Origin of the sequence: Streptomyces sp. NPDC001822 (genome assembly GCF_042892135.1) — a bacterium.
Taxonomy (GTDB): domain Bacteria; phylum Actinomycetota; class Actinomycetes; order Streptomycetales; family Streptomycetaceae; genus Streptomyces.
The window spans coordinates 357,741-580,839 of record NZ_JBIATW010000002.1; the positions used below are offsets into that span (position 1 = coordinate 357,741).

The window sequence follows — 223,099 nt, forward strand, 5'->3', positions numbered from 1 at the left end:
GCTTCATCACCGGCTGGAAGGTCGAGGACGCCGAGGTCGGCAAGAACCTCGTCCTCGAGCTGAAGTTCGGGCCCAACCGCGAGCGTTCGATCGCCGGCATCAAGCGCATCTCGAAGCCGGGTCTGCGTGTATACGCAAAGTCCACCAACCTGCCGAAGGTCCTCGGCGGCCTGGGCGTGGCGATCATCTCCACGTCCCACGGTCTCCTGACCGGCCAGCAGGCCAGCAAGAAGGGCGTAGGTGGGGAAGTCCTCGCCTACGTCTGGTAGTCGGGAACGGAGGAATAGCTCATGTCGCGAATCGGCAAGCTCCCCATCCAGGTTCCCGCCGGTGTGGACGTCACCATCGATGGCCGCACGGTAGCGGTGAAGGGCCCCAAGGGCACCCTCACGCACACCGTCGCAGCGCCGATCGAGGTCACCAAGGGTGAGGACGGCGTGCTCAACGTCGTCCGCCCGAACGACGAGCGTCAGAACAAGGCCCTTCACGGCCTGTCCCGCACGCTGGTGGCGAACATGATCACCGGCGTGACCGCGGGATACAGCAAGGCGCTCGAGATCAGCGGTGTCGGTTACCGCGTCCAGGCGAAGGGCTCCAACCTGGAGTTCGCCCTGGGCTACAGCCACCCGATCCTCATCGAGGCCCCCGAGGGCATCACCTTCAAGGTCGAGTCGCCCACGAAGTTCAGTGTCGAGGGCATCGACAAGCAGAAGGTCGGCGAGGTCTCGGCGAAGATCCGCAAGCTGCGGAAGCCCGACCCGTACAAGGCCAAGGGCGTCAAGTACGCCGGCGAGGTTATCCGCCGCAAGGTCGGAAAGGCGGGTAAGTAAGCCATGGCATACGGTGTAAAGATCGCCAAGGGCGACGCCTACAAGCGTGCCGCCCTCAAGCGCCGCCACATCCGCGTGCGCAAGCACATCTCCGGTTCGCCGGAGCGGCCGCGCCTGGTTGTGACGCGTTCCAACCGCCACATGGTGGCTCAGGTCATCGACGACATCGCGGGCCACACGCTCGCGTCGGCGTCGACCCTGGACGCTTCCATCCGCGGCGGCGAGGGTGACAAGAGCACCCTGGCCAAGCAGGTCGGCGCACTTGTCGCCGAGCGCGCCAAGGCCGCAGGCGTCGAGGCCGTCGTGTTTGACCGCGGTGGTAACCAGTACGCCGGGCGGATTGCCGCTCTGGCTGACGCCGCCCGTGAAGCCGGGCTGAAGTTCTAAGCCCCGGTTCCTACGCACAGCGGACGTAACAGAGAGAGGTAAATCCAATGGCTGGACCCCAGCGCCGCGGAAGCGGTGCCGGTGGCGGCGAGCGGCGGGACCGGAAGGGCCGTGACGGTGGCGCTGCCGCCGAGAAGACCGCGTACGTCGAGCGTGTCGTCGCGATCAACCGCGTCGCCAAGGTTGTGAAGGGTGGTCGTCGCTTCAGCTTCACCGCGCTGGTCGTGGTGGGCGATGGTGACGGCACCGTCGGTGTCGGATACGGCAAGGCCAAGGAAGTTCCCGCGGCCATCGCCAAGGGCGTCGAAGAGGCCAAGAAGAGCTTCTTCAAGGTCCCGCGTATCCAGGGCACCATCCCTCACCCGATCCAGGGCGAGAAGGCTGCGGGCGTCGTTCTGCTCAAGCCTGCTTCCCCCGGTACCGGTGTGATCGCCGGTGGCCCGGTGCGCGCGGTTCTCGAGTGCGCCGGCGTCCACGACATCCTGTCGAAGTCGCTCGGTTCTTCGAACCCGATCAACATCGTGCACGCGACCGTGGCGGCCCTCCAGGGCCTGCAGCGTCCCGAGGAGATCGCGGCCCGCCGCGGTCTGCCCCTCGAGGACGTCGCCCCCGCGGCTCTGCTTCGTGCACGTGCGGGAGCGGGTGCGTAATGGCTCGCCTCAAGATCACGCAGACGAAGTCGTACATCGGCAGCAAGCAGAACCACCGCGACACCCTGCGTTCGCTCGGGCTCAAGCGCCTGAACGACTCGGTTGTCAAGGAGGACCGCCCCGAGTTCCGCGGAATGGTTCACACCGTCCGCCACCTCGTGACGGTTGAGGAGGTTGACTGACATGGCGGAGAACAGCCCGCTGAAGGCCCACAACCTCCGGCCTGCCCCGGGCGCCAAGACCGCCAAGACCCGTGTGGGTCGTGGTGAGGCGTCCAAGGGTAAGACCGCAGGCCGTGGTACCAAGGGTACGAAGGCTCGTTACCAGGTTCCGGAGCGCTTCGAGGGTGGCCAGATGCCCCTCCACATGCGTCTCCCGAAGCTCAAGGGCTTCAAGAACCCGTTCCGCACGGAGTACCAGGTCGTGAACCTGGACAAGCTCGCGACGCTCTACCCCGAGGGTGGAGAGGTCACGGTGGCCGACCTGGTCGCCAAGGGCGCTGTGCGCAACAACCACCTCGTCAAGGTCCTCGGACAGGGCGAGATCTCCGTGGCGCTGCAGGTTTCGGTTGACGCCGTCTCCGGCTCCGCCAAGGAGAAGATTGCCGCCGCCGGCGGCACCGTCACCGAACTCGTCTGAGACATCACGGACAAGACGGTGGTCTGAACATCCGACCGGGGATGCCTCTCATATGGGGCATCCCCGGTTGGTCGTTCCTAGGGGGGCATGTCCGCCGGTAAGGTGGCGTCCACTGCTGTGGTAAGTCCTGGGCGAACGCCCGGGGTTCTTTCACTGTTTCTTATTCGTCGATCCTCAAGACCGTCACCTCTACGCTCTGCGCGGGGGGTCGCAGGAGGCACCGTGCTCACCGCGTTCGCCCGGGCGTTCAAGACGCCCGACCTGCGCAAGAAGCTGCTCTTCACGCTCGGCATCATCGTGCTCTACCGTCTCGGGGCGCACATTCCCGTACCGGGGGTGAGCTACGAAAACGTCCAGATTTGTGTTGATCAGGCAAGCAAGGGGAACAACAGCCTCTTCGGCCTGGTGAACATGTTCAGCGGTGGTGCACTGCTGCAGATCACGATCTTCGCGCTCGGAATCATGCCGTACATCACGGCCAGCATCATTCTTCAGCTGCTGACCGTCGTCATCCCCCGGCTCGAGGCCCTCAAGAAGGAGGGGCAGTCGGGCACGGCCAAGATCACGCAGTACACGCGTTATCTGACCGTGGCGCTGGCCATCCTCCAGGGCACCGGGCTGGTGGCAACCGCCCGTAGCGGCGCGCTCTTCAGCGGCTGCCCCGTGGCCGACCAGATCGTCCCCAACCAGTCGATCTTCACGACCGTCGTCATGGTGATCACCATGACCGCGGGTACCGCCGCCGTCATGTGGCTCGGTGAGCTCATCACGGACCGCGGCATCGGCAACGGCATGTCGATCCTCATGTTCATCTCGATCGCCGCCAGCTTCCCCGGCGCCCTGTGGGCCATCAAGCAGAGCGGCAAGCTCGCCGACGGCTGGATCGAGTTCATCACGGTCATCCTCATCGGCTTCGTGATGGTCGGGCTCGTCGTCTTCGTCGAGCAGGCTCAGCGCCGGGTGCCCGTGCAGTACGCGAAGCGCATGATCGGGCGCCGTTCGTACGGCGGTACGTCCACGTACATCCCGCTGAAGGTGAACCAGGCGGGTGTGATTCCCGTCATCTTCGCTTCTTCGCTGCTCTACATCCCTGCTCTAATCGTTCAGTTCTCCAACTCCACGGCGGGCTGGGCGACCTGGATCCAGGACCACTTCGTCAAGGGCGACCACCCGTACTACATCGCGACGTACTTCCTCCTGATCGTGTTCTTCGCCTTCTTCTATGTGGCGATCTCGTTCAACCCCGAGGAAGTCGCGGACAACATGAAGAAGTATGGTGGCTTCATCCCGGGTATCCGGGCAGGTCGACCTACTGCCGAGTATCTGAGCTACGTGCTCAACCGGATCACTTGGCCGGGCTCGCTGTACCTGGGCCTCATCGCTCTGGTGCCGACAATGGCGTTGGCAGGCTTCGGCGGTGCCAACCAGAACTTCCCGTTCGGCGGGACGAGCATCCTGATCATCGTGGGTGTGGGTCTGGAGACCGTGAAGCAGATCGAGAGTCAGCTCCAGCAGCGCAATTACGAAGGGTTCCTCCGCTGATGCGAATCGTCCTCGTCGGGCCGCCCGGTGCCGGCAAGGGAACGCAGGCTGCGTTCCTTGCCAAGAATCTTTCGATTCCGCACATCTCCACGGGCGACCTCTTCCGCGCCAACATCAGCCAGGGCACCGACCTTGGCAAGCGGGCCCGCGCCTTCATGGACGCTGGTCAGCTGGTGCCGGACGAAGTCACCATCGCCATGGCCAAGGACCGTATGTCCCAGTCGGACGCCGAGAACGGCTTCCTGCTGGACGGCTTCCCGCGCAACGTGGGCCAGGCCGTCGCGCTGGACGAGATGCTTCACGACGAGGGCGTCAAGCTGGACGCGGTTCTCGACCTCGAAGTCCCCGAGGACGAGGTGGTCAAGCGCATCGCCGGCCGCCGCATCTGCCGCAACGACAGTGCGCACGTCTTCCACGCCACGTACAACCCGCCGAAGGCCGAGGGCGTCTGCGACGTCTGCGGCGGCGAGCTGTACCAGCGTGACGACGACACCGAGGAGACCGTGCGCACGCGTCTCGAGGTCTACCACACGCAGACCGAGCCGATCATCGACTACTACCGGTCCCAGGGACTGGTCGTGACGATCTCGGCGCTCGGGAAGGTCACCGAGGTGACCGACCGGGCCATGAAGGCCCTCGACAAGTCCGAGGGCTGAGTTCCACCCCCGTTCCATCAGTGCAGTAGGCCGCGACGCCCCTCGGGCGCCGCGGCCTGCTGTTTGCGCCGTATCGTGGAGTACGGCATCGACCGTCCCCTCCGCAGGCAGAAAGGCGCCCAGCAATGGTGCAGATCAAGACCCCCGAGCAGATCGCGAAGATGCGCGAGGCGGGCCTCGTGGTCGCTGCCATTCACGCCGCCACGCGCGAGGCGGCCGTGCCCGGCGCCACCACGAAGGACCTCGACGAGGTCGCGCGCAAGGTGATCGCCGACCACGGTGCCAAGTCGAACTTCCTCGGGTACGGCGGGTTCCCCGCGACGATCTGCACCTCGGTCAACGAGGTCGTCGTCCACGGCATCCCGGACGAGAAGACCGTCCTCAAGGACGGCGACATCATCTCGATCGACGCCGGCGCGATCGTCGACGGCTGGCACGGCGACGCGGCGTACACCGCCTTCGTCGGAACCGGTCACGCCCCCGAGCTGATCGAGCTCTCCCGGGTGACCGAGGAGTCCATGTGGGCCGGGATCGCCGCGATGAAGGTGAACAACCGGCTCGTCGACATCTCCAAGGCCATCGAGTCCTACATCCGTCGCCAGCCCCGTCCGGCGACCGGCAAGTACGGGATCATCGAGGACTACGGCGGCCACGGCATCGGCACCGAGATGCACATGGACCCGCACCTGCTGAACTACGTCTCGCGCAAGCGGGGCAAGGGCATCAAGCTCGTCCCGGGCGTCTGCCTGGCCATCGAGCCCATGGTGTCGTTGGGCACGCCGCAGACGAAGGTCCTCGACGACGAGTGGACGGTCCTCACGACCGACGGCACCTGGTCCTCGCACTGGGAGCACTCGATCGCGCTCACCGAACAGGGCCCGCTGGTGCTGACCGCCCCCGACTGCGGCCGCGAGCGGCTTGCGCAGTACGGCGTGGAGGCGGCGCCGGACCCGCTGGGCTGACCGGCCGGCGACGGACCGCCCACAGGACTGTCCGGCTGATCCGTGTCTAAGGATCAGGGGAAGTGGGCAAACTTGACGGATTCGTCTTTTGGAGTCCGCTGACGTAGACTGACTCGTCGGCTCTCGTGCATCAGTGTGCCCGTATGTCTGCACACGAGTGTGGAGAGTCGATCAAGGTAGCCGATTCGAAGGGCGAAGCGTGGCCAAGAAGCAAGGTGCCATCGAAATTGAGGGCACCGTGATCGAGTCCCTCCCGAACGCCATGTTCAAGGTGGAACTCCAGAACGGTCACAAGGTCCTCGCGCACATCAGCGGCAAGATGCGGATGCACTACATCCGTATCCTCCCGGATGACCGGGTCGTCGTGGAGCTGTCTCCGTACGACCTGACGCGTGGCCGGATCGTCTACCGCTACAAGTAGATCTTGTCCCCACCCCGCTTCGGCGCGGTGTGGGCACTGACCCGGAGAACCTGACATCCCATGAAGGTCAAGCCGAGCGTCAAGAAGATCTGCGACAAGTGCAAGGTGATCCGCCGTCACGGCCGGGTCATGGTCATCTGCGACAACCTGCGCCACAAGCAGCGCCAGGGCTGACGCACGACCACCTGCATCTCGCAGTTCTTCGCGCGACGCACGTAAACGTACATACGCAGAGCCCGTCCAAGCTTCGGCTGACGACACCTCCGGCGGGGGCCGGGGACCCGGGCGTACCACCCTTCCCTCACGGGCCGGGTCGGCGTTCGGGAGTGGCACTGCGGAAGACCCCCGACATAACAACTGGAGCCATTGAATGGCACGCGTTTCAGGTGTTGACATCCCGCGCGAAAAGCGCGTGGAGGTTGCCCTCACCTACGTCTTCGGTATCGGGCGCACCCGGTCCAAGGAGATCCTCGCCACCACCGGCGTGAACCCCAACACCCGCGTTCGCGACCTGGCCGAAGAGGACCTGGTCAAGATCCGCGAGTACGTGGACGCCAACCTCCGCACCGAGGGTGACCTTCGCCGCGAGATCCAGGGCGACATCCGCCGCAAGATCGAGATCGGCTGCTACCAGGGCATCCGGCACCGCCGCGGTCTGCCGGTCCACGGTCAGCGCACCAGCACCAACGCGCGTACCCGTAAGGGCCCGCGTCGCGCCATCGCCGGTAAGAAGAAGCCGGGCAAGAAGTAGTCCTCAGCGGACGCACTGCGGGGCTCCGGGTCACCGGACGCCGCAGCAACCAGCGGTCTTCGCTGTAGGACCGATCACCTCCCCTCTCCATCTGGAGTACAGACATGCCCCCCAAGGGTCGTCAGGGCGCAGCCAAGAAGGTGCGTCGCAAGGAAAAGAAGAACGTCGCTCACGGGCACGCCCACATCAAGAGCACGTTCAACAACACCATCGTCTCGATCACGGACCCCTCGGGCAACGTGATCTCCTGGGCCTCCGCCGGCCACGTCGGCTTCAAGGGCTCGCGCAAGTCCACCCCCTTCGCCGCGCAGATGGCCGCCGAGTCGGCCGCCCGCCGCGCGCAGGAGCACGGCATGCGCAAGGTCGACGTCTTCGTCAAGGGTCCCGGCTCCGGCCGTGAGACCGCGATCCGCTCCCTCCAGGCCACGGGCCTCGAGGTCGGTTCGATCCAGGACGTCACCCCGACGCCGCACAACGGCTGCCGTCCGCCGAAGCGTCGTCGCGTCTGACCCGCTACGGCCGGTGACGGCCGTGCGTCAGTAGCGTGGGTCCGGGCGGTATGTCCCTTCGGGGGCGTGCCGCCCGTACCCTTGTTTCATCTGTCGGGCATCAAATAGTGGGTGCCCACGACTGAAGGATCACCACATGCTTATCGCTCAGCGTCCGTCGCTGACCGAAGAGGTCGTCGACGAGTTCCGCTCCCGGTTCGTGATCGAGCCGCTGGAGCCGGGCTTCGGTTACACCCTCGGCAACTCCCTGCGTCGCACGCTCCTCTCCTCGATCCCCGGTGCCGCCGTCACCAGCATCCGGATCGACGGTGTCCTGCACGAGTTCACCACCGTGCCGGGTGTCAAGGAGGACGTGACCGACCTCATCCTCAACATCAAGCAGCTGGTCGTCTCCTCGGAGCACGACGAGCCGGTCGTGATGTACCTGCGCAAGCAGGGTCCCGGCCTGGTCACCGCCGCCGACATCGCCCCGCCGGCCGGTGTCGAGGTCCACAACCCGGACCTCGTCATGGCCACGCTGAACGGCAAGGGCAAGCTGGAGATGGAGCTGACCGTCGAGCGCGGTCGCGGCTACGTCTCGGCCGTCCAGAACAAGCAGGTGGGCCAGGAGATCGGCCGTATCCCGGTCGACTCCATCTACTCGCCGGTGCTCAAGGTCACGTACAAGGTCGAGGCGACCCGTGTCGAGCAGCGCACCGACTTCGACAAGCTGATCGTCGACGTCGAGACCAAGCAGGCCATGCGTCCCCGTGACGCCATGGCGTCGGCCGGCAAGACCCTGGTCGAGCTGTTCGGTCTGGCGCGCGAGCTCAACATCGACGCCGAGGGCATCGACATGGGCCCGTCCCCGACGGACGCCGCGCTCGCCGCTGATCTGGCGCTGCCTATCGAGGAGCTCGAGCTCACGGTCCGTTCGTACAACTGCCTCAAGCGCGAGGGCATCCACTCGGTGGGCGAGCTCGTGGCCCGCTCCGAGGCGGACCTGCTCGACATCCGCAACTTCGGCGCCAAGTCGATCGACGAGGTCAAGGCGAAGCTGGCCGGTATGGGCCTGGCGCTCAAGGACTCGCCTCCCGGCTTCGACCCGACCGCCGCCGCCGACGCCTTCGGCGCCGACGACGACGCGGACGCCGGTTTCGTGGAGACCGAGCAGTACTGAGTCACCTCCCGGCCGGGGTGCCCGCCTTCGCGGGTGCTCCGGGCCGGGGCTGAGGCTCTTGTCCTCACCCCCCCGGACCTCGTCCGGGGGACCCCGACGGGCTCGATCCGTCCGTGGGGAGAGACTTCCGCGGGGCGTCCGCCTCGCGGGAACTGACACCGGTACCTGATACGGCCGGTGCAGCACACAAGGAGAAACACCATGCCGAAGCCCGCGAAGGGCGCCCGTCTGGGCGGCAGCGCTGCGCACGAGAAGCTTCTTCTCATCAACCTCGCGAAGTCGCTGTTCGAGCACGGCCGCATCACCACGACCGAGGCCAAGGCCCGCCGCCTGCGTCCGGTCGCCGAGCGTTTCATCACCAAGGCGAAGAAGGGCGACATCCACAACCGTCGCCTGGTGCTGCAGTCGATCACGGACAAGGGCATCGTGCACACGCTCTTCACCGAGATCGCGCCGCGGTACGAGAACCGCCCCGGTGGTTACACCCGCATCACCAAGATCGGCAACCGTCGTGGCGACAACGCCCCGATGGCCGTCATCGAGCTGGTCGAGGCGCTGACCGTGGCCCAGCAGGCCACCGGTGAGGCCGAGGCCGCGACGAAGCGCGCGGTCAAGGAAGACGCCGTCAAGAAGGACGAGGCTCCGGTCGAGGACGCCAAGTCTGCTGACGCCGCTGCCGAGGAGTCCAAGGACGCCTGAGCGTCCTGAGACCCCGGTACGGGCCCGCATCACCCTTCGGGGCGGTGCGGGCCCGTTCTGTTTTGAGAGGATGCGCAGGTGAGTGACGAGGCAGAGCCCGGTTTCGTACGGGTACGGCTGGACCTTTCGTACGACGGGAAGGACTTCTCCGGCTGGGCGAAGCAGACCAGCAGGCGCACGGTGCAGGGCGAGATCGAGGACGCGCTGCGCACCGTGACGCGGTCCCCGGTGACCTACGACCTGACGGTCGCCGGGCGCACGGACGCCGGGGTGCACGCGCGCGGCCAGGTGGCGCACGTCGACCTCCCCGCGGCCGTGTGGGAGGAACACCGGGAGAAGCTGCTGCGGCGCATGGCCGGGCGGTTGCCGCTGGACGTGCGGATCTGGCGGGCGGCCGAGGCCCCGGCCGGGTTCAACGCGCGTTTCTCGGCGCTGTGGCGCCGCTACGCCTACCGGGTCGGGGACCGCCCCGGCGGGGTGGACCCGCTCACGCGCGGCCATGTGCTGTGGCACGACCGTCCGCTGGATCTGGACGCGATGAACGAGGCGGCCGCCCTGATGACGGGCGAGCACGACTTCGCGGCGTACTGCAAGAAGCGCGAGGGCGCCACGACCATCCGGACGCTGCAGAAGCTGCACTGGGTGCGGGACGCGGAATCGGGTGTGCTGACGGCGACGGTGCAGGCCGACGCCTTCTGCCACAACATGGTGCGGGCGCTGATCGGTGCCGCGCTGTTCGTGGGGGACGGGCGCCGGCCCGCCGGGTGGCCGGCCGAGGTGCTCGCGGCGAAGGTCCGGGACCCCGCCGTGCACGTCGTGCGGCCGCACGGGCTGACGCTGGAGGAAGTGGCCTATCCGGCGGACGGGCAGCTGGCGGCGAGGGCCCTGGAGGCCCGGAACGTCAGGACGCTGCCGGGGGCCGGCTGCTGCTGACCGGTCTGCGGCGCAGGGCGCGGACCAGCCTGGCCGCGAAGTACACCGCGATCGCGCTGGACACGGTGGAGCGGAACCAGCCGATGTCCGGGGTCCACCAGGCGTAGACCGCGGCGGCGCTGAAGAACAGCAGGGCCGCTGTGCGCAGCGCCCACCAGCCGGCGGGATGCGGCTCGTCCGGGGTGGCCGACTCCGGGTGCACGCCGTCCTTGGTGGTCATGGTGTCCCGCATCCCGGCGAGGAAGCCCCGCCGGGCCAGCACACGGGCCCCGGGCAGGCCGCCGAGGATCTCCTGCTCGCCGCCGTATCCCGGCGGCAGCGGGGGAAGGCCCAGCGCGGCGACGAGTTCCCCCTGGTGACGGGCGGGGTCGCCGGCGGCCCGCAGGACGTGGGCGAGGGGGCGTGGGTCGGACAGCCCGTAGACGCGGGCGAGCGCGGCGGCGGTCGCGCTCGCCTCGGCGTGGTCGGCGGCCGGGGCGGCGGTCTCCCAGGCGTGGTGCGCCACCCGCCGGCCCCGGTGCAGGAGGGTGACGCTGCTGCGTTCCGGTGTGCGGTGCAGGACGAGGGCCGGCCAGTCCTCGGCGGTCGTGAAGTTGTCGGCCGCCGAGGTCAGCGGGTCGTGGGGGAGGAGTCCGGCCCGCTTGCCGCGCACCGGGTCCGGGACGATCTCGACGTACGTGTGACGGTCGCCGGCCGGGGCCGTGCGCAGGCTGTGTCCGCAGATCAGGGCCGCCTGGGCGACCTCGGTGGGGCCGGCGGAGGCGATGGCGACCGAGCGGGGCGCGAGTTCGCGCTCCCAGTCCGGTGCGCCGTCGGCCGGGAGGACGGGGGACCGGCGGAAGAAGGGGATCTTCATCGCCAGCTCGACGCGGGTGTCGGAGCGGGCCTCCAGGAACTCGTCGCGGGGGTCGCCGAAATAGGTCCAGGGGAAGGTGGTCGCGTGCACCCCTATGCTGCGGAACGCGGCGAGGGCCTCCTCGTAGCGGTTCGTCGACCACAGGACCAGGGCGAGGTGGTTGCGGAAACCGGCTGCCTCGCGGTCCCCCGGGGCGTAGCTCTCCGACAGGGCCTGGGCGCGGGTCACCGCCGCTTCGGCCCGCCGGGCGTACGGGTCCGTGTCGCCCTGCGCTGCGTCGGCGATCAGGTACTCCACGACGGCCTGGAGGGGCAGCGCGTGCAGCCGGGAGCCCGGCGGCGCCTGGTCGGCGGCCCGCTCGGCGAAGTCGAACATCTCCTCGTGGGAGCCGTACCACTTGTCGCAGAGGTACTGCAGCGCCTGGACGTGGCAGCCCTCGTGGTGCGGATCGCGGTCCGCGGCCTCGGCCAGATAGGAGTCGAAGACCTCGCGCGGAGCCTGGATGCCCCGGGCCTGCGTCAGCGCGATGCGCCACGGCACCGGGTCGTCGGGGTTGAGCTCGGCGGCGGCGGAGATCACCGGCACCGCGTCGCGCAGCACCGCGTGGAACGCCCGGAACTGGTCGGCCTCCACGTGCTTGGCCCTGGCGCCCGTCCGTATCTGCCACGCCTGGCAGACGTACTGGTCGGCCTTGACCAGCACGGCGTCGGGGTCCTCCGGCGACTCCTCCAGCCAGCCGTCCAGCCAGCCCGGGTGGTGCAGCGAGGCCCGTGCCAGGCGGGAGACGCAGGCGTCCCTCCGCTCCCACTGGGCGTGCTCACGGGTGGCGGCGAGCAGGTCCGCGGCCGGTCCGTGATCGCCGGCCGCCGCGGCGGCGAGCGCCTCCCGCAGGGAGGGATCTGGCGCGTCGAGCACCACCGCCTCGTCCGGGGGGAGGTCGGCCCCCACGGCGTCGCTGTGGCGCAGGACGCGCGGGATGGTGAGGAGGGCGGACAGACGCACGGCGGCGGTTCCTCGGTGGAGGGGAGGGACGGGAGTGGCGCGTGGAGGGGCGGGCGACGGGTCAGGTGACCGGCGCGGCCGCCGCCGACGACGCCTGGACCTCGCCGCGGTGCCGGATCTGGCGGAAGGTGAAGTCGGTCAGGTCGTCACCGACCGCGTACACGTTCTTGTCCGCCGTGGTGACGTTCTTCCCGCTGATGAAACCGCCGACGGTGAAGTACGCGTAACGGCCGTAGGAGTTGGCGGTGCGCCGGCAGACCGAACCGCCCCGGCAGAAGGTGGGGACCCCCGACCCGCTGAGGGAGGCGAGACCGCCCGACGCCTGCCGGGCCGCCTTCCCGGCCTCCGCCTCCGTGCCGAAGACGGCGACCCCGACGGTGACCGCGACCCCGTTCCTGCTGTACGTGGCACGGATGACCTGGTCGCAGCCGTTCCTGGCGAGGATCGAGCCGAGGGCCCCCTGGGTCGTGGCCGCGCAGCTCGTCGTCCGGGCGGTGGCGCCCTTGGCGTAGACGCGGTCGCCCATGGTCAGCTTTCTGCCGGGGAAGAACGCGTCGACGGTGACGGGTGCCCTGTCCTTCTTCTCGTCGGCTATGAAGTCCTTCGGGTCCGGCGGGGGAGGCGGGGCCACGGACGAGAAGGACGGCTGGGGCGCCGAGCTCTCCGAGGGCAGGTCCGCGGGGGCCGGCAGCTCGCTCGCGTTCTTGTCCGACCCGGACGCGCCGCCCTTGCCGCTGGTCGTGATCACGGCCGTGGCCACGATCGCGGCGACCGCCGCCGTGGCAAGCGCGCCACCGCCGATCAAGAGCCACTTCCTGCGCCTGCTCCGCGCCGCGGACTCCTCGGCGAGCGCCGCCCAGTCCGGAGTCCGGCTGTCTCCCGGCCCCCAGGAGGGCCCCCCTTGCCCAAAGCTCATGCGGCGAATCCTAGACCGCGCTTAATCTGGTTGGGCCAACGGTTCTCGGGCCGTGACAATGATGCGCATGGGACATCTTGAAGCGGGCCACCTGGAGTACTACCTACCGGACGGGCGGGTGCTGCTCGGCGACGCCTCGTTCCGGGTGGCCGACGGCGCCGTCGTCGCCCTGGTCGGAGCCAACGGGGCGGGCAAGACGACGCTCCTGCGGCTGCTCGCCGGGGAGATCCAGCCGCACGGCGGCTCGGTCTCGGTGAGCGGCGGGCTCGGCGTGATGGCCCAGTTCGTCGGTTCCGTCCGCGACGAGCGCACCGTCCGCGACCTCCTGGTGTCCGTGGCCCAGCCGCGGATCAGGGAGGCGGCGAAGGCCGTCGACGCCGCCGAGGAGCGCATCCTCGCGGTGGACGACGAGGCCGCGCAGATGGCGTACGCGCAGGCCCTGAGCGACTGGGCGGAGGCGCGCGGTTACGAGGCGGAGACGCTGTGGGACATGTGCACCATGGCCGCGCTCGGCGTCCCGTACGAGAAGGCGCAGTGGCGCGAGGTGCGCACGCTCAGCGGCGGCGAGCAGAAGCGCCTGGTCCTGGAGGCGCTGCTGCGGGGCCCCGACGAGGTGCTGCTCCTGGACGAGCCGGACAACTACCTGGACGTGCCGGGCAAGCGGTGGCTGGAGGAGAAGCTGAAGGAGACCCGCAAGACGGTCCTCTTCGTGTCCCACGACCGGGAACTGCTCTCCAGGGCCGCCGAGAAGATCGTGAGCGTGGAGCCCAGCGCGGCCGGCTCGGACGTGTGGGTGCACGGCGGCGGGTTCGGCACCTATCACCAGGCCCGCAAGGAACGGTTCGCGCGCTTCGAGGAGCTGCTGCGCCGCTGGGAGGAGGAGCACGCCCGGCTGAAGGCGCTCGTCCTGCGGATGCGGCAGCAGGCGGCGAACAGCCCCGACATGGCGAACCGCTACCACGCGATGCAGACCCGCTTCAAGAAGTTCGAGGAGGCGGGCCCGCCGCCGGAGCCGCCGCGCGAGCAGGACATCCGGATGCGGCTGCGGGGCGGGCGCACCGGGGTGCGCGCGGTCACGTGCACCGGCCTGGAGCTGACCGGCCTGATGAAGCCCTTCGACCTGGAGATCTACTACGGCGAGCGGGTCGCCGTGCTCGGCTCCAACGGGTCGGGGAAGTCCCACTTCCTGCGGCTGCTGGCCGGGGAGCCGGTGGCGCACACCGGCGAGTGGAAGCTCGGTGCGCGGGTCGTGGCCGGTCACTTCGCCCAGACCCACGCCCATCCGGAGCTGCTCGGCAAGACCCTGGTCGAGATCCTGTGGGCGGAGCACGCCAAGGACCGCGGGGCCGCGATGTCGGTGCTGCGGCGCTACGAGCTGGAGCGCCAGGGCGACCAGGCCTTCGAGAGGCTGTCCGGCGGACAGCAGGCGCGCTTCCAGATCCTGCTCCTGGAGCTGGCCGGCACGACCGCGCTGCTGCTGGACGAGCCGACGGACAACCTCGACCTGGAGTCCGCCGAGGCCCTGCAGGACGGTCTTGAGGTGTACGACGGCACGGTGATGGCCGTCACGCACGACCGCTGGTTCGCGAAGTCCTTCGACCGGTTCCTGGTCTTCGGCTCGGACGGGGTGGTGCGGGAGTCCGCGGAGCCGGTCTGGGACGAGCGCAGGGTCGAGCGGCAGCGGTAGGACCGGTGCGTTTTGACCCGTCCGGGGCGGGGCGGGTAGTGTCGGTGGTTGTTATACGTATTGGCTTCGTCGTTCTCACGCGAAGGGCCCTTACGTAGGTTCTCTGGAGCAGTTACCAGTGGCTCGCATACGGGCAGCGTCCCCGGCATTGTGAGCCCCAGCTGCATGATCGCTTCAGAGGTGCCATGTGTCTGGACTCATCCACTGAAGAAGCGAAGGCTAAGACGTGCGTACGTACAGCCCCAAGCCCGGCGATGTCACTCGCCAGTGGCACATCATCGACGCTGAGGACATCGTCCTCGGCCGCCTGGCCACCACGGCTGCGAACCTCCTCCGAGGCAAGCACAAGGCGATCTACGCCCCCCACATGGACATGGGCGACTTCGTCATCATCATCAACGCCGAGAAGGTCCACCTCTCCGGCAACAAGAAGACCCAGAAGATGGCCTACCGCCACTCCGGCTTCCCGGGCGGTCTGCGTTCGGTTCGTTACGACGAGCTGCTCGCGAAGAACCCGGAGAAGGCCATCGAGAAGGCCATCAAGGGCATGATCCCCAAGAACACCCTGGGTCGTCAGATGATCTCGAAGCTGAAGGTCTACGCGGGCGACCAGCACCCGCACGCTGCGCAGCAGCCGGTCCCGTTCGAGATCACCCAGGTCGCGCAGTAGTTCCGGCCTCCCCCCTAAGACGTAAAGAAAGATCTGAGGAGAATCGTGGCCGAGACCACTGTTGAGACGACCGCTGACGACGCAGCGGGCACCGAGGGCGAAGAGACCTTCGCCGAGGTGACCACCTTCGAGTCCGAGGTCCCCGTCGAGGGTGAGTACACCTCCGAGTCGCTCGCCGGCCGCTTCGGCGACCCGCAGCCCGCGGCCGGCCTCGGCCGTCGCAAGAACGCCATCGCCCGCGTCCGGATCGTTCCGGGCACCGGCAAGTGGAAGATCAATGGCCGCACCCTTGAGGACTACTTCCCCAACAAGGTGCACCAGCAGGAAGTCAACGAGCCCTTCAAGGTGCTCGAGCTCGACGGCCGTTACGACGTCATCGCCCGCATCTCGGGTGGCGGCGTCTCGGGTCAGGCCGGCGCCCTGCGCCTCGGCGTGGCCCGCGCGCTGAACGAGGCGGACGTGGACAACAACCGCGCCACGCTGAAGAAGGCCGGCTTCCTCTCCCGCGACGACCGTGCGGTCGAGCGCAAGAAGGCCGGTCTCAAGAAGGCCCGTAAGGCTCCGCAGTACAGCAAGCGCTAAATCGCCTGCTCGTCTGCTTTACACGTTCGCCCCGGCGGCACACCTGTGCTGCTGGGGCGTTCGTTTATCAGCCCTCGCGGGCGTATAACGGCCTTAGACGCTTACACGTTTATCGGGCTACCCGGCAACGGCTGCGCTCTGTTGTGCTGTGTCGTGCCTGGCTCAGCCCTGTTTTCTTTGCTTTGGTTTTGTGGTTCGGAGCACCTTCGGAGGACACCAGTGGGACGACTCTTCGGCACGGACGGCGTGCGCGGTGTCGCCAACGCGGACCTGACAGCCGAGCTCGCGCTCGGGCTCTCGGTCGCGGCGGCGCACGTACTGGCCGAGGCGGGAACCTTCGAGGGGCATCGGCCGACCGCCGTGGTGGGCCGCGACCCCCGCGCGTCCGGAGAGTTCCTGGAGGCCGCCGTCGTGGCGGGCCTGGCGAGCGCGGGCGTGGACGTGCTGCGGGTCGGCGTGCTGCCGACCCCCGCCGTGGCCTACCTCACCGGCTCCCTGGGGGCCGACATCGGTGTCATGCTCTCCGCGAGCCACAACGCCATGCCGGACAACGGCATCAAGTTCTTCGCCCGCGGCGGTCACAAGCTCGCCGACGAACTGGAGGACCGCATCGAGACGGTCTACGAGCAGCACCGCACCGGTGAGCCGTGGACCCGCCCGACCGGTGCGGGAGTGGGCCGGGTCACCGACTACACGGAGGGCTTCGACCGCTACGTCGCCCACCTCATCGGCGTCCTCCCGAACCGGCTCGACGGGCTGAAGGTCGTCCTCGACGAGGCACACGGCGCCGCCGCCCGCGTCTCGCCCGAGGCCTTCGCCCGGGCCGGCGCCGAGGTCGTCACCATCGGTGCCGAGCCCGACGGGCTCAACATCAACGACGGCTGCGGCTCCACCCACCTCGACCTGCTGCGGGCCGCCGTCGTCGAGCACCGCGCCGACCTCGGCATCGCGCACGACGGTGACGCCGACCGCTGCCTGGCCGTGGACGCCGCGGGCGAGGAGATCGACGGCGACCAGATCCTGGCCGTGCTCGCGCTCGCCATGCGCGAGGCCGGACACCTGCGCAAGGACACCGTCGTCGGCACGGTCATGTCGAACCTCGGCTTCAAGACGGCCATGGAGCGCGAGGGCATCCGCCTCGTCCAGACCGCCGTCGGCGACCGTTACGTCCTGGAGGCGATGAAGGCCGACGGCTTCGCACTGGGCGGCGAGCAGTCGGGACACGTCATCGTCCTGGACCACGCCACCACGGGCGACGGCACCCTGACCGGCCTGATGCTCGCGGCCAGGGTCGCCGCGACCGGGCGCACGCTCGCCGACCTGGCCGGTGTGATGCAGCGCCTCCCGCAGGTCCTCGTCAACGTGCCGGACGTCGACAAGTCCCGTGTGGACACCTCGGCCGAGCTCGCCGCCGCGGTCACCGAGGCCGAGCGCGAATTGGGCGACACGGGAAGGGTGCTCCTGCGCAAGTCGGGCACCGAGCCCCTCGTACGGGTCATGGTCGAGGCGGCCGACCTCGAACAGGCGCGTGCGGTGGCGGGCCGGCTGGCCGACGTCGTGAAGTCCGCACTCGGCTGACGGCCCCTCGGCTCCCGGACGGACACCCGTACCGGACGGCCTCTCAGCTCCCGGACGGACCCGGCCTCACGGCCGGGTCCGTCCGGCGTTGGGCGGCCCACAGCGCCCGCTGGACCAGCAGCGTGCACGTGCCCGCGAGCACGATGCCGCCGAGGTTGGCCAGCAGTTGCGCCGACGACCCCCAGGTCTGTTCGAGGTCCTGGTAGCTGAAGGCGACGGCGGCGTTCGCCGCGGCCGGAACCGTCGTCACCGAGATGGCCACACCGATCAGCGCCCCGGACTTCGCCGACGTCAGCGAGAGCGTGCCCGCGATGCCCGCGAGGAGAGCGACGACGAAGGACGTCCAGTCCGGGTGCCAGATGAACCCCGTGTTCGGCCTCTCCGCCCTGATCATGTCGGCGCTGAACAGCCCGAGCGCGTCCATCAGCCACGCGAACCCCGCCGTCAGGACCATCGCCACGGCGAAGCCGCCGATCAGGGCCCACAGCGACCGCCCGACGAGCCGGGGTGCCCGCTGCACCAGCGCCGTGGAGATACCCGCCAGCGGGCCGAACTCCGGCCCCACCGCCATCGCCCCGACGATGAGGACCGCGTTGTCCAGGACCACCCCGCAGGCGGCGAGCATCGTGGCCAGGGAGAGGAAGGCGACGTAGGTCGCGCTGAAGGTCGACTCCTCGTGGGTCACCTCGCTCAGTTCTTCCCAGAGCACCGCGTCGGCGCCCTCGCCCGGTGCCGCCCGCTCTGCCTCGTCGGCGTGCCTGGACAGCGTCAGGTCCATGTTCTCGACGGTGATCGATCCCGCGTCGTCGATGCCCAACCTGCGCAGCTCGCCGATCAGTTCGTCACCGGCCTCCCGCGCGACGTCGCACAGGACGACATCGCCGGCCGGGCTGCGCGCGACTCCGGTGAGCACGGCGAGGTGCGCGGTGCCCACCGTCCGCTCCAGCAACCGCACGACCTCGTCGGTGCGTTCGGCGGGCACGATGAGGCGCAGATGCAGCACGGGCGCACCCTTTCCGTGGTCAGAGCTTGCGCAGCGAGAGCTTCTGGACCTTGTGGTCCGGGCCCTTGCGCAGCACCAGGGTGGCACGGCCACGGGTGGGCGCCACGTTCTCCAGCAGATTGGGCTTGTTGATGGTCCGCCACATGGTGCGCGCGTAGTCCAGCGCCTCTGCCTCGGAGACCTGCGTGTACTTGCGGAAGTAGGAGAACGGGTTCTGGAACGCCGTCTCGCGCAGCCTGCGGAAGCGGTTCAGGTACCAGGTCTCGATGTCCTCGGCCTTCGCGTCCACGTACACGCTGAAGTCGAAGTAGTCGGCGAGCCCGACCCTGGTCCGGCCGTCCTTGCCGGGCAGCGCCGGCTGCAGCACGTTCAGGCCCTCGACGATCAGGATGTCGGGGCGGCGGACGGTGAGCCGCTCACCCGGCACGATGTCGTAGATCAGGTGGGAGTAGACGGGAGCCGTCACCTCGTCCTTGCCGGCCTTGATGTCGGCGACGAACCGGGTCAGCGCCCGCCGGTCGTACGACTCCGGGAAGCCCTTGCGCGACATCAGTCCCCGCGCCTGGAGCTCCTTCATCGGGAGCAGGAAGCCGTCCGTCGTCACCAGCTCCACGCGGGGGTGCTCCGGCCAGCGGGCCAGCAGCGCCTGCAGGATGCGCGCGGAGGTGGACTTGCCCACGGCCACACTGCCGGCGACCCCTATGACGAACGGGGTCCCGCGCTGCGCCCCGTGCCCGTTGCCCGCGTCGCCCAGGAAGGTGTTCAGCGCCCCGCGCAGGCCCGATGTCGCCTGGACGTAGAGGTTGAGGAGCCGGGAGAGCGGCAGGTAGACGTCCCGCACCTCGTCGAGGTCGATGACGTCGCCGAGGCCCCGCAGCTTCTCGACCTCCTCGGCGCTCAGCGGCAGCGGGGTCTTGTCGCGCAGTGCGCTCCACTCCGCCCGGGTCAGGTCGACGTAGGGCGTCGGCGCGTGCTCGGTGCGGCGGGGGCTCCGTGCGGGCGAAGTGATCACGCACTCATTGTCGCGGGAGTTGTGCCGGAGCGGGGGGTGGGGTCGGTCACGTGGGGGATGCCGTGCACGGCGGAGAGGGCCTGCGGGGCGGTGGGGATCACCCTTCGGGAGGGGCGAGGGCGCCCTGTTGGTACTCTGCCGCACCGCCCGCGCCAGGTGATCAACGGCCCGGCGGATCCCCTTCCCCTGAGCGATGAGGTGCGAATGAAGACAAGCGGCAGAACCGGAGCTGCGGGCGTGATCGTGGGGGCACTCGCCCTCTCGGCGTTCGCGGCTCCCCCGGCGCAGGCCGCCGGAACCGGCATCACCGTGTCCCGGGTCGTCGTCAACGGCGGCAAGTCCGTCGTCGTGGGCACCTCGGACGTGAAGCGGCCCTCCCTCACCTTCCGGGTCACCCTGCCCTCCGGTTACAGCACGTCCGACTGGTCCGCGTGGTCCGCGCGTCCGTTCCTGTACCACGGCACGACCGTGGCCAAGGGGCTGGACGACGGCGGCCTGCGCACCGGCATCTACACCTGCTACCCGACGACCGCACGGATCGCGGACTGCGAGGGCAGTCTGTACATCGACCCGCGCTACGACCTCGACTCGAACAACGACGCCACCACCTGGAACATCGGCGTCCTGACGCAGCTCTGGAAGCCGAGCGGCGGGCTCAGGGCGGAGCAGCACGTCACCGCTTCCGGCGCCGTGAAGGTCAAGCGCTGGGCCAAGGCCACGGTCGACGCCTCGCCCGAACCGGTGACGAAGGGCAGGGCGATCACCGTCACCGGCAGCCTCAAGCGTGCGGACTGGGTGAAGCACGCGTACACCGGTTACGCGGGCAAGTCGGTCAGCCTGCAGTTCCGCAAGGCGGGCGGCTCGGCCTACTCCACGGTCAAGACCGCCACGACCAGCAGCACGGGCTCGCTGAAGACCACCGTCAAGGCCACGGTGGACGGCTACTGGCGCTGGTCCTTCGGCGGCTCGTCCACTTCGGGGACGGCCGCAGCCGCGGGCGACTTCGTCGACGTGCGCTGAAAGCCGGCGGCGGCGCCGCTCTGCCCGTGCCGTGCGCGCGTCGCCCGCATCGCGCGGGGAGGCGGCGCCGCCGGTGCGAGGGGGCCTTACGCGCCGTCGAGTTCCGCGCGGAGCGCGAGGGCGATGCCGTCCGCCCGCCCGGCCGTCACCCGCTGCTCCTCCGGCGGCCTCAGCAGCCCGAAGACCCCGGGCCCGCGGTACTCCGGCGGCAGGTCCCCGGCGCGCGGCACGATGTGGAAGTGCACGTGGGCGAAGCCCTCGGCGTCGGCGAACTGGACGACGTACGTCTTGGCGCAGTCCGTGACCGTGCGCAGCGCCCGGGAGAGCCTGACCTGCCAGGTCCCCAGGCCGGCCGCCTCCGCGTCGGTGAGATCGTGCACGGCCGTGACGTGGCGCCTGGGCAGCAGCACCAGCCAGCCCGGCAGCGAGGTCCCGGTCGCGTGCGCCACCCGCCAGTGCCGGTCGTGGGCGACGCGCTCGCGCGGCGGCAGCGCCTCGAACTCCGCTTCCATGCCGCAGGTGTAGCAGTCGGTAGTCGTCATGGACCGGGAGCGTAGTGACCGCCCGGCCCCGGTCGCAGGCGCCCGCGCGAAATCCGCTCGGCGCAACGCCTCGCAGGCCGTACGGCGACAGGCACTTTCCGGCGGCCGTCCGGGCCCGACACACGCATGGCCCTGGGCTGCGGCAGGCAGGAGCCTTAGGGTGCCGATATGTGCGGAATCGTGGGTTACGTCGGGGTGCAGTCGGCGCAGGACGTCGTTGTCGCGGGGTTGAAACGGCTGGAGTACCGGGGGTACGACTCCGCCGGGGTCGCCGTCCTCGCGGACGGCGGGCTGGCCGCGGCGAAGAAGGCGGGCAAGCTCCTCAATCTGGAGAAGGAACTCAAGGACCGGCCGCTGCCGGCCGGGAACGCCGGGATCGGGCACACCCGCTGGGCCACGCACGGCGGGCCCACCGACACCAACGCCCACCCGCACCTCGACAACGCGGGCCGCGTCGCCGTCGTGCACAACGGGATCATCGAGAACTTCGCGTCGCTCCGCGAGGAACTGGCCGGGCGGGGGCACGACCTCGCCTCCGAGACCGACACCGAGGTGGTGGCCCATCTGCTCGCCGAGGCGTACTCGTCGGGCGGTGACCTGGCGGACGCCATGCGCCAGGTGTGCCGGCGGCTGGAGGGCGCGTTCACCCTCGTCGCCGTGCATGCGGACGAGCCCGACGCCGTCGTCGGGGCCAGGCGGAACTCGCCGCTCGTCGTGGGCGTGGGCGAGGGGGAGATGTTCCTGGCCTCCGACGTGTCCGCCTTCATCGCGCACACCCGGTCGGCGATCGAGCTGGGCCAGGACCAGGTCGTCGAACTCCGGCGCGACGGGGCGACGGTCACCGGCTTCGACGGCCGGCCCGCCGACGTGCGCGAGTACCACGTCGACTGGGACGCCTCGGCCGCGGAGAAGGGCGGCTACGCCTCCTTCATGCTCAAGGAGATCGCCGACCAGCCCAAGGCGGTCGCCGACACCCTGCTCGGACGCGTCGACGGCTCGGGCACGCTCCACCTCGACGAGGTGCGCATCCCCCCCGGCGTGCTCCGCGAGGTCGACAAGGTCGTCGTCGTCGCCTGCGGGACGGCCTTCCACGCCGGAATGATCGCCAAGTACGCCATCGAGCACTGGACCCGGCTGCCCTGCGAGACCGAGCTCGCCAGCGAGTTCCGCTACCGCGACCCGATCCTGGACCAGCGCACCCTCGTCGTCGCCATCTCGCAGTCGGGCGAGACCATGGACACCCTCATGGCGGTCCGGCACGCGCGCGAGCAGGGCGCGAAGGTCCTGGCCATCTGCAACACCAACGGCTCGACCATCCCGAGGGAGTCGGACGCCGTCCTCTACACGCACGCGGGACCCGAGGTCGCCGTCGCCTCCACCAAGGCGTTCCTGACGCAGCTCGTCGCCTGCTACCTCGTCGCGCTGTACCTGGGGCAGGTGCGCGGCACCAAGTGGGGCGACGAGATCCGCACCGTCGTGCGCCAGCTCTCCGAGATGTCCGGCGCGGTCGAACGCGTCCTCGGGACCATGGAGCCGGTGCGCGAACTGGCCCGCTCGCTGTCCGCCCACGACACCGTGCTCTTCGTCGGCCGGCACGTGGGCTATCCGGTGGCCATGGAAGGGGCGCTGAAGCTCAAGGAACTCGCGTACATGCACGCCGAGGGATTCGCCGCCGGAGAGCTCAAGCACGGCCCCATCGCGCTGATCGAGGAGGGACTGCCGGTCGTCGTGATCGTCCCCTCGCCGCGGGGCCGCTCCGTGCTGCACGACAAGATCGTCTCGAACATCCAGGAGATCAGGGCACGCGGAGCCCGTACCGTCGTCATCGCGGAGGAGGGCGACGAGGCGGTCGTGCCGTACGCCGACCACCTCGTCCGGATCCCGGCTACGCCTACGCTGCTCCAGCCGCTGGTCGCCACGGTGCCCCTCCAGGTGTTCGCCTGCGAGCTGGCGACGGCCCGGGGCAACGAGGTGGACCAGCCGCGCAATCTGGCGAAGTCCGTGACAGTCGAGTGAGTGAGTGAGCGCGCGTGATCATTGGGGTCGGGATCGATGTGGCGGAGATCGAGCGGTTCGGCGCCGCGCTGGGGCGCACACCCCAGCTCGCCGAGCGGCTCTTCCTGGAGCGGGAGCTGCTGCTGCCCGGCGGGGAACGGCGGGGGATCGCCTCCCTCGCCGCCAGATTCGCCGCGAAGGAGGCCCTGGCCAAGGCGCTGGGCGCACCGGGCGGGCTGCTCTGGACCGACGCCGAGGTGTGCGTGGAGGAGAGCGGCCGGCCCCGGCTGGAGGTGCGCGGCACGGTCGCGGCACGGGCCGCCGAGCTCGGCGTACGCAGCTGGCACGTCTCCCTCAGCCACGATGCGGGGGTGGCGTCCGCCGTGGTGATCGCGGAGGGTTGAGCGCATGCGACATGCCTACAGCGTCGAGACCGTACGGGCGGCCGAGCGGGCCCTGATGGCGCGGCTCCCGGAGGGCACGCTCATGCAGCGCGCCGCCGCGGGGCTCGCGGTGGCCTGCGGCGACCTCCTCCGGCGCAACGGCCGGGTCTACGGCTCCCGGGTGCTGCTCCTCGTCGGCAGCGGCGACAACGGCGGTGACACCCTCTACGCGGGAGCCCGGCTGGCGCGGCGGGGGGCCGGGGTACGCGCGATCCTGACCGCCCCGGACAAGGTCCACCGGGCCGGGCTCGCCGCCCTGCTGGCCGCGGGCGGACAGGTGCTCGACGGCCCGGACCCGGGCCCCTTCGGCCCCGTCGACCTCGTCGTCGACGGGATCACCGGGATCGGCGGGCGCGGCGGGCTGCGGCCCGGGGCGGCCGAGCTGGTGCGGGCTGTCACCCGGGGGCACGCGCCCGTGCTGTCCGTGGACCTGCCGAGCGGCGTCGAGGCGGACACCGGGCAGGTGCTCGGAGAGGCCGTACGGGCGGACGCCACGGTCACCTTCGGCACGTACAAACCGGGGCTGCTCGTCGACCCGGCCGCCGGACACGCGGGGGCCCTGCGCCTGGTGGACATCGGCCTGGGCCCGGAGCTGCCCGCCCGCCCGGACCTGGAGGCCCTCCAGTACACCGACGTCGCCGCCCTGCTGCCGGTGCCCGGCGCGGAGAGCGACAAGTACCGGCGCGGGGTCGTGGGTGTGGCCGCCGGGTCGGAGCGGTATCCGGGCGCGGCGGTGCTCGCGGTCGCCGGGGCGCTGCACGGCGGCGCCGGAGCCGTGCGCTACGCGGGCCCGGGCGCCGACGCGGTGATCGCCCGCTTCCCGGAGGTCCTGGTGCACCCCGGACCGCCGTCGAAGGCAGGACGGGTCCAGGCCTGGGTCGTCGGGCCCGGGCTCGGCGACTCCTCGGCCGCCGCCGGAGCGGTCGCCGACGTGCTCGCCGCGGATGTCCCGGTGCTGGTCGACGCCGACGGGCTGCGGCTGATGGACGCCGGGGCCGTCCGCGCGCGGACCGCCCCCACCGTCCTCACCCCGCACGCGGGCGAGGCCGCCGCGCTGCTCGGGGTGCCGCGCGAGGAGATCGAGGCGGGACGGCTCGCCGCCGTACGGGAACTGGCCGCGCGCTACGACGCCACAGTGCTGCTCAAGGGATCCACGACCCTCGTCGCCGAGGCCGGGGACGCACCCGTGCGGATCAATCCGACCGGCACGTCCTGGCTGGCCACGGCGGGCAGCGGGGACGTGCTGTCCGGGCTGACGGGTTCGCTGCTCGCGGCGGGCCTCGCGCCCCGCGACGCAGCGTCCGTCGGCGCCTATCTGCACGGCCTCGCGGCGCGCCGGGCGTCGGACGGGGCACCGGTCGCCGCGCAGGACGTGGCCGAGGCCGTACCGGCGGCGTGGCGGGATGTGCGGGCCTGATCCAGGCTTGTCCAGACCCGGGAGAACGCGAAGGGACGGTGGTCGGCCATGGGCAGTGCCGTACGCGTACGCAGGGTGTACGACCCGCCGGAGGACGGCGACGGCACCCGGGTGCTCGTCGACCGGCTGTGGCCGCGCGGGGTCTCCAAGGAGCACGCTGCGGTCGACGTGTGGGCCAAGGACGCGACGCCCTCCAGGGAGCTGCGCACCTGGTACCACGACAACCGGGACCGCTTCGACGACTTCGTGGACCGCTACCGCACCGAACTCGGCGATCCGGCCCACGCCGAGGCGGTCGGGGAGCTCCTCGGCCTGCTGCGCGGCGGGGACCCCGTCACCTTCGTGACATCGGTGAAGGACGTCCCCACCAGCCACGTCCCGGTCCTCGTCGACCATCTGGAGCACGCCCTCGGGCGCCGGTGACCGCCTCACCGGGCACGGGAGGTCGAGGGCACGGGCGTACGCCTCTGAGAGACTGGGCGCGATGAACGAGACAGCGACCCTGAGAGCCCGTGCCGAGATCGACCTCGCCGCACTGCGCGCCAACGTGCGCGCACTGCGCGCGCGGGCGTCCGGCGCGCAGCTCATGGCCGTGGTGAAGTCCGACGCCTACGGGCACGGGGCCGTGCCCTGCGCCAGGGCGGCCCAGGAGGCGGGAGCGGCGTGGCTGGGAACCGCCACCCCGCAGGAGGCACTCGCCCTGCGTGCCGCCGGGATCGGCGGCCGGGTGATGTGCTGGCTGTGGACGCCGGGCGGCCCCTGGCGCGAGGCGGTGGAGGCGGGCATCGACGTCTCGGTGAGCGGCATGTGGGCGCTCGACGAGGTCGTCGCCGCGGCCACCGCGGCAGGGGTCCCGGCCCGGGTCCAGCTCAAGGCGGACACGGGTCTGGGGCGCAACGGCTGCCAGCCCGCCGACTGGCCGCAGCTCGTCTCCGCGGCCCGCGCCGCCGAGACCGCGGGCATCCTGCGCGTCACCGGCCTGTGGTCGCACTTCGCCTGCGCCGACGAGCCGGGGCACCCCTCGATCGCCGCGCAGCTGGACGTCTTCCGGGACATGGTGGCGTACGCGGAGAAGGAGGGCGTGACGCCCGAGGTGCGGCACATCGCCAACTCCCCGGCGACGCTCACGGTGCCCGAGTCGCACTTCGACCTCGTGCGCACCGGGATCGCGATGTACGGCATCTCGCCCAGCCCCGAGCTGGGCACCCCGGCCGACTTCGGACTGCGCCCCGTGATGACGCTCGCCGCCTCCGTCGCCCTGGTCAAGCAGGTGCCGCCGGGGCACGGCATCAGCTACGGACACCACTACACGACCTCCGCCGAGACCACCCTCGCCCTGGTGCCCGTCGGCTACGCGGACGGCATTCCGCGTCATGCGTCCGGCCGGGGACCCGTGCTCGTCGGGGGCGCCGTCCGCAGGATCGCCGGCCGCGTCGCCATGGACCAGTTCGTGGTCGACCTGGAGGGCGACAGCCTGGAGGCGGGCGCGGAGGCGGTGCTGTTCGGGCCGGGGGACCGGGGCGAGCCGACCGCCGAGGACTGGGCGGTCGCGGCCGACACCATCGCGTACGAGATCGTCACGCGCATCGGTGCGCGCGTCCCCCGCGTCCACCTCCACGAGGACTCCGGCCGGGGCTGACAGCCAGGCCCGGCCCGCCGACGACGACAACGACGAAGGAGCACGGCACGGTGAGCGAGACCAGCGCCGAGGACGTCATGGCGACCGCGGCCGTCGCGGCGGCCGGCTGGCGCCGGGCGGGCGTCGCCGGGGCGGCGATAGGCGTCATCGCCGCGGGCGCGGCCGCGGGCGTCGCCGTCGAGCGGCTCACGGTGGGCCGGGGCATGCGCAAGAAGGCCCGCCTCGCGCTGGACGCCTCGGGCCCGTACGGATCCCTGCGCGGGCTGCCCGGCCGTGCCGTCGCCGACGACGGCACGGAGCTGTACTACGAGGTCGACGAGACCGAACCGGACAGCGGCACGAGCCGGGCGAGCGCCCCCGCGGGCAGCGGATCGCGCCGCCGCAGGCTCTTCGGCCGCAAGGACCCGGCGGCCGTCACCGTCGTCTTCAGCCACGGCTACTGCCTGGGCCAGGACTCCTGGCACTTCCAGCGGGCGGCGCTGCGCGGACTGGTCCGCACGGTCCACTGGGACCAGCGCAGCCACGGCCGCTCCGAGCGCGGCCGGGCGCAGGCCGAGGGGGTGCCGGTGGGCATCGACCAGCTCGGCCGTGACCTCAAGGCGGTCATCGACGCCGCCGCGCCCGAGGGCCCGCTGGTGCTGGTCGGGCACTCGATGGGCGGCATGACGATAATGGCGCTCGCCGACCGGTACCCGGAGCTGATCCGCGACCGGGTGGCCGCGGTGGCCTTCGTCGGCACGTCGAGCGGCAAGCTGGGCGAGGTGAACTTCGGTCTGCCGGTGGCGGGCGTCAACGCCGTGCGGCGGGTGCTGCCCGGTGTGCTGAAGGCGCTGGGCTCCCAGGCGGAGCTGGTGGAGCGCGGCAGGCGGGCCACCGCCGATCTGTTCGCGGGGCTGATCAAGCGCTATTCGTTCGGGTCGCGGGACGTGGACCCGGCCGTCGCGCGGTTCGCCGAGCGGCTCATCGAGTCCACCCCGATCGACGTGGTCGCCGAGTTCTACCCGGCGTTCACCGAGCACGACAAGAGCGGTGCGCTGCCCGCGTTCAGCGGTCTCCCGGTCCTGATCCTGGCCGGCGACAAGGACCTGGTCACGCCCAGTTCGCACAGCGAGGCCATCGCGGACCAGCTGCCGGACGCGGAGCTGGTCATCGTGCCGGACGCCGGTCACCTGGTCATGCTGGAGCATCCGGAGACGGTCACCGACCGGCTCGCGGACCTGCTGGTACGGATCGGAGCGGTTCCGGCCGGGACGCGCTGATCCTCTAACGTGGGTCGGCATGGAAGCAGCGCACTACGGCCCGGCGACCGGCACCGCCGCACCGGGCACCGTCACCCTGGCTCTCGCCGTGGAGTCCCCCGAAGAGATGAAGGACCTCGGCCGCCGGATCGCCGGAGTGCTGGCCCCGGGCGACCTGGTGATGCTCACCGGCGAGCTCGGCGCGGGCAAGACCACCCTGACCCGTGGTCTCGGCGAGGGCCTCGGTGTGCGCGGCGCCGTCACCTCGCCGACCTTCGTGATCGCCCGGGTCCATCCGCCGCTGGGTGACGGACCCGCGCTGGTCCACGTCGACGCGTACCGGCTGGGCGGCGGTCTCGACGAGATGGAGGACCTGGACCTCGACGTGTCGCTGCCCGAGTCGGTGATCGTCGTGGAGTGGGGCGACGGCAAGGTCGAGGACCTCTCCGAGGACCGGCTGCGCGTGGTGATCGACCGCGCGGTCGGCGACACGGACGACGAGCGCCGCACGGTGACCCTGGTCGGGATCGGGGCGCGCTGGGCGCGGCTGCACGCGGAACTGGCGGCGCGCTGAGGGTGCCGGCGGCGGCTCGCGGGTGAGCGCAGCGGCCCGGTGCGGAATGCTTTCCGACAAGACGTCGGTAAAATGTTGCGCGGGGGAGCCCCGGCGTGGTCACATGGGGTACAGGGATGAGTTAGGTCTACCTAACCACATCTCTCACCGAGGCCCGAGGAGGCATCCATGCCGGCACCCGAGCGTGAAGTGCAGCCCCAGTCGCCGCAGGCGGAGCCGCCGTCGCCCTCCGCGGTGTCGATGAAGGACCTGCTCGCCTCCTGCGCCGCCGCGACGGCGGTCTCCACGCCGCCGCGCGAGGACCGCGAGGACGAGGAGCCGGTGAGGCCGGGCGAGGACCGCGACGCCGCCTAGGATCTTCCCGGCCGGACGCGGCCCGTGCCTCTCGGCTACGGGACGACGACGACCTTCGCGCCGACCGTGGCGAACGTCCACATCGCGTTCCCGTCCGTGCGCTTCATGCGCACCCCGCCCGTCTTGACGGCGGGGTCGGGCCTCTTCATCGAGTTGTCCTGGGCGGCACTGAAGCCGATGGCCACGTCGTCCACGTTCGCGAAGCGCACGACGTGCTCGATCATGACGCCGTCCGAGCCCTTGATGCTGCCGGAGCGCGAGGTCACCTGGTACACGCCGGGCAGCGGGTCCACAGTGCTCGGCATGACGGTGAAGGTCCGCAGCGCCTGCTCCTGGCCGCCGACGATCCACACCCTGCGGTCCTTCAGGGCGTACACGACGCGCGCTCCGGTGTCGGAGTCCTCGGGAACGGCCAGCGGCTGCTTCGACGCGTCGGGCTTCCCCGAGGGCTGCGCGGACGGCCCGGAGGCCTGGGCCGAGGGGGCGACGACCGAGTCGGGCGCGTTCGCCGACGCCTGGTAGGCGAGGAAACAGACCACGGCCAACGCCGCGGCGGTGAGCCCGGCCACGATTCCCGAGCTGCTCCTAGCCACCCTGACGTCCCCTTTCGGATGCCGTTCGCCGCATGTCGTACAAGCGTTTACGTCGTACTCGCCCCTCCCCGGGGGACGCTACCAGCAGCGGAGGGGCGGACCGGGACGCCGAACGGGCTGCCGTGGCCGCGTCGGCGGAGCCGTAGGCTGTTTGTGTGCTGCTGCTCGCCATGGATACCGCCACCCCCGCCGTCACCGTCGCCCTCCACGACGGGTCCTCCGTCGTCGCCGAGACCGGCCAGGTCGACGCCCGGAGGCACGGGGAACTCCTGCTCCCCGCCGTCCACCGGGTCCTCGCCGAGGCCGGGGTGACCCTCGACGACGTCACCGACGTCGCCGTCGGCGTCGGACCCGGCCCCTACACCGGGCTGCGCGTCGGCCTGGTGACCGCCGCGACGTTCGGGTCCGCGCTCTCGCTCCCGGTGCACGGGGTGTGCACGCTCGACGCGCTCGCCCACGCCTCCGGAATCGAAGGCCCCTTCGCCGTCGCCACCGACGCGCGGCGCAAGGAGGTCTACTGGGCGCGCTACGACGACGTCCGCACGCGCGTGGGCGAGCCCGGGGTCGACCGCCCCGCCGACATCGCCGACTCGCTCGCCGGCCTGCCCGTCGCCGGCGCCGGCGCACTGCTCTACCCGGAGGCGTTCCCCGACGCCCGGGGCCCCGAGCACGTCTCCGCCGGCGCCCTCGCCTCCCTCGCCGCCGAACGGCTGGCCGCCGGTACCGGGCTGCTCCCGCCGCAGCCGCTCTACCTGCGCAGGCCCGACGCGCAGGTCCCGAAGAACTACAAGGTGGTCACCCCGAAGTGACCACCGCGACCGCTGTGCTCCGGGAGATGCGGTGGTGGGACATCGCCCCCGTCCTGGAGCTGGAGCACGAGCTGTTCCCCGACGACGCCTGGTCGGCCGGCATGTTCTGGTCGGAGCTCGCCCGCGCCCGCGGACCCCGCGCCACCCACCGCTACGTCGTCGCCGAGGACCCCGACGGCCGGATCGTCGGCTACGCGGGCCTGGCATCGGCCGGTGACCTCGCCGACGTCCAGACCATCGCCGTGAGCCGCGACCAGTGGGGCGGCGGCCTCGGCTCCGAGCTCCTGACCGACCTGCTCCGGCACGCCACCGCCTTCGAGTGCACCGCGGTGCTCCTGGAGGTCCGCGTCGACAACACCCGCGCGCAGAAGCTCTACGAACGCTTCGGCTTCGAACCCATCGGCTTCCGCCGCGGCTACTACCAGCCGGGCAACATCGACGCACTCGTCATGCGCCTGACCGTACAAGGAACAGAGACAGACTGATGGCTGACGAACCGCTCGTACTCGGCATCGAGACCTCCTGCGACGAGACCGGCGTGGGCATCGTGCGCGGGACCACGCTCCTCGCCGACGCCGTCGCGTCCAGCGTCGACACCCACGCGCGCTTCGGCGGTGTCGTCCCGGAGATCGCGTCCCGCGCCCACCTGGAGTCGATGGTCCCCACCATCGAGCGCGCCCTGAAGGACGCCGGGATCAGCGCCCGCGACCTCGACGGGATCGCGGTCACGGCCGGACCCGGGCTCGCCGGGGCGCTGCTCGTCGGGGTCTCGGCCGCCAAGGCCTACGCCTACGCCCTGAACAAGCCGCTGTACGGGGTGAACCACCTGGCCTCGCACATCTGCGTCGACCAGCTGGAGCACGGCCCGCTGCCCGAGCCGACGATGGCCCTGCTGGTCAGCGGGGGACACTCCTCGCTGCTGCTGGCCCCGGACATCACCAACGACGTGCGGCCGCTCGGCGCGACCATCGACGACGCCGCCGGTGAGGCCTTCGACAAGATCGCCCGGGTGCTCGACCTCGGCTTCCCCGGCGGCCCGGTCATCGACCGGCTGGCCAGGGAGGGCGACCCGAAGGCGATCGCCTTCCCGCGCGGACTGAGCGGCTCGCGCGACCCCGCGTACGACTTCTCCTTCTCCGGGCTCAAGACGTCCGTGGCGCGCTGGATCGAGGCGAAGCGCGCGGCCGGCGAGGACGTGCCCGTACGGGACGTCGCCGCCTCCTTCCAGGAGGCCGTCGTCGATGTCCTCACCCGCAAGGCCGTCCGCGCCTGCAAGGACGAGGGCGTCGACCACCTGATGATCGGCGGCGGCGTCGCGGCCAACTCGCGGCTCCGGGCGCTCGCCGAGGAACGCTGCGAGAAGGCGGGGATCCGGCTGCGGGTCCCCAGGCCCGGACTGTGCACGGACAACGGTGCCATGGTCGCCGCCCTCGGCGCCGAGATGGTGGCGCGCAACCGCCCCGCCTCGGACTGGGAGCTGTCCGCGGACTCCTCGCTGCCCGTCACCGAGACCCACGTGCCGGGGTCGCACAGCCACGACCACGACCATGACCACGTCCACGAGGTCAGCAAGGACAACCTCTACTCATGACCGTCGCCCTGATGTGGGAGGCCCGCGCGACCGAGGGCCGGGGCGCGGAGCTGCTGGAGTGGGCCGGGGAGCGGGCGGCCGAGCTGCCCCGGCCGCCGCTGCGCAGCGAGCTGCTGCGGGCCCCCGAGGACCGGGTGCTCGTCCTGACCTGGTGGGACGCGGCGTACGACGACGTACTGCCGGAGCTGCCGGAGCCGGACGCAGGGCTGATCACCCGCGCCGTCCACCGGTGGCGCTTCGAGTCCCTCGGCCCGGCCGTCGGCTGACCCGGGGCCGCGCTCGCGCGCGCCGAGCGCGTGTCCCGATGAGTTCCGGGCTCCGCCGCCGTCTACCTTGCACAGCGTCCGGAGAAGCGGCGCGGCGAGTGGAGGAGAAGGTCATGCAGAAGATCAGGCCCTGTCTGTGGTTCGACGACCAGGCGGAGGAAGCGGCCGCCTTCTACGTCTCGGTCTTCGGCGGTGATTCCCGCATCGAGAACGTCACCCGCTGGCCCGAGGGGTCGGAACTCGCCGGATCGGTGCTGACCGTCGACTTCGTGCTCGCCGGTCAGGAGTACGTGGGCCTCAACGGCGGCCCGCAGTTCACCTTCGACGAGGCCGTCTCGCTGAGCGTGGACTGCGCGGACCAGGAGGAGGTCGACCGGCTGTGGGAGAAGTTCACCGAAGCCGGTGAGGAGAGCCAGTGCGGATGGCTGAGGGACAAGTACGGGTTGTCCTGGCAGATCGTGCCGCGCGAGCTTCCGGAGCTGCTCGCCGGTCCCGACCGGGCCCGTGCGGAACGGGCGATGAAGGCCATGATGGGCATGCGGAAGCTGGACATCCAGGCGCTCCGGGACGCCTGAGCCCCGGCCACGCCGTGCGCGGGCGGGGGAAGGGGCGCACCCTGGAGACAGGGAATCCGGGAGGTGACCGTCATGATGGAGACCACCGTCGGATGGCATATCGAGCTGGAATTCGAGGAGGACACCCACCGCACCCGCGCGGCGGCCCTCGTACGGCTCAGCGACGGGACCGAGGTACGGGCCCACGGATACGCCAGCCGTCACCCCTCCGACGCGGAGCAGCCACGGGTGGGCGAGGAGATCGCCGGTGCTCGCGCGCTGAACGAGCTCGCGATGAAGCTGCTCACCAAGGCGCACGACGAGATCGACGAGGCGTCCGGCCGCACGTCGTACCCACTGACCTGACCTGAGCCGGCCACCGGCGGGCACGAGGACCGGAGAGGCCCCCCGGTGACCCTCAGGCGCGTCCGACCGGCTGCCCGATCAGCATCGTCGGGGCGCCGGCCACCCGGGTGAGGAAGACCGTGGCCGCGTGCGGCCCCTGGAGCTTCATCTTCCGGCGCAGTTCCTCGGGTTCGACCGCGGAGCCGCGCTTCTTGACCGTCAGCACGCCGACCTGACGCTCTCTCAGCAGTGCCTTGAGCTTCTTCATGTTGAAGGGCAGCTGATCGGTGATCTCGTACGCGGCCGTGGTCTCGGACGCGTACGGCACGTCGCTCGTGACGTACGCGATCGTCTCGTCGATCAGCCTGCCGCCGCACCGCTCGACGATGTCGGCGACGAGGTGCGCGCGGATGACGGCGCCGTCGGGCTCGTACAGATACCGGCCGACGGGGCCGACCGGCGGGGCGGGAAGCGGGCCGTCGGAGGCGAGCGTCGTGCGCGACGGGAGCAGGGTGGCCCGGTAGGCGCCGGGCGTGAAGCCCTCGCCGAACCAGAGCACGGCCTCCTTCACGTCCCCGCCGTCCGAGATCCACTCGGCCTCGGCCTGCGGCCCGATCGCCTCGTGGGGGACGCCGGGGGCGATCTTCAGCGCTGCGCGGGGGGCCTTCAGCGCGGCCTCCGTCGCCCAGGAGAGGGGCGGAGAGTATGCCTCCGGGTCGAAGATCCGGCCGCGGCCGCCCCGCCGCGCCGGGTCGACGAAGACCGCGTCGTAGGGCGAGGTGTCGATCTCCGTGACGTCCGCGCACCGCACCTCGACGAGCTCCTGGAGGCCGAGGGCCTCCGCGTTGGCGCGGGCCACGAGAGCCGTCAGCGGGTCGCGGTCCACCGCCAGGACCGCGATGCCCGCGCGGGCCATGGCGATCGCGTCACCACCGATCCCGCAGCACAGGTCGGCCACACTCCGCACCCCGCGCTCCGCGAACCGCTCCGCGCGGTAGGAGGCGACGGAGGTGCGGGTGGCCTGCTCCACGCCGTGCGGGGTGAAGAACATGCGGAACGCGTCCTCCGCCCCGAACTTCGCCACCGCGCGCTGCCGCAGCCGCGCCTGGCCGAGTGCCGCCGACACCAGGCCGGCGGGGTGGGAGCGCCGCAGCCGGGTCGCCGTCGCCAGTTCCCGGGCGGGGTCGTGGTCGCGGAGCTCCTCCAGGAGCGCCGTCCCCCGAGGGGTGCGCAGGGCGGCGAAGGAGGCGAGCTGGTCGGCCTGGTCGGCGGGGGGAAGGGCGTTCACACGATCCATTGTGAGCCAGCCGGGGGACGCGGCGGGCCCGGTGGAGGTGTCGCCGGAGGCGGCCGGGGCGCTGCTGGCAGGATGCGGCGCCATGCAGCTAGTACGACAAAAAGAAGAATCTGCCGTGAAGCGGTACAGACCGGCTTGCGCCGTCCTGGCCGCTCTGCTGGCCGCCGCCGTCGCCTCCGGGTGTGCGAGTACGGGCGGGAAGACCGCGGACCACGGGAAGCCGGCCGCCGGGCAGCCCGGAGCCGCCGCCCGGCCGGGGCCCGCCGCCGCGGCCGCCGCGCGTGCCGAGCTCCTGAAGCGGAAGCAGGCCGCCAGGGCCGCGGTCGCGAAGAAGTGGGGTCTGGCGAAGGTCCCGCTCGTCGCCCCGGCGCCGCCCGCCCGGAAGCCGCGCATCACCACTCGCGAGGGCTTCGAGGTGGAGGGAGGGGAGACGCTGCCCCCCGTCTTCACCACCGTGCCCACCAAGGAGCGGATCGTCTTCCTGACGATGGACGACGGCGCGGAGAAGGACCCCGAACTCCTGCGCATGATGACGGAGCTGAAGATCCCCTACAGCGCCTTCCTCAGCGACTACGTGGTGAGCGACGACTACGGCTACTTCAAGGACATGCAGGCCCGCGGAGTCACCCTCAACAACCACACGCTGAACCACCGCTATCTCCCCGGCCTCTCGAAGTCCGAGCAGCGGCGGGAGATCTGCGGCGAGCAGGACAAGATCGAGAGGTACTTCGGGAAGAGGCCCACCCTCTTCCGGCCGCCGTACGGCAACTACAACGGCGACACCCTGCGGGTCGCGAAGTCCTGCGGCATCAAGGCCGTCCCGCTGTGGGCGGCCGAGGCGTTCCCCGACCACATGGAGTGGCGCGAGTGGGACCAGGACCTGCACCCCGGCGACATCGTCCTCACCCACTTCCGCGGGCGCGAGGACTGGGAGGGGTCCATGGCCGACATGATCCGCCGCGTCATGAAGACGATCACGGACAAGGGCTACGCCGTGGCCAGGCTGGAGGACTACGTCTGACGGGTCGGGCGGTCAGGGGTCCGGGTCTCCGGTGACCGGGGGTGCGGAGGGGCCGGCGGGACGGCGTGCCGCCGGAACACCGCGGTGGTCTCCCGCGTTGTCCGGGCGTGAGCGGTCCCGCGACGCCACGCGCGGGTGGTGAATTGGCACTCCGCTTGACCGAGTGCTAATCGCGGCCATAGTCTCTGTGCTGGCACTCACCGATGGAGAGTGCCAGCACAACCGCGCGACAGGACAGGTCCGGCACCCGCGACGACGGATCGGCCCGGTCGCCACCCACAGACTGTTAAACCCCGTGAGATCTCCGAAGGGGGAGACCGGATCGTGTCGACCACCAGCTCCAAGGTTGCGATCAAGCCGCTCGAGGACCGCATTGTGGTCCAGCCGCTCGACGCCGAGCAGACCACGGCTTCCGGCCTGGTCATTCCGGACACCGCCAAGGAGAAGCCCCAGGAGGGCGTCGTCCTGGCCGTGGGCCCGGGCCGCTTCGAGAACGGCGAGCGCCTTCCGCTCGACGTCAAGACCGGCGATGTCGTCCTGTACAGCAAGTACGGCGGCACCGAGGTGAAGTACAACGGCGAGGAGTACCTCGTCCTTTCGGCCCGCGACGTTCTCGCGATCGTCGAGAAGTAATTCACTTAACGTTTGCTTCCGTTCTGCGCCCCTGGCCCCCTGCGAAATCACTAGCCGGGCGGCGAGGGGCGCAGTTCGTTTGAGAGGACAGCTCAGCCCATGGCGAAGATCCTGAAGTTCGACGAGGACGCCCGTCGCGCCCTTGAGCGCGGCGTCAACAAGCTTGCCGACACGGTGAAGGTGACGATCGGCCCCAAGGGCCGCAACGTCGTCATCGACAAGAAGTTCGGCGCCCCCACCATCACCAACGACGGTGTCACCATCGCGCGCGAGGTCGAGCTCGACGACCCGTACGAGAACCTCGGTGCCCAGCTGGTGAAGGAGGTGGCGACCAAGACCAACGACGTGGCCGGTGACGGCACCACCACCGCCACCGTGCTCGCCCAGGCCCTCGTCCGCGAAGGTCTGCGCAACGTCGCCGCGGGTGCCTCCCCGGCCGCCCTGAAGAAGGGCATCGACGCCGCCGTGAAGGCCGTGTCCGAGGAGCTCCTCGCGACCGCCCGCCCGATCGACGACAAGGCCGACATCGCCGCCGTGGCCGCGCTCTCCGCGCAGGACCCGCAGGTCGGCGAGCTCATCGCGGACGCGATGGACAAGGTCGGCAAGGACGGCGTCATCACCGTCGAGGAGTCCAACACCTTCGGTCTGGACCTCGAGTTCACCGAGGGCATGGCCTTCGACAAGGGCTACCTGTCGCCGTACATGGTGACCGACCAGGAGCGTATGGAGGCCGTCCTCGACGACCCGTACATCCTGATCCACCAGGGCAAGATCGGCTCCATCCAGGAGCTGCTCCCGCTGCTGGAGAAGGTCATCCAGGCCGGCGCCTCCAAGCCGCTCCTGATCATCGCCGAGGACGTCGAGGGCGAGGCGCTCTCCACCCTCGTCGTCAACAAGATCCGTGGCACCTTCAACGCCGTCGCGGTGAAGGCCCCCGGCTTCGGTGACCGCCGCAAGGCCATGCTCGGCGACATCGCCACCCTCACCGGTGCGACCGTCATCGCCGAGGAGGTCGGCCTCAAGCTCGACCAGGCCGGTCTGGACGTGCTGGGCACCGCCCGCCGCGTCACCGTCTCCAAGGACGACACGACCATCGTCGACGGCGGCGGCGACTCCGCCGACGTCAAGGGCCGCGTCAACCAGATCAAGGCCGAGATCGAGTCCACGGACTCCGACTGGGACCGCGAGAAGCTCCAGGAGCGCCTCGCGAAGCTGGCCGGCGGCGTGTGCGTGATCCGCGTCGGTGCCGCCACCGAGGTGGAGCTCAAGGAGAAGAAGCACCGTCTGGAGGACGCCATCTCCGCGACCCGCGCCGCGGTCGAGGAGGGCATCGTCTCCGGTGGTGGCTCCGCTCTGGTCCACGCCGTCAAGGTCCTCGAGGGCAACCTCGGCAAGACCGGCGACGAGGCCACGGGTGTCGCGGTCGTGCGCCGCGCCGCCGTCGAGCCGCTCCGCTGGATCGCGGAGAACGCGGGCCTCGAGGGCTACGTGATCACCTCCAAGGTCTCCGACCTGGACAAGGGTCAGGGCTTCAACGCCGCGACAGGCGAGTACGGCGACCTGGTCAAGGCCGGCGTCATCGACCCGGTCAAGGTCACCCGCTCCGCCCTGGAGAACGCCGCGTCCATCGCGTCGCTGCTGCTCACGACCGAGACCCTGGTCGTCGAGAAGCCGGCCGAGGAGGAGGCCGACGCCGGTCACGGCGGCCACGGCCACTCGCACTAGTACGGTCCCGTACACCGCCGAGGCCCGGTACCCCCGTCGCGGGGGCACCGGGCCTCGGTGCGCCCGCCGTCGTGCCGGTGACCCGCGGCGACGGCCGGGCCGGGCTACTTCGGGCCGTACGTGCGCCCCGCGCGGGTGGTCACGCCGCTCAGAAGGCTCCGGGGCGCGAGCTTCACCAGCCCCATCAGCGTCTTGTACCGCGGGTCCGGGACGGACACCGACCTGCCCCGGGCCAGGTCGGCCAGCGCGGCGGTCACCAGCTTGTCCGCGTCGAGCCACATCCAGCCGGGGATGTCGCCCGTGCCCATCCCGGCCCGCTGGTGGAACTCGGTCCGCACGAAGCCGGGGCACAGCGCCATCAGGCGGACGCCCGAACCCGCCAGGTCCTTCGCGGCACCCTGGGTGAACTGCACGACCCACGCCTTCGACGCCCCGTACGTCCCCCGGGGGAGGAAGGCCGCCACGGAGGCCACGTTGACCACACCGCCGCGGCCGCGCTCGCGCATGGGCCCCGTCGCGGCCGAGGTCAGGCGCAGCACCGCCTCGCAGTGGACCTTGAGCATCGTCAGCTCGTCGGCGACGGAGACGTCGAGATAGCGGCCCTTGTTGCCGAAGCCGGCGTTGTTGACCAGGAGGTCGACCGGGCTGTGACGGTCCGTCAGTCGCGCTTCGACCGCCTCGATACCGGCGTCCGTGGACAGGTCGGCCGTCAGCACCTCGGCCTCGATGCCGTGCCGGTCGTGCAACTCCGTCGCCTGGGTCCGCAGCCGCTCCGTGTCACGGGCCACCAGCACCAGGTTGTGTCCGTCACGCGCGAGCCGCCGTGCGAAGGCGGCCCCGATCCCCGCCGTCGCGCCCGTAATCAGTGCAGTCGTCATGAGCGGCACGTTAGTGCCCCGCACGGGGGTCCCACCGACCAGCCCGGGGAGCGGACCCCGCCGCCAGGTCCAGCCCGGTCCGAACGGAGGACCCTAGGACGCGGGGGCGCCCTCGGCGGGGGCGGGGCCGTTCTTGGCCAGGTAGGCCCGCGCGGCCCGCAGCGTCTCCCCGTGCAGCGCGTCACCGGCGGCGAGCAGGCGCGGCAGCAGGGTGCGTTCCGTGGTCGTCGCCCTGAACTCCAGGGCGGCGGTGATGTCGTGGTCCGGGCGGTGCACGATCTCCACGGCGTCGCCCGCACGGATCGTCCCCGGCGTGATCACGCGCAGGTACGCGCCCGTGGCGGCCTCGTGGGTGAACCGCTTCACCCAGCCGCGCTCTCCCATGTGCCCGGCGAAGGTCCGGCACGGGATGCGGCCCGACGTGACCTCCAGGACCAGTTCCCCGCCGACCCGCCAGCGCTCCCCGATCCTGGCGTGGCTGACGACGACGCCCGACGTCGTCAGGTTCTCGCCGAACGCACCGTTGGGCAGGGGCCTGCCGAGCGTCTCCTCCCAGGCGTCGAGCTCCTCGCGGGCGTACGCGTAGACCGCCTGGTCCGTGCCGCCGTGGTGCCGGAGGTCGCACACGGCGTCCCCGGCGAGGCCGCTGCCGCCGCTGCCCCTGGGACCGGGGTCGGAGACCCGCACCGGCGCGTCGGCCGGCTGCTTGCCGATCCCGGTCAGCCCCGAGGCCGAGTCGGTGTGCGACGAGGGGGTGGGGCGGCCGAGGTTCACGGTGAGCACCTTCATGGCGTACACGGTAACCGTGCGGTACTCAAAGCCGCTCATGATTTATCAGATCATCATGCAAGCGTCGCTTATGGTTGAGGTGTGATCGAAGCCCGTCATCTCCGTGTCCTGCGCGCCGTGGCCACCAGCGGATCGTTCTCCGCCGCCGCGCGCGATCTCGGCTGCACCCAGCCCGCCGTCAGCCAGCAGATGAAGGCACTGGAAAGCTCGGCAGGCACCCCCCTCCTGATCCGTACGGGACGGGAGATGCGGCTGACCCAGGCGGGCGAGGCGCTGGTGCGCCACGCGTCGGGCATCCTCGCCGGGCTCACCGCCGCCGAGGAGGAGGTCGCCGCGATCGCCGGTCTCCGTGCGGGCCGCGTCCGGCTCGTCTCCTTCCCCAGCGGCAGCTCCACCCTGGTTCCCGGCGCCCTGGCCGCGCTGCGGGCCGCGCACCCCGGCACGCAGGTGTCGCTCGTGGAGGCCGAGCCGCCCCGCTCGGTGGAAATGCTGCGCGACGGTGACGTCGACATCGCCCTGGCCTTCCGCTACGGCACCACCGGCGGCGAATGGGACGACCTGGTCGTGCGTCCGCTGCTCACGGACCGGCTGATCGGCCTCGTTCCCGAGGGACACCGGCTGGCCGGGACCCGCGCGGTGGACATCGGTGAGCTGACGGAGGAGCCGTGGATCGCCGGCTGTCCCCGCTGCAGGCGCCAGTTGGTCGAAGTCTGCGAGGAGGCCGGATTCACCCCCCGGATCGACTTCGCCACCGACGACTACCCGGCGGTGGTCGGCCTGGTCGGGGCGGGTCTCGGCATCGCCGTGCTGCCCGAGCTGGCCCTGGAGTCCGTGCGGATCAAGGGGGCGCGCACGGTGACGGTGGAGCCGGCCGTCGAGCGGGAGATCGTCGCCCTCACCCTCCCCGACCTCGCCCGGGTCCCCGCCGTGGCGGCGACCCTGGACCAGCTGTCCGCGGCGGCCGCACGCTGACGGGCGCACCGCGGTCTGCTGCCCGGCGCACGCCCGAGGGCCGGCGCACGCCCGCGGAGGGGTGCACCGGGTGTGAAGGAAAAACGTTTCTGCGTTCGATCGGGCCCGCTGGGTGTCAGGAGGGGTCCGACCCTTCGGACGGCGCGGAGTGGGCGGAGATCAGCCGGTTGCGGGCGCGCCCCATGAGCTCCTCGCGCTCGTCCTCGGTCAGGCCGCCCCACACGCCGTAGGGCTCCCGTACCGCGAGCGCGTGCGCGGCGCACTCGGCGCGTACCGGGCAGCGCATGCAGACCTCTTTCGCCGAGGTCTCACGGGCGCTCCGGGCCGCTCCGCGTTCCCCTTCGGGGTGGAAGAAGAGTGAGCTGTCGACCCCGCGGCAGGCGGCCAGCAGCTGCCAGTCCCACAGATCCGCGTTGGGTCCTGGAAGGCGGGAGAAATCTGCCATTGCGTGTCCCCTCGAAACCTTGCTGAGTCGGAATCGGCTTCCTCGACCGTTGGTGCTCGTCGGTGACCTGAGTCCCGACCGTACATCTACGGTGTTAGTAGATGTAAATATGACTTCTTGCGAATCTAGCCGCAGACGCCAGCAAAAGGGAAGAAAACCCGCTAAATGGGGCAGGTCAACGGATGAGCGGCCTGCCGGAGGGTGGGTGATCCCGTGTCGCTCTGCTCCGTGTGCGGGCCCTCACTTAGAGTGCCGAACCGGGCGCTTCGGCCCGTAACTCTTTCGAGTGACCGTCGTTGATGAAGGGGAAGCGGTTGACGGAGAACGAGCTCGGGCAGATGTCCGAGGGGGTCGACCGCTCAGGTGACGACTTGTATCAGCCTGGAGGCTCAAGGTGACGTGCATCAGCTTCGGAGGGCGGTCATGACATCCGTCCTCGTCTGCGACGACTCCCCGCTTGCCCGAGAAGCGCTCCGCCGCGCGGTTGCGACCGTGCCCGGCGTCGAGCGTGTGACGACGGCGGCCAACGGCGAGGAAGTCCTCCGCCGCTGGGGGGCCGATCGTTCGGATCTGATTCTGATGGACGTACGCATGCCCGGTCTGGGGGGTGTGGAGACGGTCCGGCGGCTGCTCTCCGCCGACCCCGGCGCCCGGATCATCATGCTGACCGTCGCGGAGGACCTGGACGGTGTCGCGCTCGCGGTCGCCGCCGGTGCCCGCGGATATCTGCACAAGGACGCCTCCCGCGCGGAGCTGCGCGCGACCGTCACCCAGGCGCTGGCCGACCCGACGTGGCGGCTCGCCCCGCGCCGGCTGCGGTCTGCCGAGATGGGTGCGGCGCCGACGCTCACCGCACGGGAGATCCAGGTGCTCGAAGGCATGAGCCACGGCCGCTCCAACGCGGAGATCGGGCGCGAGCTCTTCCTCTCGGAGGACACCGTGAAGACGCACGCCAGGCGTCTGTTCAAGAAGCTCGGGGCCTCGGACCGGGCGCACGCCGTCGCGCTCGGCTTCCGCTGGGGCCTGGTCCGCTGAGGCCGCCGCGCGGCCGGTAGCCGTGCGATCCCGTCCGCACGCCGGCGGACGGGGCGGCGGTGGCGGCGGACCTGCGGCCGGGCCCTCCCCACCAGCGGTATGTGACGCTTCCCGGCCGATGCCGCATCCTTGAGTGTGGAGCCCCCGCGGGGGACATTCGGTCGAGCGGAAGGGGAGGGCGCAGGACATGACATCCGGCGCACCCGCTCAGAACGCTGGAGCACCCGCTCGCAGCGCCGACGGCGTACGGACCGACGCGCGGGCCGCCCGTGCGGAGGTGCCGGCCGGAGGTGTCGAACCGTCCGCCGGAGGGGCCTCGGAGGCCGACGCCGGAGGCATTCCGCCGCACCACCCGGATAACGCTTCGGTGCACAACTCGGGACGCGGTGCATCGGACCGGACGGTGTCGAGGCACCATGGTCCGATGCGCGAGGACGGGACGACGGTGATCGGTGCTCTGGTGCACCGTGCCGTCGACGGCGACGCGCAGGCCACCCACGACCTGCTGGCCCACGTGCACCCCCTCGCGCTGCGCTACTGCAGGTCCCGGCTCAACAGGCTTCCCGGTGATGCCCGTCACTTCGTGGAGGACCTCGCGCAGGAGGTCTGCGTGGCGGTCCTGATGGCGTTGCCGCGGTACAAGGACACCGGAAGACCCTTCGAGGCCTTCGTCTTCGCCATCGCGGGACACAAGGTCGCCGACCTCCAGCGCGCCGCGATGCGGCACCCGGGATCGACGGCCGTGCCCTCCGACGAGATGCCCGAGCGGCCCGACGACTCGCTGGGACCCGAGGAACGCGCCCTGCTCAGCAGCGATGCGGCCTGGGCCAAGAAGCTGCTCGCCAACCTTCCGGAGAACCAGCGGGAGCTGCTGGTCCTCCGCGTCGCGGTCGGACTGACCGCCGAGGAGACCGGACAGATGCTCGGGATGTCCCCCGGCGCGGTCCGTGTCGCGCAGCACCGTGCGCTGAGCAGGCTGCGCGCACTCGCGGGCCAGTAGGGCACGGTTCCGGCGCATCCCCTTCCGCTTGTGGGAAGCCACAGAAACCCGGTGTGATCTTGCTCGTGGAATGAGACACCCCGCGAGGCCGTTAGCATGGACATCCGCACCGATCAAGGCCATTTGGGGAAGGTGTCATGACTGCAAACGTCGACGGAGTGCCCGAGAAATTCGCGACGCTCGGGCTGACATACGACGACGTGCTGCTGCTGCCCGGCGCGTCCGACATGGCGCCCGATCAGATCGATACCGCCTCGTACATCTCGAAGAACGTGCGGGTGAACATCCCGCTGCTCTCGGCGGCGATGGACAAGGTCACCGAGGCGCGCATGGCCATCGCCATGGCCCGGCAGGGCGGCGCCGGTGTCCTGCACCGCAATCTCTCCATCGCCGACCAGGCGAACCAGGTCGACCTGGTGAAGCGTTCCGAGTCCGGGATGGTCACCGACCCGATCACGGTGCACCCGGACGCGACCCTGCGCGAGGCGGACGAGCTCTGCGCGAAGTTCCGCATCAGCGGCGTGCCCGTGACCGACGCGGCGGGCAAGCTGCTCGGCATCGTCACCAACCGCGACATGGCCTTCGAGTCGGACCGCTCCCGCCAGGTGCGCGAGGTCATGACGCCGATGCCGCTCGTCACCGGCACGGTGGGCATCTCCGGCGTCGACGCCATGGAGCTGCTGCGCCGCCACAAGATCGAGAAGCTCCCGCTCGTCGACGACGCCGGGATCCTCAAGGGCCTCATCACCGTCAAGGACTTCGTCAAGGCGGAGAAGTACCCGAACGCCGCCAAGGACAAGGGCGGCCGGCTGATCGTCGGCGCGGCCGTCGGTGTCGCGGGTGACGCCTTCGAGCGCGCCCAGGCGCTGGTCGAGGCGGGTGTCGACTTCATCGTCGTCGACACCGCCCACGGCCACTCCCGCCTTGTCGGCGACATGGTCGCCAAGATCAAGTCGAACGCCTCCGGAGTCGACGTCATCGGCGGCAACATCGCCACCCGTGACGGCGCCCAGGCGCTCATCGACGCCGGTGTCGACGGCATCAAGGTCGGCGTCGGCCCCGGTTCCATCTGCACCACGCGTGTGGTCGCCGGCATCGGCGTCCCGCAGGTCACCGCGATCTACGAGGCGTCGCTCGCGGCGAAGGCGGCCGGCGTCCCGGTCATCGGCGACGGCGGCCTGCAGTACTCCGGTGACATCGCCAAGGCCCTCGTGGCCGGCGCGGACACCGTGATGCTCGGCTCGCTGCTCGCGGGCTGCGAGGAGTCCCCGGGCGAGCTGCTCTTCATCAACGGCAAGCAGTTCAAGTCCTACCGCGGCATGGGCTCGCTCGCCGCCATGCAGACCCGTGGCGACCAGCGCTCCTACTCCAAGGACCGCTACTTCCAGGAGGGTGTCGCCTCCGACGAGAAGCTGGTGCCCGAGGGCATCGAGGGCCAGGTGCCCTACCGCGGCCCGCTCTCCGCGGTGGTCCACCAGCTCACCGGCGGCCTCCGCCAGTCGATGTTCTACGTCGGCGGCAGGACCGTCCCGGAGCTCCAGGACAACGGCCGCTTCGTCCGGATCACCTCGGCCGGGCTCAAGGAGAGCCACCCGCACGACATCCAGATGACGGTGGAAGCGCCGAACTACAGCAGGAAGTAAGGCATCAGCGCAGGTGAGGGGCGGACCGGGGTTCCCGGGACCGCCCCTCACGTGTGTGTCGGGGATACTGGTCAGCGCAGACGTAGAGGAAAGGCCACATCATCGTGACTGAGATCGAGATCGGGCGCGGCAAGCGCGGTCGGCGCGCATACGCGTTCGACGACATCGCCGTAGTGCCGAGCAGGCGCACCCGTGACCCGAAGGAGGTCTCGATCGCCTGGCAGATCGACGCCTACCGTTTCGAGCTGCCCTTCCTGGCCGCGCCCATGGACTCGGTGGTCTCCCCGCAGACCGCCATCCGCATCGGTGAGCTGGGCGGCCTCGGTGTCCTCAACCTGGAAGGGCTGTGGACCCGGCACGAGGACCCGCAGGCCCTCCTCGACGAGATCGCGGAGATGCCGGTCGAGACCGCCACGCCGCGGCTCCAGGAGATCTACTCCGCCCCCATCCGGGAGGAGCTGATCGGCCGGCGCATCAAGGAGGTGCGCGACTCCGGTGTCGTCACCGCCGCCGCGCTCTCGCCGCAGCGCACCGCCCAGTTCTCGAAGGCCGTCGTCGACGCGGGTGTGGACATCTTCGTCATCCGCGGCACGACGGTCTCCGCCGAGCATGTCTCGGGTGCCGCCGAGCCGCTCAACCTGAAGCAGTTCATCTACGAGCTGGACGTCCCCGTCATCGTCGGCGGCTGCGCCACCTACACGGCGGCCCTGCACCTCATGCGGACCGGCGCGGCCGGTGTCCTGGTCGGCTTCGGCGGCGGCGCCGCGCACACCACGCGCAACGTCTTCGGCATCCAGGTCCCGATGGCGACCGCGGTCGCCGACGTCGCCGGCGCACGCCGTGACTACATGGACGAGTCCGGCGGCCGGTACGTGCACGTCATCGCGGACGGTGGCGTCGGCTGGTCGGGCGACCTTCCGAAGGCCATCGCCTGTGGTGCGGACGCCGTGATGATGGGCTCCCCGCTGGCCCGTGCGACGGACGCGCCGGGGCGCGGCCGCCACTGGGGCATGGAGGCCGTCCACGAGGACGTCCCGCGCGGCAAGCTGGTCGACCTGGGCTCCGTGGGCACCACGGAGGAGGTCCTCACCGGCCCCTCGCACAACCCCGACGGCTCGATGAACATCTTCGGCGCCCTGCGCCGGGCGATGGCGACCACGGGCTACAGCGACCTCAAGGAGTTCCAGCGGGTCGAGGTGACGGTGGCGGACTCGCAGCACCGCCGCTGACCTTCCTTACGCAGGACGGCCCGGACCACTTCCACGGTCCGGGCCGTCCTGCGTGTGCGAGCCGTCAGCCGGCTTTGCGCGCCCCGGCGAAGGCGCCGACGGGGCCCAGGGCGAGGAAGACGTACGTCATGAAGTCGGACGTCGTCCTCCAGGCGCTGAAGAGGTCGCCGAAGTGGTCGAAGAACACCTCGGAGAAGCCGATCCCCTGCCGGTCCGCGACGATCACCGCCATGCCGACGAGCTGCCCCAGGAGGACGGCACCCACGGAGACGACGGCGGCGCCGATGCCGATGACGGGGAGCGGCCCGCCCACCTTGCTCGCGGCGAAGCCGATCAGGAAGCCGACGCCGACCGCCGCGTAGCCGACCTCGCGCTCGATGGAACCGGCGATCACGCCGTAGAGGACCGCCGCGACGACCGCCGCGCCGAGGGCGACCAGCAGTCCGAGGCCCGCGTTGCCGCGCGCCGGGGCCTGCGGCGGGACGGGGGCGTACGGGATGCCGCCCTGGCCCGCGAACGGGTTGCCCGAAGGGGTGCCGGGCTGCTGTCCGGCGAAGGGATTGCCCGTGGGCGCCGGCCGGTCCGCGTACGGGTTCCCGCTGACGGGCTGTCCGCCGGGCGGCTGCGGCGGCTGGTTGGGCGGTACGGGCTGGGTCATGGTGGTGCTCCCCCTGGGGCAATGCGCACGGCTGTGCGAGAAGTGACGCCGCAGGCTAGCAGCCGCCACCGACACGGCCCATGGGATTACCGAGGGACCCGGAGGGCTACAGCCGGTGCGCCGCTCCGGCGGGGGTCGCCCCCCGGGTGTCCAGGAGGAGCTGGGCCTTCACCGCGAGGCCCTGGAGGTCATAGGTGCGGTGGTGCTGGAGAAGGACCGTCAGGTCCGCCCCGGCGGCGGCCTCGTAGAGCGAGTCGGCCCGTGCCACGGGTAGGTCGCGCACGCGCCAGTCCAGGACGTGCGGGTCGTGGTAACCGATCTGCGCGCCCATGTCCATCAGCCGGGTCGCGATCTCGCGGGCGGGCGAGGCCTCCTGGTCGGCGAGGTCGGGCTTGTAGGTGACGCCCAGCAGCAGGACCCTGGCGCCCCGTACGGACTTGCCGTGCTCGTTGAGCAGGGTCGCGCAGCGCTGGATCACATAGCCGGGCATCCGGTCGTTGATCTCCTTGGCCAGCGAGACCATGCGCAACGGGTGCCCCGGCGTGCGGCTGTCGTACGGGAAGTGGCCGGGGTCGACCGGCGCGCCGTGGCCGCCGACGCCGGGCCCGGGGCGGAACGGCTGGAAGCCGAACGGCTTCGTCTCGGCACACCTGATGACGTCCCAGAGGTCGACGCCCAGGTCGTGGCAGAGCACCGCCATCTCGTTGACGAGGGCGATGTTGACGTGCCGGAAGTTCGTTTCGAGGACCTTGGTCATCTCCGCCTCGCGCGGTCCCCTGGCCCGTACGACCTTGTCGGTGAGCCGTCCGTAGAAGGCGGCCGCCGACTCGGTGCACGCGGGGGTGAGGCCGCCGATGACCTTCGGGGTGTGGGCGTACACGTGGGTGCGGCTGCCCGGGTCGAGACGGCCGGGGGAGTGCGCGAGGTGGAAGTCGCGCCCGGCACGCAGCCCGGAGCCCTCCTCCAGGAGCGGACGGACGACGTTCTCCGTGGTGCCCGGTGGCACCGCCGACTCCACCAGGACGGTCGTGTGGGGCCGCAGCCGGGCCGCGAGCGCGCGGGCCGCGTCGGTGACGGCGCTGAGGTCGAGCATGCGGTCCGGCCCGAGCGGCGTGGGGGCGCAGATCGCGGCGGTGCGGACGCGGCCCAGCTCGGCCGGGTCCGCGGTGGGCCGGAAGCCGCCCGCGACCATCCTGCGGATGTCCGAGGCGCTGAGGGATCCCTCGACCGGCGTACGGCCGGCCGAGAGTTCGGTGAAGGGCCTGGGGTCCGTGTCGTAGCCGACGGTGTGGATCCCGACGCCGACGGCCGCCTGGGCGAGGGGCAGGCCGAGATGGCCGAGTCCGATGACAGCGAGGTCTGCGGGCATGGGGAGAGCCGTCCTTTCCCTAAGACCAAGAGGCGGGGAGTGCAACTGCTGGGGACAGCGCTATGTCAGACTAGGCTTAAATATGACCTATATGTCGCATTCCGTGGGTCGCGTGAGCCGGGTGTTGTCCACAGGCGGTGGCTGAAGTCGCGGACCGCGGACAGAATCGAAGGGTGGGCACGGGCGCCCGGCCCCCCGGCCGGACCCGCTCTCCGTGCCGTGGCACCCCGATCCACCGGGAATACCGGGAGGCAGCAGTGAGGACAGCGACACTGGGACCCGCGGAGCGCACCGAGGCGCTGGCCGCGATGGCCGAGCGCGAACTGGACGTGCTGGTCGTGGGAGCGGGCGTGGTCGGCGCCGGAACCGCATTGGACGCGGCCACGAGAGGGCTTTCGACCGGTCTGGTCGAGGGGCGCGACTGGGCCTCCGGCACGTCCAGCAAGTCGAGCAAGCTGATCCACGGCGGGCTGCGCTATCTGGAGATGCTCGACTTCGCACTGGTCCGCGAGGCGCTCAAGGAGCGAGGGCTGCTGCTGGGGCGGCTCGCGCCGCACCTCGTGAAGCCCGTGCCCTTTCTCTACCCGTTGCAGCACAAGGGCTGGGAGCGGCTGTACGCCGGTTCGGGCGTCGCCCTGTACGACGCGATGTCGGTGTCCTCCGGCCATGGGCGGGGACTGCCCGTGCACAGGCACCTCACGCGCCGCCACGCGCTGCGGGTCGCTCCGGCCCTGCGCAAGGACGCCCTGGTCGGAGCCCTCCAGTACTACGACGCCCAGATGGACGACGCCCGTTTCGTCGCGACCCTGGTGCGCACGGCCGCGAGCTACGGCGCGCGCGTGGCGAACGGCGCGCGGGTGACCGCCTTCCTCAAGGAGGGCGAGCGGGTCGTGGGCGCGCGCGTGGAGGACGTCGAGGGCGGCGGCGAGTACGAGATCCGGGCCAAGCAGGTGGTCAACGCCACCGGTGTGTGGACCGACGACACCCAGGCCCTCATCGGGGAGCGCGGGCAGTTCCACGTCCGGGCGTCGAAGGGCGTCCACCTCGTGGTCCCCAAGGACCGCATCCACTCCACGACCGGTCTCATCCTGCGGACCGAGAAGTCCGTGCTCTTCGTGATTCCCTGGGGTCGGCACTGGATCATCGGCACCACGGACACCGACTGGAACCTCGACAAGTCGCATCCGGCCGCCTCCAGCGCGGACATCGACTACGTCCTCGAACACGTCAACTCCGTGCTGAACACCCCGCTCGGCAGGGATGACGTCGAAGGGGTCTACGCAGGGCTGCGGCCGCTGCTGGCCGGTGAGTCGGACGCCACGAGCAAGCTGTCCCGTGAGCACACGGTCGCGCATCCGGCACCGGGCATCGTCGTCGTGGCGGGCGGCAAGTACACGACGTACCGGGTGATGGCCAAGGACGCCGTCGACGAGGCCGTGCACGGGCTGGACCAGCGGGTCGCGGACTGCGTCACGGAGAACATCCCGCTGCTGGGCGCCGAGGGCTACCAGGCCCTGTGGAACTCGCGCGCCAGGCTCGCGGCCCGGACGGGACTGCACGTGGTCCGGGTGGAGCACCTGCTGAACCGCTACGGCTCCATGACCGAGGAGCTCCTGGAGCTCGTCGCGGTGGACCCCACGCTCGGCGAACCGCTGACCGGCGCCGACGACTACCTCCGGGCCGAGATCGTCTACGCCGCCTCGCACGAGGGCGCCCGGCACCTCGACGACGTCCTGACCCGGCGCACCCGGATCTCCATCGAGACGTTCGACCGGGGCACCAGGTCGGCCCGTGAGTGCGCCGACCTGATGGCCCCCGTCCTGGGCTGGGACACGGCCCAGGTCGAACGCGAGGTGGAGCACTACACCAAGCGCGTGGAGGCCGAGAGGGAGTCGCAGCGGCAGCCCGACGACCTGACGGCGGACGCCGCGCGGCTGGGAGCACCCGACATCTCGCCCCTCTAGGGGGCGGGCGGACGGCGACGGCGGGAGCGCCGCGCCCGGAGGCTCAGGTGGGCCTCCGGGCGCAGAACTCCGCTTCCAGGAGTGCCGTTTCCAGCCGTCGGCCGCCCGGGAAGTCCGTGTTGACCCGGAAGGTGAAGACGTGCCGCCCGTCGCGGGTCGCGGCGGCCCGGACGCGACTCCCCGTGATGCGTCCGCCGTGACCCCAGACGGTCGTGCCGCAGGAGAGTTCCTGCGGGTGGATCCCCATGCCGTAAGCGCCGCCCGCGGTCCGGGTGTCGAGCAGCGCGGACTGCTGGGCGGGCGGCAGCAGCCGTCCGCCCAGCAGCGCCGCGTAGAAGCGGTCGAGGTCGTCCAGAGTGGAGACGATCTCCCCCGCGGCCCCGGCGATGCGCGGGTCGATGGACGTGACGTCGCGCAGCGTCCCGTCCCCCGAGCGGTGGTAGGCGCGCGCGTGGGGGAGGGGCAGGGTGCTGCGGGCGCCGGGCAGGGACGTGCCGGTCAGCCCGAGCGGGACGATGACGCGCCGCCTGATCTCGGTGCCGTACGCGTGTCCGGTGACGCGCTCGACGATCATGCCGAGAAGGACGTAGTTGGTGCTGGAGTAGGCGTACGACCCGCGTGCGGCGGCCGGAGGGTGGGCGACCGCGATGCGGACGGCGGCGGCGGGGCTCAGGGACTGGGCGGACGGGCCGGCGGCACCCGTGAGGGCGGGGTCGGTGACGGGCAGGGCCGCCATGTAGTCGTAGAGGCCGCTGGTGTGGGTGAGCAGGGCGCGCAGGGTGATGAGGGCGCCGGAGTTCCCGTGGCCGTGGACGACGCCCGGCAGGTGGTCCTCGACGCTGTCGTCCAGCCCGAGTTCGCCCTCCGCGGCGAGTTGGAGGACGACCGTCGCGACGAAGGACTTCGTGATGCTGCCCGCCCGGAAGCGGTCGGCGGCATGGATCCCGGTCCCCGCGGAGTCGTAGAGACCGCCGTGTCCACGGGGGTTGCGACGTGCCAGAAAGGCGGCCGCCGGGGCGCGGCCCTCGACGACGAGCCGGGGGAGGTAGGACGATGCGGGCGTGAGGTGTGGTTCGCTGGGCAGGCTGGTGGATCCCAGTGCGAGCAAGCACAACACCAGTGGGGCGACGAGCAGCGCCCTGGAAATCGGCATGGCGGGGGGTTCCCTCCTCCGGCCACATCATGGCCCACCCCGGACCCGGCACCATGACCGGTCCCGGGGTGAGGGACAATGGACGCTCTGCCAGGGCGGGTTGATCGCAGAGGGGACGCATGTCGGAGGCGGAGCAGGCACAGGAGCCCCAACGGGACAAGGACGGGCGCCTCCTCGCGGGGCGCTACCGGCTCGGGGATGTGCTCGGCCGGGGTGGCATGGGCACGGTCTGGCGTGCTGCGGACGAGACGTTGGGGCGCACGGTCGCGGTCAAGGAACTGCGGTTTCCGTCCTCGATCGACGAGGACGAGAAGCGCCGTCTGATCACGCGCACCCTGCGTGAGGCCAAGGCGATCGCGAGGATCCGCAACACCAGCGCGGTGACGGTCTACGACGTCGTCGACGAGGACGACCGGCCGTGGATCGTCATGGAACTCATCGAGGGCAAGTCCCTCGCCGAGGTGATCCGGGAGGACGGGACGCTCACCCCGAGGCGGGCCGCGGAGGTCGGCCTGGCCATCCTCGACGTGCTGCGCTCCGCGCACCGCGAGGGCATCCTGCACCGGGACGTGAAGCCGTCGAACGTGCTGATCTCCGAGGACGGCCGGGTCGTCCTGACCGACTTCGGTATCGCGCAGGTCGAGGGCGACCCCTCCGTCACGTCGACGGGCATGCTCGTCGGCGCGCCCTCCTACATCTCCCCCGAGCGCGCCCGGGGGCACAAGCCGGGCCCGCCCGCCGACATGTGGTCGCTGGGCGGACTGCTGTACGCGAGCGTCGAGGGCCGCCCGCCGTACGACAAGGGTTCGGCGATCGCCACCCTGACGGCCGTGATGACCGAACCGGTCGAGAAGCCGGAGCACGCGGGCCCGCTGGAGGAGGTCATCTACGGCCTGCTGGCCAGGGACCCCGACCAGCGGCTGGACGACGCGGGTGCACGCGTCCTGCTGAACGCGGTGATCAACGCCCCCGAGACTCCGGTGACGCCCCCGGCCGAGCGCACCCAGGTCATGGCGCTGCCGATGACCGGTGACACCAAGGGCGGCAGGAGCGGCGACAAGCGGGACAAGGGCGCGGCCGGGAGCGGCGCCGGGAGGCCCGCGGCCGCCGCGGCCGCAGGTGGCGTGTCCGCCGCCGGGGCGGCCGCGGCGGGGCGGCCTTCCGGCGCGGCCGCCGCTGGCGAGCCCGCGACCGCGGAGAGCAACCGGGACCGGCTGCGCGGCGCGCTGAAGGCCGTGCGCAACGCGAAGTCCCCGGCGGCCTCGCGCGCCTCCGGCGCCACGGTGGCCTCGGCGTCAGTCGGCGGTCCCGCCGGACGGCCCGGCCAGGCCCGTGCGTCCCTCACCGACGTCGTGCCGCGCCGCACACTGGCGATCATTGCCGGGGTCGTCGTGCTGGCCGTCCTGGGTACGGTCCTCGCGCTCACCCTCGGAGGCGGTGACGGTGAAGGCGACGGGGCGAAGGGCGGCAGCTCCGCGTCGGCCGGCGCCGCGGGCGCCGGCGGCACCGAGCCCGCGGGCGGCGGCTCGGGCAAGGACGACGCCACCGAGGACGGCGGCAAGGACGGTCAGGGGGAGGACAAGGGGCAGGCGTCCGGGAACCCCTCGCCCTCCCAGGAGACCGGCGACCCGGCCCCGGATCCCGACGCGCTGCCCGCCGGGTTCAAGAAGGTCACCAACAAGAAGTTCCACTTCTCCATGGCGATGCCCGAGGACTTCGGGTTCGACGCCATAGCGGGACGGAACTCGGGTGCGATCTACAACGCCGGCGGCGGTTTCCCGCGCGTCCAGGTCGACTACAACTCCTCGCCCGGGAGCGACGCGGCGGCGGCCTGGGCCGGAGCGGTCGCGAGCGCCAAGAGCCTCAGCAACGGCTACCAGCACATCGGGATAAAGAAGGTCGAGTACAACGGCTACCCGACCGTCGCCGACTGGGAGTTCACCCGCGTCCAGCAGGGGATGCGGGTCAGGGTGCTCAACCGTGGCTTCAAGGCGGACGCCACCCACGGCTTCTCGATCATGATCAGCTGCAAGGCGTCCGAGTGGGACGGCAAGGAGTGCAAGGCGCTGCGCGACACGGCGTTCGCCACCTTCGAGCCCACCGACTGACCCGGGCGGGCCATGACGGAGCGGCCGGGTTGCGGTGACCCGGCCGCACAGCCGTGACTTGCCACGTATGGTGAGATACCGAGGACCGTACGCAGCCGAAAACGTGGGTCAAATGCACAGCAAGTGACCGCAATTGACGGATTCGTGCGGTCTCCGTGACCGGGGGACAGCGCGCTCTGGGGAGGCGTCGTGGACGACTACGCGGGTCGGGTACTCGCCGACCGCTACCGCCTTCCGCTGCCCCCGTCCGACGCCTTCGAACTGGCCGAGACGCGGGCCTTCGACACCTACAGCGGGCAGGAGGTCCTGGTCCGGCAGGTGCCGTTGCCCGAGGTCGTGGACGCGGAGGTGCTCGACGCCGACGGGCTGCCCTCCGCGGCCAGACGGGCGACCGGACGGGCGGTGCGCCGGCCCACGGACCCCGCGGTCCGAAGGGCGATCGAGGCGGCCCAGGCCGCCGCCCAGGTGCCCGACCACCCCCGCCTCGACCAGGTCTTCGACGTGTTCGCCGAGGCCGGGTCGCTGTGGATAGTGAGCGAGCTGGTCGCCGCCAGGCCCCTCGCGGCGCTGCTCGCGGAGCGGCCCCTCACCCCCTACCGGGCCGCCGAGATCGGCTCGGACGTGCTCACGGCGCTGGCGGTCCTGCACGCCCACGGCTGGACGCACCGCAACATCACCGTCCGCACGGTGCTGGTCTGCGACGACGGCCGGGTCGTGCTCACGGGCCTGGCGGCGGGCGCGGCCGAGGAGGCGCTGTGCGGATACGTTCCGGTGCCCCAGCCGGACGACGAAGACGCCTACGGCCCCCCGGCGGTCGAATCGGGGCCCACCGGACCGTACGACCCGCCGGAGCTGCGCGGCCCGCACGAGCCCTCCGCCGCCTACGAACCACCCGCCCTCGGCGACTCGCGGGAACGGCCCGGGCCCCATGCGCTCCCGGAGCTGCCCAGCCCCTACAAGCCGTCCGCCGCCCTCGGGCAGCAGGAGCCGCCCGGCCGGCCCGGCGCGTACGGGCAGCCGGACGCGGCGGGTCAGGCCGACGCCTACGCGCAGGACCCCGGCGACCCGTCCGGTGCCCCCGAGCCCGCACCGGACGGACCGGCCCCGGAGACCGGGCCGCAGGGCACGTTCTACGGGACCCCGGAACAGCCCGACCCGCACGCGCCCTACAGGCGCCCGTCGCCCGGTCAGGGCGCACCGTCCGGGCCGGAGGCCCTGCCCGCGCCCAGGCCGTCCTCCGACGGTGTGCCCGCGCCCGGTCACCGAGCCGAGATCGAGGTGGCGCCGCCGGTCCTGCCCGCGCCGCCGGGAGCGGGGAGCCCGGCGCAGCTGCGCGCCGCCCGCGCCGGGGCCATCGCCGCCTACCGCGCGGGAGCGCGTGCCGCGGCCCGTGCGGGCGAGGAGCAGAGGCGCGCGGAGCGCGAAGCCGGGGCGGCCCCCGACGGGCGCGAGGAGACCGGCACGCCGGCCACCGGGGAGCCGGAGCGCGAGGAGTCCGGCCCCGCCGCGCCCCCGCGACTGACCGGCGGCTGGGGCGTGCCGGGCGACGGCCCGTACCCGTACGACGACGAGGACGACGACGAGGACGACGATTCCGGCCCCCGGCCGCCCGGCCGGCGTGTCCACCTCGCCGGTACGTGGGGCGACGCCCCGGGCTCCGGCCGTCCCGTGCCCGCGGGCGGTTCACCGGCCACGGGCGGCTACGGCGAGGACGCGCTGCGCGCCGACGCCCGGCGCCTGGGCGGCGGGCCCGTCGAGCGCCCCGACCGGCTGCCGCAGCCGGTCACCGCGCGTGCTCCCGTCGGCGGCTGGGACGAGGTGGTCGCCGGCCGTGGCGACACCCCCGCGTACCGCGGTCCCGCCACGCCGCTCGCCGCCGAGCGGGCCCGGCAGGCCCGCATCGCGGTCGTCGGGGCCGTCACCGAGCGGTGGGCGCCCGAGCAGGCCGGTCCGGTCCACGACAACTGGCAGCTGGCTCCGCCCATCGGCCCCTCCACCGACCTGTGGGCGCTCGGCGCGCTCCTCTACCGCGCGGTGCAGGGGCATGCCCCGTATCCCGAGGAGAGCGCCGCCGAACTCGTGCAGATGGTCTGCGGCGAGCCCCCGGCCTTCGCCGAGGAGTGCGGTCCGCTGCGGCCCGTCGTCGAGTCCCTGCTCCGTCAGGACCCGACGGAGCGGCCCGACTTCGAGGAGCTCCGCGGCTGGCTGCGCTCCCTCGTGCGCTCGGCCCCCGAACCGGAGGCCGGCGCCGACGTCGTCACGCTGCCCCCCGCCGACGCCACCCGCCTGCCGGTCGTACGCCGCCGGGGAGAGCTGGTGCGCAGGCGCCGCGGCCGCGGTGCCGCCCACGGACGGCACCGGCAGGGAAGGGCCGGGCGTCAGGAGGCGCCGCCGCAGAGGTACGAGAAGCCGCCCCGCGCCCCGCGCGAACCCAAGGGCCCCAAGGTGCTGCGCCAGCCGCCGCCCGGCGGCAGGGCGCCGCGCAGGCTCGGACGGCTGCTCCTCGTGCTGATCCTGCTGCTGATGGCCGCGGCCGTCGCCTACGCCGTGATGTTCATGCCCAAGCAGGGTTCGGGCACAGGTGCGGGCCCGGCCCCCTCGGACTCCGTCGCGCCCCGGGACCCGGAGACCGGCGCCCCGTCCGCCGGGGAGACGGCGACGGCCGGAACCGGGGGTTCGTCGGGTTCGCCGGGCTCCCAGAAGCCGCAGACCAGCCGCTCGGCCGCCGCCCTCGCACCGGGGTACGTCCTGCGGAAGGACCCCGAGGGCTTCGAGATCGGTGTGCCGAAGGGCTGGCAGCGCAGTCCCGCCGACTCCGACCGTCAGGTCCGTTACGGCAGCGACGGGTTCAGCGTGCTCGTCGTGCCCGGCCGGGACACGGTCAAGGCCCACGGCGGCGATCCGCTGGACTACCAGCGGAGCGGAGAGCCCGAACTGAAGCCCTTCCGTGAGTCCAGCTGGGCGACGTCCACCGGTCTGCGCCGCGTCGACGTCGGCAAGCAGGCGATGGCGGAGGGGCAGTTCACCTGGCAGGAGAGCAGCGGCCGTCAGGTCTACGTGCGCAACCTGGTCATGATCGTGGCGGGCAGGTACCACATCGTCCAGGTCATCGGCCCCGAGAACGACCGTGACGAGGTGTCCGAGATCTACGAGCAGGCCATCTCCAGTTACCGTGTGTCCCCCTGACCCGTCGTCGGTGTGACGCGACAAGCATCACAGTGCTGTCTCGTGCGCGGTGCGAGGTTCCGCGCGGCGGCCTCTCCTCCGTAACCTGTCGTCCCGAGGAACGGGGCGGGGACAGACGTGGAACACGCGCAGGGAACGGACGCGGAGATCGTCCTGGCCGGGCGGTACCGGCTGGGCGACGTCCTGGGCCGCGGCGGTATGGGCAAGGTGTGGCGAGCCCATGACGAGGTCCTCCACCGGACCGTCGCCGTCAAGGAGTTGACCGCAGGCCTGTACGCCGCGGAGGCGGACCGGGCGGTGCTGCACGCCCGCACGCAGAAGGAGGCGCGCGCGGCCGCCCGCATCACCCACCCGGGAGTCGTGACCGTCCACGACGTCATCGAGTACGACGACCGCCCCTGGATCGTCATGCAGTACGTCGACGGCCCCTCGCTCGCCGACGCCACGAAGGAGACCGGCGAGGTCGAGCCGCGCGAGGCGGCGAGGATCGGGCTCCACGTGCTGAGCGCCCTGCGGGCCGCGCACGGCGCCGGCGTGCTGCACCGCGACGTCAAACCCGCCAACGTCCTGCTCGCCCGGGACGGGCAGGTGCTGCTGACGGACTTCGGGATCGCGGCGATCGAGGGCGACTCGACCATCACCAGAACGGGTGAACTGGTCGGCTCCATCGACTACCTGGCCCCCGAGCGGGTGCGCGGCGGCGATCCGGGCCCCGCGTCCGACCTGTGGTCGCTGGGCGCCACCCTCTACACGGCCGTCGAGGGGACCTCGCCCTTCCGCCGCACCTCCCCGATCTCCACCATGCAGGCCGTCGTCACCGAGGAGCCGCCGCCGCCGCTGCGCGGAGGCGCGCTGGAACCGGTGATCACCGCGCTGCTGCGCAAGGACCCCGCCGAACGTCCGACGGCCGAGGAGACCGAACGGATGCTGCTGGCCGCGATGGAGGGGCGGCGGCCCGACGCCGCGCAGGCCCATGTGCCCACGCAGCGCGTGTCCGAGGAGGAACTGCTCGCCCTCCCCGCTCCGGACGGGTCGACGGCACGGCTCTCCCGGCCCCCGTCCCCCGCCGCGCCCGGCGCCCCGCGCCGACGGTGGCGTACCGCTCTCCTGGTCCTGGCGGTGGCGGCCCTGCTCGGCGGCGCCGCCGGTATCGCCGCGATGGAGTTCGCGGACCGCGACGGCGGCACGGACGGGCGCTTGCGGGGGCAGCACACGAGCGGACCGTCCGTCTCCCCGTCCCCCTCCGCGAGCGAGGACCCGGCGGGTGACGCGGACGGAGTACCGGCCGGCTGGAAGACCGTCCACGATCCCGAGGGCTTCAGCCTCCTCGTCCCGGAGGGATGGGAGCGCCAGGAGCAGGACGGCCAGATCGACTACACCCCGGACGGCGGTGCGCACCGCATCCGGATCAGCCTCGACCCCCATCCCGACTTCGACAACTCGTACACGCACATGGAGAGCATCGAGAAGGACCTCGCGAAGCGGCTGCCCGCCTACGAGCGGCTGTCCCTGGAGTCGAACACCTTCCGCGACCGCCCCGGCTCGCGCTGGGAGTTCACCTGGGTCGAGGCCAAGGACCACCCGGGCCCGCGTCACGGCATCGACCAGATGTACGTCGCCGAGCCGGGCGGTCCCGAGTACGCGCTCTACCTGACGGGACCCGACGGGGACCGGGCCGAGAGCATGCGGCTCTTCGAGACGATGCTGCGCAGCTGGAAACCGCCGACGCCGGAAGGCTGAAGCGCGCGCGGAGACCGCTGACGCCGGGAGGCTGAAGCAGGCGGTGGCCGCCGACGCCGGAAGGCTGAAGCAGGCGGGGGCCGCCGCACCGGTACCCGGGTGGCGGAGCCGTCGAAGATTCACGATTCCTGACCGCCGCTCCCCGCACAGCCAGTGGATCACCCCTGATCAGCGGTTATGCAGCCAGTGATCACTGGCTGCATGCCCGGGTGCGTCGCACTGTCCGGGCGGGGTCTGTGAAAACCTGTTACCCACGGGTACCCAAAGTGGGCGCGTGGACATACTCTCGCCCTCATGACGGACTCGCAGGCCTCCACGACCGCCCCCGCCGCCCGGGTGGGCACCAACCCGGTGGCCGCCGCCCCCGCGGGCGCGCGCACCGCCGCCGACGTGGTCACCGCCGAGGTGATCGCCCAGCTGACGCGCGGCGTCGCCGGTTCCGGCCGCACGGCCAACCACAGCCCCTTCACCGGGGAGAAGCTGGCCGACCTGCCCGAGTCCACCCCCGAGGACGTCGAGGCCGCCTTCGGCCGCGCCCGGGCCGCCCAGCCCGCCTGGGCGGCGACCCCCGTCCGTGCCAGGGCCGCCGTGCTGCTCCGCTTCCACGACCTGGTCCTGCAGCGCCAGTCGGAGGTCCTCGACCTCATCCAGCTGGAGACGGGCAAGGCCAGGCTGCACGCCCACGAAGAGGTCCTGGCCGTCGCCGTCTCGGCCCGGCACTACGGACGCCGCGCCGCCTCCTACCTCAAGCCGAAGCGGCACACCGGGGTCGTCCCGACCCTCACCAAGGTCACCGAACTGCGCCAGCCGCGCGGGGTGATCGGCCAGATCGCCCCCTGGAACTACCCGCTCGAACTCTCGGTCGGGGACGCGCTGCCCGCCTTCGTGTCCGGCAACGCCGTCGTCATGAAGCCCGACACCGAGACCGCGCTGACCGCCCTGTGGGCCCGCGACCTGCTGATCGAGGCCGGACTGCCCGCCGAGGTGTTCCAGATCGTCATCGGCGAGGGCCCCGTCGTCGGCCCCGAGGTGGTCTCCCGCGCCGACTACGTCTCCTTCACCGGCTCCACCCGCACCGGCCGTGAGGTCGCCCAGGGCGCCGCGGCCCGGCTGGTCGGCGTCTCGCTCGAACTCGGCGGCAAGAACGCCATGCTCGTCCTCGACGACGCCGACGTGGAGAAGGCCGCCCAGGGCGCTGTCCGCGCCTGCTTCTCCTCCGCGGGACAGCTCTGCATCTCCATCGAGCGGCTGTACGTCCACGAGTCCGTCGCCGACGACTTCGTGGCCCGCTTCGCCGCCCGCACGAAGGCCATGCGCCTGGGCAACTCCCTGGCGTACGGCGCCGACATGGGTTCCCTCGTCGGCGAGCGGCAGCTGGAGACCGTCAGCCGGCACGTGGCCGAGGCCGTCGAGAAGGGCGCCACGCTCGTCGCGGGCGGCGTCGCCCGTCCCGACATCGGTCCCCTCTTCTACGAGCCGACCATTCTCGACGGCGTCGAGGCACCCATGGCCGTCTGCGGCGAGGAGACCTTCGGCCCGGTCGTCTCCATCTACCGCTTCGGCGACGACGACGAGGCCGTCGCGCTCGCCAACGCCACCCCGTACGGCCTCAACTCCAGTGTCTGGACCCGGAACGCCGGGCGCGGCCACCGCGTCGCGGCCCGGCTGCGGACCGGCACGGTCAACATCAACGAGGGGTACGCACCGGCGTACGGCAGCGTCCAGTCGCCGATGGGCGGCATGAAGGACTCCGGGCTCGGCAGGCGCCACGGCTCCGAGGGCATCCTGAAGTTCACCGAGGCCCAGACGGTCGCCCACCAGCGGCTGGTGCCGCTGGCGCCGTCCTTCGGGATGGACGACGAGAAGTACGCCGCCTTCATGAGCGGCAGCCTCAAGGTGATGAAGGCCTTCCGGCTGCGCTGACCCGCCCGACGACCCCGAACCCCCGCCTTTCCGTACCGAGGAGAGCCATGTCCCAGGACAGCCCTGCCCAGCATCAGGCCGGACCGGCCGCTCAGGCGGCGGACGACGACGTGTACGACTACGACGTGGTCGTCGTCGGCTCGGGCTTCGGCGGCGCGGTCTCGGCCCTCCGGCTGAGCGAGAAGGGCTACCGCGTCGGCGTCCTGGAAGCGGGCCGCCGCTTCACCCCGGCGACGCTCCCCAAGAACTCCTGGGACATCAGGAACTACCTGTGGGCACCGGCGCTCGGCCTCTTCGGCATCCAGCGCGTGCATCTGCTGGGCAAGGTGATGGTGCTGGCCGGCGCCGGTGTCGGCGGGGGCTCGCTGAACTACGCGAACACGCTCTACGTGCCGCCGGCGCCGTTCTTCGAGGACCGCCAGTGGGCCGGCATCACCGACTGGAAGGCGGAACTCGCGCCGTACTACGACCAGGCGAAGCGGATGCTCGGCGTGCGCCTCAACCCGAGCATGACCCCGGCCGACGTCCACCTCAAGGCCGTCGCCGAGACCATGGGCGTCGGCGACAGCTTCCATCTCGCCCCGGTTGGCGTGTTCTTCGGGGACGGGCAGGACGCCGACGGGTCCGTGCGCACGAAGCCCGGAGGAGAGGTCGCCGACCCGTACTTCGGCGGCGCCGGCCCCGCCCGCAAGGCGTGCTCCGAGTGCGGCGAGTGCATGACGGGCTGCCGTCACGGCGCGAAGAACACCCTCAACGAGAACTACCTCCACCTGGCCGAGAAGGCCGGCGCGGTCATCCACCCGATGACGTCCGCCGTCGCGGTCACCGACGCTCCCGACGGCGGCTACCTGGTGTCGACCGTGCCGACGGACCGCCGCCGCAAGGCACCGCCGTCCGTGCTGCGGGCCCGCAGGGTGATCGTCGCGGCGGGGACGTACGGCACGCAGACGCTGCTGCACCGGATGAAGGACGAGGGACTGCTGCCCCGGATCTCGGACCGGCTCGGCGAGCTCACCCGCACGAACTCCGAGGGGCTGGTGGGCGCGCAGACCAGCGACCGCCGCTACCGCAGGAAGCACGGAGCCCGGGCGGACTTCACCCGGGGTGTCGCGATCACCTCGTCGATCCACCCCGACGAGAACACCCACATCGAACCGGTCCGCTACGGCAAGGGCTCGAACGCCATGGGGGCGCTGACCATCCTCCAGGTCCCCTACGGCACGCGCCGGGTGCTGCGCTGGTTCGGCAGTGTCGCCAGGCACCCCCTGCTGACGATGCGCTCGCTGTCCAACCGGCGCTGGTCGGAGCGGACGATCATCGGCCTCGTCATGCAGTCGCTGGACAACTCGCTGATCGCGTACCGGAAACCCGGAGGCGTCGGCAAGGGGCTGCTCACCGCACGGCAGGGGCACGGGGCGCCCAACCCGACCCAGATCGCCGAGGCGACCCGGGGGGCGACGCTGCTCGCGCAGGAGATCAACGGCTTCGCCGGATCGAACGTGGGCGAGCTCATGGGCACCCCGCTCACCGCGCACTTCCTCGGCGGCTGCGCGATCGGAGCCGGCCCCGACGAGGGCGTCATCGACCCCTACCACCGGCTGTACGGTCACCCGGGCATCTCCGTGGTCGACGGCTCGGCGGTCTCCGCGAACCTCGGTGTCAACCCGTCGCTGACCATCACCGCGCAGGCCGAGCGCGCGATGTCGTTCTGGCCCAACAAGGGCGAGGCGGACCCGCGTCCCGCGCAGGGCGAGGCGTACCGGCGGCTGGCCGCCGTCGAGCCGGTGGCACCGGCCGTGCCCGAGAAGGCGTTCGGCGCGCTGAGGCTGCCGTTCCTCGCGATACCCGCGATACCGCCGAAGGCGGCCACCGAGGAGGCGTGAGCCCGGGAACGCCGAGGGGCTGCACCCCCCTCCGAGTGCAGCCCCTCCACGTACCTACCGGTGGCGCGCGCCGTGCGACGGCCGCGCGGAACATACGTCGTGCCCGCCCGGAAGGAGAAACCTCCTCACCGCGGGCACGGAACGTACCGGTGTGTTCGCCATGCATGACCCGTGAGTCCGGATAACGGTTGCCCCCGGCTTCACCACATCTTCATGTGGTACTCGTCACACACGGGTGCCGTGCTCAATTCGTGATCGTGTTCCAGGCAACTCCCGGCGGCGCGACCTGGTCGTAGTCACAGCAGTCGCACCGCTCCGCCGAGTCCAGAGGTCCGCGATGACACGCCTTCTCCCGAGAACAGCACTGCGCCGAGCGGCCGGCGGTCTCGCCGCGGGCGGCCCGGCGCGTGCGGACGGCCCGGTCTTCACCCTCGGCGGTCCCGCGCGGACGGCCCTGTACCCCCACCCGGCGAGCGGGGTCCCGCGGACCACCCCGCTCGGCTTCACCGTCGCCACCCCGGACGGCGAAGGCTTCCGTGGCGACGTCGTCTACACCGTCGACCTCAGCGGTGTCGCGGGGATCGCGGACGTCACCGCCGCCGGGGACGGCGCCGCCCACTGCGAGATGTCCGCGAGCACGGCCGTCTGCCGCGACACCGGGGTGCTCGCGGGGGGCGGCGTGATCGCCGGCTTCGGGCTCACGGCCGCCCCGGGCGGCGAGAACGGCGCCTCGGGCGTCATCCGTATCACCGGCGAGGCGGCGGGGGCCGCCTTCACGCCGTTCACCGCGGAGGTCACGGTCGGCGGCCCCGACCTCGTCATGGAGCGGCTCCCCTTCGAACAGCGGATGGAACCGGGCGACGCGCAGCCGGCCCCGATCACCTTCGGCAACAGGGGCACGACGGCCGCCGACGGGGTCCTGCTGACCCTGATGTACTCACGCGGCCTCGACATCCCCGAGCGCTACGCCAACTGCGTCTACGACGACGAGGCCGGGGACGACCCGGGTAACGCCTACGCGTGGTCCACCGCGCTGTGCTCCGTGGAGGGCTCCTTCGAGCCGGGCGTCACCTACACGCTCGGAGTGCCGCTGTCCGTCCGGGCCACCGAGCGCGCCTACCGCGACACGTTCGTCTACCGCATCCACGAGGGCGACGGGGTGCGGCGCCCGGCGCCCTCGGACCGCACAGGCCCCGAACTGACCGTGCGGCAGGTGCGAACGGCCGCCTCGGGGCGCGACCTCGATCCCGGTGACAACCAGCAGGAGGCCGATTTCGCCACGGACAACACCGCGGGCTTCGCCGCCTACGGGACCGACGCCGAGGGGGCCGAGGGCGAGACCGTGACGGCCCGGGTCGGCTTCCGCAACGAGGGTCCCGCCTGGATCGGCGACCTGCGCTCCGGCGAACCCGTCGCCACCCTCGACGTCACCGTCCCCGAGGGCGCCGAGGTGACCGGAAAGCCGCAGTCCTGCCGGGGGGTGACGGCCGACGGCCGTCACCTGGAGAAGCAACTCGGCGCGCCCCGCTACTTCTGCGCATCGGCGGCGACCGTGCGGGACGGAGCGGACATCGAGTTCCCGTTCACGCTGAGGATCGACACGGTGGTCGCGGACGCCTCGGGTGCCGTCACCGTGCGCGGCACCCGGCCCGACGATCCCTCGCTGCCCTTCGACCCCGACGTCTCCGACAACACCGCGCGGCTCCTGCTGAACCCGGCGGACCCGGACGGCGGCGGCACCGGCGGCACCGGAGGCTCCTCGGAAGGCACCTCCGGCGGCGCCGGGGGCGGTGCGGCACAGGGCTCCGCCGGCACCCCGGGCACCGGGTCCGCACCGGGGCCGGCCGGTGCGGCGGGAGCGTCGGGCGTGTCCGGTTCCGCGTCGGCGGGCACGGGAGGCGTCCTCGCCTCGACCGGGGCGGCGGCCCGGACGGCCGCGTCCGCCGCGGCGGGCGCACTGCTCGCGGGCGGGGTGCTGTTCGTCATGGCCCGGCGCCCGGCCGGACGGGGCTGACCGGCCCCGGCACGGGGGACGGGCCCGAAGGTCCCCGGCACGGGGGACGGGCCAGAAGGTCGAGGGCGGCCGGTCCCGGGCGTCCCCGGGGCCGGCCGCACATCGGTGACCGGGTGGCTGTCCCCTGCCGACCGGTCACACGCGCCGGAACGCGGTCCCACGACGCACCTGCGGTGCGTCACACGCTCCGGCGGAGCCACGTGTGGATTCCACCGACGCCGCCCCTGGCCGACGCGGACACAGGGACCAACGAAGCCGCCCGGGGGCCGGTCACGCGCCGTACGGGTGAGACCGGGACCGAACGCCGGTGCGGCCGTACAGCCCTCCCGGACGTCAGACCCGTCCGCGGCACAGCTCCAGCAGCGTCATGGCGAGCGCCGTGCCCGGCTTGCCCAGGGCGTCGCTGTAGTGGCCGATGACGTCCATCTCCCGGGAGAGGTTCACCCGGCGTCCCCCCGACGTGATCCTGGCCTCCTGGATGACGGCCGAGACGGCCATCCGTTCCTGGACGAGGCCGATGATCCGGTCGTCCAGCGCGTCGATGCGCGTCCGGGCGCCCCCGATCAGGGACGCGGCCTCGTCGGTGTGCGCGCCCGTGCGCTCGGCGGCCGTCTTCGTGGGTGCGGTGCTGTTCATGCGTGACTCCCGGTGGGTGGTCCGTGGCCCGGGAGCCGCAGGCCGGGAACGCCGAGGCGCCCCGGGCCTGTGGCCCGGGGCGCCTCGGAAAGCGTGCTCGTCAGTTGCTCAAGCAGCACGACCATGGCAGCCGGCGGGCCGGGTGCCATAGGTAAAGACGAAGGTCGTGTGCTGACGCATGCCGCCAGTATGGACCTCGGCGGACACCGGGTTCACCCCGGGCCCGGATGGTGAGACGGGAGCCCGGCGGGGCGGCGTCCCACGGCCGGTAGAATTGGGGGGACCGACCCCTCTCCACCGCCGGAAGGCCGCCCCGTGCCAGCAGCACCCCCCGCCGCCCCCGACACCGCGACCGACGTCGTCCTGGTTGTCGACTTCGGCGCCCAGTACGCCCAGCTCATCGCCCGTCGTGTCCGTGAGGCCCGGGTCTACAGCGAGATCGTCCCGTCCACGATGCCGGTCGCGGAGATGCTGGCCAAGAACCCCCGGGCGATCATCCTGTCCGGCGGTCCGTCGTCGGTGTACGCGGAGGGCGCGCCGGGCATCGACCGCTCGCTCTTCGAGGCCGGGATCCCGGTCTTCGGCATGTGCTACGGCTTCCAGCTGATGGCCACCGCCCTCGGCGGCACGGTCGACGACAACGGTGCGCGTGAGTACGGCCGCACCCCGCTCGCCGTGTCCAAGGCCGGCTCCACCCTCTTCGAGGGCACGCCCACGGAGCAGCCGGTGTGGATGTCGCACGGCGACGCCTGCTCCGCGGCCCCCGAGGGCTTCACCGTCACCGCCTCCACGGACGTCGTGCCGGTCGCCGCCTTCGAGAACGACGAGAAGAAGCTGTACGGCGTCCAGTACCACCCGGAGGTCATGCACTCGACCTACGGCCAGCAGGTCCTGGAGCACTTCCTCTACCGCGGCGCGGGCATCGAGCCGACCTGGACGACCACTAACGTCGTCGAGGAGCAGATCGCCCTCATCCGCGAGCAGGTCGGCGACAAGCGCGCGATCTGCGGCCTCTCCGGCGGTGTGGACTCCGCGGTCGCCGCGGCCCTCGTCCAGAAGGCGATCGGTTCGCAGCTCACCTGCGTGTACGTCGACCACGGTCTGATGCGCAAGGGCGAGACCGAGCAGGTGGAGAAGGACTTCGTCGCCGCGACCGGCGCGAAGCTGAAGGTCGTCGACGCGGAGAAGCGCTTCCTCGACGCCCTGGCCGGTGTGTCCGACCCGGAGCAGAAGCGGAAGATCATCGGCCGCGAGTTCATCCGCGTCTTCGAGCAGGCCCAGCTGGAGATCCTCCAGGAGGACGGCCCCGAGGTCGCCTTCCTCGTCCAGGGCACCCTGTACCCGGACGTCGTCGAGTCCGGTGGCGGCACCGGTACCGCCAACATCAAGTCCCACCACAACGTGGGCGGGCTCCCCGACGACATCGAGTTCCAGCTCGTCGAGCCGCTGCGCCAGCTGTTCAAGGACGAGGTCCGGATGGTCGGCCAGGAGCTCGGCCTGCCGGAGGAGATCGTCCAGCGGCAGCCGTTCCCCGGCCCCGGCCTCGGGATCCGCATCGTCGGCGAGGTCACCAAGGAGCGGCTCGACCTGCTCCGCGAGGCCGACGCCATCGCCCGCGAGGAGCTGACCGCGGCCGGTCTGGACCGTGACATCTGGCAGTGCCCCGTGGTCCTGCTCGCGGACGTCCGGAGCGTCGGCGTCCAGGGTGACGGACGCACCTACGGCCACCCGATCGTGCTGCGTCCGGTCTCCTCCGAGGACGCCATGACGGCCGACTGGTCACGCCTGCCGTACGAGACGCTGGCGAGGATCTCCACCCGCATCACCAACGAGGTCTCCGAGGTCAACCGCGTGGTGCTCGACGTGACGAGCAAGCCGCCGGGGACGATCGAGTGGGAGTGACCCCCGCCCCCTGAGGTCAATGCCGATGCCGTCGCTCATTCGTCTGGGCGGCGGCATCGTCGTATCCGCTGGGTACGCTGGCCGACGAGACGAGAATCTGCCCCATGGGAGCGATCATGAGCGCCGCATTCGACCCTGTCTCCGAGGGACAGCGGTACCGGTGGCCCATTCCGCCCGAGGGCGGATGGACGTCGGACGACCTCGACCGGATTCCGGGCCTCCCGCCCCACACCGAACTGATCGACGGGAGTCTCGTCTTCATGAGTCCGCAGCGGAAGTTCCACACGCGCACGATGTGGCTGCTGGAAAAGGCTCTGCTGGCGCACCTGCCGAACGATCTGGATGTCGACCGTGAGATGAGCATCAGGCTGGACGCCAGGAACCGCCCGGAACCCGACCTGCTGGTCTACCGCACGGAGGCGGACACCGGCGCCGCTCAGACGTGGTATGCCCCCGAAGACGTCGTCCTCGTCGTCGAAGTCGCGTCGCCCGACTCCGTCGATCGTGACCGCGAGGTCAAACCGCGCAAGTACGCCGCCGCGGGCGTGCCGCACTTCTGGCGGGTGGAAGCGGGCGACGACGGCCTGCCCATCGTCTACGTCTACGAACTCGATCCGGCTCTGAGGGCCTACACACCCACGGGTATCCATCACAACAAGCTCAGGCTGGACTCCCCGTTTCCCGTCGAGGCCGACCTCTCCGAGCTCTACAACCGAGGCCGGTAGAAAAACCCGTGGTCCGTCGGGGTCTGCGGTGCCAGGCTCGTCGTCATGTCCGCAGACGAGATCCGTGCCCTCATGTCCGCCCCCGGCAACGACCGCCTCACCTGGAACACCCCGTTGTCCGAGGACCACGCGGCCCGGCTGATCGCCGCGTGCGCCCCCGCCCCCGGTGCCCGGATCGCCGACTTCGGAAGCGGCTGGGGCGAACTGCTGATGCGCCTGGTGGAAGCCGCGCCCGGTTCCACCGGGGACGGGGTCGAGACCGACCCGGAAGCCGTCGCGCGGGGACGGCGCCTGGCGCGGGAGCGCGCGCTCGGCGACCGGGTGCGGTTCCACGAGGTGCCCGCGGCCGAGTACGCCGGTGACGGTTACGACCTCGCCGTCTCGATCGGCTCCGCGCACGCGTGGCCGGGTGGCACCCCCGAGGCACTGAGGGCACTGCGTTCGGCCGTACGCCCCGGTGGGCGGGTGCTGTTCGGGGACGGCTTCTGGGAGCGGGAGCCATCGGCCGCCGCCCTGGAGGGACTGGGCGCGGAGCCGGGCGACTTCGGTTCGCTCCTGGAGCTGGTCCGGCGGGCGGAGGCCGTCGGCCTGCGCCCGCTCCAGGTCACCGTCGCCGATCAGCGGGAATGGGACCTCTTCGAGTCGGCCGCCAACATCGGACGGGGCGAGCGGTGGGCGCTGGCCCATCCAGGGCATCCACTGCACCCGGGGGTGACCGCTGCCGTGGACGCCCGCCGCACCGGTTACTACGGGGGATACCGAGGCACGCTGGGTCTCGCCTACCTCGTACTCGGCTCCTGACATTCGCACATGTGGACGACATGTACGCGCAGCCGCCCCGATGTGGGACGGGCCCGCTCGGTACGGCACAATTCGCAGAAATCACAGGTGAGTTGGTTGTACCGGGGCGGGAAAGGGCGGCGTTCTCCGTGGCGTTGGACGAGGCGAGGGCGAAGAGTGCGCACGGCGGTGGCTGTACGTGCGGCGACTGCCCGCACGGAGCGAACGAAGGACACCGCCGCGCGGTGGCCGCCTTCCTCACGAAACGGGACGAACTCGCCGCGGGCCAGGGCCTGCCGGCCGGGGTCGCCCAGTCCGTCTCGGCGTCACGCCAATGGGTCTCGGACGAGCTGACCGAGTCGGCACGCGCCGTCGCCGAGCGCAGCCGCGAGGCGGGAGACGCCTGGCTCCACACGCTGTGGACGCGCACGCTCGTCGTCGTCTGGGGCGGCGTCGTCCTGCTGGTCGTCGCCGAGGCCGCCACGGCGATCGGCGCCGGCTGGTCCACCGCCCGCACCGCCGGGCTGATCGCGGCACTCGTCACCGCGGGCCTGCTCACCGGCGCCGCCCGCGTCCACCGTGCCCGCGGCGGACTCCTGGCGCCGCTCATCGGTGAGGACAACCGGCTCTCCACCTCCCGTACGGTCGCCGCCTCCTGGGTGCTGCTCGCCGTCTTCGCCGTGCTCGTCCTCGCCCTCCAGCTCGCCGGTGCGTCCGGGCACGCCGACCGCGACGCGCTCATCGAGGGCCTGGACCTGGTCCGCTCGGCCGGGGTGCTGACGGTGCTCGCGCTGGTCTGCGCCGTCGCGGTCCTCGTGCGCCGGGTGGTGACCGTGCGGGTGCTGGCCCAGCGGCTGCAGAAGCTGCGCGCCGACCGGCCCCGCGCCGCCGATCTGCTGACCGACGACTCCGGCCGCGGCAGTTTCACCGACGTGCAGTACGTGCTGGTCAGCGCCGTCGCCGTGCTGTTCGCCGCGGTCCGGCTGGCCCGCCGCCCCGAGCAGCTGCCCGACCTTCCGTGGGGGCTCGCGGTCCTCGTGGCCGTCTCCGCGGCGACGTACTTCGCAGGGAAGTACGCCGAGGGCGGCCGGCCGGTCATCCTGTCGGTCGTCCGCGCCAGGGAGGCCGGCGACCTGGACGCCCCGATCCGCACCGGCGACGACATCGAGATCCGCGGCGCGGGGTTCGTCCCGCCCGGGTCCGGCAGCCCCGACCGGCTGGCGCGCGTGGTGGTCAGGATCGGGCGCGTCCACGTCCACGTACCGCTGATCCCGGTCACCGGCGGCTTCGCCAACCCGTCGGACACCGTGCTCACCGTGCCCGTGCCCGTGGAGGTCGAACCAGGCACCGTCGATGTCCAGGTGATCACCGCGGCCGGCGTGGAGACCGACCCCTGCCCCATCGACGTCACGGACTGAGCCGCAGACCTGGTGAGCGGCGCCGGACCGGCGTACGTATGGTCTGTCGAAGGTCCGAACGGAAGGCGGGGCAGTCATGCACGGGTACAGGGGCGGTTCGTACGGGCTGGACGAGCCGAGGAGTCTCAGGGACCGGGCGCGGCGGTACGCCCTGCTGCCCCTGCGGATCTTCCTCGGCGTCACCTTCGTCTACGCGGGCCTGGACAAGCTGACCGACAGCGCCTTCCTGTCGGCGAACGGGGCCGGGTCCATCGGCGAGATGATGCGCGCGGTCCGCGACGGCGCGGCGATCCCGGGCCTCGTCGACCTGGCCCTCAAGAGCCCCGAGGGCTTCGGCTACGCCATCGCGATCGGCGAACTCCTCGTGGGCCTCGGCACGCTCGTGGGGCTCTGGTCCCGGCTCGCGGCCCTCGGCGGCGCCCTGATCTCCCTGAGCCTGTGGCTCACCGTCAGCTGGCAGACCGAGCCGTACTACTACGGCAACGACCTGGTCTACCTCATGGCCTGGCTCCCGCTGCTGCTCGGCGGCGCCGCCGACTTCTCCGCCGACGCCTTCCTCGCCTCGCGGCGACGGCGCAGCCGGTAGTTCACCCAGGCGGCCGTGGCCGCCAGCGACAGCCCGCCGACGAGCACGGGCGCGAAGAGCGTCAACGGGGCGTTCCAGACGCCCGCCGCGTCCGCCGCGTAACCGCCGGCCAGAGCCAGCATGACCAGGCCCGCCACCGCTCGCCCGGGACGGAAATCATGACGCAGCACGGATGACCTCCAGTTGTCCGATGCCGACTTCCATGCCCAGTTCCAGGGTGCCCGCGGGCCGTCCGTCCCCGGGCGGCGCGAGGGTCCGCCGCACGTGGCGGTCGGGGGCGACGTCGACGTCCTTGTGCGGGTCGGAGGGAAGCGTGATGTCGCCCAGGCCCGCCTCGGCGTCCACCTTCACGGTCACCCCCGCCGGTACGACGACGCGTGCGCGGCCCGCCCCCACCTCGATACGGGTCACCAGGGTGCCGCCCCTCGGCACGGCCACACCCGACAGGTCCAGCGTCGCCGCCCCGGTGCCCAGCTTGTACGCCGGCCGGACCTCGGCGGCCGAGGCGGGACTCCACTCCTTGCGCACCCAGTCGGTGCCGATGCCGTGCGGCACGGCGGAGGCGCCGGCCAGCAGCCCCGCCGTCACCATGGCCAGCACGATCGTGCCGAAGCCGGTCCGGCCGATGACCGAGGCCACCAGCAGGCCGAGGCCGAACACCCCGAGCGCGGCGGCGAGCCCGATCTGCAGGCTCGGCCCGAGCGGACGGCTCTCCCAGCTCAGTCCCGTACCCAGACCGCCCGCGACCAGCGCGAGGAGGAAGACGAGACCGCTGATCGAACGCGGCCCACGGGTTCCCGGCGCGCGGTAGGGAGGGCGGAAGGGGGCATCGGGCGTCGCCCGGTGTGCCCGGAGCTCCGCCGCGTCGGTCGCCGCGCTCGCCGGGCCCCACAGATAGCCCGTGCCCGCCGGGCCCGTCGTCCCGTCCTTCACGATCGGGTCCCGCCACCAGGACGGACCGGCGGGCGTGGGCGGTGCCTTGACCTCGGGCGGTGCCCCGTGGCCCGGGGCGTGCGGGGCGCCGCCGGGAGCATGCGGCGCCGTACCGGGCACGTCCTCGGGGGGAGCCGTCCTGCGGTGCTGGGTCCAGACGGCGAAGCCGACCGTGGTCACCGTCAGCATCGCGGCGAAGGCGAGCATGCCCCCGTTGTGCAGCATCGACAGCAGCAGGCCGCAGCCCACCAGCGCCAGCAGCAGCGCGATCAGCGACGGGCCCTCGACACGGCCCGACAGCAGCCTGCGCGCCTCGTTCTCGTCCTCGCCCTCCAGGGGGAGCAGCAGCCACGCGAAGCCGTAGAAGATCAGGCCGATGCCGCCCGTCACCGCCAGGACGCCGAGCACGATCCGGAAGATGACCGGATCCACGTCGCAGTACCGGCCGAGCCCGCCGCACACCCCGGCCACCACCTTCTGGCGCGGGCTGCGCTCCAGGCGCGGCGCCGGCGCGGCGGGCGGAGTGACACCGGGCGCGGCGTCCTGGGGAACGGTCATGGCTCCATGGTGACGGTCCGTGCGTCCCCGCGGGACCCGCGACGACCCTGGCCGGTCCCTGATATTGCGCGCCGGGGCCCCCTGGGGGCACGCCCCCAGGGGCCGTGCCGCCGATCCGGACCGGCGCGGGGCAATCAGGGTCGCGTCCGGGGCCGACCCTGATGCCACGACCCGCCGGGACGTGTGACGATCGGTCCATGCCAGCAGCCACGACCCGCGCCCCGGGCCCGCACGCCCCGGACCAGGAGGAGCCGGCGCCGCGCAAGCTCTACCGCAGCGCCGACGGCCGCATGCTCGGCGGCGTGGCACGGGGGCTCGCCGGACACATGGGCCTGCCCGTCGCCTGGGTCCGGTTCGTCTTCCTCGGGCTGTTCTTCGCGGACGGCCTCGGCGCGCTGCTCTACGCCGTGTTCTGGATCGTCGTCCCGCTCGGCGTCGGCGGGGTCGAGTCCACCCGGTCCGTCTTCGAGACCGCCCCCGACGGCCGCCGCAGGCTCCGCAAGCCCGACAAGGGCCAGGTCTTCGCCCTGATCGCGCTGCTCGTCGGCGCCGTGATCTTCGTGGGCAACGTCGACATGGGCAGCAAGGCGGACCGCTACGTCTGGCCCGCCCTCCTGATCGGCGCGGGCTCCGTCCTGGTGTGGCGCCAGGCCGACAACGCGCGGCGGGCCCGCTGGATCGAGGTCGGCCGGCGGCGCCGCGTGCTCCACTTGGCCCGGGGACTCGCGGGGGTCGCCCTGGTCGGCCTCGGCCTCGCGGCGTTCCTGGTGGTCCGCGGCTCCGCCGCCCAGCTCGGCAACGCCCTGACCGCCGCCGTCGCCGTACTCACCGGCATCGCCCTGCTCGCGGGCCCCTACCTGGCCCGCATGATGCAGGACCTCTCCGAGGAACGCCTGATGCGCATCAGGGCGCAGGAGCGCGCGGAGGTCGCCGCCCACGTCCACGACTCCGTCCTGCACACGCTGACCCTGATCCAGCGCAACGCCGACGACGCCGGAGAGGTCCGCCGGCTCGCCCGCGCCCAGGAGCGTGAGCTGCGCAACTGGCTGTACGACCCGTCCGGCACCGGCCGCGACGAGGACGACGAGCCCACGAACCTGGCCGAGGCGGTCAAACGCGCGGCCGCCGAGGTCGAGGACAAGCACGGCGTCCCGCTGGAGGTCGTCGTCGTCGGCGACTGCCCGCTGGACGAGAAGCTGGCGGCACAGATGCAGGCCGCACGCGAGGCGATGGTCAACGCCGCCAAGTACGGTGGCGAGGGCGGGGCCGTCCAGGTCTACGCGGAGGTCGAGGGCCGCACGGTCTTCGTCTCCGTGCGGGACAGGGGGCCGGGATTCGACCTGGACGCCGTCCCGGACGACAGGATGGGCGTACGGGAGTCGATCATCGGCCGGATGCAGCGCAACGGCGGTACGGCGCGCCTGCGTTCGGTGCCCGGCGGGGGCACGGAAGTCGAGCTGGAGATGGAGAGGGCGAGCGAATGACCGAGAACACCGAAGCGACCGGGGGGCCGGAGCGCCGGGTACGGGTCGTGCTCGTCGACGACCACCGGATGTTCCGCACCGGGGTGCAGGCCGAGATCGGCCGCACCGAGGAGACCGGCGTCGAGGTCGTCGGCGAGGCCGCCGACGTCGAACAGGCGGTCACGGTGATCACCGCGACCCGCCCCGAGGTCGTCCTCCTCGACGTCCACCTTCCCGGGGGCGGCGGCGTCGAGGTGCTGCGGCGCTGCGCCCCGATGATGGGCGCCGTGGAGAACCCGGTGCGCTTCCTGGCGCTGTCCGTGTCGGACGCCGCCGAGGACGTCATCGGCGTCATCCGCGGCGGCGCCCGCGGCTACGTCACCAAGACGATCACCGGCACCGACCTGGTGGACTCGGTCTTCCGGGTCCAGGACGGCGACGCGGTGTTCTCCCCGAGGCTGGCCGGATTCGTCCTCGACGCCTTCGCCTCGACGGACGCGCCACCCGTCGACGAGGACCTGGACCGGCTCACCCAGCGTGAGCGGGAGGTGCTGCGGCTCATCGCCCGGGGCTATGCCTACAAGGAGATCGCCAAGCAGCTGTTCATCTCGGTGAAGACGGTCGAGTCCCACGTCTCGGCGGTGCTGCGCAAGCTCCAGCTCTCCAACCGGCACGAGCTGACCCGGTGGGCGACGGCGCGGCGGCTGGTCTGACGGTCGGCAGGCGCGCGGGTGACCGGGTGTCTCAGGCGGGATCGAGCGAGATGTTGAGCTTCTCGCCGGCCCTGCGGTAGCCGATGCCCGCGTAGATCCGCTCGACGTCCGGGCCGCCCGGCTCCAGCCAGACGGCGTCGAAGCCCCGGGCGAAGGCGGTGCGGGTCAGCCAGGCGGAGAGCGCGGCGCCGACACCCCGGCGGCGGAAGGCGCCGGCGACGGCCAGGCCGGCCAGTTCGCCGATGCCGCCGACCGGGACTGAGCAGCCTCCCGCACCGGCGGGCACACCGTCCACGGTGGCGAGGGCCGAGACGCCGCCGCCCTCGGAGGCCGCGCGCAGCCAGGCGATCTCTCCGTCGTCCGGTCCGCCCTCACCGCCGAAACCCGTGTGCTGGACGGCCGCGGCCGCGGTGAACTCGGCGTCGGTGACCGGTTCCGCGACGCGGAGTCCGTCCACCGGCTTGGGCATGAGCAGTCCCTCGGCTGCGCAGGCCATGACCGGGGCGCGGTTCTCCACGGTGAATCCGGCTGCCAGCAGCGCCGGTTCGACGGCCGGCGCCCAGGCGGGAAGGAACTCCAGCCGGGGCAGCCGGTCGCGCTCGCGGAACGCCGCGACCAGGTCGGCGAGGTCCTGAGCGGTGGGTTCGGCACCTCGGTCGGGAATGGCGTAGTTCGCGAACTTCAGTTCCCAGCCCGGGTTGTGGCGCACGGTGAACGGCCCCACGCGGTAGTGGTCGGGGGACCGGAGGGTGAGTGTGCGCGCGTAGTCCTGAATGGCGGTGTCCATAGGCCCGGGAGCCTAGGCGACACGGGTCGCCCCGGCGAAAGGCATTTCCGAGATCGGCGCGATACGTACGGGTGCGCCCGGGCGCGGGGCGTGGATCATCTGCCCGCCGCCGATGTAGAGCCCGACATGGGTGACCCCGGAGTAGAAGAACACCAGGTCCCCCGGGGCGAGTTCGGAGCGGGAGACGCGCTGTCCCGCGTTGATCTGGGTGTACGTCGTGCGTGGCAGGGACACGCCCGCGGCACGCCAGGCGGCCTGGGTGAGCCCGGAGCAGTCGTAGGCGGACGGGCCGGTCGCCCCCCAGACGTACGGCTTGCCCAGAGCGCCGTAGGCGAAGTCGACGGCCTGCGCCGCGCGGGCGTTGGGGGCGTTCACGGAGCCGCGCGGGGTGCTGCGGTCCGCGCGGACGGGGCCACCGCCGTGGGAGGCGTCGGCGGAGCGCTCGTAGTCGGCGCGCTGCGCGGCGGTGAGGGTGGCGAGGAGCGCGCGGGCGTCGGACAGCTTGGTGCGGACCGCGTTCTTGTGCTTCTCCAGATCGGCCCGGCGGGCGGCGAGGACGGAGAGCTCGTCCTCCGCCTCGGCCCGCAGTTGCGCGATGTCGTTGATCTGCCGGCGTACACCGTTGAGGGCGCCGGCCTGACGGTCGCCCGCCCGGTCCTCGAACGAGGCGCGTTCCAGGTATTCGTCCGGGTCCGAGGAGAGCGCCAGCCGCACGGCGGGGTCGACGCCGGCGCTGCGGTACTGGGCGGCGGCGAACGAACCCAGTGCGTCGCGGGCGGCGTTGAGGCGCTCGGTCCTGCGGGCCGCCTCGTCGCGCAGGGCGTCGAGGGACTTCTCCGAGGCCGCGGCCTTCTCCTTCGCGCCGTTGTACCGCTCGGTGGCGGCCTCGGCGTCGTGGTACAGCCGGTCGACCTTGCTCCTGACCTGGGCCGGGGTGAGCTGGGGATCGGCCTGGGCGGCACCCTCGAAGGCGGTGGCGGACGCCGCGCCGGCGAGAGCGAGGGTGGCGGCGGTGCGGGCAGCAGGCCCGGTGAACAGGCGCTGCTTGGGCTTGCGGTGAGCGGCGGTGCGATGGGCGGCCACGGGGGTGGTGCGTCCTTCCGTTCGACTGCCCGCCGGGGAAACCGGCGGGCCCGCCCGGGTCCGGCGGCGGGCCACCACAGGGGGAGTGGCCCGCCGCCGGATTTCCTGGCGGGGCGACCGGGGTGCCGCCCGGTACGGGGGCGGCGGTAACGAATCGGTCACCTGGGACGTGACGCTAAACCCGGGGCACGGGGAAGAGGCGTAATGACAGCTATTGCCCTCAGATGCAGTTTCGTTTCCATGGGATGACCGGGAAATTCAAGCGGAGTCCGGCAATTCGCGCAGTCCTCGCGCCAACTCATCGTTAAGTCATACCTGGCCGAAGAGTGCTGATATGGCCGCGGCTAGGCTGCGGCCATGGACGTACTCATCAATGTCTTCGTGGCCTTGCACATCATCGGGATCGCCTCCCTGCTGGGCGGATTCCTCACCCAGATGAAGGCCATGGGCGCGGGCACGGCCCGTTTCGTCCCCGCCATGCTGCACGGCGCGCTCACCATGCTCGTCACCGGTATCGCCCTCGTCGGGCTGAACCAGGCCGACGACCAGCACGTGAACAACGTCAAGATCGGGATCAAGCTCCTGATCCTCGTCGTGATCCTCGCGCTGGTCTACGTGAAGCGCGACGACGAGAAGGCCGGCAAGGGCGCCTTCGCCGCGGTCGGCGGGCTCACCGTCGCCAACATCTTCATCGCCACGCTCTGGACCTGAGCGGCCCGCGCGGACGGAGGAGGGGCCCGGGGATCTCCCCCGGGCCCCTCGCGCGTGTGGGGCCTCCGTGAGCCGTGCGCCCGCCGCGCTCCCGGAGGGAGCGGGTCTCAGGCCGGGCGCACGCTTCCGTAGATCGGCATGTAGTAGATCGACTCCTCGCGGACGTTCGCACCCGGCTTGGGCGCGTGGATCATCATGCCGTCGCCCTTGTAGATGCCGACGTGGCTGATGTCGTCGTAGAAGAACACCAGGTCACCGGGTTTCAGGTTCGCCGTCGCCACCCGGGTGCCCACCTCGACCTGGTCCCACGTCGTGCGGGGCAGATTCACCCCGGCCGCCTTCCAGGCTGCCTGGGTGAGCCCGGAGCAGTCGTACGAGGACGGGCCCGTCGCCCCCCAGACGTACGGCTTGCCGATCTGGGCGCGAGCGAAGGCCAGGACCTTCTCGGCCTTCGAGGCGTAGCCGCTGTCCGAGCCGGTGCCGGAGCCCGAGCCGGTCGTGGTGCCCTGCCCCGCGGTCCCCTCCTTGGCGCGCTCGGACTCCGCCTTGTCGGCGGCGGCCTGCTTCCGGGCCAGGTCCTCGGCCTTGCGCTTGGCCTCCGCCTCCTTCTTGCGTTCCAGCTCGGCGAGCCGCGCCTTCTCCTCGGCGGTCAGCTTCGACAGCAGCGAGCGCGCCTCGGTGAGCTTCGTCTGCACCTGCTGCTTGCTCGTGCGCAGCGAGGCCTGCGACTCGGTCAGCTTCTCCAGGCTCTTGGTCGCCTCGACGCGCTTCGTCGCGGCTTCCTTCTGCTGCGTGCGGAACTCGTTGACCGTCTTCTGCTGCTGGCTGGTCATCCGGGCCATCAGCTGGTCCTGGTCGAAGTACGACTGCGGGTCGTCCGCCAGGAAGAACGTCGCCGTCGGGGCGATCGCGCCGCTGCGGTACTGGGCGGCGGCGTAACTGCCCAGCTCGCGGCGCGTCTCGTTCAGCTTGTCGGCCCGCTGGGCCGCCGCCTCCAGGAGCGCGTCCACCTTGGAGCGCTGCTCGGCGGACGCGGACTTCGCCCGGTTGTATTCCTGCGTCGCGGTACCGGCCTGCCGGTAGAGGGCGTCTACCTTCTTCTGTACTTCCTCGATGCTGGGCTTGGGCTCCGCCGGGGCCGCCGTCGCGCTCTGGGTGGAGAGCAGGGTGACGGAGGCGAGCGCCGCGGTCGTGAGACCGACGGCAGGGGTGGTCGTGCGCACCCGGGTGCGCGGCTTGCGATGCGACGCCAAGGCCGGCATCTCCTTCCGTGGACCGCCTACCGGGTTAGCTGTCGGGTTCGGGCGGAACGGAAGGCTGCCCTACGGCCCGGTGGAGACGGGCCGATTCACCCCGGTGATGCGTGTGGGTCCCCGGTTCCGGGCACCTCGCGGAGCACGGATTCGGCGGGGGTGCCCGTGCGGCGTGGTTCGCCTGAAGTGGGTTCGGGACACCCGTCGGAGCACGCTAACCAACCCGTGGTGCTCCTGTGAAGGTTGATGGCCGATATGCCCGATACATTTCCGTGACCTTCTGCGGCAGCCGGTCCGTCGGGCCGGTACAGCCCTCCGGAACTCACGCACCGTGGGCGAACCGTGCCGGTGAGCGCACAGTGGGGGTCCGTGCGGCCGATCCGGCCCGGGCTGTCGGTGCGGCCGCCTAGACTCGTGAAGCGATGAGCAGCCTCTTTGACGACAGTTTCCTGACCGGCCTCCAGAACGCTGAGGAAGGCCCCCCGCCGCCCCCCGAGGAGCACGCGCCCGAGGCGGTGCCGGAGGGCCTGTTCCAGGACGTCTTCGACAGCCCGCCGCCGCCCCGTGACGCGTACTACCGCGACGGTGCCCCGCGTCCCGTCGTCGACTCCGCGGCGCTGCTCGACGGGCTGAACACCGAACAGCGTGCCGCCGTCGTGCACGCCGGGTCCCCGCTGCTCATCGTCGCCGGAGCCGGTTCCGGCAAGACCAGGGTGCTCACGCACCGCATCGCGCACCTGCTCGCCGAGCGCGGGGTGCACCCGGGCCAGATCCTCGCGATCACCTTCACGAACAAGGCCGCGGGCGAGATGAAGGAGCGCGTCGAGGACCTCGTCGGCCCGCGCGCGAACGCCATGTGGGTCATGACCTTCCACAGCGCCTGCGTGCGGATCCTGCGCCGCGAGTCCAAGCTCCTCGGCTTCACCTCGTCGTTCTCGATCTACGACGCCGCCGACTCCAAGCGGCTCATGGCGCTGGTCTGCCGTGATCTCGACCTCGACCCGAAGCGCTACCCGCCGAAGTCGTTCACGGCGAAGGTCTCGAACCTCAAGAACGAGCTGATCGACGAGGAGACCTTCGCAGGTCAAGCGACCGACGGTTTCGAGAAGACGCTGGCCCAGGCCTACGCGCTCTACCAGGCGCGGCTGCGCGAGGCCAACGCCCTGGACTTCGACGACATCATCATGACGACGGTGCACCTGCTCCAGGCGTTCCCCGACGTCGCCGAGCACTACCGCCGGCGCTTCCGCCACGTCATGGTCGACGAGTACCAGGACACCAACCACGCCCAGTACACGCTGGTGCGCGAGCTGGTCGGCCCGGCCGGAGAGGCCGACGCCCCGGGGGAGCTCTGCGTCGTGGGTGACGCGGACCAGTCGATCTACGCCTTCCGCGGCGCGACCATCCGCAACATCCTCCAGTTCGAGGAGGACTACCCGGACGCGAAGACGATCATGCTGGAGCAGAACTACCGCTCCACCCAGACGATCCTCTCCGCCGCCAACGCCGTCATCGAGCGCAACGAGAGCCGCCGCCCCAAGAACCTCTGGACGAACGCCGGAGCAGGCACCCGGATCGCGGGCTACGTCGCCGACACCGAGCACGACGAGGCGCAGTTCGTCGCCGACGAGATCGACCGGCTGACGGACGCCGGGGAGGCGAAGGCGGGCGACGTCGCCGTCTTCTACCGCACCAACGCCCAGTCCCGTGTCTTCGAAGAGATCTTCATCCGTGTCGGGCTGCCCTACAAGGTCGTCGGCGGAGTGCGCTTCTACGAGCGCAAGGAGGTCAGGGACGTCCTGGCCTACCTCCGGGTCCTCTCCAACCCCGAGGACACCGTCCCGCTGCGCCGCATCCTCAACGTGCCCAAGCGCGGCATCGGCGACCGGGCCGAGGCGATGATCGACGCGCTGTCCATGCGCGAGAAGATCTCCTTCCCGCAGGCCCTGCGCCGGGTCGACGAGGCCTACGGAATGGCGGCCCGCTCGGCCAACGCCGTGAAGCGGTTCAACACGCTCATGGAGGAGCTCCGCACGATCGTGGAGTCCGGCGCCGGACCGGCGGTCGTGCTGGAGGCGGTCATGGAGCGCACCGGCTACCTCGCCGAGCTCCAGGCCTCCACCGACCCGCAGGACGAGACCCGCATCGAGAACCTCCAGGAGCTCGCCTCCGTCGCCCTGGAGTTCGAGCAGGAGCGGGCCGAGGACGAGGGCTCCGGGACACTCGCCGAGTTCCTGGAGAAGGTCGCGCTGGTCGCCGACGCCGACCAGATCCCCGACGAGGACGAGGACGGCTCCGGCGTCGTCACGCTGATGACGCTGCACACCGCCAAGGGCCTCGAATTCCCGGTGGTCTTCCTGACCGGCATGGAGGACGGCGTCTTCCCGCACATGCGCGCGCTGGGGCAGGTGAAGGAGCTGGAGGAGGAGCGCCGGCTCGCCTATGTGGGCATCACGCGCGCCCGCGAGCGCCTGTTCCTCACCAGGGCGGCGATGCGGAGTGCCTGGGGCCAGCCCTCGTACAACCCGCCCTCGCGCTTCCTCGAGGAGATCCCCGACCAGCACCTGGAGTGGAAGCGCAAGGGGCCGATGGCCGCTCCGGCGGGACCCACCTCGGGGATCACGTCGTCGCTGTCCTCGTCGCGCTCGAAGTCCGGGCCGTCGGGATTCGCGACCCGGCGGACGTCCGAGAAGCCCGTGGTCACCCTCGTGGCGGGGGACCGGGTCACCCACGACCAGTTCGGGCTGGGCACGGTGACCGCGGTCGAGGGGTTCGGCGACCAGGCCAAGGCGACGGTCGACTTCGGCGACGAGCGGCCGAAGAAGCTCCTGCTGCGTTACGCGCCGGTCGAGAAGCTCTGACTCAGTTCGGGTTGAGGCCGTGGCTGCGGAGCCACGGCATCGGGTCGATCGCCGAGCCGCCACCGGGCCGTACCTCGAAGTGCAGGTGCGGGCCGGTGGAGTTGCCGGAGCTGCCCGAATAGGCGATGACGTCGCCCGCCTTGACCGAACCCGACCGGATCTTGGTCGTGCTGAGGTGGCAGTACCAGGTCTCCGTGCCGTCGGCGGCGGTGACGATGGCCATGTTGCCGTAGGCGCTGTTCCACTGGGTGCGCACGGTGCCGTCGGTGGCCGCCATCACGGGCGTGCCGAAGGTCACCGGGAAGTCGATACCGGTGTGCACCGACATCCAGTTCACCCCGGCCTGGCCGTAGGTGGCGCTGAGGCCGTGCTGCGAGACGGGCAGCGCGAACTTGGGCCGCAGGGCCTCGCGGCGGGCGGCCTCCTCCTCGCGCTTCTTCTTCTCGGCCGCCTGGCGTTCCTTGAGGTCGAGGCGCTCCTGGGTGCGGCTCGCGCGGTCCGCGAAGTTCTCGGCGTCGGCGTTGAGGGCGGCCAGCTGGGTGTCCAGCGCGTTGTTGGCGACGGCGGTCTTGGTGGTCGCGGCGTCGGCGGCCGCCATCGACGTGGTCTCGTCCTTCGTCTCGTCGGCCCCGCCCACGCCGCCCACGGAGGCCGCGGCGATGCCCGCGACGCTCATGACGCAGGCGGAGGGCACGGCGACGGTGAGGAGGGCGGAGCGCTTCGCGGGCGTGCGACGGCGTCCCCGGCCGCCCCCGCGCGTGGCGGAGCGGGTCACGGGGCGCACGGCGGCGGAACTGGCGCCGGTGCTCAGGCCGACGACGTCCGGGATCTGCTCGGCGCTCTCCGCGCGGAGGGCTTCGTCGTGGTCGTCGGTGTGCGCGGACCCGGCGTCGTGCGCGGCGGCCTGCGCGAGGTCCTCGGTGTAGGCCGTGGGCATGTCGTAGACGTCGGGCCCCACGGGCTCCGGGCCGTACGGGTCGTCCTGCCCGCCGTGCGCCGCCGCGGGCTCGTCGTGCGATCCGGGCACGTCGTACGAGACGGCCGTGTCCTGCGCCCCAGCGACGTCGTGCGCGGCGAACTCGCCGGTCTCGTAGGCGTCGTAGGAGGACGTCTGCTGTTCGTACAGGGGATACGACGTCTGTTCGGATGCGTACGCGGCAGTCTCGGGCGTGGCGCCGGTGTTCCAGGCGGTGGCGTCGTACGTGCCGGTCTCGGGTGTCGCGTAGCTCTCGTACCCCGCGGTCTCGAAGGCGGGGGCGCTGTACGTCCCGGTGGTGTAGGCCGTGCTCTCGAAGGTCGTGGTGGCGAAGGCGCCGGTGTCTCCCGCGGCCCACTGGCCGGCGGCGCCGGTGTGGTCCCAACCGGCCGTGTCCCACTGGCCCGTCGTGTCGGCGGAGCCGTACTGGGCGGGGGCCGCCGCTTCGGAGGGCCAGGCCGCGGTGGTGTCGTAGCCCTGCGGCGCCTGCGGGTGACCCTGGACGCCATAGGCGTCGTACGCGGCCTGTTGGTGCGCCCCGGTGTCCCAGGCGCCCGAGTCGGTGCTGCCGTAGCCGCCGTCGTAGGCGGGGAAACCGCCGCCGTACGTCTCGTGGCCGGCGTCGTGCGGGCCGGGCAGGTTCCCGAAGAGCGGGTCGGTGTCGAAGCTGCCGGTGGGGGTGTCGTAATCGACGTACCCGGCGTGGGGGTGCTGGTCGTTCACCAACTTCTCTCTCGCCTCGGCAGCAGGACCTGTTCCGGGGGCCGGTGAGGGGACCCCGGGGTGAGCAGTGGCCGCGACTGTACCCGGCGGTATGCGAGGACGACAATCTTCGGCGGTCTCCGGCCGCACAGGAAACGGGCAATCGGCCGTCTTTCGGCGGACCGTCCACCGATGTTTGGCTCTATGTTCGAAAGTCGTTCTATTCGGTGGGGGAGTTGGTGACCATTCGTCACTCCGGGTCAGGCGGCGGAGGCCGTTCCGGGGGTGCCGATGACCGCCCCGTCGGACTCCAGCGCCTGCCGGATCGCGGACGCGACCGCCGGATGCACGGGCAGCGCCAGATGGCCGATGCCGGTGACGCGCACGTTCACGGCGTCGAGGTCCGGATGGTCCACACAAGCGGTCTCCACGGGCAGGATCACCCTGTCGAGCTCGCTCCAGAAGCTGACGAACCGTGTACGGCAGCCGGGAGCGGGGTGGCGCAGCTCCTCGATCAGGTCCGATCCGCTCCGCATCTGCCGGACGATGGGGTGCGCGCCGGCCAGCGGGGCGGCGGCGGTGCCGCCGTGCGGCGTGCCGAGGGTGACGAGGGTGCGCACCCGCCGGTCACCGCCCAGCCGCTGCACGTAGTACCGCGCTATCAGACCGCCGAGACTGTGGCCGACGATGTCGACCTCGTGGTGCCCGGTGCGGGCGCAGATCTCCTCGACGTGTCGGTCGAGCAGCTCGGCGGCCGTACGGATGTCACAGGTCAGCGGCGAGTAGTTGAGTGATTCCAGATGGTGCCAGCCGTGCCGGGCCAGGGAGCGGCGGAGCAGCACGAACACCGAGCGGTTGTCGATGAAACCGTGCAGCAGGACCACCGGCGGACGCTCGCCGATCGTCGAGGTAAGGGTGGTCGTTCCGGCCGAACGGGTGATCTGCTCGGATGCCGGTCCGGGATCCGGCCCGCCGGTGCGCCGGTCCGGAGCGGCGACGCCGGAATCCGGGCCGGGAGCGACGCCGGAATCAGGGCCGGGTGCGGCGCTGGTGGTGGAGCCGGTGGCGGTTGTGCCGGCGGAGTCGGGGCCGGAGCCGGGGTCGGCGTCGGCGTCGCATTCGGCGCCGGCGGCGGAGTCGGGGGAGGGCGCACGGCCCGCGTCCGCACGGGATCGCGCCGTGGGCGTCCTGCGCTCGGGGGTGAGCCCCGAGGGGTAGATGAGTACGTGCCCGGCCAGGATCACCAGCTCCAGCGCCGTGGCTCTGACCAGCGCAGAAGTGAGCCAGGCGGGGCGCGGGCAGAGTCTGCGTGACAGTAGGGGTAGGAAGGACAGGACCTTCATTGGCCGACCTCCTGCACTGGCATGCGGGGGAGGCGGCTCGCTGCCCCGCACACCCTCACGGGGACCGCGGCCGAGGCGCCCGGCGGCCCGGTGACGGGGCCGGGGGTCGCACCACCGTGCCGTGCGGCTGACGGCGCGGTGGTACGACGACCTCGAAGCGGCTCCCCCGGCGCCGTGCCCGCGCGGCCCGCAGGCCGCTCGATGCTCGGAACGACGCCTGGTGAACATGTCCCATGTGTGATTTCCCCCTCCCGGTCCACCGCGAAACGACGCTGTGCGGGATGCTGTGGATAACGTTCGTTCACATCCCCGGCCCTTCAGGCACGGGAGACGCATGTGGAGGCAGTGATGGGTGTGACCGGTCCGATCCGTGTGGTGGTTGCCAAGCCGGGCCTCGACGGCCATGACCGAGGCGCCAAGGTGATCGCACGGGCCCTGCGGGACGCGGGCATGGAGGTCATCTACACGGGGCTCCACCAGACCCCCGAGCAGATCGTGGACACGGCGATCCAGGAGGACGCCGACGCCATCGGGCTCTCGATCCTCTCGGGTGCGCACAACACGCTCTTCGCCAAGGTCATCGAGCTGCTGAAGGCACGCGACGCGGAGGACATCAAGGTGTTCGGCGGCGGCATCATCCCCGAGGCGGACATCGCACCGCTGAAGGAGCAGGGTGTCGCGGAGATCTTCACACCCGGTGCGACGACGACCTCGATCGTCGACTGGGTGAACGCCCACGTCCGCCAGCCCGCGGAGGCCTGATCGCGCGACCGTGCGGCAGGGCGCGTGGCCGGCTTTCGTTCCCGACTCTGCTCCGGGCGCGGGGGGCCGGCTCTGTTCCGGGGGCGCGCCCGGCGTTGCTCCGGGCGTCGGGGTCCGGCTCGGCTCCGGGCGTGGGGCGCCCGGCTCTGCTCCGGGCGTGGGGGCCGGGCGAACCGGAGCGCGCAGTTCAGCCCGCCTTCCCCGGTGCGAGCTCGGCATCCATGGCTGCGCGCAGACGCAGCGTGGACACCAGGCGCTGGAACGCCTCCGACCAGTAGCCGCCCGCGCCCGGTGACGCGCCCTCCGGTTCGTCCGGGGTGGTGGTGAGCACTTCGAGACGGTCCGCCTCGGCAGGGTTCAGGCAGCGCTCGGCGAGGCCCATCACCCCGCTGAAGCTCCACGGGTAACTCCCCGCGTCCCGGGCGATGTCGAGCGCGTCGACCACCGAGCGCCCGAGCGGTCCGTCCCAGGGCACCGGACAGACACCGAGCAGCTGGAACGCCTCGGACAGGCCGTGCGCGGCGATGAAGTCCGCGACCCACAGCGACCGTTCGGCCGGGGGGAGAGTGGACAGGAGTGTCGAGCGCTGGGCCAGTGATGCCGTCCCCGGACCGTTCGCCGGAGGAGTCGAGGGGGTGCCGAGCAGCGCTCGCGCCCATTCCGGGTCCCGTTGCCTGACAGCAGCCCGGCACCACGCCGCGTGCAGTTCCCCGCTCCAGCCGTCTGCCACCGGGAGCCCCACGAGCTCGCGCGCCCCGCGGCCCCCGAACCTCTCGGACCAGATGCCCAACGGGGTGGCCTCCACCAACTGACCCAGCCACCATGAGCGTTCGCCGCGGCCCGAGGGCGGCACCGGTATGACGCCGTCGCGTTCCATCCCCGTGTCGCACTCGTGGGGCGCCTCCACGGCTATGGACAGCGCGTCCCCCGTGCGGTCGGGGTTCACGCACGTCGTGGCGCGGGCGGCCATCCGCCCGGCGAGTGCCGAACCGGGAAGTGCCGACAGCAGCTCCGCAGCCGTGGCACGGACGTTGCGACTCCGGTCCGTCAGGGCTTCCTCCAGGAAGGTCTCGTCGGCACCCGACAGGCCGGCCCGCAAGGAGTCGAGGAACATCAGCCGGTCCTCGGCCCGTTCCGTGGGCCAGCTGCCGGCGAGAAGGGACCTGGCCGCTCCGGGATCCCGTTCCCTGAGCGCTCCGAGCAGCGCCACCCGCTCCGCGAAGAGCCCGTCCGGCCAGAGCCGGCGTACCGCCTCCGGATCGGTGGTGTCCGGCCGGTGCGCGCCCCGGGACGTGGCGCGCAGGGCGAACCTCCACTCCGGATTCAGGCCGGCCAGCCAGAGCCCGCGCGGCCCCGCGAACGCCAGGACGCGGGGGCGCAGATCCGTGCGCGCCCGCGCCGCGTCCAGCAGAGCGGGCAGCAGTTCCGCCGGTGCCCGGTAGCCGTGCGCCCCCGCCAAGGCCAGCCACTGGGGGATGAGTTCGGTGAGATCGGGAGTCGCTCCCCGCCGTCCGACGCCCGAGGGCGCCGACCGGTCGGCGAGCAGTTGGGCGAGCCGGCGCCGGGCTGCCGGGGGAAGGGGCGGCCGGGGATCGACGGGCGCGGGGGCCGGTGGGGCGGCTCCGGCGGCCGGACGAAGAGCGGCCCGGCGCTGCACGGTGTGCAGGGCTGCCAGGTCCAGCAGGGCCTGCGGCCCGGCGGGGCGTCCACTCTCCGCTGTCAGGGGACGACGGTCTGTGCCGAGCAGCGCCGAGGTGACGAGGTCGTCCCAGGAAGGGCCCATCGGCGTACGGGCCGTCGTCTGTGTGGTGGACATCGAGGTCCCCTCCAGTCCAGTCCAGTTGTCCGGGAATCGCGGATCGGGAGCACGGGGTGCAGCCGGGGTTCGGCACCACCCGTATGAGTTCCGGCCCCGTACGGGCTTGGCCTCCCTACGGGTTCGGGCCCCGTACAGGTCCGGCCCCCGCACGGCATGGGCGGCCTGGGAATCAGAGGAGTGCCACGGGCCCCCTCGTGCCGACGTCGTCCGAGGCGTGTGAGGTGTGCGGGATGTCCGAGGTGTGCCGGGTGTCCGAGGTGTCCGAGGTGTCCGAGGTGTGCCGGGTGTGCGAGGTGTCCGGGGGCCAGGCCGCGAGCGGCTCGAAGCCCCGATGCCCGCACAAGCCGAAGACCGTCAGCGGTCGGCCTCCTGAGAGCGCCACGAGCTTCCACAGGCCCGGCCGGGACAGTGCTGATGCGGTGACCGGTACCGCGGACGTGTCCGCGCCGACCAGTCGCCAGCCCTCCTCGGACGGTGCGGGTATGACGCCGCACAGCACGGCCGGCCAGGCGTCCAGCCAGGGGTCGTCCCGCAGTGCCCGGCCGTACGCGGTGAGTGCGTCGGCCGTCGTAGTGCCCGGAGGAGGGGACGGATCGGCGCCCGGATCCCCGAACTGCCGCCCGAGCTCGCCCCTGAGCCGGCCGCCTCCGGGATGGAACGTGACCTCCGCGTCGATCACGGTGCCCACCGGAAGCGACCGGTCCGGAGCGCGTCCCGCCGCACCGTAGGACAGCAGCAGCGCCGTGCGCCCGGAGGCCCTGCCGTGCAGCCAGATGCGGCGGGTGACGACCCTGCCGTCCGGCACGTCGTACTGGGCGAGGACCAGCCAGTGGTCACGGACGGCCGGTCCCTCGGCGGACGCCGTCAGTCCCACCCGCGTGCGCACGGTCGCGGCCAGCGGCGCGGGGAGTCCGCCGATGCCGAGCCAGGCGGTGTCCAGCAGGTGCAGCAGAGCGCACTCCTCCAGCAGCCGCACGGGCCAGCCGGCCCCCGAAGCGGCCACCTCGCCCAACTGACGCACCCGGCGCGCGAGCCCTGGGGCCTGGGCGTCGACCATGCGGGCTGCCGTCTCCTCCCACAGCGGGTGACCGGGATCCCCGACCGACGCGAGCCCGACGCGCAGCAGATCGGTGAGTCGCTGCTCCAGCTCCTGAGTCCCGCCCGTGATGCGCTCGGCCCTGCGGACGGCGCGCCGCCGCGCCGCGAGTGCCCGGTCGGCGGCTCCGCCGTCCACCGCGGGCCCCCCGCCCGTCGCGGCGCCGTCCGCCCCGGCCGCCGTGGTGTCGGCGCGGACGTCCGACAGCCACTCCGCGACCCAGACGGGCGGCTCCGCGCTCCGCCGCAGCACGGGCCGGTCGCCGACATGGAGGAGCAGCAACTCCAGGGTGTGCGGGCAGGGAGGTCTCACCGGGGCGCAACTGCACGTGTACAGGCCTTCGTCCAAAGCGGCCGCCGTGCGGTGCGGTGCGCCGTCATCCGTCGCCCGCAGCCCCCACACCACCCCGGGACCGGCGGTCCCCGCGCCGGACCACAGACGCTCCGACGCCGTCATGCGCACGGCATCGCGCGACGCCCCGTCAGGAGCCAGAGCCAGCACGTCGTCCACGGTCCAGCGCGCCACTGGCCCTGCGGTGCGCGCTGATTCCTCCCCCTGTGAAAGCAGCATGGCACCGACGGTAGGACGTACCACTGACAAAGGGCTCCGACCTGCGCTTCTCCGACAGCCCTCAGCCGCGCGAGCGTGTCCGGGACCGGCCCGCGAGACCGCCGGACGAGCCGATGAGATGTGAGGCCGGGACGACCCGCCCCGGCCCCGCGACCTGCCCGGAACCGGTCCCGGTCCGACGGAGCGGGCCGATTGTCAGTGCCATGGTGCACGGTGGAAAACGCATCGGTTCGACCGATTCGGAGGGGGATCCATGACCGTGTCCGCGCAGCCCGGCGCAGCCGGCGGCCAAGTGCTGAGACCGCATGCCGAGCACGACTTCGCCGACGAGCTGAAAGCGCTCGCGGCCGCCGACGACCGTCCCAGACCGGCCCGTTGGAAGCTCTCGCCCTGGGCCGTCTCCACCTATCTGCTGGGCGGGACGCTCCCCGGCGGCGTGGTGATCACCCCGAAGTACGTGGGTCCGCGCCGTCTCGTCGAGGTCGCCGTGACCACGCTCGCCACCGACCGCGCCCTGCTGCTCCTCGGAGTGCCGGGCACCGCCAAGACCTGGGTCTCCGAGCATCTCGCGGCGGCCGTCAGCGGGGACTCGACCCTGCTGGTCCAGGGCACGGCCGGCACCCCCGAGGAAGCCGTCCGCTACGGCTGGAACTACGCCCAGCTGCTGGCCGGCGGACCGAGCCGCGAGGCGCTGGTGCCGAGCCCGGTCATGCGGGCCATGACCGAGGGCATGACCGCCAGGATCGAGGAACTCACCCGTATCCCGGCCGACGTGCAGGACGCGCTCATCACGATCCTGTCGGAGAAGACGCTTCCGGTGCCCGAGCTCGGACAGGAGGTCCAGGCCGTCCAGGGGTTCAACCTCATCGCCACGGCCAACGATCGCGACCGGGGGGTCAACGAGCTGTCCGGGGCGCTGCGCCGCCGTTTCAACACCGTCGTCCTGCCGCTGCCCGCGACCGCCGAGGCCGAGGTGGACATCGTGTCGCGGCGCGTCGCTCGGATCGGACGCTCCCTCGAACTCCCGGCGGCCCCTGACGGCATGGCCGAGATCCGGCGCGTCGTCACGGTCTTCCGCGAACTGCGCGAGGGCGTCACCACGGACGGCCGCACGAGGCTCAAGTCCCCTTCCGGCACGCTGTCCACCGCCGAGGCCATCTCCGTCGTGACCGGAGGTCTCGCCCTGGCGGCCCACTTCGGCGACGGCGTGCTCCGCCCCCACGACGTGGCGGCCGGGATCCTCGGCGCCGTCGTCCGCGACCCCGCCGCCGACGGTGTGATCTGGCAGGAGTACGTGGAGACCGTGGTCAGGGAGCGGGACGGCTGGAAGGACTTCTACCGTGCCTGCCGGGAGGCCTCCGCATGACGCCCCGCGCGCCGGTGCCGACCGCGTCCCGGGGGCCGTTGCTCCTGGGCGTGCGCCACCACGGCCCGGGTTCCGCCCGCGCGGTCCTCGCGGCCCTGGACGCCGCCCGCCCGCGGGCGGTGCTCGTAGAGGGCCCTCCGGAGGGCGACGCGCTGCTGCCGCTCGCCGCCGACGACGGCATGCGCCCGCCCGTCGCGCTGCTCGCCCACGCCGTGGACGACCCGGGGCGTGCCGCGTTCTGGCCGCTGGCCGACTTCTCGCCCGAGTGGGTGGCGATCCGCTGGGCACTGGAGCACGGCGTCCCGGTGCGTTTCGTGGATCTGCCGGCGGCCAATTCCCTTGCGTTGAGTGGAGATCCCGAGGGTGGGCCGGACACCCCGGAGGAGCCGAGCGGGAGCGAACGGGGGATCGATCCGCTCGGGATCCTGGCCGCGACCGCGGGTCACGACGATCCCGAGCGGTGGTGGGAGGACGTCGTCGAACACCGTGGGCAGACCGGCCCCCAGGCCGCCGACGCGCGCGCCCCGCTCGCCCCGTTCGCCGCGCTCGCCGAAGCGATGACGGTGCTGCGCGAGGCGTACGGCGACGGGGGACATCCCCAGGACGCGGTCCGGGAGGCCTGCATGCGCCTTCAGCTGCGGGCCGCCCGGAAGGAGTTCGGCGACGACATCGCCGTGGTGTGCGGTGCCTGGCACGTCCCCGCGCTCGCCACGAGGACGACGGTCGCCGCCGACCGGTCCCTCCTCAAGGGGATCCCCAAGGTCAGGACCGAGCTGACCTGGGTGCCGTGGACCCACCGCAGACTCGCCCGGCGCAGCGGATACGGCGCGGGCATCGAGTCCCCCGGCTGGTACGGGCACCTCTTCGGTTCCCCCGACCGGCCGGTCGAACGCTGGATGACGAAGGTCGCCGGCCTGCTTCGCGAAGAGGACCGGCCCGTGTCACCGGCCCATGTCATCGAGTCGGTGCGGCTCGCGGAGACCTTGGCGGCCCTGCGGGACCGGCCCGCCGTGGGTCTGGCGGAAGCCACCGACGCGGTGCGGGCCGTCATGTGCGAGGGCTCCGACGTGCCGCTGGCCCTGGTGCGGGACCGTCTCGTCGTCGGCGCGATCCTCGGCGAGGTGCCGGAGGGCGCCCCCGCTGTTCCGCTCCAGCGGGACCTGGCCGGACAGCAGCGCTCGCTCAGGCTCAGGCCCGAGGCGGAGCCGCGCGACCTCGAACTCGATCTGCGCAAGGACAACGACGCGGCCCGCAGCAGGCTGCTGCACAGACTGCACCTCCTGGGAGTGGCCTGGGGCGAACCCGTCGCTGGCCGGGGCAGCACGGGCACGTTCCGGGAGACCTGGCGGCTGAGCTGGGAACCCGAGCTCTTCGTACGGGTCGCCGAGGCCGGGGTGTGGGGCACCACCGTGCTCGCCGCCGCGACGGCGAAGGCCGAGTCGGACGCCGTGTCGGCGCCCTCACTCGCCGCGGTCACCGCGCTCGCCGAGCGGTGCCTGCTGGCCGGCCTGCCCGCTGCACTCACCGTCGTGATGCGGGCGTTGTCCGACCGGGCCGCCCTCGACGCCGATGTCGGCCACCTCGCCGACGCCCTGCCCGCCCTGGCCCGCTCCCTGCGCTACGGGGATGTCCGGTCCACCGGCACCACGGCTCTGGCGGCGGTCGCGGCCGGCATCGCCGAGCGCGTCTGCGTGGGCCTGCCGCCCGCCTGCACCGGCCTCGCCCCGGAGAGCGCGGCGAAGGCGCACGACCGGCTGGACGCCGTGCACGGCGCGATCGGACTGCTCACCGACGTCTCGCCGACGGACGGGCTGAAGGGCGGGCCGACGGACGGGTTGAAGGACGGGCCGGCGGACGGGCTGAAGGACCGGTGGACCGTGACCCTGCGCAGGCTCTCGTCGAGGGACGCCGTTGCCGGCCGGGTCCGGGGACGCGCTGCCCGGCTGCTCCTCGACGAAGGACGGGCCTCCGAGGACGGGACGGCGCGGCTGGTGAGCCTGGCGCTGTCCCCGGGCACACCGCCTGCCGAGGCCGCCGAGTGGATCGAGGGCTTCGCCGGGGGACCGTCCGGCGGCATGCTGCTCGTCCACGACGAACGGCTGCTCTCCCTCGTCGACACCTGGCTGACGGGCATACCGGCGGAGACGTTCGTCGGCGTGCTGCCCCTGCTGCGCCGTACGTTCGCGGCCTACGAGCCCGCTGTGCGCCGTGCGCTGGGCGAACTCGCCCGGCGGGGGCCGGACCGCGGGGGAGCGCACGGGGAGAGCGGTGCCTTCACACCCGGCTTCGGCCGCTCGGCCGACGAGGCGCGGGCGGACGCCGTGACGCCGGTGGTGCGACAACTCCTCGGCCTCGCCACCCCGGAGGGGCGGGTGGCGGCGGGATGACCGGACAGTGCACGCGTCCCGGACCGGAGCACCGGCAACAGGACCGGCATCGGGATCAGCAACAGGACCGGCATCGGGATCAGCAACAGGAACAGGAGCAGTCCGTGGTGGCGTCACCGGAGGAGGACGAGAGGCTGCGGCGCTGGCGTCTGGTGCTGGGCGCGGACGGCACCGAGGGCACGGGACACCCGCTCACGGGCCGCGACGCGGCGATGGACGGCGCGCTGACCTCGCTCTACGGCGGCGGGAGACCCGGTGGCCGTGGCGGATCCGAGCGTTCCGCGGGCCTCGGGGCGTCCGCCCCGTCCGCGGCCCGGTGGCTCGGTGACATCCGTACGTACTTCCCGGTCCCCGTCGTCCAGGTCATGCAGCGTGACGCGATCGATCGGCTCGGTCTGTCCGCGCTGCTGCTGGAACCGGAGATGCTGGAGGCCGTGGAGCCGGACGTCCACCTCGTCGGCACCCTCCTCTCGCTCGGCAAGGCCATGCCCGAGACGACGAGGGAGACCGCCCGGTCGGTCGTTCGCAAGGTCACCCAGGACCTGGAGCGCCGGCTCGCCGCCAGGACGAGGGCCGTGCTCACCGGTGCTCTGGACCGCTCGGCGAGGACCCGTCGGCCACGCAGGCCCGACATCGACTGGGACCGCACGATCCGGGCCAACCTCAAGAACTACGTCACGCTTCCCGGGCGGGGAGGGGCCGGCACGGTGATCCCCGAGCGTCTGGTCGGATTCGGGCGCACCGGCCGGTCGGTGGGGAAGGAGGTCATCCTCTGCGTCGACCAGTCGGGTTCCATGGCGTCCTCCGTCGTCCACGCCGCGGTCTTCGGCGCGGTCCTCGCCTCCATGCGCAGTCTGGCGACGCGGCTCGTCGTGTTCGACACATCCGTCGTCGACCTCACGGACGAACTGGATGACCCCGTCGACGTCCTGTTCGGGACGCGGCTCGGCGGCGGTACGGACATCAACCGCGCCCTCGCGTACGTCCAGTCGAGGATCACCCGGCCCGCCGACACCGTCGTCGTCCTGATCAGCGACCTCCACGAGGGGGGCATCAAGGACGAGATGGTCCGGCGCGCCGCCGCGATGAAGGCGTCGGGGGTGCGCTTCGTGACCCTGCTGGCGCTCTCGGACGACGGTGCGCCCTCCTACGACCACGAGCACGCGGCCGCGATGAGTGCGCTGGGCACCCCCGCGTTCGCCTGCACCCCGGACCTCTTTCCCGAGGTCATGGCCGCGGCGATCGAGGGACGGCCGCTGCCGGTACCGGAGGGCGGCGGGTGAGGGGCCATGGAGCGTCCGTCCGGACGGACCCCCTTCCGGGCGGGCCGCCGTGGCGCCGGCGCGTCCTACCGGCGGCGCACCCCGGCCGTGCTCCCTCACGCGGGGCGGTCCCGGAGGTCCTGCGGAGGAGGCGTTTTGTCCTCCGGACCCCGGTCACCAGCGCGATCTGTGACCGTTATCACCGTTCAGGTGTGATCTGCAATTTAGGGTCCGACGTGGCGCGGGGATAACCTGCCGGATGGACATGCCGCGTACCCGGTGACCGTGTGCGCCTCCCTAGTGACTGCGCAGTCACGTTGCCCTCGCGGCACGCCCACGCAGATAACGAACCGCGAGACCACTAAAAGGGACGGACGCGCGTGGACCTGTTCGAGTACCAGGCGAGGGACCTCTTCGCCAAGCACGGTGTACCGGTGCTGGCCGGTGAAGTGATCGACACGCCTGAGGCAGCCCGCGAGGCGACCGAGCGGCTGGGCGGCAAGTCCGTCGTCAAGGCGCAGGTGAAGGTCGGCGGCCGCGGCAAGGCCGGCGGCGTCAAGCTGGCCGCCGACGCCGACGAGGCGGTCGCCCGTGCGACCGACATCCTCGGCATGGACATCAAGGGCCACACGGTCCACAAGGTGATGATCGCCGAGCTGTCCCCGGAGATCGAGGCGGAGTACTACGTCTCGTACCTCCTCGACCGCACCAACCGCACCTTCCTCGCCATGGCGTCGGTGCAGGGCGGCATGGACATCGAGGAGGTCGCGGAGAAGACCCCCGAGGCCCTCGCGAAGGTCCCGGTCAACGCCGTCGACGGCGTCGACATCGAGAAGGCCCGCGAGATCGTGGCCCAGGCGAAGTTCCCGGCCGACGTGGCCGAGGGTGTCGCCGAGGCCATGGTGACCCTGTGGGACACCTTCGTCGCCGAGGACGCGCTCCTCGTCGAGGTCAACCCGCTGGTCAAGACGAAGGACGGCCGCATCCTGGCCCTGGACGGAAAGGTGTCTCTCGACGAGAACGCCGACTTCCGCCAGCCCGGCCACGAGGCGCTGGAGGACAAGGCCGCGGCCAACCCCCTCGAGGCCGCCGCGAAGGCCAAGAACCTCAACTACGTCAAGCTCGAGGGCGAGGTCGGCATCATCGGTAACGGCGCCGGTCTGGTCATGTCGACCCTGGACGTCGTCGCGTACGCCGGTGAGAACCACGGCAACGTGAAGCCCGCCAACTTCCTCGACATCGGTGGCGGCGCCTCCGCAGAGGTCATGGCGAACGGTCTCGAGATCATCCTCGGCGACCCGGACGTCAAGTCCGTCTTCGTCAACGTCTTCGGCGGCATCACCGCCTGCGACGAGGTCGCCAACGGCATCGTCCAGGCCCTGGAGCTGCTCAAGTCCAAGGGCGAGGACGTCACCAAGCCGCTGGTCGTGCGCCTCGACGGCAACAACGCGGAGCTGGGTCGCAAGATCCTCTCCGACGCCAACCACCCGCTGGTTCAGCGCGTGGACACCATGGACGGCGCGGCCGACAAGGCCGCCGAGCTCGCCGCGGCTGCGAAGTAAGGGACGAGGGACTCCAACACCATGGCTATCTTCCTCACCAAGGACAGCAAGGTCATCGTCCAGGGGATGACCGGCGCCACGGGCATGAAGCACACCAAGCTCATGCTGGCCGACGGCACCAACATCGTCGGTGGCGTGAACCCCCGCAAGGCGGGCACGACCGTTGACTTCGACGGCACCGAGGTACCCGTCTTCGGGTCCGTCGCCGAGGCGATGGAGAAGACCGGCGCCGACGTGTCGGTCCTCTTCGTGCCGCCGGCCTTCGCGAAGGCCGCGGTCGTCGAGGCGATCGACGCCGAGATCCCGCTCGCCGTCGTGATCACCGAGGGCATCGCCGTCCACGACTCGGCCGCCTTCTGGGCGTACGCCGGTTCGAAGGGCAACAAGACCCGGATCATCGGCCCGAACTGCCCCGGCCTGATCACCCCCGGCCAGTCCAACGCCGGCATCATCCCGGGCGACATCACCAAGCCCGGCCGCATCGGTCTCGTGTCCAAGTCCGGCACGCTGACCTACCAGATGATGTACGAGCTGCGTGACATCGGCTTCTCGTCCGCCGTCGGCATCGGTGGCGACCCGGTCATCGGCACCACCCACATCGACGCCCTCGCGGCGTTCGAGGCGGACCCCGACACCGACCTCATCGTGATGATCGGCGAGATCGGTGGCGACGCCGAGGAGCGTGCCGCCGACTACATCGCATCGAGCGTCACGAAGCCGGTCGTCGGCTACGTCGCGGGCTTCACCGCCCCGGAGGGCAAGACCATGGGCCACGCCGGCGCCATCGTCTCCGGTTCCTCCGGCACCGCCGCGGCCAAGAAGGAGGCCCTCGAGGCCGCCGGCGTCAAGGTCGGCAAGACGCCGACCGAGACCGCCAAGCTGGCCCGCGAGATCCTCGGCGGCTGACCGCCCGAGGCGGCGTCACCGCGCATCGCGGAACGGCGCGGGCCCGCACCCTGTCCTCGACGGGGTGCGGGCCCGCGCCGTTCGCGTGTCGGAGGGCAGCCGCCCCACTCTTCCGGGTGCCGGGCGGGCGGCTCGGTCAGGGGATCCGCGGCACCAGCCGCTCCGGCCCGTGCACGAGCTTCTCCCGCAGCGCCTTCTGCAGTTTCAGGTCCTGGGGCGTCAGCCGCTCCGGTCCGCCCCTCGGTGGGACACCGCCCACGCGCTGGGGAGGCGAGAGCGGTTGTTCGTACTGCGTGGGGGCCGTGTGCAGGGTGAAGCCCGTCGCTCCGATCAGCAGCGCACCGAAACACATCGCCGCCCGCGTCCAGAGTTCCGCGACGCGCTCGCTGCCCCTGCGCACCGACGGGGCGCTGGGCGGTTCGGGCACGTCCTCGGCCAGCGCGAGAGCGCCGAGCCGCTCCTGGAAGAGGGCGGTCCGGCCGCCGGGATCCCCCGTGGGTCCGGCCAGCTCGGGGACCGACTCGGCGAGGGCCGCCCTGGCGTTCAGCAGACGGTTCGCCGCGGCGGGCGTGCTGGCCTCGGTCTCGGCCGCCGTCTCCGGCAGCCCCAGCCCGACACCGTCGTGGAGCAGCAGCGTGCGGCGGTACGAGGGCGGCAGCGCGAGCAGCGCGGCCAGCAGCGCCTTCCTCCCGGGCTCGTCGGGCAGGGTGTCGGGGTGGCGGTGGGTGCGCCGCGCGCGGTGCCAGGGCGACATCGCGTACTCGTACGCCGCCGCCCGTGCCCAGCCCGCGGGGTCCCGGTCCCTGGCCACCTCGGGCCAGCGCTGCCAGGCGATCCGGAAGGCGTGCTCGACGGCCTCCCGGGACAACAGCCGACGGCCGGTCAGGAGGTACATCTGGCGCGTCAGTCCGGGCGCCGTGAGGTCGTACAGGCTGTCGAACGCGGCCTCGGCCGTGAGGACCGGCCGCGTCGGTGCCGGGCCGGGGACACCGCCGTCGGGCGCTACGGGTGCCGGGGCGGCCTGCGTGGTGGCCGTCGGCCGGGGTGGTGCGGCGACCGATGGTCCGGTGCCGTCAGCCCCTGGACCGCGCTCCGGCGCCGCGAGGCGCGATGACGGCGCATCAGCTGCCGTCGCGTCAGGCGCCACGTCCGTGGCGGGGTCGGCCGGGGCGCTCGCGGTGGCGCCGGTGCCGGGCTCTGTCGGGGACATCGTGCTGCTCCCGGTGGCTTCGACGGCGGAGGGGTGCGGCGTGGTGCGGGGGTCGGCGGAGCCGATCAGCCGGGCGTACGCCGCGCGGCGGCGGCCGCGTGGCGTCGTGCGCCCCGTCTCCCAGGCGCGGACGGTGGCCGGCGTGACGCCCATGGCCGCCGCGACCTGCTCCTCACTCAGTGACCTGGCCTCGCGCAGCCTGCGGCGCTCCTTGGGGGAGGGCAACGGGGTGGCGCAGGACGGGCCCGTGACGCTCCGTGTCATGTGCGACCTCCGTCCCCGATGACACTGCACCGGGTGAAAAAGTACATAAGCGTATATTGAGCGACACAGCGGCCATTCGCCCGTTACACGGAATAAGCGCGTGTCGTTGGCAGCATGGCCGCGTGACCCAAGTGACCGAACGCAGCCCGATGTTGCCTGCCGAGCGGAGCAGGTCCGCCGCACTCGCCTCCGCGTGCGCGCGCGGAGCCATCGCCGCAGGGCTCGGACTCGGCTCGCTGGCCGTCCTGGTCATGGTGCTGTGGATCAGCTCGCCGTACCCCGACAGCGGGCCGGACGGCGCCTTCCACGTCGCCACCGGTCTCTGGCTGCTCGCTCACGGTGCCGAACTCGTCAGGACCGACACGCTCGGCGGGCACCCCGCACCCGTGGCCACGGTGCCCCTGCTGCTCGTCGTGCTGCCCGTGTGGCTCGTGCACCGGGCGGCCCGGGACTCCGCGGAGACGGACGGGAAGGCCACGGACAGGCACTCGGCGGTCGGGGCGTTCTGCGCGGTGAGCGCCGGCTACCTGCTGGTCGTGCTCGCCGCAGCGGCCTACGGGCGGGGCGGCGGACTGCCCGTCGACCGTGCCACGCTCGCCTTCCCCGTCGTGTTCGTGGTGACCGGCTCCGCGGCCGCGGGGGTCTGGGCGGCGCGGGGGCGTCCGATGGCCTCCCTCCTGGTGTGGGCGCCGCTCAGACTCCAGGAGGCCGCGGCCCGCACCGGATTCCGGGCGGGGGCCGCCGCCGCGCTGCGCTCAGCGGCCACCGGAGTGCTGGTGCTGCTCGCCGGCGGGGCGCTGCTGGTCGTCGCGGCGCTGGTGTGGAACGCGGGGGCCGCTAAGGGGTCGTTGCTGGGGCTGTCCGGCGACTGGGCCGGAAGGTCCGCCCTGCTCCTGCTGGCCGTGGCGCTCATGCCGAACGCGGCGATGTGGGGGGCCTCGTACGGCATGGGACCTGGCTTCGCCCTCGGTACGGCCTCCACGGTCACGCCGTTCGCCTTCGCCGGGCACCCCGCCCTGCCGGACTTCCCGCTGCTCGCCGCGATGCCGTCGCAGGGCCCGGGAACGGCGGTGAACTGGGTGGCCGCCGCGGTCCCGGCCGTGGCCGCCCTGGCCGTCGCCCGCAGTGTCGCGCGCAGTGCCGCCCCCTCGCCCGCCGGCGACGAGGAGCCGTGGGGCCAGGCGCGGACCGCGCTGGTCGCGGGGCTCGCCGCCCTGGGCTGCGGAGCCGGTGCGGCGGCCCTGGCCGCGGCGTCCGGCGGACCGCTGGGCGCCGGAGCGCTCGCCGAGTTCGGCCCGGCGTGGTGGCTGGTGGGCCCCGCCTCGCTCGTGTGGACGACCGTGATCGGCGTACCCGCGGCGCTGTTGCTCAGGGCCTGGCGGCTGCGGGAGAACCGGTGGGGATGGCGGCGTGACGTCGCGGCCGGGGTCAAGGACGCCGGTTCGACGGCGCCGGAGCAGAAACCGGCGAAGGCAGCCCCGGACCTGCGGTCGCTCCTGGAGAAGGGCGACGCGGAGGCCGGTGTGGGGAAGGCGGACGAGGAGGAACCGTACGACTTTCTCTCGGCCGGTTCCTGGCATGAGGACGGGGCGAGAAAGGCGCGCTGGGCAGCGCTCCGGAGGAGTTCCGGCGGGCTGATGGCGGCCTTCCCCACCGCGCCCGGCCCCGGAGCCGGTGCGGAGTCCACACCCGGTGAGCCCGAGTCGGGTGCGAAGGAGCGGGGCGCGGAGGCAGTCGACCCTGCGGTGCTCGCACGCACCGCCACCGCCGGGGCCGGTTCCACCGCCGGGTCCGGCCCGGAGGGAGGCCCCGGGGCGGCAGCCGGGCCGGCACCGGCACCCGAGCCCGTACCCGGGCCCGTGGTGACGTCCGTGAGCGGCCCCTCCGCCGCCGGATCCGGTGCTTCGTCCGCCCGCGCACAGGACCCGACCCCCGTGGAGCCGCCCACCGAGCCGCCCGTGCCCGGGCCGGACAAGACTGTCGGCCCGGTTGGGGACGCCGACCGGCATCCGGACCCGGGCCAGGAGGGTGCTCCGTAGCCGTTCTGCCGAGAACCGGTGCGACGTGTCGACGGAGTTGCGTCGTACGGTGCTGGTGCTGCGTCGTGACGGTGGCGGTGCTACTTCTTGACGCCGAAGAAGGGTTCCAGCGGTTCGGGCAGCTTGTCGTTGCACGCCACGGCGCCGGACTTGGTGAGCGCGTCGTTCACGCAGGTGTAGTAGTCGCGGTAGACGAGCTGAACCGTGTAGCCCGTGGCGACGATCGCCAGAGCCAGCAGGGCTGTCACCAGACCGCTCACGGCCGCCGTCGTCTGCTGGCGGCCGGTGCTCTGTGCGGCTCCCGGCGCGGCGGCCGGTGGTTGCGGTGTCGTCGCCCGCTCCGGGCCGGCGCCGGTCAGCGCGGCGGTCCGGGCGTCGGGCGCCGGGGGCTTGCGCGGGCCGCCGCGCAGGGCGCTGATCGACCAGTAGACGGCCAGTGCCCCGAGCAGCAGCGCGATCTCGGGGAGGTCGAACAGGGCGAAGAAGAACGCCCACATACCGCCGAGCACCGCATAGCGCGCTCGGCGCTGGGCCGGGTCGGTCGGGTCCCAGCGCAGTCCGCCGGGATTGCCCTCGGGCCCGCCGCCCTGGCCGCTCGGGGTGTTGCCGGGGCGGCCGCCGAAGCCGCCGCTCTCCCGCCCGGGCTGGCGGTCGCTCCACTGGCTTCCCCAGACGGGGCGGTCGTCGGGACGGCCCTCGCCGCTGCCTTCGCTCCCGTCGCCTCCGTTCTGCGGCCGGGACGGGTGACGGGGCTGCCAGGGCTGGTCGGGCCTGTCCTCGGGCGGCGCGGCGAACGGATTGTCGTCCGACGACCCGGACGACGAGCCGGAACCCGAGTTCGAGGACGACGAGCCGGAACCCGAGCCCGAAGAGGAACCTGACCCTGAGGAGGAACTGGACCCCGAAGAGGAACCCGGGCCCGAAGAGGAACCCGAGCCGGACGAGGAGTCCGGCGAAGAGGAATGGCGTTCCCGCATCAGCATGGAGGCGGCCCGCTCGGGCAGCGGGTGGCCAAGGGCGGTGCGGAGGCGGTCCGGCATGTGGTGAACGTCTTCCCCATCTCGTCATTTCCGCCCGGGGGCGGTTCCCTGTCCCCTGACGCTACCTCCCGGTCGCGCCCCCGTCCCGTGGGGGCCGCCGGGAGTGCCGGTATCGTTGCTGACGGTCGGACCGTTCGTAGAGTTCCCCGTATCGCGGGGCGAGCTTCTTTCGTACGACCATACAAACGCTCTCCCGTACATCGCGTATCCGCTCCACCACGCGAGAAAGGGCCCTGCTGTGGCCTCCCCGCCCCCCTCCGCCGCTCCGGCCCGTCTGGTCGTGCTCGTTTCCGGCTCAGGCACGAATCTGCAAGCGCTCCTCGACGCGATCGGTGACGATCCCGAGGGCTACGGCGCCCGGGTCGTCGCGGTCGGTGCGGACCGCCACGGCACCCTCGGTGCCGAGCGTGCCGAGCGTGCGGGGCTCCCCACCTTCGTCTGCAGGGTCGGTGACCATGCGAGCCGCGAGGAGTGGGACGCCGCGCTCACCGCGGCCGTGGCCGAGCACCGTCCGGACCTCGTGGTCTCCGCCGGGTTCATGAAGATCGTCGGCAAGGCGTTTCTCGCCGAGTTCGGCGGCCGCGTCGTCAACACCCACCCCGCCCTGCTCCCCAGCTTTCCCGGTGCTCACGGCGTCCGCGACGCGCTCGCCTACGGCGTGAAGGTCACCGGGTGCACCGTCCACTTCGTCGACGACGGCGTCGACACCGGTCCGATCATCGCGCAGGGCGTGGTCGAGGTGACCGAAGAGGAAACCGTGGAGGGCGAAGCAGCCCTCCACGAACGCATCAAGGAAGTCGAGCGCAAGCTGCTCGTCGAGGCCGTAGGGCGGCTCGCCCGCGACGGCTATCGCATTGAGGGACGAAAGGTTCATCTCGGTCATGTCGGTGAATAAGCCCATCCGCCGCGCCCTGGTCAGTGTCTACGACAAGACGGGGCTCGAAGACCTCGCCCGCGGTCTGCACGAGGCCGGTGTCGAGCTGGTCTCCACCGGCTCCACCGCCGGGAAGATCGCTGCCGCCGGAGTGCCGGTCACGAAGGTCGAGGAGCTCACCGGCTTCCCCGAGTGCCTCGACGGCCGCGTCAAGACGCTCCACCCCCGGGTGCACGCCGGCATCCTCGCCGACCTGCGTCTGGACACCCACCGCGAGCAGCTCGCCGAGCTCGGCGTGGAGCCGTTCGACCTGGTGGTCGTGAACCTGTACCCGTTCAAGGCGACCGTCGCCTCCGGCGCCTCCGACGACGAGTGCGTGGAGCAGATCGACATCGGCGGGCCGTCGATGGTCCGCGCCGCGGCCAAGAACCACCCGTCCGTGGCCGTCGTCACCAGCCCGGAGCGCTATGCCGACGTCCTCGCGGCCGTCAAGGCCGGCGGCTTCGACCTGACCGCCCGCAAGCGGCTCGCCGCCGAGGCCTTCCAGCACACCGCCGCGTACGACGTGGCCGTGGCGTCCTGGTTCGCCGACGGCTACGCCGCCGCGGACGACTCCGGCTTCCCGGACTTCACCGGTGCGACGTACGAGCGCAAGAACGTCCTGCGCTACGGCGAGAACCCGCACCAGCCGGCGGCGCTCTACACCTCGGGCGAGGGCGGTCTCGCCGAGGCCGAGCAGCTGCACGGCAAGGAGATGTCCTACAACAACTACACGGACACCGACGCCGCGCGCCGCGCCGCCTACGACCACGCCGAGCCGTGCGTCGCGATCATCAAGCACGCCAACCCGTGCGGCATCGCCATCGCCGACGACGTCGCCGAGGCGCACCGCAACGCGCACGCCTGCGACCCGCTGTCCGCCTTCGGCGGCGTGATCGCGGTCAACCGCCCCGTGACCGTCGAGATGGCCGAGCAGGTCGCGGAGATCTTCACCGAGGTCATCGTCGCCCCGGCCTACGAGGACGGCGCGGTCGAGGTCCTCGCCCGCAAGAAGAACATCCGCGTGCTCCGCTGCCCCGACGCCCCGGCCTCCGAGGTCGAGGTCAAGCCGATCGACGGCGGCGCGCTGCTCCAGGTCACCGACCGGCTCCAGGCCGAGGGCGACGACCCGGCCAACTGGACCCTCGCCACGGGCGAGGCCCTCGGGGCCGAGGAGCTCAGGGAGCTCGCCTTCGCCTGGAAGGCCTGCCGGGCGGTCAAGTCGAACGCGATCCTGCTCGCCAAGGACGGCGCCTCCGTCGGCGTCGGCATGGGCCAGGTCAACCGCGTGGACTCCGCGAAGCTCGCGGTCGAGCGGGCCGGTGAGGAGCGGGCGCGCGGTGCGTACGCCGCGTCCGACGCGTTCTTCCCCTTCCCCGACGGCCTGGAGATCCTGACCGCCGCGGGCATCAGGGCCGTGGCCCAGCCGGGCGGCTCGGTCCGCGACGAGCTGGTCGTCGAGGCCGCGAAGAAGGCCGGTGTGACCATGTACTTCACGGGCACCCGCCACTTCTTCCACTGACACCACCCCGGTGACACCGCCGCGCACTGCCCGCGCGGCACAGCACGGCACCGACGTCACCGCGGTCCCGGACACAGCGCCGGAGACAGCGCCGCAGGCCGCACCCGCCCGGGTGCGGCCTGCGGCGCGTCCCGGCCTACGGCTTCCGGTCGTCCCTCTGTTCTAATGAATGGCCCGGCGGGCCGTGGCGGGCGGGACCGGTCCGGCCGGCAGTGACCAGTGGGCAATTCCGTTGCGGGGGCACCGTGCTTGACCTGAAAAAGAGCGAGACCGACGCGGCGGAGAAGCCCTCCGAAGGGGAAGCCGGCGAGGCCGCCCTCCCGCTCCACCCGGCATCGCTGCGCCCCTACCTGATCGCCGCCGTCCTTCTGTGCGCGGTCTACTTCCTGTACGCGTACATCCGGTTCAGCCACTTCCAGTCGCCGTCCTGGGACCTCGGCATCTTCGAGCAGGAAGTGCGCGCCTACGCCGGTCTGCACGCCCCGGTCGTCGACATCAAGGGCCCCGGCTATCTGATCCTCGGCGATCACTTCAGCCCCGTGGTGGCGCTTCTCGTCCCGCTCTACTGGATATGGCCGTCGGCCGTCGCCCTGCTGTTCGCCCAGGCCGTCCTGTTCGCCCTCTCCGCCGTCGTCGTCGGGCGCACGGTCCAGCAGATCCTGGGCGGTCGCACCGGCCTCTGCGCCACCGCCGCCTACGGGCTCTCCTGGGGCCTCCAGGAAGCGGTGAAGGCCGACTTCCACGAGATAGCCTTCGCCGTCCCGCTGATCGCGCTCCTGTGCCGCGCCCTTCTCATGGAGCGCTGGCGGGCCGCCGTCCTGTGGGCGCTGCCCCTGGTCCTGGTCAAGGAGGACCTCGGAGTCACGGTCGCGGTCGTCGGGGGTCTCCTTGCCCTCAACGGGCGCAGGCTCCAAGGCCTGTTGCTGTCGGCCTTCGGCGTGTTCTCGTTCGCGCTGACCGTCCTTGTGCTCATACCGGCGGCCAGCAGTGCGGGGACGTACGACTACTGGAAGAAGCTCGACGAGAACGGCGGACAGCAGGTGTCCCTGCTCGACTCCGTCCTCGGCGTCCTCGACTCCTCGGTCAAGGTGGAGATGCTGGTCTTCCTGGTCGGTATCACCGCCTTCATGGCCCTGCGCTCCCCACTGATCCTCCTCGTGCTCCCCACCCTCGGCTGGCGCCTGCTCTCGCAGGACTCCAACCACTGGGGCATGGTCTGGCACTACAGCGCGATCCTGATGCCGGTCGTGTTCCTGGCCATGGCGGACGGCATCCGGCGCAGCCGGGACTCGAAGCGGCCCTGGCTGGTCTCGTACGCGAACGTCGCCGTCCCGGTCGCCGCCGCGATCGCCGTCGCGCTGACCCAGCACCTCCCCTTCCGGGAGCTGCTCCGTCCCGAGACCTACCGCGCGGACGCGCGCACCCATGCCGCCGAGGAAGCACTGCGTTACATACCCGTCGGCGCGCGGGTGGAGACCGACATCACGCTGATGGCGCACCTGACCGCCGACCGCACGGTCTACTGGATCGGCGGGGCGCCCGGCACCGCACCCGACGTCGTCGCGATCAACCTGGACTTCGGCTGGTCGCGCCCGATCGACGATCCGGTGAAGTACGCCCAGCAGCTCCACCCCGAGGCGCGGTACCGCATCACCCGCGAGGCCGGGCCGTTCGTCGTCATGGAGCGGACGACCAAGGCGCCCTGAAACGGCCGAAGGCCGTAAGACCCGGGGCGCGGGTGTTACGGCCTTCGTGCGCGTGCGGAGCTCAGTACTGCGGCTGCCGCCCGCGGTTGAACCAGGCACCGCCGTCGGCCTTCGCCACGAAGACGATGATCAGAACGGCGAGGACCGTGTGCACGAGGCCGATCACGAGGAAGGGGTAGAGGCCCAGGATCGCCGTGATCACGCCGAAGACGATGGTCGTGATGCGCAGCCCGTTCCCGCCCTTTCCGAACTTGGCGGCGAGGACGACGGCGAAGACGCCCCACAGCACGGCGAAGACGACGAAGCCCCACAGCGCGCCGCCCGAGTAGTCGGCCAGCTGCTGGAACTGGACGTCGTCCTTGAGGGTCTCGTCGTTCTTGGCGGCGTTCACGGCGGCGGCGGCGATCGCAAAGATGATCGCACCGATGACCTGCAGGCCGGCTATCACGTAGAGCATCACGCGGGCGGACTTCACGCCGCCGGGCATCTCGGTGGGTGCGCCGGGGAAGCCGTAACCGCCCGGAACCGGCGGCGCCTGCGGGTAGCCGTAGCCCTGCTGCGGGACACCCTGGGGCGTCTGCTGCGGGTAGCCGTAGCCCGGCTGACCGCCTTGCTGCTGCTGGCCGTAGGGGTTGTTGGGGTCGCCGAAGCTCATGGCGGGTTTCCTCCGTTGCGGAAATGCGGGGACGACCACGGCCGTGCGGAGGAACGGTGCGCGATCCGAGCGGTGGTCCCCCCGACACTGTCCGCGGTGATGCGCCCCTCATCGTCGCCCTGACCATCGCTGCGTGTCCAGCCGATTGCCCGATGTGTTGTGCAAGTGCAACCTCGTGTCCACGTGGCAGGCCAGGATTGGTACGCGGGCGGGGTCATCCGCGAGGATGGGTGTCATGACTGCCCAGATTCTCGATGGCAAGGCCACCGCAGCTGCGATCAAGTCCGATCTGACCGTCCGCGTGGCGGCCCTCAAGGCGCAGGGCATCACACCCGGCCTGGGAACCCTGCTCGTCGGCGACGATCCGGGCAGCCGGTGGTACGTGAACGGCAAGCACCGCGACTGTGCCGAGGTCGGCATGGGATCCATCCAGCGCGAACTCCCGGACACGGCCACGCAGGAGGAGATCGAGGCCGTCGTACGGGAGCTCAACGACAACCCCGAGTGCACCGGTTACATCGTGCAGCTCCCCCTTCCCAAGGGCATCGACACCAACCGCATCCTCGAACTGATGGACCCGGCCAAGGACGCCGACGGGCTGCACCCGATGAGCCTCGGCAAGCTCGTCCTGAACGAGACCGGCCCGCTGCCCTGCACCCCGCAGGGCGTCGTCACCCTGCTCCGCCGCCACGGCGTGGAGATCAACGGCGCCCACGTGGTCGTCGTCGGGCGTGGCGTCACCATCGGCCGTCCGCTGCCGCTGCTGCTGACGCGCAAGTCCGAGAACGCGACCGTCACCCAGTGCCACACCGGCACCCGTGACCTCTCGGCGCATCTGAAGCAGGCCGACATCATCGTCGCGGCCGCCGGAGTGCCCCACCTGATCAAGCCCGAGGACGTGAAGCCGGGAGCGGCCGTGCTCGACGTCGGCGTGAGCCGCGACGAGAACGGCAAGATCGTCGGAGACGTCCACCCCGGTGTGGCCGAGGTCGCTGCCTGGGTCGCCCCGAACCCCGGTGGGGTGGGCCCCATGACCCGCGCCCAGCTGCTCGTCAACGTGGTCGAGGCGGCCGAGCGCGCCGCCGCCGAGGCCTCCGCCGAATCCGCCGGCTGACCCGGGCCGGAGGAATCCATGGGTGCTGGTACGAGTCCTGGTACGAGTCCGGCGGGCGGTACGCACACCGACGGTCCGGCGGAGGAGGCAGTGATGTCCGAGCGGACCGGGCCGGCCGGGGAAGCCGGGAAGGCGCGTGACGCGGAAGCCGGGTCCGGCGAGGCCGCCGAGGCCGGGGTGCGGGCGGAGGCCGGGGGCGCCGACGCTGACCAGACCGCAGGCAGTGACGGCGGGTCTGCCGGTACGGACGGGTCTGCCGGTACGGACGGGGCCACCGACGCCGCCGTGACCGACGGGGCCGCGGTCACTGACGAGGCCGCGGTGGAGGGCGGGAGCAGTGGTTCGACCTGGGTGCCCCCGCGGCGCTTCTCGCTGACCCGGGACACCGCCCGCCCCGAAGGGGGCGGCCGGGCCGCGCCGGGAGACGCGCCCGCCCCCGCCCGCCAGTGGCCCCTGCTCACGGTGCTCTGCACCGCCGGGGTCGGGCTCCTGATCGTGGGGACCGACCCGTTCGAAGAGGCCTTCCGGTACGGCTCGATGCTGGTGGGCATCGCGCTCCTCGCCGGCGCGGTGCTCCGCTGGGTGGTTCCGTCGGTCGGCATGCTCGCCGTGAGGTCCCGCTTCACCGACCTCGTCACGTACGGGCTGATGGGCATCCTCATCGTGTTGATCGCGATGATGGCGCAGCCCAAGCCGTGGCTGAGCGTCCCGTTCCTGCAGGACGTGGTCCACTTCACGATCCGTTAGCGGAGTCGTGCGACGCGGGGAAGACCTGCGCGGTGTCCGTCCCCACCCCCGAGAAGGGACGGACACCGGACCGGGCGTGACGGCACGAGAAGCACCGGAATGCGGCGACTTGAGCGGCCCCGCCCTGTCCTGATCCAAGCGTCATGGACATGAAGGGCCGGTTCAAGGGACGCCTGGCCCCTGTGGCACGGAAGTGACCATTCCGCCACGCCGTGAAGGTCACGCGCCGGCACACGCCGTGATGGTCATGCGCCTAAAAGCGGACCGGTTCGACGGGTACTACGGCGCACAACGGATCCCGCGCTCATACCGAAGGCCCCGGTGCGCCGCTCCACCCAGAACTGACGGCCCGGACCGGGCATCCTTCTGGGTAGCCCGAGACGCGGGACCGGCCGTTCCGGCGACAGGGCCACGACACGGCGCCGGCGACGGAGGCGCGCCGGGCGCGTCCCGGGGGGAATCGACTGGGGGAAGCAATGCCTCGTTGGAAGCCGTTGCCGGAAGAACTCGATCCGCAGTTAAGGGAGTTCACCGTCCAGCTGCGCAGACTCGTCGACCGTGGCGGTCTGAGCATGGCCGCCGTCGCCGACCGCACGGGTTACAGCAAGACGTCCTGGGAGCGTTATCTGAACGGCCGGCTGCTCGCCCCGCGAGGGGCGGTCATCGCGCTCGCCGAGGTGACGGGCACCCAGCAGAACCATCTGACGACCATGTGGGAGCTGGCCGAGCGAGCCTGGAGCCGCTCCGAGATGCGCCACGACATGACCATGGAGGCCATCAGGATCTCCCAGGCGCGTGCGGCGCTCGGCGAGGCGGGCGTGGCCCCCGCCCCCGTGGGAGGCGCCCGTCGCGCGGTGTCCGGCACCGGTGCCTCCACCGCCACCGGACCGGGAGCGGGGACTCGCGACGCGCTGCGGCCGGCCTCCGTGCCCATCCAGCGCGGGACCCTTCCGCGGATTCCGGAGCAGCCACGAGCGGGGGCCGTGCCCGACGCGCAGGGCGGCCACTCGGCGGGGGGCCGCCACGCGGACGGTGATCCGGGGGACGCGGGCCTGTCGAACGGCGCCCGCCCGGACCCGGTCCCGGCGACCGTCACCGTCATCGCGGCGGATGCGGCTCGTCCGGGCGCCGCTCGGCCGGACGCGCTCCCGCCGGACGCGGTCCCTTCAGGCACGGATCCGTCGGACGTGTACCCGGCGTGCGGGGAGAAGGCGCGGGGCGGACGTCGCCGGTCGGCCGCGCTCGCGGCGGTGGCGGTCGGCGCGCTCCTGCTGACAGCCGCCGCCGTGCTGCTCACCGACCGGGGCGGCGACCGGGGCAAGGAGGGCGACGGCCCCGGCGCCGTCGCCGCGGCACCCTCGACCGGGTCGGCCACCACCACCCGGGCGCGGTTGCCCGCAGGGGTGGAGTGCAGTGGCGACGCGTGCACCGGACAGGACCCCGAAGCGATGGGCTGCGGTGGCCGGTTCGCCGACACCGTGGCGAGGGCCGCGGTGGGCCCGGCCCTCGTCGAGGTCCGCTACAGCGCGACCTGCGGTGCGGCGTGGGCCCGCGTCTCCCGGTCCGCCGCGGGTGACACCGTACGGATCACCGCCGGGCCGGCCGAGGAGACCGGGACCGCGGACGCCGACGCCGACGCGTACACCCCCATGGTCGCCGTGCGACAGCCGTCCGACGCCAGGGCCTGCGTGACGCTCGCGTCCGGGACGAAGGGGTGCGCCGCGCCGGATTAGACGGCTGCGGTACGTAACCGGCTGTGTGCGGTGCCACAGGGGGGCGGGCGGTCGGGGCGGCGCGGGTCGGATAGCCTGATCGCCGGATATCTCTTCACATCAAGATTCAAGGGATGTTCAGCATCAGGGGCAGGGACCCCTACCGCCAGCTGTCTAACGGAGATCGCCATGACCCGCACTCCCGTGAATGTCACCGTCACCGGCGCGGCCGGCCAGATCGGCTACGCGCTGCTCTTCCGCATCGCCTCCGGCCACCTGCTCGGCCCGGACGTGCCGGTCAACCTGCGACTCCTCGAGATCCCCCAGGGTCTCAAGGCGGCCGAGGGTACTGCCATGGAGCTCGACGACTGCGCCTTCCCGCTCCTGCGCGGCATCGAGATCACGGACGACGCCAACGTCGGCTTCGCCGGTGCCAACGTCGCCCTCCTCGTCGGCGCCCGCCCGCGTACGAAGGGCATGGAGCGCGGCGACCTGCTGTCCGCCAACGGCGGCATCTTCAAGCCGCAGGGCAAGGCCATCAACGACAACGCCGCCGACGACATCAAGGTCCTCGTCGTCGGCAACCCGGCCAACACCAACGCGCTCATCGCGCAGGCCGCCGCCCCGGACGTACCGGCCGAGCGCTTCACCGCGATGACCCGCCTCGACCACAACCGCGCGATCTCGCAGCTGGCCGCCAAGACCGGCGCCGCCGTCTCCGACATCAAGCGGCTGACGATCTGGGGCAACCACTCGGCGACCCAGTACCCGGACATCTTCCACGCGGAGATCGCCGGCAAGAACGCCGCCGAGGTCGTCAACGACGAGGTCTGGCTGGCCGACACCTTCATCCCGACCGTCGCCAAGCGCGGCGCCGCGATCATCGAGGCCCGTGGCGCGTCCTCGGCCGCCTCGGCCGCCAACGCCGCCATCGACCACGTCCACACCTGGATCAACGGCACCGCCGAGGGTGACTGGACCTCGATGGGCATCCCGTCGGACGGCTCCTACGGCGTCCCCGAGGGCATCATCTCCTCCTTCCCCGTGACCACGAAGGACGGGAAGTACGAGATCGTCCAGGGCCTGGACATCAACGAGTTCTCCCGCGCGCGCATCGACGCGTCCGTGCAGGAGCTCACCGAGGAGCGCGACGCGGTCCGCGAGCTCGGCCTGATCTGACCGGCTCACGGCCACCGGCCGGACCCGGGAACTGAGGGGGCGCCCCCGGCAGCGAGTGCTGCCGGGGGCGCCCCCTCACGTGCTCCTCAGTGACCGCCGGCTCAGTGACCGCCGGCTCAGTGACTGCCGGGGGTGTAGTGCCCGGGGGCCAGCCGGCAGGTCACGCCGAAGCGGTTCCAGGCGTTGATCACCGTGATGGCCGCGATCAGCTGGGCGAGCTCGGCCTCCTCGAACTGCTTGGCAGCCTTCGCGTAGACCTCGTCGGGGACGAATCCGTCGGTCAGGACCGTCACGGCCTCCGTCAGCTCGATCGCCGCCAGCTCCTTCTCCGTGTAGAAGTGCAGCGACTCCTGCCAGGCGCTGAGCTGGACGACGCGCTCCACGGACTCTCCGGCGGCGAGGGCGTCCTTGGTGTGCATGTCCAGGCAGAACGCGCAGTGGTTGAGCTGCGAGGCACGGATCTTCACCAGTTCGAGCAGCTTGGGCTCGATGCCCTTACGGGACGCGGCGTCCAACCTGACCATGGCCTTGTAGACCTCGGGGGCGAGCTGGGCCCACTGCAGGCGGGCGGGGTGCTCGGGGGCGTACTCGGAGGTCGCGAGCTGCTGTGTGTTCGTCGTCATGAGTACGACGCTACGCGGCGGGTGGCGCAGCGGTATGGTCCATTTCCATGACGGATTCCTGGGCCGCTTTCGGCGCCGACCTGCACATCGAACCGCTCGGCCCGGGTCTGCGCAGCGGGCTGACGAACGCGCTGCGGGAGGCCGTCCGCACCGGCCGGCTGGCGCCCGGCACCCGGCTGCCCTCCTCGCGGACGCTCGCCCGCGACCTGGGGATCGCCCGCAACACCGTCGCCGACGCCTACGCAGACCTGGTCGCGGAGGGCTGGCTCACCGCGCGGCAGGGCTCGGGGACGAGAGTGGCCCGGCGTGCAGGCACGGCCGGGCCCGAAGTGCCTCGTGCCCCGTCCCGGCAGCTGCGACGGAGCCCCGTCCACAATCTGATGCCGGGATCACCCGACGTCTCGACCTTCCCGCGCGCCGAATGGCTCAAGGCGTCGAAGCGCGCCCTCGCCGCCGCACCGGACCAGGCCTTCGGATACGGCGATCCGCAGGGCCGCGTCGAGCTGAGAACGGTCCTGGCCGACTACCTGGCACGGGCACGCGGGGTGTACGCCGTCCCGGAACGCATCGTGATCTGCTCCGGGTTCGTCCACGGGCTCGCCCTGATGGGCAAAGTGCTGCGGCAACGTGGTGTGCGGGAGGCGGCCGTCGAGTCGAGCGGGCTCGACATCCACCGGAACCTGCTGACCGCGGCGGGCCTGTCCACCCCGTGCGTTCAGGTGGACGAGCTGGGGGCCAGGACCGGCGACCTGGGCGGAATGCGCCGCGTGGGAGCGGCTCTGCTGACCCCGGCCCACCAGTTCCCCACCGGTGTCCCCCTGCATCCCGACCGGCGGGCGGCGGCGGTCGACTGGGCACGCTCCTCGGGCGGTCTGATCCTGGAGGACGACTACGACGGCGAGTTCCGCTACGACCGGCAGCCGGTGGGCGCACTCCAGGGGCTCGACCCGGAACGGGTCGTCTACATGGGCACGGCCAGCAAGTCCCTGGCTCCAGGCCTGAGGCTGGCCTGGATGGTGCTGCCGGAAGGGCTCGTCCGGGAGGTGTGCGACGCCAAGGGCGGCCCCGAGTGGATGACCGGGTCGCCGGACCAGCTGACCCTCGCGGAGTTCATCGCGTCCGGTGCCTACGACCGGCATGTGCGCGCCATGCGCCTGCACTACAGACGGCGGCGGGACCAGCTCGTCGAGACGCTGGCCGAGCGGGCCCCGGGCTTCCGGGTGAGCGGCATCGCGGCCGGGCTGCACGCCGTGCTGGAACTCCCGCCGGGAGCCGAGCACTCGGTGGTGCAGGCGGCCACCTGGCAGGGGCTGGCGCTGGAAAGGCTCTCCCGCTTCGGCCACCCGGACGCGGAAGCGCGGCGGGACGGCCTCGTCATCGGCTACGGCACCCCGTCGGACAGCGGATGGGCGGGGGCACTGGACGCGCTCTGCCGGGTACTGCCCTAGGAAGCGCCGAGGAGGAGCGTGGAGACCTGGACGAGCGGAGGCATGAAGGCTTGGACTGGTTGGGCACGGAGGTATGAAGGTGCGCACTGGTGGAGGCGCGGACTGGCGGAGGCGCGGTGGACTCCCGCACATCGGGACATGTCGGAGGAGTCGACGGGCCGGTTTCAGCCGAGGGCGTCGGGCATCTAATCTGACTGACGGTTCGCATACGACGGGGGAGAAGAGACCATGGACAAGCGCAAGCTCAGGTCCGGCACTGTGGTGCTCGGTGGCATGGGTGTCCTCGCGGCCACGCTCACGGCCTGCAGTTCGGAGCCGGACGAGCGGTGTGTCGACCGAGTGACCCAGGAGATCCTGCCGAGCTACGAATGCACGGACAGTGACGGCCACGGTACGTACTACTACGGCGGCAGCAGCCACAACAACAGGGTCTCGGGCGGCAGTTTCAACCGGTCAGCGGTCGAACGCGACGGATTCGGCTCCTCCAGTTCCAGCGGCGGCTGACCGGCATGGAACGCCGCACCACCGAGCCGCGTCCAGGCTGGCAGCAGACCGTCGAGGAACAGGGACTGATCTACCCCCTCACGCGCTATCCGGACGGCTCTGCGCCCGTACTGGGACGAGAGCGCCTACTACGTCTTCTCGCTCCCCGAGGTCGAGGCGCTGGAGGAGGTCGTGGAGGAGCTCCACGCCATGTGCCTGGCCGCCGCCGCGCACATCGTCGAGCACGACCGCTTCGCCGCTCTCGGCATCACCGACGCACGCCTGGCCGGCCTGATAGCCGAGTCCTGGCGGCGCCGCGCCGAACTCCCCTCCCTGTACGGTCGTTTCGACCTCCGGTACGACGGGACCGGGCCGGCGAAGATGCTGGAGTACAACGCCGACACCCCCACGTCACTGGTCGAGGCCGCCAGCCCCCAGTGGTTCTGGATGGAGGACCGCTTCCCGGGCGCGGATCAATGGAACTCCCTCCACGAACGCCTCGTCGAGGCGTGGAGGAAGCAGGCCCCGCTGCTGCCTCCCGGCCCCCTGCACTTCGCCCACTCCGACGGCGACGAACTGGGCGAGGACCTGATGACGGTCGCCTATCTGCGGGAGACCGCAGCCCAGGCCGGCATCGACACCCAGGCCCTCTCGGTCGAACGGATCGGCTGGGACCGGCTGTCCGGCCGGTTCGTCGACGAAAGGCTCCGCTTCATTCGCAGCTGTTTCAAGCTCTACCCCTGGGAATGGCTGGCGACGGACCGCTTCGGGCCGCATGTGCTGGACACCCTCGACAACGGTGGTGGCACCGGAAGCACCTGCTGGATCGAACCCGCCTGGAAGATGCTCCTCTCCAACAAGGCACTCCTGGCCATCCTCTGGGAGCTGTACCCCGGCCATCCCAACCTTCTCCCCGCCTACCTCGACGGCCCCCGCGAGCTGGCCGGGGCCGACGGCGCCGGATACGTCGCCAAGCCCCTGCTGGGCCGAGAGGGCGCCGGGGTCACCGTTCACGACCCCGGCAGCGCACCGGTACGGCGGGACGAACCCTGCTGCTACCAGGAACTGGCACCGCTGCCCGACTTCGCGGGCAACCGTGTGGTGCTCGGCGCCTGGGTGGTGGGCGACGAGGCCGCAGGGCTCGGCATACGGGAATCGGCGGGACTGATCACGGACGAATACGCCCGGTTCCTGCCCCACGTCATCCTCTGAGCACGGTCCTCCGCCGGGCCCGGCCGTCCCCCGAGCCTGGCCGTTGCGACCGGTCGCCCTCCGCCGCCCGGCTCACCCCGCCAGCACCCCGCGCAACTGGTCCAGCCCCCAGTCCAGGTCCTCCTTGCTGATGACCAGCGGCGGGGCGATACGGATGGTGGAGCCATGGGTGTCCTTGGCCAGGACGCCGCGGTCCATCAGCTTCTCGGAGATCTCCCGCCCCGTGCCGAGAGCAGGAGCGATGTCGACGCCGGCCCAGAGTCCCCGGCCGCGCACGGCCTCCACCGCGCCGCCACCGGTCAGAAGCCCCAGCTCGTGGTGGAGATGGTCACCCAGCTCCGCCGCCCGCTGCTGGAACTCGCCGGTGCGCAACATCGCCACCACCTCCAAGGCCACCGCGCACGCCAGCGGGTTCCCCCCGAACGTCGACCCGTGTTCCCCGGGCTTGAACACACCCAGGATCGCGGCGGACGACACCACGGCAGAGACGGGAACGACGCCGCCGCCCAGTGCCTTCCCCAGCACGTACATGTCAGGCACCACGCCCTCGTGCTCACACGCGAAGGTCCGGCCCGTACGGCCGAGGCCCGACTGGATCTCGTCCGCGATGAACAGCACATTCCGCTCACGGGTCATCTTCCGCACGCCCGCCAGATAGCCGGGCGGTGGCACCAGCACCCCGGCTTCGCCCTGGATCGGCTCCATCAGCACGGCCACGGTGTTGTCGGTCATCGCCTCGGAGAGCGCTGTCAGATCCCCGTACGGCACGACCTCGAACCCCGGGGTGTACGGGCCGAAGTCCGCCCGCGCCTCGTGATCGGTGGAGAAGCTGACGATCGTGGTCGTCCGGCCGTGGAAGTTGTCGGCGGCAACGATGATCTTCGCCGTCCCCTCCAGGAGCCCCTTGACGCGGTAGCCCCACTTGCGGGCCGTCTTCACCGCCGTCTCCACGGCCTCCGCGCCCGTGTTCATGGGCAGGACCATCTCCATGCCGCAGAGTTCGGCGAGCTGGGTACAGAAGTCCGCGAAGCGGTCGTGGTGGAAGGCACGGGACGTCAGCGTCACCCGTTCGAGCTGGGCCTTGGCGGCATCGATCAAGCGCCTGTTGCCGTGACCGAAGTTGAGCGCGGAATAACCGGCCAGCATGTCGAGGTAGCGGCGCCCCTCCACGTCGGTCATCCAGGCCCCGTCCGCCGAAGCGACGACGACGGGCAACGGGTGGTAGTTGTGCGCGCTGTGCGCCTCGGCGGAGGCGATGGCGGTATCCGTGGTCGACACGGGATCTCCGTTCGTCGTGCGGCGTGGGCGGGGGTGGTGCCCACTTTGTATCGTCGGTCGGATCGGAGGCGGGGAAACATTCACTCTGCGGCGCGCCTCACGAGCGCTGACGGCGCACGTGAGCCCCGATAGTGCCGCCTGCCGCCTGCCGCCTGCCGCCTGCCGCCTGCCGCCTGCCGCCTGCCGCCTGCCGCCGCCCGCCTGCGGGCACGTCGGCCATCTCGTTGCTCAACTGTCCGTCAGTTCCTCACGGTGCGGTGCCCGGAGCTCCGGCGATCGGACCGCCGTGCCCGCAGCGCGACCAGAGTGAGCAGCGAACCCGCAGCGAGTCCCGGTATCGCCCACCACCAGTGGTCCAGCCGCCCGGGTGTCCCCAGAGTGCCGACGTCGCGGGATGCCGGCGCCCCCGCAGGCTGTGATGCCGGCCCCGGTCCCGTCCGTCGGAACAGGCCCTCGCTTTCCCACGGCTCCGGAAAGAGGGCCGGGGCCGCCTTCGCGCCGTCGATCCTCCCCATCAGGCCCAGCTCCTTGAGGAGCCTTCCCAACTCACGCGGTTCCGCCGCCCGGTGCCAATACCCCTTGTACGAGTCCGGGACTCCGGTGGCCGTGTGGATCCAGAGCGTGTCCCCGTCCTTCCCGGGGAAGAGCCGATCCGTCCTGACCGGCCGCAGATCGAGCGCCATCCAGGTGACGTTGACCTGCCGGGTCTCCACCGAACCGTCCAAGGAAGAGGGCCGGGTGCGTTTCCCCCGCCCACCAGGGCCGAGAAGCCTCTCCAACGAGCGGTACCTCGCGTCGGAGCCGGGCAGTGCGGCCACCTCTCCGCTGGATGGGGAGGTGATCAACACACTTGTCGGCCCACCTGCCGAGGCCTGCGGGGCCGGCAGGAGACCCAGCCCCAGGACCACCGCGAGCACGGTGGTCCTGCGCGCCGACCCAGCAGTCCTGACCGCCCCGTCCGTTGCCGCACCCGAATCAAGTCGCCGTCGCTGCCACCACTGCTGTCGCTGCCAACGTTGCCGTCGCATGCCGCCCCCGCCCGACCCGTCCGGCCTTCCCGGACAGCCTCACCTCGGATACACCGCCCGCGGCCCATCGGTTCCACCCTGTCGCCGGACTTTCACCGGACCTGCTTGACGAAGTACGGATCGAGTCCCGCCCCGAATTCGTCGAGCCGTATCGTCCGGCCGTCCTCATGCCAGCAGAGCGTGATCATCGACCGGCTTTCGGGGAGTCGCGTGACCGCCACCGAGTCCGGCGTCCCGAGCGCGCGCGGCACTACCGGTCGGACGTCCGCCAGTCCGACGACCTCCGGCATGGACACCGGGGCCCCGCAATCCGGAGCACCGGTCTCCCGACGGCTCTGCGACCCGCCCGGAGCGCCGGGCGCATACCGCACCTGGACCCCGCCGAAGTCGAACCACTCGACGACGGCTGCGCGGACCGGCGGGGTGAGCACGAGCACGACGAGCAGTCCCGAGACGGCCGCCGCCAGCAGCCGGACCCGCCGCCGGAGCCAGGCGGAGACCAGCTCCCGGCGCGTCACGGGGCGGCGTACCGGCACGGGTACCGCCTCCGCAACGATCCGGGCCAGGACCCGCTCGGCCATGGTCGAGCCGTCGGTCTCCGGTACGTCGAGCCCGTCGCGCAGAGCCATCAGATCCGCCCGCAGCCGCTCCCGGCGCCGGTCGCCGTCAGCGGGACCTCCATGCCGGCCGTCGTCCGCTGCGGATCGCTCCCGGTCACCCTCGCTCGTCGCCCTTTCCATGCCTCCCACCCCCTTCCCCATCCGGTCCCAGCTGACCGCCGAGCCGCCGTTCCAGCTTCTTCAGCGCGCGGTTCAGCCGGGACTTCACCGTCCCCCGCGGCCAGCCCAGCGCCTGTGCCGTCTCCGCCTCGTCCATCTCCAGCAGATAGCGGTACGTGACCACCTCGCGCTGCACCTCGCTCAGCTCGTCCAGCGCCTCCGTCAGCAGGGCCTTCCGCTCCCCGGCCAGGGCGGCCACCGCCGGATCGGCCGACTCGGGTATCACCGGATCCGCGCCATGGCAGCGCGCCTCCCTTCCGGCCACCGCCCGTGCCCTGCCCGCCGAGCGCAGCGTGTTTCTCGTCTCATTCATCACGATGCGCAACAGCCACGGCCGGAAGGACGCGTCGTCCCGAAACCGGCCCAGGGCCTGATAGGCCTTGAAGAAGGCTGACTGCACCACGTCCTCGGCATCCGCGCCTGCCCCGAAGGCGACTGCGGCGCGCATCGCGACACCGGTGTGCGCGCGCACAAGCTGCGCGTATGCCTCCGCATCCCCGCCGCGCACGCGCGCGATCACCGCGGACTCGCCGTCGGCCGTGCCCGCCGGCACCGCCGCGGCACGCCCGACGGCGCCGCCGTCGCCCCCGTCATCGATGGCGCGGCCCCCCTCCAAGCCGGGCTGCGCAGCCCCTCCCCGCGTCCTCACATCTTTCCTACACCGGCTGCCGGAGATTGGTTCCACACCTGAGACAATGAAGACATGGCCTCTGATCGACCCCGCGTGCTCTCCGGAATCCAGCCCACCGCAGGCTCGTTCCACCTCGGCAACTACCTCGGTGCGGTCCGCCAGTGGGTGGCGCTGCAGGAGTCCCACGACGCCTTCTACATGGTGGTGGACCTGCACGCGATCACCGTCCCGCAGGACCCCCGTGAACTCCGCGCGAACACCCGGCTCGCCGCCGCGCAGTTGCTGGCGGCGGGGCTCGACCCCGAGCGCTGCACCCTGTTCGTCCAGAGCCATGTCCCCGAACACGCCCAGCTCGGCTGGATCATGAACTGCCTCACCGGCTTCGGCGAGGCGTCCCGCATGACGCAGTTCAAGGACAAGTCCGCCAAGCAGGGCGCGGACCGGGCGACCGTGGGCCTCTTCACGTATCCGGTGCTCCAGGTCGCGGACATCCTGCTCTACCAGGCGAACCAGGTCCCGGTGGGCGAGGACCAGCGTCAGCACATCGAGCTCACGCGCGACCTGGCCGAGCGTTTCAACGGCCGTTACGGCGAGACCTTCACCATCCCGGCGCCGTACATCCTCAAGGAGACGGCGAAGATCTTCGACCTGCAGGACCCGGCGGTCAAGATGAGCAAGTCGGCGTCCACGCCCAAGGGCCTGATCAATCTCCTGGACGACCCGAAGGTCACGGCCAAGAAGGTGAAGAGCGCGGTGACCGACACGGACACCGTGATCCGCTTCGACGCGGAGAAGAAGCCGGGCGTCAGCAATCTGCTCGGCATCTACTCCACGCTCACCGGCACGACGGTCGCCGACCTGGAACGCAAGTACGAGGGCAAGGGCTACGGCGCGCTCAAGACCGACCTCGCCGAGGTCATGGTGGAGTTCGTCACCCCGTTCCGGACCCGGACCCAGGAATATCTGGACGACCCCGAGACGCTGGACTCGCTCCTGGCCAAGGGGGCGGAGAAGGCGCGGGCCGTCGCCGCCGAGACGCTCGCCCAGACCTACGACCGGATGGGTCTACTGCCCGCGAAGCACTGAGTCCAAGGACCCTGGCGAGATTGCGGCCGGAGGGGTCACACTGACCTCGGCACGACCGGGGCATGACCGAGAACAGACCATCGACGATTGAGGAGAACGATGTGGGGACCGTAACGCTTGGCGTTTCGATCGCGGTCCCGGAGCCTTACGGCAGCCTGCTCCAGGAGCGGCGCGCGAGCTTCGGGGACCCTGCCGCGTACGGCATTCCCACCCACGTCACCCTTCTCCCCCCGACCGAGGCCGAGGCGGCCGACCTTCCGGCGATCGAGACCCATCTCTCCCAGATCGCCACGGCGGGCCGTCCCTTCCCCATGCGGTTGTCTGGCACAGGCACCTTCCGGCCACTCTCGCCGGTCGTCTTCGTCCAGGTCGTCGAGGGCGCTTCCGCCTGCTCCTGGCTCCAGAAGCGGGTCCGGGAGGCGTCCGGACCGCTCGTACGGGAACTGCAGTTCCCCTACCACCCGCACGTGACCGTGGCGCACGGCATCGCGGAGGAGGCGATGGACCGCGCGTACGAGGAACTGTCCTCGTACGAGGCCGCCTGGACCTGCGGTTCCTTCGCGCTGTACGAACAAGGCGCCGACGGTGTGTGGCGCAAGATCAACGAGTTCCCGTTCGGGGCGGGCGGCGGCGCGCCGGCCGTACCCGCTCAGGGCGGCAGCGCGGTGGACCAGCCGTCCCTCCGTCCCTGATCCGGTCCGGAGGACGGCGCAGTTCCGGTCCGGAGTACGGCGCACAGGGCACGCACCGGGCCGTGACGCGCTCGCGTGGGTGTCCGCCCGGCCGATGCCGGAGGCGGGGCCCGGCGGAGCACCGGGCCCCGCCCGCCGGCCTCACGGTCTAGCGGACCGGCAGCCGCCGGAACAGAGGGCGGGGGACGTGCCGCAGGGCCGACATGACCACCCGCAGCGCGCCGGGCACCCACACCGTCTCCGAACTCCGCCTCAGACCCGTCACGATCGCGTCCGCGACCGCGCCGGGGGTCGTGGCGAGCGGTGCCTCCTCGCGCCCCGCCGTCATGCGTGAGCGCACGAATCCGGGACGTACGACCATCACATGCACCCCGGTCCCGTGGAGTGCGTCGCCCAGGCCTTGGGCGAAGGCGTCCAGGCCCGCCTTGCTGGAGCCGTAGATGAAGTCCGCGCGCCGTGCGCGTTCGCCGGCCACCGAGGAGAGCACCACCAGCGAGCCGTGCCCCTGCGCCTGCAGTGCGCCCGCGCACACCAGGCCGGCGGAAACCGCCCCCGTGTAGTTCGTCTGTGCCACCCGGACCGCGGAGAGCGGTTCCTCCTCGTCGCGTGCCTGGTCGCCCAGGACGCCGAAAGCCATCAGCACCATGTCGATGTCGCCCTCGGTGAAGAGCTTTCCGAGCACCTCCTCGTGGGAGGCGGAGTCGAGCGCGTCGAAGTCGACGGTTCGGACGTCGGCCCCCAGCTCGCGCAGCTCGGCTGCGGCCCGCTCCAGGGCAGGGGAGGGCCGTCCGGCCAGCCGCACGGTCCGGGTGCGGCGGGCGATCAGCCGCCGCGCGGTGGCCAGACCGATCTCCGACGTGCCGCCGAGTACGAGCAGGGACTGCGGGGCACCGAAGGCGTCCTTCAAAGGAAAACTCCTAGCGGGAGACGGGTGAGGAGAGGGCACCGGCGGACGGGGGACCCGGACAGGACCCCGCCGGGGCGGCCGGCCCGCCGGACCGCTCAGAGCGCGAGCCGGCGGGACAGGTCGGAGGTGAAGGCGCCGGAAGGGTCCAGGTCCCGGCGCAGGGCCCGGAACTCGGCCAGCCGCGGGTACATCGCCTCGGTCAGCTCCGGTCTCAGCCGCGCGTCCCTGGCCAGGAAGACGCGCCCGCCCGCCGCCGCGACCTCGTCGTCCAGATCGTCCAGCAGACGGGCGAGGCCGGGCAGCCCGGCGGGCAGCCCGAAGGAGAGCGTCCAGCCGGGAACGGGGAAGGACAGCCAGCCGGGACCGCTGTCGCCGAGGCGTTCGAGCCTGCCGTGGAAGGCCGGGAACCGGCGCAGGACGAGCCGTCGGACGATGCGGTGCAGGGTCTCCTCGTGGCCGTACCCCACGGCGAACTGGTACTGGAGGAAGCCGCCCGTGCCACGCAGGCGGCGCCAGTCGGGCACGGCGTCCAGGGGGTGGAGGAAGGCGGACACGCTGCGCAGGTCCCCGGTCCGCGAGGGGAGGGCGGCGCGGTGGCGCAGCTCGTTCAGGAGGGTGCCGGCGGTCCGGCCGAACAGCCCCTCCGGGACGAGGGCGTGGGCTGCGGGGCGCCTCCCGGGGCGGAGATCCAGCGGTGTGCGCCGGGCGCGCGCGGGTAGCGCTTCCAGGGGTGCGTGCTCCCCGCGTGTGACGACGGCCCGCCCCGTCGCCCTGCCGCTCGCCAGGAGGTCGATCCGGGCCGTCGCATAGGGGGCGGCGTCGCCCGAGGTCGCCAGCCGGGCCATCGCCTCGTCCAGGTCCGCCGCCTTCACCGTGTCGACGGTCATCAGCGACGTGCTGACGGGACGCAGGGCCAGCGTCGCGGAAAGGATCACCCCGGTCAGGCCGAGACCGCCCGCGGTCGCGTCGAACAGATCGGTCCCGGGGAGCACCGTGCGCACGTCACCGTCGGCGGTGAGCAGTTCCAGGGCGCGCACGTGCCGGGAGAAGGAACCCGCCGTCCGGTGGTTCCTGCCGTGGACGTCCGAGCCGATGGCTCCGCCGACCGTGATCGTGCGGGTGGCGGGGGTGACCGGGAGGAACCAGCCGAGCGGGAGCGCCGTCTCGATCAGGCGGTGCAGGCTCACCCCGGCGTCGCAGACGACCGTGCCCGTCGCCGGGTCGACCGAGCGGATCCGGTCCAGGGCGGTCATGTCGACGACCGACCCGCCGGCGTTCTGCGCCGCGTCGCCGTGCGCCCGGCCGAGCCCCCGGGCGACGACCCCTCGCGGGCCACGGCCCCGGACGGCGACCACGGCTTCTTCGTACGTACGGGGGCGGAACCGCACAGCGGTCGTCGGGGCGGTGCGGCCCCAGCCGGTCAAGGACACCGTGTCGACAGACATGAACGTGACGGTATCGCCAGAGAAAACCCTTTTGAGGGATTTGTTACAGCACTCACCGAAATGGGTGATTGGTTGTGCGGGCAGCCTCCGGCACCGGTTTTCCGGCCCGGGAGGGGTACGCGTAGGTCATGGACTGGCTGAAAAGACTCCCCGTCGTCGGGCCGCTCGTCGCACGGCTCATGGAGACGCACGCCTGGCGCTCCTACGAGACGCTGGAACGGGTGCACTGGGCCAGGCTCGCGGCGGCGATCACCTTCCTCAGCTTCCTCGCGCTCTTCCCGCTGATCGCGGTCGGCGCCGCGGTCGGGGCCGCTCTGCTGTCGAACGAACAGCTGGACAGGATCGAGGACAAGCTCGCCGAGCAGGTGCCGGGCATCTCCGACCAGCTCGGCATCGAGAACCTCGTGGCCCACGCGGGCACCATCGGCGTCGTCGCCGGTCTGCTGCTGCTCTTCACCGGCATCGGCTGGATCGGTTCGATGCGCGACTGCCTGCGCGCGGTGTGGGAGAAGGACGACGTGGACGAGGGCAATCCGGTCGTCCGCAAGCTCAAGGACGCCGGACTGCTGCTCGGCCTCGGCGGCGCGGCGCTCGCGACCCTCGCCGTGTCCACCGTCGCCTCGACCGCCATCGGCTGGACGGCCGACCGGCTGGGCATCCCGGAGGACGGTGCGGGAGGCGTCCTGCTCCAGGTGGCCGCCGTGGCCGTGGCGGTCTGCGCCGACTTCCTGCTGCTCCTCTATCTGCTCACCCTGCTGCCGGGGGTCGAGCCCCCGCGGCGCAGGCTGATCGTCGCCGGCCTGGTCGGCGCCGTCGGCTTCGAGCTCCTCAAGCTGCTGCTGGGCAGCTACATCCGGGACGTGGCGTCCAAGAGCATGTACGGCGCCTTCGGCGTGCCCATCGCGCTGCTCCTGTGGATCAACTTCAGCGCCAAGCTGCTGCTCGTCTGCGCCGCCTGGACGGCGACGCCGAGCAAGGGCGGTGTCGAGCCGGCTCCCGAGGAGGTCAGCGGCGGGGAAGGCGGCGCACCAGGTCCGGCAGGGGCCAGCGCCGGTTGACGAGGAACACCCCGGCCGCCAGGACCACCAGCAGTCCGCCGACGATCGACAGGGCCGTCCAGACCCCGCTGGAGCCCGATGCCGCGGCGGCCGTGGAGGCCGCGTGCTTCTTCTCCGCCTTGCCGGCGCCCGCCGCGGGCGCGGAGTCCTTCGCGGGCCCGGTCACGGCGGACTTCGGGGGGACGAGCTCGCCGACCGGGGTCACCTTGCCGTCCGCCGCGAAGCCCCAGTCGAGCAGGTGGGCCGCCTCCTTGTAGACGGCGTGGCTCTCGTCGGCCGACGGGTTCATGACGGTGACCAGCAGGACCTTGCCGTCGCGTTCGGCGATGCCCGTGAAGGTGTTGCCCGCGTGGGTGGTGTAGCCGTTCTTGACCCCGGCGATGCCCTTGTACGGCTCGACGCCGATGTCGCCCGTGATCAGCCGGTTGGTGTTCTGGATCTCGAAGGTCTCGCGCTTCTTGCCCTTCTTCTGCGCGCCCGGGAAGTCCGCCGTCGCCGTCGCGGCGTACTCGCGGAAGTCCGCCTTCTGCATGCCGCTGCGGGCGAACAGCGTCAGGTCGTACGCGCTGGAGACCTGGTTGGGGGAGTCGTAGCCGTCGGGGGAGACGACGCGGGTGTCGAGGGCCTGCAGTTCCTCGGCGTGGCGCTGCATCGCGGCGACCGTGGCGGGTACGCCGCCGTACATCTCGGACAGCACGTGCACCGCGTCGTTGCCCGAACGCAGGAACACGCCGAGCCACAGGTCGTGGACCGTGTAGGCCTGGTCCTCCTTCACGCCGACCAGGCTGCTGCCCTCACCGACCCCGGCCAGCTCGTCCTCGGTCACCATGTGGGTCAGCGACTTCGGCTGCAGGGCGGGCAGGACCGTGTCGGCGAAGAGCATCTTCAGCGTCGAGGCGGGCGGCAGCCGCCAGTGGGCGTTGTGCGCGGCGAGCACCTCCCCGCTCTCCGCGTTCGCGACGATCCACGACCGCCCGGTGAGCTTCTTCGGCAGGACCGGGGCGCCGGGGCCCAGCTGGACCTGGGTGCCCGCCTCGCCCAGCCGTTTGCCGCCCACGGTCGACATGGGACCGGTCGGCTTCGGCTGTTTGTCGTCGGTCTTGTCCTTGTCGGCCGCCCCCGCGGGACCGGCGACACATACGGACAGCAATGCGGCAGAGAGGACCGTCATTACGGTCTTTTTCAGAGCAGGCACGGTCGGAAACGTACATGGCGTTGCTGAGGATCGGGACCCGGATGCCCTGACCCGCCGTGCATTCCGCCAGGACAGCCCACCCCGGGCGACCGGCCCGGAGGGCGGCGGAGATACTGATCGCATGAAGCTCAGCCGCCCCGTGTCCTGGTTCCTGCTCGTGTTCGGGGTGTGGAGCTGGTTCATCTGGATCACCTTTGCAAAGAACCTGTGGAAGGACGGCAGCGGGCTCGCGTTCGACGACGCCGGCGGACCGACCGCCTACTTCTGGGTCCATCTCCTGCTCGCCATCACCTCGTTTCTTCTGGGGACGGCCGTCGGAGTCATCGGGTTCCGTGGTGTCAGGGCTTTGCGTCGCGACAGCAGATGAGGGGCCGGGCGCCCACCGGCGCCGGGACGGGATTTCAGCGGGGGAGCGTTCGTGGTTGTGGTCTTCGTGCTCGTGGCGGTGGCGGTCCTCGCACTGCTCGTCCTGGTGCACCGCTACGTCTGGCGGCGGCTGATCGGTGACACGACCGAGCCGGGCGGTCTCGCGCGCCGCGCCGGCACCGGCGCGGCGTTCGTGCTGCCGTTGCTGTCCGTGGGCGCCCTCGTCTCGGGCCGGACCGGTTTCCCCTTCGTCGTGCAGCAGGTGCTGGCCTGGCCGGGCTACCTGTGGCTGGCCGCCCTGCTCTACCTGACGCTGGCTCTGCTGGTGGGCGAAGCGGTGCGCCCCGTCCTGCGCCGTGTGCTCGCGCACCGGGCGGGGTCCGCCGAACCGGCCGGGGGAAGCGCCGGGACGACGGAGCGGGCCGCCGTGGCGGTCTCCGGAACGCACCCGGCGGGCGGCGTGCGCACGGACGCAGCAGGCGCGCCCGCAACCCCTGCCGCGACCGGCACCGCCGCGGCTCCGGAAGCGAAAGAAGCCCCTGAGGTCACAGAAGCCCCTGAGGTCACAGAAACCCCTGACCTCACGGGAACCGCTGAGGCCACGAGAACTCCTGAGGCGACAGGGACCCCTGAGGCCACGGGAGCCGCGGAAACCCCTGCGTCCGCGAAGGCCGTCGACCCCTCCCGCAGACTGTTCGTCGCCCGGGCCGTCGGCGGGGCCGCGGCCCTCGCCGGCCTGGGCACGGTCGGATACGGCACGTACGGGGTCCTGCGCGGCCCCCGGGTCAAGCGCGTCACCGTGCCGCTGGCCGGTCTCCCGCGCTCCGCACACGGCTTCAGGATCGCCGTGGTCAGCGACATCCACCTGGGCCCGGTCCTGGGCCGCGCGCACACCCGGCGCATCGTGGACACGATCAACGCCACCGGCTCGGATCTCGTCGCGGTCGTCGGGGACCTCGTCGACGGCTCGGTCGCGGACCTCGGCTCCGCCGCCGAACCGCTCGCCGGTCTGGAGGCCCGTCACGGCAGCTACTTCGTGACCGGCAACCACGAGTACTTCTCCGGTGCGGCGCAGTGGGTCGATCACGTACGCGAACTGGGCCTGCACCCGCTGGAGAACGCCCGCGTCGAGATCGGCGGCTTCGATCTCGCGGGGGTCAACGACATCGCCGGTGAAAGCGAGGGGCAGGGACCGGACTTCGCCCGCGCCCTCGGCGACCGGGACCGCAGCCGCGCCTCCGTCCTCCTCGCGCACCAGCCGGTCGTCATCGACGACGCCGTCGAGTACGGGGTGGGGCTGCAGCTCTCCGGCCACACCCACGGGGGCCAGCTCTGGCCCGGCAACCTGGTGGCCGAGCTCGCGAACCCCACGGTCGCCGGCCTCGAACGCTACGGCGACACGCAGTTGTACGTCTCCCGGGGCGCGGGCGCGTGGGGCCCGCCGGTGCGCGTCGGCGCGCCGTCCGACATCACCGTGGTGGAGCTCGCCTCCCGCCAGGCCTGAGTACCCGCCAGTACTTCGCCGGGCACGGAAATCACACACGGACGTCACATCCGGCGACGAAATCACTGTGGGAATCCTGTGTGAGGCCCAATTCGATGCCGGTACAGCGCTTTTGGTGAGCGAGTCACTGCCGGCACCGCTCCTCGACTTCCAGATGTGAATATCGTGTGATTGGGTGAGGTCGAACATGCGGCGATGTGCGCGATTCCCGCACATGAGCCGAGATGGGGCTGGTAAGGGAGAGCACGGCACATGCGGTCGATCCGAATACGGATTCTCGCGATAATCGCGGTACTGGCCATCGTCGGATTCGGCGGCTGGCAACTGCTCCCCTCGGACGAGGTGAACGAGGACGCCATCAAGGTCGGCACGTCCGACGAGGTGACCTCGCTCGACCCGGCCGGCGCCTACGACGCCGGTTCCTGGGCCATCTACAGCAACCTGTACCAGTCGCTGCTGACCTTCAAGTCCGGGGCCATCGTGCCGGAGCCGGACGCGGCGGAGAGCTGCGGGTTCGTCGGGATGAAGCTCCAGACCTACCAGTGCACGCTGCGGGACGACCTGACGTTCTCCAGCGGCCGCAAGATCACCGCGGCGGACGTGAAGTACTCCTTCGACCGCATGCTCAAGATCAAGGCGGACGTCGGTCCCTCGGTGCTCTTCCCTAATCTCGCCTCGGTCGTGACCGAGGGGCGCACCATCACGTTCAACCTCTCGGCCCGTGACGCGACCTTCCCGCAGAAGCTCGCGACGGGCGCCGGGTCGATCGTGGACCCCAGCACCTATCCGAAGGACAAGCTCCGCAAGGGGAACCAGGTCGACGGATCGGGGCCGTACGTCCTGAAGGCCTACGAGCCCGGGGTGCAGGCCAAGCTGCAGCCGAACCCCGCGTACAAGGGCGCGCTGAAGAGCACCGGCGTGGCGGTCGACATCCGCTACTTCGAGGGATCCGACCAGCTCCAGGCCGCGTGGCAGGCCGGCGAGGTCGATGTGACACACCGTCAGCTCCCCGCCGACAAGCTCGCCGCGCTCGATCCCGGCGCCACCGAACAGCGCGTCACCGAGGCGGACAGCGCCGAGATCCGCAACCTGGTCTTCAACGTCCGTTCCGACTCGCCGCTCGCGGACAAGCGGGTCCGCCAGGCCCTCGCGTGGCTCATCGACCGCGGTCCACTGGTCGGCGACGTCTACCACAGCACCGTCGAGCCGCTGTACTCGCTGATCCCGCAGGGCTACATCGGGCACAGCACCCCCTTCTTCGACGCCTACCCGCAGCCGGACGCGAAGCGCGCCAGGGCCCTCATGCAGGAGGCAGGGGTGAAGATCCCGCTGCCCATCGTCTTCGCCCACCGCGACGACGACGCGAACAAGGCGGAGAGCGCCGAGCTGGTCCGCCAGATGGAGAAGGACGGGCTGTTCAAGGTCACCGAGAAGGCCGTGGAGTGGCAGGCCTTCCAGAAGGGCTACGCGGCGGGCGACTACGACGCCTACACCGTCGGCTGGCTTCCCGACTTCCCCGACTCCGACACCTTCAGCCAGCCGCTCGTCGGCCGCGACAGCAGCCTCCACAACGGCTACGTCAGCGCGAAGATGGACCGGCTGATCGCGTCCACGCAGCAGTACAGCGACCGCGGCCGGACGTCCTCCGACTTCAAGGAGCTCCAGCAGCTGGTCGGCGAGGACGTGCCGCTGATCCCGCTGTGGCAGAAGAAGGACTACGTCGTCGCCACCACCGAGGTGTCGGGCTCCCAGTACCTCTCGGACGGCACCGGGATCTGGCGTCTCTGGGAACTCAGCTGGATCTGACGTCCAGGGCGTCCAGGACGTCCGGGACATCCCCGGCGTTCAGGGCGGCCAGTGCGTCCCCGGCGTTCAGGCGTCCTTGGTGTCCCGGACGCCGGGCATGAACTCCACCAGCACGTCGTGAACCTGCCGCACGAGCGGTCGCAGCACCCGGAAACGGGAGAGCGCGATCGCCCGTGCGGCAAGTGGCGCGGTGCGCTCCACCAGCCGGCGGCTGCGCTCGGTGTTCTCGGTCCGGTCGTAGACCCAGAACAGCACCAGTCCCATCTGCATCAGCCACATCAGCTGCGGCAGCAACCGGTCCAGCTCGGGGTCGCGCTTGACGTCCGACCCGGCCAGGCAGCGCCGGTGGATCGAGATCGCCGCCTCACGGGCGGCGACGGAGTCCTCCGAGAACGGCGAGAGCGGGCTCTCGGGGTCGGCGGCGTTCTTGAAGAACTGCGCGGCGAAGCGGTGGTACTGCTGGGCCACGTCCAGCCAGCCCAGCAGTACGCCCCGGATGCGGACGGCGAGATCCGCGTCCCCCTCCAGGACCGGCTGGACGGCGACCGCGTGCTCGGCGGCGATCCGGTCGTAGAAGCCCTGAACCAGATGCTCCTTCGAGGAGAAGTAGTAGTAGGCGTTCCCCACGGAGACGCCCGCCTCCTGGGCGATGGCCCGCATCGTGGTCCTGTCGTACCCGCGCTCCTCGAAGAGCCGGAGCGCGGTCTCCAGGATCAGCGTGCGGGTCTGCTCGCTCTTCGAGGCGCTGGACGCCCTGGAGCCCTTGCCGGTCCCGGACGGCTTCGCCGCGTTCGCGTCAGCCACGTTCTCCTCTTCCCTCACCACGGGTCCAAGGCTATCCGGGAGATCCGCCCACGGAATCCGGCAGCCGGCAGGCCGCCCCGGCGGAGGTGCACGGCTCCGTGGTGACGGACCGGATCTTCGCGGCGGCGAGTACGGTCGCCCTCGCGAAGGGCCGCCCCGCCGGGGTGGTGAGCCAGTGGGCCCTGGGGCGGTGCTCGGCGAGGGCCCAGAGGCAGACGATCCAGGCGGAGGTGCCCCGGTAGACCTGGCCCCCGTCACCGACGACGGTGATCTCGTCGAGCGTGGCCGCGTGGTCGAGTCCGGGGAAGCGGTGCCGGGCCTCGGGGGAACCGGCCGGGACGAGGTCGAGGGGGACGAGCTGCCGCTGTCCGCCGAGCCACTGCCGCAGATGGACGCAGAGGGGGCACCGGTCGTCGTAGAGGACCGTGAGGCGGCCGACCGGCGGCTCCGCGGAGCGCGTACGGGCCATGTCGCTCACTTCCCGGCGGCGGGTGCGGCCCAGGGGCCCTGGCTGCCGGGGCCGGTCCAGCCCTGCGGCGGTACCGGCGGAGTCTGCTCGCGCTCCATCAGGCTCCGGCGGCGGATCCTGTTGAGGACGTAGACGTTGACCAGGTGCATGGCGCCCAGGACGAGCAGGACGACGCCCGTCTTCACCGACAGCGCCTCGAAGAGCTGCCTGGCGTCGGCGACCCCGTCGGCGTTCTTCAGGTAGAGGGCCACGAAGCCCAGGTTCAGCAGGTAGAAGCCGACCACCAGAAGGTGGTTCACCGCGTCGGCCAGCTTCTCGTCGCCCCGGAGCACGTCGGCGAGGAAGATCCTGCCGTTGCGGCTCAGCGTGCGGGCGACCCAGACGGTGAGCGTCACGCTGACGAGCAGGTAGATGACGTAAGCGAGCACAGTGAGGTCCATGCCCCACCCTCCCTTGAACGCGTTCAAAATGTTGACACGCTGACTGTAGGCCCATTGTTGAACGTGTTCAAGTGGGGTGAGGGGGGCGGCTGGACAGCCACGTGGGAGGCGGGCGACGCGAGGTGACCGGACGTCAGGGTGGGTCGCTCGCCCGCACGGTGACCGGCGCGGGCGTGCGCCGGAAGAACCCGGAAACGGGAAAGCCGGGGACCGCTGGTGCGGTCCCCGGCGTGAACCAGGGGTGATCGGCGGCCGCGGCGGCGGTCGCGTGATCCGGGCGGCGGCCCGGTGCGGGCCGCGCCGGCCCTCAGGCGCTCATCGAGCGCGCGGTGTTGACCTGTGACATGACCATCTGGAAGGTCTCGGGTCCCGTCGCCGGGATCATCGTCGAGTGGTGGCGGCCGGCGCTGGTGACGGTGACCTGGATGAAACCGGTCGTGCGCTTCTCCTTCATCAGGAGGAACAGCAGACCGATCAGGCAGAACAGCGCGAAGACGATCGCCAGCACGATGCCGACGGTGGGGATCTTCTCCTCCGTGCGCGACATGTCCGTCGCGGTCCACACCGCGCCCTTCAGCGGCATGGTGCCGGACGGCGTCACGATCCCGTCGTTCATCACCGTGATGTCACCGAACGAGAGCATGGGCACCCCGCCGGTCCCCCCGTGCTGCGCCGGGAGGTTGAAGCCGGGCTGCGTCGCCTGGCCCGGCCCGGGGTAGCCGTAGCCGGGGCCGGGCTGCGCCGCGGACTCCGGCAGCGGCTGCGGGTAGCCGTACGCGGGGGCGGCGCCCGGCGCCGGATAGCCGTAGCCCTGGCCGTCCGGCATCGTGGGCGGATTGCCCGGCGGCTGCGGCGGGCCCCACTTGTATGAGTCGTCCGCGTACGGATTCGGATCGCTCACGACGTTCCCCGTTCTCCCTCAAGCCATCTGCTCCCGTGCTGTGCTGCGCCGGGAGAGGCGAGCCGGTCGGGCTCCGCACGACCGTACCGTCCCGGCCCGCCCCGACGCACCAACAGGCCCCGTTCCCCGCGCGGTCGGTGCGGGGAACGGGGCCTGTGGAGGTGACGCGTGGGTCAGAAGCGACGCGTGATCAGCGCACGCTTCACTTCCTGGATCGCCTTGGTGACCTCGATGCCACGCGGGCAGGCGTCCGTGCAGTTGAACGTCGTGCGGCAACGCCACACACCGTCACGGTCGTTGAGGATCTCCAGCCGCTGCTCGCCGCCCTCGTCGCGCGAGTCGAAGATGAAGCGGTGCGCGTTGACGATGGCCGCCGGACCGAAGTACTGGCCGTCGTTCCAGAACACCGGGCACGAGGACGTGCACGCGGCGCACAGGATGCACTTGGTGGTGTCGTCGAAGCGCTCGCGGTCCTCGGCGGACTGCAGGCGCTCGCGCGTCGGCTCGTTGCCCTTGGTGATGAGGAAGGGCATGACATCGCGGTAGGCCTGGAAGAACGGGTCCATGTCGACCACGAGGTCCTTGAGGACCGTGAGGCCCTTGATGGCCTCGACCGTGATCGGCTTCTCCGGGTTGATGTCCTTGATCAGCGTCTTGCAGGCGAGCCTGTTCTTGCCGTTGATCCGCATCGCGTCGGAGCCGCAGATGCCGTGCGCGCAGGACCGGCGGAAGGTCAGAGTGCCGTCCAGCTCCCACTTGATCTTGTGAAGGGCGTCGAGAACACGCTCCTTCGGGTCGATCGAGATCTGGAAGTCCTGCCACTGGACCTCGTCGGAGACCTCCGGGTTGAACCGGCGGATCCGGAACGTGGCGGTGATGTAGGGAGAGTCTCCGAAGCCGGCCTCGGCCTTGTCGGTCTTCTCCAGGGTCGGGGTAGCCATCAGTACTTACGCTCCATCGGCTGGTAGCGGGTCGTGACGACCGGCTTGTAGTCGAGCCGGATCGACTCGGTGCCGTCGTCCGCGACCTCGCGGTACGCCATGGTGTGGCGCATGAAGTTGACGTCGTCGCGGTTCGGGTAGTCCTCGCGGTAGTGACCGCCGCGGGACTCCTTGCGGGCCAGCGCGGAGGCGGCCATGACCTCGGCCAGGTCGAGCAGGTTGCCCAGCTCGATGGCCTCCAGCAGGTCGGTGTTGAACCGCTTGCCCTTGTCCTGGATGGACACGTTCAGGTACCGCGCCCGCAGCTCCGCGATCTTCTCGACCGCGGTCTTGATCGTCTGCTCGGTGCGGAACACCATCACGTTGGCGTCCATGCACTCCTGCAGCTCCAGGCGGAGCGCCGCGACGCGCTCGGTGCCCGTCGAGTTGCGCAGCCGCTCGACCTGCTCCTCCACCAGCTTCGCCGGGTTCTCGGGAAGCTCGACGAAGTCGTTCTTCGCGGAGTACTCGGCGGCCGCGATGCCCGACCGGCGTCCGAAGACGTTGATGTCGAGCAGGGAGTTGGTGCCGAGGCGGTTGGCGCCGTGCACGGACACGCAGGCGACCTCGCCGGCGGCGTACAGGCCCGGGACGACGGTGGTGTTGTCGGCCAGCACCTCGCCCTCGACGTTGGTCGGGATGCCGCCCATGGCGTAGTGCGCGGTCGGCTGGATCGGGATCGGGTCCGTGTAGGGCTCGATGCCGAGGTAGGTGCGCGCGAACTCCGTGATGTCCGGGAGCTTCGCGTCCAGCTGCTCCGGCGGGAGGTGCGTGAGGTCGAGGTAGACGTGGTCGCCCTCGGGACCGCAGCCGCGGCCCTCACGGATCTCCGTGTAGATGGAGCGGGACACGACGTCACGGGACGCGAGGTCCTTCATGACCGGCGCGTACTTCTCCATGAAGCGCTCGCCGTCCTTGTTGCGGAGGATGCCGCCCTCACCGCGGGCGCCCTCCGTCAGCAGGATGCCCATGCGCCAGATGCCCGTCGGGTGGAACTGGAAGAACTCCATGTCCTCCAGCGGCAGACCGCGGCGGTACGCGGCGGCCTGGCCGTCACCGGTCAGGGTGTGCGCGTTGGAGGTCACCTTGAAGAACTTGCCGGTGCCGCCGGAGGCGAAGATGATCGACTTCGCCTGGAAGACGTGGATCTCGCCGGTCGCCAGTTCGTAGGCGACGACGCCCGCGGACTTCTTGACGCCGTCGACCTCCTGGAGCAGGAGGTCGAGGACGTAGAACTCGTTGAAGAACTCCACGCCCTCCTTGACGCAGTTCTGGTACAGCGTCTGGAGGATCATGTGGCCCGTGCGGTCCGAGGCGTAGCAGGACCGGCGGACCGGGGCCTCGCCGTGGCTACGGGTGTGACCGCCGAAGCGGCGCTGGTCGATGCGGCCCTCGGGCGTCCGGTTGAACGGCAGGCCCATCTTCTCCAGGTCGAGGACGGCGTCGATGGCCTCCTTCGCCAGGATCTCGGCGGCGTCCTGGTCGACCAGGTAGTCGCCGCCCTTGATCGTGTCGAAGGTGTGCCACTCCCAGTTGTCCTCCTCCACGTTCGCCAGCGCGGCGGCCATGCCGCCCTGCGCGGCGCCCGTGTGGGAGCGGGTGGGGTAGAGCTTCGTCAGCACGGCGGTGCGGCTGCGCTTGGTCGACTCGATGGCCGCGCGCATGCCGGCGCCGCCGGCGCCGACGATGACTGTGTCGTACTTGTGGATCTGCATGGTTTCCTCTGGTCCCTCTGTCCCGGCGCCTAGCGGATGTTCGGGTCGAAGGTGAAGATCACCAGCGTGCCCAGCAGGACGGTGAACACCGTGGCGGTGTACAGGAGCATCTTCAGCCAGAACCGGGTGTTGTCCCGTTCGGCGTAGTCGTTGATGACCGTACGGAGGCCGTTGGCGCCGTGGAGCATGGCGAGCCACAGCATCCCCAGGTCCCAGAGCTGCCAGAACGGCGAGGCCCAGCGGCCCGCGACGAACGCGAAGCCGATCTTGGACACGCCGCCGTCGAGCACCAGCTGGATCAGCAGGTGGCCGATGACCAGGACGACCAGCACGATGCCCGACAGGCGCATGAAGAGCCAGGCGTACATCTCGAAGTTGGTGCGCGAGGCCTTGGGGGTCTTGCCCGTGCGCTGGCGCGGGGGCTCGATCACGGGTGCCGGGTTGTCGACGTCGAACAGGCTCACGGCCTCGACGTCGCCGATCGCCGACGAAGGAGTCTCGGTGGACATTGGCCTCAGCTCCCGAAGACTTCGCGTACGGCGTGGCCGAGGACGGGGTACAGGGCCCCGACCATCAGCACGATCCAGATGCCGAGGACGGTCCAGAGCATCTGCTTCTGGTAGCGCGGGCCCTTGGCCCAGAAGTCCACGGCGACGATCCGGAGACCGTTCAGCGCGTGGAACAGGATGGCGGCCACCAGGCCGTACTCGAGCAGCGCGACGAGCGGGGTCTTGTAGGTGGCCACGACCTCGTCGTACGCCTCGGGGGAGACACGCACGAGAGCGGTGTCCAGGACGTGTACGAACAGGAAGAAGAAAATGAGGACACCGGTGACTCGATGAGCCACCCAGGACCACATGCCTTCCCGGCCGCGGTACAGCGTTCCAGCCGGCACGGAAGAACCCTCCGGGAGCGGGGATTGGGGTCGGCCGGCTTGACTGTCGGTCTGACCCGGCCGGGTACGGTCCACCGGCCCCGGCCATCGTAGCGACGCTTTGTCGGTTCCATGGCGGCGGGGCCCGTCGGTGTGATCAAAGTGGCAATCAAACAGGCACGGACGGGCTACCGGGGGTCGTACGCCGGCGGGGAGCCCGGGCCGGACGGACGTCCGGCCTCCGTCACCAGCTCGATGATGCGGCCCCGGGCGAGTCGTCGCATCTCCTCCGCGGTCAGGGCCCGCTCCTCGTCCGGTTCGTGGGCCAGCCGGGTGCGGATGGCCGCGAGCACCTGGTCGACGTGCTGGGAGGGTCGCAGCCCGTCCAGGCAGATCACGAAGACGTGGCCGAAGCGGCTCTCGTAGGCGGCGTGCGCCGCGCGCAGCGCCAGGTGGGCCGCGCGGGGTGCGGCGTGGTGCAGGCAGGGGGCGCACTCCGTCGCGAGCGCTTCGGCGATGTCGGAGGGCGCGAGGTCGTACCCCGCCTCGTCGGAGGCGGCGAGCAGGGTGTCCAGGTCGGGGTAGGGGCGGTGGGCCGCCATCCGCTGGGCCCAGCGGCCGCTGCCGCAGCACTCCAGCAGCGCGGCCTCGGCGAGCTCGCGCGGCCAGGCGTTGAAGTGACGGATCCCGTTCGAGTGGGCATTCTTGCGACCGCTCCCCGAGACTGGTTCCGGAACAGGGGCCTCCGCCGGTACCTCGCACAGGGCCGGAGCGGGGCCCTGGCCCTGGACGGGTACGGCGGCCCGCCCTGCCTGCCGAGGTTGTTCCGGCAGGCCGGCGTGGGACTCGCTGGACCTGGACAGCGGGACTCCTCGGACGAAAGGCATCTGTGACCCTGCAGACGGGTCTGAGAGCGACGAGGTTGCTCAGGGGGCGGAAGTGAGGACTGGGATGTATGTGCCGCAACGCTAGCGAGACCGAGCGGCCGGTAACCGAATGATGCGAGAAATTCACCCGCACGGGAGAGTTTCGGAACGCTTGATGGACGAATTGAGCAGGGGAATTGTCCGGCTTCCTCGTCTTATTTGAACTGTTTCTCCCCCGATCCGGAGGATTCTGACCGATGTCGCCCTCACGCGGAACCATGGTGGCCGGCGCGGCCGTCGCCGTAGCCGCCGCCGTCACACTCACCGTCGTCGCCTGGCCCGACGGCTCCGGCACCGGGACCCAGAACGGCGGTGCCGCCTCGGCCCGCACCTCGCCGTCCCCGTCCCGGAGCTATCCGCTCTCCACGACGCCGCGGACGATACCCGCCGTGCGCGAGCACACCCCCGCGCGCGGACCGGGCTGGAAGCCGTCCGCCGACAGCTCGGTCGTCGTGACCGACCCCGGACTCGCGGACGAGGCCAAGCTGCTCGCCGGGGAGCTGAAGATCGGCTATCGGGGTGAGAAGTCCGCCCGGGCGGGTGACGTCGAACTGGCGCTCTCCGCCGCCGGCAAGGGCGGCCCCGAGTCGTACACCCTGAAGACGGCGGGTGGCCGCGTCACCATCAGCGGCCCCGGGCAGGCGGGCGTGTTCTACGGAACCCGCACCCTCAAGCAGTCGCTGAACGCCGACGGCACCGTGCCCGAGGGCGTCGTGCGCGACACCCCGGACCGCCCCCAGCGCGGGTTCAACCTCGACATAGCGCGCAAGTACTACTCCGTGGACTGGATAGAGGACCGGCTGCGCGAGATGGCCGACCTCAAGCTCAACCAGCTCGGCCTGCACTTCTCCGACGACCAGGCCTTCCGGATCGAGTCCGACACCCACCCCGAGGTCGTCTCCGGCGAAGCCCTGAGCAAGGCCGACGTGCGCCGGATCGTGAAGCTCGCGCAGAGCCTGCACATCACGGTGGTCGGCGAGATCGACTCCCCCGGACACCTCGGTGCCGTCCTGCGCGCCCACCCGGACCTCCAGCTCCGCAACACCCAGGGCGTGGCCAGGCAGGGTGCCATCGACATCTCCCGGCCCGAGTCGGCTCGGATCGTCGACGACCTCCTGACCGAGTACGCCGAACTCTTCCCCGGCGACTGGTTCCACGTCGGGGCGGACGAGTACCAGGCCCTCACGGTGAGCAGCCCGCAGGCGTCCTACCCGCAGCTCGCCGCGGCCGCCCGGGAGAAGTACGGCGCCGACGCCACCGTCCAGGACCTGGCCGAGGGCTGGCTGAACGACCGCGCCGCCGTCATCCGCGAGGCCCGGAAGATTCCCAAGGCGTGGAACGACGGCTTCTTCAGCGGCGGCAGCGTCACCGCGGACAAGGGCATCGAGGTGGAGTACTGGACGGGCAAGGAGATCGGCGCCCGGCCGCCCCAGGACTACCTGGCCGAGGGCCGCGAGGTCGTCAACCTCAACGACGAGTTCCTCTACTACGTGCTCGGCGAGCCCAACGACTTCACGTATCCGACGGGCAAGCGGATCTACGAGAAGTGGACCCCGTTCGTCCTGCGCGGCACCGAGCCGGTGTCCGAGCGCTACTCGAAGCAGATCCTCGGCGGCCGGTTCGCGGTCTGGGGCGACTTCCCGAACGCGCAGACGCAGGCACAGGTCGCCGCCGGCGTCCGGATGCCGCTCAACGCCGTCTCCCAGAAGCTGTGGGACCCGGGCACACCGGAGCTGACCTGGGCCGACTTCAAGTCGCTGGCCGACGAGGTCGACGCGTCGAACTGATCGCCAACTCCGTGGACATCGCCGCCGGGAAGGCTTAGGTTCCGCTGGCCGCGCGCCCTGGGGAGGGACGCGCGGCCGACGTCCGAGAACCGGAACAGGTCGCGACCAGGAACTACGACGCGACCGAACTCCCGCCCGCTCTCGCGGACTCCGTGACCCTGATCATGGCCGGCGGCGTGCTCGACATCGCGGCGGCCGTCGCGGCGATCGTCTTCGTGCGCAAGCTGACCCGGATGCAGGGCGAGCGGGCCGCCCGGGGGACGTATCCGTGGTCCGCCGCCGTTCCGGCCGGGGTGCCGCAGGCCTGACTCGGCCCGTTTCGCGCACCCGCCGCGGGTCCGGCGGGCAGAATGGCAGCCCGGACGCGGGGGGAGCGCGACATGGGTTTCTGGGGTGTGTATTTGGTGGGCCGCAGCGGCGAACCACTCCCGGAACACCCCGCGTTGAGGGACGCGCGCGGCCTGCTGACACTGCGTGAGTACCGCGCCGACGGCTGGCAGGTCTGGTGCCACCCCGGCCATCCGCCCCCCGGCCCCATGGCGGCGCTCGCCGACGCCGCGCGTGCGCCCGTGCTGCTCGGCTTCGTCATGGACGGCGTGTGCGTGGCCGTGGAGGCCGCGGGTCCGCACAGCGGATCCTGGTACGCCTGCCTCGGCCGCGCTCCCATGGCCTCGCGACTCGGCCGGGACGGCACGACGTTGGAGGACCTCTTCCTGCCCCCCGAGGACGCGGCGGCACGGGCGGTGCGATGGGCGGCTGAATCCGGCCGCGGTGTGCTGGAGGGCCCCCTGCTCGAACTGCTGCGCATCGAGGAGCCGGAGTGGTCCGCCGATGAACTTTTCTTCGCATTCCTGGACCGTCTGGGCATTGAGGGCCTCCATGGCTGAGCTCCGACGAGTTCGTTCCCGGGGGCCGGGTGACGCTTTTCGGCCATCCGACGCTGTACGCGGTAACAGGCAGCACAGCCCTCGTCACTGAGCGGGGGAGCGGCCGAGAAACGAGGGGAGGCATCGATGACTCTGATGGAGCAGATCGCCCGTGCCGACGAGCGGAGCCTGGCGGCGAGTGCGCTCGCCTGCCTGGACCGCTGTCTCATGCCGCCGGAGGACGGGGGAGATCCCGAACCGCTGCGCCCGCTGTGGGTGAGCTGCGACACCGGCGAGGAGTGGGCGGAACGCCTCGACGCCGTTTGCGCGGCGATGGAGCGGGCCGCGGCGGACGGCGGCACGGCATCCCGGGTGCGCGCGATGCTGGGTGACGCGCCGCGGGAGTTCGAGGCCGGGCCGCTGAGGTCCTGGGCCGACGCGTGCTCACTCCTCGCGCTGGACGTCCACCGGGAGTTCGACTTCCCGGCCGGGGACGCCCACGCGCTGGAGCTGTGCCGCACGGGCGGGGCGGCCGACGGCGGACCGCTCGTCACCGGTGAGGTGCTGCGCCAGGCCGAGATCCTGGACGTGCTCGCCGAGCACGCCGGTGCGGCCGGTGCGGGGGCGGGCCTGCGGCGGGTGCTCGACCTCTCGGCCGAAGGGCGGCGGGTCCTGCGCGCGGTGATGTCGAGGCGCGCCCGCGGGCGCGTGCGGTGATGTCCGGCGGGCCCCGGCCGCGCCCGGTCACGTGGGATGCCCCGCCGCCGTGACCGGGTCAGGGCTGCCCGGGCCGCCGTTCGGCGCGGACCGTGGCGGCGGTGGCGGGCACCACGACAAGCCACTCGTGTGCTGAACGGGCTCGTGGAGGCGAAGACGTCGTGCGCCCACGCCTCGGCCCGGCGGAGGGAGCGGAAGGACGACCGGGGCCGCCACCCCCCACAGGAGAGGCCCCGGCCGTCTTTCACGGGACCGCAGTGCGGCCCCGTACTCATCTCAGCGCCATGAGTGCGTTTTCTGTCACACCGCAGCGCGTCAGGAGACAGTTGCGGGTTGTACAAGTCATGGACGGCGCACCGTCCGAGCACGTAGCGTGCTGATTCGCGCAGGGCTGCGCGGCAGTGGTGACCAGCTGCGATCGAGATCAGCGGGGCGGGTTGAGGGAGTGCTGGGGGACGACGCGGAGCTGACCGCCGCGGTGCTCGCGGCACAGGACGGGGACGAGGACGCCTTCCGTACTGTGTACCGCGCCGTGCAACCGCGGCTGCTCGGCTACATACGGACGCTGGTCGGTGAACCGGACGCCGAGGACGTGGCGTCCGAGTCCTGGCTGCAGATAGCGCGGGATCTCGACAGCTTCAGCGGCGACGCCGACCGGTTCCGCGGCTGGGCCGCCCGGATAGCGCGCAACCGTTCGCTCGACCACATCCGGATGCGGGGCAGGCGCCCCGCGATCGGCGGCGACGAGAGCGAACTGGCCGGGGAGGCCGCCGAATCCGACACGGCGGGGGAGGCGCTGGAATCCCTCGGCACCGGCCGTGCCATGTCCCTCATCGCCCAACTGCCGCAGGATCAGGCCGAGGCGGTCGTGCTGCGCGTGGTGATCGGCCTCGACGCCAAGAGCGCGGCCAGGACCCTGGGCAAGCGCCCCGGCGCGGTGCGCACCGCGGCCCACCGCGGTCTGAAGAGGCTCGCCGAGCTGGTGGGGGGCGACAGCGGCCAGGAGGACGAGATTCCGGCGGCCGGGGCGGGGCTCGGCGCGGTGCCCGCGCAGCGCCCCATCCGCAAGGGCGGGGCGGCGCCCGCCGGTGTGACGCATTCGCGTCCGTGGACGCAGAGGGACATGTGATGGCCGACGAGCAGCACGAGTGGCTTGACGCGGACGCTGTGGAGAAACTCCTCCGCGGTGCGCCCGTCGAGTCCGTCGACGATCACGGACGGACCGGACTGCCGGAGCTGGAGGCCGCGCTCCGGGCGGTACGGACCCCCGCCCCCGCCGGGGGCGAACTGCCCGGTGAGGCCGCGGCGATGGCGGCCTTCCGCGAGGCCTCCGGCAAGGGGAGGCGGGCCGGCGCCGCACACTCCGCCACGGCCGCCGGAACCGGCGGCGCCCTCCACACCGTACGGATCGGGGCCGCGCCCCAGGCGTCGTCCCGGCGTCCGCGCTGGACCCGGCCGGTGCGCTTCTGCCTGGCCGTCTCGCTCGTGGGAGGTGCGCTCGGCGGGGTGGCCTTCGCCGGTGGCGCGGGCATGCTGCCCGGGCCGTTCGGCAGCCACGGCGCACCGGTGCCCGCCGCTTCCGTCTCCGCGGCCGCGTCCCCCGAGGAGATGGGGGAGGAGGCGCCCGAGGTGGCGCCCTCCGCGCCTTCGCCGTCCGCGACGCCCCGGGCGCCCGGGGCGTCGCGGACGGCGAAGGCGCCCGATGGTGCCGAGGAGAAGAAGCCGGCCGACGGTGTGCCGCCGAGTGTGCCGGACGGCGTCGGTCCGCCCGCCCCGGAGGACCGGAGCCGTGACAGGGGCACGGTCGACGGCGGTGCGCGGGACGGCACGGACGGGCGCGAGCTGCCCGGGGGCTCCGCGGGCGGGGTGTTCGCGAAGTCCGTCCGTGCGTGCCGGGATTACCGCGCCCACGCCCTGAGCGAGGATCAGGAGCGCAGACTCCTTGAACTGGCCGACGGCGAGGACAACCTGGACCGCTTCTGTGACCGTGTCCTGGCGGCGGACGGCCGCGACGGCGGCGGCGATGGTCAGCCAGGCGACGGTCAGCCCGGCGGCGGCCAGGACGGCGGCGAGGGCGCAGGCCCCCTTCCGTCCGTCACCTTCCACACGCGGGACGCGCCCGGCGATGGGCCCGGCACGCGGCCGACGGCCTTCCCGTCCGCCCTGCCGGCGCGCTGACCCTACCTTCGGGTACGCCTCTGACCTGCATGAACGCGTCGGCTGTAACGTTCTTCGACGCCACGGCGCAGTAGTGAGTGCCGACTGGTCATCGGCCGCGCAATGAGCCGGGGTTCCCCCCGTACCTTCGGCTCGGCGCATCCGGCGCGGGCGGGACACGTTCCCCCGGTCCCGCCCGCGCCCCCGATCGCCGGTCCGCCGTCTACCAGTAGACGACGACCTTGTCGCCGTTCTTCACCTGGGCGAACAGCGACGCGATCTTCGCCTCGTCCCGCACGTTCACGCATCCGTGCGACGCGCCGTCGTAGCCGCGGGCCGCGAAGTCCGGTGAGTAGTGCACCGCCTGGCCGCCGCTGAAGAACATCGCGTACGGCATGGGGGTGTCGTAGAGCGTCGAGACGTGGTGGCGGGACTTCCAGTACACCGAGAAGGAGCCCTCACGGGTGGGCGTGTAGCGGGAGCCGAACCGCACGTCCATCGCCGAGACCACCCGGCCGTCGATCATCCAGGCCAGCGTGCGGCTGTTCTTGCTGATGCACAGCACCCGGCCCGTCATGCACCGCGCGTCGGGACGGGCGACCGGCCTGTCGGTCGGCGGGTCCAGTTCCCGGGCCGTCGGCTTCCTCGTCATCGCCAGCAGCCGACGCCACGTCACCGTGTCGGTCCCGCCCGTCCGGGGGAGGTCCCGCTTGCCCTGGAAGGACCGCACCGCCGCGGCGGTCAGGGTGCCGTAGTACCCGGTGGGGCTGCGGTCGAAGTGGCCGGTCTGCCGCAGCCGGGCCTGGAGTTCCCGTACCCGCTCGCTCCGGTCGCCGACGGACATCAGCGTCCGGGGCCGGTCCGCGGGGCGGGCACCCGGTGTCGCCGATGCCGATGCCGAGGGCGACGCGGAGGGTGACGGGACGGCCGGACCGCCGCCCGGTTTGGCGTCGTCCGGGGAGGGCGCGGCCGTTCCGGGAGGGGCGGCGGACCCGGCGGACGGGTCCGTGCATCCCGCCGTGAGGGCGGCCAGTACGACCAGACCGAGGGCCGCCGCGGCCGACGCACGCGCCCCACCCGTCCGGCTGCCGGCCCGTACGCGTCCCATCATCGGCCCCCTGGCTGTCCCGCCGCCGTCCGCGTGGCGCGGACGTCTCATGAGACGGATTCCCGTCCTGCCCGGTTGCCGAATCCTGCGCATGATGGGAGTGGCCCGCGCGAGGCGCGGGCGCGCGCTGTGAGCAAGGTCCCAGCGGAGGGCTCCCGACAGGCCGGGGCGCCGCCGCTAGAGTCCGTCGCGAGATTTGTTACCGATAAGTAGCTTGAGCGGGAGGCACAGCACATGACGCGTGAGTCCGAGTCAGGACTGCCCATCGAGCCGGTGTACGGGCCGGACGCCCTCGACGGCTGGCGGGCCGACGAGAAACTGGGCGAGCCCGGGGCGTACCCCTTCACACGCGGTGTCTACCCGACCATGTACACGGGCCGGCCGTGGACCATGCGGCAGTACGCGGGATTCGGCACCGCCACGGAGTCCAACGCCCGCTACAAGCAGCTGATCGCCAACGGCACGGCGGGCCTGTCCGTCGCGTTCGACCTGCCGACCCAGATGGGGCACGACTCGGACGCCCCCATCGCGTCCGGCGAGGTCGGCAAGGTCGGGGTCGCGATCGACTCGCTCGACGACATGCGCGTCCTCTTCGACGGGATCCCGCTCGGCGAGGTCTCCACCTCGATGACCATCAACGCCCCCGCGTCGCTCCTCCTGCTGCTCTACCAACTGGTCGCCGAGGAGCAGGGCGTGCCTGCCGGCCGGCTGACGGGCACCATCCAGAACGACGTGCTCAAGGAGTACATCGCCCGGGGCACGTACATCTTCCCGCCGAAGCCGTCGCTGCGGCTGATCGCCGACATCTTCAAGTACTGCCGGGACGAGATCCCGAAGTGGAACACCATCTCGATCTCCGGCTACCACATGGCCGAGGCGGGCGCCTCGCCCGCGCAGGAGATCGCGTTCACGCTCGCGGACGGCATCGAGTACGTCCGGACCGCCGTGGCCGCGGGCATGGACGTGGACGACTTCGCACCCCGGCTCTCCTTCTTCTTCGTCGCCCGCACGACGATCCTGGAGGAGGTCGCCAAGTTCCGTGCCGCGCGCCGGATCTGGGCACGTGTGATGAAGGAGGAGTTCGGCGCGCAGAACCCCAAGTCCCTGATGCTGCGCTTCCACACCCAGACCGCCGGCGTCCAGCTCACCGCCCAGCAGCCCGAGGTCAACCTGGTCCGGGTCGCGGTGCAGGGCCTCGGCGCGGTCCTCGGGGGCACGCAGTCGCTGCACACCAACTCCTTCGACGAGGCCATCGCCCTGCCGACCGACAAGTCGGCCCGCCTCGCGCTGCGCACCCAGCAGGTCCTGGCGTACGAGACGGACGTGACGGCCACGGTGGACCCGTTCGCGGGCAGTTACGTCGTCGAGAGGATGACCGACGACGTCGAGGCCGCGGCCCTGGAGCTGATGCTCAAGGTCGAGGACATGGGCGGCGCGGTCGAGGCCATCGAACGCGGCTTCCAGAAGGGGGAGATCGAACGCAGCGCCTACCGCGTCGCACAGGAGACGGACAGCGGCGAGCGCGTCGTCGTCGGCGTCAACCGCTTCCGCCTGGACGAGGAGGAGCCGTACGAACCCCTCCGCGTCGACCCGGCGATCGAGGCCCAGCAGGCGGCCCGCCTGGCGAAGCTCCGCGCCGAGCGGGACCAGGGTGCGGTGGACGCGGCGCTGGCGGAACTCAAGAGGGCCGCCGAGGGCACGGACAACGTGCTCTACCCGATGAAGGACGCCCTCAGGGCGCGGGCCACGGTCGGTGAGGTCTGCAACGCACTGCGGGAGGTCTGGGGCGCGTACGTCCCGACGGACGCGTTCTGAGCGGGGCACCCGCACGCGGTACGGTCCCGGCCAGGCCGGGGGCCGCGCCGGGGGCGGCGTGCCGGTCCGCGTCCCGGCCGTCCGCCCGAGGGCGGCGAGGGCCGAATCTCCGTGATGTGAACACCTGGACGGAGTGGCGCACCTCCGTGCGACACTCCGTCCATGCTGGGTGTCACCGATCTTCCGACCTATCTCGCCGGCCTGGTGCTGATCATTCTGCTGCCGGGGCCGAACTCGTTGTACGTGCTGTCCGTCGCCGCCCGGCGCGGGGTACGCACCGGTTACGTGGCGGCCGCCGGTGTGTGGACCGGGGACACGGTCCTGATGACCCTGTCGGCGCTGGGCGCCGCCTCGCTGCTGCAGACGACGCCGCTGTTGTTCGCCGTCGTCAAGTACGCGGGCGCCGGCTACCTGACCTGGCTGGCGATCGGGATGATGCGGGCGGCCGCGTCGATGTGGCGCGAGCGGCACCGGCGGGCGGCCGAGCTGACCGAGGAGGACACCGCGCCGTCGGCGGCGGCGGAGCACCCCTACCGGCGGGCGCTCGTGGTCAGCATCTTCAACCCGAAGGCCATCCTGTTCCTCATCTCCTTCTTCGTGCAGTTCGTCGACCCCGGGTACGCCTACCCGGCGCTGTCCTTCCTCCTGCTCGGCACGCTCCTGCAGATCGGCAGCTTCCTCTACCTCTCGACGCTGATCTTCGGCGGCACCCGGCTGGCCGCCGTCTTCCGGCGCCGCAAGCGGCTGTCGGCTGGTGCCACCACGGCGGCGGGTGTCCTGTTCCTCGGGTTCGCGGCGAAGCTTTCGCTCAGCGGGGTCTGAACCGGCCGGACGGCCGGGGACCGGGCTCAGTGGTGCCAGGCCTTGCCGCCCACGTTGTGGATCATCCGCTGGAGCACCTTCAGGGCGGCGACGAACTCCTCGTCCGGGATTCCGGCGTGGATCTCCGCGCTCGCCCTGCCGACCCGTTCGAACGCCGCGGCGCGCAGGGCGTGCCCTTCGGGTGTGAGCCGGAGGCGGGTGGTGGGGTCCTCCGTGACCAGGCCCTCGGCGACCAGGGTGTCGATCTCCGGTTCCAGCGAGTCGCCGGCGTTCAGGTAGCCGCGGAGCAGCGCGACCACCTCGGCGCGCGGGCGGCCGTCCTCGTCCGCCTCGGTGAGCTGGTTGAGGACCCACCAGGGTGGCTGGGTGAGTCCGTGCTCCGCCAGCGCGGCCCTGATGTGGGTCACGGTCGCTTCGTGCGCCGCCCAGCTCCAGTAGCCGATCGGCTGCCGTGCGAGTCCCGCGTCGTCATGTGAGTAATCCATGTCCTGGACCGTAGGAGCTCAAGCGGACTTGAGGTCAAGGCCCAGCGGTCCGGCGTACTCCGCGAGCCCCTGGGGTCCGTCGCCCGCCCAGCCGACGTAGCCGTCGGGCCGCACGAGGAACAGGCCCGTGCCGTACGCCTCGTTCGCCGGCGCACGGAAGACGCGCAGCATCGCGCCGTCGTGAGCGGGAAGCGCGACGTCCGTGCCGACCGCGAGCAGGGTGAAGTGCGGCCCCCTGAAGACGTCGAAGAGGCGCCCCGCCTCGCCCGCGGGGCCGTCGGGTGCGCGGTCGCCGGACTCCAGGACCCCCGCGCGGCCGGATGCCAGCGGGCCGCCGCGATAGCCGAGCCCCAACTGCTGGGCGGCGCTGCCGCGTTCCTGTTCGCCCCGGTGGATGCGCGTGGAGAGGCCGAGCATGTCCGCGGCGACCGGGCGACGCTCCTGTTCGTAGGTCTCCAGCAGCGCGGCGGGCGCGCCGTGCAGCAGCACCTGTCCGAGCTTCCAGCCCAGGTTGTAGGCGTCCTGGACGCTCGTGTTCAGCCCCTGGCCGCCGGCGGGGGAGTGGACGTGCGCGGCGTCGCCGATCAGGAGGACCCGGCCCTCCCGGAAGCGTTCGGCCAGCGCCGCGCGCGGCCGGAAGTCCGACGCCCAGCGCACCTCGGTGACCGCGTCCGCGGCCAGGTGGGTGCGCGAGGCGACCAGTGCCCGCACGGCGTCGGGGGTGAGGCCGGGGGCGCCGGTCCGGAACTGGGCGACCAGCTGGAAGTCCGCCGTGCCGGGCAGCGGGCACAGGGTGGTGTATCCCGCCCCGCCCGTGAAGACGTGCCAGTTCCGCCGGTCGAGCGCGGACTCGGCGATCCGGACGTCGGCCACCAGCACGGGAGCGGGGTCGACGGTCTCGCCGTCCATCGTGATGCCGAGCGCGCGCCGGACGGTGGAGCGCCCGCCGTCCGCCGCGACGAGGTAGGAGGCGCGGACCTCGCCGGTGGTCAGCTGTGCCGTCACCCCCGCGGTGTCCTGGGACAGGCCGGTGAGGGCCGAGGAGAAGAGGACGTCGCCGCCCAGTTCGCGCAGGCGCGCCAGCAGGATCTCCTGGGTCCGCCACTGCGGCATCGTCCACGGCTCCCCGTACGGCTCGGCCTCGGTGGGAGCCGCGCGGCGGAACATGTCGTACTCGCCCCGGCGCTCGCCTCCGCTCCACGTCATCCCGATGGGGGCCGGGCCGCCGTGCTCCCGTACCGCGTCGCCCACGCCGAGGTCGTCGAACACCTCCCGGGTGCGGGGCTGGATGCCCTTGCCGCGTGAGCCCGGGAAGAGCGACGGGGCCTGTTCGACGACGAGGGCGCGCACACCGCGGCGGGCGAGGTCGCAGGCCAGTGCGAGGCCGCTGGGGCCCGCGCCGGCGATCAGCACGTCCGTTTCCTTAACGCTGTTAAGTTCCATGGCCGGGAGTCTCGGCTTAACGCTGTTAAATTGTCAAGGTGGGTACGACGAAGATCGATCGGGCGCGGGTCGCGGACACCGCGCTGAGGCTGCTGGACGAGGTGGGCCTCGACGGGCTGACCCTGCGTGCCATCGCCAGGGAGCTGGACGTCAAGGCGCCGGCGCTCTACTGGCACTTCAAGGACAAGCAGGCGCTCCTCGACGAGATGGCGACCGTGATGTACCGCCGGATGCTGGCGGAGGAACTGCCTGATCCGGCGCCCGTCGGCTGGCAGCGGCAGATGGTCGCGTACCAGACCGTCCTGCGCCGCTCACTGCTGCGCCACCGGGACGGCGCCAAGGTCTACAGCGGCGCCAGATTCACCGGCATCGACCACGCCCCGGGGCTGGAGGCCCACCTCCGCACCATGGTCGACGCGGGCTTCGACCTGCGGCAGGCCGTGCGCGCGGGCACCACCGCGAACGCCTACACGATGGGCTTCGTCACCGAGGAACAGGGCGTCCTGCCCATGCCCGGTGAGCGCCGGGAGGGCTACGACGTCGACGAGCGGGCGGCGCGCATGGAGGGCTACCCCCTCGTGGCCGCCGCCGGGGCCGAGATCTTCGGCAACTACGACGAGCGCTTCGAGGACGGCCTGTGGATCGTCGTCGCGGGCATCGAGGCGCGCTACGGGGTGAAGTAGCCCCCCTCCCGGCCGGAGCCCGCGCGGAGGAGGCGGCGGTGCGCGCTCAGCCCGTCCGCTCCCGCCAGGGGATCCGTGCCGCCTGCGCGGTCATCGCCCGCTTGAGGCGGGAGCCGAGCGGCTTCTCCACCAGGCGGTGGAGCAGGTGGGCCAGGATCAGGACGGACGACACCGAGGCGGCCAGCGTCACGTACGGCGGCAGATGCAGTGCGCGGTTCATGATGCGGATCGCGAACCAGCCCAGGTGCTCGTGCAGCAGGTAGAAGGGATACGTGAGCGCGCCGGCGACCGTCAGCCAGCGCCAGTCGGCCCGGTCCAGCCAGCCCAGGGCCACCGCGGCGACGGCGAGGAACGCCAGGGCCGTGATCGCCTGGATGACATACGGGGAGCGGGCGAAGTCGCCGTCCATGCCCGGGTGCCAGAGCGCCGTGACCGAATAGCGCTGGCCGAGGAGCCAGCTGGTGAGCACGATGCCCCACAGCAGCAGGTCGCTGCCGTAACGGTGGATGAGGTAGAAGGCCAGGCCGGCGATGAAGTAGGGCGCGTGGTCCCGCATCACCAGGGCGTCGGTGAGCGGCGTGTGCGCGATCCGGGCGAAGACGCCCGCGAAGGTCCACGCGACGCAGAAGACGACGACCCGGCGGTACGTCACGCCCCGCCAGACCACGAAGACGGCGAACAGCAGGTAGAACCGCATCTCCACCCAGAGCGTCCAGCACACGCCGAGGACCCGGTCCACGCCCATCGGCTGCTGGAGCATGGTGAGGTTGACGAAGAACTCGTCCAGCGGCAGCGGCCGCACCACCACCGGGAGCAGGACCGCGGCGGCGGTGACGATCACGATCGCCGCCCAGTACGCGGGGTAGAGACGGGCCACCCGGGAACGGAAGAAGTCCCCCGGACTCCTGCCCCAGCTGCTCATGCAGATCACGAAGCCGCTGATGACGAAGAAGAACTGGACCCCGAGGCAGCCGTACGTCGCGACCGACGACAGCGTGGGGAACATGAGCCCGGGCGACTGCCCCCAGGACTCGGCGACCTCGCCGTTCTTGCCGGCGTAGTGGTAGAGGCAGACCATCAGGGCCGCGAGGATGCGCAGCCCGTCGAGGGCGCGGAGACGGCCTCCCGCCCTGGGCGCGGTGGGCTGCTGCGGGGCCGCCTTGCCGGGAACCGCCGCCTCGGCAGGCAGCGGTGGCGCGCTCGTCACGTCGGGTGGTCCTTCCACGTCGTCCACGGTCTTCCCCCGGGGAAGACGGAGGGTCACAGGGTGCTTCAGCTGCCGTTGACCCGGCCGGCCCCCGGCAGGCGGCGGCTCGCCGCCCGCTGCCAGGTGCGGGCCTGCCGTGCGAAACGCCGCACGGTGGGGTTGCGGGGGATGAAGTCGAGCTGGGAGGGCAGCGCCCCGGGCAGGGCGAGTGAGGTCAGGCGGCGGCGCCTGAAGTAGCGGTCCCTGACGGACGCGGGCTGGACCGAGAGGAACACCTCGGCCGCGGAGCGCAGTCCGGGGTAGATCTTCGGCTGCATCGCGAAGCCGACGGCGGTGACGAGACCGGTGAGCTCGCGCCGGACCGTCGCCTCGTCCGGCATGCTCCACGCCGTGACCGCGGGCGCGTCCTCCAGATCGGGCAGCAGCGTGTCGACGATCGTGACGGGCACCCGGTTGCTGTTCTGGTACGGGGTCAGGCCGCTGAGCAGCGTCTCCGTGCCCAGCCGGGCCACCGGGAGGCCGTAGAAGGCCGCGGCGGTGAGCAGGGCCGTGGAGAACGCCCCGACGACGAGGGCCGGTTTCAGCCGCTGGTAGACCACCTCCGCGATCACCGGGGCGTCCAGCACCGTCAGTTCGGAACCCAGACGTGCCGCCTCCTCCTCCAGGAGGCGCGACCAGCCGGCCGGCGCGGAGGGGTGCGGCTTGAAGACGACGTGCCGGTGCCCGAGGGCGACGGCGCCGCGCAGCATCCGCACGTGGAGGGCCTCCTCCTCGGCGGGCGTCAGGACCTCGATCGCGGAGAGGTACTGCCCGAGCAGCAGGGCGGGCGCGTCACCGGCCGGGGAGTCCTGGCCCGGAAGCCCGGTGAACGCGGGTGCGGCGTCCGCGAGTTCGGTGAGCACCTTGAGGAATTCGGCCGTCGGGACGACTTCCGCCTCTACGTCGAACTCGGACAGCAGCAGGGGCCGCAGGCCCGGGACGAGGTCCAGGTGCAGCAGTCGCGCCACCCGGGTGCCGATCAGCGGATCGATCTTGCTCCGGGTGGGTCCGTAGCTCATCAGCCCGTCGGCGTAGACGTGGACGGGACTCTCGCTGAAGATCTTCGCCACGGCGTTGGACGGGTTCGCCTGGATCGACTCGCAGGCGATCTCCACCGGGCCGTCACCGAGGTCCCAGGCCAGGCGCAGGTACCGCTCCCAGAGCAGGGTGTCCTGCTCGCGGGGGAACCAGCCCGCCGGGTGGAAGGGCTGGATGAACTCGTTCCAGGAGAGCACGGTGTCGTAGTCGGGGCGCAGGCACTCGAAGCCGTCCATCCGGTCGAGCGGCGTGCCCACCTCGGGGGCGTACGAGGTGTCGCTGACGACCAGGATCCGGCGGTGCGCGTCGCGCGGGCCGAACTGGCCCGCCCGGATCGCCGCGGTGACCGTGGCTGCGGCGTACTGCGAGCACGCGAAGAAGAGCTGGGTGGAACTGCGGCCGGACATCAGGCGGTTGCTCCTGTGGTGACGGAGGGAAGGGTCCCCGTGGGGACGGCGCGGCGACGGAGCCGGCGGAGCCGGGCCGCCCGCTGGTCGCCGAGCGAGTCGAGGGTGTCGCTGAGGAGGTCCTGCGGAAGCCGCTGGAGTGCCGCCGCGCTCATCGAACGCAGCTTGCGCGCGACGAGCGGCTCGAACCTGTCGATGGATTCGAGGTGGTGCGCCATGACGGCCGCGTAGGTGCGTACGGCCTTCGGCAGCAGCCTGTCCGCCTCGGGGTCCCGGGAGGTCTCCTCGATGACCTGGTCGAAGGCCTTGATGAAGTCGAGCTGACGCACGTCGCCGATCTGGGTCAGCGAGGAGGCGACACCGCGCCGGTAGAAGACTCCGAGCAGCCCGACGGCTGCGAAGGACTCCGCCTCCCGGTGCAGCCGCCAGATCCACGGCCGGTCCTCGGCCGTCCGCAGGCCGTGCGTGAAGTGCAGCAGCCCGCGGTCGGCCAGCCGGCGGTGGTAGATGCCGGCCCAGGCGTACGGATAGTCCACGGACGTGGTGCGGTCCGGCGGAAGGATGGCGTCGCGGGGGCTGAACGGCACGCCCCGCAGGCCGTGCGGCACCCGGTGCACGGTCCGCGCCCGGCCGGTGACCTGCACGTGGTCGGCCCGGACGAAGTCGCAGCCCAGGTCCTCGGCCGCGGCGAGGAGCCGTTCGTAGTAGCCGGGAGCGAGCCAGTCGTCGCCGTCGAGGAAGGTGATGAATTCACCGCTCGCGGCGTCCAGGCCGGTGTTGCGCGCGGTGGCAAGCCCGCCGTTCCGTTCGTGTCTGATGACGACGGCCCCCGGAATGTCGTCCCGCGCGCGGTTCAGGATGTCGGCCGTCCCGTCGGTCGAACAGTCGTCGACGAGAATGAACTCGAAATCCTTGCGGGCGTTCGCGCGAAGGCTTCTGAGGGTGTCGGGCGCGTATGTCTGCACGTTGTAGAACGGCACGATGACGGAGAGCTTAACCACGTCGATCAGGCTAGGCGCGGGCTTGTCATGCGGCTTGTCCCCGGAAAGGACGGGACATGAACGGGCCGTGTCGGATCAGTAAACCTGCCCGGATCCGACTGCCTTTGCCGGAGCGATAGGGCCCGCGAAATGCGGGATAGCCAAGCGTCGGTGGGCTGTTAACCATCTGTTGCATCTGCGTTGGGCTCCCCATCGGAATGGCTTCCTAGCTTTTTGGACGTGCCTCCACGTTCCAGTAATTCGGCCGGCCCGGCCGACCACGCAACAGCCGCAGCCCCGGCTCTCAGGGTCGCCGTGCTCGCGGACTCCGACACCCGCTGGAAATGGGGTGCGCTCACCGCGCGCCGCCTGTCCGGGGCGCCGGAGTCCGGTGCGGCGGGACACCCCGTCGAGATCAGCGGGTTGCTGCTGCGCGGCCGTGCCACCCCGACGCCCCGGCAGCTCGCCGAGGTGGGCGAGGTGGGGGTCGACGCGGCCCGGGTGCGTGAGGTGACGGCCGTCGAGTTCCTGCACACCGTGCGGGACGAGGCGTACGACGTCGTCGTCCTGGCCCTCGTCGGCGGCGCCGTGCAGGCGATGCTGCACGGCCTGGCCGCACTGGACCTCCCCCGCAGGCCGGTCGTCGTCACGGGCTACGTCGGCGTCGTCTACGAGAAGCTCGCCGACGGGCTCCTGCTGCGGCACGGAGCCGACGTCGTGCTCGCGAACTCCCGCCACGACGCGGAACGCTTCCGCGCCGTCTACGAGGGCGTCGGGGCCGACGCGTCGTCCGTCACCGAGGCCGCTCTGCCGTTCCTCGGCGGAGAGCCGCACCGGAAGCGGGAGGGCCGCGACACCGTCGTGTTCGCCGCCCAGCCCTCCGTGCCCGCGTCCCGCGCCGAACGCACCTACCTGCTGCGCCGGCTCGTGGAGCACGCCCGCCTGCACCCGGGCCGCGACGTCCTGCTGAAGCTGCGTTCCAAGCCGGGCGAGCACACGACGCACATCGAGGAGCTGCCGTACCAGCGCCTCGCGGAGCGTCTCCCGGGCGGGCTGCCGCCCAACTTCAGCCTCGTGTACGGGCACATGGGCGAGGTCCTGGACCGCACCGACCTGCTGGTCACCGTGTCCTCGACGGCCGCCCTCGAATCCCTGCACCGGCGTATCCCGACGGCGATCCTCTCCGACCTCGGGGTGCGCGAGGCACTCGGCAACCACCACTTCATCGGCTCCGGGCTGATCACGTCCTGGGACCACCTCGACGGCGGCCTCGCCCCGGAACCCGACGAGCAGTGGCTGGCGGGCCAGGGAGTGGCCGCCGACGGCACCTACGCGGCGGCCTACGACACCGCCCGCGCCCGGGTCGGCGAACTGCTCGCGGCCGGCCCGCTACCCCGCCTCACGCCCTACTACACACCCGCCACCGCCCCCGGTTACCTGCCCGGCATCCTCGCCCGCCACCACCTGGGCCCGGACGGACACCCGCTGCCCGGCGCCGTCGCGCCGAAGGACACCGGCCGCGTCCGGGGCGCGGTGCGCGAGACCGTGCGCAACGCGGCGCGCGGCGCCTACCGCCACGGCGTCCAGCGGGTCGCCCCCGTGATCCGGCGGATGGGCGAGCTGTGACCACCGATTCAGGAGCCTCCATGACCCCGCCCCCCACCGTGCTCGCCGTGATCCCCGCCCGCGGCGGATCCAAGGGCGTGCCGGCCAAGAACCTCGCCCAGGTGGGCGGTGTGCCGCTCGTCGCCCGGGCCGTCCGCGCCTGCCTCGCCTCGCCCGAGGTCACGGACGTCGTCGTCACCACCGACGACCCGGCCATCGCCGACGCCGCCCGGTCCGCCGCCGAAGCGCTGGGCGAGGCCGCCCGGCTCCACTGCGTGCAGCGCCCCGCGGCCATCTCGGGAGACACCGCGACCAGCGAGGCCGCGGTCCTGCACGCCCTGGACGCGTACGAGGCGATGGGGCACGGCCGGACGGCCGACGTGGTCCTCCTGGTCCAGTGCACGAGCCCCTTCATCACGCGTGAGGACATCGACGGGGTCGCCACGGCGGTCGCCCGCGACGGGGCCGACACCGCCCTGACGGTGGCCGCCTTCCACGGGTTCGTGTGGCGCGACGGCAGCGCGGCCGAGGACGGCACCTACGGCGTCAACCACGACAAGGCCGTACGCCCCCGGCGTCAGGACCGGCCCCAGGACCACCTGGAGACCGGCGCCGCGTACGCCATGGACGCCGTCGGCTTCCGCACCCACCGCCACCGCTTCTTCGGCCGCACCGCGCTCGTGCCGACCGACCCGGCCCGGGTCCTGGAGATCGACGACCCGCACGACCTGGCCCGCGCCCGCGCCCTCGCCCCGCTCCTGGACCCCTCGCCGCTGCCCACCCGGGCGGACATCGACGCCGTCGTGCTCGACTTCGACGGCACGCAGACCGACGACCGCGTCCTCGTCGACTCCGACGGCCGCGAGACCGTGGCCGTGCACCGCGGCGACGGCCTCGGCATCGCCGCCCTGCGCAAGTCCGGCCTGCCGCTCCTGATCCTGTCCACGGAACAGAACCCGGTCGTCGCCGCCCGGGCCCGCAAGCTCCAGGTCCCCGTCCTGCACGGCATCGACCGCAAGGACCTGGCACTCAAGCAGTGGTGCGAGGAGCAGTCCATCGCTCCCGACCGCGTGCTCTACGTCGGCAACGACGTCAACGACCTGGCCTGCTTCGGACTGGCGGGCTGGCCCGTCGCCGTGGCGAGCGCCCACGACTCGGTGCGTGCCGCCGCGCGCGCCGTGACCACCAACCCCGGTGGTTTCGGGGCCATCCGCGAGATCGCGGCCTGGCTCCTCGGCCCCACCCTCACGACCGACTCTCCCAACGCCCCCGCCAAGTAAGGAAGCACCACCATGACCAGCACCTCGCGCCTCCGCACGTTCGGCCCCCGCATCGCCGGCCCCGGGCAGCCCGTCTACATCACGGGTGAGATCGGCATCAACCACAACGGCGACCTCGACAACGCCCTCGCGCTGATCGACGTGGCCGCCGAAGCCGGCTGCGACGCCGTCAAGTTCCAGAAGCGCACGCCCGAGATCTGCACCCCCCGCGACCAGTGGGACATCGAGCGCGACACCCCCTGGGGCCGGATGACCTACATCGACTACCGCCACCGCGTCGAGTTCGGCGAGGCCGAGTACACGACCATCGCCGAGCACTGCGCCAAGCGCGGCATCGACTGGTTCGCCTCCCCGTGGGACACCGAGGCCGTCGCCTTCCTGGAGAAGTTCGACGTCCCGGCCCACAAGGTCGCCTCCGCCTCCCTCACGGACGACGAGCTGCTGCGCGCGCTGCGCGCCACCGGCCGCACCGTGATCCTCTCCACCGGCATGTCGACGCCGAAGCAGATCCGTCACGCGGTCGAGGTCCTCGGCAGCGACAACATCCTGCTCTGCCACGCCACTTCGACGTACCCGGCGAAGGCCGAGGAGCTCAACCTGCGGGTCATCAACACCCTGCAGCAGGAGTACCCGAACGTGCCGATCGGCTACAGCGGCCACGAGACCGGCCTCCAGACGACCCTCGCCGCCGTCGCGCTCGGCGCCACCTTCGTCGAGCGTCACATCACCCTGGACCGCGCGATGTGGGGCTCCGACCAGGCCGCCTCGGTCGAGCCGCAGGGCCTCACCCGCCTCGTCCGCGACATCCGCACCATCGAGGCGTCCCTCGGTGACGGCGTCAAGAAGGTCTACGAGTCCGAGCTCGGCCCGATGAAGAAGCTCCGCCGGGTCGCGGGCGTCGTCTCCGAGACCGAGAACGCGCCGGCCGCCGAGCCGGTCGCGGTCTGACGGGCCGACCGGTGAACCTCGCCTTCGTCGAGAGCCCGGTCCAGCTCCTGAACGTCCTGGAGTGGACCCACACCCGGGGAGGAACCGACGCCACCACGATCGTCGTCCTCCCCCCGGTCGACCCGATGTCGCGCGGACAGCTGCGCAGGATGGCGGAGCTGGCCCGCGACGAGGGCGTCACCGTCCGCTGGCAGGAGGCGCGCGGGGAGACCGGCGCGCCTCTCAGGGCCCTGCGGGCGCTCACCGGCCTGATCCGCAAGGCCGACCGCATCGTCATCGGGGACCCGTTCTCCCGGTACGTGCACCTGCTCCTCAGCCTGGTCCGCGCCCGCCGGATCACGGTGGTCGACGACGGCACGGCCACCATGGAGTTCGTCGCCCAGCTGGCCCGCGGCGAGCGCCTCGTGCGCTGGCACCGGAGGGGCAGCGGGGGCCCGCGCGAACTGCTGATGGCGCCGGTCGCCTCCGCGGCCCGCCGCAGCTTCACGCCGTCGGCCTCCCGCACCGTCGAGGTGTTCACCGCCATGCCCGTCCAGGCGCCCGAAGGCGTCGAGGTCACGGCGAACACGTTCGCCTGGACCCGGGAGCGCTTCGGCCCGCCCCGCATCACCAAGGGCGCCGACCTGGTCGGCACCTCCCTGGTCGAGACGGGCGTCGTCGACCCCGTCCCGTACCAGGAGGCGGTGAGCACGCTGGCCCGTACCCACGGCGCGACCCGCTACTTCGCGCACCGCCGCGAGTCCGCCGACAAGCTCCACGCACTGGAGGCCGCCACCGGTCTGGAGATCGTCCGCCCCGACCTCCCCCTGGAACTCATCGCCCGCCGCGGTCCCATCGGCCACACGGTGCTGAGCTTCCCGTCCACGGTGGTGCACACGCTGCCGCTGGCCCTCGCCGGCACGGGCGTGAAGGTCGCGGTGTGCGACATAGCGCCGGAGTGGCTGCGCGACACGGCCTCCCCCCGCGCGCAGGGGTTCCTGAGCGGGGTCACGGAGACCGCCCGGGACGTGCAGCGGCTGGCACCCTGGCGGGTCACGGCGGTGGCGGAGGGCTGAGGGAGGCCCTTGACACCGGAACGCCGGTCCCGCACCTCAGTCCCCGTCGGCTCACCCGTTCGGGTGTATCCGGCGGGGAACGCGCCGGGGACGGCGGCCGCCTCTCGCGCGATGCACGGCTCCGTCCCGTGCTCTCGTCTCGCGCTTCACTCGCACTGTGGTGGAAAATCGGGCGAGTTTACCCATCGCCCCGGTCCATCACACCCTTCGAGGCGCTTTTTGTTCCCCTGAGCGGCTGAACTTTTGGTGATCTCCAGCCAGTTGAGTGCTCCGGGGGCCTACCCTTGACTGGGTGAACCAGTTGAAGACGCGTGTGCCCCAGGCCGAAGCCCAGCCGACAGACGGAGCCGCACTGCCCGGCTCGCTGTCCGACGAGCTGCGCGCCGAGCTGATCGCCTTCCGGCGTGACCTCCACATGCACCCCGAGCTCGGCAACCAGGAGTTCCGCACCACGGCGGCCGTCAAGGCGCGGCTGGAGCGCGCGGGACTCCGGCCCAGAGTGCTCGCCTCGGGGACCGGGCTGGTCTGCGACGTGGGCGAGTGGGACGGCGTGACGCCCATGCTGGCCCTGCGCGGGGACATCGACGCCCTGCCGATCCCCGACACGAAGGCGGGCGTCTCCTACCGGTCCACCGTGCCCGACCGCGCGCACGCCTGCGGGCACGACGTGCACACGACGACGGTGCTCGGCGCCGGCCTCGTCCTCACCGCCCTCGACCGGCAGGGGCTGCTGCCCCGCCCCGTGCGGCTGCTCTTCCAGCCCGCCGAGGAGGTGCTGCCCGGCGGTGCGGCGGACGCGATCGAGGCCGGGGTGCTCGACGGGGTCGGGCGGATCCTCGCCGTGCACTGCGACCCGAAGGTGGACGTGGGGAAGATCGGGTTGCGCATCGGTCCGATCACCTCCGCCTGCGACCGCCTGGAGATCACCCTCGACGGCCCCGGCGGGCACACCGCCCGGCCCCACCTGACCACCGACCTGGTCACCGCGGCGGCCAGGGTGGCCACCGACGTGCCGGCACTGCTCGCCCGGCGGGTCGACGCCCGGTCCGGGCTCGCCCTCACCTGGGGCCGTCTGGAGACGGGACACGCCCCCAACGTCATCCCGCAGCACGCCGAGCTGTCCGGCACCGTGCGCTGCCTCGATCTGGCCACCTGGCGGCAGGCTCCCGACATGGTGCACGCCGCGGTCGACGAGGTGGCCGGAATGCACCGGGCGAAGACCGTGATCAACTACATCCGCGGCGTCCCGCCGGTGGTGAACGACGCGGAGTCCATCGGCCTGCTCGACGCCGCCATGACGATCCGCCGCGGATCGTATGCGATCGAGGACACCGAGCAGAGCCTCGGCGGAGAGGATTTCTCCTGGTACCTGGAGCGGGTCCCGGGGGCCATGGCCAGGCTCGGAGTGCGGACGCCCGGCGACACGCGCGGTCTGGACCTGCACCGCGGAAACTTCGACGTGGACGAGGAAGCGATCACGGTCGGGGTGGAGCTCTTCACCGCCGCAGCGTTGCTGGACGGCAACGGCTCGTAACCGGCCAGGACACCTCCTGTTCGCGACGATCCGATAACGGCTTCCGTACAGGGGCTTAACTGACATCTACGCGCGTTACGATCGCGGCGAAACCAGCGCCGGAAGAGGCGCTTCGGTCAGGTTTGAAGGAGCCTTCCCTTGCGCCGGATCACTAGGATTGCCACCGCGGGCGCCATGTCCGCGGCACTTGCGCTCAGCGTCAGTGCGTGTGGCGACTCGTCGTCGGACAGCGGCAGCAGCACGTCCGACTCCAAGGGCAACAAAACCGCCCTCGCCTACGACATCGGTGGCCGCGGCGACCAGTCGTTCAACGACGCCGCCTACGCGGGTCTCGTCAAGGCCGAGAAGGACCTCGGCGTCAAGGCCACCGAGGCCGAGCCCTCCGAGGGCGAGTCGGACGCGGACAAGGTCCAGCGTCTGACCTCGCTCGCCCGCGCCGGCAACAACCCGGTCATCGGTGTCGGCTTCGCCTACGCGCCCGCGATCAAGAAGGTCGCGCCGAAGTTCCCGAAGACCACCTTCGGCATCATCGACGACGCCTCGGTCACCGGCGCCAACATCGCCAACATCGTCTTCAACGAGGAGCAGGGCTCCTACCTCGCCGGCGTCGCCGCCGCCAAGGTCACCAAGACCAAGAAGGTCGGCTTCATCGGTGGTGTCGAGACCCCGCTGATCAAGAAGTTCGAGGCCGGCTTCATCCAGGGCGTCAAGGACACCGACTCCTCGGTGAACGTGCTCCCGCAGTACCTGACCCAGCCGCCGGACTTCTCGGGCTTCTCCAAGCCCGACCTCGGCAAGGCCGCCGCCCAGGGCCAGCTCGACAAGGGCGCCGACGTGGTCTACTCGGCCGCCGGTCTGGCCGGTACCGGTGCGATCGAGGCCGTCTCCAAGGCCGGCAAGTGGAACATCGGCGTCGACTCCGACCAGTACCAGCAGAAGGGTCTCGCCGCCTACAAGGAGTCGATCCTGACCTCGGTCACCAAGGACGTCGAGGACTCCGTCTTCAACCTGATCAAGTCGGTCAAGGACGGCAAGCCCGAGTCCGGTGAGGTCCGCTACGGCCTCGACAAGGACGGCGTCGGCCTGGCCATGTCCAACCCGGCCTTCACCGGCATGACCGATGTCATCGCCGCCGTGAACAAGGCGAAGCAGGAGATCATCGACGGCAAGATCACCGTCAAGACCACCCCGTAACGACCCCGGTCGTCACGCTGGTTTCCCGTGGGCCCGGAGCGCACCGCCGCTCCGGGCCCGTGGGGTGCTCCAAGACGAAGTTGTGCCCGTCGCAGTGCCCTGCTCGCACAGGCTCGTACCCCGTATTCGGGCCGTGCCGTGCGCCTACGCTTCACGATTCGGCAGCGCTACGCGTGTAGACAGCTCTCAGGCGCGATAACTTCACCCCGCCCCCCTGCCCCTGTGCTTTCGCTCCTGTCCGGTCAAGGAGAGTGCGTCATCAACGCGTCCAGCAGTCCCCCTGCCGTAGAACTGCACGGCATCACCAAGCGCTTCCCCGGCGTCGTGGCCAACCACGACATCGCCATCACCGTACGCAAGGGCACGGTCCACGCCCTCGTCGGTGAGAACGGCGCCGGCAAGTCCACCCTGATGAAGATCCTCTACGGCATGCAGAAGCCGGACGAGGGCACCATCGCCGTGGACGGCGAGCAGGTCTCGTTCGGCAACCCCGGTGACGCCATCGCGCGCGGCATCGGCATGGTCCACCAGCACTTCATGCTCGCGGACAACTTCACCGTCCTGGAGAACGTCGTCCTCGGCGGCGAGAAGCTGCACGGCATCGGACCCGCCGCGCGCAAGAAGATCATGGAGATCTCCGACGCGTACGGCCTCGGGGTCAGGCCCGACGCGCTCGTCGAGGACCTCGGCGTCGCCGACCGCCAGCGCGTGGAGATCCTCAAGGTCCTCTACCGCGGCGCCCGCATCCTCATCCTGGACGAGCCGACCGCCGTGCTGGTCCCGCAGGAGGTGGACGCGCTCTTCGCGAACCTCCGCGAGCTGAAGGCCGAGGGCCTCACCGTCATCTTCATCTCGCACAAGCTCGGAGAGGTCCTCTCCGTCGCCGACGAGATCACGGTGATCCGGCGGGGCACGACGGTGGGTACGGCCGATCCCGCGAACACCACGACCAAGCAGCTCGCCGAGCTGATGGTCGGCAGCGAGCTCCCGTCGCCGGAGACCCGCGAGTCCACGGTGACGGACGTGCCGATGCTGCGCGTCCAGAACCTCTCCCTCAGCCTGACCGACCCGGACGGCGTCGTGCGTGACGTCCTGGCCGACATCGGATTCACGATCCACAAGGGCGAGGTCCTCGGCATCGCCGGGGTCGAGGGCAACGGCCAGACCGAGCTGATCGAGGCCCTCATCGGCATGCGGGCCCCGGACAGCGGCGTCATCACGCTGGACGCCGACGACATCTCCCACGCCCCCACCCGCAAGCGGCGGGAGGACGGCATCGGCTACATCCCCGAGGACCGTCACCGGCACGGGGTCCTGCTGGACGCCCCGCTCTGGGAGAACCGCATCCTCGGCCACGTCACCGAGAAGCCCAACAGCAGGGGCTGGCTGCTCGACCCCAAGGCCGCCCGCGCCGACACCGAGCGGATCGTGCGCGAGTACGACGTCAGGACCCCCGGCATCGAGGTCACCGCCGCTTCCCTGTCCGGCGGCAACCAGCAGAAGCTGATCGTCGGCCGCGAGATGAGCCACGCCCCGAAGCTGCTGATCGCCGCCCACCCCACCCGAGGGGTGGACGTCGGCGCCCAGGCGCAGATCTGGGACCAGATCCGCGCCGCGCGCCGTGAAGGACTCGCGGTCCTGCTCATCTCGGCGGACCTGGACGAGCTGATCGGGCTCTCCGACACGCTGCGCGTCATGTACCGCGGGCAGCTGGTCGCGGACGCCGATCCCGCCACCATCACCCCCGAGGAACTGGGCTCGGCCATGACCGGTGCCGCCGCCGGTCACCTCGAAGCAGCACCGGAGGACGAGGCCCGATGAAGAAAATCGACAAGGACCGGCTGATCCTGGGCTTCGCCGGCCCGGTACTCGCCCTGGTCGTCGCGTTCGTGCTCAGCACCGTGGTGCTGCTCATCTCGAACCGCGACCCGTTCGAGCTGTACCGGCTGCTGTTCGAGCAGGTCTCGTACAGCGACGTACAGGTCCTGATCGTCAACCAGGCCGGTACGTACTACCTCGCCGCTCTCGCGGTCGCGGTCGGCTTCCGGATGAACCTCTTCAACATCGGCGTCGACGGGCAGTACCGGCTCGCGGCGATGATGGCCGCCCTGGTCGGCGCGAGCGTCAGCCTCCCCGGGCCGTTCCAGATCGCCCTGATCGTGGTCGTGGCGATGCTGGTCGGCGCGTTCTGGGCCGGTATCGCGGGCATCCTCAAGGTCACCCGCGGAGTGAGCGAGGTCGTCGCGACGATCATGCTCAACTCGATCTCGACCGCGCTGATCGCCTGGCTGATCCTGCCGAAGAACTTCGGTGAGCAGGCCGCGGGCTCCAACAACCTCACCACGGGCGACATCCCGGAGGCCGGCTGGTTCCCGGGCCTCTCCCTGGGCGCCGAGGCCGGTGAGATCTACGGATTCACCTTCGTCGCCATCGGCTGCGGTCTCGTCTACTGGTTCGTCCTGAACCGCACCCGCTTCGGCTTCGACCTGCGCGCCACGGGCGCCAGCGAGAGCGCCGCCCAGGCGTCCGGCGTGGACGCCAAGAAGATGATCATGACGTCGATGCTCATCTCCGGAGCCATCGCCGGTCTGGTCGGCATGCCGACGCTGCTGGGTGACACGCACACCTACAGCCTCGACTTCCCCGTCGGCCTCGGCTTCACCGGCATCACCATCGCCCTGCTCGGCCGTAACCACCCGGTGGGCATCGCACTCAGCGCACTGCTGATCGCCTTCCTGGACAAGGCGTCCTCCCCGCTCGACCAGTACGGCTTCGAGAAGGAGATCGCCACGATCATCCAGGGCCTGATCGTGATCTCGGTCGTCGTCAGCTACGAACTCGTCCGGCGTTACGGGACCCGCCGCCAGCAGCAGAAGGTCGGCGAGGAACTCGCCGCCGGCCACGCCCTCACCACCGAGAAGGAGGCGGCCCTGTGAGCACCCAAGTCCCCGCCGCACGTGTCGCCCCCCAGAAGGGCGGCGGCCGCCACAAGCTCTCCCTGCCCGTCATCCTGCTGATCATCGCGGGCGCGCTGGCCCTCGTCTCGCTGGTCCGGGTGATCAGCGGCGCGGACGACGTGACCTCCGTGGGCCAGGTGAGCGGCGCGCTGGAGCTGGCCGTTCCCATCGGCCTGGCCGGTCTCGGCGGACTGTGGGCCGAGCGGGCCGGTGTCGTCAACATCGGCCTCGAAGGCATGCTGATCCTGGGCACCTGGTTCGGTGCCTGGGCCGGATACCAGTGGGGCCCCTGGGTGGGCGTCCTGTTCGGCATCATCGGCGGCGCGCTCGGCGGCCTGTTGCACGCCATCATCACCGTCACCTTCGGCGTGAACCACATCGTCTCCGGTGTGGCCGTCAACATCCTCGCCGTCGGCGTCACCCGCTACCTGTCGAACTTCACCTTCGCCCAGGAGCCCGGCGGTTCCTCCAAGCAGTCACCGCGGCTGGACGAGATCGACAGGATCACCATTCCAGGGCTCTCGGACTGGATGCAGGACCTGCAACAACACCACTGGTTCTTCATCTCCGACCTCGCCGGCATCATCGGCGGCCTGGTCACCGGCCTGTCGCTGCTGACCGTCGTCGCCCTGCTGCTCATCCCCGCCACCTGGTTCCTGCTGTGGCGCACGTCGTTCGGCCTGCGGCTGCGGTCCTGCGGCGAGAGCCCGATCGCGGCGGAGACGCTCGGCGTCAACGTCTACAAGTACAAGTACATCGCCGTGACCGTCTCGGGCGGTCTGGCCGGACTCGGCGGTGCCTTCCTGGCCATCGTCGCGACCAGCATCTACCAGGAGGGCCAGACCGGAGGCCGCGGCTACATCGGTCTCGCCGCGATGATCTTCGGTAACTGGATGCCGGGCGGCATGGCCCTGGGCGCCGGGCTCTTCGGCTTCACCGACAGCCTCAAGCTGCGCGGCGGCGCCGAGAACGTCCACGCGATGCTGCTGCTCCTTGCCATCCTGCTGGTGATCGTCGTGTTCTGGCAGCTGTACCGGAAGAAGTACCTGCCCGCGCTGATCTCGGCCGTCCTCTCCGCGCTGCTGTTCATCTGGTACGTCATGACGGACCAGGTCCCGAGCCAGTTCGTCGACGCCGCCCCGTACATCACGACGCTCCTGGTGCTCGCCCTGTCCGCGCAGCGGCTGCGGCCGCCGAAGGCGGACGGTGTGCCGTACCGCAAGGGCGAGGGCAAGTGACCGCCCTCCCGGTCGACTGGGAAGCGCTGCGCGAGGCCGCCCGGGACGCGATGTCCCGGGCGTACGCCCCGTACTCGCACTTCCCGGTCGGTGCGGCGGCCCTCGTCGACGACGGCCGCGTGCTCACGGGGTGCAACGTCGAGAACGCCTCGTACGGCATCAGCCTGTGCGCCGAGTGCGGCCTGGTGTCGCAGCTCGCCGCTACGGGCGGCGGCCGGCTGACCCACTTCACCTGCGTGGACGGTTCCGGCACGGTGCTCGTGCCGTGCGGGCGCTGCCGTCAGCTGCTCTACGAGTTCGGCGGCCCCGAGCTCGTCCTGGAGACCCCCGACGGGCTCCGTACGCTCGACGAGATGCTGCCGCAGTCGTTCGGGCCGCAGCACCTGGGGTAGTGCCCCCACACCGCTCCGTTCCTCCGGCGCGCCGCACCGGCCCGCCGGGGGAACGGAGCGGCGGAACGTTTCCTCTCTATGCGCGTAGAGTCAACAGGACTCCCGCCCATCCCTCCGGCCGGAAGGACTCCCCTCCCATGGACGCCATCTCCGTCATCCGCACCAAGCGGGACCGGGGCGAGCTCAGCCCCGAGCAGATCGACTGGGTCATCGACGCGTACACGCGCGGCGAGGTCGCCGACGAGCAGATGTCCGCGCTGGCCATGGCGATCCTGCTCAACGGCATGAACCGCACCGAGATCGCCCGCTGGACCGCCGCGATGATCGCCTCCGGCGAGCGCATGGACTTCGGGGCGCTCTCCCGCCCCACCACCGACAAGCACTCCACGGGCGGCGTCGGCGACAAGATCACCCTGCCCCTCGCCCCGCTGGTCGCCGCCTGCGGCGCGGCCGTGCCCCAGCTCAGCGGCCGGGGCCTCGGCCACACCGGCGGCACGCTCGACAAGCTTGAGTCCATCCCCGGCTGGCGCGCCCACATCTCCAACGCCGAGATGCTCGACGTCCTCGACACCACCGGCGCCGTCATCTGCGCGGCCGGTGACGGCCTCGCCCCCGCCGACAAGAAGCTGTACGCGCTGCGCGACGTCACCGGCACCGTCGAGGCGATCCCGCTCATCGCCAGCTCGATCATGTCCAAGAAGATCGCCGAGGGCACCGGCGCCCTGGTGCTGGACGTCAAGGTCGGCTCCGGCGCCTTCATGAAGACGATCGAGGACGCCCGCGAACTGGCCTCCACCATGGTCGCGCTGGGCACCGACAGCGGTGTGCGCACCGTCGCGCTCCTCACGGACATGGCGACCCCGCTCGGCCTGACAGCGGGCAACGCCCTGGAGGTCCGCGAGTCCGTCGAGGTCCTGGCCGGCGGCGGCCCCAAGGACGTCATCGACCTGACCCTGGCGCTCGCCCGCGAGATGCTCGACGCGGCCGGACTCAAGGACGCCGACCCCGAGAAGGCCCTCGCCGACGGTTCCGCCATGGACGTGTGGCGCCGCATGATCTCCGCCCAGGGCGGCGACCCGGACGCGCCGCTCCCCGTCGCCCGTGAGCAGCACGTGATCAGCGCCCCCTCCTCGGGCGTACTGACCCGGCTGGACGCCTACGACGTCGGCGTCGCCGCCTGGCGGCTCGGCGCGGGCCGCGCGCGCAAGGAGGACCCGGTGCAGGCGGGCGCGGGCGTCGAGATGCACGCCAAGCCCGGCGACACCGTGACCGAGGGCCAGCCGCTGATGACCCTGCACACGGACACCCCTTCGAGGTTCGAGTACGCCCTGAAGGCGCTGCCCGGCTCGTACGACATCGCGCCGGCCGGCACCCCCTTCACCGCCACGCCGGTGGTGCGGGAACGCATCGCCTGACCTGCTGCTTTCCCTTTCGGGTGAACGGGACCGGTGGACCACCACCGGTCCCGTTCGGCATGCTGGACTCGGTGACGCACCGATAAGAGGAGACCGCCATGAGCGCACTCACCGGCGGTCCGGGGCCGGGCCACGGCCAGGACTGGGACGACCTCGTCCGGATCTGGGAGGAGACGGACGCGCCCGAGGGCTGCAAGGTGGAGATCATCGAGGGGATCGTCACCGTGTCTCCACCTCCGTCCAAGGACCACAACACCACCGCGGCACTGCTGCAGCGCAGGCTGTACGCGGTCATCCCCGAGGAATGGGGGATCTACCAGACGCTCGGGGTCTCGGTGCCGGGACGCGCGGGTGTCTACATCCCCGACCTCCTCGTGGTGCCGCGCACGGTGGCGACGAGGCCGGGGAATCGTGTGCCCGCGGAGGAGGCCCTGCTGGTCGTCGAGATCACCTCGCAGGCCAACGCCGACCACGACCGCGTCAAGAAGGCGCACGGATACGCGAAGGCAGGCGTCGGACTCTTCCTGCTGCTCGATCCGTGGCATTCGGGCCGCCCGACCGCCACGCTCCACGGCGACCCCGACAACGGCACCTACCGCGTCCTCGACGTGGTCGAGTACGGGGGGACGCTCACCCTTCCCGAGCCGTTCGAGCTGGATCTGGACACGGGGATCCTCCCGGTCAGCTGAGGTGCGAGCCCGGCCGCCGATGAGTTTCCGGCATCCAGCCGGTCTCTGTGGTGTGGATGCCATGACTCCGAGCGCCGCCCTCGTCGTCACCGGCCGCGTCACCCGCGCCGATGTGCCGGGCCTGTGTGCCGAACTTGAGGCCCTGCTGACCTGCCGCCCCGATGCCGCGGTGATCGACTGCGACGTCGGCGGGGTGACGCACGCGGACCTGGCGCTGGTGGAGGCGATAGCCCGGCTCGGTCTGGTCGCCCGCCGGACCGGTCGGGCCCGGCTGCGCCTGCGCCGTCCCTCCGCCGAACTCGGGGCGCTGCTCGACCTGGTCGGGCTGGCCGACGTGGTGGCGCTCCTGGGGCCGGACGAGGAGTGACCCGGCCCCGAGCCGCTACCGGGACTCGCTGTAGCTGCAGAGGACCAGCAGAGCGCGCCCGTCGGCGTACTCCGCGGGTATCTCCTCACCCGGCGGGAGGGATGCGACGGCCGAAGGGGACGGCATCGCGCACGAACCCTCCGGCTGGGGCCCGGGAGACGTGTCGTCGGCCGGGGCGCCGGAGACGGCGGCGGGGTCGGGGCCCGCGGTGGCGGACGGCTCGCCCAGCCACAGCGTCGCCGCCCAGCCGCCCGCCACCAGGAGGGCCCAGCCGATCACCACGGGCCGTGTGAGCCTCATGACTGATCCGCGTCCAGGTGGTCGGGAAGCCCGAACAGCGGGAACCAGCGCGGGGTGTCGAGGAAACAGTGCATCCCGGTGATGGCACCGTCCGAGATGTCGATGACCTGCACCGCCCACGGCACGAACCCCGGACCGTCCGGATTGGGCTTGTAGTGCGCGAAGGCCGGGGTCCCGTTGGCCTCGGTCGCCACCAGACGGGAACCCGCGCAGCTCGCGCCGATGCTGAGCATGAAGCCGGTGATGTCGTCGTGCCCCCGCAGCCAGAGGTCGAACGGCGGCATGGTCATCACGGCGTCCTCATGGAGCAGGGCCGTCAGCGCCGCCATGTCGTACCCCTCGAACGCCGCGACGTAGCGGTCGAGGAGCTTGCGCTGCTCCTCGTCCAGCGGGTTCGCCGTGTCGGGCGCGGTGCCCTCCGTGTCCGACAGGGTCGCCCTGGCCCGCTGCAGGGCGCTGTTGACCGAGGCGACCGAGGTGTCGAGCAGCTCCGCGACCTCGCTCGCCTTCCAGGCCAGCACCTCACGGAGGATCAGCACCGCCCGCTGCTTGGGCGGCAGGTGCTGGAGCGCCGCGACGAACGCCAGGCGGACCGACTCACGGGCCACGGCGGCCTCGGCCGGGTCGGCGATCGACGGGAGGATGCGCCCGTCGGGCATCGGCTCCAGCCAGGTGTTCTCGGGAAGGGGGTTGAGCGCCGCCTGGGCGAGGGGGGTGGGTCCGGTCAGATCCACCGGTCTGGCCCGCTTGTTGCCGGCGTTCAGCATGTCCAGGCAGACGTTCGTCGCGATCCGGTAGAGCCAGGAGCGCAACGAGGAACGGCCCTCGAACTTGTCGAAGTTCCGCCAGGCACGCACCAGCGTGTCCTGGACGGCGTCCTCCGCCTCGAAGGCCGAGCCGAGCATCCGGTAGCAGTAGCCGGTCAGCTCGACCCGGTGTCCCTCCAGACGGCTGTCCACGTCGGCCGCCGCCGTCAGATCACTCATCGCTCCACCCCTGTTGCGCTGTGACACCGATCACCCAGCACTGTGGAAGCTACCGCAGGGCACTGACAACAGGGGCGGGAAGCGGGGAAAGCGCTGCTCAGGTGCCGGGCTTGCGCCCGTAGACGAAGACGTCGTCGCCGTCCTTCAGCAGTTTCCAGTACGACTTCGCGTCGGCGGGGCGCATGTTGACGCAGCCGGCCGATCCCGGGTTGTTGTACATGGACTTGGTGACCGAGTGGAACGCCTGGCCGCCGTCGAAGAACTGGGCGTACGGCATGCTGACGTCGTAGAGCGTCGACCAGTGGTCGATGTTGCGCCAGTAGATCTTCTTCGATCCGGTCCGCGTCTCCGCGCCGTTGCGGCCCGTGCGCACCGGCACGGGACCGTACTTCAGCTTCGACCCGTCCTGGATCCAGCTCAGCTGCCTGGTCAGGTCGACGCAGGCGATCCGGCCCTTGTTCGTCGGGCAGTTCTTCGCCGCGTTGGGGTTCTTCCCCGCAGCCTTCTGCGCGGTGATCGTCTTCATCGTGCGCCAGGTGACCGGACCCGCGTAGCCGGCCGCCGGTGTGATGCCCTTCGCCGTCTGGAACGACCGGATCGCGGTGCAGTCCGCAGTGGACTGCCGCCCGTCGACGGGCCGCTTCAGGTACTTCTCGACCTGCTTCTGGTACGGACCGGTCCCCGCCGAGCAGGACGCCGCCTGCGCGGCCGTCCCGGTGCCCAGCACCAGGGCGGGTGCCGCCACCAGTCCCGCGACCGACAGGACGGCACCGCGCCGTGTCCGTATGCCGCCCGTCTTCCCCATGATTCCCATGTACGCCTGCTCCCCTTCGCGCCGTCCGCGGTAAGTGACTCCGCTTGTTGGACGTGCGCCGGGGCGCCGCGGTTGTGGCCGGAAGGTCTCAGTTGTGCATAGCCGGTACGGTTCCGGCCCTCATGCGCTCGCTCCGCGCCGCCCGGGTGCCGAACAGGGTGATCGACAGCACACCGAGGACCGCCAGGAGACCCAGTGCGACCGTGCCGGCCCAGCCGCCGGCGTGGAAGGCGACCGCGCCGAGCGTGCCGCCCGCGCTGGAGCCGAGGTAGTAGGCGGACTGGTACAGCGCCGAAGCCTGCGCCCGGCCCGTCGTCGCCGTGCGGCTGACCGACGACGAGGCGACCGCGTGTCCGGCGAAGAACCCGGCCGTGATGAGGACGAGGCCCGCCAGGACCGCGGCCAGCTCGCCGGCGAGCGTGAGCAGCAGGCCGGCGGCCGTCGTGGACACGGCGAGGTAGAGGGCCCCCCGGCGGCCCAGCCGGGCCACCAGCCTGCCGGCGGCGGCGGAGGAGACCGTACCGACGAGGTAGACCAGGAAGACCGAGCCGACGATGCCCTGCGGAAGGCCGAAGGGCTCGTCGACGAGCCGGTAGCCGATGACGGTGTAGACCGCGCCGAAGACCGTCATGAACAGCGCGCCGATCGCGTACAGCCGCCGCAGCAGCGGATCGGACAGGTGGCCGGTGACCGTCTTCGCCAGGGCCTTCGGGTTGAGCGAGGAGGGGGTGAAGTGCCGGGCGGCCGGGATCATCAGGTGGAAGACCAGCGCGCAGGCCACGGCGAGCAGCCCGATCGCGCCGAGCGCCACGCGCCATCCCCACAGCTGGGCGACCCAGCCGGAGAGGATGCGGCCGCTCATGCCGCCGATGCTGTTGCCCGCCACGAAGAGCCCGATCGCCGCCACGAGTGCCTTGGGCCGCACTTCCTCGGCCAGGTAGGCCATCGCGGACGCGGGCAGTCCCGCCAGGGCCGCGCCCTGGACCGCGCGCAGCGCGATCAGCCAGCCGAGCGACGGCGCGAAGGGCACCAGGAGCCCGATCACGACGGCGACGGCCAGCGAGGCCGTCATCATCTGCCGCCGCCCGACGCGCTCGGAGAGCGCGCTCAGCGGCAGGACGCACAGCGCCAGCCCGCCGGTCGCCGCCGAGACCGTCCAGCTCGCCTGCCCGGCCGTGGCGTCGAAGGACGCGGAGACGGCCGGCAGCAGCGCCTGGGTCGAGTAGAGGAGGGCGAAGGTCGCGATCCCCGCGGCGAAGAGCGCGAGACTCATGCGGCGGTAGCCGGGACCACCGGGAGAGAGGCGGTCCGGAGCGGTCGGTGAGGCGGCTGCGGCGGAAGACGGAACGGCGGCGTCCAGCGCGACGGTGGACGCCCCGGTACTGGCAGGAGGCATACGTCGAACGTAGAGCGCGAGGTTTCATGCGTCCAATGCATGAAACCCTCATAATCGTTCCCATGGCGCATCAACACAGCTCACAGCCCCGGCTGTCACCCGGCAGTTACGAAGAAGACATCCGCGCCGTGCTCGCGCCCCGCCTGGCGTACTTCGAGGCGGTGGCCCGGCACGAACACGTCACGCGCGCCGCGCAGGAGCTCGGAGTCCCGCAGTCGACGCTGTCGCGCGCCATCGTGCGGCTGGAGGAGGACCTGGGCGTCGCCCTGTTCGCCCGCAGCGGCCGCACCGTCTCCCTCACCCCCGCGGGCCGTACCTTCCTCGGCTCCGCCGAACGCGCCCTGGCGGAGGTGGAGAAGGCCGCCGACTCGGTGCGCGCCGACGCCGATCCCACGGCGGGCAAGGTGGCCTTCGGCTTCCTGCACACGATGGGTTCGGAGACCGTGCCCGCCCTGATCCGGGCCTTCCGCGCCGACCACCCCGGGGTCCGCTTCCAACTGGTGCAGAACTACGGCGAGGCGATGATCGAACGACTGCGGGCGGGCGCGCTCGACCTCTGCCTCACCTCGCCCGTACCGGACGCCCCCGACCTCGTCACCCGGCGCCTCGACGAGCAGCGGCTGCGCCTCGTGGTGCCCGACGACCACCGGCTCGCGGGCCGTCGCCGCATCCGCCTCGCCGAGGCCGCCGACGAGACGTTCGTGACGCTCGAAGCCGGCTACGGGCTGCGGCGGATCACCGACGACCTCTGCGCCGAGGCCGGCTTCAGCCCGCGGATCGCCTTCGAGGGCGAGGAGGCCGAGACCTTGCGCGGTCTGGTCGCGGCCGGTCTCGGCGTGGCCCTGCTCCCCCCGCCCGCCGTCGCCAGGCCCGGAGTGGTCGAGCTGACGGTGACCTCGCCCCGCGCGGCCCGGGAGATCGGGGTCGCCTGGCTGGACGGACACCCCGACACGCCACCGGTCGCCGCCTTCAAGCAGTTCCTGCTGTCGCGCAGGGGAAGCCTGCTGCCGGACTGAGCCCCCCGTGCCGCCGCGCCGCCCGGGCTCAGTACCGCAGCGACCGCCCGAACCCCGCGGCGAGCGGCATCCGCAGGCCGAGCGGCGGGGGAGCGGCGAAGGCGTCGGCGACCGGGCGGGCGTAAGACCGGGCGAACAGCGAACCCCGTATGAAGTCCGCGGCCAGCGCCATCACCTCGGAGCGGTGCTGGCGCAGGGCGTGTCCGTCGGAGTGGACCTCGAATCTGCAGGTGTCCCGGTTGGCCTTCTTGGCCCGCTCGGCCAGCCGGTAGGAGAGCTCGGGATTCGACCGGGCGTCGTTCGTGCCGTGCACGATCAGCACCCGGCGCCCGGCCAGGTGCTTCACCGGTTCGGGTTCGCCCGGGCCGTCGGGAAGCCAGGGTGCCATCGCCAGCACGGAGTTGACGGCGGTGTGCCCCGCGCCCCGCAGGGCGGCCCGGCCGCCCATCCCGTGCCCGACGAGGCAGACGGGGACGTCGCCGTAGCGGCGCACGACCTCGTCCGATGCCCACTCGGCGTCGGCCACCGGATCGGCGCCGGCGTTCCAGCCGCGGCTGCGGTAGCGCACGACGTGCACCGCGAGCCCGTCCTCGCGGCCCGCCCCGGCCAGGGTCCGGGCCAGTGGCAGCTGGGCCGCGTACGACAGGGGGGAAGGGCGGCGCCGGGAGTCGGTCTCGCCGTCGGGGAGCAGCAGGACCACTCCGCTGACCTCGGGTGTTGCTCCGGCCGTGTGAACGGCCCGTCCCAGCCTGGCGGCAGGCAGGGGAAGTGCGCGCTGTGCCATGACAGAACAGTGTCAGAAGGGCGGGTGTACGCCACCCGGCTTCGCGGTCACTGTTACGCATCGGCGCTCGGCAATCTACGCGCGTAGGCGCTAGAGTGCCCGAATGACGAGCCAGACCCGGAATGTCCCCGGCCCCGAACAGATCCGCCGCGCGCCCAAGGTGCTGCTCCACGACCATCTCGACGGCGGCCTCCGCCCCGGCACGATCGTCGAACTGGCGCTGGCGCAGGGCTACGACGCACTCCCCGAGACCGAGCCCGACAAGCTGGGCCTCTGGTTCCGCGAGGCGGCCGACTCCGGTTCGCTGGAGCGCTACCTGGAGACCTTCGCCCACACCTGTGCCGTCATGCAGACCCGTGACGCGCTGTTCCGGGTGGCCGCGGAGTGCGCGGAGGACCTCGCGGAGGACGGAGTCGTCTACGCCGAGGTGCGCTACGCGCCCGAGCAGCACCTCACGGACGGCCTGACCCTGGAGGAGGTCGTCGAGGCGGTCAACGACGGCTTCCGCGAAGGCGAGCGCCGGGCCCGCGAGAACGGCCACCGCATCCGCGTGGGCGCTCTCCTCACCGCCATGCGGCACGCCGCGCGCGCCCTGGAGATCGCCGAACTCGCCAACCGCTACCGCGACATGGGCGTCGTCGGCTTCGACATCGCGGGCGCCGAGGCGGGCTTCCCCCCCACCCGGCACCTGGACGCGTTCGAGTACCTCAAGCGCGAGAACAACCACTTCACGATCCACGCGGGCGAGGCCTTCGGGCTGCCGTCCATCTGGCAGGCCCTGCAGTGGTGCGGCGCGGACCGGCTCGGCCACGGTGTGCGGATCATCGACGACATCGAGATCGCCGACGACGGCAGCGTGACCCTGGGCCGCCTCGCCTCCTACGTGCGCGACAAGCGCATCCCGCTGGAGCTCTGCCCGACCTCGAACCTGCAGACGGGCGCGGCCGCCTCCTACGCCGAGCATCCGATCGGGCTGCTGCGGAAGCTGCATTTCCGCGCCACCGTGAATACGGACAACCGGCTGATGAGCGGTACGAGCATGAGCCGGGAATTCGAGCGGCTGACCGAGACATTCGGATACACGCTCGACGACATGCAGTGGTTCACAGTCAATGCGATGAAATCAGCGTTCATTCCTTTCGATGAACGTCTGGCGATGATCAACGACGTCGTCAAGCCCGGTTATGCGGAGCTGAAGTCCGAGTGGCTCTTCCGTCAGACGGCTGTCACCAGCGGTTCTTCCTCGTTCGCCGGCTGAGCGGACCAAAAGGGGAACGGCCGGGATCATCCGGTCCCGGCCGTTTTCCGTGTCCCGGCATGTTTGCGGGAGGGGTATCGGCCTGACTAACTTGCAGAGCCGCTCACATCCCCTTCCCCAAGGATGAATTCCTCATGAAGAAGTCTGCTGTCAGGACCCTCGGTGTCGCCGCTCTCGGTGCCGCTTTCGCCGCCGCCGGTGCGGGCAGTGCCTCCGCCGTCGGTGTGCCCCTCGACGCCGCGGCCGGCGCGCTGCCCGCCGACATCGCGCTGGACTCCGTGACCGACGCCCTGCCCGCCGTGCAGAAGGCGGCCGGCGGACTCCTCGACCAGCAGCAGCAGCGCGGCAGCAGCAACGACCTGTCGGCCCCCGGCACGAACCTGCTCGGCGGTCTGCCCGCCGGCGGCCTGACCGGCGTCCTGCCGATCGGCCGCTGAACCTCCCGTACACGCATGTGGGGCGCGCACCCGGTCAGGGTGCGCGCCCCACAGGTCGTGCCCCCGTGGTCCCGCAGGTCACCAGGCCGTCGCGGCCGGGGACTTCTCCGACGGGAGCAGAATCCACAGGGCGAGGTAGAGCAGGAACTGGGGCCCGGGGAGCAGGCACGAGACCAGGAAGATGACACGCATCGTCCCTGCGGAGGTGCCGAAGCGCCGTGCCAGCGCTGCGCACACCCCACCGATCATGCGTCCCTCGACGGGGCGGACAAGTGCGGCCATGGTGGGCTCCTTCGTCAACCGTTCGGGGAGCTGCACCGTCGCGCTCCCGGTACCTCCATAGTGACTCCGCGAAGGGGTGCGAAGCGTCGCTCTACGGGGCGATCCCGACCCCGGTAATCGTCGGGGTCGATCCCTGAGGGGCCTCGCTCCGGAAGGTCCGGGTGCCGTTCCCGATGCGGGACAGGTCCCCGGCGCCCGCCCGGTTGCCCCGGCGCAGCCGCACCCGGCACAGCGGGACGACCAGCAGATGGGCCAGGGCGACCCCGACGGTGTTCAGCAGCAGCGAGTCGACGTCGACGACCTGCCCGGGCACTCCGGTCTGTCCCAGTTCGATCGCCATGGAGATCAGCGCGCCGGCGGCGACGGTACGGGCCAGCGAGGCCCAGGGGGACACCAGCAGCCGGCCGCCCGCCATCGGCAGCAGCACGCCCAGCGGTGCCAGCAGCAGGAGCCCCTTGCCGATGCGCCGCGCGGCCTCGGCCGGGCCCATGGCCAGATCCGCCCTGATCCCGGCGAAGGGATGGAGGTTCGCCGCCGTCACCCAGGGCACGTCCAGCGGGCGCAGCGTCAGCCAGCCGACGAACAGGAGATGCGCGAGGAGGAGGAATACCCCCGCCGCGCGGAAGCGGATGACGGCCCGGCCGTCCGAACTGTGACGCACGTACACCGAGACGCCACGAGCGGCAGGATCGGTTCCGCCGTTGTCCGGGAAGGCTCTGTGACGGGCACCACGGGCACCACGACCGGACCGACGGCACGGGCACCACGGGCACCACGACCGGATGGAGGGCGCGGACACCACGACCGGCGCCGAGAGCTCAGGAAAGCCCGGTCGCGCCCAGCGTGGGCACCTCCGCGGGGCGTGCCTTCGTCTCGGCGGTGCACAGATAGCCGCGCGGGGCGTATCTCCCCGGCCCGCCGAGCAGCACCGAGCCGCCCGATCCGATGCCGTCGCTCTCCGTGAACGTGCAGACCACCTGGGCGAGCGCCTCCGAAGGAAGGTCCTCCGGCTGCTCGCTGAGGCGCAGCGCGCCCTCCGGGTCGCCCTTGCGGGCCGCGGAGACGCGCAGCCCCACCGGGACGTCGCTGGAGAAGCCCGCCCGCCGCTCGTCGGCCGACGGCTCGCGCTCCAGCTCGTCCAGCAGCGCCTGGGCGACCAGGAGCCGGCCGGACCGTGACTCGTCGAGCGCGACCGTGCGCTCCACCGTCGCGAGCTGCGAGGCGCAGAGCAGATGGATCCGCACCGAGACGCTCCCCGGCGGCGGCGCGGACGCACCGGAGGCGGCGGTACGGCACGGCATCCGCGACGGTGCGGCGCCCGCGTCGACCGGCACCGAGGTGCTGCGGATCCCGCAGCCCGACGCCAGGGCCGCGCAGGCCACGAGGACGGCCAGTGCGCCGGTCCGGCGCCGGCCGCCCTTCGGGCGGGCCCCTCGTGGCGCACCGTACGCCCGCTCGCTGCGCGTCACTTCGCGTCGCCCTTCTCGTCCCGGCCGCCGTCGCCCGGCGGGCCCGTCAGTCCCTCGGCGTCGCGCGGGAGCCGCAGCACGAACATCGCACCCTCACCGTCCGGGAGGTTCGAGGCCGTGATGTCGCCACCGTGGATGTGCGCGTTCTCCACCGCGATGGACAGGCCGAGACCGCTGCCCTCGGAACGCGGCCGGGAGGCACTGGCCTTGTAGAAGCGGTCGAACACGTGGGGCAGCACCTCTTCGGGAATGCCCGGGCCGTGGTCGCGCACCTCGATGACCAGTTCGTCCTCGTCGGTCCGTACCGACACCCGCACGGGCGAACCACCGTGCTTGAGGGCGTTGCCGATCAGGTTCGCCAGGATCACGTCGAGCCGCCGCGGATCGAGCCGCACCATGATGCCGCGCTCCGCGTCCAGATCGACCGCGTCCAGCCAGGCACGGGCGTCGATGCACGCCGTCACCTGGTCGGCGACGTCGACCGTGTCGAGGACGAGCCGGGCCGTGCCCGCGTCGAAACGGGTGACCTCCATGAGGTTCTCGACCAGGTCGTTCAGCCGCCGGGTCTCGCTCACCACCAGGTGCACGGCCGGGGCGATCATCGGGTCGAGGCTGTCCGCCTCGTCCTCCAGCACCTCGGCGACCGCGGTGATCGCGGTCAGCGGCGTACGCAGCTCGTGCGACATGTCGGCGACGAATCTGCGGCTCGACTCCTCCCGCGCGCTCATGTCGGCGACCTTCTTCTCCAGGGAGCTCGCCGCCTTGTTGAACGTGTGGGAAAGATCGGCGAGTTCGTCGTTGCCGGAGACCACGAGACGGGTGTCGAGCTTCCCCTCGCCCAGCTTGCGGGCCGCGTCGCCGAGCCGCTGCACCGGCCGCAGCACGGTCGTCGCGGACGCCTGCGCGAGGAGCGCGGAGCCCACGAGGGCCAGCGCCGTGGCGATGCCCAGGGACCAGGCGAGGGAACTGAGGTCCTCGCGCTCCTGGTCGAGCGACTTCAGCATGTAGCCGGCCGGACCACCACCGATGATCTTCGTCCCGGCCACCAGGTAGGGGGTGCCGCCCATCGTCGTGCGCTGCCAGAACAGGTGGTACTCGAAGGTGTTGCTCGACGTCAGCGGCTGCTTCTTGTTCACCTGCTTCTGCAGGGAGGCGGGCACGTCCACCTTGGTGAAGGCGTCGATGTCGGACGACCCGGTGACCGGCTTGCCGTCACGCGTGCCGACGAGCAGCACCTGATAGCCCGGGCCGCTGCTCGCCATCTGCTCGGCGGCGGCCCGGAGGTCCTCCGACGGGGGCTCCAGCGGCAGCGAGGCGGCCTGGTTCTGCATCTGGCGGCGGAAGTCGCCCAGCGCCGAGTCCTGGGTGCGGGTCAGCACGGCCTCGCGGTTGAGCCAGTAGGCGATGCCGGAGGCGGACACCGCGGCCGTCAGGGCCACCAGCGCGAACACGATCAGCAGCCGCAGCCGCAGGCTGGTCCAGCGAAGACCCGCGAGTATGGAGCGCCCGGCGGAATCGCTCACTGAGGCGAGTCCAGCCGGTAGCCGACGCCGCGCACGGTACGGATGAGCGTCGGCGAGGACGGCACGTCCTCCACCTTGGCCCGCAGCCGCTGCACGCAGGCGTCCACGAGCCGCGAGTCACCGAGGTAGTCGTGCTCCCACACCAGGCGCAGCAACTGCTGCCGGGACAGGGCCTGTCCGGGCCTGCGGCTCAGTTCGAGCAGGAGTCGCAGCTCGGTCGGCGTGAGCTGCAGGTCCTCCCCGTTCTTGGTGACGGTCATCGCCGAACGGTCGATGACGACGCTCCCGAACGTCGCGGAGTCGGTCGACTCCCTCTCGCCGCGCCGCAGTACCGCGCGGATGCGGGCGTCGAGCACCCGGCCCTGTACGGGTTTCACCACGTAGTCGTCCGCGCCGGACTCCAGTCCCACCACGACGTCGATGTCGTCGCTGCGCGCGGTCAGCAGGATGATCGGCAGCTGGTCGGTGCGCCGGATGCGCCGGCACACCTCGAAACCGTCGATCCCGGGCAGCATCACGTCCAGCACGACCAGGTCCGGCCGCTGCTCCCGGAGCAGCTCCAGGCCGTCCTCTCCCGTCGCCGCGGTGGCCACACGGTGGCCCTGGCGAGACAGTGAGAGTTCGAGGGCCGTGCGGATGGCGTCGTCGTCCTCGATCAGCAACAGGAAAGGCACGGGGGTCATTCTGGCCCATGGTGCTGCCACCTTTCGACAATCCCGCCGACTTGATCCCCGGCTACCTCCCCGGCCCCCTCCCCGGCACGAGGGGACGGGGAGCCCTGTGACAGCCCTGTGACAGTCGGGGGACAGCGCCATGAAACTGCCCCGGCAAGCTCAATGGCACACGGAACGAACGGACTCCACCGATGGGGGGCGCCAGATGAACGCACTGCACAGCACCACCTCAAGCGCAGTTGTCACGCGCCTCCACGACGTCGGCAAGGGCCCGGAGAAGTCCGGCACCGGAGCACGGGGGTGTTACCGGAACGCCGGTCGTCAGCACTCGTCGTACCTGACGATGGTTGACGCGTCCACGGGGGACAACGGGGGGAAGGCGTACGGGGAGGGCCCGGGGGAGCGGAAGGTCCCGGCGCAGGCCGAGAGCGCCGAAGCGGCGTTCACGGCCTACGTCCAGGAGCGCCGCGCCTCCCTGTACGCGACCGCCTACCACCTGACCGGCGACCGGTTCGAGGCCGAGGACCTGCTGCAGAGCGCCCTCTTCTCGACGTACCGCGCATGGGACAGGATCAGTGACAAGGCCGCGGTCGGCGGGTACCTCCGCCGGACCATGACCAACCTGCACATCAGCGCATGGCGCAGGCGCAAGCTCAACGAGTACCCGACCGAGGAGCTGCCGGAGACGGTGGGCGACACGGACGCGATGCGGGGCACGGAACTGCGTGCGGTGCTCTGGCAGGCGCTGGCGCGACTGCCCGAACTCCAGCGCACGATGCTGGTCCTCCGCTACTACGAGGGCCGCACGGACCCGGAGATCGCATCGATACTCGACATCAGTGTCGGCACGGTGAAGTCGAGCATCTGGCGGTCGCTCCGCCGGCTGCGCGAGGACGACGTCCTCAGCTTCGGCCGTGACGAGGAGGAGTCCTTCGGCGAGCTGGTGGCCTGAGGTCTACGGGGGAAAACGGGGGAAGAACGCCGCGGCTCCGGGGGGAGCGGCGGTACGGGGGTGATACGCAGCGGGGGCGGACGGGCCGGGGGGTCCTGTCCGCCCCCGCTGTCGTGCCGTACGACGGCCCGGACGGTCCCGGGTCCGGCGGGCAGGGCTCAGTTCGGTACCCGGCTCCGGGGCGCGAGGCAGCGCCCCGCCGCGGCGGCGGCCAGCCTGCCCAGCGCCTCCTGCTTGGCGCAGGGATACGCACCCAGCGCGGTCTGGCGGGCCACGATGCGCCGCTCGGCCCGCATCAGCCGCCACCCGCGCCGCAGCAGGAACGGTACCGACTTCCGGCCCTCCCGCAGATCCCGCAGCAGCCGCCGCCGGAACGTCGTGGACGGCCGCCCGCGCAGGCACAGGGCGTCGGCCAGCAGCCCGAGCTCCTGGCAGCGCTCGACTATGTCCGCCGCGAAGATGCCCTCGGCGACGAACAGGGGCGTGCGTTCGATGTCGAGCGTCTCCCGGCCGACCCGCGAACTCGTGGCGATGTCGTACAGCGGGACGTCCGTACGCCCCGTGCGGCACAGCTCGGCCACGGCCGCGACCGCGCCGTCCGCGTCCCAGGACAGCGCCGAGTCCCAGTCGATGTCGGTGCTGCCGGTGACCCGGGGCAGTGTCGGGTCGTTTCCCTCCTTGTAGAAGTCGTCCAGGCGCAGCACGGGCAGACCGCTGCGGGCGGCGAGGGACGACTTGCCGGAGCCGGAAGGACCGGCGAGCAGCACGACGCGAGTGGGGATCGGTTGGGAACTCACAGAACAGAAGTGTGAGGCATTGACCCGCGTAGGGGATCCCCCGGAGGTCCTGTTGGTATCGAGCATCACACCTCAACTACTCTGCGCGCACGGATGATTACTCAACACGTCCCGATCAGGTGGGAAAACATGGCACGTCACGCACTGTCCAAGCCCCGGCACCGCGCTCTGCTGCGCGCCGGTCTGACCCTCACCGCACTGGGTGCGGCGCTCGGCGCGGGAGGCACGGCGGCCCAGGCCGCCGTGCTGCCCGCCGCGCCCGCCACCGGCGCGGACTCCGCGGACAGCACCCTGGGGGCGATCGGCGAGGCGGCGTCGCCCGCGGTGACCAGCGCCCTCGGCTACGGGCTCGCGGGGGCCGTCAAGCCCATCACCGACCTGCAGCTGGATCCGCTCGCCGGCACGGGAGTGGATCCGCTGGACAACGCGGTGGGCACCCAGATCGCCGACTTCAAGCCGGTGACCACGGCCCTCGTCACCGACCCGCTGACCAGCGGGGCGGCGCTGGGCGACCTGCCCGTGATCGGTCAGGTGACCGGTCTCATCACCGGCTGAGGCGCCCGCCGGCATGCGTGCGGGGCCGCTCGGGGCGGCCCCGCACGCATGTCCCGACGGGTCAGTACGAGGAGCCGGAGGTCCCCAGGGCTCCCGTCGGGTGCCAGACCGTCTTGGTCTCCAGGAACGCCGTGAGGCGGTGGGTGCCGGGATCGGCCGACCAGTCCGCTCCGTCCACAGCCTGTGGACGCACGACTCGCTTCAGGTTGTCCGCCGCGGCGATCTCCAGCTCCGTCGCCAGTTCGGCGCCGGCGCCGGTGAGGTCGACGGCGTTGACGTCCTGGTGGGACGCCAGCGGAGCCGCGAGCTCGGCCGTCTTCCCGGACAGGATGTTCACCACACCGCCCGGCAGGTCGGAGGTGGCCAGCACCTCGCCGAGGGAGAGCGCGGGCAGGGGGGCGTCCGCCGAGGCGACGACGACCGCGGTGTTCCCGGTGGCGATCACCGGGGCGATCACCGAGACGAGGCCGAGGAAGGACGACTCCTGCGGTGCCAGGACCGCGACCACGCCCGTCGGCTCCGGGGTGGAGAGGTTGAAGAACGGTCCCGCCACCGGGTTCGCCCCGCCCACGACCTGGCCGATCTTGTCGGTCCAGCCCGCGTACCAGACCCAGCGGTCGACCGCCGCGTCGACGACGGCCGCGGCCTTTGACTTCGACAGCCCCTCGGCGTCCGCGACCTCGCGCACGAACTGGTCCCGGCGGCCCTCCAGCATCTCCGCGACGCGGTAGAGGACCTGGCCGCGGTTGTACGCCGTCGCGCCCGACCAGCCGCCGAACGCCTTGCGCGCGGCGACGACCGCGTCACGGGCGTCCTTGCGTGAGGACTGCGGCGCGTTGGCGAGCCACCTGCCCTTGGAGTCCGTCACCTCGTACACCCGGCCGCTCTCGGAGCGGGGGAACTTGCCCCCGACGTACAGCTTGTAGGTCTTGAAGACGCTCAGACGGTTCTGCTCAGACATCGAGGTACGCCTCCAGGCCGTGGCGGCCGCCTTCGCGGCCGAAGCCCGACTCCTTGTAGCCGCCGAACGGCGACGTCGGGTCGAACTTGTTGAACGTGTTGGCCCAGACGACGCCCGCGCGGAGCTTGTTCGCCACCGCGAGGATGCGGGAGCCCTTCTCCGTCCAGATGCCGGCCGAGAGGCCGTACTGACTGTTGTTGGCCTTGGCGACCGCCTCGTCCGGGGTCCGGAAGGTGAGGACGGACAGCACCGGGCCGAAGATCTCGTCACGGGCCACGGTGTGCGCCTGCGTGACGTTGGTGAACAGGGTGGGGGCGAACCAGTAGCCCGACGACGGGAGCTCGCACGGAGCCGACCAGCGCTCCGCGCCCTCGGCCTCACCGGTCTCCACCAGGGCGGTGATCCGGGCGAGCTGCTCCGCGGAGTTGATCGCGCCGATGTCGGTGTTCTTGTCCATCGGATCGCCCAGCCGCAGCGTGGACAGCCTGCGCTTGAGCGCGTCCAGCACCTCGTCGTGGACGGACTCCTGCACCAGCAGCCTGGAGCCCGCGCAGCAGACCTGGCCCTGGTTGAAGAAGATCCCGGTGACGATGCCCTCGACCGCCTGGTCGATCGGAGCGTCGTCGAAGACGATGTTCGCGCCCTTGCCGCCCAGTTCGAGGGTGGCCTTCTTGTCCGTGCCGGCGATTCTCCGGGCGATGGCCTTGCCGACCGCGGTGGAGCCGGTGAACGCGACCTTGTTCACGTCGGGGTGCGCGACCAGCGCCTCGCCCGCGTCGCCGTACCCCGTCAGGATGTTGACGACGCCCTTGGGCAGTCCCGCCTGGCGGCAGATGTCCGCGAAGAACAGGGCCGACAGCGGCGTCGTCTCGGCGGGCTTCAGCACCACGGTGTTGCCGGTGGCGAGCGCCGGGGCGATCTTCCAGGCCAGCATCAGCAGCGGGAAGTTCCACGGGATGATCTGGCCGGCCACCCCGAGCGGCCGGGGGTTCGCCCCGTAGCCCGCGTGGTCCAGCTTGTCGGCCCAGCCCGCGTAGTAGAAGAAGTGCGCGGCGACCAGCGGGAGGTCCGCGTCGCGGGTCTCCCTGATCGGCTTGCCGTTGTCCAGGGTCTCCAGGACGGCCAGCTCCCGAGAGCGCTCCTGGATGATCCTGGCGATCCGGAACAGGTACTTGGCGCGCTCGGAGCCGGGCAGCGCCGACCACTTCTCGAACGCCTTGCGGGCGGCCTTCACGGCCCGGTCCACGTCCTCGGCGCCGGCCCGCGCGACCTCCGAGAGCACCTCCTCGGACGACGGGCTGACCGTCTTGAAGACCTTGCCGTCGGCGGCCTCGGTGAACTCACCGTCGATGAACAGGCCGTACGAGGGAGCGATGTCGACGACGGAGCGGGACTCCGGAGCCGGTGCGTATTCGAATGCAGATGCCATGGGGATCAGTCCACCGTCACGTAATCGGGGCCGGAGTAACGGCCGGTGCTGAGCTTCTGGCGCTGCATCAGCAGGTCGTTCAGCAGGCTGGAGGCGCCGAAGCGGAACCAGTGGTTGTCCAGCCAGTCCTCGCCCGCGGTCTCGTTGACCAGGACCAGGAACTTGACGGCGTCCTTCGTGGTGCGGATGCCGCCGGCGGGCTTCACGCCGATCTGCACGCCCGTCTGCTGCCGGAAGTCGCGCACGGCCTCCAGCATCAGGAGGGTGTTCGCCGGGGTGGCGTTCGTGCCGACCTTGCCGGTCGACGTCTTGATGAAGTCCGCACCCGCCAGCATCCCGAGCCAGGAGGCGCGCCGGATGTTGTCGTACGTCGACAGCTCGCCGGTCTCGAAGATCACCTTGAGGCGTGCCGGGCCGCACTCGGCCTTCACGGCGACGATCTCCTCGTACACCTTGAGGTACCGGCCCGAGAGGAAGGCCCCCCGGTCGATCACCATGTCGATCTCGTCGGCCCCGGCCGCCACGGCGTCGCGGACGTCCGCGAGCTTGACGTCGAGCGCGGCGCGTCCGGCGGGGAAGGCCGTCGCCACGGACGCCACCTTCACCCCGGATCCCGCCAGCGCGGCGACGGCGGTCGCCGCCATGTCGGGGTACACGCAGACCGCGGCGGTGCGCGGGGTCGTGCGGTCGGTCGGGTCGGGGTTGACGGCCTTGGCGGCGAGCGCCCGGACCTTGCCCGGGGTGTCCGCGCCTTCCAGCGTCGTCAGGTCGATCATCGAGATGGCGAGATCGATCGCGTACGCCTTGGCGGTCGTCTTGATCGATCGGGTGCCGAGGGACGCGGCGCGCGCTTCGAGGCCGACGGTGTCGACGCCGGGCAGCCCGTGCAGGAAGCGGCGCAGCGCACTGTCGGACGCCGTCGCGTCGGCGAATGCTGGAGCAGTGGTGGGCATGGTCACCACACCAGCATATCTACGCGCGTAGCGACATGTACAGGGCCGGACCCTCTCCTCTCCTCCCGCCACCCCCGCGAGGCCGGGCCACACCTGCCCTGTCGCTTCAGGCAGAATCGGGAGCATGACGAGCCCCACACCTCCCGCCGAGCCCGCCCACGCCGACCGGACCTACCGGTCGGGCGCCGGCATCGTCGGCGGCGTCCTGCTGATCCTGCTGGTCGGCTGGATCGGCGGGGACGCGGTGGCCCAGGGCAAGGGGTGGGTTCCCTGGCTGGCGCTGGCCGCCCTGCTGACCGTGGTCCCGCTGATCATCGCGTTCACCCTGAGGCCCGCGGTGTTCGCCGACATCGAGCGGATCCACATCCGCAACCCGTTCCGCACGATCGTGGTGCCGTGGACCGACGTCTCCACGGTACGCGCCACCTACTCCAGCGAGATCTTCACCCACGACGGGGCGAAGTACCAGCTGTGGGCGGTGCCGGTCTCGCTGCGCGAGCGCAAGCGGGCGGCCAGGAAGGCCTCCCAGCAGGCGCACGACGACCCCTACGGCCGCACGTCCGTGCACGCCGACGTCCGCGACTCCCAGGCGCGCACCGCCGCCGCGGACCAGACGGTGGGCGACCTGCGGGAGCTCGCCGAGCGTGCCGCCGCCCGTCCGGAGAAGCCCACGACGACCGCGTCGGTGCGCTGGGCGTACGAGGTGATCGCCCCGGCCGCGGTCGGCCTGGTGCTGCTCGTGGTCCTGTTCGCGATCAGCTGACGGGCCGCGGGCACCGCGCCCGCCCGCCGAGCACCCCGCGCCGACGGCGCGCACGGAGGGGGCCCCGGAGCCGGGGCCCCCTCCGTGCGCGCGCTCAGATGCCGGCCGCGGCGGCCAGGTCGCGCTTGACGGCGGCCAGGAGTCCGGCGCCCTTCGCGGCGGCCGCGGGCAGCTCGCCGGCCGAGGCGACCGGGACGACTACCTCCAGATAGCACTTGAGCTTGGGCTCGGTGCCGCTCGGGCGGACGATGACCCGGGCGCCCGTGAGGCGGTAGCGCAGGCCGTCGGTGGGCGGCAGCGCCCCGGTCCCCAGCGAGAGGTCCTCGGCCGAGACGACGGGCAGGCCCGCCAGTTCGGCCGGCGGGTTCTCCCGCAGGCGCCGCATGGCGTCGGCGATGACCGAGAGGTCCTCCACCCGGACCGACAGCTGGTCCGTCGCGTGCAGCCCGTGCTCGACGGCGAGGTCGTCGAGCAGGTCGAGGAGGGTGCGGCCCTTCTCCTTGAGCGCGGAGGCCAGTTCGGTGATCAGCAGGGCGGCCGTGATGCCGTCCTTGTCGCGCACTCCGTCCGGGTCGACGCAGTAGCCGAGCGCCTCCTCGTAGCCGTACCTCAGGCCGTCGACACGCGCGATCCACTTGAAGCCCGTCAGGGTCTCCTCGTGGGCGAGTCCGGCCTTCTCCGCGATGCGGCCCAGCAGCGACGAGGACACGATCGACTCGGCGAACACGCCCGTGACGCCCCGGTCGACCAGGTGCGCGGCGAGCAGCGCGCCGACCTCGTCGCCCCGCAGCATCCGCCAGCCGCCCTCGGCCGAGGGGTCGGGCACGGCGACGGCGCAGCGGTCGGCGTCCGGGTCGTTGGCGATGACGATGTCCGGCCCGGCGGTGCGGGCGGTCGCGAAGGCCAGGTCCATGGCGCCCGGCTCTTCCGGGTTGGGGAAGGCGACGGTGGGGAACGCCGGATCGGGCTCGGCCTGCTCGGCGACCAGCACCGGCTCGGGGAACCCGGCCCGTGCGAAGGCCGCGGTCAGGACGGACGCGCCGACGCCGTGCATGGCGGTGTAGACGGTCCGGGCGGTCCGGGGCGAGCCGGGGCTGAGCACCGCGTCCGTACGTTCGAGGTAGGCGGCCAGGACCTCGTCGCCGAGGACCTCCCAGCCGGACTCCGGGCGCGGCACACCGTCGAGCGGGCCGACGGCCTCGATCGCGGCGGCGATCTCCACGTCGGCCGGGGGCACGATCTGCGAGCCGTCGCCGAGGTAGACCTTGTAGCCGTTGTCGCGGGGCGGGTTGTGGCTGGCCGTGACCTCCACACCCGCGACGGCCCCCAGATGCCGTATGGCGTACGCGAGGACGGGGGTGGGCAGCGGGCGGGGGAGCACCGCCGCACGCAGGCCCGCCCCGGTCATCACGGCCGCGGTGTCCCGCGCGAAGTCGGCGGACTTGTAGCGGGCGTCGTACCCGATGACCACGAGTCCGCCGGACCGCCCCTGCGCCTTCAGGTAGGCGGCGAGGCCCGCGGCGGCGCGGATGACCACGGAGCGGTTCATGCGCATCGGGCCGGCGCCGATCTCGCCCCGCAGTCCCGCCGTGCCGAACTGGAGCGTGCCCGCGAAGCGGTCGGCGAGAGCGGTGAGGTCACCGGCTTCGACGAGACCGGCGAGCTCCTCGCGGGTCTCGGGGTCCGGGTCCTCGGCGAGCCAGGTCCTGGCCCGCGCGATGAGGTCCTGCTGCACGGTGTCCGCCTTTCTGCGGTGCGGTTGTGTGGGGCGGGGGCCGGGGCGCCGCCCGCCCGGGCGGCCACCCCGTCCGCGTCCCCCGGGGGTCGGGGGCACCGGCCCCGGAGGCCGTGCCCCGAGCGCCCGAGGGGCTGATTCTGCCGGGCCGCGGGGCCGTCAGATGCGGTCGAGCACCCGTGCCAGCAGGGCGCCCATCCGAGTGGCCGAGTCGCGGCCGGCCTGGAGGACCTCCTCGTGGTTGAGGGGTTCCCCGCTCAGGCCCGCGGCCAGGTTCGTGACCAGCGAGATGCCCAGGACCTCGGCACCGGCCTCACGTGCGGCGATGGCCTCCAGGACCGTCGACATGCCGACGAGGTCGCCGCCCATGACCCGGACCATGCCGATCTCGGCGGGCGTCTCGTAGTGAGGGCCGGTGAACTGCACGTACACGCCCTCTTCGAGCGTCTCGTCGATCTCCTTGCACAGGGCGCGCAGCCGCGGCGAGTACAGGTCGGTCAGGTCGACGAAGTTCGCGCCCACGATCGGCGAGGCCGCCGTGAGGTTGATGTGGTCGCTGATGAGGACCGGCTGGCCGGGGCGCATGCCCTCGCGCAGCCCGCCGCAGCCGTTGGTCAGGACGACGGTCCGGCAACCCGCGGCGACGGCCGTGCGCACGCCGTGCGCCACCGCCGCGACGCCGCGGCCCTCGTAGTAGTGCGTGCGGCCGAGGAAGACCAGGACGCGCTTCTCGCCGATCCGGTACGAGCGGATCGTGCCGCCGTGCCCCTCCACGGCCGGGGCCGGGAAGCCCGGCAGCGCGGTGACGGGGAACTCGGCCTCCGGGGCGCCGAGCGCCTCGCCGGCGGGGGCCCACCCGGAGCCCATCACGAGGGCGACGTCGTGGGTCTCGACCCCGGTCAGCTCGCGCAGGCGGGCGGCGGCGTCGGCGGCGGCGGCGAGGGGGTCGCCCTGGACGTGGTCCGGAATAACAGATGCGTTCACGCGGATGAGGGTAACCGTTGATTCCCTACGCGCGTAGATGCGGCTGCCGAGAGTCTGGCCGATCCTCTTCGTATGTTCGTACAGAAGCCGTGCGGCGCCTGGGTTCAGCAGGGGTGCTTGCGCACGTTCATCACGTAGTCGTGGGGTGCCCCGGCGGATTCGGCCGCGTCCGCCACCTCGCCCAGATACCTGGCGGAGGGCAGTCCGCCCTCGTACCCGTTGAGCACGTACATCCAGGCGGGTTCGTCGCCGTCCAGCGTGTGGACGCGCACCCGCATGCGCCGGTAGATGTCGAGACCTACGCCCTCCCAGCGGTCCATGGACTCCTCGTCCATGGGTGCCAGGTCGTAGAGCGCGACGAACACCTGGGAGCGGGGCGCCTCCACCACCGTGGCCAGCGCACCCTCCCAGCCCATCTGCTCCCCACCGAACGTCAGGCGCCAGCCGTTGAGCCAGCCCGTGCCGCGCAGCGGGGAGTGCGGTGCGCGGCGCGTCATCAGCCGCGCGTCGAGGTTGCCGGCGTACGCGGCGTAGAGCGACATGGGGTCGAGGGTACGGGAGGTGACGCGCGGCGGGGCGGTTCCGGGACGCGGGACCGGTCGCGGTGGCCGCCCCCGCGGCGGCCGGTGGAACCGTGCCCCGACCGGGCACATGCCCGTATGGAGGGCCCCGGGGCGAAGCAGTTTGGCGCGTGCGGGACAATGAACTACGTACTGCAGACGCCGGGGCGGCCCCCCGGACCCCCGGCCGGGGCGGCAGACGGCCGCGGGATGACACCACGCGAGGCGGACTTTTCGTGACCCGGATCGTGATCATCGGCGGCGGCCCCGGCGGCTACGAGGCGGCACTGGTGGGCGCCCAGCTCGGCGCGGAGGTGACCGTCGTCGACTGCGACGGCCTCGGCGGCGCGTCGGTCCTCACCGACTGCGTGCCCTCGAAGACCCTGATCGCGACGGCCGAGGTGATGACCACCTTCGACTCCTCCTACGAGGAGCTGGGCATCATCGTCGCCGACGACACCCCGCACATCGAACAGGCGGCGCGGGTGGTCGGGGTCGACCTCGGCAAGGTGAACCGGCGGGTGAAGCGCCTCGCGCTCGCCCAGTCCCACGACATCACCGCCTCGGTCACCCGGGCCGGTGCCCGCGTCATGCGCGGCCGGGGGCGGCTCGACGGGCTCCAGGCCGCCGACGGCTCCCGCCAGGTCGTCGTCACCGCCGCCGACGGCACCGAGCAGCGGTTGACCGCCGACGCCGTGCTGATAGCGACCGGCGGCCACCCCCGGGAGATCCCGGACGCGCAGCCCGACGGCGAGCGCATCCTGAACTGGACCCAGGTCTACGACCTCGACGAGCTCCCCGAGGAGCTCATCGTGGTCGGCTCCGGTGTCACCGGTGCCGAGTTCGCCGGTGCCTACCAGGCACTCGGCTCCCGCGTGACCCTGGTCTCCTCGCGCGACCGGGTGCTCCCCGGCGAGGACCCGGACGCGGCGGCGGTGCTTGAGGACGTCTTCCGCCGCCGCGGCATGAACGTCATGGCCCGCTCGCGCGCGCAGTCCGCCAAGCGCGTCGGCGACCGCGTCGAGGTCACGCTGGCCGACGGCCGCGTCATCTCAGGCACGCACTGCCTCATGGCCGTCGGCGCGATCCCGAACACCGCGGGCATGGGCCTGGAGGAGGCCGGGGTGCAGCTCAAGGACTCCGGGCACATCCGCACCGACCGGGTCTCCCGCACCAGCGCCCCCGGCGTGTACGCGGCGGGTGACGTCACCGGGATCTTCGCGCTCGCCTCGGTCGCCGCCATGCAGGGCCGGATCGCGATGTACCACTTCCTCGGCGACGCCGTGGCGCCGCTGAACCTGAAGACGGTCTCCGCGAACGTCTTCACCGACCCCGAGATCGCCACCGTCGGTTACAGCCAGGCGGACGTCGACTCCGGCAAGATCGACGCCCGTGTCGTGAAGCTGCCGCTGCTGCGCAACCCGCGCGCCAAGATGCAGGGCATCAGGGACGGCTTCGTCAAGATCTTCTGCCGCCCGGGCACCGGCATCGTGGTGGGCGGCTGTGTCGTCGCACCGAGGGCCAGCGAGCTGATCCACCCGATCTCGCTCGCGGTCGACAACAACCTGACGGTGGAGCAGATCGCGAACGCCTTCACCGTCTACCCGTCCCTGTCGGGCTCGATCGCCGAGGTCGCACGCCAGTTGCACACCCGCAAGGCGGCCGGCGAGGCGTAGCGCGGGCCGCTCCGCGTGAGGCGGGGCTCCCTATATCACCAGGGGGCCTCGTCCATGTACAACTTCTCTTATTCGGCGCAAACTGCTGAAAAGCAACGTACGGCCAGGTTACTGTCAGTTTCGTGTTCGCTGCAGAACGTCGTCAATTGATCCTCGAAATGGTGCGTGCCAACGGAGCGGTGTCGCTCCGTGAGCTCGCCCGCGTCGTCCAGACCTCCGAAGTGACCGTACGGCGGGACGTGCGGGCGCTGGAGGCAGAAGGACTCCTCGACCGCCGGCACGGCGGTGCGGTCTTGCCGGGCGGTTTTACGCGGGAGTCCGGCTTTCCGCAGAAATCCCATCTTTCCACCGCGGAGAAAACGGCCATCGCCGATGTGGCGGCCGGCCTGGTCGGTGAGGGCGAGGCCATCGTGGTCGGCGCCGGAACGACCACCCAGGAGCTGGCCCGCCGGCTCGCCCGCGTGCCCGGCCTGACCGTGGTCACCAACTCGCTGCTCGTCGCCCAGGCGTTGGCCCATGCCAACCGGGTGGAGGTGGTGATGACCGGCGGCACGCTGCGGGGAAGCAACTACGCCCTCGTCGGCAGCGGGGCCGAGCAGTCCCTGCAGGGGCTGCGGGTCTCACGGGCCTTCCTGTCCGGGAGCGGGCTGACCGCGGAGCGCGGGCTGTCCACCTCCAACATGCTCTCGGCCAGCGTGGACCGGGCGCTGGTGCAGGCCGCGGCCGAGGTGGTAGTGCTCGCGGACCACACGAAGCTCGGCTCCGACACCATGTTCCAGACGGTGCCCACGGAGCTGATCACCCGTCTGGTGACGGACGAGCCGCCGGTGCACGACGAGCGTGCGGCCACCGAACTCCAGGCCCTGGCCGACCAGGGGGTGGAGATCACGGTGGCGGGACCCGACGCGGAGTCCGCGGCCGCGGAACCCCTGCCGCCGGGCCGCCAGCCCAGGCAGGAGATGCCGCTGCCAGGTCAGCGGCGTACGCAGGGAGGGCACGGTGGGCCGGGGGGGCTCGGCCCGCAGTTGCGGAGCGCGGCGGCGCTGTCGGACGGGCCGGTGGGCCGCGTCGCGGACATGCGACGCCGGTAGGGACCGGGCGGTGGGCGCCGGAGGGCGCCCTCAGTCGCCGGGGGACGGCGGATCGGCCGGGTCCGCCTTCAGGCCGTGCAGCGTCAGCCGCAGCAGCCGGCAGGCCAGGTCCGGATCGGCCGGCGTCTGCTCCGTGGCCAGCGCGATCGCGTTGGTGAGCCGCAGCAGGTCGTCGATCGACACGTCCGCCCGCACCGAGCCGTTCGCCCGGGCCCGCGCGAGCAGCCTCTCGCCCGCCTGGCGCAACGGCACATGACAGGACGTCAGTGCGGACGTCTCGTCACCGGACGCTGACATGAGGGCCCTCGCCAGGCCTCGGTATTCACCCGCATGAGTGACGATCGCACCCAGCCACTCGACGAGTGCGGTGCACGGCTGTTCCGCGTGCGCCAGTTCGGCGGAGCGGTCGAGAAGGTCGGTCAGCGCGTCCTGGAACACCGCGTTCATCAGGGCGTGGCGGTTCGGGAAGTGCCGGTAGAGCGTGCCGATACCGACGCCCGCGCTCCGGGCGATGTCCTCCAGCGAGGCGTCCGTGCCGTGCGCCGCGAAGGACGCCCGCGCCTCGCGCACCAGCCGGTCGCGGTTGCGGCGGGCGTCGGCGCGCAGCGGCCGGGCAGGTGTGGGTACCGCGCTCATCGCCATGGCGTGTCCTCCTGGTGTCCGCTCCCGCGTCCCAGGATGCCACTGGGGGCCCGGCGGATGCCGGGCCCCCAGTGTGCGAGGACGAGCGTCAGTCCTTGATCTCGCAGATCGCCGCGCCGGAGGAGATCGACGTGCCGACCTCGGCCGCCAGGCCCTTGACGGTGCCGGAGCGGTGCGCGTTGAGGGGCTGCTCCATCTTCATCGCCTCCAGCACGACGATGAGGTCGCCCTCCTTGACCTCCTGGCCCTCCTCGACGGCGATCTTCACGATCGTTCCCTGCATCGGGGAGGCGAGGGTGTCACCGGAGGCCGCGGAGCCCGACTTCTTCGCCGCGCGGCGCTTGGGCTTCGCCCCCGCCGCAAGGCCCGTGCGGGCCAGGCTCATGCCCAGCGAGGACGGCAGGGACACTTCGAGGCGCTTGCCGCCGACCTCGACGACCACGGTCTCGCGGCCCGACTCCTCGTCGGCGTCCTGGTCCGCGGGGACCGAGAACGGCTTGATGTCGTTGACGAACTCCGTCTCGATCCACCGGGTGTGGACCTGGAAGGGGTCCGAGGTGAACGCCGGGTCGGTGACGACCGCGCGGTGGAAGGGGATGGCGGTGGCCATGCCCTCGACGGTGAACTCGCCCAGCGCACGCGCGGCGCGCTGCAGGGCCTGCTCACGGGTCGCGCCCGTCACGACCAGCTTCGCCAGGAGGGAGTCCCAGGCGGGGCCGATGACGCTGCCGCTCTCGACGCCCGCGTCCAGGCGGACGCCCGGGCCGGTGGGCGGGGCGAACAGGGTGACGGTGCCGGGGGCGGGGAGGAAACCACGGCCCGGGTCCTCGCCGTTGATCCGGAACTCGAAGGAGTGGCCGCGCACGGCCGGGTCGCCGTAACCGAGCTCCTCGCCGTCCGCGATGCGGAACATCTCGCGGACGAGGTCGAGGCCGGTGACCTCCTCGGTGACGGGGTGCTCCACCTGCAGGCGGGTGTTGACCTCCAGGAAGGAGATCGTGCCGTCCATGCCGACGAGGAACTCGACGGTGCCGGCGCCGACGTAGCCGGCCTCCTTCAGGATGGCCTTCGAGGCCGCGTACAGCTCGGCGTTCTGCGCCTCGGACAGGAAGGGCGCCGGGGCCTCCTCCACGAGCTTCTGGTGGCGGCGCTGCAGCGAGCAGTCACGCGTCGACACGACGACGACGTTGCCGTGCTGGTCGGCCAGGCACTGGGTCTCCACGTGGCGCGGCTTGTCGAGGTAGCGCTCGACGAAGCACTCGCCCCGCCCGAACGCCGCGACGGCCTCGCGGACCGCGGAGTCGTACAGCTCCGGGATCTCCTCCAGCGTGCGGGCGACCTTCAGGCCGCGGCCGCCACCGCCGAAGGCCGCCTTGATCGCGACCGGCAGGCCGTTCTTCTCGGCGAACTCCACGACCTCGTCGGAGCCCGAGACCGGGTCCGGTGTGCCGGCCACCAGCGGGGCGCCGGCGCGCTGCGCGATGTGGCGGGCGGCGACCTTGTCACCCAGATCGCGGATCGCGTGCGGCGGCGGGCCGATCCACGTCAGGCCCGCGTCGAGCACGGCCTGGGCGAACTCCGCGTTCTCCGAGAGGAAGCCGTAACCCGGGTGGATCGCGTCCGCCCCCGAGTCCTTGGCAGCCTGGAGCACCTTGGCCATGTCCAGATAGCTGGCGGCCGGGGTGTCACCGCCCAGAGCGAACGCTTCGTCGGCCGCGCGCACATGCAGAGCGTCCCGGTCCGGATCGGCGTAGACGGCTACGCTCGCGATTCCGGCATCCCGGCAAGCCCGAGCAACACGGACAGCGATTTCGCCACGGTTGGCGATGAGCACCTTGCGCACGATGACTCCCTCCTTGAGAACAAGCTGAGTTTAGGGACTACCGACACGGCCGTACGACCCGTCCCCAATAGTGAACTTGCCCACACGGAGTGTGATTCGAGGCTTGCTCGAGTCGCGAAATCCCTTGTCGCACCACGGTACGCCGCCATCCTCAACGGCACAGTAGCCACGAAGTGTGGCCCAAGTCTCTGTCCGGACGGTCAACGGCGCGCGGCGTTTCTTTGTGGACTCCCTACGAACGGCCGAGGGAATCTTTGCCCCGGCGCGACCGCGGGCACGGCGCGCCCCCGCCGAGGGACGCGTGAGCGGTGCGGGCGGGCGGCCGGAGGCGTCCGACCCCTTGTCCGGTGCGTTACCCGTTAGTAGGGTCCGCGCTATCGCACGTACTACAGGTAACAGGGGGTGGCGCCGTGGTGCGCAGACCAGTGGCCTTCGTGACCGCGGTCGTTCTGTTCGTGGAGGCCGTGGGCATCGTGCTCGTCAACGGCATCCTGGCGACGGTCGCGGACAACCAGAGCATGTCGCTCGCGGGGATGGATCCCGACGCCATGGTCACCGGCACCTGGGTGATGGGCGGGGTCTCGGGCGTGCTGCTCGTGCTGTGCGGGCTGATACCGCTGCTGGCCGGGATACGCGACCGGGCACCCGGCCGCTTCGGCAGGATCGCCCTCATCGCCTGCGCGGTGGTCCACGGGGTGCTGGGCGCCCTGGCGGTGGGGCTGATCGGCTGGGCGGCCTTCGCGTTCCTGATGGCCGTCCTCGCGCTGATCGTGCTGACCCTGGTGGCGTTCGACCGGCGTGGACCGCAGGACACCGCGGCCGGTCCCGGCGGGGCCCCGGCCGCGGTGTGAGGCACCCGCCGCCGGTCAGACCCAGAAATCGGTGACGGAGAAGCCCAGTTCGCCCAGCAGCCGGCGCAGCAGGGGCAGCGAGAGACCGATGACGTTGCCGTGGCTGCCCTCGATCGCCTCGACGAACGGAGCCGAGCGCCCGTCCAGCGTGAAGGCTCCCGCGACGTGCAGCGGCTCACCGGTGGCGACGTACGCCGCCACCTCGGCGTCGGTCGGCTCGCCGAACCGGACGACGGTGGACGCGGTCGCCGACGCCGTGCGGCCGGTCGCCGTGTCGATGACGCAGTGGCCCGTCTGCAGGATGCCGGGCCGGCCGCGCATCGACTTCCAGCGCGCCGTGGCCTCCTCGCCGTCCGCGGGCTTGCCGTACGCCTCGCCGTCCAGCTCCAGCACCGAGTCGCAGCCGATCACCAGCGCACCGGACGCCTCCGGGCGGGCCGCCACGGCGGCGGCCTTCGCCTCGGCCAGCACGAGGGCGAGCTCTCCCGGAGTGGGGGCGCTGACCGCCTCCTCGTCCACACCGCTGACGATCACCTCGGGGGCGAGGCCGGCCTGCCGGAGGAGACCGAGACGGGCGGGGGAGGCGGAGGCGAGCACGAGGCGGCGCTGATCAGTCATACCCGCCATCGTAGGCGGGGCCGGAGACCTCAGCGGGTGCCCAGGACGAACATCGCCACGACCATGGCCAGGGCCAGCAGCAGCCCCGCGCGGCGCATCATGTCCTGGGCGTCGCGGAGTTCCTTCGGGGGCTTGTTCTCGGGGTCGGACCACAGCATGCGTCCGATGGTGCTCCGGGCACGGCCGCGGCGCCTGAGTACGGGTACTCAAGCGCCGCTCGCGGGCCCGTGGGGCCGCCGTGCCTCAGGAGGGCCGGTACGTCGACTCAGGAGGGCCAGTACGTCCGGGCCCACGACCGGGGGCCCGGCCGCAGCGTGCCGCCGCGGGCGATGCGTCCCGGGTCCGACCACTGCTCGGGCGGCAGCGGGGCGCCCGACGGCGCCGCGACGGCCGCCGCCGCGCGCGCCCGGACCACGGCGAGGGCCGCCGCGAGCTCCTCCGGGGTCGGATTGCCCCGTACGACCTTGATCATGGTGGCTCCCGTGGCTAGAGGGGGATGTTGCCGTGCTTCTTCGGCGGCAGGGACTCGCGCTTCGTGCGGAGCTGGCGCAGGCCCTTCACCAGGTGCGCCCGGGTGTCGGACGGCATGATCACCGCGTCGACGTAGCCGCGCTCGGCCGCGACGTACGGGTTGAGGAGCGCGTCCTCGTAGTCGGTCATCAGCTCGGCGCGGGTGGCCTCGGGGTCGTCCGAGGCCGCGATCGTGCGGCGGTGCAGGATGTTCACCGCGCCCTGGGCGCCCATGACCGCGATCTGCGCGGTGGGCCAGGCCAGGTTGAGGTCGGCGCCCAGGTGCTTGGAGCCCATGACGTCGTAGGCGCCGCCGAACGCCTTGCGGGTGATCACCGTGATCAGCGGGACGGTGGCCTCGGCGTAGGCGTAGATGAGCTTGGCGCCCCGCCGGATGATGCCGCCGTACTCCTGGTCGACGCCCGGGAGGAAGCCCGGCACGTCGACGAAGGTGAGGACCGGCACGTTGAAGGCGTCGCAGGTGCGGACGAACCGCGCCGCCTTCTCGCTCGCGTTGATGTCCAGACAGCCGGCGAACTGCATCGGCTGGTTGGCGACGATGCCGACCGGGTAGCCCTCGACGCGCCCGAAGCCGGTGATGATGTTGGGCGCGAACAGGGCCTGGGTCTCCAGGAACTCACCGTCGTCGAGCACGTGCTCGATCGCGGTGTGCATGTCGTACGGCTGGTTCGCCGAGTCCGGGATGAGGGTGTCGAGCTCGCGGTCCTCGTCCGTGGTCCCCAGGTCCGCCTCCTCCGGGAAGGCCGGCGCCTCGGAGAGGTTGTTGGACGGGAGGTAGGACAGCAGGGACTTGACGTACTCGATGGCGTCCTTCTCGTCACCCGCCATGTGGTGCGCCACACCTGACGTGGTGTTGTGCGTGCGGGCACCGCCCAGCTCCTCGAAGCCGACGTCCTCGCCGGTGACCGTCTTGATGACGTCGGGTCCGGTGATGAACATGTGCGAGGTCTGGTCGACCATCACCGTGAAGTCCGTGATCGCCGGCGAGTAGACCGCACCGCCCGCGCAGGGGCCGACGATCAGCGAGATCTGGGGGACCACGCCGGACGCGTGCACGTTGCGGCGGAAGATCTCGGCGAACAGGCCCAGGGCGACGACACCCTCCTGGATGCGGGCCCCGCCGCCGTCGTTGATCCCGATGACCGGGCAGCCGGTCTTCAGCGCGAAGTCCATGACCTTGACGATCTTCTCGCCGTAGACCTCGCCCAGCGAGCCGCCGAAGATGGTGAAGTCCTGTGAGTACACGCAGACGGGACGGCCGTCCACCGTGCCGTAACCGGTGACGACACCGTCCCCGTACGGGCGGTTCTTCTCGATGCCGAAGTTGGTGGAGCGGTGCCGCGCGAACTCGTCGAGCTCCACGAAAGACCCTTCGTCGAGCAAGAGCTCGACGCGCTCCCGGGCGGTCAACTTGCCCTTGGCGTGCTGCTTTTCGACGGCACGGGCGGAACCTGCGTGTGTCGCCTCTTCAATACGGCGCTGCAGGTCCGCGATCTTGCCCGCGGTCGTGTGGATGTCGCTCTGCGGCTCGGACATCGGGTGGCGGCTCCCTGCCTGGTCACGGGGACGGCTGGTACATCCAGCAGCGTGTTCGACGGCACGCTGCTCGTCGGCGGTCTTGGCTACTGACCCGTAGCGTATCGGCGCGGATACGGTTCGGCAGTGCGTCGTTGGCCACACCTAATGTGGGTTGCATGACACCTTCCGATGCGCCGCACAACCGCTGGTCGGACCTCGACAGGCCGCCCCTCAACGTCACGGCGCTGCGCCGCGGACTGCTGAGGCCGGGCGGGCTGTGGAGCTCCCTCGACGTGGTCGACTCGACCGGCTCCACCAACTCCGACCTCGCGGCGCGGGCCGCCGGCGAGGGGCTGGCCGAGGGGACGGTGCTCGTCGCGGAGGAGCAGACCGCGGGCCGCGGCCGGCTGGACCGGAGCTGGACCGCACCGCCCCGCTCGGGCCTCTTCCTCTCGGTCTACCTGACCCCCGGCGACGTGCCCGCCGAGCGGTGGGGCTGGCTGCCGCTGCTGACCGGCGTCGCGGCCGCGACGGGCCTCGCACAGGCCGCGGGCATCGACATGGCACTGAAATGGCCCAACGACCTCCTGGTGACCGTGGGAGGCATGGAGCGCAAGACCGGAGGCATCCTCGCCGAGCGTGCCGGGGACGGCGTCGTCATCGGCATCGGACTCAACGTGTCGCTGCGCGCGGCCGAGCTCCCCGCCCCGCACGCGGGGTCCCTGGCGCTCGCCGGGGCGGTGTCCACCGACCGCGAGACCCTCCTGCGGGCCGTCCTGCGGTCGCTCGAACAGTGGTACGCGTCCTGGCGCGACGCCGACGGCGACGCCGCGGCCTCCGGTCTCCAGGCGGCCTACGCGGCGGGCTGCGCCACGCTCGACCGCACGGTGCGTGTCGAGCTGCCGGGTGACCGGTCGGTCGTGGGCGAGGCCGTCGCCATCGACGGCGACGGCCGGCTCGTGCTGGCCACGGGCGAGGGCGTGCAGGAACCGGTGTCGGCGGGCGACATCGTGCACCTGCGCGGAGAGGAGGGAGGACTGACCTGATCCGGGGCCCGGGCACATACGGGTGATGTCTCGCGGGACGCACCGCGCAACCGCGTGACCGGGACGTGAGCCAGGGCACACCTGCCGTATCGTTGAGGCGATCCAGCGACAGATCGGCAGGGCAGTGCGCACGGAACGGGCAGGAGGCGGCCGGTGACCGTCGACGACGCTATTCCCGGCGACGGCGCGGACGGCGCGGAGCCCTCGTCGGCACGGCCGGTCCACTCGACCCCGCACCACGAGGTCGACCACACGGCCGAACCGACCGACGACCCGCTCGCCATCCGGCTGGAATCCCTGATCCTCGGGGCCGACCGCCGCTACACGCCCTTCCAGGCGGCCAGGACCGCCGGGGTCTCCATGGACCTGGCGTCCCGGTTCTGGCGGGCCATGGGCTTCGCCGACATCGGTCAGGCCAAGGCGCTCACCGAGGCCGACGTGCTGGCCCTGCGGCGGCTCGCCGGGCTCGTGGAGGCCGGACTGCTCAGCGAGCCGATGGCGATCCAGGTCGCCCGGTCGACCGGTCAGACCACCGCCCGGCTGGCCGAGTGGCAGATCGACTCCTTCCTGGAGGGGCTGACGGAGCCGCCCGAGCCCGGCATGACGCGTACCGAGGTCACGTATCCCCTGGTCGAGCTGCTCCTGCCGGAGCTGCAGGAGTTCCTGGTCTACGTGTGGAGGCGCCAGCTGGCCGCCGCCACCGGCAGGGTCGTGCAGGCGGCGGACGACGAGGAGATGGTCGACCGCCGGCTCGCGGTGGGCTTCGCCGACCTGGTCGGCTTCACCCGGCTGACGCGCAGGCTGGAGGAGGAGGAGCTCGGCGAACTGGTCGAGGCCTTCGAGACGACCTCGGCCGATCTGGTCGCCGCGCACGGGGGACGGCTCATCAAGACGCTGGGCGACGAGGTCCTCTTCGCCGCGGACGACGCGGGCACGGCCGCCGAGATCGCGCTCCGGCTGGTCGAGGCGATGGCCCAGGACACCACGATGCCCGCGCTGCGGGTCGGCATGGCGTTCGGGACGGTCACCACGCGCATGGGCGACGTGTTCGGCACGACGGTGAACCTGGCCAGCCGGCTCACCTCGATAGCGCCGAAGGACGCCGTGCTGGTCGACGGCGCGTTCGCCCAGGAGGTCGTGCGGACCGGCGACGCCCCGGCCTCGGAGGCGCAGGCCGCCGAGGAGATCAACGCCGCGGCGGAGCGGGCCCGGCTCGCGGAGAAGGAGGGGCGGAGCCCCGGCGATGAGCCGCCGCTGCCGACGTACCGCTTCGGGATGCAGCCGATGTGGCAGCGGCCGGTGCGGGGGCTCGGCGTGGTCGAGCCCTGGCTGCTGGCGCGGCGGGGCAAGCCGTCGTCCTGAGGCCCGGTGTTCCGACGCCTGACGCCTGACGCCCGACTTTCCGGACTTTCCGGCGCCCGCGCGCCGGCCCGGACCCGTGCCCGGCCGCGGCCCGCCCTGTCACGGCCGCCCCGGCCGCACCTAGGATCCCGGTAACGCTCGTTAACCGGAGGGGTGCAGTCATGGGTGTCGCGTCGGAGCAGAGGTTCGGGGAGTTCGTCGTCGTGCGGCGGCACGAGGGCCTGGAGCACGTGGCCGAGCTGGTGCTCGACCGGCCCAAGGCCATGAACGCCGTGAGCACCGCCATGGCCGTGTCCATCGGCGAGGCCTGCGCCGCGCTCGGCGCCGATCACGGGGTGCGGGCCACCGTGCTCACGTCCAGCCACGAGCGGGCCTTCTGCGTGGGCGCGGACCTCAAGGAGCGGAACTCCTTCAGCGACGCCGAGCTGGTGAGGCAGCGGCCGACCGCCCGCGCCGCCTACACCGGGGTGCTCGAACTCCCCATGCCGGTGGTCGCGGCCGTGCACGGCTTCGCCCTCGGCGGCGGCTTCGAGCTGGCGCTGGCCTGCGACGTCATCGTGGCCGACCGTACGGCCGTGGTGGGGCTGCCCGAGGTCTCCGTCGGCGTGATCCCGGGCGGCGGGGGCACGCAGCTGCTGCCCCGCCGGGTCGGAGCCGCGCGCGCGGCCGAGCTGGTCTTCACCGCGCGGCGGGTCGAGGCCGCCGAGGCGCGCGAGCTCGGCCTGGTCGACGAACTGGTCGACGCCGGCCGGGACCGCGAGGAGGCGCTCGCCCTCGGCGGCCGGATCGCGGCCAACTCCCCGGTGGGCCTGCGGGCGGCCAAGAGGGCCCTGCGGCTGGGCCACGGTCTGGACCTGCGGGCCGGGCTGGAGGTCGAGGACGCGGCCTGGCGGTCCGTGGCCTTCTCCGGCGACCGTGCCGAGGGTGTCGCCGCGTTCAACGAGAAGCGGAAGCCCAGTTGGCCGGGGGAGTGACCCGCGAACGGCTCCGGCGGCTCCGGCGGACAGGGTCGATTCGAAGATCATCAGCGCCGTCAACTGATCAATTCGCTGCAAACCTACATAAGCTGTAGCGATGGGCGGTGATGATGCGCGGCTGCGTGCCGTGGTTGCGCTGGCGCAGACGATGGCGGCGGCCTACACGCCGCGCGAGTCGTGGCATGCGGCGGCCGTGGGAGCGTGCGAGGCGCTCGGAGGCAGCTTCGCGGCCCTGTCCGTGTGGGAACGCGAACAGGGCCGGCTGCGGGTGCTGGTGAACGCGGGGGAGCGGGCCGAGGGGGAGGAGGAGTTCCCCGAGGACGAGTCCTATCCCGTCCATCAGTTCCCCGAGATCACCGAGTTCCTGCACGAACGCTGGGCGGGCGGCGGAGAGCCGGACGCCTGGGTGGAGACCGCCGCCGGCGCTCCCGCCGCCGGTGCCCCGGCGCGCGGTGCCCGCCCGTACTGCCACCAGCGGGTCGCGGCGCTGCGCCGGCGCGGGCGGGGCTGCTGCGTCGTGGCGCCGATCGTGCTGCACGGCCGGGCGTGGGGCGAGCTCTACGTGGCGCGCCGGGCGGGCGTGCCGGTGTTCGACCGGGACGACGCGGACTTCGCGACGGTGCTGGCCGCCGTGGTCGCGGCGGGCATCGCGCAGACCGAGCGGCTGGAGGAGGTGCGCAAGCTCGCCTTCACCGACCCGCTGACCGGGCTCGCCAACCGCCGCGCCGTCGACATCCGGCTCGACGAGGCGCTGGAGCTGCACCGTGCCGAGGGCGCGGTGGTCAGTCTGGTGGTCTGCGACCTGAACGGCCTCAAGGCCGTCAACGACACGCACGGGCACGCGGTCGGCGACCGCCTGCTGGAACGTTTCGGCTCCGTGCTCTCGCTCTGCGGGGCGATGCTCCCCGGCGCGCTGGCCGCCCGTCTCGGCGGCGACGAGTTCTGCCTGCTGACCGTGGGACCCCCGGCCGACGACGTGGTGCGGGTGTCGGAGGAGCTCTGTGCGCGGGCCGTCGCCATGGAGGTCGGCGACGGCGTGGCCTGCGGGATCGCGTCCACCGGTGACGAGATCGGCCCGGTGCTGTCCGCGCGCCGCCTCTTCCGCCTGGCGGACGCCGCGCAGTACCGCGCGAAGGCGGCGCACAGCACGAAGCCCGTGGTGGCTGGGCGTGACGGCGACGTGATCCGGCTCGCCGACTCGCCGCCGAGGTCGCCCCACGACCGCCGCAGGCTGCGCGGCAGTCCACCCGCGGACGAGGGGTAAGGGGTCACCCCCTCGACCACTGGTGACATAGAGGGTTTCAGTCCGTACGCTTCTGAATATGGATATGCACACAGTCGTGGTGGGGACGTCCGGTACCACCGCCGAGGACGTCGTCGCCGTGGCCCGCCGGGGCGCCCGGGTCGAACTCTCCCCGGCGGCCGTCGAGGCCCTCGCCGCCGCCCGCGCCGTCGTCGACGCCCTCGCCGCCAAGCCCGAACCGGTCTACGGCGTCTCCACCGGCTTCGGCGCCCTCGCCAGCCGGCACATCAGCACCGGCCTGCGGGCGGAGCTGCAGCGCAACATCGTGCGCTCCCACGCGGCGGGCATGGGGCCCCGTGTCGAGCGCGAGGTCGTGCGCGCCCTGATGTTCCTCCGCCTGAAGACCCTGGCCTCCGGCCACACCGGCGTACGCCCCGAGGTCGCGCAGACCATCGCCGACGTGCTGAACGCGGGCATCACCCCCGTCGTCCACGAGTACGGCTCGCTGGGCTGCTCCGGCGACCTCGCCCCGCTCTCGCACTGCGCCCTGACGCTGATGGGCGAGGGCGACGCGGAGGGCCCCGACGGGACCGTGCGCCCGGCCGGCGAACTCCTCGCCGCGCACGGCATCACCCCGGTCGAGCTCCGTGAGAAGGAGGGCCTCGCCCTCCTCAACGGCACCGACGGCATGCTCGGCATGCTCGTGATGGCCCTGGCGGACCTGAAGAACCTCTACACCAGCGCCGACATCACCGCCGCGCTCTCCCTGGAGGCCCTCCTCGGCACGGACAAGGTCCTCGCCCCCGAGCTGCACGCCATCCGCCCCCACCCGGGTCAGGGGACGTCGGCCGACAACATGCTGCGGGTGCTCGCCGGGTCCGGCCTCACGGGGCACCACCAGGAGGACGCCCCCCGGGTCCAGGACGCCTACTCCGTGCGCTGCGCGCCGCAGGTCAACGGCGCCGGGCGAGACACCCTCGCCCACGGGCGGCTCGTCGCCGACCGCGAGCTGGCCGCAGCCGTCGACAACCCGGTGGTCCTGCCGGACGGGCGTGTGGAGTCCAACGGCAACTTCCACGGCGCGCCCGTCGCCTACGTCCTCGACTTCCTGGCGATCGCCGCCGCCGACCTCGGCTCGATCACCGAGCGGCGCACGGACCGGCTGCTGGACAAGAACCGCTCGCACGGCCTGCCGCCGTTCCTGGCCGGCGACGCGGGGGTCGACTCCGGGCTCATGATCGCCCAGTACACGCAGGCCGCCCTGGTCAGCGAGATGAAGCGGCTCGCGGTCCCGGCCTCCGTCGACTCGATCCCGTCCTCCGCCATGCAGGAGGACCACGTCTCCATGGGCTGGTCGGCCGCGCGCAAGCTCCGTACGGCCGTGGACGCCCTCGCGCGGATCGTCGCCGTCGAGCTCTACGCGGCCACCCGCGCCGTCGAACTGCGCGCCGCCGAGGGTCTGACGCCCGCGCCCGCGTCGGTGGCCGTCATCGCGGCGCTCCGGGCCGCCGGTGTGGAGGGCCCGGGACCCGACCGGTTCCTCGCCCCCGACCTCGCCGGTGCCGACGCGTTCGTGCGGGAGGGCCGGCTGGTCGCCGCTGTGCAACCGGTCACCGGGCCGCTGGCCTGACGGCCGGGAGGGCTGCCGCGTCCCCCGGGGGACGCGGCAGCCCTCCCGTACCTCAGAAGCCGGTGCCCGGCGTGCCGCCCCGGCGTACCGCGTGGGCGACGTAACCCGCCCCGAGGCACAGGACGACCGTGCCGCCGACGAGGTACGGCGTGGTGTCGATGCCCGTACCCGTCTCGGCGAGGGGGTTTCCGGACGTGGAAACCCCCGTGACGGACGCCTGGCGTACCTCGGTGGAGGAACCGGCGGAGGAGCCGGTGGAACCGCTTCGTGCCGCTGATCCGTCGGTCGCGTTGGCGGACGGGACGAACCAGAGGGCACAGAGCAGGGTGCCTGCCGCTGTGGTGGTCAGCAGCGTGCGACGAGCGATGGACACAGAATCGATCCCCTTGCGACAGCCATCAGTTGACCCCCGTGCGCCGATGCTAAGCAAAGCAGCGGGTCGGAGGAAAGCCGAGGCTCCCGGGAGCCTTACGCTCCGGCATATGACTGCATCGGAGACACCCTCATATGTTCGGCTTCGCGTGGAGATGGTGCTGGAGATCAGCGACGCGGACGCCCTGACCGGCACGGCACTGGAGAGCATCGCCGCCGACTACACGGCCACCGGCGCGTCCGCCGGCGACTCGGCCGAGGAACGTACGCATGCCGAGGAGACGGTCAGGGAAGACGCAGCTGAGGCCCTCGCCTCGCTGATCGACCCGTTCGACCTGATCAGCCAGGTGCCCGGGGTCGAGCTCGCCCAGGCCTCCTGGAGCAGCGAGACGATCGACTACGACCCCGACGCCGAGGACTGGGCCGCCGGAGAGGACGGGGACGAGGCGCACTACGGGATCGAGGACAATGAGACGGACGACGAAGAAGGCGGCGGAATCACGGAACGCTGACGCCCGCGGGGCACTCCTCACGGGTGACGGGAACCACCGCGGTCGCGACCGCGTCGATGAGTGGTGTTCCCCACATCCGGGCCGGATGTGGAACGGAAGACCCGGTCGCGGTGTTCTTGGAGCATTGACGGGTGTTCGCCGTCGGGCGACCCCGTCCGGGGATGTTGGGGATTCGGCAACGATGGAGAAGCGTGTGATGACGGACAGCAAGCGGCGCCGGGGCCTCGTGGCCGCCTCCGCACTGCTCGGCGGCGTACTGGTGCTTTCTGCCTGCAGCGACGGCGGCGGTAACACGGGCGCAAGCGCGGACAGCTCGAAGACGTCACAGGCGCAGGTCGACGAAGCGGCGGCCAAGGACACCTCCGAGGCACAGATAACGATCGCGCCGAAGAACGGTGCCACCAACGCGAGCATCAACAACGCCGCACTGGTCACCGTCGCCAAGGGCAAGCTCACCGAGGTCACCATGACCACGGCCGAGGGCGACGCCGTCGAGGGCACTCTCGCCGCCGACGGCTCCAGCTGGAAGCCCAGCGGCCAGCTGGAGCGCTCGACGACGTACAGGATCAGCGCCACCGCGTCGGACTCGAAGGATCGCCAGGCGCACGCCAACAGCTCCTTCACCACGGTCTCGCCCGAGAACAGCTTCATCGGGAACTTCACCCCCGAGGACGGTTCCACCGTCGGCGTCGGCATGCCGGTCTCGATCAACTTCAACAAGGCGATCACCAACAAGAAGGCCGTGCAGGACGGCATCACGGTGACGTCGAGCAGCGGCCAGGAGGTCGTCGGTCACTGGTTCAACAACCAGCGACTGGACCTGCGCCCCGAGAACTACTGGCAGGGCGGCTCCACCGTCACCCTGAAGCTGGCCCTGGACGGTGTCGAGGGCGCCGACGGCGTCATAGGGGTCCAGCAGAAGACGGTCACCTTCAAGGTGGGCCGCAACCAGGTCTCGACCGTCGACGCCAAGTCGCACACGCTGACCGTCACCCGTGACGGCAAGACGGTCAAGACGATCCCGATCTCCGCCGGATCCCCGGACAACCCGACGTACAACGGCCAGATGGTCATCTCCGAGAAGTTCAAGGAGACCCGGATGGACGGTGCGACCGTCGGCTTCACGGACGACGACGGCAAGGGCGAGTACGACATCAAGGACGTCCCGCATGCCATGCGGCTGTCCACGTCGGGCACCTTCATCCACGGCAACTACTGGGGCGCGAAGTCGATCTTCGGCAGCGTGAACACCAGCCACGGCTGTGTCGGCCTGTCCGACACGAAGGGCGCGGGCGACCCCAACACGTCGGCGGCCTGGCTGTACAACAACTCCCTCGTCGGCGACGTGGTCGTGGTCAAGAACTCCCCGGACAAGACCATCGCCCCCGACAACGGCCTCAACGGCTGGAACATGGACTGGGCCCAGTGGACGGCGGGCTCCGCCGCCTGATCCTGAGCGCGCCCCCTCCCCGTACGAAGGCGGCGGTACCCGGACGACCCGGGTGCCGCCGCCTTCGGCGTGTGCGCCGCCCGGGTTCTCATGCCGATCTCATCGGAGACTTAACTCCTCATCACACCCGCTCCATAGCTTCACGCCATGTTCTTCACCTACCTCCGGCGCGAGCTGCGCCGCCGCAGAAAGGCGGCGCTCGTCGTCGCCTCGGGGCTCGCCCTCGGCATCGCGCTGGTCATCATCGTCAGTTCGGTCTCCTCGGGCATGAGCAGGGCCCAGGACAAGGTCCTGGAATCGCTGTACGGCCTGGGCACGGACATGACGGTCACCAAGGCCGCCGCCGCCCCGGGTTCCGGCGGCGCCGAGCGGCCCCGGTTCGAGTTCGACGCCAAGGACGACGAGGACGCCACCCAGAGCACGGACCGGGTCATGGTCCAGGGGTTCCAGACGCTCGCCGCCGACACCGTCGGCAAGGTGGGCGGCCAGGCGGGCGTGGCGGACGCCGTCGGCGGGCTGAGCCTGACCGTCCTGAAGGTCGACGGCCAGTTCAAGCGGGGCGAGTTCAAGCAGGAGGAGGGGGCCACCGGACAGGGCGGTCCCGGTGGCGGCCCGCCCCGGGGCGAGGTCCGGGGCGGCGGGGCCTCCTTCGACGTCAACTCCTTCACCGTGTACGGCACCGACGTCACCCAGCAGGACCTCGGCCCGCTGACCTCCTCCAGGATCACGAAGGGGCGGACCTTCGAGACGTCCGAGACCGACGCCCAGGTCGCGGTCGTCGACTCCGCCTACGCCAAGGAGAAGTCGCTCGCGGTCGGCAAGTCCGTCACCGTCTCCGGCACCGCCTACAAGATCGTGGGTGTCTCCACGGCGGACAGCGGTGACGCGGCCGCCAACGTCTACATCCCGCTGAAGCAGGCCCAGACCGTCGCGGATTCCGAGGACGAGGTCACCACGGTCTACGTCCAGGCCGCCGACTCCCAGCAGATCGACACCGTCAAGTCCGCCATCCAGAAGAACATCCCGGGCACGACGGTCACCACCTCCGCGGACCTCGCCGACACCGTGTCCGGCTCCCTCTCCACCGCCTCCGGCCTGGCGTCGAGCGTCGGCACCTGGCTCTCCGTCGCCGTCCTCGTCGCCGCGTTCCTCGTCGCGGGTCTGCTGACCTCCTCCGCGGTCAGCCGCCGCGTGCGCGAGTTCGGCACCCTCAAGGCCCTCGGCTGGAAGAGCGGACGCGTCACCCGCCAGGTCATCGGCGAAGCCCTGGTCAACGGCCTGATGGGCGGCGTCCTCGGCATCGCCGTCGGCCTCGCCGGCGCCTACGCCGTGACCGCCGTCAGCCCCACCCTGACCGCCCAGCTGGGCTCCTCGGGCGGTGGAACGGGCGGCCCCATGGGCGGCGGCGGTCCCGGCCGCCGGGCTGCCGCCAAGACCCTCGACATCGCGCTCACCGCCCCGGTCTCGCTCACCACGATCGCCGTCGCCGTGGCCCTGGCCGTGGCGGGCGGTCTGGTCGCGGGTGCGTTCGGCGGCTGGCGGGCCTCGCGGCTGCGCCCGGCGGACGCGCTGCGACGCGTCGCGTAGTACCGCCCCCCTCCCCTCTCGTACGTAACGCAGGAGTCCACACGTGTACCAGCTCAAGGGCGTCACCAAGCGCTACATGCGCGGCAGGAACCCCGTCGACGCGCTCGCCGGCGTCGACCTGACCATCGAGGACGGCGGGCGGCTCGTCATCCAGGGGCCGACCGGCGGGGGCAAGTCCACGCTCCTCCAGATGCTCGGCGGCCTCGACCGGCCCACCTCCGGCACCGTCGAACTCGACGGCGTCGACCTGGCCGTGCTCCCCGAGTCCCGGCTCACCAAGGTGCGGGCCGAGTCCATCGGCTTCGTCTTCCAGAGCTTCAATCTGATCCCCACCCTCACCGCGCAGGAGAACGTCGAGACCGCGCTCGTGCCCCTCGGCCTCGGCGCGAAGGCCCGCCGTGAACGCGCCGCCGAGGCACTGGAGTCGGTGGGCCTGGGCGACCGGCCCACCCACCTGCCGGGCGAGATGTCCGGCGGCCAGCAGCAGCGCGTCGCCATCGCCCGCGCACTCGTCAAGCGCCCCAAGGTGCTGCTCGCCGACGAACCCACCGGAAACCTCGACGAGTCCATGCGCGACGAGATCATGGAACTGCTCGACGGGCTGTGGAAGGAACACGGGCTGACCTTCGTGATGGTCACTCATGACAGCTCCCTCGCACGCAAGGCGCCCAGAGTGGCCACCATCCGCAAGGGGAAGGTCACGGTGACGGAGAACGCCGCCGCCTGAACGCCGCGAGCGGACCTCACGGCCACTCCTCCCCGGCTGTGAGGTCCGCCACCCGCGAACCCCGCCGGGCCCGCGCCCACGACGTCCCCGATGCCCGGTGGGAGCGGGTGTGCGGGCACCGCGTCACGGGGAGCCGGGACGACAACCGCGGTCACTGTGCGGATGTCGTCCCGGCGGCACGCCGTCGCGCTGGGAGACTTGCCGGGTGCAACGGCCCGCACGGGCCCGCAGGTGCCTCCGGCGACCGGGGGCGCCGGCGCGCACGAGTCCACCCACGGAAGGTCTTGATCTGATGCCTGCCCGTTCCGATTCCCTCGCCCCGCGCACCGCCGAAGACCGTGTCATCGAGCCGCTCTACGCGGAGATCCTGCGGCGCAACCAGGGGGAGCTCGAATTCCACCAGGCGGTGCGAGAGGTCCTCGAAACCCTCGGCCCCATGCTGGCGCGGCGGCCGGAGTTCGTCGACGCCCGCATCATCGAGCGGATCTGCGAACCCGAACGCCAGCTCATCTTCCGGGTGCCGTGGGCGGACGACTCCGGCGACATCCACGTCAACCGCGGCTTCCGCGTCGAATTCTCCAGCTCGCTGGGCCCGTACAAGGGCGGACTGCGCTTCCACCCCTCGGTCAACCTCGGGATCGTGAAGTTCCTGGGCTTCGAGCAGATCTTCAAGAACGCCCTCACCGGCATGCCGATCGGCGGCGGGAAGGGCGGCGCGGACTTCGACCCCAAGGGCCGCTCCGACGCCGAGGTCATGCGCTTCTGCCAGTCCTTCATGACCGAACTCCACCGCCACCTGGGCGAGTACACCGACGTCCCCGCCGGTGACATCGGCGTCGGCGGCCGGGAGATCGGCTACCTCTTCGGCCAGTACAAGAGGATCACCAACCGCTACGAGTCCGGCGTGCTCACCGGCAAGGGCCTCGGCTGGGGCGGCGCCCAGGCGCGCACCGAGGCCACGGGATACGGCTGCGTGCTGTTCACCGCCGAGATGCTGCGCGTGCGGGGCGAGTCCCTCGACGGACAGCGGATCGCGGTGTCCGGCTCGGGCAACGTCGCGATCTACGCCGTCGAGAAGGCGCAGCAGCTGGGCGCGACCGTGGTGACCTGCTCGGACTCCGCCGGTTACGTGGTGGACGAGAAGGGCATCGACCTCGATCTGCTCAAGGAGATCAAGGAGAGGGGCCGCGGCCGTGTCTCCGAGTACGCCGAGCGGCGCGGCGAGCACGTGAAGTACGTCGAGGGAGCGGGTGTCTGGAGCGTCCCCGTGGACGTGGCCCTGCCCTGCGCCACGCAGAACGAACTCCACGAGGCCGATGCGCTCGCCCTCGTGCGCAACGGGGTGAAGGCGGTCGCCGAGGGCGCCAACATGCCCACGACACCCGAGGCGGTCCAGGTCTTCCAGGAGGCGGGCGTGGCCTTCGCTCCCGGCAAGGCGGCCAACGCGGGCGGTGTGGCCACCAGCGCCCTGGAGATGCAGCAGAACGCCTCGCGGGACTCCTGGACGTTCGCCCACACCGAGGAGCGGCTGGCGCAGATCATGCGCCACATCCACGACTCGTGCCACACCACCGCCGAGAAGTACGGCAGCCCGGGCAACTACGTGGTGGGCGCGAACATCGCGGGCTTCGAGATCGTCGCCGAGGCCATGCTGGCGCAGGGCCTCATCTGACCCCGTCCCGCCCGCCGGCATGACGGCCCGGCGGCCGGGTCCCGCTGCCCGGGGGCCCGTCCGTCGGCCCCGACCGCCGTTCTGCCGACAGCAGATCCGCCCGGCGCGGAGGCCTTTGCCCTCCCGCGCCGGGCGTGCGGCTCCTACGCTCGGACGATGAGCAGCCACGCGCCGAACTCCGCCCGTGTCATCCCCCTGCGCCCCGTCCCCGTGACGCCGGTCCGGGAACCCCTCTGGCGCGACGTCGTGGGCGACGTCCTGCGCCGCGAACGCGTCGGCCAGCGGCGGACGCTCAAGGACGTCGCCGAGGCCGCCCGGATCTCCGTGCCGTATCTCTCCGAGGTCGAGCGCGGGCGCAAGGAGGCGTCGTCCGAGGTGCTCGCGGCGGCGGCCCGGTCCCTCGGGCTGGGGCTGGGCGACGTGCTGTCACTGGCCCGGGACGAGCTGACCCGGCGCAGCGCGCCCTCCCGTACGGCAGCGGCGCGGAGGCCGATGGGAGAGGTCCGGCTGGCCGCCTGACCCGCGGCCGGATTGTTCGGCTGGGCGGTCTCCGCCGGCCGCCCGGCTCCCTCCCCGAGCGGGGAGGCGCCTTCCGGCGGGCCGGGGATCCGGCCCGCCGGCCGTCGCTACTTCACCGAGACCGCGTCACCGGCGGAGACGACCTTCATGGTCGTCTCCGTACCGAGGAACGCCCAGCGCCAGCTGCCCGACGCGGAGGCCTTCACCGTCGCCCGCAGGTGGCCCTTGCTGTCCGTGGTCGCCGTCCTGACCGTGTGGTACGAGCCGCCGGGCTTCTTGTACTGCAGCTTCACCACCTGCTTGGTGAAGGCGTGGTACTTCAGATCCGTCCAGTTCGCGCGCGACAGCTTGCCGGTGACGGTGAGCGTGCCGCCCTTCCTCACCGGCTCGGGCGCCGCGTCCGTCGTCAGCGTCGCGGCCCGCTTCATCCGGAACGTGGCGATGCGGTCGGAGATCCAGTAGTCCTTGTCGTTGGCCTGCACCGTGGCGTTGACCTGCCAGGTCCCGGCGACCGAATTGGCGTTCCAGCCCTCGTTGGCGCTGCCGTACGAGTCGATCCACGACGGGTCGAACTCCATCGTCGCCGTGCACACGGACGTGGTCGAGCTGCTCTTCCTGCACGAGGTGCCCAGGTACGACACGGGCCCGTAGCCGTTCGTCGCGTTGTAGGCGGACACGTCCGCCACGCCCTTCACCCCTGAGCCGTCCTTGATCGTCATGACGACCGGGAACCGCTTCACGTTCTTGACGCCCACGATCACACTGCCGCCCCCGTTCACGACGGTCTTGACGACCCTGATGTCGCCCCGGCCCTCCGCGTGTGCGGCCGGCGCCGCGACGACCGCGGTGCCCACGGCACCCACCACCGCGAGAGCGGCGATTCCTCTGCGCATGTCCCACCCCTGGTTCTGCCCGTTCTCAGCCGGGCGGGGGAACAGACTAGCGATCAAGGAGGCCTCCGGTCGCAAGCGGGCCCGCGCCTGCGCGACGCACCGGGTGTGGTTCTCAAGGCGACGCGCCGCGCGTCCGATGTATGCGGAGGGCCCGCGAACGCCGGTGAATTCGCCGATGGCACCCGCCCCCGGCGCCCCGACGCTTGTCGGGTCAGGCATCCGCAACTCCGCATCCCCGTCAGGAGTGCTCCATGCGTCGTCGCACCCCCCGCCGGCTTCTCGGCGCCCTCGCGGCCGTCACGGTCGCGTTCACCCTGTTCTCCTCCGCGCCCTCGGCCGGCGCGGTCCAGTCCCGGACCGCCGCCGCCACCTCGGCGCCGCGCGCCGCGGACGCCGCGGTCCAGCCCCTGTCGACGAGCACACCGGTCGTCTTCGTCCACGGCTACACCGGCAGCGCGTCGAACTGGGTCACGGCCATGGGCGTCTTCCAGCTCAACGGCTGGTCCAGCTCCCGGCTGTTCGCCTACGAGTACAACTCCTACGGCAACAACATCACCAACGCGCAGGGGCTGGCCTCGTTCGTCAACAACGTGAAGTCCCGGACCGGCGCGAGCAAGGTCGCCATCGTCAACCACTCGATGGGCGGCCTCGTCAGCCAGTACTACCTGAAGGTGCTGGGCGGGAACAGCAGCGTCAGCCACCTCGCCTCGATCGCCGGCGCGAATCACGGGACGACGTTCGCCTCCGCCTGCCTGATCTACACGACCTGTCAGCAGATGTACCCGGGCTCCTCCTTCATCTCCCAGATCAGCTCCGGTGACGAGACGCCGGGCGACACGAGGTACGCCACCTGGTACTCCGCCTGCGACGGAGTCATCCTCCCGTACACCAGCACCCGGCTGAGCGGCGCGACGAACAACCTCGTCGCCTGCCAGACCCACATCGGGTTCCTGGCCGACACGATCGTGCTGGGCCAGATCGCGCGCTTCGTCGCCTCCTGATACGGACGCGCCCCGTCCCCGGCACGGTGAGTGCCGGGGACTGGGCGCGTCCGGGCCCGGGGACGGCCGTCAGGCGGCCGGGGGGTCGCGGCGCTCGCCGCCCCCGTCCGTGTCCGTCCCCCGGGACGGCGACTCGTAGGAGGCCATGTACGCGGCGGTCTTCTTCCGCGCACGCAGCCAGAACCAGAGGGCGAGGGCTATCAGGACGAGCGGGATCAGTCGTGCCATGGGTGTGCCGGTCCAATCCGGAGGGGGAGTGTGCAGCGGTCAGCGCGGAAGGGTCGCGGGGCTGCCGCCGTTGGCCTCGTAGCCCGCGACGGCCAGGGCCCGGTACACCGTGTACTCGGCGGCCGGGTCGGGGTTCTCGGTCCAGGGCAGCGCCCCCACGTGACCGTCGACGTGGACGAGCTGGTGCACGGCCTCCGACCAGCGCTCCATGCGGACGAGGAACAGGACGAGCAGATGCCGGACGTGGGCGAGCACGGGATCGTCGCCCCGTGCCGCGTGCACCGCGAACATCGCGCCCCCGACCGCCTTCGTCACGGCGGCGCTCTCGTAGAAGCCCCGAACGAGGTTGACCTCGGGCAGGTGCTCGTACAGCGCGAACAGCGGAAGCGCGGCGAGCAGCGAGCCCTGCGGTGCACGGGTGGCCGCCGCGGTGGCGAAGCGGTCGGCCTCCTCGCGGGAGCCGTGCCACTTCTCGCACCAGAAGTGCAGGGCGGCGATGTGCGCGCCCATGTGCGCCGGCGCCCGGTCGATGATCTTCGCCCAGACCTGGTCGAACTGCTCGTGGGAGTAACCCAGTCCACGGGCCACGGCCAGCTCCACGATGTACGGGACGGGGTCGCCCGGTGCCAGCAGGGCGGCCTCGCCGCAGACCGTGCGGGCCTCCTCCAGGATGATCCGGAAGTCGTCGGTGCCCACGGTGCCGGTGCGCCAGGCCTGCTGCACCAGGAACTCCGCGTGCACGGCCGCGCCGCCCGCGTCCTTGGGGGCCTCCGCCCGCCATGCGCGCAGCCACGCCCCGCCGGTGCCGGGCTGCCGCGCCAGCTCCAGCGACGCGGCGCCGGCGAAGGCCTGCACCCGCTGCCAGCGGATCTCGCTCTCCTCGGGCGTCCCCGCCAGCAACTGTGAGGCGGACCGCCAGGCACCCGTCCCCTGCACCACGGCGAGGACGTCGATGAGGTCCTGGTCGGGTCCGGGCATCCGGAGGTCCAGCTCCTCCTGGCGTGCGAAGCCGTAGTCGTCCGGGTCGGCGGCGTCCGGCGAACCGGGCGCGACCTGGCGGATACCGCCCCGGCGCCGCAGCACGTACGGACCCACGACGGCACCGAGCAGGCACAGGGCGAGCAGGAACCACAGAATCTCCATGCGGTCCATTGTCCCCGGACGGGCGTCCGCGCGGCGAGTGGCCCGTAACCACCCTTCCGACGAACTACGCTCGGGCCCCATGAGCGACCAGCACAGCTTCGAGACCCTCGCGATCCACGCCGGCAACACGGCCGATCCCCTCACCGGCGCAGTGGTCCCGCCGATCTACCAGGTGTCCACCTACAAGCAGGACGGTGTCGGGGGCCTGCGCGGCGGCTACGAGTACAGCCGCAGCGCCAACCCGACCCGCACCGCACTGGAGGAGAACCTGGCGGCCCTGGAAGGCGGCCGCCGCGGACTCGCCTTCGCCTCCGGCCTCGCCGCCGAGGACTGCCTCCTGCGGACCCTGCTCACGCCCGGCGACCACGTCGTCATCCCGAACGACGCCTACGGGGGCACCTTCCGGCTGTTCGCGAAGGTCGCCTCGCGCTGGGGCGTGGAGTTCTCGGTGGCCGACACCTCGGACGTGAGCGCGGTACGGGCGGCGATCACCCCCCGGACGAAGGCGATCTGGGTGGAGACCCCGTCCAACCCGCTGCTCGGCATCACGGACATCGAGGCCGTCGCCGGGGTGGCCCGGCAGGCGGGCGCACGACTGGTCGTCGACAACACCTTCGCCAGCCCCTACCTCCAGCAGCCGCTCGCACTCGGTGCCGACGTGGTGGTGCACTCCACCACGAAGTACATGGGCGGGCACTCGGACGTCGTCGGCGGCGCGCTCGTCGTCGGCGACCCGGAACTGGCCGAGGAACTGGCGTACCACCAGAACGCGATGGGCGCCGTGGCCGGACCGTTCGACGCGTGGCTGGTGCTGCGGGGCATCAAGACGCTCGCCGTCCGCATGGACCGCCACGACGCGAACGCCACGAAGGTCGCCGACCTCCTCACCCGGCACCCCAAGGTGACGCAGGTCCTCTACCCGGGACTGCCCGAGCACCCGGGGCACGAGATCGCCGCCAAGCAGATGAGGGCGTTCGGCGGGATGGTCTCGTTCCGCGTCGCGGGCGGCGAGGAGGCCGCGGTCGAGGTCTGCAACCGCGCGAAGCTCTTCACGCTCGGTGAGTCGCTGGGCGGTGTCGAATCGCTGCTGGAGCACCCGGGCCGTATGACCCACGCCTCCGCCGCCGGTTCCCCGCTGGAGGTGCCGGCCGACCTCGTCCGCCTGTCCGTCGGCATCGAGAACGCCGACGACCTGCTGGCCGACCTGACGCAGGCACTGGGCTGACACCACGTCCCCCCGGAGGGCGGGACCACTCCCGCCCGCCGGAGGACGGCTGTACGGCCGCACTCCGGCGGCCGTACACGCGCGCCTGTCAGACGGCGACCTTCTCGTCCTCGAGCGACGCCCGGATCTGTTCGCGCAGGTCCGGGCTGTCCGTGTGCTCGTGGACCGAAACCGCGTGCTCGGTGGCCGCCCGGACCACCTCGTCCTCCTCACCGGAGATGGTGAGCGAGCAGTCCGAGACGCTCGGGTACTTGCGGCAGTCGGCGATCTTCCGTGTCATGACGGCCTCCTCGGTGTACGAGTGCAGGCCCTTCAAGGGTAGATCCGCCCCGCGCCGCCGACAGCCCCACGGACCGCCGGACCCCGTGGGAGAGGCGGTCAGCCCTCCTGGACCGGCTGGTGCGCGGCCTGCCGTGCGGCCAGCGAGCCGTTGAAGCGGGTCAGCAGGGCGCAGAACGTGTCGCGCTCCTCCTCGCTCCAGCCGTCCGTCACCTGGAACATCAGCTCACGCCGCGAGGCGCGGACCTCCTCCAGACGCGACTGGCCACGGGGCGACAGCTGCAGCACGACGGCGCGCCCGTCCTCGGGGTGCGAGGTCCGCTTGACCAGCCCGGTGTCGACGAGCGGCGCCACCTGGCGGGTCACGGTCGAGGAGTCGATCCCCATGCCCGCGGCCAGCGCCTTCACGCCCATGGGGCCTTCCACGTCGAGCCGGTTCAGCAGCAGATAGGCGGCGCGGTCCATCGAGTTGCGGACCTGGCCGACACCGCCGAGGCGGGTCTGCTCGGCACGTCGGGCGAAGACGGCCACCTGATGCTGAAGAGCGTCGAGGAGGTGGTCCGTTCCCGGATGTCCGGGGGACGCGCCCCCGGAAGGAGACGCAGCTGTCGTCATGTCCTGAGGGGGCATGGCCGGGGGCTCTCTTCGTGCGGTGTCGGATGGGTGGGGGACAGAGTACGCGGCCACGGGGCAACGTGTACCAGCGCTGCACAAACCCGTGGACACCACCTCAGGGCGCCGTGGGACGGGAGGGCCCGCGGCGCTCCGAGCTGCAAGACTTGCCGTCATGACCTTCCGTACGCCGGACCCCGTCCCGCCGCTGATCCTCGACGACGTCCGGGGAGCGCAGAAGATGCTGTCCGGGGTGGCCAGAACGACGGCGATGGAGGGCAGCCGGCACCTGACCGCCCTCGTCGGGGCGCCGGTCCACCTCAAGTGCGAGAACCTTCAGCGGACCGGTTCGTTCAAGCTCCGGGGCGCGTACGTGCGGATCGCGGGCCTCACACCGGTCGAGCGTGCGGCGGGGGTCGTGGCCGCCAGTGCCGGAAACCATGCGCAGGGTGTCGCACTCGCGTCCTCGCTGCTCGGCGTACGTTCCACGGTCTTCATGCCGGTCGGCGCCCCCCTGCCGAAGGTCGCCGCCACACGCGACTACGGCGCCGAGGTCCGGCTGCACGGCCAGGTCGTCGACGAGACGCTGGCCGCCGCCCAGGAGTACGCCGAGGAGACCGGCGCCGTCTTCATCCACCCCTTCGACCACCCGGACATCATCGCGGGCCAGGGCACCGTCGGCCTGGAGATCCTCGAACAGTGCCCGGAGGTCCGCACGATCCTCGTCGGCATCGGGGGAGGCGGCCTCGCGGCGGGCATCGCCGTCGCCGTGAAGGCGCTGCGCCCCGACGTCCGGATCGTCGGCGTCCAGGCGGCCGGCGCGGCCGCCTTCCCGCCCTCGCTGTCCGCCGGATACCCGGTGGCGCTCGGCCAGGTGCAGACCATGGCCGACGGGATGAAGGTGGGGCGCCCCGGCGACCTCACGTTCCCGCTGATCCGCGAGCTGGTGGACGAGATCCGCACCGTCTCGGAGGACGAGCTCTCCAGCGCCCTGCTGCTCTGCCTGGAGCGGGCGAAGATGGTCGTCGAACCCGCGGGGGCGAGCCCGGTCGCGGCACTGCTGAGCGACCCCGCGGCCTTTCGCGGGCCGGTCGTCGCCGTGCTCTCGGGCGGCAACGTGGACCCTCTGCTGATGCAGCGCATCCTGACCCACGGCATGGCCGCCGCGGGCCGCTACCTGAGTCTGCGGGTGCGGCTCACCGACCGCCCGGGCGCCCTCGCCACCCTGCTCGCGAGCCTCTCCGCGGCGGACGCCAACGTCCTCGACGTGATCCACGTGCGGACCGATCCGCGGCTCGGACTCACCGAGGCCGAGGTCGAACTCCATCTGGAGACCAAGGGGCCGGAGCACTGCGACGAGGTCGCCTCCACCCTGCGCGCCGCCGGATACCTGGTGTCGGTCTGAGGAACGCCCGGGGCCCGGGACACGGGCTCCGGGACAGAATCGGAAAACCGGTTGTCGGTCGCGATGTATCGCGTTAACGTGCACCGCCGAGCAGTCCGGTCCTCCCGCCGCGGGAGCACCCGCGTCTCTAGGATCTGCTCAGGAAGCACCCGAAACCACTGGGGGAATCCCGTATGCCAGGCGCCATTTACGCCGAAGGTCTGGTGAAGACCTTCGGCGATGTACGAGCACTGGGCGGCGTCGATCTCGACGTGCCCGAAGGTACCGTCCTCGGGCTGCTGGGGCCCAACGGCGCCGGCAAGACGACCGCCGTCCGCGTCCTGACGACCCTGCTCCAGCCGGACAGCGGACGGGCCGTCGTCGCGGGTATCGACGTACTCAGGCATCCCGACCGGGTACGCCGCTCGATCGGCCTCTCCGGCCAGTTCGCGGCCGTCGACGAATACCTCACGGGCCGCGAGAACCTCCAGATGGTCGGCCAGCTCTACCAGATGAGTGCGCGCGACGCGAAGAAGCGGGCCGTCGAACTCCTGGAGCGGTTCAACCTCGCGGACGCGGCGGACCGCACCGCGAAGACGTACTCCGGTGGCATGCGCCGCCGCCTCGACCTCGCGGCCGCGCTCGTCGTCTCCCCGCCGGTGATGTTCATGGACGAGCCCACCACGGGCCTCGACCCGCGCAACCGGCAGCAGCTGTGGGAGGTCATCCAGGAGCTCGTGGCCGGCGGTACGACGCTGCTGCTCACCACGCAGTACCTGGAGGAGGCCGACCGCCTCGCCCACGACATCTGCGTCATCGACCACGGCAAGGTGATCGCGCGCGGCACCTCCGACGAGCTCAAGGCCCGTACCGGCGGCGAACGCGTCGAGGTCGTCGTCCACGAGTCCGGCCAGATCGAATCCGCCCGCTCCGTCCTCGCGACGTACGGCAAGGGCGAGATCTCCGTCGTCGAGCACACCCGCAACCTGACCGTGCCGGTCACCGGCGGGGCCAAGCTGCTGGCCGAGGTCATCCGCGACCTCGACAGCCACGGCGTGGAGATCGACGACATCGGGCTGCGCAGGCCCACCCTCGACGACGTCTTCATCTCGCTCACCGGCCACGCGGCCGAGCTGGAGAAGACCGGCCAGGACGCATCGACCGAGGCCGCCCGGGGCCGGAAGGAGGACGGCAAGTGACCACCGTCTCGGACACACCACCCGTCATGCAGCTCAAGTCCCGGGGAGCGATCGGCCAGTCGGTCGTCGACTCCCTCGTCGTCGCGAAACGCAACCTGATCCGCATGGCCAGGATCCCCGAGATGGTGATCTTCGGCCTGGTGCAGCCCATCATGTTCGTGGTGCTGTTCACCTATGTGTTCGGCGGCTCCATCAAGGTCGGCGACTCCACGTCGCCGCAGGCCTACCGCGAGTTCCTGATGGCCGGCATCTTCGCCCAGACCGTCACCTTCGCCACCGCCGGAGCCGGCGCGGGCATCGCGGACGACATGCACAAGGGGCTGATCGACCGCTTCCGGTCGCTGCCGATGGCCCGCGGTGCCGTCCTCACCGGACGGACCCTCGCCGACCTCGTGCAGACCGCGCTCACGCTCGTCGTGCTGGCCGGCGTCGCACTGATCGTCGGCTGGCGCACCCACGAGAACATCGGCAAGGTGCTGCTCGGTTTCCTGCTGCTGCTCCTGCTCGGCTACGCGTTCTCCTGGATCGGCGCGCTGATCGGACTCGTCGTGCGCACCCCGGAGGCGGCGACCTCCGGCGGACTGATCTGGCTCTTCCCGCTGACGTTCATCTCGAACGCCTTCGTGGACGCCAACCAGATGCCGACGGTCCTGCGCTACATCGCCGAATGGAACCCCTTCAGCGCCACCGTGCAGGCCTGCCGGGAGCTGTTCGGCAACCTTCCGCCGGGCTTCGTCACCCCCGACGCCTGGCCGATGCAGCACCCGATCATCGCCTCGGTGCTCTGGTCGGTCCTGATCGTCGTGGTCTTCCGCACGCTCGCGGTCCGGAAGTACCGCTCGGCCACCGCCTGAGACCGCGTACGACGGAACCCCGGCCGCATGGGCGGCCGGGGTTCCGTCGTACGCCGCGAGGATCAGCCCTGGTACGGCTTCGCCGAGATGATCTTCACTGCGGCCTTCTTGCCGTTCGGGAGCTCGTACTCCGCGTCGTCGCCCACCCGCTTGCCGTTCACGCCCGTGCCGAGCGGGGACTGCGGGGAGTAGGTCTCGATGTCGGCGCTCGCGTACTCGCGGGAGGCGAGCAGGAAGGTGACCGTGTCGTCCGGGTCGCCGTCGAAGGCGATGGTCACGACCATGCCGGGCTCGACCACGCCGTCGTCGGCGGGGGCCTCGCCGACCTTCGCGTGCTCCAGGAGCTGGGTCAGCTGGCGGACCCGGAGCTCCATCTTGCCCTGCTCCTCCTTGGCGGCGTGATAGCCGCCGTTCTCGCGGAGGTCGCCCTCCTCACGGGCCGCCGCGATCTTGACGGAGATCTCCGTGCGCGCGGGACCAGACAGGTACTCCAGCTCGGCCTTGAGCTGGTTGTACGCCTCCGGCGTGAGCCAGGTGACGTTATCGCTGGTCTGGGTCACAGGGTGCTCCTCGTCGGTGCTGGGAATACAAAGCAACGCCCTACCCCAAGCATGCGCTGCCACGGGCGGGCGAAACAACGAGCCTAACAATTCCGCGCGAAAAGGGGGAGAAGGTAAATCGTCACACGCGCGTCCGCCCAGGTCGGCGGGGGCGCGAGGGTGTCGGAGGCGGCGCGCGCCCTCCGGCGCCGTCAGCTGTCGGCGGTGCAGGCCAGCAGTTCCACCGCGGTGGCCCGCGAGGTGGTGCGCAGGCTGAGGACCCTGTCGATCCGGTCGGAGCGCTCGTCGAAGCGGAAGTCCGCGCGCCCCACCTCCGCGCCGTCCTCGCTCAGGGCGCGCAGTGTGCAGTGGCCGTCGGCGTCCCGCTCCTTGCGGACCTCCAGATGGGCGTCCGCCCGGTCGTCCGAGACGACCTTCGACTTGATCAGCTCCGCGCTGATGTCCTGGCCCGCGACGTAGTCGTAGCCGAACCAGCCGATCATGGCGAGGAACGCCGCACCGAGCACCGCACCGGTGATCCTCAGCTTCCGGTCCGCGCGCTGGTCCCGGGACCGGCCGTAGCGTCCCTCGGGCAAGGCCTCGCGAACCGCTGCCATGATCGTTCCTCCAGTACAGGGGATCGTGGAATTTTCCGGCCCCCGGTTCAGTCACTATAGAAGCCGACCGACGAGACCAATCACTGAGGACCGAGTCTTGACCGAGCAGCTGAGACTGATGGCCGTTCACGCCCACCCCGACGACGAGTCGAGCAAGGGCGCGGCCACCATGGCCAAGTACGTGTCCGAGGGGGCGGACGTCCTGGTCGTCACCTGCACAGGCGGCGAACGGGGATCCATCCTCAACCCCAAGCTCCAGGGGGACGCGTACATCGAGGCGAACATCCACGAGGTGCGCAAGAAGGAGATGGACGAGGCCCGGGAGATCCTCGGCGTCAAGCAGGAGTGGCTCGGCTTCGTCGACTCCGGGCTGCCCGAGGGCGACCCGCTGCCGCCGCTGCCCGACGGGTGCTTCGCCCTGGAGGACGACGAGAAGGCCGCGGGGCGTCTCGTCGCGAAGATCCGCGCGTTCAAGCCGCAGGTGATCACCACCTACGACGAGAACGGCGGCTACCCGCACCCCGACCACATCAAGACGCACACGATCTCGATGATCGCCTTCGAGGGGGCCGCGGACACCGAGAGGTTCCCCGAGGCGGAGTTCGGCCCGGCCTGGCAGCCGCAGAAGCTCTACTACAACCAGGGCTTCAACAAGCCGCGGACGGTCGCCCTGCACGAGGGTCTCCTGGCCCGTGGGCTGGAGTCGCCCTACGGCGAGTGGCTGGAGCGCGTGAAGCAGTTCGAGCGCGCCGAACGCACGCTGACCACGTACGTCCCGTGCGCCGAGTTCTTCGAGATCCGCGACAAGGCGCTGCTCGCGCACGCCACGCAGATCGATCCGGACGGCGGCTGGTTCCGGGTCCCGCTGGACGTCCAGCGGGAGATCTGGCCGACCGAGGAGTACGAGCTCGCCAAGTCCCTGGTCGACACATCCCTCCCCGAGAGCGACCTCTTCGCGGGCATCCGCGACAATGCCTGATATGTACGCGACCCAGGCACTGACGCAGCTCGTTCCGTTCGCCGCCGACGAGCTCGACAAGAACAAGGTGACTCCCGGCGTCCTCGGCTTCCTCGTCTTCGCGGCGCTCGCCGTGGGGGTGTGGTTCCTGATGAAGTCGATGAACCGCCACATGGGCAAGGTCGACTTCGAGGAGGCCCCCGACCCGGCGGCCGAGCCGGTGACCGCCGGCGGGAAGAAGAGCGCGGCGGCCAGGGGCTGACCGCCGCGGGGCCGCGGACCGGCCCCGCGCGCCGGCCTCCCTCAGGGCCCGTGGGCGCACTCCACGGGCCCTACGGGCGTACCCCCACCGGCACCCCCATCACCTCGCGGGCGTGCCGGGACGGGGTCAGCCCGAGGCGCCAGGCCTGCCAGCCGTCGTCCAGGTCGATCCCGCGGTTCAGGACGACCCGGAACGCCTCCGCGCAGCTCTCCAGCTTGCCGTCACGCAGCGGGTGCGCGGCTGCCAGCAGGTCGGCCAGCTCCTGTTGCGCCACCGCCGTGCCCACCTCGCTGCCGCCCGGCGAGGCGTACGGCAGGAGCGTGCACCGCAGGAAGGACGCCCAGTCGCCGCCCCTGACGTCCCCGTAGGAGGCGAACAGGGTGACGGCCGCGTCGCACAGCTCCAGAGCCTGCGCCGCGCGGTCGTTGCCGCCGTCGATCAGCGCCAGGTCCAGGCAGGCCCACGCCTCGCCGTGGGGCACCCCGATCCGGCGGAAGTCGGCCCGGGCGTCGGCCAGCAGCTGGCGGGCGAAGCCGGAGTTGCGCAGGTTGCCCGTCCGCGCGGCCCGCTGGTCGCGGGTGACCCGTCCCGAGTGGTGGCGGGCGCACGCCAGGCCGTACACGTCCCGCATCCGGGAGAACATCGTGCGGGCCCGCTCCAGCTCGCGTACCGCCTGGTCCGTGTCGCCGTCCTCCTCCAGGGCCTGCCCCAGGTGGTAGCGCGTCCACGCCTCGCCCCGCGTGTCCTCGTTGCCCCGGTGCCGGGCCAGCGCCGCGCGCAGCTGCTCCACCGCCGGGGCCGGCTCGTCCTCCATCAGCCGGGCGCGGCCGAGCTGGGTCAGGGCCCAGGCCTCCCCGCGCTCGTCGCGGGTGCGGCCGTACAGGTCGAGCGCGGTGGTCAGCTCCTCCTCGGCGCGGGCCACCTCGCCCAGGCGCAGACAGACCTGGCCGAGCTGGAAGTGGGACCAGGCCTCACCGTGCAGTGACTCGCCCTCGCGGTGCAGGGTGAGCGCGGTGTCCAGCAGGGTCATGGCCTCCGGCAGGTCGGCCCGGTCGCGTTCGACGGCGGCCAGGGCGTGCAGCGTCCAGGCGCGGTCCTCGGCCTGCCCGGGCGGGGACTGAAGGGCCAGCGCCTCGCGCAGCCGGGCCGCGGCCTCCGCGAGATTACCCTGGTGGTGCAGCGTGATGCCGAGCGAGCACAGGGCCAGGGCGGCGCCCGCTTCGTTCTGCGCCTCGCGGTAGAGGCCGACGACCGAGGACAGGGTGGTGCGGGCCTTGTCGAGCTCGCCGAGCTGCCGGGCCGCGATGCCCGTACGCCACTGGACCGAACGTTCCAGCAGCCCGTGGCCGACGGCCTGCGTCAGTTCGCTGATCTCGCCCAGCCGGTAGAGGTCCCCGCGCAGCAGGCAGTAGTCGCAGAGCGCGCCCAGCAGATGGAGCACGGCTGCCTGGTCGACACCCTCCGCATGCCGGAGCGCCGAGGTGATGAAGCTCGACTCGTCGTCCAGCCAGCGCAGGGCCGCGTCCAGCGAACTGAACCCGTGCGAGCCGAACTGGCCGGCGCGGGTGGACATCTTGCCGTCCACCATGCGGATGACCGCGTCGGCGAGCTCCGCGTAGTTCTGGATCAGGCGCTCCTGCGCGGCGGTACGGTCCGCCGCCGGCTCCTCGTCGAGCAGCCGCGCCAGGGCGAAGTCCCGCACGAGGTCGTGCAGCCGGTAGCGCGCGCCCCTCACATGGACCAGGAGCCCGGCGCCGGCCAGGGCGTCCAGCAGCCGTCCGGCCTCCTGCTCGTCCGACGACAGCAGCGACGCGGCGGCCGCCGCGCCGAGGCTGGCGCGCCCGGCGAGCGCGAGCCGCCGCAGCAGCCGGCGGGCGTTCTCGGTCTGGTCGGTGTAACGCAGCCACAGGGCCCGCTCGACGGGGGCGACCGGACCGTACGCGCCGAGGGCGGCGGCGAGTTCGGCCCGGGTCCGGGAGCCCAGCGAGGAGCCCGCCGTGCGCAGGGCGAGCGGCAGCCCGCCGCACAGCTCCACGACGGCCTCGGTGGACGGGTAGTCGTACGGGCCGTCCTCCGCGTCCTGCGCGGACTCGCGCAGGAGTTCCTCGGAGCCGGCCGCGTCCAGGGCGCCGACCGGCAGGTGGTGCACCCGCGCCGGGATGTCGTCGGGCAGCGCGAGGGGTTCGCGCGCGGTGACGAGGACGAGGCTGTCGGAGCGCTCGGGCAGCAGGGTGCGGACCTGCGCGGCGTCGGTGGCGTCGTCCAGGACGATCGTGACGGGGGTGCCGGTGAGGTGCTGGTGGTACAGCTCGCCCAGGCGCCTGACCTGCTGCTCGGCGGACGTCCTCTCGCGGAACAGGAGCTGTTCGCGCGGGGCGCCCAGCCGGTTGAGCAGGTGAAGCAGGGCGTCCCGTGTCGACAGGGGGGCCTCCCCGGCCACGGCACCCCGCAGGTCGACCACGCACGCCCCGCGGAACTGGTCCCTGAGCGCGTGCGCGGCCCGTACGGCGAGCGTGGTGCGCCCGGAGCCCGGGACGCCGTGCAGCACCACCACCGTCGGCCGGGTCTCCGTGGCGGCACGCGCGGCGTGCACCCACCGGGCGATCTCGGCCAGTTCGCCGCGGCGTCCCGCGAACGGGCCGTCCGCGGCGGGCAACTGGGCGAAGGACTGTTCGAGCAGGGACCGGGTCCGGGCGGCCGCACTCCGGTCCCCGCCGCGCAGCTGCGCCACCACGGACGCGGAGGCCTTCTTCGGCGGCCTGGCGGCGGCGGTCAGCATGCGCTGCTGGTCGAGGTACGGGCGGATGCCCCGTACCTCCAACGCCGTCAGCCACTGCAGGCGCAGCTGTCCCGGGCCGCCCGGTTGGTTCAGCTCACCGGCCCTGCGGTGCGCGGCCGGCCAGTGCGACGCGGTCACCCGGGCCACCGTCGCCGTCGTCCCCGCGACGGCCACCACCGCGCCCGCCCCCGCGGCGAGACCGGCCGCGGTGCCGAGCGCCAGATCCGCGCCGAAGGCGGCGGCGGCCGCAACGCCCGTCACGATGAGGGGCGTTCCCAGTGCCGTCCGGCTGAACCGTTCGGACAGGGGCTGCCTGCCCGCCTCGGCCGCGTCGAGCGCCCGGGTGTACGCGGCGTACTCCTCCGCCGCGCCCGCCGCCATGGTGTCGAGTGCGCCCCGCGCACGCGCCAGCAGCGCGCCGGAATCCGTGCGCCCGCCCGTCCGCCGCGCTTCCTCCTCCACGGCACGTACCAACAGCCGTTCGGCTTCCGCCCGATGGCTGTCCCGCATGCGTCCCCCCAGGGTTTCGGCGACTTGCTCCGACCGGTTGTCGTGGGCACCCAGTGTCCTGCGCGCGGCGCGTCAGCGCGAGAGAGCGAGGCGATCAGGCGGCGGGGGATGCGGGTGCGCGAGGATTGGGGCACGGGACGCCGAGGTCCGGGGCCGTTCCGCGGGCGCCGCCCCGACCGGTTCGCGAAGAACCGTGATGCGGGCACCAACGGTCAAACGTCGGAAGCGGGGCGCCCTTTCGGTGCCTTACAGGATTTCGAGATCGACCGTGACGGGGAAAGGCGCAGTGGCCTTCACGGCTCCGGTGAACAACTCGCCGTCCCTGTAGGCCTTGGTGGCGGGGTCGAGGACGTAGGTGTAGACGATCGGGACACCGGTGGCGGCCTGCTCGACCCGCCAGTAGAAGGGGATGCCGGCCTTGGCGTACTGGTCCGCCTTCACGATCCGGTCGGTGGTCTCCGAACCGGGCGACACGACCTCGACGACCAGGAGCACGTGCTCGGGGCGGGTGGGCGTGAGGTCGATGGTCTCCGCCCGGTAGACGATGACGTCCGGGCGGCGGCTGGTGAGGGGGACGTCCTGCAGGCGGACGTCGAAGTCCGTGTCGGCGTTCCAGTCGGGACCGGCGGCGGCGTCCAGGGCATTGGCCAGGACCCGCGCCAGCCGGTTGTGCCGCTTGGAGGCGCTCGGGCTCACGACGACCATCCCGTCCACGATCTCGATTCCTGCGCACTGCTCCTCGGACCAGGAGTCGTACTGTTCCGAACTGATCTGCGCATGCATCCACGCGGGCGCCACCATCTCGGCGGTCATCGTGTACCTCCTTCGAGGTGCTTTCACAGTTCCGGCGCTCCTGGGCTCAGCGTACTGCCCGGTGCTGCCGGGCCGCCCGCGATCGGCAGTGGCGACCGGCACGGCCTGCCCGTTCCGAGGCGTTCGAGGAGGCCCGGAGGCGAGGTGTCCCCGTGCTGCTCAGCGTCGACTACGCCAGCTGCCACTGGTGCCAATGAACTCGCGAACCCGGTGGCCGGGGCCGTGCTCACACTTCCTTGATGATCACGCGCTTCCCGCAGAGCCTCGACCAGTCGTCACAGTCGGAGGTCAGAACGATCACGGGGGTCGGGACACGGAGCGCGAGCGCGGCGACGAGGGCGTCGATGGCGTATGTGTGTCCATGCAGCCCGCCTGCGTCCCGGAGCAGTGCCACTGCAGTGAGGGAATCCTCCTGGCTGACCGGCTCTACTCGCAGTCGGGAGAGCACCCACTTCAAGCGCGCCAGATCGGTGTTCCCGTGTACGGCTGCGACGACGGTCAGGGCGGACACGAGGACCGGGACCCCGACCTGCCGAGATGCCTCGATGCGAGCCGCCATCTTGCGGTCGTTGCGCAGCAGCAGGGAGAGCGCCTCGGAGTCGAGCACCAGCGAGCGGGCCGACCACTCCTTCACGCGGCGCCCCGCTCCGTGTTCTCGTCTGCGAACAGCTCGCGACGGGCGGCTTCGATCTCCCGCTCCGTGAGCGCGCCGTGCTCCTCCTCGTGGGAAGCCACGATCTCGGCGAGCCCGTCCATGGCGAGCTGGTGTCTGACAGCTTCGGTGACGTAGCCGGACAACCCTCGGCGGCCGGTCCTTGAGCGGAGTTCACTGACCAGCTCGGAAGGCATGGAAACGGAGATGTTCTCAGTGACTCCGGAACGACTCTGTTTCATGGCATCAGTGTAAGACCATCACTATTACATTCGCGAGATCGTCTGTGCACCCGCCTGTGCTGCGTGCTCGCGACGCGGCACGACGGGCGTGCACGGTTCCCACACTCCGTGGCGCAGGCGTGTCGTGGGGGCCGGTGCGCGAGGATTGGGGCATGGCCAACCGACTTGCGCAGACCACTTCCCCGTACCTCCTCCAGCACGCCGACAACCCCGTCGACTGGTGGCCGTGGTCGCCCGAGGCGTTCGAGGAGGCCCGGAGGCGAGGTGTCCCCTTGCTGCTCAGCGTCGGCTACGCCAGCTGCCACTGGTGCCACGTGATGGCCCACGAGTCCTTCGAGGACGACACCGTCGCGGCCTACCTCAACGCGAACTTCGTGCCGGTCAAGGTCGACCGCGAGGAACGCCCCGACGTCGACGCCGTCTACATGGAGGCCGTGCAGGCCGCGACCGGCCAGGGCGGCTGGCCGATGACCGTCTTCCTGACCCCGGACGCCGAACCGTTCTACTTCGGGACGTACTTCCCGCCCGAGCCCCGCCACGGCATGCCCTCCTTCCACCAGGTCCTCGAAGGGGTGGTGGCCGCCTGGACCGACCGGCGGGACGAGGTCGCCGAGGTGGCCGGGCGGATCGTGCGCGACCTGGCCGGCCGCTCCCTGACCCCGGCGGGAGCCGGCCTGCCCGGTGAGGCGGAACTCGCCCAGGCGCTGCTGCGGCTGACCCGGGACTACGACGAGAAGCACGGCGGATTCGGCGGCGCGCCCAAGTTCCCGCCGTCCATGGTCATCG

214 protein-coding genes, 2 pseudogenes and 1 riboswitch (2 of these 217 only partly in view) are annotated in these 223,099 nt (G+C 71.6%); of the genes and pseudogenes, 133 read left to right on the forward strand and 83 right to left on the reverse strand.

Features of this window, described 5'->3' with window-relative positions; translation table 11 throughout:
* From rpsH to truA, 16 genes are all read left to right on the forward strand, one after another.
* Nucleotides 1-269, forward strand: partial view of a 30S ribosomal protein S8 gene (gene rpsH / locus ACFYY2_RS05975; protein ID WP_014047790.1) — the 3' portion only. It extends 130 nt beyond the left edge of the window; the window shows 269 of its 399 coding nt (coding positions 131-399); the start codon falls outside the window, past its left edge; its stop codon occupies nt 267-269.
* Between the two features lie 21 nt (nt 270-290).
* Nucleotides 291-830, forward strand: a complete 540-nt coding sequence (rplF, locus tag ACFYY2_RS05980) for a 50S ribosomal protein L6 (protein ID WP_361586298.1) — start codon at nt 291-293, stop codon at nt 828-830.
* A 3-nt stretch (nt 831-833) separates the two neighbouring features.
* Nucleotides 834-1,217: a 50S ribosomal protein L18 gene (gene rplR / locus ACFYY2_RS05985; RefSeq protein WP_069171153.1), complete on the forward strand. Its 384-nt coding sequence runs from the start codon at nt 834-836 to the stop codon at nt 1,215-1,217.
* 47 nt (nt 1,218-1,264) lie between these two features.
* Entirely contained in the window at nt 1,265-1,867 is a 603-nt protein-coding gene (gene rpsE / locus ACFYY2_RS05990; RefSeq protein WP_014047793.1) for a 30S ribosomal protein S5, read from the forward strand.
* A complete protein-coding gene (gene rpmD / locus ACFYY2_RS05995) occupies nt 1,867-2,049 on the forward strand; it encodes a 50S ribosomal protein L30 (protein ID WP_003966943.1) in 183 nt (60 codons plus the stop codon). Before rpsE ends, rpmD begins: the two co-directional genes overlap by 1 nt.
* A 1-nt stretch (nt 2,050) precedes the next feature.
* On the forward strand, nt 2,051-2,506 hold the full coding sequence (gene rplO, locus ACFYY2_RS06000) for a 50S ribosomal protein L15 (protein WP_014047794.1): 456 nt from the start codon (nt 2,051-2,053) through the stop codon (nt 2,504-2,506).
* A 222-nt stretch (nt 2,507-2,728) separates the two neighbouring features.
* Nucleotides 2,729-4,048 carry a preprotein translocase subunit SecY gene (secY, locus tag ACFYY2_RS06005; RefSeq protein WP_388737544.1) on the forward strand — a complete coding sequence of 440 codons (1,320 nt, stop codon included), beginning with the start codon at nt 2,729-2,731 and terminating at the stop codon, nt 4,046-4,048.
* Nucleotides 4,048-4,704, forward strand: coding sequence for an adenylate kinase (locus ACFYY2_RS06010; protein WP_388737547.1), 657 nt, complete (start codon nt 4,048-4,050; stop codon nt 4,702-4,704). Before secY ends, ACFYY2_RS06010 begins: the two co-directional genes overlap by 1 nt.
* Before the next feature lie 125 nt (nt 4,705-4,829).
* Entirely contained in the window at nt 4,830-5,666 is an 837-nt protein-coding gene (map, locus tag ACFYY2_RS06015; RefSeq protein WP_388737548.1) for a type I methionyl aminopeptidase, read from the forward strand.
* Nucleotides 5,667-5,865: 199 nt separating this feature from the next.
* Nucleotides 5,866-6,087: a translation initiation factor IF-1 gene (infA, locus tag ACFYY2_RS06020; protein ID WP_003956442.1), complete on the forward strand. Its 222-nt coding sequence runs from the start codon at nt 5,866-5,868 to the stop codon at nt 6,085-6,087.
* 60 nt (nt 6,088-6,147) lie between these two features.
* Nucleotides 6,148-6,261, forward strand: a complete 114-nt coding sequence (rpmJ, locus tag ACFYY2_RS06025; RefSeq protein ID WP_003956441.1) for a 50S ribosomal protein L36 — start codon at nt 6,148-6,150, stop codon at nt 6,259-6,261.
* 196 nt (nt 6,262-6,457) lie between these two features.
* Nucleotides 6,458-6,838 (forward strand): 30S ribosomal protein S13, encoded by a 381-nt coding sequence (rpsM, locus tag ACFYY2_RS06030; RefSeq protein ID WP_014047799.1) that lies wholly within the window; start codon nt 6,458-6,460, stop codon nt 6,836-6,838.
* Nucleotides 6,839-6,942: 104 nt separating this feature from the next.
* A complete protein-coding gene (gene rpsK, locus ACFYY2_RS06035) occupies nt 6,943-7,347 on the forward strand; it encodes a 30S ribosomal protein S11 (protein WP_003956432.1) in 405 nt (134 codons plus the stop codon).
* Between the two features lie 136 nt (nt 7,348-7,483).
* On the forward strand, nt 7,484-8,506 hold the full coding sequence (locus tag ACFYY2_RS06040; protein ID WP_024491600.1) for a DNA-directed RNA polymerase subunit alpha: 1,023 nt from the start codon (nt 7,484-7,486) through the stop codon (nt 8,504-8,506).
* Nucleotides 8,507-8,707: 201 nt separating this feature from the next.
* Entirely contained in the window at nt 8,708-9,205 is a 498-nt protein-coding gene (gene rplQ, locus ACFYY2_RS06045; protein ID WP_388737551.1) for a 50S ribosomal protein L17, read from the forward strand.
* Nucleotides 9,206-9,283: 78 nt separating this feature from the next.
* Entirely contained in the window at nt 9,284-10,138 is an 855-nt protein-coding gene (truA, locus tag ACFYY2_RS06050) for a tRNA pseudouridine(38-40) synthase TruA (protein WP_388737554.1), read from the forward strand.
* Here the strand turns inward: truA and ACFYY2_RS06055 are convergent.
* Together ACFYY2_RS06055 and ACFYY2_RS06060 are read right to left on the reverse strand one after the other, a co-directional pair.
* Nucleotides 10,107-11,996 carry a hypothetical protein gene (locus ACFYY2_RS06055; protein ID WP_388737556.1) on the reverse strand — a complete coding sequence of 630 codons (1,890 nt, stop codon included), beginning with the start codon at nt 11,994-11,996 and terminating at the stop codon, nt 10,107-10,109. The two genes, truA and ACFYY2_RS06055, sit on opposite strands and share 32 nt — an antisense overlap.
* Before the next feature lie 61 nt (nt 11,997-12,057).
* Nucleotides 12,058-12,912, reverse strand: coding sequence for a hypothetical protein (locus tag ACFYY2_RS06060; protein WP_388737559.1), 855 nt, complete (start codon nt 12,910-12,912; stop codon nt 12,058-12,060).
* A gap of 67 nt (nt 12,913-12,979) precedes the next feature.
* Between ACFYY2_RS06060 and ACFYY2_RS06065 the strand changes: the two genes are divergently transcribed.
* The 4 genes from ACFYY2_RS06065 (at nt 12,980) to glmM (ending at nt 17,429) form a co-directional block, all read left to right on the forward strand.
* On the forward strand, nt 12,980-14,599 hold the full coding sequence (locus ACFYY2_RS06065) for an ABC-F family ATP-binding cassette domain-containing protein (protein ID WP_388737561.1): 1,620 nt from the start codon (nt 12,980-12,982) through the stop codon (nt 14,597-14,599).
* 226 nt (nt 14,600-14,825) lie between these two features.
* Complete coding sequence (rplM, locus tag ACFYY2_RS06070; protein ID WP_073744271.1) at nt 14,826-15,269, forward strand: 50S ribosomal protein L13; 444 nt, start codon at nt 14,826-14,828, stop codon at nt 15,267-15,269.
* Between the two features lie 45 nt (nt 15,270-15,314).
* The gene (gene rpsI / locus ACFYY2_RS06075) at nt 15,315-15,851 is read left to right on the forward strand and encodes a 30S ribosomal protein S9 (RefSeq protein WP_033297615.1); all 537 of its coding nucleotides are present in this window, start codon (nt 15,315-15,317) and stop codon (nt 15,849-15,851) included.
* A gap of 219 nt (nt 15,852-16,070) precedes the next feature.
* A complete protein-coding gene (gene glmM / locus ACFYY2_RS06080; protein WP_388737565.1) occupies nt 16,071-17,429 on the forward strand; it encodes a phosphoglucosamine mutase in 1,359 nt (452 codons plus the stop codon).
* Between the two features lie 43 nt (nt 17,430-17,472).
* On the opposite strand, the gene ACFYY2_RS06085 is transcribed toward glmM, so the two are convergent.
* Together ACFYY2_RS06085 and coaA are read right to left on the reverse strand one after the other, a co-directional pair.
* Nucleotides 17,473-18,432 (reverse strand): DUF389 domain-containing protein, encoded by a 960-nt coding sequence (locus ACFYY2_RS06085; RefSeq protein ID WP_388737567.1) that lies wholly within the window; start codon nt 18,430-18,432, stop codon nt 17,473-17,475.
* A 19-nt stretch (nt 18,433-18,451) separates the two neighbouring features.
* Nucleotides 18,452-19,444, reverse strand: a complete 993-nt coding sequence (gene coaA / locus ACFYY2_RS06090; protein WP_388737570.1) for a type I pantothenate kinase — start codon at nt 19,442-19,444, stop codon at nt 18,452-18,454.
* Between the two features lie 204 nt (nt 19,445-19,648).
* Here coaA and ACFYY2_RS06095 point away from each other — a divergent pair, with 204 nt between their 5' ends.
* Nucleotides 19,649-20,464 (forward strand): hypothetical protein, encoded by an 816-nt coding sequence (locus ACFYY2_RS06095; RefSeq protein ID WP_388737572.1) that lies wholly within the window; start codon nt 19,649-19,651, stop codon nt 20,462-20,464.
* Between the two features lie 86 nt (nt 20,465-20,550).
* Here the strand turns inward: ACFYY2_RS06095 and ACFYY2_RS06100 are convergent, their stop codons facing one another.
* Nucleotides 20,551-21,006 carry an HIT family protein gene (locus ACFYY2_RS06100; protein ID WP_388737575.1) on the reverse strand — a complete coding sequence of 152 codons (456 nt, stop codon included), beginning with the start codon at nt 21,004-21,006 and terminating at the stop codon, nt 20,551-20,553.
* Between the two features lie 168 nt (nt 21,007-21,174).
* Here ACFYY2_RS06100 and glmS point away from each other — a divergent pair, with 168 nt between their 5' ends.
* From glmS to ACFYY2_RS06140, 8 genes are all read left to right on the forward strand, one after another.
* Entirely contained in the window at nt 21,175-23,022 is a 1,848-nt protein-coding gene (gene glmS / locus ACFYY2_RS06105; protein ID WP_388737577.1) for a glutamine--fructose-6-phosphate transaminase (isomerizing), read from the forward strand.
* A gap of 14 nt (nt 23,023-23,036) precedes the next feature.
* On the forward strand, nt 23,037-23,405 hold the full coding sequence (locus ACFYY2_RS06110; protein ID WP_327122262.1) for a holo-ACP synthase: 369 nt from the start codon (nt 23,037-23,039) through the stop codon (nt 23,403-23,405).
* 4 nt (nt 23,406-23,409) lie between these two features.
* Nucleotides 23,410-24,861, forward strand: coding sequence for an NAD(P)H-hydrate dehydratase (locus ACFYY2_RS06115; RefSeq protein WP_388737580.1), 1,452 nt, complete (start codon nt 23,410-23,412; stop codon nt 24,859-24,861).
* Between the two features lie 48 nt (nt 24,862-24,909).
* Nucleotides 24,910-25,284, forward strand: coding sequence for a DUF488 domain-containing protein (locus ACFYY2_RS06120; protein WP_388737582.1), 375 nt, complete (start codon nt 24,910-24,912; stop codon nt 25,282-25,284).
* A gap of 61 nt (nt 25,285-25,345) precedes the next feature.
* Entirely contained in the window at nt 25,346-26,500 is a 1,155-nt protein-coding gene (alr, locus tag ACFYY2_RS06125; protein WP_388737584.1) for an alanine racemase, read from the forward strand.
* Between the two features lie 50 nt (nt 26,501-26,550).
* Complete coding sequence (locus ACFYY2_RS06130; protein ID WP_388737586.1) at nt 26,551-27,759, forward strand: alpha/beta fold hydrolase; 1,209 nt, start codon at nt 26,551-26,553, stop codon at nt 27,757-27,759.
* Nucleotides 27,760-27,778: 19 nt separating this feature from the next.
* Nucleotides 27,779-28,312: a tRNA (adenosine(37)-N6)-threonylcarbamoyltransferase complex ATPase subunit type 1 TsaE gene (gene tsaE, locus ACFYY2_RS06135; protein ID WP_388737588.1), complete on the forward strand. Its 534-nt coding sequence runs from the start codon at nt 27,779-27,781 to the stop codon at nt 28,310-28,312.
* Between the two features lie 168 nt (nt 28,313-28,480).
* On the forward strand, nt 28,481-28,666 hold the full coding sequence (locus tag ACFYY2_RS06140; RefSeq protein WP_388737591.1) for a hypothetical protein: 186 nt from the start codon (nt 28,481-28,483) through the stop codon (nt 28,664-28,666).
* Nucleotides 28,667-28,701: 35 nt separating this feature from the next.
* Here ACFYY2_RS06140 and ACFYY2_RS06145 read toward each other — a convergent pair whose 3' ends face one another.
* Entirely contained in the window at nt 28,702-29,259 is a 558-nt protein-coding gene (locus ACFYY2_RS06145; protein WP_388737593.1) for a hypothetical protein, read from the reverse strand.
* 170 nt (nt 29,260-29,429) lie between these two features.
* Between ACFYY2_RS06145 and tsaB the strand changes: the two genes are divergently transcribed.
* The 6 genes from tsaB (at nt 29,430) to ACFYY2_RS06175 (ending at nt 32,845) form a co-directional block, all read left to right on the forward strand.
* A complete protein-coding gene (tsaB, locus tag ACFYY2_RS06150; protein ID WP_388738589.1) occupies nt 29,430-30,068 on the forward strand; it encodes a tRNA (adenosine(37)-N6)-threonylcarbamoyltransferase complex dimerization subunit type 1 TsaB in 639 nt (212 codons plus the stop codon).
* A complete protein-coding gene (gene rimI, locus ACFYY2_RS06155; protein ID WP_388737595.1) occupies nt 30,065-30,553 on the forward strand; it encodes a ribosomal protein S18-alanine N-acetyltransferase in 489 nt (162 codons plus the stop codon). Before tsaB ends, rimI begins: the two co-directional genes overlap by 4 nt.
* Nucleotides 30,553-31,659: a tRNA (adenosine(37)-N6)-threonylcarbamoyltransferase complex transferase subunit TsaD gene (tsaD, locus tag ACFYY2_RS06160; RefSeq protein ID WP_388737596.1), complete on the forward strand. Its 1,107-nt coding sequence runs from the start codon at nt 30,553-30,555 to the stop codon at nt 31,657-31,659. Before rimI ends, tsaD begins: the two co-directional genes overlap by 1 nt.
* Entirely contained in the window at nt 31,656-31,925 is a 270-nt protein-coding gene (locus ACFYY2_RS06165) for a hypothetical protein (RefSeq protein ID WP_388737598.1), read from the forward strand. The genes tsaD and ACFYY2_RS06165 overlap by 4 nt, the downstream gene beginning before the upstream one ends.
* 113 nt (nt 31,926-32,038) lie before the next feature.
* Complete coding sequence (locus ACFYY2_RS06170; RefSeq protein ID WP_388737600.1) at nt 32,039-32,500, forward strand: VOC family protein; 462 nt, start codon at nt 32,039-32,041, stop codon at nt 32,498-32,500.
* A 72-nt stretch (nt 32,501-32,572) separates the two neighbouring features.
* Nucleotides 32,573-32,845 (forward strand): DUF1876 domain-containing protein, encoded by a 273-nt coding sequence (locus tag ACFYY2_RS06175; protein WP_329208240.1) that lies wholly within the window; start codon nt 32,573-32,575, stop codon nt 32,843-32,845.
* A 52-nt stretch (nt 32,846-32,897) separates the two neighbouring features.
* On the opposite strand, the gene ACFYY2_RS06180 is transcribed toward ACFYY2_RS06175, so the two are convergent.
* Nucleotides 32,898-34,121 carry a methyltransferase domain-containing protein gene (locus ACFYY2_RS06180; protein WP_388738592.1) on the reverse strand — a complete coding sequence of 408 codons (1,224 nt, stop codon included), beginning with the start codon at nt 34,119-34,121 and terminating at the stop codon, nt 32,898-32,900.
* A gap of 82 nt (nt 34,122-34,203) precedes the next feature.
* Here ACFYY2_RS06180 and ACFYY2_RS06185 point away from each other — a divergent pair, with 82 nt between their 5' ends.
* The 3 genes from ACFYY2_RS06185 (at nt 34,204) to groL (ending at nt 37,500) form a co-directional block, all read left to right on the forward strand.
* Complete coding sequence (locus tag ACFYY2_RS06185) at nt 34,204-35,142, forward strand: polysaccharide deacetylase family protein (RefSeq protein WP_388737603.1); 939 nt, start codon at nt 34,204-34,206, stop codon at nt 35,140-35,142.
* A 324-nt stretch (nt 35,143-35,466) separates the two neighbouring features.
* Nucleotides 35,467-35,775, forward strand: coding sequence for a co-chaperone GroES (groES, locus tag ACFYY2_RS06190; protein ID WP_003966899.1), 309 nt, complete (start codon nt 35,467-35,469; stop codon nt 35,773-35,775).
* A gap of 99 nt (nt 35,776-35,874) precedes the next feature.
* The gene (groL, locus tag ACFYY2_RS06195; protein ID WP_203182029.1) at nt 35,875-37,500 is read left to right on the forward strand and encodes a chaperonin GroEL; all 1,626 of its coding nucleotides are present in this window, start codon (nt 35,875-35,877) and stop codon (nt 37,498-37,500) included.
* Nucleotides 37,501-37,604: 104 nt separating this feature from the next.
* Here groL and ACFYY2_RS06200 read toward each other — a convergent pair whose 3' ends face one another.
* Both ACFYY2_RS06200 and ACFYY2_RS06205 read right to left on the reverse strand, forming a co-directional pair.
* Entirely contained in the window at nt 37,605-38,378 is a 774-nt protein-coding gene (locus ACFYY2_RS06200; protein WP_388737605.1) for an SDR family NAD(P)-dependent oxidoreductase, read from the reverse strand.
* A gap of 93 nt (nt 38,379-38,471) precedes the next feature.
* Nucleotides 38,472-39,167, reverse strand: a complete 696-nt coding sequence (locus ACFYY2_RS06205; RefSeq protein ID WP_388738595.1) for an MOSC domain-containing protein — start codon at nt 39,165-39,167, stop codon at nt 38,472-38,474.
* An 81-nt stretch (nt 39,168-39,248) separates the two neighbouring features.
* On the opposite strand from ACFYY2_RS06205, the gene ACFYY2_RS06210 reads away from it, so the two are divergent.
* Complete coding sequence (locus tag ACFYY2_RS06210; RefSeq protein WP_388737607.1) at nt 39,249-40,139, forward strand: LysR family transcriptional regulator; 891 nt, start codon at nt 39,249-39,251, stop codon at nt 40,137-40,139.
* Between the two features lie 115 nt (nt 40,140-40,254).
* Here ACFYY2_RS06210 and ACFYY2_RS06215 read toward each other — a convergent pair whose 3' ends face one another.
* Nucleotides 40,255-40,584: a WhiB family transcriptional regulator gene (locus tag ACFYY2_RS06215; protein ID WP_388737609.1), complete on the reverse strand. Its 330-nt coding sequence runs from the start codon at nt 40,582-40,584 to the stop codon at nt 40,255-40,257.
* Between the two features lie 423 nt (nt 40,585-41,007).
* Here ACFYY2_RS06215 and ACFYY2_RS06220 point away from each other — a divergent pair, with 423 nt between their 5' ends.
* From ACFYY2_RS06220 to ACFYY2_RS06235, 4 genes are all read left to right on the forward strand, one after another.
* Nucleotides 41,008-41,619, forward strand: coding sequence for a response regulator transcription factor (locus ACFYY2_RS06220; protein WP_003948568.1), 612 nt, complete (start codon nt 41,008-41,010; stop codon nt 41,617-41,619).
* A gap of 424 nt (nt 41,620-42,043) precedes the next feature.
* A complete protein-coding gene (locus ACFYY2_RS06225; protein ID WP_030123887.1) occupies nt 42,044-42,619 on the forward strand; it encodes a sigma-70 family RNA polymerase sigma factor in 576 nt (191 codons plus the stop codon).
* A gap of 137 nt (nt 42,620-42,756) precedes the next feature.
* A complete protein-coding gene (gene guaB / locus ACFYY2_RS06230) occupies nt 42,757-44,262 on the forward strand; it encodes an IMP dehydrogenase (RefSeq protein ID WP_388737613.1) in 1,506 nt (501 codons plus the stop codon).
* A 104-nt stretch (nt 44,263-44,366) separates the two neighbouring features.
* On the forward strand, nt 44,367-45,491 hold the full coding sequence (locus tag ACFYY2_RS06235) for a GuaB3 family IMP dehydrogenase-related protein (RefSeq protein WP_388737616.1): 1,125 nt from the start codon (nt 44,367-44,369) through the stop codon (nt 45,489-45,491).
* 64 nt (nt 45,492-45,555) lie between these two features.
* On the opposite strand, the gene ACFYY2_RS06240 is transcribed toward ACFYY2_RS06235, so the two are convergent.
* Nucleotides 45,556-46,149, reverse strand: a complete 594-nt coding sequence (locus ACFYY2_RS06240) for a hypothetical protein (protein WP_388737618.1) — start codon at nt 46,147-46,149, stop codon at nt 45,556-45,558.
* 106 nt (nt 46,150-46,255) lie between these two features.
* Nucleotides 46,256-47,518, reverse strand: coding sequence for a nucleotide sugar dehydrogenase (locus ACFYY2_RS06245; protein WP_388737620.1), 1,263 nt, complete (start codon nt 47,516-47,518; stop codon nt 46,256-46,258).
* Between the two features lie 257 nt (nt 47,519-47,775).
* On the opposite strand from ACFYY2_RS06245, the gene ACFYY2_RS06250 reads away from it, so the two are divergent.
* Nucleotides 47,776-49,482, forward strand: coding sequence for a glycerol-3-phosphate dehydrogenase/oxidase (locus ACFYY2_RS06250; RefSeq protein ID WP_388737622.1), 1,707 nt, complete (start codon nt 47,776-47,778; stop codon nt 49,480-49,482).
* A gap of 43 nt (nt 49,483-49,525) precedes the next feature.
* Here the strand turns inward: ACFYY2_RS06250 and ACFYY2_RS06255 are convergent, their stop codons facing one another.
* Nucleotides 49,526-50,635, reverse strand: a complete 1,110-nt coding sequence (locus tag ACFYY2_RS06255; RefSeq protein WP_388737625.1) for a serine hydrolase domain-containing protein — start codon at nt 50,633-50,635, stop codon at nt 49,526-49,528.
* A gap of 119 nt (nt 50,636-50,754) precedes the next feature.
* On the opposite strand from ACFYY2_RS06255, the gene ACFYY2_RS06260 reads away from it, so the two are divergent.
* The 6 genes from ACFYY2_RS06260 to ACFYY2_RS06285 all read left to right on the forward strand — a co-directional run bounded on the left by ACFYY2_RS06260 (nt 50,755) and on the right by ACFYY2_RS06285 (nt 63,489).
* On the forward strand, nt 50,755-52,743 hold the full coding sequence (locus tag ACFYY2_RS06260; RefSeq protein ID WP_388737628.1) for a serine/threonine-protein kinase: 1,989 nt from the start codon (nt 50,755-50,757) through the stop codon (nt 52,741-52,743).
* Between the two features lie 189 nt (nt 52,744-52,932).
* A complete protein-coding gene (locus ACFYY2_RS06265; RefSeq protein ID WP_388737632.1) occupies nt 52,933-55,929 on the forward strand; it encodes a protein kinase in 2,997 nt (998 codons plus the stop codon).
* A 117-nt stretch (nt 55,930-56,046) separates the two neighbouring features.
* Nucleotides 56,047-57,669 carry a protein kinase gene (locus ACFYY2_RS06270; protein ID WP_388737635.1) on the forward strand — a complete coding sequence of 541 codons (1,623 nt, stop codon included), beginning with the start codon at nt 56,047-56,049 and terminating at the stop codon, nt 57,667-57,669.
* Nucleotides 57,670-57,963: 294 nt separating this feature from the next.
* Nucleotides 57,964-59,592 (forward strand): succinic semialdehyde dehydrogenase, encoded by a 1,629-nt coding sequence (locus tag ACFYY2_RS06275; protein WP_388737638.1) that lies wholly within the window; start codon nt 57,964-57,966, stop codon nt 59,590-59,592.
* A 47-nt stretch (nt 59,593-59,639) separates the two neighbouring features.
* Nucleotides 59,640-61,475: a GMC oxidoreductase gene (locus ACFYY2_RS06280; protein ID WP_388737641.1), complete on the forward strand. Its 1,836-nt coding sequence runs from the start codon at nt 59,640-59,642 to the stop codon at nt 61,473-61,475.
* Between the two features lie 337 nt (nt 61,476-61,812).
* Nucleotides 61,813-63,489 carry a peptidase gene (locus tag ACFYY2_RS06285; protein ID WP_388737643.1) on the forward strand — a complete coding sequence of 559 codons (1,677 nt, stop codon included), beginning with the start codon at nt 61,813-61,815 and terminating at the stop codon, nt 63,487-63,489.
* Between the two features lie 333 nt (nt 63,490-63,822).
* Here the strand turns inward: ACFYY2_RS06285 and ACFYY2_RS06290 are convergent, their stop codons facing one another.
* Complete coding sequence (locus tag ACFYY2_RS06290; protein ID WP_327115553.1) at nt 63,823-64,125, reverse strand: chorismate mutase; 303 nt, start codon at nt 64,123-64,125, stop codon at nt 63,823-63,825.
* 315 nt (nt 64,126-64,440) lie between these two features.
* Here ACFYY2_RS06290 and guaA point away from each other — a divergent pair, with 315 nt between their 5' ends.
* The 5 genes from guaA to ACFYY2_RS06315 all read left to right on the forward strand — a co-directional run bounded on the left by guaA (nt 64,441) and on the right by ACFYY2_RS06315 (nt 69,536).
* Nucleotides 64,441-66,027 (forward strand): glutamine-hydrolyzing GMP synthase, encoded by a 1,587-nt coding sequence (gene guaA / locus ACFYY2_RS06295; RefSeq protein ID WP_388737647.1) that lies wholly within the window; start codon nt 64,441-64,443, stop codon nt 66,025-66,027.
* A gap of 116 nt (nt 66,028-66,143) precedes the next feature.
* The gene (locus ACFYY2_RS06300; RefSeq protein ID WP_388737649.1) at nt 66,144-66,752 is read left to right on the forward strand and encodes a Uma2 family endonuclease; all 609 of its coding nucleotides are present in this window, start codon (nt 66,144-66,146) and stop codon (nt 66,750-66,752) included.
* Between the two features lie 45 nt (nt 66,753-66,797).
* On the forward strand, nt 66,798-67,553 hold the full coding sequence (locus tag ACFYY2_RS06305; RefSeq protein ID WP_388737652.1) for an SAM-dependent methyltransferase: 756 nt from the start codon (nt 66,798-66,800) through the stop codon (nt 67,551-67,553).
* Between the two features lie 128 nt (nt 67,554-67,681).
* On the forward strand, nt 67,682-68,950 hold the full coding sequence (locus ACFYY2_RS06310; RefSeq protein ID WP_388737654.1) for a hypothetical protein: 1,269 nt from the start codon (nt 67,682-67,684) through the stop codon (nt 68,948-68,950).
* 76 nt (nt 68,951-69,026) lie between these two features.
* Nucleotides 69,027-69,536 (forward strand): DoxX family protein, encoded by a 510-nt coding sequence (locus tag ACFYY2_RS06315; RefSeq protein ID WP_388737656.1) that lies wholly within the window; start codon nt 69,027-69,029, stop codon nt 69,534-69,536.
* Nucleotides 69,537-69,692: 156 nt separating this feature from the next.
* Here ACFYY2_RS06315 and ACFYY2_RS06320 read toward each other — a convergent pair whose 3' ends face one another.
* On the reverse strand, nt 69,693-71,027 hold the full coding sequence (locus ACFYY2_RS06320) for a PspC domain-containing protein (protein WP_388737659.1): 1,335 nt from the start codon (nt 71,025-71,027) through the stop codon (nt 69,693-69,695).
* Between the two features lie 197 nt (nt 71,028-71,224).
* Here ACFYY2_RS06320 and ACFYY2_RS06325 point away from each other — a divergent pair, with 197 nt between their 5' ends.
* On the forward strand, nt 71,225-72,511 hold the full coding sequence (locus ACFYY2_RS06325) for a PspC domain-containing protein (RefSeq protein WP_388737662.1): 1,287 nt from the start codon (nt 71,225-71,227) through the stop codon (nt 72,509-72,511).
* A complete protein-coding gene (locus tag ACFYY2_RS06330) occupies nt 72,508-73,203 on the forward strand; it encodes a response regulator transcription factor (RefSeq protein WP_327115536.1) in 696 nt (231 codons plus the stop codon). Before ACFYY2_RS06325 ends, ACFYY2_RS06330 begins: the two co-directional genes overlap by 4 nt.
* 31 nt (nt 73,204-73,234) lie before the next feature.
* On the opposite strand, the gene ACFYY2_RS06335 is transcribed toward ACFYY2_RS06330, so the two are convergent.
* Both ACFYY2_RS06335 and ACFYY2_RS06340 read right to left on the reverse strand, forming a co-directional pair.
* Entirely contained in the window at nt 73,235-73,990 is a 756-nt protein-coding gene (locus tag ACFYY2_RS06335) for a GNAT family N-acetyltransferase (protein WP_388737665.1), read from the reverse strand.
* A gap of 12 nt (nt 73,991-74,002) precedes the next feature.
* Nucleotides 74,003-75,073 carry an NlpC/P60 family protein gene (locus ACFYY2_RS06340; protein WP_388737667.1) on the reverse strand — a complete coding sequence of 357 codons (1,071 nt, stop codon included), beginning with the start codon at nt 75,071-75,073 and terminating at the stop codon, nt 74,003-74,005.
* A gap of 357 nt (nt 75,074-75,430) precedes the next feature.
* Here ACFYY2_RS06340 and ACFYY2_RS06345 point away from each other — a divergent pair, with 357 nt between their 5' ends.
* Nucleotides 75,431-75,784 carry a hypothetical protein gene (locus ACFYY2_RS06345; RefSeq protein WP_327115530.1) on the forward strand — a complete coding sequence of 118 codons (354 nt, stop codon included), beginning with the start codon at nt 75,431-75,433 and terminating at the stop codon, nt 75,782-75,784.
* Between the two features lie 107 nt (nt 75,785-75,891).
* Here the strand turns inward: ACFYY2_RS06345 and ACFYY2_RS06350 are convergent, their stop codons facing one another.
* On the reverse strand, nt 75,892-77,046 hold the full coding sequence (locus ACFYY2_RS06350) for an NlpC/P60 family protein (protein WP_388737669.1): 1,155 nt from the start codon (nt 77,044-77,046) through the stop codon (nt 75,892-75,894).
* Nucleotides 77,045-77,203: riboswitch (cyclic di-AMP (ydaO/yuaA leader) on the reverse strand. Its footprint overlaps the gene before it by 2 nt.
* Before the next feature lie 256 nt (nt 77,204-77,459).
* On the opposite strand from ACFYY2_RS06350, the gene pcrA reads away from it, so the two are divergent.
* Complete coding sequence (gene pcrA / locus ACFYY2_RS06355; RefSeq protein WP_388737671.1) at nt 77,460-79,898, forward strand: DNA helicase PcrA; 2,439 nt, start codon at nt 77,460-77,462, stop codon at nt 79,896-79,898.
* 1 nt (nt 79,899) lies between these two features.
* On the opposite strand, the gene ACFYY2_RS06360 is transcribed toward pcrA, so the two are convergent.
* Nucleotides 79,900-81,597, reverse strand: a complete 1,698-nt coding sequence (locus ACFYY2_RS06360) for a peptidoglycan DD-metalloendopeptidase family protein (protein WP_388737674.1) — start codon at nt 81,595-81,597, stop codon at nt 79,900-79,902.
* Between the two features lie 239 nt (nt 81,598-81,836).
* Nucleotides 81,837-82,919 carry an esterase/lipase family protein gene (locus tag ACFYY2_RS06365; RefSeq protein ID WP_388737677.1) on the reverse strand — a complete coding sequence of 361 codons (1,083 nt, stop codon included), beginning with the start codon at nt 82,917-82,919 and terminating at the stop codon, nt 81,837-81,839.
* A gap of 348 nt (nt 82,920-83,267) precedes the next feature.
* Here ACFYY2_RS06365 and ACFYY2_RS06370 point away from each other — a divergent pair, with 348 nt between their 5' ends.
* Nucleotides 83,268-83,681, forward strand: coding sequence for a cobalamin B12-binding domain-containing protein (locus ACFYY2_RS06370; RefSeq protein ID WP_388737679.1), 414 nt, complete (start codon nt 83,268-83,270; stop codon nt 83,679-83,681).
* A gap of 187 nt (nt 83,682-83,868) precedes the next feature.
* Here the strand turns inward: ACFYY2_RS06370 and ACFYY2_RS06375 are convergent, their stop codons facing one another.
* Together ACFYY2_RS06375 and ACFYY2_RS06380 are read right to left on the reverse strand one after the other, a co-directional pair.
* The gene (locus tag ACFYY2_RS06375; protein ID WP_388737682.1) at nt 83,869-85,497 is read right to left on the reverse strand and encodes a DUF5691 domain-containing protein; all 1,629 of its coding nucleotides are present in this window, start codon (nt 85,495-85,497) and stop codon (nt 83,869-83,871) included.
* A gap of 172 nt (nt 85,498-85,669) precedes the next feature.
* Nucleotides 85,670-87,166, reverse strand: a complete 1,497-nt coding sequence (locus tag ACFYY2_RS06380) for an SWIM zinc finger family protein (protein WP_388737685.1) — start codon at nt 87,164-87,166, stop codon at nt 85,670-85,672.
* Nucleotides 87,167-87,419: 253 nt separating this feature from the next.
* On the opposite strand from ACFYY2_RS06380, the gene ACFYY2_RS06385 reads away from it, so the two are divergent.
* The 5 genes from ACFYY2_RS06385 to sucD all read left to right on the forward strand — a co-directional run bounded on the left by ACFYY2_RS06385 (nt 87,420) and on the right by sucD (nt 94,649).
* The gene (locus ACFYY2_RS06385; RefSeq protein WP_388737688.1) at nt 87,420-88,532 is read left to right on the forward strand and encodes an AAA family ATPase; all 1,113 of its coding nucleotides are present in this window, start codon (nt 87,420-87,422) and stop codon (nt 88,530-88,532) included.
* Nucleotides 88,529-90,919, forward strand: coding sequence for a DUF5682 family protein (locus tag ACFYY2_RS06390; RefSeq protein WP_388737691.1), 2,391 nt, complete (start codon nt 88,529-88,531; stop codon nt 90,917-90,919). The genes ACFYY2_RS06385 and ACFYY2_RS06390 overlap by 4 nt, the downstream gene beginning before the upstream one ends.
* Before the next feature lie 104 nt (nt 90,920-91,023).
* Nucleotides 91,024-92,202, forward strand: coding sequence for a VWA domain-containing protein (locus ACFYY2_RS06395; RefSeq protein ID WP_388737694.1), 1,179 nt, complete (start codon nt 91,024-91,026; stop codon nt 92,200-92,202).
* Between the two features lie 359 nt (nt 92,203-92,561).
* Nucleotides 92,562-93,743: an ADP-forming succinate--CoA ligase subunit beta gene (sucC, locus tag ACFYY2_RS06400; protein WP_388737697.1), complete on the forward strand. Its 1,182-nt coding sequence runs from the start codon at nt 92,562-92,564 to the stop codon at nt 93,741-93,743.
* 21 nt (nt 93,744-93,764) lie between these two features.
* Nucleotides 93,765-94,649, forward strand: a complete 885-nt coding sequence (sucD, locus tag ACFYY2_RS06405) for a succinate--CoA ligase subunit alpha (protein WP_329040114.1) — start codon at nt 93,765-93,767, stop codon at nt 94,647-94,649.
* A gap of 136 nt (nt 94,650-94,785) precedes the next feature.
* Here the strand turns inward: sucD and ACFYY2_RS06410 are convergent, their stop codons facing one another.
* Nucleotides 94,786-96,123, reverse strand: a complete 1,338-nt coding sequence (locus tag ACFYY2_RS06410; protein WP_388737701.1) for a sigma factor-like helix-turn-helix DNA-binding protein — start codon at nt 96,121-96,123, stop codon at nt 94,786-94,788.
* Between the two features lie 149 nt (nt 96,124-96,272).
* Here ACFYY2_RS06410 and ACFYY2_RS06415 point away from each other — a divergent pair, with 149 nt between their 5' ends.
* Complete coding sequence (locus tag ACFYY2_RS06415; protein ID WP_388738598.1) at nt 96,273-98,162, forward strand: DUF6350 family protein; 1,890 nt, start codon at nt 96,273-96,275, stop codon at nt 98,160-98,162.
* Between the two features lie 80 nt (nt 98,163-98,242).
* On the opposite strand, the gene ACFYY2_RS06420 is transcribed toward ACFYY2_RS06415, so the two are convergent.
* Complete coding sequence (locus tag ACFYY2_RS06420; RefSeq protein WP_388737704.1) at nt 98,243-99,202, reverse strand: hypothetical protein; 960 nt, start codon at nt 99,200-99,202, stop codon at nt 98,243-98,245.
* 238 nt (nt 99,203-99,440) lie between these two features.
* Between ACFYY2_RS06420 and purN the strand changes: the two genes are divergently transcribed.
* The 3 genes from purN to ACFYY2_RS06435 all read left to right on the forward strand — a co-directional run bounded on the left by purN (nt 99,441) and on the right by ACFYY2_RS06435 (nt 103,343).
* Nucleotides 99,441-100,097, forward strand: coding sequence for a phosphoribosylglycinamide formyltransferase (gene purN / locus ACFYY2_RS06425; RefSeq protein ID WP_388737706.1), 657 nt, complete (start codon nt 99,441-99,443; stop codon nt 100,095-100,097).
* Nucleotides 100,084-101,637, forward strand: coding sequence for a bifunctional phosphoribosylaminoimidazolecarboxamide formyltransferase/IMP cyclohydrolase (purH, locus tag ACFYY2_RS06430; protein WP_388737709.1), 1,554 nt, complete (start codon nt 100,084-100,086; stop codon nt 101,635-101,637). Before purN ends, purH begins: the two co-directional genes overlap by 14 nt.
* Before the next feature lie 245 nt (nt 101,638-101,882).
* On the forward strand, nt 101,883-103,343 hold the full coding sequence (locus ACFYY2_RS06435; RefSeq protein WP_388737712.1) for a DUF2079 domain-containing protein: 1,461 nt from the start codon (nt 101,883-101,885) through the stop codon (nt 103,341-103,343).
* Nucleotides 103,344-103,404: 61 nt separating this feature from the next.
* On the opposite strand, the gene ACFYY2_RS06440 is transcribed toward ACFYY2_RS06435, so the two are convergent.
* Nucleotides 103,405-103,998 carry a hypothetical protein gene (locus ACFYY2_RS06440; RefSeq protein ID WP_388737715.1) on the reverse strand — a complete coding sequence of 198 codons (594 nt, stop codon included), beginning with the start codon at nt 103,996-103,998 and terminating at the stop codon, nt 103,405-103,407.
* Between the two features lie 235 nt (nt 103,999-104,233).
* On the opposite strand from ACFYY2_RS06440, the gene ACFYY2_RS06445 reads away from it, so the two are divergent.
* The 4 genes from ACFYY2_RS06445 to ACFYY2_RS06460 all read left to right on the forward strand — a co-directional run bounded on the left by ACFYY2_RS06445 (nt 104,234) and on the right by ACFYY2_RS06460 (nt 108,750).
* Nucleotides 104,234-105,112: a bifunctional methylenetetrahydrofolate dehydrogenase/methenyltetrahydrofolate cyclohydrolase gene (locus ACFYY2_RS06445; RefSeq protein ID WP_327115491.1), complete on the forward strand. Its 879-nt coding sequence runs from the start codon at nt 104,234-104,236 to the stop codon at nt 105,110-105,112.
* Nucleotides 105,113-105,130: 18 nt separating this feature from the next.
* On the forward strand, nt 105,131-105,859 hold the full coding sequence (locus ACFYY2_RS06450) for a DUF3017 domain-containing protein (protein ID WP_388737718.1): 729 nt from the start codon (nt 105,131-105,133) through the stop codon (nt 105,857-105,859).
* 476 nt (nt 105,860-106,335) lie between these two features.
* Nucleotides 106,336-107,592 carry a DUF2690 domain-containing protein gene (locus ACFYY2_RS06455; RefSeq protein WP_388737720.1) on the forward strand — a complete coding sequence of 419 codons (1,257 nt, stop codon included), beginning with the start codon at nt 106,336-106,338 and terminating at the stop codon, nt 107,590-107,592.
* 168 nt (nt 107,593-107,760) lie between these two features.
* Nucleotides 107,761-108,750, forward strand: a complete 990-nt coding sequence (locus tag ACFYY2_RS06460) for a malate dehydrogenase (RefSeq protein ID WP_329040124.1) — start codon at nt 107,761-107,763, stop codon at nt 108,748-108,750.
* A 116-nt stretch (nt 108,751-108,866) separates the two neighbouring features.
* Here the strand turns inward: ACFYY2_RS06460 and ACFYY2_RS06465 are convergent, their stop codons facing one another.
* Nucleotides 108,867-109,373 carry a carboxymuconolactone decarboxylase family protein gene (locus ACFYY2_RS06465; protein ID WP_388737723.1) on the reverse strand — a complete coding sequence of 169 codons (507 nt, stop codon included), beginning with the start codon at nt 109,371-109,373 and terminating at the stop codon, nt 108,867-108,869.
* A gap of 47 nt (nt 109,374-109,420) precedes the next feature.
* On the opposite strand from ACFYY2_RS06465, the gene ACFYY2_RS06470 reads away from it, so the two are divergent.
* From ACFYY2_RS06470 to ACFYY2_RS06480, 3 genes and pseudogenes are all read left to right on the forward strand, one after another.
* Nucleotides 109,421-110,821 (forward strand): PLP-dependent aminotransferase family protein, encoded by a 1,401-nt coding sequence (locus ACFYY2_RS06470; RefSeq protein WP_388737726.1) that lies wholly within the window; start codon nt 109,421-109,423, stop codon nt 110,819-110,821.
* Nucleotides 110,822-111,049: 228 nt separating this feature from the next.
* Nucleotides 111,050-111,325: a hypothetical protein gene (locus tag ACFYY2_RS06475; RefSeq protein WP_388737729.1), complete on the forward strand. Its 276-nt coding sequence runs from the start codon at nt 111,050-111,052 to the stop codon at nt 111,323-111,325.
* Between the two features lie 5 nt (nt 111,326-111,330).
* A pseudogene (locus ACFYY2_RS06480) lies at nt 111,331-112,516 on the forward strand (glutathionylspermidine synthase family protein).
* A 72-nt stretch (nt 112,517-112,588) separates the two neighbouring features.
* Here the strand turns inward: ACFYY2_RS06480 and rocD are convergent.
* The 4 genes from rocD to ACFYY2_RS06500 form a co-directional block, all read right to left on the reverse strand.
* Entirely contained in the window at nt 112,589-113,794 is a 1,206-nt protein-coding gene (gene rocD / locus ACFYY2_RS06485; protein WP_388737732.1) for an ornithine--oxo-acid transaminase, read from the reverse strand.
* 239 nt (nt 113,795-114,033) lie between these two features.
* Nucleotides 114,034-114,507, reverse strand: coding sequence for a hypothetical protein (locus ACFYY2_RS06490; protein ID WP_388737734.1), 474 nt, complete (start codon nt 114,505-114,507; stop codon nt 114,034-114,036).
* Between the two features lie 407 nt (nt 114,508-114,914).
* The gene (locus tag ACFYY2_RS06495) at nt 114,915-115,562 is read right to left on the reverse strand and encodes a hypothetical protein (protein WP_388737737.1); all 648 of its coding nucleotides are present in this window, start codon (nt 115,560-115,562) and stop codon (nt 114,915-114,917) included.
* Nucleotides 115,537-116,286, reverse strand: a complete 750-nt coding sequence (locus ACFYY2_RS06500; protein ID WP_388737739.1) for an RNA polymerase sigma factor — start codon at nt 116,284-116,286, stop codon at nt 115,537-115,539. Before ACFYY2_RS06500 ends, ACFYY2_RS06495 begins: the two co-directional genes overlap by 26 nt.
* A gap of 18 nt (nt 116,287-116,304) precedes the next feature.
* On the opposite strand from ACFYY2_RS06500, the gene trpS reads away from it, so the two are divergent.
* Nucleotides 116,305-117,318, forward strand: coding sequence for a tryptophan--tRNA ligase (trpS, locus tag ACFYY2_RS06505; protein WP_388737742.1), 1,014 nt, complete (start codon nt 116,305-116,307; stop codon nt 117,316-117,318).
* 101 nt (nt 117,319-117,419) lie between these two features.
* A complete protein-coding gene (locus ACFYY2_RS06510) occupies nt 117,420-118,010 on the forward strand; it encodes a 2'-5' RNA ligase family protein (RefSeq protein ID WP_388737748.1) in 591 nt (196 codons plus the stop codon).
* Between the two features lie 148 nt (nt 118,011-118,158).
* Here ACFYY2_RS06510 and ACFYY2_RS06515 read toward each other — a convergent pair whose 3' ends face one another.
* Together ACFYY2_RS06515 and ACFYY2_RS06520 are read right to left on the reverse strand one after the other, a co-directional pair.
* Nucleotides 118,159-118,917 (reverse strand): decaprenylphospho-beta-D-erythro-pentofuranosid-2-ulose 2-reductase, encoded by a 759-nt coding sequence (locus ACFYY2_RS06515; protein ID WP_388737753.1) that lies wholly within the window; start codon nt 118,915-118,917, stop codon nt 118,159-118,161.
* A gap of 95 nt (nt 118,918-119,012) precedes the next feature.
* Nucleotides 119,013-120,362 carry an FAD-binding protein gene (locus ACFYY2_RS06520; protein ID WP_388737757.1) on the reverse strand — a complete coding sequence of 450 codons (1,350 nt, stop codon included), beginning with the start codon at nt 120,360-120,362 and terminating at the stop codon, nt 119,013-119,015.
* A 128-nt stretch (nt 120,363-120,490) separates the two neighbouring features.
* Between ACFYY2_RS06520 and ACFYY2_RS06525 the strand changes: the two genes are divergently transcribed.
* Nucleotides 120,491-121,420, forward strand: coding sequence for a YihY/virulence factor BrkB family protein (locus tag ACFYY2_RS06525; protein ID WP_388737761.1), 930 nt, complete (start codon nt 120,491-120,493; stop codon nt 121,418-121,420).
* Here the strand turns inward: ACFYY2_RS06525 and ACFYY2_RS06530 are convergent.
* Nucleotides 121,368-122,615 (reverse strand): D-alanyl-D-alanine carboxypeptidase family protein, encoded by a 1,248-nt coding sequence (locus ACFYY2_RS06530; RefSeq protein ID WP_388737766.1) that lies wholly within the window; start codon nt 122,613-122,615, stop codon nt 121,368-121,370. The genes ACFYY2_RS06525 and ACFYY2_RS06530 overlap by 53 nt on opposite strands.
* A gap of 121 nt (nt 122,616-122,736) precedes the next feature.
* Between ACFYY2_RS06530 and ACFYY2_RS06535 the strand changes: the two genes are divergently transcribed.
* The 3 genes from ACFYY2_RS06535 (at nt 122,737) to ACFYY2_RS06545 (ending at nt 126,291) form a co-directional block, all read left to right on the forward strand.
* Complete coding sequence (locus tag ACFYY2_RS06535; protein ID WP_388737769.1) at nt 122,737-122,982, forward strand: SCO4848 family membrane protein; 246 nt, start codon at nt 122,737-122,739, stop codon at nt 122,980-122,982.
* A gap of 57 nt (nt 122,983-123,039) precedes the next feature.
* On the forward strand, nt 123,040-124,485 hold the full coding sequence (locus tag ACFYY2_RS06540; RefSeq protein ID WP_388738602.1) for a metallophosphoesterase: 1,446 nt from the start codon (nt 123,040-123,042) through the stop codon (nt 124,483-124,485).
* 252 nt (nt 124,486-124,737) lie between these two features.
* Nucleotides 124,738-126,291 (forward strand): ABC transporter substrate-binding protein, encoded by a 1,554-nt coding sequence (locus tag ACFYY2_RS06545; RefSeq protein WP_388737772.1) that lies wholly within the window; start codon nt 124,738-124,740, stop codon nt 126,289-126,291.
* A gap of 66 nt (nt 126,292-126,357) precedes the next feature.
* Here ACFYY2_RS06545 and ACFYY2_RS06550 read toward each other — a convergent pair whose 3' ends face one another.
* The 9 genes from ACFYY2_RS06550 to ACFYY2_RS06590 all read right to left on the reverse strand — a co-directional run bounded on the left by ACFYY2_RS06550 (nt 126,358) and on the right by ACFYY2_RS06590 (nt 133,238).
* The gene (locus ACFYY2_RS06550) at nt 126,358-127,116 is read right to left on the reverse strand and encodes a TetR family transcriptional regulator (protein ID WP_388737774.1); all 759 of its coding nucleotides are present in this window, start codon (nt 127,114-127,116) and stop codon (nt 126,358-126,360) included.
* A 10-nt stretch (nt 127,117-127,126) separates the two neighbouring features.
* Nucleotides 127,127-127,564, reverse strand: a complete 438-nt coding sequence (locus ACFYY2_RS06555; RefSeq protein ID WP_388737776.1) for a thiol-disulfide oxidoreductase DCC family protein — start codon at nt 127,562-127,564, stop codon at nt 127,127-127,129.
* Nucleotides 127,565-127,569: 5 nt separating this feature from the next.
* Nucleotides 127,570-128,004 (reverse strand): hypothetical protein, encoded by a 435-nt coding sequence (locus ACFYY2_RS06560; protein WP_388737778.1) that lies wholly within the window; start codon nt 128,002-128,004, stop codon nt 127,570-127,572.
* Nucleotides 128,005-128,311: 307 nt separating this feature from the next.
* A complete protein-coding gene (locus ACFYY2_RS06565; protein WP_388737781.1) occupies nt 128,312-128,905 on the reverse strand; it encodes a hypothetical protein in 594 nt (197 codons plus the stop codon).
* 173 nt (nt 128,906-129,078) lie between these two features.
* Nucleotides 129,079-129,846, reverse strand: a complete 768-nt coding sequence (locus tag ACFYY2_RS06570) for a succinate dehydrogenase iron-sulfur subunit (RefSeq protein ID WP_388737784.1) — start codon at nt 129,844-129,846, stop codon at nt 129,079-129,081.
* The gene (gene sdhA / locus ACFYY2_RS06575; protein WP_388737790.1) at nt 129,846-131,600 is read right to left on the reverse strand and encodes a succinate dehydrogenase flavoprotein subunit; all 1,755 of its coding nucleotides are present in this window, start codon (nt 131,598-131,600) and stop codon (nt 129,846-129,848) included. The genes ACFYY2_RS06570 and sdhA overlap by 1 nt, the downstream gene beginning before the upstream one ends.
* A gap of 29 nt (nt 131,601-131,629) precedes the next feature.
* On the reverse strand, nt 131,630-132,109 hold the full coding sequence (locus tag ACFYY2_RS06580; RefSeq protein WP_388737795.1) for a succinate dehydrogenase hydrophobic membrane anchor subunit: 480 nt from the start codon (nt 132,107-132,109) through the stop codon (nt 131,630-131,632).
* Nucleotides 132,110-132,114: 5 nt separating this feature from the next.
* Entirely contained in the window at nt 132,115-132,495 is a 381-nt protein-coding gene (gene sdhC / locus ACFYY2_RS06585; protein ID WP_073744455.1) for a succinate dehydrogenase, cytochrome b556 subunit, read from the reverse strand.
* Nucleotides 132,496-132,662: 167 nt separating this feature from the next.
* Entirely contained in the window at nt 132,663-133,238 is a 576-nt protein-coding gene (locus ACFYY2_RS06590) for a 2-oxo-4-hydroxy-4-carboxy-5-ureidoimidazoline decarboxylase (protein WP_388738605.1), read from the reverse strand.
* Nucleotides 133,239-133,597: 359 nt separating this feature from the next.
* Between ACFYY2_RS06590 and ACFYY2_RS06595 the strand changes: the two genes are divergently transcribed.
* The 6 genes from ACFYY2_RS06595 to ACFYY2_RS06620 all read left to right on the forward strand — a co-directional run bounded on the left by ACFYY2_RS06595 (nt 133,598) and on the right by ACFYY2_RS06620 (nt 138,948).
* Nucleotides 133,598-135,187 carry a family 20 glycosylhydrolase gene (locus ACFYY2_RS06595; protein WP_388737800.1) on the forward strand — a complete coding sequence of 530 codons (1,590 nt, stop codon included), beginning with the start codon at nt 133,598-133,600 and terminating at the stop codon, nt 135,185-135,187.
* 152 nt (nt 135,188-135,339) lie between these two features.
* Nucleotides 135,340-135,495, forward strand: a complete 156-nt coding sequence (locus ACFYY2_RS06600) for a hypothetical protein (protein ID WP_388737803.1) — start codon at nt 135,340-135,342, stop codon at nt 135,493-135,495.
* A gap of 72 nt (nt 135,496-135,567) precedes the next feature.
* Nucleotides 135,568-136,074 (forward strand): hypothetical protein, encoded by a 507-nt coding sequence (locus ACFYY2_RS06605; RefSeq protein WP_388737806.1) that lies wholly within the window; start codon nt 135,568-135,570, stop codon nt 136,072-136,074.
* Nucleotides 136,075-136,200: 126 nt separating this feature from the next.
* Complete coding sequence (locus ACFYY2_RS06610; RefSeq protein ID WP_388737810.1) at nt 136,201-136,770, forward strand: hypothetical protein; 570 nt, start codon at nt 136,201-136,203, stop codon at nt 136,768-136,770.
* 445 nt (nt 136,771-137,215) lie between these two features.
* Nucleotides 137,216-137,899: an RNA polymerase sigma factor gene (locus ACFYY2_RS06615; protein WP_388738608.1), complete on the forward strand. Its 684-nt coding sequence runs from the start codon at nt 137,216-137,218 to the stop codon at nt 137,897-137,899.
* Nucleotides 137,899-138,948 (forward strand): hypothetical protein, encoded by a 1,050-nt coding sequence (locus ACFYY2_RS06620; protein WP_388737814.1) that lies wholly within the window; start codon nt 137,899-137,901, stop codon nt 138,946-138,948. The genes ACFYY2_RS06615 and ACFYY2_RS06620 overlap by 1 nt, the downstream gene beginning before the upstream one ends.
* Before the next feature lie 202 nt (nt 138,949-139,150).
* Here ACFYY2_RS06620 and ACFYY2_RS06625 read toward each other — a convergent pair whose 3' ends face one another.
* Nucleotides 139,151-140,086 carry a L,D-transpeptidase family protein gene (locus tag ACFYY2_RS06625; protein WP_388737816.1) on the reverse strand — a complete coding sequence of 312 codons (936 nt, stop codon included), beginning with the start codon at nt 140,084-140,086 and terminating at the stop codon, nt 139,151-139,153.
* Nucleotides 140,087-140,269: 183 nt separating this feature from the next.
* Between ACFYY2_RS06625 and ACFYY2_RS06630 the strand changes: the two genes are divergently transcribed.
* Together ACFYY2_RS06630 and leuE are read left to right on the forward strand one after the other, a co-directional pair.
* Entirely contained in the window at nt 140,270-141,850 is a 1,581-nt protein-coding gene (locus ACFYY2_RS06630) for a methylmalonyl-CoA mutase (protein WP_388737819.1), read from the forward strand.
* A 162-nt stretch (nt 141,851-142,012) separates the two neighbouring features.
* Nucleotides 142,013-142,672, forward strand: a complete 660-nt coding sequence (gene leuE, locus ACFYY2_RS06635; protein ID WP_388737822.1) for a leucine efflux protein LeuE — start codon at nt 142,013-142,015, stop codon at nt 142,670-142,672.
* A gap of 26 nt (nt 142,673-142,698) precedes the next feature.
* On the opposite strand, the gene ACFYY2_RS06640 is transcribed toward leuE, so the two are convergent.
* Both ACFYY2_RS06640 and ACFYY2_RS06645 read right to left on the reverse strand, forming a co-directional pair.
* The gene (locus ACFYY2_RS06640; protein ID WP_388737825.1) at nt 142,699-143,157 is read right to left on the reverse strand and encodes a MarR family winged helix-turn-helix transcriptional regulator; all 459 of its coding nucleotides are present in this window, start codon (nt 143,155-143,157) and stop codon (nt 142,699-142,701) included.
* 18 nt (nt 143,158-143,175) lie between these two features.
* On the reverse strand, nt 143,176-144,600 hold the full coding sequence (locus ACFYY2_RS06645) for an FAD-dependent monooxygenase (protein ID WP_388737827.1): 1,425 nt from the start codon (nt 144,598-144,600) through the stop codon (nt 143,176-143,178).
* A 38-nt stretch (nt 144,601-144,638) separates the two neighbouring features.
* Here ACFYY2_RS06645 and ACFYY2_RS06650 point away from each other — a divergent pair, with 38 nt between their 5' ends.
* Nucleotides 144,639-145,283 carry a TetR/AcrR family transcriptional regulator C-terminal domain-containing protein gene (locus tag ACFYY2_RS06650; protein WP_388737830.1) on the forward strand — a complete coding sequence of 215 codons (645 nt, stop codon included), beginning with the start codon at nt 144,639-144,641 and terminating at the stop codon, nt 145,281-145,283.
* A 46-nt stretch (nt 145,284-145,329) separates the two neighbouring features.
* Here ACFYY2_RS06650 and ACFYY2_RS06655 read toward each other — a convergent pair whose 3' ends face one another.
* From ACFYY2_RS06655 to ACFYY2_RS06665, 3 genes are all read right to left on the reverse strand, one after another.
* Entirely contained in the window at nt 145,330-146,490 is a 1,161-nt protein-coding gene (locus ACFYY2_RS06655) for an acyltransferase family protein (protein ID WP_388737832.1), read from the reverse strand.
* Nucleotides 146,491-146,555: 65 nt separating this feature from the next.
* Nucleotides 146,556-147,974 (reverse strand): polysialyltransferase family glycosyltransferase, encoded by a 1,419-nt coding sequence (locus tag ACFYY2_RS06660; protein WP_388737835.1) that lies wholly within the window; start codon nt 147,972-147,974, stop codon nt 146,556-146,558.
* Nucleotides 147,974-148,975: a glycosyltransferase family 2 protein gene (locus ACFYY2_RS06665; RefSeq protein ID WP_388737837.1), complete on the reverse strand. Its 1,002-nt coding sequence runs from the start codon at nt 148,973-148,975 to the stop codon at nt 147,974-147,976. Before ACFYY2_RS06665 ends, ACFYY2_RS06660 begins: the two co-directional genes overlap by 1 nt.
* Before the next feature lie 219 nt (nt 148,976-149,194).
* On the opposite strand from ACFYY2_RS06665, the gene ACFYY2_RS06670 reads away from it, so the two are divergent.
* From ACFYY2_RS06670 to ACFYY2_RS06730, 13 genes are all read left to right on the forward strand, one after another.
* Nucleotides 149,195-150,580, forward strand: a complete 1,386-nt coding sequence (locus ACFYY2_RS06670; protein WP_388737840.1) for a DUF6716 putative glycosyltransferase — start codon at nt 149,195-149,197, stop codon at nt 150,578-150,580.
* A gap of 20 nt (nt 150,581-150,600) precedes the next feature.
* Nucleotides 150,601-151,839 (forward strand): cytidylyltransferase domain-containing protein, encoded by a 1,239-nt coding sequence (locus ACFYY2_RS06675; protein WP_388737842.1) that lies wholly within the window; start codon nt 150,601-150,603, stop codon nt 151,837-151,839.
* 12 nt (nt 151,840-151,851) lie between these two features.
* Entirely contained in the window at nt 151,852-152,787 is a 936-nt protein-coding gene (locus ACFYY2_RS06680; protein ID WP_388737845.1) for an N-acetylneuraminate synthase family protein, read from the forward strand.
* A gap of 11 nt (nt 152,788-152,798) precedes the next feature.
* A complete protein-coding gene (locus tag ACFYY2_RS06685) occupies nt 152,799-153,842 on the forward strand; it encodes a hypothetical protein (protein ID WP_388737848.1) in 1,044 nt (347 codons plus the stop codon).
* A 292-nt stretch (nt 153,843-154,134) separates the two neighbouring features.
* Complete coding sequence (locus ACFYY2_RS06690) at nt 154,135-155,376, forward strand: amidohydrolase (RefSeq protein ID WP_388737850.1); 1,242 nt, start codon at nt 154,135-154,137, stop codon at nt 155,374-155,376.
* A gap of 138 nt (nt 155,377-155,514) precedes the next feature.
* A complete protein-coding gene (locus ACFYY2_RS06695) occupies nt 155,515-156,570 on the forward strand; it encodes a BMP family protein (RefSeq protein WP_388737854.1) in 1,056 nt (351 codons plus the stop codon).
* A gap of 234 nt (nt 156,571-156,804) precedes the next feature.
* The gene (locus tag ACFYY2_RS06700) at nt 156,805-158,391 is read left to right on the forward strand and encodes an ABC transporter ATP-binding protein (RefSeq protein ID WP_388738611.1); all 1,587 of its coding nucleotides are present in this window, start codon (nt 156,805-156,807) and stop codon (nt 158,389-158,391) included.
* A complete protein-coding gene (locus tag ACFYY2_RS06705) occupies nt 158,388-159,506 on the forward strand; it encodes an ABC transporter permease (protein ID WP_388737856.1) in 1,119 nt (372 codons plus the stop codon). The genes ACFYY2_RS06700 and ACFYY2_RS06705 overlap by 4 nt, the downstream gene beginning before the upstream one ends.
* Entirely contained in the window at nt 159,503-160,765 is a 1,263-nt protein-coding gene (locus ACFYY2_RS06710) for an ABC transporter permease (protein ID WP_388737858.1), read from the forward strand. The genes ACFYY2_RS06705 and ACFYY2_RS06710 overlap by 4 nt, the downstream gene beginning before the upstream one ends.
* The gene (locus ACFYY2_RS06715; protein ID WP_388737861.1) at nt 160,762-161,157 is read left to right on the forward strand and encodes a cytidine deaminase; all 396 of its coding nucleotides are present in this window, start codon (nt 160,762-160,764) and stop codon (nt 161,155-161,157) included. The genes ACFYY2_RS06710 and ACFYY2_RS06715 overlap by 4 nt, the downstream gene beginning before the upstream one ends.
* 137 nt (nt 161,158-161,294) lie before the next feature.
* Nucleotides 161,295-162,572: a thymidine phosphorylase gene (locus ACFYY2_RS06720; RefSeq protein ID WP_388737864.1), complete on the forward strand. Its 1,278-nt coding sequence runs from the start codon at nt 161,295-161,297 to the stop codon at nt 162,570-162,572.
* A gap of 98 nt (nt 162,573-162,670) precedes the next feature.
* Complete coding sequence (locus ACFYY2_RS06725; protein ID WP_388737866.1) at nt 162,671-163,261, forward strand: Uma2 family endonuclease; 591 nt, start codon at nt 162,671-162,673, stop codon at nt 163,259-163,261.
* Between the two features lie 61 nt (nt 163,262-163,322).
* Nucleotides 163,323-163,628: a lipid asymmetry maintenance protein MlaB gene (locus ACFYY2_RS06730; protein ID WP_388737869.1), complete on the forward strand. Its 306-nt coding sequence runs from the start codon at nt 163,323-163,325 to the stop codon at nt 163,626-163,628.
* Between the two features lie 15 nt (nt 163,629-163,643).
* Here the strand turns inward: ACFYY2_RS06730 and ACFYY2_RS06735 are convergent, their stop codons facing one another.
* The 4 genes from ACFYY2_RS06735 to ACFYY2_RS06750 all read right to left on the reverse strand — a co-directional run bounded on the left by ACFYY2_RS06735 (nt 163,644) and on the right by ACFYY2_RS06750 (nt 167,124).
* Complete coding sequence (locus ACFYY2_RS06735) at nt 163,644-163,928, reverse strand: hypothetical protein (protein ID WP_388737871.1); 285 nt, start codon at nt 163,926-163,928, stop codon at nt 163,644-163,646.
* Nucleotides 163,925-164,914, reverse strand: coding sequence for a sigma-70 family RNA polymerase sigma factor (locus ACFYY2_RS06740; protein WP_388737874.1), 990 nt, complete (start codon nt 164,912-164,914; stop codon nt 163,925-163,927). Before ACFYY2_RS06740 ends, ACFYY2_RS06735 begins: the two co-directional genes overlap by 4 nt.
* 97 nt (nt 164,915-165,011) lie before the next feature.
* Nucleotides 165,012-165,728 (reverse strand): L,D-transpeptidase family protein, encoded by a 717-nt coding sequence (locus tag ACFYY2_RS06745; protein WP_388737876.1) that lies wholly within the window; start codon nt 165,726-165,728, stop codon nt 165,012-165,014.
* 88 nt (nt 165,729-165,816) lie between these two features.
* A complete protein-coding gene (locus ACFYY2_RS06750) occupies nt 165,817-167,124 on the reverse strand; it encodes an MFS transporter (protein WP_388737879.1) in 1,308 nt (435 codons plus the stop codon).
* Nucleotides 167,125-167,186: 62 nt separating this feature from the next.
* Between ACFYY2_RS06750 and ACFYY2_RS06755 the strand changes: the two genes are divergently transcribed.
* Nucleotides 167,187-168,140 carry a LysR family transcriptional regulator gene (locus ACFYY2_RS06755; protein ID WP_388737882.1) on the forward strand — a complete coding sequence of 318 codons (954 nt, stop codon included), beginning with the start codon at nt 167,187-167,189 and terminating at the stop codon, nt 168,138-168,140.
* Nucleotides 168,141-168,168: 28 nt separating this feature from the next.
* On the opposite strand, the gene ACFYY2_RS06760 is transcribed toward ACFYY2_RS06755, so the two are convergent.
* Nucleotides 168,169-168,924 (reverse strand): alpha/beta hydrolase, encoded by a 756-nt coding sequence (locus ACFYY2_RS06760; RefSeq protein WP_388737884.1) that lies wholly within the window; start codon nt 168,922-168,924, stop codon nt 168,169-168,171.
* Nucleotides 168,925-169,027: 103 nt separating this feature from the next.
* Here ACFYY2_RS06760 and ACFYY2_RS06765 point away from each other — a divergent pair, with 103 nt between their 5' ends.
* Both ACFYY2_RS06765 and ACFYY2_RS06770 read left to right on the forward strand, forming a co-directional pair.
* Nucleotides 169,028-170,182, forward strand: coding sequence for an adenosine deaminase (locus tag ACFYY2_RS06765; protein WP_388737887.1), 1,155 nt, complete (start codon nt 169,028-169,030; stop codon nt 170,180-170,182).
* 134 nt (nt 170,183-170,316) lie between these two features.
* Nucleotides 170,317-170,619 (forward strand): hypothetical protein, encoded by a 303-nt coding sequence (locus ACFYY2_RS06770; RefSeq protein WP_388737890.1) that lies wholly within the window; start codon nt 170,317-170,319, stop codon nt 170,617-170,619.
* 78 nt (nt 170,620-170,697) lie between these two features.
* Here the strand turns inward: ACFYY2_RS06770 and ACFYY2_RS06775 are convergent, their stop codons facing one another.
* From ACFYY2_RS06775 to afsQ1, 5 genes are all read right to left on the reverse strand, one after another.
* Entirely contained in the window at nt 170,698-170,901 is a 204-nt protein-coding gene (locus ACFYY2_RS06775) for a PspC domain-containing protein (protein ID WP_388737892.1), read from the reverse strand.
* 91 nt (nt 170,902-170,992) lie between these two features.
* Nucleotides 170,993-171,568 carry a VanZ family protein gene (locus ACFYY2_RS06780; RefSeq protein ID WP_388737894.1) on the reverse strand — a complete coding sequence of 192 codons (576 nt, stop codon included), beginning with the start codon at nt 171,566-171,568 and terminating at the stop codon, nt 170,993-170,995.
* A 151-nt stretch (nt 171,569-171,719) separates the two neighbouring features.
* Nucleotides 171,720-172,370 (reverse strand): hypothetical protein, encoded by a 651-nt coding sequence (locus ACFYY2_RS06785; RefSeq protein WP_388737896.1) that lies wholly within the window; start codon nt 172,368-172,370, stop codon nt 171,720-171,722.
* Nucleotides 172,367-173,893 carry an ATP-binding protein gene (locus ACFYY2_RS06790; protein WP_388737899.1) on the reverse strand — a complete coding sequence of 509 codons (1,527 nt, stop codon included), beginning with the start codon at nt 173,891-173,893 and terminating at the stop codon, nt 172,367-172,369. Before ACFYY2_RS06790 ends, ACFYY2_RS06785 begins: the two co-directional genes overlap by 4 nt.
* Nucleotides 173,890-174,567: a two-component system response regulator AfsQ1 gene (gene afsQ1 / locus ACFYY2_RS06795; RefSeq protein WP_015578482.1), complete on the reverse strand. Its 678-nt coding sequence runs from the start codon at nt 174,565-174,567 to the stop codon at nt 173,890-173,892. Before afsQ1 ends, ACFYY2_RS06790 begins: the two co-directional genes overlap by 4 nt.
* A 205-nt stretch (nt 174,568-174,772) precedes the next feature.
* Between afsQ1 and ACFYY2_RS06800 the strand changes: the two genes are divergently transcribed.
* The gene (locus ACFYY2_RS06800) at nt 174,773-175,519 is read left to right on the forward strand and encodes a SigE family RNA polymerase sigma factor (RefSeq protein ID WP_388737902.1); all 747 of its coding nucleotides are present in this window, start codon (nt 174,773-174,775) and stop codon (nt 175,517-175,519) included.
* 158 nt (nt 175,520-175,677) lie between these two features.
* Here the strand turns inward: ACFYY2_RS06800 and ACFYY2_RS06805 are convergent, their stop codons facing one another.
* Complete coding sequence (locus ACFYY2_RS06805) at nt 175,678-176,382, reverse strand: uridine kinase (RefSeq protein ID WP_388737905.1); 705 nt, start codon at nt 176,380-176,382, stop codon at nt 175,678-175,680.
* 63 nt (nt 176,383-176,445) lie between these two features.
* Between ACFYY2_RS06805 and ACFYY2_RS06810 the strand changes: the two genes are divergently transcribed.
* Nucleotides 176,446-176,871, forward strand: coding sequence for a hypothetical protein (locus tag ACFYY2_RS06810; RefSeq protein ID WP_329040189.1), 426 nt, complete (start codon nt 176,446-176,448; stop codon nt 176,869-176,871).
* 61 nt (nt 176,872-176,932) lie between these two features.
* Here ACFYY2_RS06810 and ACFYY2_RS06815 read toward each other — a convergent pair whose 3' ends face one another.
* Genes ACFYY2_RS06815 through deoC form a run of 3 tightly spaced genes read right to left on the reverse strand, consistent with a single transcriptional unit; the run spans nt 176,933 to nt 180,214 of the window.
* Nucleotides 176,933-177,832 (reverse strand): aldehyde dehydrogenase family protein, encoded by a 900-nt coding sequence (locus tag ACFYY2_RS06815; RefSeq protein ID WP_388737907.1) that lies wholly within the window; start codon nt 177,830-177,832, stop codon nt 176,933-176,935.
* On the reverse strand, nt 177,825-179,261 hold the full coding sequence (locus ACFYY2_RS06820) for an aldehyde dehydrogenase family protein (RefSeq protein WP_388737910.1): 1,437 nt from the start codon (nt 179,259-179,261) through the stop codon (nt 177,825-177,827). The genes ACFYY2_RS06815 and ACFYY2_RS06820 overlap by 8 nt, the downstream gene beginning before the upstream one ends.
* A 5-nt stretch (nt 179,262-179,266) precedes the next feature.
* On the reverse strand, nt 179,267-180,214 hold the full coding sequence (deoC, locus tag ACFYY2_RS06825; RefSeq protein ID WP_388738614.1) for a deoxyribose-phosphate aldolase: 948 nt from the start codon (nt 180,212-180,214) through the stop codon (nt 179,267-179,269).
* Between the two features lie 124 nt (nt 180,215-180,338).
* On the opposite strand from deoC, the gene ACFYY2_RS06830 reads away from it, so the two are divergent.
* Nucleotides 180,339-180,977: a PH domain-containing protein gene (locus tag ACFYY2_RS06830; RefSeq protein WP_388737912.1), complete on the forward strand. Its 639-nt coding sequence runs from the start codon at nt 180,339-180,341 to the stop codon at nt 180,975-180,977.
* A gap of 94 nt (nt 180,978-181,071) precedes the next feature.
* Here the strand turns inward: ACFYY2_RS06830 and ACFYY2_RS06835 are convergent, their stop codons facing one another.
* The 3 genes from ACFYY2_RS06835 to ACFYY2_RS06845 form a co-directional block, all read right to left on the reverse strand.
* Entirely contained in the window at nt 181,072-182,712 is a 1,641-nt protein-coding gene (locus tag ACFYY2_RS06835) for a phospho-sugar mutase (protein WP_388737915.1), read from the reverse strand.
* Between the two features lie 159 nt (nt 182,713-182,871).
* Complete coding sequence (locus ACFYY2_RS06840; protein ID WP_388737917.1) at nt 182,872-183,696, reverse strand: purine-nucleoside phosphorylase; 825 nt, start codon at nt 183,694-183,696, stop codon at nt 182,872-182,874.
* Between the two features lie 104 nt (nt 183,697-183,800).
* Complete coding sequence (locus tag ACFYY2_RS06845) at nt 183,801-184,238, reverse strand: gamma-glutamylcyclotransferase (protein WP_388737920.1); 438 nt, start codon at nt 184,236-184,238, stop codon at nt 183,801-183,803.
* 254 nt (nt 184,239-184,492) lie between these two features.
* On the opposite strand from ACFYY2_RS06845, the gene ACFYY2_RS06850 reads away from it, so the two are divergent.
* A complete protein-coding gene (locus ACFYY2_RS06850) occupies nt 184,493-185,932 on the forward strand; it encodes an NAD(P)H-quinone dehydrogenase (protein WP_388737923.1) in 1,440 nt (479 codons plus the stop codon).
* 122 nt (nt 185,933-186,054) lie between these two features.
* Entirely contained in the window at nt 186,055-187,023 is a 969-nt protein-coding gene (locus ACFYY2_RS06855) for a DeoR/GlpR family DNA-binding transcription regulator (protein ID WP_388737924.1), read from the forward strand.
* Between the two features lie 30 nt (nt 187,024-187,053).
* Here ACFYY2_RS06855 and ACFYY2_RS06860 read toward each other — a convergent pair whose 3' ends face one another.
* Both ACFYY2_RS06860 and ACFYY2_RS06865 read right to left on the reverse strand, forming a co-directional pair.
* Complete coding sequence (locus ACFYY2_RS06860) at nt 187,054-187,659, reverse strand: TetR/AcrR family transcriptional regulator (RefSeq protein ID WP_388737926.1); 606 nt, start codon at nt 187,657-187,659, stop codon at nt 187,054-187,056.
* 94 nt (nt 187,660-187,753) lie between these two features.
* The gene (locus ACFYY2_RS06865) at nt 187,754-189,508 is read right to left on the reverse strand and encodes an acetyl/propionyl/methylcrotonyl-CoA carboxylase subunit alpha (RefSeq protein WP_388737929.1); all 1,755 of its coding nucleotides are present in this window, start codon (nt 189,506-189,508) and stop codon (nt 187,754-187,756) included.
* 413 nt (nt 189,509-189,921) lie between these two features.
* Here ACFYY2_RS06865 and ACFYY2_RS06870 point away from each other — a divergent pair, with 413 nt between their 5' ends.
* Nucleotides 189,922-190,359, forward strand: a complete 438-nt coding sequence (locus tag ACFYY2_RS06870) for a hypothetical protein (RefSeq protein WP_388738620.1) — start codon at nt 189,922-189,924, stop codon at nt 190,357-190,359.
* A 15-nt stretch (nt 190,360-190,374) separates the two neighbouring features.
* Here the strand turns inward: ACFYY2_RS06870 and ACFYY2_RS06875 are convergent, their stop codons facing one another.
* The 4 genes from ACFYY2_RS06875 to ACFYY2_RS06890 form a co-directional block, all read right to left on the reverse strand.
* Nucleotides 190,375-190,986, reverse strand: coding sequence for a nucleoside triphosphate pyrophosphatase (locus ACFYY2_RS06875; protein ID WP_388737931.1), 612 nt, complete (start codon nt 190,984-190,986; stop codon nt 190,375-190,377).
* A gap of 20 nt (nt 190,987-191,006) precedes the next feature.
* Nucleotides 191,007-191,135, reverse strand: coding sequence for a morphogenic membrane protein MmpB (gene mmpB, locus ACFYY2_RS06880; protein ID WP_099174806.1), 129 nt, complete (start codon nt 191,133-191,135; stop codon nt 191,007-191,009).
* A gap of 107 nt (nt 191,136-191,242) precedes the next feature.
* Entirely contained in the window at nt 191,243-191,449 is a 207-nt protein-coding gene (locus ACFYY2_RS06885; protein ID WP_388737934.1) for an acyl-CoA carboxylase epsilon subunit, read from the reverse strand.
* A 14-nt stretch (nt 191,450-191,463) separates the two neighbouring features.
* Nucleotides 191,464-193,044, reverse strand: a complete 1,581-nt coding sequence (locus ACFYY2_RS06890) for an acyl-CoA carboxylase subunit beta (protein ID WP_388737937.1) — start codon at nt 193,042-193,044, stop codon at nt 191,464-191,466.
* A gap of 158 nt (nt 193,045-193,202) precedes the next feature.
* Here ACFYY2_RS06890 and ACFYY2_RS06895 point away from each other — a divergent pair, with 158 nt between their 5' ends.
* The 5 genes from ACFYY2_RS06895 (at nt 193,203) to hutH (ending at nt 199,284) form a co-directional block, all read left to right on the forward strand.
* The gene (locus ACFYY2_RS06895) at nt 193,203-194,072 is read left to right on the forward strand and encodes a biotin--[acetyl-CoA-carboxylase] ligase (RefSeq protein WP_388737940.1); all 870 of its coding nucleotides are present in this window, start codon (nt 193,203-193,205) and stop codon (nt 194,070-194,072) included.
* Between the two features lie 153 nt (nt 194,073-194,225).
* Nucleotides 194,226-195,434, forward strand: coding sequence for an adenylate/guanylate cyclase domain-containing protein (locus ACFYY2_RS06900; protein ID WP_388737942.1), 1,209 nt, complete (start codon nt 194,226-194,228; stop codon nt 195,432-195,434).
* 161 nt (nt 195,435-195,595) lie between these two features.
* Entirely contained in the window at nt 195,596-196,408 is an 813-nt protein-coding gene (locus ACFYY2_RS06905; RefSeq protein WP_388737945.1) for an enoyl-CoA hydratase/isomerase family protein, read from the forward strand.
* A 100-nt stretch (nt 196,409-196,508) separates the two neighbouring features.
* Complete coding sequence (locus ACFYY2_RS06910; protein ID WP_388737947.1) at nt 196,509-197,675, forward strand: diguanylate cyclase domain-containing protein; 1,167 nt, start codon at nt 196,509-196,511, stop codon at nt 197,673-197,675.
* A 58-nt stretch (nt 197,676-197,733) separates the two neighbouring features.
* Nucleotides 197,734-199,284: a histidine ammonia-lyase gene (hutH, locus tag ACFYY2_RS06915; protein WP_388737950.1), complete on the forward strand. Its 1,551-nt coding sequence runs from the start codon at nt 197,734-197,736 to the stop codon at nt 199,282-199,284.
* A gap of 52 nt (nt 199,285-199,336) precedes the next feature.
* On the opposite strand, the gene ACFYY2_RS06920 is transcribed toward hutH, so the two are convergent.
* Complete coding sequence (locus tag ACFYY2_RS06920; protein WP_388737953.1) at nt 199,337-199,657, reverse strand: hypothetical protein; 321 nt, start codon at nt 199,655-199,657, stop codon at nt 199,337-199,339.
* A 109-nt stretch (nt 199,658-199,766) separates the two neighbouring features.
* On the opposite strand from ACFYY2_RS06920, the gene ACFYY2_RS06925 reads away from it, so the two are divergent.
* The 6 genes from ACFYY2_RS06925 to ACFYY2_RS06950 all read left to right on the forward strand — a co-directional run bounded on the left by ACFYY2_RS06925 (nt 199,767) and on the right by ACFYY2_RS06950 (nt 206,123).
* On the forward strand, nt 199,767-200,168 hold the full coding sequence (locus ACFYY2_RS06925; RefSeq protein ID WP_388737956.1) for a hypothetical protein: 402 nt from the start codon (nt 199,767-199,769) through the stop codon (nt 200,166-200,168).
* Between the two features lie 181 nt (nt 200,169-200,349).
* Entirely contained in the window at nt 200,350-201,618 is a 1,269-nt protein-coding gene (locus ACFYY2_RS06930; protein WP_388737959.1) for an Ig-like domain-containing protein, read from the forward strand.
* 147 nt (nt 201,619-201,765) lie between these two features.
* The gene (locus ACFYY2_RS06935; protein ID WP_388737962.1) at nt 201,766-203,205 is read left to right on the forward strand and encodes an ABC transporter permease; all 1,440 of its coding nucleotides are present in this window, start codon (nt 201,766-201,768) and stop codon (nt 203,203-203,205) included.
* 43 nt (nt 203,206-203,248) lie between these two features.
* Nucleotides 203,249-203,932, forward strand: a complete 684-nt coding sequence (locus tag ACFYY2_RS06940; RefSeq protein WP_388737964.1) for an ABC transporter ATP-binding protein — start codon at nt 203,249-203,251, stop codon at nt 203,930-203,932.
* A 292-nt stretch (nt 203,933-204,224) separates the two neighbouring features.
* A complete protein-coding gene (gdhA, locus tag ACFYY2_RS06945; protein WP_388737967.1) occupies nt 204,225-205,604 on the forward strand; it encodes an NADP-specific glutamate dehydrogenase in 1,380 nt (459 codons plus the stop codon).
* Between the two features lie 156 nt (nt 205,605-205,760).
* The gene (locus ACFYY2_RS06950; protein ID WP_388737970.1) at nt 205,761-206,123 is read left to right on the forward strand and encodes a helix-turn-helix domain-containing protein; all 363 of its coding nucleotides are present in this window, start codon (nt 205,761-205,763) and stop codon (nt 206,121-206,123) included.
* Between the two features lie 107 nt (nt 206,124-206,230).
* Here ACFYY2_RS06950 and ACFYY2_RS06955 read toward each other — a convergent pair whose 3' ends face one another.
* On the reverse strand, nt 206,231-207,016 hold the full coding sequence (locus tag ACFYY2_RS06955) for a hypothetical protein (RefSeq protein ID WP_388737973.1): 786 nt from the start codon (nt 207,014-207,016) through the stop codon (nt 206,231-206,233).
* A 251-nt stretch (nt 207,017-207,267) separates the two neighbouring features.
* Here ACFYY2_RS06955 and ACFYY2_RS06960 point away from each other — a divergent pair, with 251 nt between their 5' ends.
* Nucleotides 207,268-208,017: an esterase/lipase family protein gene (locus tag ACFYY2_RS06960; RefSeq protein WP_388737976.1), complete on the forward strand. Its 750-nt coding sequence runs from the start codon at nt 207,268-207,270 to the stop codon at nt 208,015-208,017.
* Between the two features lie 69 nt (nt 208,018-208,086).
* On the opposite strand, the gene ACFYY2_RS06965 is transcribed toward ACFYY2_RS06960, so the two are convergent.
* The gene (locus tag ACFYY2_RS06965) at nt 208,087-208,245 is read right to left on the reverse strand and encodes a hypothetical protein (protein ID WP_388737979.1); all 159 of its coding nucleotides are present in this window, start codon (nt 208,243-208,245) and stop codon (nt 208,087-208,089) included.
* Between the two features lie 39 nt (nt 208,246-208,284).
* Nucleotides 208,285-209,388 (reverse strand): hypothetical protein, encoded by a 1,104-nt coding sequence (locus ACFYY2_RS06970; RefSeq protein WP_388737982.1) that lies wholly within the window; start codon nt 209,386-209,388, stop codon nt 208,285-208,287.
* A gap of 79 nt (nt 209,389-209,467) precedes the next feature.
* Here ACFYY2_RS06970 and ACFYY2_RS06975 point away from each other — a divergent pair, with 79 nt between their 5' ends.
* The gene (locus ACFYY2_RS06975) at nt 209,468-210,613 is read left to right on the forward strand and encodes a cystathionine gamma-synthase (RefSeq protein ID WP_388737985.1); all 1,146 of its coding nucleotides are present in this window, start codon (nt 209,468-209,470) and stop codon (nt 210,611-210,613) included.
* A gap of 88 nt (nt 210,614-210,701) precedes the next feature.
* Here ACFYY2_RS06975 and ACFYY2_RS06980 read toward each other — a convergent pair whose 3' ends face one another.
* Nucleotides 210,702-210,893 carry a DUF1059 domain-containing protein gene (locus ACFYY2_RS06980; RefSeq protein WP_327115288.1) on the reverse strand — a complete coding sequence of 64 codons (192 nt, stop codon included), beginning with the start codon at nt 210,891-210,893 and terminating at the stop codon, nt 210,702-210,704.
* A gap of 98 nt (nt 210,894-210,991) precedes the next feature.
* A complete protein-coding gene (locus ACFYY2_RS06985) occupies nt 210,992-211,522 on the reverse strand; it encodes a MarR family winged helix-turn-helix transcriptional regulator (protein ID WP_388737990.1) in 531 nt (176 codons plus the stop codon).
* Between the two features lie 157 nt (nt 211,523-211,679).
* On the opposite strand from ACFYY2_RS06985, the gene ilvA reads away from it, so the two are divergent.
* From ilvA to ACFYY2_RS07000, 3 genes are all read left to right on the forward strand, one after another.
* Entirely contained in the window at nt 211,680-212,909 is a 1,230-nt protein-coding gene (gene ilvA, locus ACFYY2_RS06990) for a threonine ammonia-lyase (RefSeq protein ID WP_388737993.1), read from the forward strand.
* A 173-nt stretch (nt 212,910-213,082) separates the two neighbouring features.
* Entirely contained in the window at nt 213,083-214,087 is a 1,005-nt protein-coding gene (locus ACFYY2_RS06995) for an ATP-binding cassette domain-containing protein (protein WP_388737996.1), read from the forward strand.
* Between the two features lie 26 nt (nt 214,088-214,113).
* On the forward strand, nt 214,114-214,941 hold the full coding sequence (locus ACFYY2_RS07000; protein WP_388738623.1) for an ABC transporter permease: 828 nt from the start codon (nt 214,114-214,116) through the stop codon (nt 214,939-214,941).
* Between the two features lie 62 nt (nt 214,942-215,003).
* Here the strand turns inward: ACFYY2_RS07000 and greA are convergent, their stop codons facing one another.
* Both greA and ACFYY2_RS07010 read right to left on the reverse strand, forming a co-directional pair.
* Nucleotides 215,004-215,501 carry a transcription elongation factor GreA gene (gene greA, locus ACFYY2_RS07005; RefSeq protein ID WP_388737999.1) on the reverse strand — a complete coding sequence of 166 codons (498 nt, stop codon included), beginning with the start codon at nt 215,499-215,501 and terminating at the stop codon, nt 215,004-215,006.
* 191 nt (nt 215,502-215,692) lie between these two features.
* Complete coding sequence (locus ACFYY2_RS07010) at nt 215,693-216,097, reverse strand: DUF4307 domain-containing protein (RefSeq protein WP_388738002.1); 405 nt, start codon at nt 216,095-216,097, stop codon at nt 215,693-215,695.
* 97 nt (nt 216,098-216,194) lie between these two features.
* On the opposite strand from ACFYY2_RS07010, the gene mca reads away from it, so the two are divergent.
* Nucleotides 216,195-217,076 (forward strand): mycothiol conjugate amidase Mca, encoded by an 882-nt coding sequence (gene mca, locus ACFYY2_RS07015; RefSeq protein WP_388738005.1) that lies wholly within the window; start codon nt 216,195-216,197, stop codon nt 217,074-217,076.
* Between the two features lies 1 nt (nt 217,077).
* Complete coding sequence (locus ACFYY2_RS07020) at nt 217,078-217,317, forward strand: hypothetical protein (protein ID WP_388738007.1); 240 nt, start codon at nt 217,078-217,080, stop codon at nt 217,315-217,317.
* A gap of 70 nt (nt 217,318-217,387) precedes the next feature.
* Here ACFYY2_RS07020 and ACFYY2_RS07025 read toward each other — a convergent pair whose 3' ends face one another.
* Together ACFYY2_RS07025 and ACFYY2_RS07030 are read right to left on the reverse strand one after the other, a co-directional pair.
* A complete protein-coding gene (locus ACFYY2_RS07025; protein ID WP_388738009.1) occupies nt 217,388-220,606 on the reverse strand; it encodes a tetratricopeptide repeat protein in 3,219 nt (1,072 codons plus the stop codon).
* A 246-nt stretch (nt 220,607-220,852) separates the two neighbouring features.
* Entirely contained in the window at nt 220,853-221,419 is a 567-nt protein-coding gene (locus ACFYY2_RS07030) for a Uma2 family endonuclease (RefSeq protein WP_388738012.1), read from the reverse strand.
* Nucleotides 221,420-221,523: 104 nt separating this feature from the next.
* Here ACFYY2_RS07030 and ACFYY2_RS07035 point away from each other — a divergent pair.
* Nucleotides 221,524-221,610 (forward strand): annotated as a pseudogene (locus tag ACFYY2_RS07035) (DUF255 domain-containing protein); the annotation flags it as partial.
* Between the two features lie 35 nt (nt 221,611-221,645).
* On the opposite strand, the gene ACFYY2_RS07040 reads toward ACFYY2_RS07035, so the two are convergent.
* On the reverse strand, nt 221,646-222,053 hold the full coding sequence (locus ACFYY2_RS07040) for a type II toxin-antitoxin system VapC family toxin (protein WP_388738015.1): 408 nt from the start codon (nt 222,051-222,053) through the stop codon (nt 221,646-221,648).
* The gene (locus ACFYY2_RS07045; RefSeq protein WP_388738018.1) at nt 222,050-222,313 is read right to left on the reverse strand and encodes a hypothetical protein; all 264 of its coding nucleotides are present in this window, start codon (nt 222,311-222,313) and stop codon (nt 222,050-222,052) included. Before ACFYY2_RS07045 ends, ACFYY2_RS07040 begins: the two co-directional genes overlap by 4 nt.
* Before the next feature lie 152 nt (nt 222,314-222,465).
* Between ACFYY2_RS07045 and ACFYY2_RS07050 the strand changes: the two genes are divergently transcribed.
* On the forward strand, nt 222,466-223,099 hold the start of the coding sequence (locus ACFYY2_RS07050; protein ID WP_388738021.1) for a thioredoxin domain-containing protein. Its footprint extends 1,394 nt past the window's final position; 634 of the gene's 2,028 nt are visible here — the first part of the coding sequence; it begins with the start codon at nt 222,466-222,468; the stop codon falls past the right edge of the window.

What these genes read in the sequence shown, in the direction of transcription:
- ACFYY2_RS06455 (WP_388737720.1), top strand. Translation starts at nt 106,336, where the DNA reads ATGCCTCGTTGGAAGCCGTTGCCGGAAGAACTCGATCCGCAGTTAAGG.
- ACFYY2_RS06165 (WP_388737598.1), top strand. Translation starts at nt 31,656, where the DNA reads ATGACCGTCGCCCTGATGTGGGAGGCCCGCGCGACCGAGGGCCGGGGC.
- rplQ (WP_388737551.1), top strand. Translation starts at nt 8,708, where the DNA reads ATGCCGAAGCCCGCGAAGGGCGCCCGTCTGGGCGGCAGCGCTGCGCAC.
- ACFYY2_RS06935 (WP_388737962.1), top strand. Translation starts at nt 201,766, where the DNA reads ATGTTCTTCACCTACCTCCGGCGCGAGCTGCGCCGCCGCAGAAAGGCG.
- ACFYY2_RS06365 (WP_388737677.1), bottom strand. Translation starts at nt 82,919, where the DNA reads ATGAAGGTCCTGTCCTTCCTACCCCTACTGTCACGCAGACTCTGCCCG.
- ACFYY2_RS06625 (WP_388737816.1), bottom strand. Translation starts at nt 140,086, where the DNA reads ATGAGACGTCCGCGCCACGCGGACGGCGGCGGGACAGCCAGGGGGCCG.
- ACFYY2_RS06930 (WP_388737959.1), top strand. Translation starts at nt 200,350, where the DNA reads ATGGAGAAGCGTGTGATGACGGACAGCAAGCGGCGCCGGGGCCTCGTG.
- ACFYY2_RS06605 (WP_388737806.1), top strand. Translation starts at nt 135,568, where the DNA reads ATGGGTTTCTGGGGTGTGTATTTGGTGGGCCGCAGCGGCGAACCACTC.
- ACFYY2_RS06410 (WP_388737701.1), bottom strand. Translation starts at nt 96,123, where the DNA reads ATGACACGGAGCGTCACGGGCCCGTCCTGCGCCACCCCGTTGCCCTCC.
- ACFYY2_RS06560 (WP_388737778.1), bottom strand. Translation starts at nt 128,004, where the DNA reads ATGGACCTCACTGTGCTCGCTTACGTCATCTACCTGCTCGTCAGCGTG.
- ACFYY2_RS06955 (WP_388737973.1), bottom strand. Translation starts at nt 207,016, where the DNA reads ATGCGCAGAGGAATCGCCGCTCTCGCGGTGGTGGGTGCCGTGGGCACC.
- ACFYY2_RS06225 (WP_030123887.1), top strand. Translation starts at nt 42,044, where the DNA reads ATGCGCGAGGACGGGACGACGGTGATCGGTGCTCTGGTGCACCGTGCC.
- ACFYY2_RS06175 (WP_329208240.1), top strand. Translation starts at nt 32,573, where the DNA reads ATGATGGAGACCACCGTCGGATGGCATATCGAGCTGGAATTCGAGGAG.
- ACFYY2_RS06910 (WP_388737947.1), top strand. Translation starts at nt 196,509, where the DNA reads ATGGGCGGTGATGATGCGCGGCTGCGTGCCGTGGTTGCGCTGGCGCAG.
- ACFYY2_RS07030 (WP_388738012.1), bottom strand. Translation starts at nt 221,419, where the DNA reads ATGACCGCCGAGATGGTGGCGCCCGCGTGGATGCATGCGCAGATCAGT.
- mmpB (WP_099174806.1), bottom strand. Translation starts at nt 191,135, where the DNA reads ATGCTGTGGTCCGACCCCGAGAACAAGCCCCCGAAGGAACTCCGCGAC.
- ACFYY2_RS06420 (WP_388737704.1), bottom strand. Translation starts at nt 99,202, where the DNA reads ATGCCGGACCGCCTCCGCACCGCCCTTGGCCACCCGCTGCCCGAGCGG.
- ACFYY2_RS06820 (WP_388737910.1), bottom strand. Translation starts at nt 179,261, where the DNA reads ATGGCATCTGCATTCGAATACGCACCGGCTCCGGAGTCCCGCTCCGTC.
- ACFYY2_RS06640 (WP_388737825.1), bottom strand. Translation starts at nt 143,157, where the DNA reads ATGGATTACTCACATGACGACGCGGGACTCGCACGGCAGCCGATCGGC.
- ACFYY2_RS06260 (WP_388737628.1), top strand. Translation starts at nt 50,755, where the DNA reads ATGTCGGAGGCGGAGCAGGCACAGGAGCCCCAACGGGACAAGGACGGG.
- tsaE (WP_388737588.1), top strand. Translation starts at nt 27,779, where the DNA reads ATGGAAGCAGCGCACTACGGCCCGGCGACCGGCACCGCCGCACCGGGC.
- ACFYY2_RS06755 (WP_388737882.1), top strand. Translation starts at nt 167,187, where the DNA reads ATGGCGCATCAACACAGCTCACAGCCCCGGCTGTCACCCGGCAGTTAC.
- ACFYY2_RS06770 (WP_388737890.1), top strand. Translation starts at nt 170,317, where the DNA reads ATGAAGAAGTCTGCTGTCAGGACCCTCGGTGTCGCCGCTCTCGGTGCC.
- ACFYY2_RS06180 (WP_388738592.1), bottom strand. Translation starts at nt 34,121, where the DNA reads ATGGATCGTGTGAACGCCCTTCCCCCCGCCGACCAGGCCGACCAGCTC.
- ACFYY2_RS06220 (WP_003948568.1), top strand. Translation starts at nt 41,008, where the DNA reads ATGACATCCGTCCTCGTCTGCGACGACTCCCCGCTTGCCCGAGAAGCG.
- hutH (WP_388737950.1), top strand. Translation starts at nt 197,734, where the DNA reads ATGGATATGCACACAGTCGTGGTGGGGACGTCCGGTACCACCGCCGAG.
- pcrA (WP_388737671.1), top strand. Translation starts at nt 77,460, where the DNA reads ATGAGCAGCCTCTTTGACGACAGTTTCCTGACCGGCCTCCAGAACGCT.
- sdhA (WP_388737790.1), bottom strand. Translation starts at nt 131,600, where the DNA reads ATGCAGATCCACAAGTACGACACAGTCATCGTCGGCGCCGGCGGCGCC.
- ACFYY2_RS06390 (WP_388737691.1), top strand. Translation starts at nt 88,529, where the DNA reads ATGACGCCCCGCGCGCCGGTGCCGACCGCGTCCCGGGGGCCGTTGCTC.
- ACFYY2_RS06965 (WP_388737979.1), bottom strand. Translation starts at nt 208,245, where the DNA reads ATGGCACGACTGATCCCGCTCGTCCTGATAGCCCTCGCCCTCTGGTTC.
- ACFYY2_RS06960 (WP_388737976.1), top strand. Translation starts at nt 207,268, where the DNA reads ATGCGTCGTCGCACCCCCCGCCGGCTTCTCGGCGCCCTCGCGGCCGTC.
- ACFYY2_RS06450 (WP_388737718.1), top strand. Translation starts at nt 105,131, where the DNA reads ATGGGTGCTGGTACGAGTCCTGGTACGAGTCCGGCGGGCGGTACGCAC.
- ACFYY2_RS06750 (WP_388737879.1), bottom strand. Translation starts at nt 167,124, where the DNA reads ATGCCTCCTGCCAGTACCGGGGCGTCCACCGTCGCGCTGGACGCCGCC.
- tsaB (WP_388738589.1), top strand. Translation starts at nt 29,430, where the DNA reads ATGGATACCGCCACCCCCGCCGTCACCGTCGCCCTCCACGACGGGTCC.
- guaB (WP_388737613.1), top strand. Translation starts at nt 42,757, where the DNA reads ATGACTGCAAACGTCGACGGAGTGCCCGAGAAATTCGCGACGCTCGGG.
- ACFYY2_RS07045 (WP_388738018.1), bottom strand. Translation starts at nt 222,313, where the DNA reads ATGAAACAGAGTCGTTCCGGAGTCACTGAGAACATCTCCGTTTCCATG.
- ACFYY2_RS06325 (WP_388737662.1), top strand. Translation starts at nt 71,225, where the DNA reads ATGCCAGCAGCCACGACCCGCGCCCCGGGCCCGCACGCCCCGGACCAG.
- ACFYY2_RS06205 (WP_388738595.1), bottom strand. Translation starts at nt 39,167, where the DNA reads ATGAAGGTGCTCACCGTGAACCTCGGCCGCCCCACCCCCTCGTCGCAC.
- ACFYY2_RS06745 (WP_388737876.1), bottom strand. Translation starts at nt 165,728, where the DNA reads ATGGGAATCATGGGGAAGACGGGCGGCATACGGACACGGCGCGGTGCC.
- ACFYY2_RS06580 (WP_388737795.1), bottom strand. Translation starts at nt 132,109, where the DNA reads ATGTCCACCGAGACTCCTTCGTCGGCGATCGGCGACGTCGAGGCCGTG.
- ACFYY2_RS07010 (WP_388738002.1), bottom strand. Translation starts at nt 216,097, where the DNA reads ATGGCAGCGGTTCGCGAGGCCTTGCCCGAGGGACGCTACGGCCGGTCC.
- ACFYY2_RS06830 (WP_388737912.1), top strand. Translation starts at nt 180,339, where the DNA reads ATGACGAGCCCCACACCTCCCGCCGAGCCCGCCCACGCCGACCGGACC.
- ACFYY2_RS06895 (WP_388737940.1), top strand. Translation starts at nt 193,203, where the DNA reads ATGACACCTTCCGATGCGCCGCACAACCGCTGGTCGGACCTCGACAGG.
- rplR (WP_069171153.1), top strand. Translation starts at nt 834, where the DNA reads ATGGCATACGGTGTAAAGATCGCCAAGGGCGACGCCTACAAGCGTGCC.
- rplF (WP_361586298.1), top strand. Translation starts at nt 291, where the DNA reads ATGTCGCGAATCGGCAAGCTCCCCATCCAGGTTCCCGCCGGTGTGGAC.
- ACFYY2_RS06290 (WP_327115553.1), bottom strand. Translation starts at nt 64,125, where the DNA reads ATGAACAGCACCGCACCCACGAAGACGGCCGCCGAGCGCACGGGCGCG.
- ACFYY2_RS06100 (WP_388737575.1), bottom strand. Translation starts at nt 21,006, where the DNA reads ATGACGACTACCGACTGCTACACCTGCGGCATGGAAGCGGAGTTCGAG.
- ACFYY2_RS06545 (WP_388737772.1), top strand. Translation starts at nt 124,738, where the DNA reads ATGCGGTCGATCCGAATACGGATTCTCGCGATAATCGCGGTACTGGCC.
- ACFYY2_RS06970 (WP_388737982.1), bottom strand. Translation starts at nt 209,388, where the DNA reads ATGGAGATTCTGTGGTTCCTGCTCGCCCTGTGCCTGCTCGGTGCCGTC.
- rpmD (WP_003966943.1), top strand. Translation starts at nt 1,867, where the DNA reads ATGGCTCGCCTCAAGATCACGCAGACGAAGTCGTACATCGGCAGCAAG.
- map (WP_388737548.1), top strand. Translation starts at nt 4,830, where the DNA reads ATGGTGCAGATCAAGACCCCCGAGCAGATCGCGAAGATGCGCGAGGCG.
- ACFYY2_RS06200 (WP_388737605.1), bottom strand. Translation starts at nt 38,378, where the DNA reads ATGACGACTGCACTGATTACGGGCGCGACGGCGGGGATCGGGGCCGCC.
- ACFYY2_RS06095 (WP_388737572.1), top strand. Translation starts at nt 19,649, where the DNA reads ATGAAGACAAGCGGCAGAACCGGAGCTGCGGGCGTGATCGTGGGGGCA.
- ACFYY2_RS06010 (WP_388737547.1), top strand. Translation starts at nt 4,048, where the DNA reads ATGCGAATCGTCCTCGTCGGGCCGCCCGGTGCCGGCAAGGGAACGCAG.
- ACFYY2_RS07025 (WP_388738009.1), bottom strand. Translation starts at nt 220,606, where the DNA reads ATGCGGGACAGCCATCGGGCGGAAGCCGAACGGCTGTTGGTACGTGCC.
- ACFYY2_RS06465 (WP_388737723.1), bottom strand. Translation starts at nt 109,373, where the DNA reads ATGACGACGAACACACAGCAGCTCGCGACCTCCGAGTACGCCCCCGAG.
- ACFYY2_RS06375 (WP_388737682.1), bottom strand. Translation starts at nt 85,497, where the DNA reads ATGTCCACCACACAGACGACGGCCCGTACGCCGATGGGCCCTTCCTGG.
- ACFYY2_RS06350 (WP_388737669.1), bottom strand. Translation starts at nt 77,046, where the DNA reads ATGCCGGCCTTGGCGTCGCATCGCAAGCCGCGCACCCGGGTGCGCACG.
- ACFYY2_RS06140 (WP_388737591.1), top strand. Translation starts at nt 28,481, where the DNA reads ATGCCGGCACCCGAGCGTGAAGTGCAGCCCCAGTCGCCGCAGGCGGAG.
- ACFYY2_RS06675 (WP_388737842.1), top strand. Translation starts at nt 150,601, where the DNA reads ATGACCCCGCCCCCCACCGTGCTCGCCGTGATCCCCGCCCGCGGCGGA.
- ACFYY2_RS06330 (WP_327115536.1), top strand. Translation starts at nt 72,508, where the DNA reads ATGACCGAGAACACCGAAGCGACCGGGGGGCCGGAGCGCCGGGTACGG.
- ACFYY2_RS07000 (WP_388738623.1), top strand. Translation starts at nt 214,114, where the DNA reads ATGCAGCTCAAGTCCCGGGGAGCGATCGGCCAGTCGGTCGTCGACTCC.
- rplO (WP_014047794.1), top strand. Translation starts at nt 2,051, where the DNA reads ATGGCGGAGAACAGCCCGCTGAAGGCCCACAACCTCCGGCCTGCCCCG.
- ACFYY2_RS06610 (WP_388737810.1), top strand. Translation starts at nt 136,201, where the DNA reads ATGACTCTGATGGAGCAGATCGCCCGTGCCGACGAGCGGAGCCTGGCG.
- ACFYY2_RS06445 (WP_327115491.1), top strand. Translation starts at nt 104,234, where the DNA reads ATGACTGCCCAGATTCTCGATGGCAAGGCCACCGCAGCTGCGATCAAG.
- ACFYY2_RS06845 (WP_388737920.1), bottom strand. Translation starts at nt 184,238, where the DNA reads ATGTCGCTCTACGCCGCGTACGCCGGCAACCTCGACGCGCGGCTGATG.
- ACFYY2_RS06380 (WP_388737685.1), bottom strand. Translation starts at nt 87,166, where the DNA reads ATGCTGCTTTCACAGGGGGAGGAATCAGCGCGCACCGCAGGGCCAGTG.
- ACFYY2_RS06890 (WP_388737937.1), bottom strand. Translation starts at nt 193,044, where the DNA reads ATGTCCGAGCCGCAGAGCGACATCCACACGACCGCGGGCAAGATCGCG.
- ACFYY2_RS06595 (WP_388737800.1), top strand. Translation starts at nt 133,598, where the DNA reads ATGTCGCCCTCACGCGGAACCATGGTGGCCGGCGCGGCCGTCGCCGTA.
- ACFYY2_RS06215 (WP_388737609.1), bottom strand. Translation starts at nt 40,584, where the DNA reads ATGGCAGATTTCTCCCGCCTTCCAGGACCCAACGCGGATCTGTGGGAC.
- ACFYY2_RS06120 (WP_388737582.1), top strand. Translation starts at nt 24,910, where the DNA reads ATGGGCAGTGCCGTACGCGTACGCAGGGTGTACGACCCGCCGGAGGAC.
- ACFYY2_RS06905 (WP_388737945.1), top strand. Translation starts at nt 195,596, where the DNA reads ATGGGTGTCGCGTCGGAGCAGAGGTTCGGGGAGTTCGTCGTCGTGCGG.
- ACFYY2_RS06875 (WP_388737931.1), bottom strand. Translation starts at nt 190,986, where the DNA reads ATGGCGGGTATGACTGATCAGCGCCGCCTCGTGCTCGCCTCCGCCTCC.
- ACFYY2_RS06185 (WP_388737603.1), top strand. Translation starts at nt 34,204, where the DNA reads ATGCAGCTAGTACGACAAAAAGAAGAATCTGCCGTGAAGCGGTACAGA.
- ACFYY2_RS06815 (WP_388737907.1), bottom strand. Translation starts at nt 177,832, where the DNA reads ATGTCTGAGCAGAACCGTCTGAGCGTCTTCAAGACCTACAAGCTGTAC.
- ACFYY2_RS06475 (WP_388737729.1), top strand. Translation starts at nt 111,050, where the DNA reads ATGGACAAGCGCAAGCTCAGGTCCGGCACTGTGGTGCTCGGTGGCATG.
- ACFYY2_RS06460 (WP_329040124.1), top strand. Translation starts at nt 107,761, where the DNA reads ATGACCCGCACTCCCGTGAATGTCACCGTCACCGGCGCGGCCGGCCAG.
- ACFYY2_RS06645 (WP_388737827.1), bottom strand. Translation starts at nt 144,600, where the DNA reads ATGGAACTTAACAGCGTTAAGGAAACGGACGTGCTGATCGCCGGCGCG.
- ACFYY2_RS07020 (WP_388738007.1), top strand. Translation starts at nt 217,078, where the DNA reads ATGTACGCGACCCAGGCACTGACGCAGCTCGTTCCGTTCGCCGCCGAC.
- alr (WP_388737584.1), top strand. Translation starts at nt 25,346, where the DNA reads ATGAACGAGACAGCGACCCTGAGAGCCCGTGCCGAGATCGACCTCGCC.
- ACFYY2_RS06280 (WP_388737641.1), top strand. Translation starts at nt 59,640, where the DNA reads ATGTCCCAGGACAGCCCTGCCCAGCATCAGGCCGGACCGGCCGCTCAG.
- ACFYY2_RS06925 (WP_388737956.1), top strand. Translation starts at nt 199,767, where the DNA reads ATGACTGCATCGGAGACACCCTCATATGTTCGGCTTCGCGTGGAGATG.
- ACFYY2_RS06805 (WP_388737905.1), bottom strand. Translation starts at nt 176,382, where the DNA reads ATGCTCGATACCAACAGGACCTCCGGGGGATCCCCTACGCGGGTCAAT.
- ACFYY2_RS06735 (WP_388737871.1), bottom strand. Translation starts at nt 163,928, where the DNA reads ATGAGGCTCACACGGCCCGTGGTGATCGGCTGGGCCCTCCTGGTGGCG.
- ACFYY2_RS06535 (WP_388737769.1), top strand. Translation starts at nt 122,737, where the DNA reads ATGAAGCTCAGCCGCCCCGTGTCCTGGTTCCTGCTCGTGTTCGGGGTG.
- ACFYY2_RS06800 (WP_388737902.1), top strand. Translation starts at nt 174,773, where the DNA reads ATGAACGCACTGCACAGCACCACCTCAAGCGCAGTTGTCACGCGCCTC.
- ACFYY2_RS06810 (WP_329040189.1), top strand. Translation starts at nt 176,446, where the DNA reads ATGGCACGTCACGCACTGTCCAAGCCCCGGCACCGCGCTCTGCTGCGC.
- ACFYY2_RS06885 (WP_388737934.1), bottom strand. Translation starts at nt 191,449, where the DNA reads ATGATCAAGGTCGTACGGGGCAATCCGACCCCGGAGGAGCTCGCGGCG.
- deoC (WP_388738614.1), bottom strand. Translation starts at nt 180,214, where the DNA reads ATGCCCACCACTGCTCCAGCATTCGCCGACGCGACGGCGTCCGACAGT.
- purH (WP_388737709.1), top strand. Translation starts at nt 100,084, where the DNA reads ATGTCGGTGAATAAGCCCATCCGCCGCGCCCTGGTCAGTGTCTACGAC.
- ACFYY2_RS06370 (WP_388737679.1), top strand. Translation starts at nt 83,268, where the DNA reads ATGGGTGTGACCGGTCCGATCCGTGTGGTGGTTGCCAAGCCGGGCCTC.
- ACFYY2_RS06660 (WP_388737835.1), bottom strand. Translation starts at nt 147,974, where the DNA reads ATGTCCGGCCGCAGTTCCACCCAGCTCTTCTTCGCGTGCTCGCAGTAC.
- ACFYY2_RS06285 (WP_388737643.1), top strand. Translation starts at nt 61,813, where the DNA reads ATGACACGCCTTCTCCCGAGAACAGCACTGCGCCGAGCGGCCGGCGGT.
- ACFYY2_RS06975 (WP_388737985.1), top strand. Translation starts at nt 209,468, where the DNA reads ATGAGCGACCAGCACAGCTTCGAGACCCTCGCGATCCACGCCGGCAAC.
- ACFYY2_RS06275 (WP_388737638.1), top strand. Translation starts at nt 57,964, where the DNA reads ATGACGGACTCGCAGGCCTCCACGACCGCCCCCGCCGCCCGGGTGGGC.
- ACFYY2_RS06995 (WP_388737996.1), top strand. Translation starts at nt 213,083, where the DNA reads ATGCCAGGCGCCATTTACGCCGAAGGTCTGGTGAAGACCTTCGGCGAT.
- ACFYY2_RS06065 (WP_388737561.1), top strand. Translation starts at nt 12,980, where the DNA reads ATGGGACATCTTGAAGCGGGCCACCTGGAGTACTACCTACCGGACGGG.
- rpsE (WP_014047793.1), top strand. Translation starts at nt 1,265, where the DNA reads ATGGCTGGACCCCAGCGCCGCGGAAGCGGTGCCGGTGGCGGCGAGCGG.
- ACFYY2_RS06620 (WP_388737814.1), top strand. Translation starts at nt 137,899, where the DNA reads ATGGCCGACGAGCAGCACGAGTGGCTTGACGCGGACGCTGTGGAGAAA.
- ACFYY2_RS06040 (WP_024491600.1), top strand. Translation starts at nt 7,484, where the DNA reads ATGCTTATCGCTCAGCGTCCGTCGCTGACCGAAGAGGTCGTCGACGAG.
- ACFYY2_RS06980 (WP_327115288.1), bottom strand. Translation starts at nt 210,893, where the DNA reads ATGACACGGAAGATCGCCGACTGCCGCAAGTACCCGAGCGTCTCGGAC.
- ACFYY2_RS06060 (WP_388737559.1), bottom strand. Translation starts at nt 12,912, where the DNA reads ATGAGCTTTGGGCAAGGGGGGCCCTCCTGGGGGCCGGGAGACAGCCGG.
- ACFYY2_RS06335 (WP_388737665.1), bottom strand. Translation starts at nt 73,990, where the DNA reads ATGGACACCGCCATTCAGGACTACGCGCGCACACTCACCCTCCGGTCC.
- ACFYY2_RS06385 (WP_388737688.1), top strand. Translation starts at nt 87,420, where the DNA reads ATGACCGTGTCCGCGCAGCCCGGCGCAGCCGGCGGCCAAGTGCTGAGA.
- ACFYY2_RS06305 (WP_388737652.1), top strand. Translation starts at nt 66,798, where the DNA reads ATGTCCGCAGACGAGATCCGTGCCCTCATGTCCGCCCCCGGCAACGAC.
- ACFYY2_RS06740 (WP_388737874.1), bottom strand. Translation starts at nt 164,914, where the DNA reads ATGAGTGATCTGACGGCGGCGGCCGACGTGGACAGCCGTCTGGAGGGA.
- ACFYY2_RS06495 (WP_388737737.1), bottom strand. Translation starts at nt 115,562, where the DNA reads ATGGAAAGGGCGACGAGCGAGGGTGACCGGGAGCGATCCGCAGCGGAC.
- rpsK (WP_003956432.1), top strand. Translation starts at nt 6,943, where the DNA reads ATGCCCCCCAAGGGTCGTCAGGGCGCAGCCAAGAAGGTGCGTCGCAAG.
- ACFYY2_RS06725 (WP_388737866.1), top strand. Translation starts at nt 162,671, where the DNA reads ATGAGCGCACTCACCGGCGGTCCGGGGCCGGGCCACGGCCAGGACTGG.
- ACFYY2_RS06765 (WP_388737887.1), top strand. Translation starts at nt 169,028, where the DNA reads ATGACGAGCCAGACCCGGAATGTCCCCGGCCCCGAACAGATCCGCCGC.
- ACFYY2_RS06525 (WP_388737761.1), top strand. Translation starts at nt 120,491, where the DNA reads ATGGACTGGCTGAAAAGACTCCCCGTCGTCGGGCCGCTCGTCGCACGG.
- ACFYY2_RS06170 (WP_388737600.1), top strand. Translation starts at nt 32,039, where the DNA reads ATGCAGAAGATCAGGCCCTGTCTGTGGTTCGACGACCAGGCGGAGGAA.
- ACFYY2_RS06760 (WP_388737884.1), bottom strand. Translation starts at nt 168,924, where the DNA reads ATGGCACAGCGCGCACTTCCCCTGCCTGCCGCCAGGCTGGGACGGGCC.
- ACFYY2_RS06245 (WP_388737620.1), bottom strand. Translation starts at nt 47,518, where the DNA reads ATGCCCGCAGACCTCGCTGTCATCGGACTCGGCCATCTCGGCCTGCCC.
- ACFYY2_RS06320 (WP_388737659.1), bottom strand. Translation starts at nt 71,027, where the DNA reads ATGACCGTTCCCCAGGACGCCGCGCCCGGTGTCACTCCGCCCGCCGCG.
- ACFYY2_RS06255 (WP_388737625.1), bottom strand. Translation starts at nt 50,635, where the DNA reads ATGCCGATTTCCAGGGCGCTGCTCGTCGCCCCACTGGTGTTGTGCTTG.
- leuE (WP_388737822.1), top strand. Translation starts at nt 142,013, where the DNA reads ATGCTGGGTGTCACCGATCTTCCGACCTATCTCGCCGGCCTGGTGCTG.
- ACFYY2_RS06115 (WP_388737580.1), top strand. Translation starts at nt 23,410, where the DNA reads ATGCGACATGCCTACAGCGTCGAGACCGTACGGGCGGCCGAGCGGGCC.
- ACFYY2_RS06730 (WP_388737869.1), top strand. Translation starts at nt 163,323, where the DNA reads ATGACTCCGAGCGCCGCCCTCGTCGTCACCGGCCGCGTCACCCGCGCC.
- ilvA (WP_388737993.1), top strand. Translation starts at nt 211,680, where the DNA reads ATGACCTTCCGTACGCCGGACCCCGTCCCGCCGCTGATCCTCGACGAC.
- groL (WP_203182029.1), top strand. Translation starts at nt 35,875, where the DNA reads ATGGCGAAGATCCTGAAGTTCGACGAGGACGCCCGTCGCGCCCTTGAG.
- ACFYY2_RS06680 (WP_388737845.1), top strand. Translation starts at nt 151,852, where the DNA reads ATGACCAGCACCTCGCGCCTCCGCACGTTCGGCCCCCGCATCGCCGGC.
- ACFYY2_RS06240 (WP_388737618.1), bottom strand. Translation starts at nt 46,149, where the DNA reads ATGACCCAGCCCGTACCGCCCAACCAGCCGCCGCAGCCGCCCGGCGGA.
- ACFYY2_RS06520 (WP_388737757.1), bottom strand. Translation starts at nt 120,362, where the DNA reads ATGTCTGTCGACACGGTGTCCTTGACCGGCTGGGGCCGCACCGCCCCG.
- gdhA (WP_388737967.1), top strand. Translation starts at nt 204,225, where the DNA reads ATGCCTGCCCGTTCCGATTCCCTCGCCCCGCGCACCGCCGAAGACCGT.
- ACFYY2_RS06950 (WP_388737970.1), top strand. Translation starts at nt 205,761, where the DNA reads ATGAGCAGCCACGCGCCGAACTCCGCCCGTGTCATCCCCCTGCGCCCC.
- ACFYY2_RS06470 (WP_388737726.1), top strand. Translation starts at nt 109,421, where the DNA reads ATGACGGATTCCTGGGCCGCTTTCGGCGCCGACCTGCACATCGAACCG.
- ACFYY2_RS06705 (WP_388737856.1), top strand. Translation starts at nt 158,388, where the DNA reads ATGAAGAAAATCGACAAGGACCGGCTGATCCTGGGCTTCGCCGGCCCG.
- ACFYY2_RS06555 (WP_388737776.1), bottom strand. Translation starts at nt 127,564, where the DNA reads ATGGCCCGTACGCGCTCCGCGGAGCCGCCGGTCGGCCGCCTCACGGTC.
- sucD (WP_329040114.1), top strand. Translation starts at nt 93,765, where the DNA reads ATGGCTATCTTCCTCACCAAGGACAGCAAGGTCATCGTCCAGGGGATG.
- ACFYY2_RS06440 (WP_388737715.1), bottom strand. Translation starts at nt 103,998, where the DNA reads ATGAGCTTCGGCGACCCCAACAACCCCTACGGCCAGCAGCAGCAAGGC.
- ACFYY2_RS06775 (WP_388737892.1), bottom strand. Translation starts at nt 170,901, where the DNA reads ATGGCCGCACTTGTCCGCCCCGTCGAGGGACGCATGATCGGTGGGGTG.
- glmS (WP_388737577.1), top strand. Translation starts at nt 21,175, where the DNA reads ATGTGCGGAATCGTGGGTTACGTCGGGGTGCAGTCGGCGCAGGACGTC.
- ACFYY2_RS06720 (WP_388737864.1), top strand. Translation starts at nt 161,295, where the DNA reads ATGGACGCCATCTCCGTCATCCGCACCAAGCGGGACCGGGGCGAGCTC.
- tsaD (WP_388737596.1), top strand. Translation starts at nt 30,553, where the DNA reads ATGGCTGACGAACCGCTCGTACTCGGCATCGAGACCTCCTGCGACGAG.
- ACFYY2_RS06415 (WP_388738598.1), top strand. Translation starts at nt 96,273, where the DNA reads ATGTTGCCTGCCGAGCGGAGCAGGTCCGCCGCACTCGCCTCCGCGTGC.
- ACFYY2_RS06860 (WP_388737926.1), bottom strand. Translation starts at nt 187,659, where the DNA reads ATGAGCGCGGTACCCACACCTGCCCGGCCGCTGCGCGCCGACGCCCGC.
- ACFYY2_RS06985 (WP_388737990.1), bottom strand. Translation starts at nt 211,522, where the DNA reads ATGCCCCCTCAGGACATGACGACAGCTGCGTCTCCTTCCGGGGGCGCG.
- rpsM (WP_014047799.1), top strand. Translation starts at nt 6,458, where the DNA reads ATGGCACGCGTTTCAGGTGTTGACATCCCGCGCGAAAAGCGCGTGGAG.
- ACFYY2_RS06630 (WP_388737819.1), top strand. Translation starts at nt 140,270, where the DNA reads ATGACGCGTGAGTCCGAGTCAGGACTGCCCATCGAGCCGGTGTACGGG.
- ACFYY2_RS06315 (WP_388737656.1), top strand. Translation starts at nt 69,027, where the DNA reads ATGCACGGGTACAGGGGCGGTTCGTACGGGCTGGACGAGCCGAGGAGT.
- trpS (WP_388737742.1), top strand. Translation starts at nt 116,305, where the DNA reads ATGGCCTCTGATCGACCCCGCGTGCTCTCCGGAATCCAGCCCACCGCA.
- rpmJ (WP_003956441.1), top strand. Translation starts at nt 6,148, where the DNA reads ATGAAGGTCAAGCCGAGCGTCAAGAAGATCTGCGACAAGTGCAAGGTG.
- ACFYY2_RS06570 (WP_388737784.1), bottom strand. Translation starts at nt 129,846, where the DNA reads ATGGCTACCCCGACCCTGGAGAAGACCGACAAGGCCGAGGCCGGCTTC.
- ACFYY2_RS06345 (WP_327115530.1), top strand. Translation starts at nt 75,431, where the DNA reads ATGGACGTACTCATCAATGTCTTCGTGGCCTTGCACATCATCGGGATC.
- ACFYY2_RS06300 (WP_388737649.1), top strand. Translation starts at nt 66,144, where the DNA reads ATGAGCGCCGCATTCGACCCTGTCTCCGAGGGACAGCGGTACCGGTGG.